The organism is Streptomyces sp. NPDC001450, from assembly GCF_053597295.1.
Map to the genome: position 1 here is coordinate 54,700 of NZ_JBSFHY010000002.1, position 207,482 is coordinate 262,181.

Here is a 207,482-nt window from a genome sequence, read left to right on the forward strand (position 1 = left end):
GGGAGGGCTGCAGTCGGAGGTGCGGCGAACGAGCCGGTGTCGGTCGGGAGAGGAACGGCGAAGGACCCGGTGTCGACGGTGAGCGGTGCGGCGAACGAGCCGGTATCGGTCGGGAGGGCTGCAGTCGGAGGTGCGGCGAACGAGCCGGTGTCGGTCGGGAGAGGAACGGCGAAGGACCCGGTGTCGACGGTGAGCGGTGCGGCGAAGGAGCCGGTGTCGGTCGGGAGGGCCGAGGGCAAGGGCGCGGCGAAGGAGCCGGTGTCGGTCAGGGGCGCTGTCGCGGTCGGGCGGTTGAAGGGCTCGGTGGCGGCAGGAAGCGCGGTGACGCCGAGCGCGGTGGCCGCTTCCTGCGCCGGGAACACGCCAGGTGCCGCCCACTGCGGTGCGCGCCACTGGTCCTCGGCCGGCTGCGGTGCCTGACCCGCTGCGGTGCCCAGGGCGTCCGGCGCGGGAGTGGGCTGGGCAGCCGCGGCGCGCAGGGCGATGCCGCGGGACAACAGGTCCCGTGCCGCGGCGAGTTTCCGCCGGTTCTCCGCCTTGGACACCGCCGGGGCGGGTCGCCGGGACTCGGTGCCGGGGGCAGGTAGTGCCCGGGACTCCTGCTGCGGGGGCGTCGGGGGGGCGGGCAGAGCGGGGAGAGGGAGGGCGGTCGTCTGCGCCGAGGTGCGGCCCGCCGGTTCCAGCATGGCCCGGCTCGGCGGCTCGGCCGCGGCTCGGCCGGGGAGCTCCGGAGCGGTGCGGTCGGCCGCTACTTCCATGACCCGGCTGGTCAGTTCAGGAAGGGCACGGCTCGTCAGTTCGGGGACGGGCCGAGCGGTCAGCTCGGTGGCGGCCCCGCTCGGCAGCTCCGGCAACGCACGGGCACCCGTCCTCCCCGAGGGGCCGGCGGGCAACTCCGGCAGGCCTCGTCCCGGTGTCTCCCGGTCGCGAGCGGGGCGATCGCCGTCGCCTCGGTCCCCGGGGAGGGCCGGGGCGGCCCGCCGGCCGGGCATCCGGTCCGCCGGCAGTACCGCGGGTACGGACGGGCCGAGCTTGGCCCGCGCCCCTTCGAACCACTGCTTGGCCACCTCGTCGAGGGCCGGGTCCGAGCGCCGGTTCGGCCGCTTGGCCAGCGGAACACCACGAGTCCGCGTCGCCCCCGCCATGGCCCGTGTCGCGTTGAAGTTCCCCGTCTCGTCCTCGGCCCGGTCGTAGAGGGAGTTGATCCGCTGCCGGACCTCGTCGCGGCTGTCCGTCGCCATGAAGGGACGCACTCCTTCCGTGCTCCGCCTACCGAGCCGGCTGTCGGGTTCGGGCGGTGGGTTCCGGAAGGCGTGCCCTACGGCCGTCGCCTGCAAGGGCGTTGGCCGATTCACCCCGAAGTCGGTCGGGTCCCCGGCTCCGGCCGCACTCCACGGTGCACCGGATTCGGCGGGGGCCACGCGGCCCGGCGCGGTTCGCCGGGGGAGCCGTGCGGCCTGGTCGTCAACCTAGCCAATTTGTGTGGCCCGTGTGAAGGTTGAAGTGCGCAATGTCCGATACGGATATGTGATGTTCGTCTTGCCGTTCGAGACGAGGCACCCCCTGGGTGGCGCGGTGCCTATGAGATTCTGATGAATTCTCGGGACGCCTGAACACTCGGGCGCCCGGATCCGTATGGGGCGGGGGATTTCCATGCCGAGCCGCTCGACAGACTCAGAGGTACTTCCGTGGGACGCAACACGCGCAGACGCCCGACCCGTGCACGACGCGCGACCTTCGCAGCGGTCGCCCTGATGCTGGGCGGAGGCGGGCTCGTCGCGGCGAATGTCTACGCCTCGGCCTCCGAGGGCACATGGGGCGGGGACAGCGGCCCCGACGCGACGGGGCAGGTCCGCTCCGCGGGCATGGCCACGATCGACTGTCCGGACGTCGGCAGCCGGCTGACGACGGTGCCGGACGGCGCCCGCGAGGCCGTCGACCGCGAACTCGCCCAGCTGGACCAGCAGATCGCGGCCGCGTACCAGCAGCTCCAGGCGTCGGCCGAGTCCGTCCGCCAGGACCCTTCGGCCGCGGACGACCCCATCATGAACCCGCTGAAGGAGAAGCGGTCGGCCACGATCGAGCGGATCGCCGTCGCCATCGACCAGGTGGGGGACCGGCCGGAAGGACTGGAATCCCTGGCCGCCTGCACCCTGCGCCCCGGCCAGGACGGCGCGGGCGGCGACACGGGCGACGCCGGCCAGAGCAGCGCCACCCCGAGCGACGGAGCCCAACAGGGTTCCGGCCAGGGCCAGAACGGCGCCGGCCAGGGCGGCAACGGCCCCGTCGCCTCCGACTACGCGGACATCACCTCCGTACAGCCGAACGTGCCGAACCCGCCCCAGCAGGCCGACGCCTCGCGCGGCACCTTCACCTCCGAGTGCGGTGTCAACGCAGGCGGCCTGTTCAACTCCGACAACGTGATCGTCGCGCCCGGCGTCTCCAACGGCGCCCACCACTTCCACGACTACATCGGCAACCAGTCCAACAACGCCTTCGCCAGCGACGAGGACCTGGCCAGCGCCGAGACCAGCTGCGTGGACCAGGGCGACAAGTCCACGTACTACTGGCCGGTGCTGCGGCTGCAGAACGGCAAGCAGGAACGGGACGCCGGTGCCCCGGGCGGTGGTACCGAGGGCAACGCGGGCCAGATCGTCACGGCCAAGCAGGTGACACTGACCTTCGTGGGCAACCCGCGCGGCAAGGTCACCGAGATGCCGCGCCTGCTGCGCATCATCACCGGCGACGCGAAGGCCTTCGTCAACGGCCCCGCCAACGCGAACGCCTCGTGGAGCTGCACCGGTTTCGAGGACCGGCAGCTGAAGGACAAGTACCCGCTGTGTCCGTCCGGCAGCGACGTGGTGCGCACCTTCCACTTCCAGAGCTGCTGGGACGGCCGCAACATCGACAGCGCCAACCACCGCACCCACGTGGCCTTCGCCGGCCCCGACGGCGCCTGCCCCGAGGGCTTCCGGGCGATCCCGCAGCTGGTCCAGCGCATCGTCTACGACGTCGCCGCGCCGAGCCTGAACGACGGCGGGCGGACGGTGCCGCTCTTCGCGGTGGACTCCTTCCCCGAGCAACTGCACAAGCCGGTCACCGACCACGGCGACTTCATCAACGTCTTCGACGAGGACCTGATGCGCGAGATGGTCGACTGCATCAACTCCGGCCGGACCTGCGGACCTCGCGGCGGTGACGACTCCGGTGCCACCACGGCCCCGAGCCCGGGCGACGACAACGGTGCGACGGAGGCCCCCGGCAACGGCGGCGCCACGGCCGACCCCGGCACGAGCGCCCCGGCCGAGCCCGCCCCGGCCTCCTCCGACTCGACGCAGGAGCCCCGGACCTACAAGACGACCTCGCCGGCGAACACCACCAAGCACGACAAGCCCGCCAAGCACGACAGCCAGTCCGGCAAGCAGGACGGCCAGACCGGGCAGAGCGCTCCCGCCAGGGCCGGCAAGGCTGACAAGGCCGCGTCGACCGCACCGTCCGACTCGGGCGCAGGCGAGGTCGGTAAGGCCACCCAGACCCCGGCCGGCAGTCAGGCCGCCCAGTCCCCGGCCGCACAGGCGCAGCCCCCTGCCGCCCAGTCCGAACCCCAGGCGGTCCAGGGCGGTCTCGCCGAGACCGGCGCGCACCTGTGGCCCGCCGCCATCGGCACGCTGCTCGCCCTGTCCGGCCTCGTCATGCTGATCCGGGCCAAGCGCCTGCGGTACTGACCGCACGTCACGGAACAGCGAAGCGGCGGCCCCACCCTCCAGCGGTGCGGCCGCCGCTTCGTTGTCCGGAGCCGGCCAGCCGCTTGTGGGAGCGCTCCCAAGCGCATGAAGATGTCCGCATGCCACCCACGGACACCCGCCCCGCGATCCGCCCCTACCGCCCCGCCGACCGTGACGCGGTCGCCGACATCTGCGTTCGCACCGCGCACAACGGCGGCGACTCCCGCGCCCTCTATCCGGACCTGCGCCTGATGCCGTCGATCTTCGCCGAGCCCTACTGCCACCTCGACCCGGACCTGGCCTTCGTCCTGGACGACGGCGAAGGCGAGGCGGTGGGGTACGTCCTCGGTACGGCGGACACCGAGCGGTTCGTCAGGGACTTCCGGCGGACCTGGATCCCCCTGCTGGCCGACCGCTACCCGGAACCCACCGCGCCGCCCCGCACGCCCACCGAGGAGATGCTCGGCCTTCTGCACCGCCCGGAACGCATGCTCGTACCCGAACTCGCCGCCTACCCCGCCCATCTGCACATCGACCTGCTGCCGCTCTGGCAAGGGCGCGGACACGGACGCCGGTTGATGCACACGCTGCTGAACGCCCTGCGCGCACAGGGCGTTCCGGCCGTCCACCTCGGCATGGTCACCGCCAACACGGCCGCCCGCGCGTTCTACGACCGGCTCGGCTTCCACGAGATCCCGGTTGCGGACCCCGGCCCGCTCACGTATCTGGGCCGGGCCACGGCCCCGGACTGAGCACCCGTCCGACGGCGTCCGTCAGAGGACGCGCAGGGTCTGCTTGGCGAGTTCGTACGCGGGCAGCATCGCGTTGTGCTCCTCGGTGTCCATCCCGCCGAGGTGCAGCACGACAGGGCCGTGGGGCGTCGAGACCGCCAGGGCGCTCTCCTTCTTCGTCTCCTCCAGGAGCTTGCTCGTGTAGAGGTACTCCACCTCGACACCGGACAGGCCGGTGGCCGTCCTGAAGGAGCCGTACTTCGCCTTGCTGGTGTTGTCCTCGGCGGCCACGAACTGCCGCAGGACCGTACGCGCGTCGGCGTCGCCCGGCTCGCCGGTCCACACCCGCAGGAAGCCGATCTTGCCGGCGGGCTTGGCGTCGATCTCACAGGCGGTGGTGACCGGGCCCTGCCGGAGGAAGGCGTCGGCCAGGGCTCCGCTCAGGTCGCCGTCCGACCCCTTCGATGCCTTCGACAGCTCCTTCCCGGCGTCGATCCCCTTGGGCTTCCAGCTCTTGGCGATGTCGAAGCTGACGGGCAGTTCGCAGGCCGACCCCGCGGCACCGATGGTGCCGCCGCGCGCCGCGACCGCGCTCTTCGCCCCCGCACTCCCGGCGGCCGACGGGCTCCCCGACGCCTTCGCCGCCCCGTCCGGCGACTGCGAGCAACCTCCCAGTACCGCCGCCAGCACCACCGCCTGGACCACCCGGCCTCGCACGGACCCCACCCTGACCTGCACCGTCGTCTCCCCTCCTGTTCGGCGCGGCCACTGTAACCGAGGGCACCGACATCGCCGTACGCAATAGCGGGGGCCAGGAGGAGGGGAGGGCTCAGTCCCCGTCCCGCCGGCAGTGCAGGAACAGATGCGGCTCGGGTACGGCGTCGGGATGGGCCGGGGAGAACGTGGCGTGCTCCTCGGACAGGACCGTCAGGCCCGCCCCGGTCGCCAGCTGCGCGAAGTCCCCGGCGTCGAAGCTCGTCACTCGCACCGGCTGTCCCATGAACACCGCCTCGACGGCCTCCACGTCGAGGGGCACGGTGGCCAGCACCGCGAGCCCGCCGGGCCGCAGCGCACGTGCCATCCGGCGCACGACGGCCGACTGCTCGGCACGGGACATCTGCAGCAGCGAGAAGTACCCGCACACCGCGTCGAACGAGCCCTCGGCGAGCGGCAGTTCACGAATGTCGGCCAGCCGGAACTCGGCCCCGGGCACCTGCCGGGCGGCGATGTCGACCATCACCGGGGAGACATCGACGCCCAGCACGCTGTGCCCCGCCTCGGCGAGGGTCTGCGCGGTCGGCCGTCCCGTCCCGCTGCCCACGTCCAGCACCCGGCTGCCGGGATCCAGCCGGTCCAGCAGCCATCGCAGCGAGGCCCGGTGCGCGTCGGACGACGCGAACGCCTTCTCGTAGTCGAGACCCAGCGCGTCGAACACCACCGCGGCCGGTGCCCGCTGTTCGTCCTCGCCCAAGACAGCTCCTCCCGTGTCCCGTCCAGGTGCCCGGCATCGTCGCACTCCCGTGCCGGGGCCCACAATGTCGCGCGCCGGGTGCCGTTTGCGGACTGCGGCGCCCGCGGTGCAGGGTTCGGAACGTGCCTACCTTGCTGATCGTGCATCACACCCCCTCGCCCAACTGCCAGGCCATGTTCGAGGCCGTCGTCTCCGGCGCGACCACACCGGAGATCGAGGGTGTCCGCGTCGTACGGCGGGCCGCCCTGTCCGCCACCGCCTCCGACGTCCTGGAGGCCGACGGCTACCTCCTCGGCACCCCGGCGAACCTCGGCTACATGTCCGGCGCCCTCAAGCACTTCTTCGACCAGGTCTACTACCCCTGCCTGGACGAGACCCGGGGCCGGCCCTTCGGCTACTACGTCCACGGCGGCAGCGACGTCACGGGCGCCGTGCGCGCCATCGAGGCCCTCACCACCGGCCTCGGCTGGCGCCGTGCCACCGACGCGGTGACCGTCACCGGCGAACCCGGCAAGGCCGACGTGCAGGCCTGCTGGGAGCTGGGCGCCACGGTCGCGGCCGGGCTCATGGCCGAGGCCTGACGGTGAGGTGCCGACGACGGGCGTGAGCAGGTGACGGCTGTGCACCGGAAGGCCGACCGGGACCGTGCCGGGGGGCGGGGCCCGTAGACCGTTCGGGTGTCGGGCGGACGTGGTCACGCCCGCACCTCCCGCGCGCAGGAGCGGGCCAGTGGAGGGGGTCATGTGCGGCGCTTGTGCGGGAGCCGCGTCCGGCCCCGGCCCAGGCGCGCACGGCGATCTCGGACCCGGCGCACATCCTCTGCCTGGATGGACGAAGGTGCGGGCGCGGTGCCGCTGGCCGACGATGAGGAGGCGGACCGCGTCCCCGGGGCGCGGTCGCACACCGTCGAACGTCGTCGAGCCGAGGGAGCGTCGTATGGGAGCGGACGGCCACATACGCGGACGGACCGCCCAGGACGAGCAGGACACCAAGGAATTGCTGCGCCGGTGCGCACGGGACGTCGTGGACGTCGCCGAGGGCATCCGCGAGGTGTCCACACGCACCAGCACCGCGCTGTTCGCGCCGGCCCTGACCGCCTCCGCGCGCCGCCGTCCCCGTACCGCTCTCGCCGCCCAGTGGGCGCTGCTGCGGGCCCTGACGAACAAGGAGGGCCTCGGCGGCTTTGCGATCACGGCACCGAAGGGCATGGGGCATGTGCTCGGCGTGGCCGGTGAGGTGCTGGGCCGGGAGAGCCTGGCCGCGCTGGTGGCCGTCACCTCCCTGCGCCTGCGGATCGCCGCCGTGCTGTTCGACCACCCCGAGTTCGAGCGCGACCCGGGCATGCGCATGCTGATGGCCGCGGTCACCGCCGACCACGACCTGGAGGCCGTACGGGCCCTGCGTGCCCTGCTCAGGGACCAGGGAGCCCAGCGCTCCCTGTCCGGACTCGCGCCCCTGATGGCCGAACTCCCCGCCATCCGCGCCCTGCTCGACGAGGACCCGGAGCACGACGGGACCGGCCGGGCACTCGCCGCCGGCCGCGGCCTGCCCGCCGGTCCGGTGCACGGCGTCAGCGCCGCCCGTCTCGCGGGCACGGACCAGAGCGAGGGCGCCGCCGAGGCCGTCGACCTCACCGACCAGGAGCGGCAGACCATAGCCACCGAAGGCTCCCTCCTCGGTTTCCTGCGCAACATAGAGGTGCTGTCCACCAACGGGCGGATCCTGGTGCAGAACGTGCGCGGCCCCGACGGCGTCGTCCGATACGTCGTCCAGGCCCCCGGCATGGCACCCGGCCGCCCCCGCAACGACTCCCCGCAGGACTTCGTCGGCGCCTGGCGCAACCTCTTCACGACCCACTCGCCCTACACCCGCTCGATCCTGCTCGCCCTCGCGGACTACGGCATCCCGCGCGGCGCCGACCTCGCCCTGATCGGGCACAGCGGGGGCGGTATCGCGGTGATGAACCTCGCGCAGGACGAGGAGTTCTGCCGCGCGTACCGGGTCACGCATGTGATCGCGGTCGGTTCTCCGGTCGACGACAAGAAGCCCGCCGACCCGCGCACCTGGGTCGCCAGCATCACCAACCAGCACGACATCGTGCCCGTCCTCGAAGGCCGGGGCGCCGGCTCCGCCTTCGATCCGCACCCGAACCGGTACGAGGTCGACTACACCGGGCCCACCCACGAGTTCCCGCTGTGCCACATGCTCCGCGAGTACATCGAGCACCTGCGGACCGTCATCCCCGAGGCCCGCAAGGACGTCGACGAGGCGCTCGCCCCCTACCGCGGCCCCGTGGTGCGCACCCAGACCTACCGGCTCAAGGACCGCGCCCACCCGCCCGAGGGCTACCCCTTCCTGACCGTCCCCACCACCTCCGTCCCCACCACGAGCGGGCCCGTCGACGTCCCGGTGCGCTACTACGACTCCTCCGCCGCCCACCTCTGCTTCGCCGTCGACGCCGTTGCCGCGCGCGGCCTGCTGCCCGACGTCACCTGGATGGTGCCGAGCCGGCTGGGCCGACGGGCGCTCGCGGTGCTGTCCCTGTACGAGCACCGCTGCTCCACGATCGGCCCCTACGCCGAGATCGCCCTGTCGGTGCTGGTGGACGACCTGTGGCGGCCACGCCCGTACGACATCGCCGCCGACCTGCTGCGCCGCGTCGACCTGCGCCGCACCGGCCGCTACGTCCTCTCCCTCGCCGTCAGCAGCGAGGAGGCCCGCGTCGTCTCCCGGCAGATCTGGGGCCAGCCCGCGGTCCGCACGGCCGCCGAGGCCGACCTGATGAGCCGTGACCTCGGTGTCACCGCGCCGGGACTAGGGCTCGCCGTCGAGGGCCGCCGCCTCGGCCCGGGCCTGCGCTGCCCCGAGGCGGACTGGATCCTCTACGGCCGGCGCGGCGAGAGCACCGTGCGCACCCTGGTCCGGGCCCACGGCCGGCTGCGGCTGCACACCGGAAGGGGCGTGCGGGTGCGCCTGGACACCGCCGCGGCCGAACCCATGGCCGGGCAGTTGCGCCGGCTCGGCATCGACGCGGCCCGGCCGTTCTTCGTGCTGTCCTGCCCGCAGTTCATGTTCCACCGCAGCGCCGGCGCCGTCCTGCCGCGCTGACCCCGCACGCACACCCCGTCAGTGGGAGCCACCATGGTCACCGAGTCCCCCCGCACGCTGCCGTCGGCCGACGAACTCCTCGACCAGGCAGGCAGGTTGCGTGCCGACGCCGACCTGATGGACGGCTACGCCCGGCGGCTGCTCGCCACCGCGTCCGCGCTGTCCGCCTGCTCGGCGGCACCCGAGCGGAGCCGCCCCACCCTGGAACAGCAGGCGGCCGCCTGCAGCAAGGCGGCGGAGCAACTGCGCGGCGCCGCACAGGCGTTGCTCGTCCACGCGCGAGCCTGACCGGCCCGCTCGGAGCGCGGCGGCCCGGCAGTCCGCCGCGCTCCGCTCGAGCGAGACGAAGTTACGCCCCTTGTCCTCGGGCAGATTGCGGTGCACCAGTGCGGAGAAGTTGCGAACAGGCCGACGTACAGGTCGCCATCGAGACCCGCAGCATCACGGTCGGCCGCGAGCCGCGGCCGGCCAAGCCGTAGTACGCGCGGTAGTCGCTGTCCGAGTCCCGAGTATCACCGGTCCGCGGCAGATCTCCGGCGACCTGCGGGTCCAGGAAGTCCTGCTGGACGTGTACGGCGGCGTCGACGCGATCCAGCACCTCGTCGGTGAGCGGTGCCGCCTGTCTGGACGGCGGGCCGGCCGGATCCTTGGCCGACCACACCTCGCTCTTCGACCCGGTGCTGCTCATCGGCACCCTGCACCGGCTCGGCCACCGGCCCGCCGTCCTGGTCACCGCCGGGCCGTGGCGGGTGCCCCTGCCGGCCCGGGCCCTCACCGGCGAGGGCTACGTAACCGTGCAACCGGGGCAGCCGGCGCGCCCGGACGCTCTGCGGCACGCCGCCGACGCGCTCACCGAGGGCCGCGGCGTGCTCATCCACCCGGAGGGCGGCCTGCCCCGCAACGACGCCCCGCACGACCGCCCGCCCGGACGCCTGAGGTCCGGCGTCGTCCGCCTCGCGCCGTCCAGCGGCGCCTCGGTGATCCCGATCGGGCCCGCGGGCGCCCATCGAGTCTCCTCCGGAAGCCGCGCCAAGCAGCCGGCCGGTTGGGACGGCGCCCCCGTTCGCCGCCCCCGCGTCCGTGCGCACATCGGCGCGGACGCTGGGAGTGACCGTTCGTCAGTGACGTTCGCACATCCGGGTGGTAGCGGATCCCGTCCTGGGCCGAACGAGTTGTCGTAGCCCGGAACGGCCGCTTCCGGACCGGATAATCACGGCTCATGCAGCTCGTGAAAGCACGTGTCCCGGCGCGGCGCGCACCCGTGGCCGTCACCGGACTGGGACTGGTCACACCGGCCGGGATCGGCCGCGACGCGGCGTGGGAGGGACTGTGCGCCGGACGGTCCACCGCGGCCATCGACCCGGGCCTCGACGGGCTGCCGGTGGCCTTCTCCTGCCAGGTGCCCGACCTCGACACGGCCGGACTGCTCGGGCACCGGCTCAGCCGCCGCCTGGACCGCTTCACCACCTTCGCGCTGCTCGCCGCCCGGGAGGCCGTCGCCGACGCCCGGCTCACGCCCGGCGGCTGGGACGGCGCCCGTGTCGGTGTCGTGATGGGGGTCGGCACCGGCTCCATGCAGGGCTGGCAGGCCGAGTTCGAACGGCTCGCCCACCGCACCCCGGAGCGCGTCTCGCCGCTCGCGCTGCCGCGCAGCGTGCCCAACATGGCGGCCGCCGAGATCGCCCTCGACCTCGGTGCGCAGGGCCCCAACATGGTCGTGAGCACCGCCTGCGCCTCCGGCACCAGCGCGCTCGGACTGGCCCGGGACTGGCTGCTGTCCGGCGCCTGCGACCTCGTCCTCGCCGGGGGCAGCGAGTCGGCCCGGCTGCGGATGACCGCGGCCTGCTTCGCCCAGATGCGCGCCCTGTCCCGCCGCGCCGACAGCCCGCACGAGGCATCCCGGCCGTTCGACCGCGACCGCGACGGCTTCGTCCTCGGCGAGGGCGCCGCCGTCCTCGTCCTGGAACGGGTGGAGGACGCCCGCGCCCGCAGCGCCCGGCCCACGGCTCTGCTCTCCGGGTTCGGCGCCTCCTGCGACGCCCACCACTTCACCGCCCCGCACCCGGACGGCGACGGCGCCGCCCGCGCCATCCGCGGCGCCCTCGCCGACGCCGGCCTGGCCCCCGAGGACGTCGACCACGTCAACGCGCACGGCACCTCCACCCCACAGGGCGACACGGCCGAGCACAACGCGCTGTACCAGGTCTTCCGCCGGCCCCCGCCCGTCACCGCGGTCAAGGGCACCATCGGGCACGCCATCGGCGGCGCCGGCGCCATCGAGGCGGCCTGCACGGTGCTCACCCTGCGCCACCAGCTGATCCCGCCCACCGCCAACCTGGGCACCCTCGACCCGGCGATGGACCTGGACGTCGTCACCAAGGTGCCCCGCCCGCAGCGGATACGAGCCGCCGTCAGCAGCTCCTTCGGCTTCGGCGGCCAGAACGCCGTGCTCGCCTTCACCGCCGTCGACTAGCCGCTTCTCCGCACCTGCCCCGAGCCGAAAGGTCCTCCTGTTGTCGGAGTTCTCGGAATCCACCCCGCTGGCCGAACCGCGGTCCTGGCCCAGCGGCGAGCAGCTCGTGATCGGCGTGTTCGTCGCCGTACCGTTCCTGGCGCTCCTGGCGGCCGTGCCCCTGGCCTGGCGGCACGGTCTGAGCCCCACGGACCTCGTGCTCGCAGTCGCCTTCTACCTCGTCAGCGGACTCGGTATCACCGTCGGCTTCCACCGGCACTTCACCCACGGTTCGTTCAAGGCCAGACGGCCGCTCAGGATCGCCCTCGCCCTGGCCGGCAGCCTCGCCGTACAGGGCCCGCTGCTGACCTGGGTGGCCGACCACCGCAAGCACCATCGCTTCTCCGACCGCGACGGGGACCCGCACTCGCCCTGGCGGTACGGCCGCTCACCCCGCGCCCTGGCCAAGGGCATGCTCTACGCCCACCTGGGCTGGCTCTTCGAGACCGCGCACGCCTCGCCCCGCACCTACGCACCCGACCTCGTCCGCGACCGCACGCTGATGCTGATCTCCAAGCGCTTCGGACTCGTGGTCCTGGCCTCCGTCGTCCTGCCCGCGGTGCTCGGCGCGGCGCTGACCCGGTCCTGGCAGGGGGCGCTCAGCGCGTTCTTCTGGGCCGGGCTGGTGCGGATCTGCCTCGTCCACCATGTCACCTGGTCCATCAACTCCATCTGCCACGCGGCCGGTTCCCAGCCTTTCCGCAGCCGGGACCGCTCGGGCAACGTGTGGTGGCTGGCCCCGCTGTCCTTCGGCGAGTCCTGGCACAACCTCCACCACGCCGACCCCACCAGCGCCCGGCACGGCGTGCTCACCGGCCAGTTCGACGCCAGCGCCCGCCTGATCCGCTGGTTCGAGCGCCTCGGCTGGGCCTACGACGTCCGCTGGCCGGAGCGGCGCCGCATCACCGCCCGCCGACGAGAGAACGGGAGCCCGCAGAAATGACCGTACGGCAGCACGTGCAGGTCAGCGGCCGCGTCCAGGGCGTGTTCTACCGCGACACCTGCCGTCGGTTCGCCGAGGAGCGGAGAGTGGCGGGCTGGGTGCGCAATCTCTACAACGGCGACGTGGAAGCCGTCTTCGAAGGGCGGCCCGACGACGTCGCCGACATGGCCCGCTGGGCGGCTCAGGGCCCACCGGCGGCCCAGGTGACCCACTGCACGGGCGTGGCCGAGGAGCCGGAGGGGCTGTCCGGATTCCATGTACTGCCCGACGCGCCGCCGGGGGACGACCCTCACGCCGGGTAGACGGGGGCGACGGCCGGCGACGTACAGAAGCTCACGGACGGTCAGGTGCACTCGGCCGTCGTCGTTTCGTCGTGCCGGACCCAGACGGACTCGACCACACGCCCGTCGGGCAGGGTGTGCCGGGGCGCTCCCTCGTCCGGGACGAAGCCCGCCCTGGCCAGGGCCCGGCGGCTCGCGGTGTTCCCGCGCTCCGCGCCCGCCCGGACCCGGGTCATGCCGAAGTGCGCGTGCGCGAGCAGCGTCCCGGCCCGGAACAACTCCGCGCCCAGGCCCTGCCCGCGGCAGCGCGGTGCCAGCCAGCCGCCCACCTCGCCCGCGCCGTGCTCCAGTTGCAGTCCTCCGGCATAGCTGAGGTCGGCCCTGCGCACACAGACCAGGAACACCGGGATGCCGGGGTCGGGGATGAAGGGCTTCGCCAGCGCGCGGGGGATGCGGCGGCCGTCGTCACCGGCGGGCCGCCATTCCAGCAGGGCGCGCCGGGTGCCGGGGTCGGGCGCGATCCGGTCGGCATGGTTGCCGAGCCACCGCTGGGCCTCTGCGTCCGCGCCGGCGGCGAGCGCCGCGGCCACGTCGAGGTGCGTCCGGGGCGTGAACAGCAGCAGCCGCTCCGTGGCCAGGACGTGCCGGCCGGGCTCGCACCGTCCGGGTACGGGGAGCCCGGACGCGGCCCGGCTCCGGCGGACGAGCGACCAGACCATGGAATCCCCCCGATGGAACGGCTGAGCGGCCGACGGTCCGGCACCTTACGGGATCCGGGACCGCCGACGGATGCGAACGGCTCGCATCGGGGCGAATCTACCGAGGAATCGGGTGGGGGTGGCTGCCTCCGGCTGACGGCTCAAGGCTGAGGCGTACGGCTTCTCACGGCTGATGGCCTTCGGCCGGGCCGTCCGGACCCGGTTTCGGGCGGGTCCGGGTCCAGGACGGGTCGGCGAGCAGGTCAGGGACAGGGGTTGGCCGGGGCATGGGGTGAGGCTCCTTCGGACGAGTGGGGGATGGTCCGGGGGAGGGGCGCGGGTGGCGGGGGACCGGCTGGGGCGGGGGGCTCGGGTGTGGTCGTCAGGTCGGCCCAGACGATGCGTGCGGGGCGGTCGGGGGCGAGCGTCACGCCCCAGTCGGCGCTCAGCGCGTCGACCAGGAGGAGCCCGCGTCCGTTCTGGTCGCCGGGCCCGCACTGCCGCTGGACAGGGCGGGCGGCACCTCGATTCTGGTCCTCGACCTCGAGCCGGACCCGGTCCGCGGTGCCGCGCACCCGGCACACGATCCGTTCGCCGGCCACGTGCACCAGCGCGTTGGTGACCAGTTCCGAGGTGACGAGGACCGCGTCGTCCCGGGTGGGTTCGGCGACGCCCCAGGCGGTCAGCAGGTCGCGCAGCACGCGGCGGGCCGTGCCGACCGCCGTCGGCAGGGCCGGCAGTTCGAAGGCGGCCGTGGGGCCGGTGGCTGCGGCCCCGGAGGCGAGCGGGTCGGGGCCCTCGGGCCCAGGGAGTCGACCGGGGTGCTCGCCTCCGGGTGGTCTTGGGGTGCCGGCGGCCTTCGCAGGCCGGTGCGCGGGCTCCATGGCGTCGGGTACCCGCAGCGGAAGGCCGATCGGGGGCAGCCGCAGCGGGGACGGACTCGCGGCCGACTTGTCGGGGACCGGTATGCGGTCCTCGGGCAGCCGGTGGAGCGGTCGGGGGAGGGAGGAGGGCGGAGCCATCGCCGTACGCCTTTCGTCCGGCCTCGCGTCGGGGGGCGGTGTCGGAGGGTCGGCCGCCCGGGGGTCGGACGACACACACACCGCCTCCCATGAGGCGGTGGTGCAGCCCGGTCTCCCCCAACTGGCCTGCGCCGCCCGCTCCTTCGGTCAGCCGGAGCAGTGAGTCCACTGTGTCACCTGTCAACAACCGCTCGCAACAGGCAAGTTGAAAATTGCAAGAAGCCAAGTGCATGCTGCTCCAGGCAAGAAGCGATCGAATGGGTTTGTGAAGGCGATCGCGTGAGACGGTGACCCTGAAGCCCGTGTGAGGGGGTGGGCGTGACCGCGGAGACCGACTGGGGCGGCGCCCCTTCCGTTCTGCGCATGATCCTCGGCAGACAGCTGGAGGAGCTGCGGACCCGGGCCGGCCTGACCTACGAGCAGGCGGGCGCGGCCATCGGCGTCAGCCACTCCACCATCCGCCGTATGGAGGCCGCCAAGGTCGCCCGGCTGCGCCTCGCGGACGCCGAGAAGCTTCTCCAGGTGTACGGCGTGACGGACCGGACGGAGATCGACACCTTTCTGCAGTCGGTGCGCGAGGCCAACAAGCGCGGCTGGTGGCACACCTACCGCGATGTCATGCCCGACTGGTTCGCCGCCTACCTCAGCCTGGAGCAGGCGGCACTGCAGATCCGGGCCTACGAGAACCAGTTCGTGCACGGCCTGCTGCAGACCGAGGACTACGCGCGCGCCCTGCTCGGCGCCGGCAACCCGCACGCCCCGGCCGAGGCCACCGAGCGCCGGGTCGCGCTGCGCATGCGCCGGCAGGAACTGCTGGCCCGGGAGGGGCCGCCACGGCTGTGGGTCGTCATGGACGAGACCGTGCTGCGCTGGCCGGTCGGCGGGCCCGAGGTGATGCGCGCCCAGATCGACCATCTCATCGAGGTCAACCGGCTGCCCCATGTCACCCTGCAGCTCATGCCGTTCGCGGGCGGCCCGCACCCGGCGATGCGGGCGGGCGCGTACCACCTCTTCCGGTTCCGGGCCCGCGAACTGCCCGACATCGTCTACCTCAACGGCCTGGTCGGGGCCGTCTACCTCGACAAGGGCGGCGACGTCGTGGTGTACCGCGAGGCCCTGGACCGGCTGGGCGCCCAGGCGGCGCCCGCCCGGAAGACCGAGACCGTGCTCGGCGCGATTCGCAAGGAGCTGTAACCGTGCGCCCTCCCATACACAACGGCATCCCGGCCCGGCAGCTGGGCTCCCGAGGCTGGACCAAGCCGTGGAGCGACGACGCCGGCGGCGCCTGCGTGGAAGTGAAGAGGCTCGCCGACGGACGTGTCGCCGTACGCCAGTCCACCGACCCCGACGGTCCGGCGCTGGTGTTCACGTCCCACGAGATGTCGAGCTTCCTGACCGGAGTGAAGGAGGGAGACGCCGACTTCCTGCTGTGACCGTGCCTGTTGTGACGCACCCCTTTTGACGCGAGTTCCACACCCCCCGACCCGAATGGGAGACACGGCGTTGCCCGACAACGGATGGCCGGCCGACCGCATCGACACCGAGAACGCCCACTCCGCCCGCATCTACGACTACATCCTCGGCGGAAAGGACTACTACCCCGCCGACCAGGAGGCGGGCGACGCCATGTCCCGGGAGTGGCCCGCCCTCCCGGTCCACATGCGCGCCAACCGCGACTTCATGAACCGTGCCGTGCGCTGGCTCGCCGAGGAGGCGGGCATGCGCCAGTTCCTCGACATCGGCACCGGCATCCCGACCTCACCGAACCTGCACGAGATCGCCCAGGCGGTGGCTCCCGAGTCCAGGGTCGTCTACGTCGACAACGACCCGATCGTCCTCACCCTCTCGCAGGGTCTGCTGGCCAGCGCGCCCGAGGGCCGGACCTCGTACATCGAGGCCGACTTCCGCGACCCGGCGGCCATCCTCCAGGCCCCGGAACTGCGCGAGACCCTCGACCTGAACAGGCCCGTCGCCCTCACCGTCATCGCGATCGTCCACTTCATGCTGGACGAGCACGACGCGGTCGGCGTCGTCCGCCGCCTGCTGGAGCCGCTGCCGTCGGGCAGCTACCTGGCGATGTCCATCGGCACCGCGGAGTTCGCGCCCGACGAGGTGGGCCGGGTCGCCCGCGAGTACGCGGCCCGCAACATGCCGATGCGGCTGCGCACCATCGACGAGGCCCACGAGTTCTTCGAGGGCCTGGACCTGGTCGAGCCCGGCATCGTCCAGGTGCACAAGTGGCACCCCGACGGCACCGGCGAGAAGGACATCCGCGACGAGGACATCGCGATGTACGGCGCGGTGGCCCGCAAGCCCTGAAAGACCCGGGGCCGGGGTCCGACCCACCTCCCGGACCCCGGCCCCGTTCGTGTCGAACGACGGGCCGGGCCGCGCCCCGGGCGGTAGCGTGAGGCCATGTACGCCACGCGAGTCACCCGGCGTGTGCAGGCGCCGGCGGCGGCCGTCTACCGGGCGCTGGTCGACCCGGACGCCCTCGCCGCCTGGCGGGTCCCCGAGAACATGACCGCCCGCGTCCACACCTTCGAGGCCCGTGAGGGCGGGGCCTTCCGTGTCTCCCTCACCTACGACGACCCGCGCGGTCCCGGCAAGTCCGGTGGGCGCACGGACACCTACCGCGGGTACTTCGCGAAACTCGTTCCCGGCGTCCAGGTCGTCGAGGTCTTCGCGTTCGAGACGGACGACGAGGGCCTGCGCGGCACCATGACCATGACGACGACGCTCACCGAGGCGGACGACGTGACGGACGTCGAGATCCTGCACGAGGGCATCCCGGACGACATCCCCCGCGAGGACAACGAACTCGGCACCCGGATGGCCCTCGACCACCTCGCCCGGCTGGTCGAGGAGCGGAATGCGCCGACGGTCTGAAGGGATCTGGCCGAAAAGACGGGGAAAGCGGTCCGGAATCCGGCACAACCTTTGCCGATGTGTCAGGCGCACGGAAATACGGGGAAGGAAAGTCAGGAGAAACGGAACCGGGCGGAGGGAAATGCGGTCTTAAAGTCCGTCGACTGCCAGGATGGGTCCGGTCGCGAAGAAACCGGGGGAACGAGAAATATGTCCGTGAGTCGCCGCAAGACTCTCCTGACTGCAGTCGCCCTCACCGACGGGCTCTCCCTGGCCGCCGTGACGCCCGCCCGGGCCGGCTCCGGCGCGGGCCGCGCCACCAACAGGGTCACGCTCACCTGGGGCGACGGCCCCCGTGCCGAGGTGAGCAAGATCGACGTCCAGTCCGACCTGACGACCCTGAAGATCACCGACCTCAGGCCGGCCCGCTGACCGGCTGACGGGCGCAGTCCCGCCCCGCCCCCACTCGGGGCGGGGCTCGCGGCTTTCCTGGCAGGTCAGGACCGGCCGTGCGGGTAGTACGGCCGGGGCAGTCGCATCCCGCGGTCGGCCATGATCTGCCGTACGTGGTTGGGGTAGTCGGTGATGATCCCGTCGACGCCGAGGTCCATCAGCGCCTCCACCGTCGCCGGGTCGTCGCAGGTCCAGGGGACAACTTTCAGGCTGCGGGCGTGCGCCTCGGCGGCCATCGCCGCGTCCGCGTAGAAGCGGAATCCCAGGTCACCGAGCTTCCCGTTCTGCGGGAAGCCGTAGTTGGGGGAGAGGGTCGTGACCCCGGGGACGGTGGCGGCCGCCTTCACGAAGTCACCGCCGTAGTCGTCGGCGTCGATCCCGCCGAGCCACGGGGACGCGCCCGGCCGGCCGACCTGCAGGAAGTCGTAGTTCGTGAGCGCCACCAGCGGCCAACGGGGCGCCAGCCGGTGCATCAGCTTCAGCGCGCCCCAGTCGAACGACTGGATGGTGACCTGCCGCTCGATGCCGGAGCGGTGGATCTCCTCGTACACCCGGCGGACGAACACCTCGCGAGGCGCGGTCTGTTCGGGCGCGCCCGCCTCGACCTTGGTCTCGATGTTCAGCTTGACCTGCCTGGCGTGGTAGCTCTTGACCAGGTCCAGGACGTCCTTCAGCTCGACCATCCGGAAGCCCTTGACGACCTCCTGCTCGGGGAAGCCGGGCAGCTGTTGGTAGCCGCAGTCCAGGGTCCTGATCTGAGTGAGCGTCAGGTCCTTGATGAACTTGCCGACATACGGGTACATCGGGTCGCCGGGCGTGACCGGGCCGGTGTCGCGGCACTTGACGCCGCTGATCTGCCGGTCGTGGTTGACGACCACCTTCAGGTCCTTGGTGACGTGGGTGTCCAGCTCCAGCGTGGACACCCCGAGCCGCATCGCCTTGCCGAAGCCCTCCAGCGCCTCCTCGGTGGTCATGCCGATGCCGCCGCGGTGGGCCTGGAGGTCGAAGCGGGCCTGCGGTGGGTTGGCCCGGGCCGCCTGCGCGGCGGTGGCGGGGAACGCGAGCGCCGGCAGCAGGGCGAGGCCGGCGAGCAGGTGCCGTAAGGACATCGGAACTCCCTGTTCTCGGGGCGCCCGAGATTCTCGCAACGGCCGGCCGGGGCGGGCCACCTCCGGAACTGAACATTGGCGCAAAGGCTGTTGAACGTGTGCGGCACCGATCCCTTGGCCGGGGGAACGTCCGGGACCGCGGCGTCAAGGGCTTCTAGGCGTCGTGGGTCAGCAGCCGTGCGCCGTCGCGTCCGTGGTGGCGGCGGCGTTCGACGGGCGTGCGGTGCAGAGCGATGAGGGCGGCGTCGTCGTTCAGCCGGCCACCCACGTGGGCGAGCAGGTCGCGCCGCACATGGTGCATCAGTGCCTCGGGACTGTCGTCCGTCCAGCGCGCGACCCGCTCCGCCAGCGGATAGAACCGGCCGCGCGCGTCCCGGGCCTCGACCACGCCGTCGGTGTACAGCAGCAGCGTGTCGCCGGGCTCGAAGGAGAACACGTCCAGCGTGTGATCGGTGGCCCCGTGCACGCCGAGGGGCGGCGACGGGTGCAGGCTCGGGACCGTGACCGCGTGCCCCGGGCTCAGCAGCAGCGGCGGGGGATGGCCGCAGCTGGTCATCAGGGTGACCGGATCCCGGTCCGGGATCTCCACCAGCAGGGCGGTGGCGAAGCGCTCACCCTCCTCCTCCTCCGTCTCCAGCTCGGTGGCGTAGCGGCTGATGCTCTGGTCGAGTCCGGAGGCCAGGTCCGCCAGCGCGACGTGCCGGTGCGCGCTCTCCCGGAACGCGCCGAGCAGCAGGGCCGCCTCCCCGATGGCCGGCAGCCCCTTGCCGCGTACGTCGCCGATCAGCACCCGCACCGCGCCGTCGCAGCGGGTCACCGCGTACAGGTCGCCGCCGATCTGTGCCTCGTCCTCGGCGGCCAGGTACAGGGAGGCGATCCGCAGCGGGCCGATGTGCTCGGGCAGCGGCCACATCAGCACGTGCTGCGCGGCCTCGGCGACCGTGCGCACCTGCGCCAGCTGGGCCTGGCGGCGCTCACGTACCGCGCTGTAGACCACGCACATCACCGAGAGCACCGCGAGGGTGACGAGCTGCACGACGTGGTTCGAGGTGGCGATCCCACCGTGGAGGAAGGCGATCAGCGTCTGCGCGGCCAGCGCCAGCGCCCCCACGAACGCCGTGGTCCGGGGCCCGGCGAACGACGGTGTGAGCGCAGGGGCGATGACCAGGGCCGGGCCCAGATGGATGTTCTCGGGGGAGCGGATGTCCACCACGGTGATCACCACGATGAGCATGACCGGGAGCAGCAGCAGCGCATGCGTCGACTGCCACGGTTGCTGCACACCCGCGCCCCTCTGCCGGAGCCTCATGCCTACCAGCGTGCTCCCGGACGAGCGGTACGGCACGTGGAAGAGCGGGAACAGCTCCCCCGTCGGGCGCGGCGTGCTCATCCGCCGCGCGGCGGAGGGGGGTTCGTCCCGCGGCGCGATTCGTGAAGGGTGCCCCGCTGGGATCTTGGGCAGCGGACGCGCCTGCCGGGCCCCTGACGCCGAGGACCAGGCATCCGCGCCGCGTGGCGGGCCGCCCACGAGCCCGTGGAGGGGGTCTCCCGGAGGTTCCGGGACGGTCCTGACCCTCACCACCCAGATCATGGGCCGGACGATCCGGGGCGGGAAGCTGCCCGACGACTTCCCCGGCCAGGCGGGTGGGTGGGAGGCCGTCTGCTTCCACGTCTGCTGCGCGCCCCTGATCCTGTGGGGTCCCCTGCTCGCCGTGCTGACCGTCGCCTACGCCAGGCGGCGCGGCGGCAGGGGTGCCCCTGGCCGGGTCGGCTAGCGGTTCACCGAGCGCATCCCGCCCTCGTCGTAGCGCGCGCCCGCCGCCTCGGGCAGCTCGGCGTCGATGCGCGCGAGGTCCTCCTTGGTCAGCTCGATGTCGGCCGCGGCCGCGTTCTGCTCCAGGTAGGCACGGCGCTTGGTGCCCGGGATCGGGACCAGGTCCTCGCCCTGGGCCAGCACCCAGGCGATGGCCAGCTGCGCGGGCGTCACCTCCTTCTCCGCGGCGATCTCCTTCACCTTGGCGGCCAGCCGCAGGTTCGCCTCGAAGTTGGCGTCCGTGAAGCGGGGGTTGGTGCGCCGGTAGTCGTTCTCGTCCAGCTCGGCGGGGGAGGAGAAACGGCCGGCGAGGAAGCCGCGGCCGAGCGGGGAGTACGGCACGAAGCCGATGCCGAGTTCCCGGCAGGCCGGCAGCACCTCGGCCTCCGGGTCCCGTGTCCACAGCGAGTACTCGGTCTGCACGGCGGTGATCGGGTGGACGGCGTGGGCGCGCCGGATGGTCTCCGCGCTCGCCTCGCTCAGCCCGATGTGCCGCACCTTGCCCTCGGCGACGAGCTCGGCCAGGGCGCCGACCGTCTCCTCGATGGGCACCTCGGGGTCGACCCGGTGCTGGTAGTACAGGTCGACGTAGTCCGTGCCCAGCCGCTCCAGCGAGCCGTGGACGGAGCTGCGGACGTGCTCGGCCGAGCCGTCCTGCCGGCCCACCGTGCTCATGTCCCCCGGTACGGCGTTGTCCATCCGGTTGTTGAACTTGGTGGCGATGACGTATTCGTCGCGGTGTCCCCGGATCGCCTCGCCGACCAGCGACTCGTTGGTGAGCGGGCCGTAGAGCTGCGCGGTGTCGAGGAAGTCGATGCCGAGCTCCAGGGCGCGCCGGATGGTCGCGATGCCCTCGTCCTGGTCCGTGGCGCCGTAGAAGGCCGACATGCCCATGCACCCGAGGCCGATGGCCGATACCTGGAGATCCCGCAGACTGCGCTGTCGCATGAGGTGTCCCAACCTTTCCTGCACATTGGACAGTCGTTCCGTACGGCGCGGAGGCCCCATCCGTCTAGCGACGGATTCCGTCGCCCGGCATCCCGTGGGGGCGGCCGGGCGCAGTGACCTTTGTGCGCCGGGATGTCCGCAACGCTATGACTTGGAGCGCACTCGAAGTCAACTCAGCCGTTCAGCCGGACCGGCAGCTCGAACAGGTCGTTCTGGGTGACGACCGGCTTGTTGCGCAGCTCGGACGGCGGCACCGCCAGCTCCAGGGCGGGGAAGCGGGCGTAGAGCGCGGGCAGTGCCACCCCCGCCTCCAGTCGGGACAGCGCCGCGCCGGGGCACACGTGCGGGCCGTGTCCGAAGGAGATGTGACGGTTCCTCGTCTCCCGCGTGACGTCGAACTCCCCGGCGTCCGGGCCGTGCGCGTTCTCGTCGCGGCCGATCGCCCCGTACGACACGATCAGCGCGTCCCCGGCCGGGAGCACCCTGTCACCCACCGGCACGTCCTCGGTCGCGAAGCGGATCAGGACGTGCGAGGTCGGGGTCGAGTGGCGCAGTGTCTCCTCGATCGCCGCCGACCAGTCGGCCTGCCCGGACAGCACCAGGGCCCGCTGGCAGGGGTGGGCGGAGAGGTTGACGACGGCGTTCACGATCAGGGAGATGGTCGTCTCGTGCCCCGCCGCGACCATCAGCTGGAGGGTGGAGACGATCTCCTGGTCCGTGAGGTGGTCGCCGTCCTCGGAGGCGAGGATCAGGGCGCTGGTCAGGTCGTCGCCCGGCTCGGCCCGCTTCGCCGCCACCGTCTCCGCCATGATCCCCGCCAGCTCGGTGAGGGTCGCGACGACCTGCTCGGGCGGCGTCTGCGTGGAGAAGAACCTCTCGAACAGCAACTTCAGGCGGGGCAGCCGTGCCTCGTCGAGGCCCATCAGGTCGGCGACGACGTACATGGGCAGTGGATAGGCGAAGGCCGCCTTGAGGTCCACGACCTCCTCGCCGGCGGGCAGCGCGTCGAGCAGGTCCTGGGTGAGCTTCTCGATCCGCTCCCGCAGCCGCTCCACCCGGCGCGGGGTGAGCGCCTGCGCGACCAGCGTGCGCAGGCGGCGGTGGTCGGCGCCGTCCACGGTGAGCATGGAACGGCCCGGGTTGGCGAGGCCGATCAGCGGCCAGTCCGCCGGGATCTCGCCGCGCCGCCAGGCGCCCCACACGTTGATGTCCTTCACCAGCCGCGGGTCGGTGAGCAGCGCCTTGGCCTCGGCGTGGTGGGTGACCGCCCACACCGGGACGCCGCCCGGCAGTTCCACGGCGGCGAGCGGGCCGGCCGCGCGCAGCGCCGCACTCTCGCCGTCCAGGTCGGTGACGAAGGGGTCGAGGGCGATCCGGGTGTGGTCGGTTCCGGTCGTCATCGTGGCGTGCCTCCCAGGGCAGGGGTCGGGGGTACCGCGCCGGTCCGGGGGACGACCCCCGGACCCCGGCGGACGAGCGGGTCGGCCGAGGCGACGCGGGATCAGAGGGCGGGTACGGGCGTGAACCGGACGGGCAGCTGGGTCAGTCCCCTGAGCCAGGGCGAGGGACGGCGGGCGAGGGACTCGGCGGGCACCGCCAGGTCGATGTCCGGCAGCCGGTCCAGCACGACCTCGATGCCGGTGCGCGCGATCACCTCGGCGATCTCCTGCGCGGGGAACGGGCAGCGGTGCTCGCCGTGGCCGAACGAGAAGTGCGCGCTGTTCCCGCCGGTCAGCGCTGAGGCGTCGGTGCGGACCTGGGGATCGGAGTTGGCGCCCTGCAGTCCGAGCAGCAGCAGGTCGCCGGCCCCGACCGGGCGGCCGCCGAGGCGGGTGTCGCGGGCGGCCCAGCGGCCGGCCACGGTCTGCGTGGGCGTGTCCTCCCACAGCACCTCGTTCATCGCCTCGGCGACGCTGCCCTGCCCGCCGAACAGGGAGGCGGCGAACCGGTCGTCGGTGAGCATCAGCCGGAGCGAGTTGCCGATCCAGTCGGCGGTCGGCTGGTGCCCGGCCGCCATCATCACCATCAGGTCCTGTGCGAGCTCCTCGTCGGTGAAGCCGCTGTCGTCGGCGAGCATCCGGGAGACCACGTCGCCCGCCGGCTCCTTCCTGCGGTCGGCGAGCAACTGCCGCATGGAGGCGGCCAGATGACCCTGGCCCGCGAGGGCCCGCTCGCGTCCGTCGATCATGTCGTTGAGGGCGGTGACCAGACCCGGACCGTCCTCGTCCGGGAAGCCGTACAGGCGGGCGAGGACCCGCACCGGGAGCAGCATCGCGTAGTGCGCGACCAGGTCGGTCTCGCCCGCGGCGCAGACTGCGTCGATCAGCTCGTCCGCGAACCGCTCGGCGTGTCCCCGCAGTTCGGAGGGGTCCACCGCCTCCAGGGCGTCACTGATCATCGCGGCGCGCTGCCGGTGCCGTTCACCGACGGTGTAGAGGATCGACGGCTGCCGGTGGCCGATCATCGGCAGCAGCGGCCAGTCCGCCGGTATGTTCGCCCACTGGTTCCACAGCTCGGAGTCCCGGCTGAACAGCACCGGATCGCCGGTCACCTGGTGCAGTTCGCGGTACCCGAGCACCAGCCAGGCCGGAACGCCGCCGTCGAGCAGCACGGGGACGACGGCGCCGTGCTCGCGCCGCATCTCCCGGTACAGGCGGGCGGGTTCGGTCTGGAAGCGGGGGCCGGTCAGGGGGACGGCGTCGGGGATCACACGAACTCCTGTTGATCAGAGGTTGCGGAGTGCAACGATCACCTGTTCCAGGATGTCGGGATCGGTGACGGTCGGCGGGCGCGGATGACGGGCACTGACGCGGCCCGCCGCCAGCAGGTCGCACAGCAGCACCTTGGTGATGCCGACGGGCAGGCACAGCTCGGCGGCGATCTCCACCACCGAGGCGGGGAACTCGGTCATCCGCAGGATCGCAGCGTGCTCCGACTGCATGCCGGCCCTCGGCTCCGACTCGGCGACGACCAGCGTGACCAGGTCGAAGGGGTTGTCGGGGCCGGGCCGGCTGCGCCCCTGGGTGAGGGTGTAGAGACGGTCGGGGGCGTCGTCCCTGCCGGGGCGGCTCATGACGTACGGGGCCGAGCGGTCAGGTGCTCGCCCAGTTGCTCCACCAGTTCGGTCATGTGGTGCCCGACGACCCCGGCGTCCGCTTCCTCCGTCGTCACGACGGCCAAGTGGGCGCCCGCGCCCGCCTCGACGATGTACAGCACGCCCCCGTGGAACTCGGTCATCGCCGAACGCACACCTCCGCTGCCGTCGCCGAACTCGGCCGACGCCCCGCGCGACAGCGACTGGATCCCGGCGGCGATCGCGGCGAGCTGGTCGGCCTGGTCCATGCTCAACTCCGGGGACCGGCAGAGCTTCAACCCGTCCCGGGACAGCACGAGCGCGTGCCGCGCCCCGGGTGTCCTCTCCAGCAGTCCCTCCAGGAGCCAGGTGAGCGTCTCGTCGGCTGTGCTCGGACCGTTCATGAGGGGGCGTCGCCTTCCGGGTGCGCGTGCGGGTGGGAGGTGGGGGAGCCGTGCTCGGGCTCGTCGGCGGGCCCGGGAGCGGGGCGGACGGCCTGCCGGAAGGCGCTGAAGCGGGTGACCCGGGTCGTGGCCTCGTCGGTGTCCGGCGCGGGGCGTGGCTCGGTGCTCCGGGGCGCCGGGCGGGACCGCTCGGCCTCGGCGACGGTGCGGTCCCGGCGCCGTCTCGGCAGCCCGGTCGGACCTCCGCCCGCGAAAGGCGCGGGGGACTCGTGGACCGGGGAGGGGCCCGCGGTGACCGTCGGCTCGGCCGGCCGCCCGGCGTCCGGACGCGTGGCGGGGCCGCTGAGGATCTCCTGCGGGATGAGTATCAGCACGCCGGTGCCGCCGCGCGCCGACGGCCGGAACGACACCTTGAGACCGTGCTTGCGGGCCAGCCGGCCGACCACGGCGAGCCCGAGCCGGGTCCCCGTCAGGCCACCCAGCTCGGAGGCGTCACCGGCGACCGCCCGCTCGGCCCGGCGCAGCTGCACGTCCCCCATCACCAGGCCGCTGTCCTCCACGGACACGAGGACCCCGGCCGCCACCTCCTCGACGTAGACGTGCACTTCGGCCGTCGGCGGCGAGAACTTCGCCGCGTTGTCGAGGAGTTCGGCGAGCGCGTGCATCACGCCCTCGGCCGCGTGTCCGACGACGGCGGTCTCGCTGACCGAGTGCACCCGCACCCGCTGGTAGCCGGCGATCCGGCCCAGCGCGCCACGCAGCAGTGACTCCATCCCGATGGGCCGCGCCCACCTGCGGCCCGAACGCGCCCCGGTCAGGACGGCGACGGAGTCGGCGAGCCGGCCGGCCTGGGCCGTGCGATGGTCCAGGTGGAGGAGGTCGGCGAGGACGTCCTCGCCGGTGTGCCGGTCCTCCATCGCCCGCAGATCGGCGAGGGTCGCCGTGGCGAGGGCCTGCATCCGGGCTGCCGCGTTGGCGGTCGCGGAGATCGCCGCGGCCCGCTCGCGCCGAGTCTGCCGCAACTCCTTTGCCAGCCGGGTGTTCTCGTCGCGGACCCGATCCAGCTCCTGTGCGCCCTCCCGGATGAGCCGCGTCCGTTCGGCCGTGAACTCCGCCTGCTGTGCGGCCATTTCGTCGATGAGCCGCTGCTGTTCCCGACGCGTCTCCTCAGTCGCTCGGGCCTGCTGCTGCAGAAGCCGGCCGATGTCCTGGGTCGCGCTGTCCAGCCTGCGCCGGGTGCCGCGCGCGGTGTGCCCGGCGTGGACGGCCGTGACCACGGCGGCACAGAGCACGACCGCCGCCGCACCCCCGCCCCAGGCGAGCGGCGCGCGCACCGAGTCCGGCGCGGCCGACACGGCCGCGAGCACCACGAGTGCCGAGAGCGCACCGGACACGGCGAGGGCGGCGGTGAGCGTACGGAGGGAAGGTCGTTCGCCGGGATGCGTGGGCACGGTCATCGGTCCGGTGTGGTCCTCGCGGCAGAGGGGGCGAGCAGGGGCGAGCAGGGGCGAGCGGCTGGCGGAATGGCTATCGAGCGTGAACTGGCGGTCACTATACGAGAGTTGATGATCGAATCTGGAAGGTTCAGGTGTGTTTCCACGAAGTGGGCGGTCGAGCGTGTGCGTTGACCGGGCGCCGGCTGTCTCGGGGCCGCACGGGCACGCGCCCCCGCCGGTCGGCGACGTGCCGGAAGCCGGGCAGGTTGCCTCTCGTGCGCCTGTTTCTTGTCACTGCGGCGCAGGCCGGAGGGATCTTGACGCCCGGCCCCGGGCTCGCTGAACTGTGAGCGGCCGGACCGGGGCGGCCCGGGCGGAAGGGGTGGAACAGTACATCAGTACGATGACGGCTGAAACGGGTGGAAAGTGAGCAAACTCCCTGTACAGCCGAAGCGCGGGGAGCGGGGCGAAGGGGGCGATGCGGGTGACGGGGGACCGAGGGGCGATGGGCTGCCGTGCCTCATGAGCGCTGACGGGAACACCGCCGGGCGCACGGACCAGGTCCGTGCCGTGCTCGCCTGCCTCGCCCGGTTCACCGGGCGCACGTTGCGGGCGGAGTGGTACGCCATCGTCGTCGACCCGGTGCGCCTGCTCGCCCGGCGCGGACTGCCCGGGCTGTTACTGGCGTTCGTCGCAGCGTTCGGCGTCATCTTCTTCCACGACGTCGCGCAGCACCCCTTTGGAGCGTTGTGGGTCGAGCGGCTCGGCGGCGTCAAGGCCGACGTGCCGCTGTGGCTGTCCCTGCTGCGCACCCCGGTGTCGCTGTACGTCCCGGCGCTCGATCTGCCGGTGTGGGCGGGCATCACCCAGCTGTTCCTCGCCTTCGCCCTCGCCGAACTGACCCTCGGCCGGGCCCGGACCCTGGAGATCGCCTACGCCACCACCCTGGCGGGCACGCTCACCGCCCGCCTGATGATCGCGATCGGCCCGGGCTGGTGGGGGTTCGGACTGCCGCCCGAGTGCGGCAAGGTGCTCGACACCGGACCATCGGCGGCCGTGGTGGGCCTGTTCACCTATCTGGCGGTCGTCCGGCGCGCACCCGTGGTGTTCACGCTGACCGGCGGCTCGATGGTGTGGGAGTCCGTCGCGGTGCCGAACCTCGCCGGACGCGAGCACCTGGTCGCGGTGGGCGTCTCGATCGTGCTGGGCCTCCTGCACGGCCGCCGGGAGCGGTCGCGGTCCTTCGGACGCTCATGGCAGGCGGCGCGGATCACCGAGCCCGCTCCGGTGGAAGCCGTGCCGGTACCGGTTCCCCCGGGTCCGGGCCGCCCCCGGTCGGCGGATCCCACCCCCGATGCCGTCCTGGCCTCCCTCGAGCGCCGGTCCAGCAGCGTGCCCGGAGCCGATGTCAGCCGATGATGACCTTGAGGACGCGGCGGTCCTTGTGCGCCCGTCGACACCGCTGTAGCAGGACTCCGCGGGGTGGGAGTTCTTGTCCTGTGCCAGGCTGTTGTGATGAGCATGGCCGGTGGTGACGTACCTGCTGAGAGGGGTCGGCTCTCACTGGCATGTCCGGGCCACGTCAATGTGACGCTTTTCGCACTTCGACACGTGCGGGCAACCCCTAATGTTGCCGCGACGTACGGCAAGGCGTGGCTGACACCATGGTGTTCGTCGCCGGCAGGCAGCTGAAGGGAATCCAGGATGTTCCGCAAGGTGCTGGTCGCCAACCGTGGAGAGATCGCGATCCGCGCGTTCCGGGCGGGCTACGAACTCGGCGCGCGCACGGTCGCCGTGTTCCCGCACGAGGACCGCAACTCGCTGCACCGGCTGAAGGCCGATGAGGCCTACGAGATCGGGGAACCGGGACACCCGGTGCGGGCCTATCTCTCCGTCGAGGAGATCGTGGGCGCCGCTCGCCGGGCGGGCGCCGACGCCGTCTACCCGGGTTACGGATTCCTGTCCGAGAACCCCGAACTCGCCCGCGCCTGCGAGGAGGCGGGCATCACCTTCGTCGGGCCGAGCGCGCACACGCTGGAGCTGACCGGCAACAAGGCCCGCGCGGTCGCCGCGGCCCGGGCGGCGGGCGTACCCGTGCTGGGCTCGTCCGAGCCCTCCACCGACGTCGACGAACTCGTCCGCGCGGCCGAGGAGATCGGCTTCCCCGTCTTCGTCAAGGCGGTCGCGGGCGGCGGCGGGCGCGGCATGCGCCGGGTGGAGGACCCCGCTCAGCTGCGCGAGTCAATCGAGGCCGCGTCCCGCGAGGCCGCCTCCGCCTTCGGCGACCCGACCGTCTTCCTGGAGAAGGCCGTCGTCGACCCGCGCCACATCGAGGTGCAGATCCTCGCCGACGGCGAGGGCAACGTCATTCACCTCTTCGAGCGAGACTGCTCGCTGCAGCGCCGCCACCAGAAGGTCATCGAACTGGCGCCCGCACCCAACCTCGACCCCGCGCTCCGGGACCGGATCTGTGACGACGCCGTGCGCTTCGCCCGCGAGATCGGCTACCGCAACGCGGGCACCGTCGAGTTCCTCCTCGACCGTGACGGCAACCACGTCTTCATCGAGATGAACCCGCGCATCCAGGTCGAGCACACGGTGACCGAGGAGGTCACCGACGTCGACCTGGTCCAGGCCCAGCTGCGCATCGCCTCCGGCGAGACCCTCGCCGACCTCGGCCTGTCCCAGGACACCGTCACCCTGCGCGGCGCCGCCCTGCAGTGCCGGATCACCACCGAGGACCCGGCCAACGGCTTCCGCCCGGACACCGGCCGGATCAGCGCCTACCGCTCGCCCGGCGGCTCCGGCATCCGCCTCGACGGCGGCACCACCCACGCGGGTACGGAGATCAGCGCGCACTTCGACTCGATGCTGGTCAAACTCACCTGCCGGGGCCGTGACTTCCGGGCCGCCATCGGCCGCGCCCGGCGTGCCGTCGCCGAGTTCCGCATCCGCGGTGTGGCCACCAACATCCCCTTCCTCCAGGCCGTCCTGGACGACCCCGACTTCCAGGCCGGGCGGGTCACCACCTCGTTCATCGAGGAGCGCCCGCACCTGCTGACCGCCCGCAGCTCCGCCGACCGCGGCACCAAGCTGCTCACCTACCTCGCCGACGTCACCGTCAACAAGCCGCACGGCAAGCGCCCCGACCTGCTCGACCCGGTCACCAAGCTGCCGCCGCTCCCGGCCGGCGAGCCCCCGGCAGGCTCCCGGCAGCGACTGGTCGACCTCGGCCCCGAGGGCTTCGCCCGGCACCTGCGCGAGTCGCCGACCATCGGCGTCACCGACACCACCTTCCGCGACGCCCACCAGTCGCTGCTCGCCACCCGGGTACGCACCAAGGACCTGCTCGCCGTCGCCCCGGTCGTCGCCCGCACCCTGCCCGAGCTGCTCTCCCTGGAGTGCTGGGGCGGCGCCACGTACGACGTGGCGCTGCGCTTCCTCGCCGAGGACCCGTGGGAGCGGCTGGCCGCCCTGCGCGAGGCCGTCCCCAACATCTGCCTCCAGATGCTGCTGCGCGGCCGCAACACCGTCGGCTACACCCCGTACCCGACCGAGGTCACCGACGCCTTCGTCCAGGAGGCGGCCGCCACCGGCATCGACATCTTCCGGATCTTCGACGCCCTCAATGACGTCGGCCAGATGCGGCCCGCCATCGACGCCGTACGCGAGACCGGCACCGCGATCGCCGAGGTCGCCCTCTGCTACACCGCCGACCTCAACGACCCCGCCGAGCGGCTGTACACCCTCGACTACTACCTGCGCCTCGCCGAGCAGATCGTCGAGGCCGGCGCCCATGTCATCGCCGTGAAGGACATGGCCGGACTGCTGCGCGCCCCGGCCGCCGCCAAGCTGGTGTCCGCGCTGCGCCGCGAGTTCGACCTGCCGGTGCATCTGCACACGCACGACACGGCGGGCGGCCAGCTCGCCACCTACCTCGCGGCGATCCAGGCGGGCGCCGACGCGGTGGACGGCGCGGTGGCCTCCATGGCGGGTACGACCTCGCAGCCGTCGCTGTCGGCGCTGGTCGCCGCCACCGACCACTCCGAGCGGCCCACCGGACTGAACCTCCAGGCCGTCGGTGACCTGGAGCCGTACTGGGAGGGTGTCCGCAAGATCTACGCCCCGTTCGAGGCGGGCCTCGCCTCCCCGACCGGACGCGTCTACCACCACGAGATCCCCGGCGGCCAGCTGTCCAACCTGCGCACCCAGGCCGTCGCCCTCGGCCTCGGCGACCGCTTCGAGGACATCGAGGCCATGTACGCCGCCGCCGACCGCATCCTGGGCCGCCTGGTGAAGGTCACCCCGTCGTCCAAGGTGGTCGGCGACCTCGCCCTGCACCTGGTGGGCGCCGGAGTCTCCCCGGCGGACTTCGAGGCGACCCCCGACCGGTTCGACATCCCCGACTCGGTCATCGGCTTCCTGCGCGGCGAGCTGGGCACCCCGCCCGGCGGCTGGCCCGAGCCGTTCCGCACCAAGGCCCTCCAGGGCCGCGGCGAGCCCAAGCCGGCCCCGGAACTGTCCGCCGAGGACCGCGACGGGCTGGCGAAGGAGCCCCGGGCGACCCTCAACCGCCTGCTGTTCCCCGGTCCGACCCGCGAGTTCGACACCCACCGCCAGAGCTTCGGCGACACCAGCGTCCTGGACAGCAAGGACTTCTTCTACGGCCTGCGGCCCGCCAAGGAGTACGCCGTCGACCTGGAGCCGGGCGTGCGGCTGCTGATCGAGCTGCAGGCGGTCGGCGAGGCCGATGAGCGCGGCATGCGCACCGTGATGTCCTCGCTCAACGGCCAGCTGCGGCCGATCCAGGTCCGTGACCGGGCGGCCGCCTCGGACGTGCCGGTGACCGAGAAGGCCGACCGCGCCAACCCGGGCCATGTGGCGGCGCCGTTCGCCGGTGTGGTCACGCTCGCGGTCGCCGAGGGCGACGAGGTCGCGGCCGGCGCGACGGTCGCCACCATCGAGGCGATGAAGATGGAGGCCACGATCACCGCGCCCAGGGCGGGCCGGGTGTCCCGGCTGGCCATCAACCGGATCCAGCAGGTGGAGGGCGGCGACCTGCTGGTCGAGATCGCCTGAGACACCGTTTGCCGCGGCCGGGGGGGACACCCACCCGGCCGCGGCAAGCGCACAGCGGGCCAGGCCCTGTCGTCAGGCTTCCGCCTGCCGCGCGACGCCATGCGCGCTCCTCCCACTGCCTCAAGGGCGTGGGAGGTGCCCCCGTTCGCACGCACCTGCAGCGGCATCAGCCTCCCATCGCGGCGGGCGTGCGGCCGGCCCTTCGGGCGGGCGACGGGAGTCCGACGACAGACCTAGAGGCGGCCGAAGAGCTGCCGCAGACGGGCCAGGAGCAGGTTCGGGTCCCGCCTGGTCGAGTACGCGGCGCCGGGCACGTAGACGGTCCGGCCGCGCACGGCCACCGAGGTCGGGTTGGACAGCCCGTCCTGACGGGTGAGGACCACCGAGTGGGTGCCGTCGCGGCGCGCCAGGACCAGCTCGCTGGAGCCGTTCAGTGCGGCCAGCACGGTGCTCCCGTGTCCGGGGAAGGCGAAGTCGTCGATGCCGGCGAGTCCGGTGGCCCGCGTCTCGACCGGGCCCGCGGAGCCGTCCGGGGCGAAGGGGAAGCGCAGCAGCGTCCCGCGGTCGCTGTTGGACACCCACACCGCGCCGCGGTGCACCTTGATGCCGTTGGCGCCGTACCCGGTGCCGGGCGGTACCTGGCGCGGGTCGAGCTGTGTGCCCCGCGCCCACACCGTGGGGGTGCCGCCCGACACGGGGACGCGCCAGACGGTGCCCAGCGCGGAGTCGGCGGCGTAGAGCACGCCGTCGCGCCCGTCGAGGGCCAGGCCGTCGGGGAGTCCGTCCGGCGGCAGCTGGGCGATCTGCTCGGGCGCACCACCCCCGGCCGGGATCCGCCAGATGCCGGTCTCCCGCGTGCCGGTCGCGTAGGTGACGTACAGCGTGCCGTCGTACCCGCGGGCGATGCCGGTGACGACGGCGCTGCGCACGACGGGCGTGTCCGGACGAGCCACGGCCGGCAGGGTCGCGAGGATCCGGGTGTCGCCGTCGAGCGTCACGTGGGCGACCTGCCGGGCGAGGGCGAAGGTGAGGTCGGCGGAGCCGTCGGGTTCGAGCGCGATGTTCTCGGGCGTCTGCCCGGCGGCCAGCCCGAAGTGGGCGACGACGCGTACCTCGGTGAAGGTCGGCTCGTGGCCGCTGGCGGGCGCCGCCGCGATCAGTCCGAGCGCGAGCGCGGCCGCGGCCGCACCGGCCGGGCGGGGGAGTCGGGGCATGTGACCTCTCTTCGTACGGCGCGCGGGGCGCCGGAGTGCGGGGTCACACAAAGATGGCGGTGTGCCGGTCACCGGGAAGGGGAGCCGGGCCGCGGGGTCGCCCGCGCGGCCCACGCCATGGCGCCGCGGGCGGCCCGCGCGGGTGACGGGCCGCGGGCGGTCAGTCCCAGAGCGGATAGGTCATGACCTGCTTGAAGCCTTCCGGCCGGGCACCCTCGTAGATGAGGCTCATCCGGGTGTAGTGCTCGACGTCCGGATGCTTCGTCCACGGCCGCGGGCGGTCCAGCCGGACCGTCACCCGGTACGAGTGGAAGGTGCCCGCCGCGCAGTACGGCTTGCAGTCGTTGACCGCGTTCAAGCCCTCGGCGGTCGCCCCTTGCGAGCCCCACTGCGACCAGTGGAGCCCGAGCAGGCGGCTGTTGCCGTCGCCGCAGGCCAGGATGAAGTCGGCCGGGCGGACGTGGCGGTTCCAGAAGCAGTCGACCAGCACGGGCCTCGGGGGATCGGCCTTCGGTGCCGTGGCGGGCGGGCTCGCCGAAGCCGTGGTCATGGCCGCTGTGAGCAGGGCCCCTGCCGCCAGGGTGACTGCCGTTCCCAGCACTGATCCGCGCATGGCCGCTCCCACCCGTCGTGCCGTGTCCGACCGCGTGCATCTCGACGCTACGACCGTCCGCCGCGTTGCACCAGTCGCGCAGGTCGCGCCGCGTGTCACCCGTGCTGGACGGTCAGCCCGTAGAAGGCGACGCGGGCCCCGTTCGTGCTGCTGTCCGAGGAGGACTGGTTGTAGGAGCCCGCCTTGAAGTACTGCTTGTACGGCGCGAACGACGACGGGATGCCGTAGCGGGTGGTGGTGCCGTTGACGGTCAGCTCGATGGTGTTCCCGCCGGAGATCGCGATGGTGTAGCTCCACGTCTTGCCGATCGAGACGTGTCCCACGGTGTGCTGGGTCTGACCGCCGGACGGCGAGTTCTCGGTGCCGAGCACGATGTCGCCGTTCGCGTGGTAGTACAGCTCCAGCAGCGGTTTGGTGGAGGAGCCGCCGGAGCCGAGGTGGATCTGGCCCACGCACACGTTCTTGGTCACCGAGACCACCCGCAGGGTCGCGCTCATCCGGTGGGAGCCGCTGAGCGGCCAGTCGGCGGCGCTGCCGTTCCGGTTCATCTCGCGCAGCTCGGAGCGGGCGTAGTTCGAGTTCGGCGTGGTCACGCCTTTCTCGGGCGCCCAGAAGGTCATCGCTCCGTCGCGGGTGTCGGTGTAGAAGTACGCGTCCTGGTAACCGTTCGCGCCCTGCAGCCGGGACGAGGGGATGGTGGTCGGGGAGCCGGGTGAGCCGACGGGTTCCTGGAGCTGCCATATGGACAGGTCGAAGTTGCCGCCGGGCGCGACGTGCGGGTCGGCCGCGCCGGCGCTGCCGCCGAGGGCGGTGAGGGCGAGGGCGAAGCCCGTGGCGGTGGTGGCCGCGAGGAGCCGGGAGCGGGTCATGTGGGGGGTCCTTCCGCCGGAAGGATGTGTTCAGGCGTTCAGCCACCATTCGTTCAGTATGCTGAATGCTGAACGCATCCTTGGTCATCGGTGACCCGTGAAGCTAGAGGTCTGAACCAGACACGTCAAGAGGTTCAGCAGGCGCCCTCGTCCTGCCATGGACCCCACTCGGAGGCGCCGGGCACCTCGTTCTGGGTCCACCACTTGGCCTTCCAGTTGTGCTTGTTGTACGAGACCTCGTTCCCGGAGGTGTACACCGCCGTCGGACTCCAGGCGGTCTTGCAGGAAGTCGGGGTCGGCGTCGGAGTGGGGGTGGGCGTGCCGGTCGGCGGGGTGACCCCGGCGAACTTCACCGAGTACTTCGCGAAGTCCCAGGAGTTCTGGGTCACGCTGGAGCAAGTGCCCGAGGTGCGGCCGCCGTTGTCGGCCGGCGTGCACTGGCGGTCGCGGTTGAGGGACCAGAAAGTGAACCGGTCCATGTTGTGGCTGGTGGCGTAGTCCAGCACGGTCTGGAAGTCGGCCTGCGTGAAGTACTCGCCGGTGTCGCTGCGGCCGTTCATGCCGGAGAAGCCCTCGTGGGCGTAGGCGGTCGCCTGGTCCCAGCCGAAGGTGGACTGCAGGATCGAGTTGAAGTCGGTCAGCGCGCTGGTCTGGCTCGCCGCGCCGTTGAAACCGCCGTCGAAGGGCATAATGGAGAAGTTGTTCGGGGTGAAACCCTGCGACTTGGCCTCCAGCAGCATCTGCTTGCCGAACCAGCCTGTGCCGTCCGCCGTACCGGCGGTGGTCACGGACACGTACAGACCCGGGTTGTTCTGCTGCAGGATCTTCGCGGCGCCGATCTCGTTCCTGATCGCCGCGCTGTTCTCGTACTCCGGCTCCTCCAGGTCGAAGTCGATGGCGTGCAGCCCGTACTTGGTGATGACCTGCTGGTACGCGGCCGCCGTGGACGCGGCGTCAGGGCATGCCTGCCCGAGCTTGGTGCCGCCGTACCCGCCGATGGAGACGGAGACGTCGCCGCCCTTGGCCCGGATGGTGTCGATGACCGACTGGGCCGCCGTGTCGGAGGAGACCGCGGCCGTGCCGCCCCAGGTCGGGGAGCATCCGCCGCCGTTGGGGGCGAGGATGAAGGCCAGCTGGAAGGCCTTGAGGCCGGTGGCGTCCATGATGGTGGCCGCGTCCGGCGGGTCGTTGTCCAGCGGCATCAGGTAAGGGGCTGCGGCGTACCACCGGTTGCTCAGTGCGGTGGTCGCGCCCGAGGCGTTGCCCGCGACGAGCGCGGTCGTGCCCGCGGCGGCCAGTCCGACGGCGGCCGCCGCTCCCAGGCATGCCCGAAGACGTCTCACTGCGTGCCTCCAGAGGGGTGTGGGGTGGGGAGGTGCCCCAGCCTCCGGGGCTGATGCGGTCACGTCAATGGGTTGGTCTAGTCCAAAGGGTCTCTTTGGACTAGACCATACGAGCTCTTTACTCGATGCCCCTCAGGTGAGGCGAAGGGTGAAGCCGTGGCCGAGCGGCAGCCTCGGAGTGCTGATGGTCGTCACCTGACTGTCGCCGTCGAACGACCAGGCGGAGCCGGGCAGTTGCCGCCCGTCGAGGAACACGTGGTCGGGCGCCGTGTCGCCGTGCACCGTGAGCCGGTACGTCCGCGCGTCCACCTTGCCCGCGTACTCGCCCTTGCTCGCGCCGACCGAGACGGTCGTCCCCGCGGTGCCGGCGTGCACCGACACGCGCTGGGTGGCGGCCGAGCCCTTGGCGAAGTCCCGGGTCACGCCGTCGTCCTCGTACAGCGTGTAGCGGCTGGTGCCGTGGGCGGACGGATACAGGTCCCAGTCCAGCTCGTTCCGGTCGCGGGTCTGCCAACTCGTCGTGCCCTTGGGCCACATGGGGACGATCGCACCCTCCCGCACGAACAGCGGGAGCGTGTCCAGCGGGGCACGGTAGCCGTTCAGGGTGATGGGACCCTGGTAGGTGCGGCCGGTCCAGTAGTCGGTCCAGGTGCCCTTGGGCAGATAGATGCCGTCGCGGGTGTCGGAGTCCTGGTAGACCGGGGCGACGAGGAAGTCGCGGCCGGACAGGAACTCGTACTTGGCCTGCGCGCCCAGCGTGTCGGGGTCGTCCGGGTACTCCAGCCACAGCGGGCGCACCGCGCCCACGCCCGTCTTCGCCGCCTCGGCGGACAGGGTGTACATGTACGGCAGCAGTCGCTCCTTCAGCTGCAGGTACTTGCGGTTGATCGAGGTGTACGGCTCCCCGTCCCGCCACGGCTGCTGGTCGGCGGGCTTGCCGGTGGTGATGTCGCTGGCCCAGCCGTCCATGGTCATGACGGCCGGCAGGAACGCCTTCCACTGCAGGTCCCGGGCGTACATCCTGGCGTCGTGGCGGTAGATGCTGCCCACGTCACCGGTGTTGTAGGCGATGCCGGACATGGTCGCCCCGGCGTAGGTCGGGATCTGCCAGCGGATGTAGTCCCAGGACAGCTTCTGGTCGCCGCTCCACAGCACCCCGCACCGCTGGGCGCCCGCCCAGGACACCGGCAGCCACACGAAGCCGCGCGCGTCGCTGTTGTCCTCGATGCCCTTCTTCGCCGCGTCGCAGGCGTCCAGCGCGAACTTGTAGCCGTTGCCGCCCCAGGCCACGTCCAGCTTGGCCACCCGCTGGCCGGCCTTGACCTGATCGGCGAGCTTGTCGATGCCGTCCTGGGTCCACAGGCCGAGCTGGGCGTGGTGGTCCTGCAGACCCTTGGCGGTCTGCTCCAGGTTCTCGTACCCGCAGCCGTAGCCGTCGTTGACCAGCATCCAGCCGAGTGGCATCTGGTTCTCGGTGTAGCCGTCGGCGATCTTCAGGGCGTCCAGGGTGTGCCGCTCACCCCGGTTGGCGTTGTGCAGATAGCAGTCCGAGTCACCGGGTTCGAGACCGTAGACCGGAGGCATGAAGGGCCTGCCCACCAACTCCGTGTACTTCCCGATGACCTGCTTCGCGTCACCGAGGAAGTAGTAGGCGTCCAGGCGCCGTTCCTGCTGCCCGGTGGTGACCGGTGAGCCGAAGGTGTACACGCCCGGCGCGAAGGTGTTGCGGAGGACGCCGTAGCCCGCGCTGGAGAGGTAGAACGGCTGGGAGTTGTTGTAGCCGCCCTCGTTCCAGTCGAAGCTGTTGGCCACGTACATCGTCCTCCCGCGGTGCGAGAAGCTGCCGTTCTGCTCACCGCCGCCGAAGAACTGCTCGTCCGCACCTCGCGTGAGGCTCTGCCGCATCCCGCCGGTGGACCAGCGCAGCGGCTTGTCCTCCTGCCAGATCCGGGTGCGGTTGTCGGGCTCGTACAGCCCGAACCGCAGCGGCTTCTTGTACACGCGCAGCACGGCTTCGGGGGAGCGGACGCCGTAGTAGTCGCCCGCGTCGAAGGACGAGGTGTGCCGCTGGAGCGCGGGCTCCTTGCGCACGATGGCCGTGCCTGCCGGATCGCTCAGCGAACCCGACGGGTCCGCCTGGAGCCGGAGTCGGCCCCCCGTCAGGAAGTCGGCGCGGGCCGTGAGCGCGCCCGCGCCGATCGTGTAGCTCCCATCGCCCCCCGAGAAGGACGTGAGATCGCCGGCGTCCGTGGTCGCGGGCAGATAGGCGGTGCCCGTGAAGGAGTTGTCGTGCACGTCGTACGGCACGACCAGGACCTGGTACGTCCCCGACGCGCGCGGGATCACCGTGGCCTCGGGGTCGGCGGTGCCGGCGCTGGACGCCACCTGCCTGCCGTGGTCGTCGTAGACGTACAGGTCGAAGTCGTCGGAGGGCTTCTCCCACTTGATCGACAGCGGTACCCCGCCCTCGGGGTTGTCGTCCCAGTAGCCGGCCGGCACCGAGACGGTCAGGTCGAAGCGGTCGCAGACCTTGCTGTCGGGGTCGTCGGCCGTACCGGGGCAGCCATCAGGGCCGCCGCCCGTCCCCTTGGCGTAGACCGGGCTCTGCCAGTCGACGCTGCTGTGGGCGGAGTCGAGTACGGCGCCGGCCGCTGTCGCGGCGGCCGCGGCGGGTGCCGGGGCGGTGAGCACGGCAGCGGCCAGGGCGGTCGCCAGCCCCAGCGGAACCCAGGCCGGCCACGGCACACGGTGTCGGAGTCTTCGCACGGCGGAACAGCTCCCATCGCACCATCGCGGATTGACTGTCCTTGCGCTTTCTGCGCAGAAGCGATCGAAACAAGGTTCAATCGAGCAACTTCACGCACGAAGCCTCGGGGTTGACGCAGGTTCATGTCAATACGGCGGTGCGGATCAAGGCCGGGCACGACGAAGGCCGGCCCCTCGATCCGCAGGGGCCGGCCTTCGTGTCGGTGACGCTCAGCCGGTGTTCTTCCGGAGCACGATCTGGGTCTGCGTGGTCTGCCCGACCAGCCGGTCCCGGTCGTCGTGCAGGTCGGTCTGCACCACCAGCAGGGTGCCGCCGAGGTGCAGAGGACGAGCCGTGGCACGGACGTGGCCGGAGGTGACCGCGCGCAGGAAGTTGGTCTTGGACTCCACCGTCGAGGTACCGGACGCCCCCTCGGGCAGGTTGAGGTAGGCGCACACGGCACCGACGCTGTCCGCCAGCGCCATCAGCGCTCCGCCGTGCAGCGCACCGCCCGCCGTGCAGACGTCCGGCGACCAGGCCAGGCTCCCGACGGTGCGCTCGGCCGTGGCCTCCCGCAACTCGATGCCCAGTCCGGCCGCGAACGGCATGGCGGCCAGCAGATCACCGGGCTTCGGGGCGACGGGCTCGGAGGGGGACATGACGTACCGCCTTTCGTGGGTACCGTGGTGCTGCGGACGGTGATCCACTGTGGTGCCGTCGGGCAGGGTGCGCCAGTCGGTCCTCGGACGACTCCTGGGCCATGGCCAGGTCGCACGCCGCCCCGTTGACGGGATGTCGGAGTGACGGGAACGTCGGAGTGACCGGACGTCAGAGCGAGCTGCCCGCGGTGAGCAGGTCCTCGAGTCCGGGGCGGCGGAAGAAGTGGACGCGGATCCGGTCGGCGACCGCGGACACGACCTCGCTGCCGTCGCGGCTCGGGTCGACGTGGGTGCGCAGCGGCCGCCGGCCGGCCGGCAGATCCACCAGACGGACGACGGCCTCGGCGACATCGGCCACGTCCGCGTCCGGCGGGACGAGCCCCCGATCCACACCAGCAGGCCCGCGCCGCGCTCCCGCAGGTGGGGCAGCGCGGCCCGGTTGACGCGCTGCGCGCCGAGCACGTTGACGTCGTACGACTGGGCCAGTTGCTCCGGGGTGAAGGCCGCGGCGGGTCCGGTGGCCATCTGGCCCGCGTTGTGCACCAGCACGTCCAGGCGGCCCTCGGCGGCCAGGACCCGGGCGACGGCGGTGTCGGCGGAGTCCTGGGAGGTGACGTCGAGTTCGACCGCGTGCAGGGCCACGCCGTGCTCGGCCGCGTACCGGTACGGCCACGGCCGGCGCGTTGCGGGTGGCCGTCTGCCGGATGCCCGCGTAGACGGTGTGACCGGCGTCGGCGAGCGCGCGCACGGTCAGCGCGCCGAATCCGCTGGAAGCGCCGGTGACCAGGACGGTCAGGGGAGTGTCGGTGGTCATGATTCCTCGCAGAGAAAGAGAGGCGAAGAGAGACGAAGAGAGGGGTGAGAGGGCTGAGAGGTGTCAGGCGATGCCGCCGTTGGCGCGCACGACCTGCCCGTTGACCCAGTGGCCGGCCGGGGAAGCGAGGAAGGCCACCACCTCGGCGATGTCGGCGGGCGTGCCGAGCCGCTCCAGCGGGGGCTGGGCGGCCAGCTTGGCGACCGTCTGCTCGTCCTTTGGCGGCCGCACTGCGCCGCCGCAGCGAGGAGTTCGCCGCGCTCTGGGAGCAGCGGGACGTGGCCCTGCGCCGGACCGACCACAAGCGGATCGTCCATCCCGCGCTCGGCATCATCGAAGATCGGCACCCAGGACATGACGGCGGGCGCGGACCGTTCGGAGCACCGGCCGGGCTGAGGGCAAGGGGGGCGCACAGTGCACGCCATGCGTCCTGACTCGTCACCGATGTCCGCGGACCCGTGGCGGACCATCCGTCGCCTGAGGCACCCTTGACAGTGTGCGTGCGGTTTCGCGACGTTTGAGCACTGGCGCACGGCGGGGAGTCGAAGTCAGCAGAAGAGATGGCAGGACGCGCTCGGCGCGTCATGGGGGGGAGCGGTCGCCCATGCGATCCAAGAGCCATGTTCCACACGCCGTACCGGCCTGTGCCGTACGCGACAGATCACTCGCGGACCAGGCGGAAGGGCGGTCGAGCTGACGTGGAGATCACGATCCACAGACCCGGTGACCTGACCTCCGCGCTGCGCGACGCCTGGCACCGGGCGATGGACGAGTCGCCCGAGTACGCCAACCCGTTCCTGGCACCGGAGTTCACCATGGGGGTGGGCCGCCAGCGGGGCGGGGCGCGGGTGGCGGTCCTGAAGGAGGGCGGGGAACCCGTCGGATTCTTCCCGTACGAGCGGGGGCCCTTGGGCACCGGCCGGGCCATCGGACTCGGTCTGTCCGACTGCCAGGCCCTGGTGCACCGGCCCGGCGTCACCTGGGACCCCGGAGATCTGCTGCGCGCCTGCGGGCTCAGCATCTTCGAGTTCGACCATCTCGTCCAGGAACAGCGGCCGTTCGCCCCGCACGTCACCGGAACCTTCGCCTCACCGGTGATCGACGTCAAGCCCGGCGACGGCGGCTACGCCGAGTGGCTGCGCGGTACCTACCCGGGGCTGGCCAAGACGACGCTGAAGAAGGAACGCCGGCTCGGGCGGGACATCGGCGAGGTGCGGTTCGAGTTCGACGAGCGGGACCCGCGGGCCCTGCGCACACTCATGGAGTGGAAGTCCGCCCAGTACCGCCGCACGGGACGCATGGACCGGTTCTCGCGGCCCTGGATCGTGGACCTGGTGGACCACCTCTTCCATGTCCGCGAGGAGCACTTCACCGGGGTGCTGTCCGTGCTGTACGCCGGGGACCGCCCGGTCGCCGCCCACTTCGGCCCGCGCTCCAGCACGGTCCTGGCGGCCTGGTTCACCGCGTACGACCCCGAACTGCACTACTACTCACCCGGGTTGATGATGCACCTCAGGACCGCCGAGGCGGCCGCCCGCAACGGGGTGACCCTGGTCGACCTGGGGCGCGGCGACAAGGAGTACAAGGACTGGCTCAAGACCCGTGAACTACGGGTCGGCGAGGGCTTCGCCGCCCGCGCCCACCCCGTGGCCATGGCGCAACGGCTGTGGCGCAGACCGGTACGCGGCCTGCGCAACACGGTCCTCGCCCATCCCCGGCTGCGCGAGCCCGCCGACCGCCTGCTGAAGACGGCGGGCCGACTGCGCACCCAGGGCCTGCCCGGCCCGTCAGGTCGCGGGGAGTGACGCGGAGTTACGTCCCCCGGCGTCGGCCGCGCTGGAAAATCGCGGGCCGGACAGTTATCTACTGGCAGGTTTTTGTCAAAAACACGTCAAGCGGCGGGACGTTTCCCCGTCCGCGTGGTCGGGTCTCCTGCGACGGCAGTCGATGCCCCTCTGGGAGGTCCCCGTTGTCCGTGCCGACCCGCAGAAGACGGTGGTTCACCGTCTTGGCGCTCACCGCGTCCGCCGCGCTCGTCGCGATACCCCCGTCCGCCGCCTCCGGCCGCGGCGGCGTCAGCCCCTTCGGAGTCCGTACGCTCGGTCAACTCGCCAAGGAGCGGCAGCAGTCGGTGGGCGCTGCGTCCCCGTCGCACCCGCACCTCAAGGCCGATGACGACGACGGCAACGAGGCCGACGAGATCGCCGAGGGCGCCGACCAGTACGCGGAAGCCCGCACCTCGCCCGGTGTCGTCGCACCGGGCGCGTACGGCGCCGCCTGGCGCGGCCTGCGGAACCTGCCGAGCACGGACGGCAGGTGGCGCAACATCACCGACCTGCCGTACAACTCCGACGACGTGCGCTACCGCGACATCGACTCCAACTCCAGTGGCGGGTCGGGCGACGTGACCGGCCGGATGGCCGCGCTCGCGGCCGACGACGACGGCTACGTCTACGCGGGCAGCGCCGGCGGCGGGGTCTGGCGCTCGCACAGCGGAGGCGGCCACTGGCGGCCCATCAGCGACCGGCTGCCCGCGCAGTCCACCGGCGCCCTCGCCCTCGACGGCGCCGGCCGGCTGTGGCTGGGCACCGGCGAGGCCACCACGAACGCGGACGCCTACCTCGGCAGCGGCGTCTACGTCCTGGCCCACCCGCACCACGGGACGTTCTCCCCGCGCCACCGGGTCGGCGGCGACGAACTGGACAGCACCACCATCCACGAACTGCGCTTCGGCGGCGGCAAAGTGTGGGCGGCCACCAGCGAAGGCGTCTGGAGCCACTCCACGAAGAAGCTGAGCGGCCCCTGGAAGCTGGAGTTCGCGCCCAACCCCGACTATCTGCCGGGCGGTTCCAAGGCCGACGACCCGAGCGCACCGTACAAGAACATCGCCAACGACATCGCCATCGACCCGAAGGACCCCTCCAAGGTGGTCCTGGCCGTCGGCTGGCGCAGCGGCGACGACTACAACGGCTTCTACACCGAGACCGACGGCACCTGGAAGCGGATCACCAACGGCCTCGGCGACCTGCCCGGCGACGCGGACAACGTCGGCAACGTCACCTTCGCCCGCTCCGCCGACGGTTCCCGCTACTACGCCATCGAGCAGTCGCCGGAGCAGCTGAACACCAACCCGGACAGCGGCCTGGAGGGCATCTTCGTCTCCAAGTCCGGCTCCCCGGCCGGCCCCTGGACGAAGATCGCCGACTACAAGGGACTTGCCGCCGACAACTCGGCGCTGACCTCCCCGGGTTACATGCCGGGCGTCCAGGCCTGGTACAACCAGTTCCTCACCGTCGACCCGAGCGACCCGCAGCACGTGTACGCCGGTCTCGAGGAGGTCTACGAGACCAAGGACGGCGGCACCACCTGGTCCACCGTCGGCCCGTACTGGAACTTCACCTTCTCCTGCTGGAGCATCGACCCCGCCAGGCAGACCGGCGACTGCCACCAGACCACCCACTCCGACCAGCACGGCGTGGCGATCGGCCGCCACCACGGCAAGAGCTTCGTGTACGTCGGCAACGACGGCGGTGTCTACAAACGCCCGGTCGACGGCTCCCAGGACGCCTCCGGCCATGCCACCGACTGGACGTCCCTCAACGACGGCACCATCGACACCCTCCAGTACTACTCCGTCGGCATCGGCAAGGACCTCGACCACGGCGGCCTGTCCGTCACCGGCGGTCTGCAGGACAACGGCCAGTCCGTCCTGCGCGGCGACGACAAGGTGATGGGCTCCAACTTCGGCGGTGACGGCGGCGACACCCTCACCGATCCCGCCAACGGCTGCAACATCGCCCAGGAGTACGTCTACCTCGCCGTCCAGGTCACCCAGAACTGCGCCGTCAACGACGGTGGTTGGACCACCGACGCCGGCAAGGCCACCTCGTACGGCGTCGCCCCGCCCGACAACGCCACCAGCGAGGCCCGCTTCATCGCCCCGCTCGCGACGGACCTGAAGAACGGCTCCACCTGGATCGCCGGCGGCCGCCACATCTGGGTGCAGACCCACGGCTACGCCATCCGCAGCGGCTCCGAGTGGACGAGCGTGCACGACTTCGGCGCCGGACGCGTCGCGACCGCCGTCGCCGCCTCCGGCGGGAAGATCTACGCCGCCTGGTGCGGACCGTGCAACAACCAGGGCTTCGCCCGCGGCATCGCCGTCGGCAACGCGGACGGCACCGGCTGGCACGACATCAACCTGCCGGTGGACGGGACCGTACCCAACCGCTACCTGAGCGGCTTCGCCGTCGACCCGAAGAACGCCGACCACGTCTTCCTCGCGGTCAACGGCTTCTCCCGGCACTGGACCGAGGGCCCGGGCGCGGGCGTCGGCCATGTCTTCGAGTCCACGGACGGCGGCACCACCTGGAAGGACATCTCGGCGAACCTCCCCGACGTGCCGACCGACTCCGCCCTGGTGACGGCGGACGGCGGCCTCGCCGTGGCCACCGACCTCGGCGTCGTCTACCGCGCACCGGGCTGCAGGACGTGGCAGCGCGTCGGTGATCTCCCTGCCGTGGCGGTCCTCCAGCTCAGGACGAGCCCCGACGGCGGCACCCTGTACGCGGCCACCCACGGCCGGGGCATCTACACCATCAGGCTCCGCGACCTCGACTGAGCAGCGCGGACGAGTGAGGAACGGGTGACCCCGCTGTCCCTGGGGTCACCCGTTCTGCGGGTACGGCACCACGTTCACGTCCAGCGTGAAGACGCCCCGCGGGGCACCCGCCACGTCCGGCGCCTTCGCCGAGACGGTGACCCGGGCGGCACCGCCCCGGGTGCCCGCGCAGCGCAGGGTGGCGTGCGCGGTGCCGTCCGGGTCCACGCGCCAGCCTGCGGGCACGACAAGGGCGGGCAGGGAACTCAGCACAGCCGTCCAGCGCTTGTCGTCCAGCCGTGGCCGCAGAAGCAGCGTCACCACGGCGCCGGGCCGTACACACAGCCCCCGGACCCGGTCACCTGGGGAGACGGTGACCTCCACGTGCCCGGCGGCACAGCTTCCGGCCGACGTGGAGGAAGCAGCCGTGGGCGATGCCGCACCGCCGGACGACTCGGAGGGGCGAGCCGGGGACGACGGCCGCGGCGAGCCACTCCCGGACGCCCCCGTACCCGTTGCCCCGTTCCCGCCGGCCGGCGCCCCGCACCCCGCCAGCACCACGACCGCGGCCACCACGCACCCACCGGCCCACCACCGCATGCCCACACCTCCCGGCCTCCCGGTACGCCTCCCAGGATGCCCCCGCCTCAGTCCCCCTGTCGCACCGCCCGGCCCACCTCCGTGCGCAGCGCCACGAAGCCGGGCAGGCTCCGCGTGGTGATCTGGTCGCGCTTGCCGGGCAGGTCGACCGGCAGGTCTCGTACGACGCGGGAGCCGGGGCCGGGGGACAGGACGACGACACGGTCGCCGACGTACACGCTCTCGTCGATGTCGTGGGTGACGAACAGGATGGTGGTGCCGTCGGCGCGGTGCACTTCGAGGAGCAGGTCCTCCAGGTCCTCGCGGGTACGGGCGTCCAGGGAGCCGAACGGCTCGTCCATGAGCAGCAGGGAGGGGCGGCAGACCAACGCGCGGGCGATGGCGACGCGCTGCTGCATGCCGCCGGAGAGCTGCCGCGGATGCCGGCCGGCCACCCCGTGCAGGCCGACGCGTTCCAGGATGGCCTCGGCCTCGGCGTGCCGCGCGGCCCGGCCGAGGCCCCGGCGCCGCAGCGGCAGGGCCACGTTGTCGCGGACGGTGAGCCAGGGCAGCAGCGAGCGGCCGTACTCCTGGAACACGACCGCGAGCCGGTCGGGCACGCCGGTCACCGGTGCGCCGTCGATCTGGATCGTGCCCTCGTCCGCGGGCAGCAGCCCGGCGATGGTGCGCAACAGCGTGGACTTTCCGCAGCCCGACGGCCCGACCACGCTCAGCAGCTGGCCCTCGGGCACGGTGAGGTCGATGCGGTCCAGTACGAGGTGGTCGCCGAAGCGGCGGGTCATCGAGTCGAGGCGCAGCATCCGTCACCCGGCCCAGGGCTCGTACAGGGTGCCCACGCTGCCGGCCACCCGCAGCTGGAGCAGGAACGGGCCCACGTCGTCGCCCCGGCCCAGGGCGTGGTCCAGGGCGGCCGACAGCTCGTCGGGGTGCTCGGCACGGGCCGCCGGGCAGCCGAACGACTCGGCGAGGGCCGCGAAGTCGATGCCGCCGACGTCCGTGCCGGGGACGGGTTCGACACCGATCCGGCGGCCCAGCGCGCGGACGGCCGCGTAACCGCCGTTCTCCAGGAGGACGTAGGTGACCGGCGCCGCGTACCGGGCCGCGCTCCACAGTGCCTGCACGGAGTACAGCGCCGAGCCGTCGCCGACCACGCACACCAGCCGGCGTCCGTCGGCGAGCGCGCGGCCCACCGCCAGCGGCAGGCCCCAGCCGAGCGCTCCGCTGCCCGTGGTGAGGAAGCCGCCGCTCAGGTCGACGGGCACGCGCGCGTGCAGGGCGTCCCGGTGACTGGGGGCCTCCTCGACGAGCACCCGGTCACGCGGCAGCCGGGCGGCGAGCAGGTCGAAGAACAGCTCCGGGGTGATGTGTTCGGCGGCGCGGGCGGCCGGGGGAGCGGCTCGGGGCGGCGGCGGGTCGCGGTCCGATTCCTTCAGCAGCTCCGTGAGCCGGGTCAGGGCGGGCCGCAGGGTCGTCAGGATGCTGGTGCCGGTGGGCAGCCAGGCGGCCTGGCCCGGATCGCAGTCCAGATGGAAGAGGTCGGTGCCCGGTGCCAGGGGCGGCCCGCCGTCGGTCACGTGGTACGTGAACACCGGGGCGCCCAGGGCGACCACCACGTCGTACGGCGCCAGGCGCACGGCCAGCGGCCCGGCGACCGGAGGCAGGAACCCCTGGAACAGCGGGTGCGACTCCGGGAACCCGGAGCGGCCGGACAGGGGGCTGATCCACACCCCGGCGCGGATCCGCTCGGCCAGCCCCCGGACCTCCTCCAGCGCGTCCTCGTCGTCCACACCGGGGCCGACCACCAGGGCCGGACGGGCGCACGAGCCGAGCCGGGCGGCGAGCGCGGCGAGGGCGTCCGGGTCGGCCGTGAACGCGGAGTGCACCGTGCGGGGCGTGACGGTCTCGGCGGGCCGGTCCCAGTCGTCCTCGGGCACGGAGACGAAGACCGGGCCGCGCGGCGGCGTCATCGCGATCCGGTACGCCTCGGCGAGCACGGCCGGCACGTCCTCGGCCCGCTCCGGCTGGCGGGCGGACTTCACGTACGGGCGCGGGAACAGGGCCGGTTCGTCGGCGCCGAGGAACGGCCGCAGCTGGATCAGCGAACGCGCCTGCTGGCCCGCCACGACGACCAGGGGCACCCGGTCGCGGAAGGCGTTGAAGACGGCGCCGAGCGCGTGTCCCACCCCGCCGGCCGAGTGCAGGCTGACGAAGGCCGCGCGCCGGGTGCCGAGGGCGTGTCCGGCCGCCATGCCCACGGCGGTCGACTCCTGCAGGCCGAGCACATAGGTGAAGTCGTCCGGCCAGTCGCGGAACATGCGCAGTTCCGTGGAGCCGGGATTGCCGAAGACGGTGGTCATGCCGGTGTCGCGCAGGAACCGGACCACCGCGTCGCGCACCGTTGCCGTCACGAAGCCCTCCTTGGGCCGGCGATCCGCCTCTCGACCGCGAGCAGTCCGGTGTTGAGGAGATACCCGAGCACGCCGAGCAGCATCAGCGCGGCCCACACGGTGAGCAGGTCGGAACGCGACTGGGCGTCGGTGAGCGTGAAGCCGATCCCGTCGGCCGTGCCCGGCAGCAGCTCCGAGAAGACCATCAGGATCAGGCACAGCGACAGGCTCAGCCGGAGCCCGGCGAAGATCCGGGGCAGCGCGGACGGCAGGACGAGGAACCACAGCCGCTCGGGCCCCGTCAGCCGCAGCACCGCCCCCACCTCCAGCCGCAGTGGATCCGTGGCCCGGGCGCCCTCCGCCGCGTTGACCAGCACCGGCCACACGGCACTGAACGCGATCGACGCCACCTGCATCGGCGTACCGAAGTCGAAGACGACGACGAACACCGGCACCAGGGCGGGCGGCGGTACGGCCCGTGCGAACTGGAGCACCGGGTTGCACAGCGCGTACGCCCGCCGCGAGCGGCCCACCGCGATGCCCAGCAGTATTCCGGCGACGGCGGCGGTCACGAAGCCGGCGGCCATCCGGCCGAGGCTGGGCAGGATGTTGTCGACGGCCGCCGTGGTGAGGAAGAGATGCCCGACGGGCCCGGAGAACCACAGGTCGTGGGCGTGGCGGGCGATGCGCAGCGGAGTCGGGAAGTACACACTGCCGTGCGCGCGGGCGGCCGCCTCCCAGCAGGCGACGGCGAGCAGGAACACCGACCAGCGCAGCAGGAAGGGTACGGCGGTACGGGCCCGGTGGGTCGCCGTGCCGCGCAGCGTCCGGCGGCCGAGCTGTGCGTCCGCCGCCGTCATGCGCCGGTCCCTTGCCGTCCCGGCCCGAACCGCCGCTGTTCGCCACGGGGTTCATGGGCCCACGCGAACAATCGCCGCTCCGCGCCGACCAGAAGGCCGTTGACCACCAGCCCGAGGATCCCTGCCCACAGGACGCCCGCCAGGACGTCCCGGGTGCCGTCCGTGGCCGTCTGTGCCTGGGCGATGAAGATGCCCAGCCCCTCGCCGAACCCGGAGAGGATCTCGGAGGCGACGGCCAGGATGAGGGCGACCGCGGCGGAGATCCGCACCCCGGCGGCGATGAACGGGGCGGTGCCCGGCAGTTCCACCCGCAGCAGCACCCCGAGCCGCCCGAAGCCGAAGGCCCGCAGGGTGTCCTTGGCCAGGGCATCGGTCTCGGCGAGGCCGTAGACGGTGTTGAACAGCACCGGCCACACGGACGCGTACGCGATCAGCGTCACCTCCGCACCGGTGCCCGACCCGAGCAGCAGCGACACCAGCGGGATCAACGCGACGGACGGCAGCGGCCGCAGGAACTCCACGACCGCGCGCACGGCGGCCTCCAGGACCGGCACCGCGCCCAGCAGCAGCCCCAGCGGTACGGCGATCGCACAGGCGAGACCGAGGCCCAGCGCCCAGGCCCGCAGCGTGGCCCCGATCCCGTCGAGGAACGTCCCGTCGCCCGCCAACCACGCGGCCCGGGCCACGACTTCGGACGCGGGCGGCAGATAGCTGCGCCGGACGATCCCGGCCCGGCTGACCGCCTCGCAGACGCCGAAGGCCAGCACCGCGCCGAGGACGCCGAGCAGGAACTCCTGGCGCCGTGTCATCGGGCCAGCAGGGGCGCCGGGTCGACGTCCTTCTTCAGCAGGCCCTGGTCGCGCATGAGCCGGACGAGACGGCGCAGTTGCGCGGGGTCGGCGGTCACCGGGTACGTCGGCAGGTGGATCGACCTGGCCTGGTCCGCCGTCACCTTGGTGTACTTCGGCAGCTCGGCGCGTACGGCCCCCGGGTCCCGGGCGGCGATCTTCGAGGCGGCCTCGATGGCGCGCCGGAAACCCGCTGCCGCCTTCGGGTGCTTCTGCACGAAGTCCCGCGTGGTGACGTACCCGCTGGCGGGCAGACCCCGCACCGGCGGTGAGCCCCCGTCCAGCAGCACCCGGGCACCCAACTCGCCCTGGATCGCGCTGTCGAAGGGCTCGACGGCGTGGACGGCGTCCACCTGGCCCTGCTCCAGGGCGGGGCCCATCTGCGGGAAGAGGATCTGCCGGTAGACGGGCCGGCCGGCGCCCTTGGCGGCGAGGATCGCGTTCAGGGTCAGCGACTGGATGTTGTTGAGGACGGCGACGGCGACCTTCCTGCCCGCGAGGTCCGCCGGAGTCCTGATCGCCGAGCCCTTGGGTACCAGGACGTCCATCATGTGCGGGGCGATCCGGACGCCCTCGGCGAGGATGCGCAGGTCCAGGGTGCCCTTCTCGTACGCCTGGAGGTAGGTGACGTAGTTCGCGCTCGCGATCACGCTCACCTGGCCCTTGATCAGCGCGGGCAGCGCCTGGACACTCTGCTGCACGGGCCGGATGCGCACGTCCAGGCCCTCCTTGGCGAACAGTCCCCGGTCCCGGGCGAGATAGAGGGCCGCCGAGTCGGTGAGTGGCAGAGCCGCCACGGTCAGCTCCTGACGCCCGTGGCCGGAGGAGGAGCCCGCGCTCTCACAGCCCGCGAGGATGAGTGCCACGGCGGCGACGGCCGCCGCGAACCTGGGTCGTCCCGATCGTGATCGACGTAACGCCATACGGGCATGCGTACCCGTGAATGCCGTGATCGCTACATGCGGGGTGGTGGTTTTCGTCGGCCTTTGGAGAAAAGCGAAGCGTTGTAGGGGCGTCAGGGTCCGGCATGACTGGGCGAGACGTGGGAATCGTGCACCCCGGTGCCATGGGCGCGGGCGTGGCGGCGCAGGCCGTGATTGCGGGAGCAAGGGTGTGGTGGGGGATCTACGTCTACGCCAACGCGATCAGCCCCCGGGCGACGGCAGAGATCGGCGCCACGGCACGCTGCTCACCCCGGTCGCGCTGGACGGCCCCGTCGGGCGGGCGTCCGCGCTGAAGCCGGCTTTCGCCGCCTGCAACAAGATCTCGTACGCCCTGGCCGCCCAGGCCCGCGCCCTCGCCGACGGCCACGACGTGCTGGACGACCTGCTGGACCTGGCGGCCCACCTGCTGTCCGGCACCCCGCTGGCGCGGCCGGGAACGCCTGGCGGGCGCCGGGCCCGCGCCTGGCGCTGGGAGCCGGAGATGCGGGAGATCGCCCAGGCCTGGCGGGACACCGGACTGCCCGGCACCTTCGCCGAAGCCGCGGCCGAGACCCTCGACCGCCGGCACGCCCACAAGGACTACCCCACGGTGACCGTCGCCCGGCTCCTGCCGGACCTGGCCGGGGAGCCGCCCGCTCCGCACCCCTGGGTCACCCCCGTCCCGAGCTCGGAAACCGATCGGTTTACCATGTTGGAAACCGATCGGTTTCACCTGTCTGGAGACTGCCGTGACCGCACTCAAGAACTCCGTCGTCCTCGTCACCGGCGGCAGCCGGGGCATCGGAAGGGCTCTCGTCGAGGAGCTGTACGCGCGGGGAGCCGGGAAGGTGTACGCCACCGCCCGCTACCCGCGCACCATCACCCACCCCGAGGCCGTCCCGCTGCCCCTGGAGGTCACCGACCCCGCCTCGGTGGCGGCCCTGGCCGAGCAGGCGCCGGACGTGACCGTGCTGATCAACAACGCCGGCGTCTCGACCGGCGCCCGGGTGCTCACCTCGCCGCTGGAGGACGTCCGCCGCGAGTTCGAGGTCAACTACTACGGCCCGCTGCTCCTCACCCGCGCCTTCGTGCCGGTCATCGAGCGCAACGGCGGCGGCCACATCCTGAACGTCCACTCCGCCCTGTCCTGGCTCGCCGACGGCAGCAGCTACAGCTCCACCAAGGCCGCCCTGTGGTCACAGACCAACAGCCTGCGCCTGGACCTCCAGTCCCGCGGCATCCAGGTGACGGGCCTGCACATGGCGTACGTCGACACCGACATGACGGCCGGACTCGACGCCCCGAAGGCGAACGCCCACGACATCGCGGTGGCCGCCCTCGACGGCATCGAGTCCGGGGCGCACGAGGTGCTCGGCGACGACACCACCCGCTGGGTCAAGTCGGTCCTCTCGCGGGACCTCGTCTCGATGTACCAGCAGCTCGCCAAGTGAGCCCGCAGTCCGCGCCGTTGGGGCGTGACACAGCTCAGGCCCCCGGACGCGTCCGGATGTGACACCGCGTTCTTGCCCGCGCGGCCGTTCATGGCGTACCTGTGCCACCGGTCGAGGTACCGGAACGGGACGGTGGGGTGGATCCGATGGCACGCATACTGGTGATCGGCGGCGGCATCGCGGGCACGGCGGCCGCGCTGGGCCTGCACAAGGCCGGTCACGACGTGGCCCTCTTCGAGGCGCACCCCGACACCGCCGAGGACATCGGCGCCTTCCTGACCCTGGCGACGAACGGCATGCGCGCCCTGGCCCAGCTCGACGCCACGGACGCCGTCACGGCCGTCGGTTTTCCGCTGACTTCCCTGCGCCTGCTCGACGGCGCGGGCACCGAGGTGACGCACGCCCCGCTCGCAGGGGCGGACGACCCCGCCCTGTGCTACCGCTGCCTGCGCCGCGGCGAGCTGAACGCGGCCCTGCAGGCCGAAGCCGCCCGGCGCGGCATTGCCGTGCGCCACGGCGCCCGCCTGGTGTCCGTGGACGACGGCTGCGACGGCGTCGCCGCGCACTTCGCCGACGGCAGCACCGCCACCGGAGACCTGCTGATCGGCGCGGACGGCCTCAACTCGGCCGTGCGCGGCCATGTCGCCGCCCTCGCGGCGGAGCCACGGTACGCGGGCCAGCGCGTCTTCTACGGCTACACGGACGGCACTCCCGCGGCCGAGGACACCGGCGCCATCACCATGGTGCGGGGCAGCAGATCCGCCTTCGGATACGCGGTCTCGCCGACGGGGGAGACGTACTGGTTCGCGCGCGTCGCCGGCGACCCGCTGCCCGCCGGCCGTCCCGCGTACCGCGCGGTCGGTGACCGGCGCGAGGAACTGCTCGCCCTGCTGCGCGAGGGCGCCGGCCCGGCCGGCGACATCGTCGCGGCCTGCGCCGACCGCATGATGGTCGTCAACGCCGCCGAGATGCCGCTCGGCACGCCCTGGCACGTGGGCCGGGTCCTCCTCATCGGCGACGCGGCCCACGCGGCCTCGCCGGCCACCGGACAGGGTGCCTCGATGGCGCTCGAGGACGCCGTCGTCCTCGCCAAGGCCCTGCGCGACACCCCCGGTCCACGCACCGCGTTCGCCGTCTACGAGCAGCACCGCCGCCCGCGTGTCGAGCACAACATCACCGTCAGCGGCGGCATCTCCCGCGGCACCCACACCCCCGCACGCGCCGGTTCCGCAGCTCCCGGCGCCTCTCGTGCCGATGACGAGCTGATCCGCCAACTGGCCTGGGAGACACCGCTCCCGGCCGGCGTCCACGGGGAGCGCTGAGCGGCGCGCCGCCGCGAAAGTGCAAGAGGCGGAGCATGGGAGTCCATTGCCGGAGCAACCGCCGGGCCCGGATCGTTCCGGTGCAACCGGCCCTTCGGCAACAAGGAGCACCCGTGCGACTGTTGAGCAGAGCAGGCGGCGCCCTGGCCGCGGCCGCCGCCCTGGCCCTGGGCGGCGGCACACCGGCCCCGGCGTCCGCCGCGCCCCCGGCCGCCGACGCGACCTACAGCGTGAGCGTCGGGACACCGGTGCCGTTCACCCACCCCACGGACACCCCCGCCACCCCGTACACCGACAAGGACGGCACCTTCCACTACCAGCAGTCCGCCGCCCTCTACGGCGCCAAGGATCCGCGCACCTGGGACTTCTACACCGGCAAGGACTTCGACACCGCCAAGTTCGACAAGACGCTGAGCAAGGCCGTCGACCCGGCCAACTCCGCCGACCGCAACGACGACACCACCTGGCGGTGCAACAACAGCCCGACCGGCCGTGAGGCCACGTACGCCCCGAGCGGCTCCGGCTACGCCCAGAAGAACTACTGCGACCTGTCCGGGGTGTGGGTCGACCCCGACACCGGTGACTGGTACGGCCTGGTGCACAACGAGTTCACCCCGCAGCCCTTCGGCGACGGACTGCACTACGACGCCATCGACTACGCCGTCTCCACCGACCGGGGCCGCACCTGGACCATCGAGGACCACGTCCTGACCTCCCCGTACGGCACGCAGCGCGGGGACTCGACGGCCTTCCCGAACCAGACGTACTCCTACGGCGACGGCGACCAGCGCCTCTACGTGGACACCGCCTCCGGGTACTTCTACGTCTATTACGGCTCCCGGATCGTGGACAAGAAGGGAGGCTGGAAGGCCTTCTACGAACACGTGGCCCGCGCCCCGATCTCCGCGAAGATGGCCCCCGGCTCCTGGCGCAAATGGTACGACGGCTCCTGGTCCCAGCCCGGCACCGGCGGCCGGGAGAGCAACATCGTGCCCGTCGACGCCGATCACCCCACCGGCTACACCCCTGTCTCCGGCGAGTACGACCCGGCCAGCACCGGCACCGCCGCCGAGCAGATCGCGGCCGGCAAGATGCCCCCGACCTCGCCGCTGTTCGTCATGAACATCGCCTACGACGCCCACCTCGGCCTGTACATCGGGGAACCGCAGGCCGTCGACCAGAGCGGCGACTCACCGCAGTACTTCTACGCCACCGACGACCTGGCCTCCCAGAAGTGGCGCCTCATCGGCGACACCGGCGGCTACACCAACGCGTCCTGGTACCGCTGGTTCCTCGACCCCGCCAACCGGACCAGCTCCGCCGTCGTCGGCAGGACCTTCCGCTCGTACTGCTCCTTCGGCTGCTCCCACGACTCCTCCGGCGAGTACGTCGACGTCACCATCGACTCCGACCGGCCCACCGCGCCACCGGTGGACACCACCCGCCGCTACCGCATCACCGGTGGCACGGGCCGGGTCCTCGCGCAGAGTTCCGGCGGCGCCGGCACGACGTCCGTCGCGTCCCCCACCGGCTCCGCCCGGGAGTCGTGGACCTTCACCGCCACCGGCGACGGCGCCTTCACCCTCGCCAACGCCGCCAGTGGCCGTCTGCTGGGCGTCGACTCCGCCACCACCGCAGGCCGTGCCTGGGGCGCCCGGCCGACCGTCACCGCGGCACCGGCCGGCGGGCCGACCGTCGGCCAGCAGTGGTTCCTGATCCGCTGCGCCTGCGACGACGGCGGCTACCGTCTCGTCAACCGCTACAGCGGCCTCGTCCTCGCCCTGTCCGGCACCTCCGGCCGACGCGCCGAGACCACTCCGGCACGCAACTGGACTGACACGAGCGGGAGTTCCGTCGGCGGCGGCCGCACCGCCGCCGAACAGAACCTGGCCCTCACCCCGACCGGCCCGGCCCGCACGCGGTGATCGACTCCGGGCCCGCCGACCCGGCGGGCCCGGGACCTGTCCTGCCCGCATGCTGATCGACAACGGGGAGTCCGACGCCCACCTGGCCCTGGCGGCCGCCCAGGCGGGCGCGGACGTGGTACGCGACATGTACGGGCAATCCCTCGCCCGCTTCGAGAAGTCCGCCGGCGACTTCGCGACGGCGGCGGACCTCGCGGCGGAGAAGGCCATTCTGGAGGTGCTGCGCGCCGCGCGGCCCGACGACGCCGTGACGGGGGAGGAGAGCGGCAGCACCGGCGCCGACGCGGCGCGGCGCCGCTGGCTCGTCGACCCCCTGTGCGGCACCCTCAACCACGCGGTGCGGAACATGCTGGTGGGGGTGAACGTGGCCCTGCGGGCGGGCGACGAGATCACGGCGGCCGCGACGGCCGACCCGTTCAACGGCGAGGTGTTCTGGACCGACGGGCAGCGGGCCTGGGTCCGAAGCCACGGCAGGGACGAGGAGTTGGCGCCCAGGCCCGACTCGCAACTGGTGGACGTCAATCTCGACCCGCCGTTCCCCAACGCCCCCGGGTTCCGGGCGGTCCGCCTCCTGGCCGACCCCGGGTTCGTGCGGCGGTTCCGGCCCCGGGTGGTCTCCACGACCCTCGCGGTCGCCTGGGTGGCCGCCGGCCGCCGGGCCGCGTACGTCACCGACGGCGACCTGCGCGACAGCGTGCACTTCTCTGCCGGCATCGCCCTGTGCCGGGCCGCCGGCTGCACGGTCACCGGCATCCACGGCCAGCCCCTGCACACCGGCGCGGGCGGGCTGATCGTGGCCGCCGACCCGGAGACGCACGCCGCACTGCTGGAGATGGCCGGGAACCAGACACGGCAGCAGGTGTAGCGCGATCCGGCACGCCTTCGGAGGTTTTGACTTCCGAAGGCTTGTCGCCCAGTTGGCTCACCACTTAAATCAAAACATGAACTAAGCCATGGGGTCAGCTTCTTGACCTCCGCAGCCGCATGGAGCCGCCACATGAGAGTGAGATCCCTGGGCATCGCGCTCGCCGCCACGGCAGCGCTGATCGCCCTGCCCACCACCCATCCACCGGCCGCCGCGGCCGACACCCCGCTGTCACAGGGGAAGACGGCCACAGCGTCCTCCGAGGAGAACTACGGCACCGCCGCGGCCCAGGCCCTCGACGGCGACTCCGGTACCCGCTGGTCCTCGGCCGCAGCCGACGACCAGTGGTTCCAGGTCGACCTGGGCGCCACCGCCTCGGTCACCCAGGTGGTCCTGAACTGGGAGACCGCCTACGGCAAGGACTACAAGGTCCAGATATCCACGGACGGGACCAGTTGGACCGACCTGAAGTCCGTCACCGGCTCCGACGGAGGAGTCGACACCCTCGACGTGTCCGGGCAGGGCCGCTACGTCCGCATGCTGGGTGTGCACCGCGCGACCCAATGGGGCTACTCCCTCTGGGAGTTCCAGGTGTTCGGCTCGACGAGCGGCACCCAGCCCGCCTGCGGCACCGCGAACGCCGCACAGGGCAGGCCGGCCACCGCCTCCTCCACCGAGAACGCCGGCACCCCCGCCTCCGCCGCCTTCGACGGCGACACCGGAACCCGCTGGTCCAGCCAGGCCTCGGACCCGCAGTGGCTCCAGGTGGACCTCGGCTCGGTCAAGGACCTGTGCAAGGTCGAGCTGAACTGGGAGACGGCGTACGGCAAGGACTTCCAGATCCAGGCCTCCGCCGACGGCCAGAGCTGGAGCACCCTCAAGAGCGTCACCGGCGCGAGCGGTGGCACCGCCTCCTACGACGTCAGCGGCTCCGGCCGCTACCTCCGGATCAACGGCACCGCACGCGGCACCGGCTACGGCTACTCGCTGTGGGAGGTCGCCGTACACACCGGCTCCACCGGCACCCCGCCGGTCCAGGGCGGCGGCGACCTCGGTCCGAACGTGATCGTCGTCGACCCCTCGACCCCCGATCTCCAGAAGAAGTTCGACGACGTCTTCGCCCAGCAGGAGTCCAGCCAGTTCGGCACCGGGCGCTACCAGTTCCTGCTCAAGCCCGGCACCTACGACGGCATCAACGCCCAGATCGGCTTCTACACCTCCATCTCCGGTCTCGGCCTGAACCCCGACGACACCCGGATCAACGGCGACGTCACGGTGGACGCGGGCTGGTTCAACGGCAACGCCACCCAGAACTTCTGGCGTTCGGCGGAGAACCTCGCCATCAAGCCGTCCAACGGCACGGACCGCTGGGCGGTCGCCCAGGCGGCGCCCTTCCGCCGTATCCACGTCCAGGGCGGCCTCAACCTTGCCCCGAACGGTTACGGCTGGGCCTCCGGCGGCTACATCGCCGACTCGAAGATCGACGGCACGGTCGGGCCGTACTCCCAGCAGCAGTGGTACACCCGCGACAGCTCGGTCGGCGGCTGGACCAACGGGGTCTGGAACATGACCTTCTCCGGCGTCCAGGGCGCACCGGCGACCAACTTCGACAGCGGTCCGTACACCACCCTGGACACGACACCCGTCTCGCGGGAGAAGCCGTTCCTCTATCTCGACGGCTCCACCTACAAAGTCTTCGTCCCGGCCAAGCGCACCAACGTCCGCGGAGTCTCCTGGCCGGCCGATGCGGGCACGTCCCTCCCGCTCGACCAGTTCTACGTCGTCAAGCCGGGCGCCACCGCCGCCACCATCAACCAGGCCCTCGCCCAGGGCCTCAACCTCCTCTTCACACCCGGCGTCTACCACCTCGACCAGACCATCGACATCACCCGCGCCAACACCGTCGTCCTCGGCCTCGGCCTCGCCACCCTCGTCCCGGACGGCGGCATCGACGCGATGCACGTGGCCGACGTCGACGGAGTCAAGCTGGCCGGATTCCTGATCGACGCGGGCCCCGTCAACTCCGACACGCTCCTGCGGATCGGCACCCCCGGCTCCACCGCCGACCACTCCGCCAACCCCACCACCATGCAGGACGTGTTCGTCCGCATCGGCGGCGCCGGACCCGGCCTCGCCACCGACTCCGTGGTGGTCAACAGCAACGACGTCGTCATCGACCACACCTGGATCTGGCGCGCCGACCACGGCAGCGGCGTCGGCTGGGACTCCAACCGCGCCGACTACGGCCTGCGCGTCAACGGCGACGACGTCCTCGCCACGGGCCTGTTCGTCGAACACTTCAACAAGTACGACGTGTACTGGAACGGAGAACGCGGCCGGACGATCTTCTTCCAGAACGAGAAGGCGTACGACGCCCCGAACGCCGCCGCCATCACCCACGACGGCATCGTCGGCTACGCGGCCTACAAGGTCGCGGACTCCGTCACCACGCACGAGGCATGGGGGCTGGGCAGCTACTGCAACTACACGGCCGATCCCTCGATCGTCCAGGCCCACGGCTTCCAGGTCCCGACCACGGCAGGCATCAGGATGCACGACCTGCTGGTGATCTCCCTCGGTGGCAAGGGCCAGTACGCCCACGTCGTCAACACCACGGGAGCCCCCACCTCGGGAACGGACACCGTCCCCTCCAAGGTCACCCGGTTCCCGTAGTCCCGAACGGCGTACCAGAGCGGGCGGCCGCCGTCCCTTGCCGCTGAGATGGAAGGGTCCCTACGTCAACCAGTGAGGCAACTCATGCGTATGCGCAGCTTTGCTACCACAGCAGTTCTCGCAGGTGCCCTTGCCCTGGCCGGCACGACGGCCGCCTATGCGGCCGATCCGAACCCGGTCGGCGTCGCCACCGACAGCCCTGGCGTCCTCTCCGGCAACGTCATCCAGATCCCGGTCGACCTCGACGCCAACCTGTGTGGCGACACCATCGACATCATCGGGCTGCTGAACCCGGCCCTCGCCAACACCTGCACCAACGGCTGAAACGGTCCCGTGCGCCGGTCCCTGCCGAGGGGGGGGCCGGCGCACGGCTGTCCGGACCGGCTCAGTCACGCGCCGCCGGAGCCTCACGCCTGGAGGGCGGGGCGTCCTCCTGTTGAGCGGGCGTGCCGGTGCGTCGGCGGCGCAGCAGCAGGCGTCTCGCCGGGCGTTCCACCGCCTCGTACAGGAGCCAGGACAGCCCGAGGGAGAGGGCGAAGGCGGCGGTGGTGACCGCCAGGCCGGCCAGGACCCCGAAGTGCGGCTTCGTGCCGAGCAGGTTGGTGCCCGCGCGCAGGACCAGCAGGTGGATCATGTAGAAGGCGAACGACAGTTCCCCCAGCCGCACCATCCGACGGTGCCGCCACAGCGAGGGCAGCCCGTGCGCATCCGCGACCGCCGCGGCCGGGATGAGCAGGGTGAACCCGGCGATGGTGCAGACGGTGGCGGAGTAGCCGGGTGTGACCTGCGGGACCAGGAAGTAACCGATGATCGCCAGGGCCAGCGAGGCCTCGAGGCCGGGCCCGCGCCAGCGGCCGAGCAGCACCAGCCTGGCCGTGACGGCGCCCAGGACGAACTCCGGCAGGCGGGCGGCCGGCAGGGAGTAGATCGACTCGTCCATCCAGTGGTGTGCGTCCGCCCGGGCCAGGACCAGTACCGCCACCACCGAGAGTCCGCCGAGCACCGTCGCGCCTCGTGCGCCCAGCCGGCGCAGCAGCAGGATCAGCAGCGGGAAGGCCGCGTAGAAGAACGCCTCGCAGGCCAGCGACCAGCTGACCGGGTTCAGCGTCTGCCACCAGGGGCGCCACCAGGAGTGCAGCAGGAAGACGTTGGCCAGCGCCTGCTTGGGCGTCGGCTTCGGCTGATGGGCCAGCGTGTACGTCATCACGAACGCGACGGCCAGGGTGACCAGGTGCACCGGGTAGATCCGCGCGATGCGCCGCCGCCAGAAGGCGAGCGCACGGTCACGCGGCCGCGCGGACCACGTCAGCACGAAACCGGACAGCACGAAGAAGAACGACACGCCCGTGGCGCCGGCCCCGAACGCCCAGGTCACGATGCGACCGGGGTGGCCTCCGAAGTAGCCGAAGTTGTTCACGTGCAGTCCGAACACCAGCAGCGCCGCGACCCAGCGCAGCCCGGTGAGGGACGGCAGGGAGGACATGGCGGCGGGCGGGGAGGATCTCGGCGAGGCCGTGGATGCGTCGGTTCGTACGGACGGCGTCCGGGGCGCCCGGGTCGTCGCCGTGCTCATCCAATCACCTGCCGCAGGAGGTTCGCGTGGGGCATGAAGGGGAGCGTTGCCCGTTCGCCCCCTCTCCATCACATCGCGTTGCAAACATCACACTGCTGCCGAACGACGGTACCCGCGGTATGCCACGGACGGCCGGACCTGGTGCACCCTTAAGAGTGAACGGTCAAGGCATCTCCCGTCGATCGCTGCGGGATGGTGCGGGCTCACGGTGAACTCCTCGCCTTGCGAGGTGAGTTCCGGCCGGTGCCGTGCGACTGCTGGTCCTCGGCGTCCTCGGCCAGTCGTTCGATCCGCGCGGCCGCTGCCCGGGCGCGGCGCCCGGCCTCGCGTACATCCCGGTCGGCCCTGCGCGCCCACTCACGGGCGCTCTGCTCGTCGGCGCGGGCCCGCTCCTGCTCCTCCTGGACGCGCCGCGCCTTCTCCCGGAGCTCCCGCAGCCGCTCCTCCGCCTCGGCCGACCGCCGGGCAGCCTCCACCGCCTCCGTTTCGGCGGCCGCCGCCTCCGCCTGCAGGGCACGCAGCTCTCGCTCGGCGTCCCGGGCCTGCGCGCGGGCCTCGGCGAGCTGCCGGCGGCGCTCCTCGCCGCCGCCGCGTCGCATGGCCTTCGGCTTCGGCTTCGGCGCGGGCGCGGGGCGGCGCCCGACGGCAGCCGCGTCGGCGTCCGGGAACCCGGTCGCCGCGCCGAGCGGCTTCACCAGCCGGCCCGCCGCCCACTCCCGGGCGGCCTCCGGGTCGGCGAGGACGGCGTGCAGGGTCTCCTCGACCTCGCGCTGAACGCCCTCACCGACCGGATGACCCGCCTCGGCGGCCAGCCGCCGCGCCTGGCGCCCGAGCGCACCGATCACCTCACGCTGTCTGCGGGCGAGCAGGCGCAGCTGCGGACCGTCCAGTTCGCGATGTGCCCGGCGCAGCTCCGCACCGAGCCCGAGCAGCGGCTGGACCTCGTCGGGCAGTCTGCGGACCAGGAGATTGCAGGCCCACGCGGCCAGGCTCGGGCGCCGCAACGCGGCGATCTCCTCGGCGAGGTCCCGCTCGCCGGACGTACGGGCCTGCGCGGCATACCGGTCGCGGGCGGCGACGAACTCCTCCGGCCGCAGCCCGTACAGCTCATCGGCGACCGCGTCGAGATCCATCGGAGTCCCTCTCGAGCACCCCCGCTACGGAGTCCGAGTCTCCCACCCGATGGGCTTTATGCGCGGTATGTGTCGTCCGTAAGGTCGGCGAGGCGGGCCTCGAAGCCGTCGAGGATGCATCGGAGGCCGAACGCGAAGGTGTCCTCGGGTGCCGCCGAGTAGTCGGTGGCAGCCTGTGTGCCGAGGCGCTCACGCAGTCGTGGGAAGCCCATCGCGATCTCGCCGGCCTGGGCCATGGCGGCCGCCAGCTGCTCCTCGGCGTCCCCGCCGCCCCTGTTCAGGCGGCGGGTGAGGGAGACCTGTGCGGCGGAGCCCAAGGCGCTGCCGAGGACGAAGACGAACACCGTGGCGGCCGCCCGATCGGCGTCGGCGGCGGTGAAACCGGCCTTCTCGTAGAGGGCGAGGGCGTGGTCGTCGTAGCGCGACTTGTGAGGGCCGTACAGGAGATGGCTGCCGAACGCCTGACCGAGCCACGGGTGCCGCAGGAGCATCGCGTGCATGCCGGCCGCCGTGGCGACGGCGGCCGACCGCCAGTCGGTGGTGTCGAGCTCGGGCAGCTCGACCTCGTCCCAGATCGCGTCCCCGGCGAGCCTGACCAGGTCGTCCTTGGTCTTGATGTGCCAGTAGATCGCGGTAGCGGCCGAGTCGAGTCGCTGCCCCAGGCTGCGCATGTTGAGCCCGTCCAGTCCGCCCTCGTCCAGCAACTCGATGGCGGCACGGACGATCTGGTCTGCGGTCAGGGTGTCTCGCGGCATGGTCGCAAGTGTAGGTGAACTTAGTTCAAGTCACCTACTTGCACTTAGTTCGGGAAGCCGTCTAGGCTCCATTGCACTAAGTTCAAGTCAAGGTCACGGGGAGAAGATGACGATGTCGCAGGATGCGCTGTCGGAGTTCGTAGCGGCGACGGCCGAGGAGTTCGGCATTCCCGGTGTGTCCGTCGGGGTGCTGATGGACGGTCAGGAGGTGTACGTCTCCCACGGCGTGACCAGCCTCGGTCAGCCGCTGCCCGTCGACGAGAGGACACTGTTCCCGGTCGCGTCCGTCACCAAGACCGTCACCGCCACCGCGCTCATGCGCCTGGCGGAGCAGGGCAAGGTGGAGCTGACCGCGCCGGTGCGCCGGTACGTTCCCGAGCTGAAGCTCGTCGACGAGTCGGCCGCGGAAAAGATCACCGTGCTGAACCTGCTCAACCACACCGCGGGGCTCGACTGGAACCTGATCGACGCCGACGGGGACGACACCTCGCTGGCGGCGTTCGTGGCCAAGATGGCCGAGCTGGAGATGATCGCGCCGCCCGGCACCCGGGCCTCGTACAGCCAGGCCGGGTACAACCTGGCCGGGCGGGTGATCGAGAAGGTCACGGGCCAGGACTTCGAGCAGGCCGTGGCCGCGCTGGTCCTGGAGCCGCTGGGGCTGTCGAACACGTTCTTCGACCTGGACGACGTCATGATCCGGCCGTTCGCCGTGGGGTACAACCGCGACGAGGACGGGGCCCTGCGGACCGCGCGGCCGTGGAAGGCGTTCAAGGCGGGTGCGCGCGGCAACAACCCGGGCGGCGGCATGGTGTCCTGCGCCGCCGACCTGCTGCGCTGGGCCCGTTTCCACCTCGGTGCCGGAGACGGTGTGGTGTCCGCCGAGGCGCTGCGAGCCATGCGGACGCAGACGGTCGAACTGCGCGGCAGCACGCTCGGGGACGGCTTCGGCATCTGCTGGTTCCTGCGCGGGGTGGACGGCGTCCGCACGATCGGCCACGGCGGCTCGGGCAACGGCCAGTTCGCCGAGCTGCTCCTCGTGCCCGAACGGAACTTCGCCGTCGTCTCCCTGGCCAACTCGGGTCCGGACGGCTACCAGTTCAACCAGGCCGTCGCACGCTGGGCCCTCGAGCACCACCTCGGCGTGGTGGAGCGGGATCCGGAGCCGGTGCCGTACGACGCGGCACAGGCCCGGGCGGTCGCCGGCCGGTACGAGATCGACGCCATGAACCTGGACATCGCCACCGACGGGTCCGGGATCACGCTCGCGGTCGGGATCAAGCCGGAGATCCGTGCGGCCTCGCAGACCGAGATGCCACCGGACTACCCGCCGGCCGCCATGGGCTTCCTGCCGGGCGACGGGCACGAATACATCATCACCGAAGGCGGCCTGAAGGGGCAGCGCGGTTTCTTCACCCTGGACGGCGACGGCGCGGTCATCGGTGTCGACCTGGCCGGCCGGCTCTTCAGCCGGGCCAAGGGTGCGTGATCATGAAACAGAGCGCGCATGTCCGGCAGGCCGAACCCGAGGACTACGACCGCATCATCGCGGTGGTGGACGAGTGGTGGGAGCGACCCATCCGCTCGGTTCTGCCCCGGCTGTTCCTGGACCACTTCCATCGCACGAGCCTGGTCGCCGAGGACGGCGACGGCCTGGCCGGGTTCCTGGTCGGGCTGATGTCCCCGTCGGTGCCCGATGCCGCGTACATCCACTTCGTCGGAGTGGCGCCACGGGCCCGCGGTGACGGGTTGGCCCGTGGCCTGTACGAGCGGTTCTTCGACATGGCCGCGGCCGGGCACCGTACCGAGGTGAGGGCGATCACCTCTCCGCAGAACGAGCGCTCCATCGCTTTCCACACCGCGATGGGCTTCACGGTGACCGGCCCCGTCCGCGACCACGACGGCCCGGGCGTCGACCGCATGGTCTTCCGGTTGCGGCTCCCGCACCTCAGCCCCGGTGGCCGCCGCACTTGACCACGTCCTCCGCCGACAGCCGGGCCCTCGCCGGCGCATGGTCGACCGACTCACGGCCGACGATCGCCGCGGAGATCTCCGCGGACCCCGGTGGCCGAGGCCCGAGTGCTCCGGGATGCCGACGTACCACACGCCGACCTACGGCTGCTCGCGCATCCCGGAGTGCCTGAGGTTCAGGGCCTTGAGTGCGTCCGGCCATCCCGCAACGCCCGGCGCGACTTTCGCCGACCGGTCCGCTCCCTTCGGCCCCTCGTCGTAGACCATCGGGGGACGGCGCCGGCGGGTGCGCGCCCGACAGGGTGGGCGTATGGAGAAGAACCAAGGGATCAACCGCGCACAGTTCCTCGCCGGGATGGCGTCCGCCGGGCTCGCCGCGACGGCGCTCACCGCGAGCACGGCCCACGCGGGGGAGAGGCGGCAGGGACTGCGCCACCGGGGTGTCGTCTACACCGTCGGCGAGGGCGAGTCACCGGCCACCGGCTTTCGGACGGCCCGGATGCGCAAGGACATCCGCGCCATCCGCGACGAGCTGCACGCGGACACCGTGGACGTCACCGGCGACGGCGTGGAGCGGCTCACGGCCACCGCCGCGGAGGCCGCCGAGCGGGGCATGCACATCTGGCTGCAGCCGACCCTCGGCGACGTCCCCGAACGGGACATCCTGGACCACCTCGCCGAGACAGGCCGGTTCGCGGAGCGGCTGCGCCGGCAGGGCGCGAGCGTCGACCTCAGCGTGGGCTGCGAGTTCTGGCTGTTCGTACCCGGCATCGTTCCCGGCGACACCGTCTTCGAACGCATCCAGAACCTGCTGGACGGCAAGGTCGACCCCGTCAGGATGCAACGCCTGCTGGACCGCTTCACGGCCAAGGCGGCCGCGGTCGGCCGCTCCGTCTTCCACGGCCGGCTCAGCTACGCGGCCGCCCAGGAGGACACGGTCGACTGGCGGCTCTTCGACATCATCGGCATCGACTACTACTCGTACTTCCCGCGCCGCGCCGACTACGTACGGGAGCTGCGCAGCTACCTGCGCTGGGGCAAACCGCTGGCGATCACCGAGTTCGGCACCTGCGCCTACGTCGGCGCGCCCGAGACCCGGGGCATGGGCTGGAACATCGTCGACCGGGACAAGCACCCCGAGGAGATCAAGGGCGATCTGGTCCGCTGCGAGCGCACCCAGGCCGACTACCTCATGCGGCTCCTCGACGTCTTCTCCTCGATGGACCTGTACGCGGCGATGGCCTTCGAGTTCGTGGCCCTCGACGCCCCGCACCGCCCCGGCGATCCCCGGCACGACCTCGACCTGGCGAGCTACGCCATCACCAAGACGCTCGAGGACCGCCCGTTCGACCCTGCCTCCCCTCGGCACCGGGAACCCAAGCAGGCCTTCCACGCCCTGGCCCGCCGGTACGCGAGCGAGGCGTCCTGGGGCTGACGCACAGGACCCGGAACCGCGCGCTCACACGTTCGGGGGACCCCTCGGCTCGGCGCGCGGTGGTCCCGGACTCGCGGCCGGATGATGCGTCCGTGCCCACCGGTCGGAATCCGGCCGACGACATGTGGCCAGAATTGCATCGTTCGTTTTCTTGAATCTCTCGTGTTTATGAGGGTAGGTTCGGGGTCATGACCGCATCCCAGACTCCGACCACCGCCGAGGAGCTGCGCGGTGCCGGCCTGCGGGTGACGGCCGCCCGGGTCGCACTGCTCGAGACCGTCCGCCACGGCGATCACCTCGATGTAGAGGCGATCACGTCCGGCGTACGCGACCGTGTGGGCCACATCTCCGTCCAGGCCGTGTACGAGGCGCTCCACGCGCTCACCGCGGCCGGACTCGTACGCCGCATCGAACCGCCCGGCAGCCCGGCCCGGTTCGAGGGACGCGTCGGGGACAACCACCACCACCTCGTGTGCCGGTCGTGCGGCGTCGTCGCCGACGTCGACTGCGCGGTCGGCCACGCCCCCTGTCTGACCGCGGCCGACGACCGCGGCTTTTCGATCGACGAGGCCGAGGTCATCTACTGGGGCCTGTGCCCCGACTGTTCCAGCGCCGCTACCGCAGCACCGTGAACCCCTCAGTTCGGAAGGATTCCTCCATGTCCGAGAACACCCCTGCCGAGGCGAAGTGCCCGGTCGCGCACGACCGTGCCGCGCACCCGACCCAGGGCGGCGGGAACCGCCAGTGGTGGCCGGAGCGGCTCAACCTGAAGATCCTTGCCAAGAACCCGGCCGTGGCCAACCCGCTCGGTGAGGAGTTCGACTACGCCGAGGCCTTCAAGAACCTCGACCTCCCCGCCGTGAAGCGGGACATCGCCGAGGTGCTCACCGACTCCCAGGACTGGTGGCCCGCCGACTTCGGCAACTACGGCCCGCTGATGATCCGCATGGCCTGGCACAGCGCGGGCACCTACCGCATCAGCGACGGCCGTGGTGGCGCCGGCGCCGGCCAGCAGCGCTTCGCCCCCCTCAACAGCTGGCCGGACAACGGCAACCTCGACAAGGCCCGCCGCCTGCTGTGGCCGGTGAAGAAGAAGTACGGCAAGAGCCTGTCCTGGGCCGACCTCATGATCCTCGCCGGCAACGTGGCGCTGGAGTCGATGGGCTTCAAGACCTTCGGCTTCGGCGGTGGCCGTGCGGACGTGTGGGAGTCGGAGGAGGACGTCTACTGGGGTCCTGAGCAGATCTGGCTCGACGACCAGCGCTACACCGGCGACCGCGAGCTGGAGAACCCGCTCGGCGCGGTCCAGATGGGCCTGATCTACGTCAACCCGGAGGGCCCGAACGGCAACCCGGACCCGATCGCCGCGGCCCGCGACATCCGTGAGACCTTCCGCCGCATGGCGATGAACGACGAGGAGACCGTCGCCCTCATCGCCGGTGGCCACACCTTCGGCAAGACCCACGGCGCCGGCCCGGCCGAGAACGTCGGCCCCGAGCCCGAGGCCGCCCCGATCGAGCAGCAGGGCCTGGGCTGGGCGAGCACCTACGGCACCGGCAAGGGCGGCGACGCGATCACGTCCGGCCTGGAGGTCACCTGGACCGCCACGCCGACCCAGTGGGGCAACGGCTTCTTCAAGAACCTCTTCGAGTACGAGTACGAGCTCACGCAGAGCCCGGCCGGTGCCCACCAGTGGGTGGCGAAGAACGCCGAGGCGATCATCCCCGACGCGCACGACGCGTCGAAGAAGCACCTCCCGACGATGCTCACCACCGACCTGTCGCTGCGCTTCGACCCGGTCTACGAGCAGATCTCGCGCCGCTTCTACGAGAACCCCGAGGAGTTCGCGGACGCCTTCGCCCGCGCCTGGTACAAGCTGACCCACCGTGACATGGGCCCGAAGTCGCTGTACCTCGGCCCGGAGGTCCCGGAGGAGACCCTGCTGTGGCAGGACCCGCTGCCGCAGGCCGAGGGCGAGGTCATCGACGCCGCCGACGTCGCTGCCCTGAAGGCCAAGCTGCTCGACTCGGGCCTGTCCGTGTCCCAGCTGGTGTCCACCGCGTGGGCGTCGGCCTCGACGTTCCGCAACAGCGACAAGCGCGGCGGTGCCAACGGCGCCCGCATCCGCCTGCAGCCGCAGGCCGGCTGGGAGGTCAACGAGCCCGACCAGCTCGCGCAGGTGCTGCGCGTCCTGGAGGGCATCCAGGCGGAGTTCAACTCCGGCGCCAAGAAGGTCTCCGTGGCCGACCTGATCGTCCTCGGCGGCGTCGCCGCCGTGGAGAAGGCTGCCAAGGACGCCGGTCACGACGTCGAGGTGCCCTTCACGCCGGGCCGGGTGGACGCCACGGCGGAGCACACCGACGCGGAGTCCTTCGCCGCGCTGGAGCCCGCCGCCGACGGCTTCCGCAACTACGTCGGCAAGGGCAACCGCCTGCCGGCCGAGTACCTGCTGCTCGACAAGGCGAACCTGCTGGGCCTGAGCGCGCCCGAGATGACCGTCCTCGTCGGCGGCCTGCGCGTCCTCGGCGCCAACCACCAGCAGACCTCGCACGGCGTCCTCACCGACGCCCCGGGCAAGCTGACCAACGACTTCTTCGTCAACCTGCTCGACCTGGGCACGACGTGGAAGTCCACCTCGCAGGACCAGACCACCTTCGAGGGCCGCGACGACGCGACCGGCGAGGTCAAGTGGACCGGCACCCGTGCCGACCTGGTCTTCGGCTCGAACTCCGAGCTGCGCGCGCTCGCCGAGGTCTACGCCGCGGACGACGCGAAGGAGAAGTTCGTCAAGGACTTCGCCGCCGCGTTCGGCAAGGTCATGAACCTCGACCGGTTCGACCTCGTCTGACCGACACCCCTGAAGGCGTCCGGACCGGCCCCGCTGCGGGCCGGCCCGGGCGCCTTCGCCGTCCCTACGCCCAGGACACCTGGATCTGCCGGCCGGCCGTGCGCATGTCGACGATCTCGAACCCGGCGCGGGAACGCACGATGTGCTGGACGCCCCCCGGCCCGGAGTCGCGCAGGAACCCCGCCCAGCCCTCCGTGACCGCTTCCCGGAGCACCCACTCCAGAACCTCCATCAGCACCCCGAACTCGTCCTCGTGGATGCAGACCCGGACGGTCAGGGCCCACGGGACCCGGCCGTCCGCGTCCTGTCTGCTCGCGGCCCTGACCAGCAGGGAGGTGTCCGCCCCGTCGAAGGAGTGGCTCGCCTCCCCACCGGCCAGCACCTGCCAGGGTTCACCCCAGACCGCCCAGTCCGCCGACTCGAAGGCCGGCGGCGGGTCGGCCCGTCCGACCAGCCAGGCAAGTTCCCGCAGGAACGCTTCGGGCAGGTCCGGCCGGAGATCCACGGCCAGGAACAAGTCGTAGTAGTCACTCACCGGACGGACCCTAGCCGCACCGTACGGCGGGTGTCCCGGGCCTGTGTCAGCGGCCCAGCGCCGCCACGCCCGCCCGGGCGTAGCGCTCGTCCAGGTCGCCCGACGGGGCGCCCGCGACGCCGATGCCCGCGACCGGTGCACCCTTGGCGGTCACCGGAGCGCCGCCCCCGAGGAACAGCGTGCCCGGGATGTCCTTCAGGTTCGGCGCCTGCTCCAGCCGCTTGGCCAGCTCGGACGTGGGCGCGTTCCAGGACACCGCGGTGAACGCCTTGCGCTCGGCGGACTCGTACGACTGCGGTCCGGCGCCGTCGCCGCGCAGGGTGACCAGGGTGTTCCCGTTGCGGTCGACGACGGCCACCGACACCTGCCGGCTGTCCTTCTCGGCGGCGTCCACCGCGGCCTGCGCCGCCTTCGTGGCCGCGTCGAGTGTCAGGTGCGTGCTCTCGGTGAGGTTGCCGTCGCGGGCCGACACGGCGGCGGGCACGGTGCCCGTGGAGTCGGCGGCGCTGGCGGCGACCGTACCGACGACCCCGGCACCGGCGACGGCGAGAACGGCGCCGCCGACGAGGACATGAGCACGGCGGGACGGCTTCTTGCGGCTGGGCATCACGAAAGACCTCTCTGCGGTCGGATTCGGGGGCGGAGTCGCTCCCGTACCGATCCTCGGCTCGGATCCGGCCCGAGGAGATCGACGGACCGGTTGCCTTGGGGGTCATCCGATCGGATGACCCCCAAGGCGCGGGGCCAGGGAACAATGGAGGGTGTTTGCCCAGCTCAGCGCGATGAAGAGGGAGGAGTCACCGGTGGCCGTGCCCGAACGCGACGACACCCGCGCCCTCACCGTCGTCATGCACACGGCGTTCTTCGTGCTGCTCGCGGCGTCCCTCGCCCGCTACCTGGCCCGGCACGCCGAGGGCCCGCGCACCCCCTGGATCGTCGCCCTCTCCGCTCTGCTGGCGGTCCTGTACGTGCTCGGCCCGGCCCTCGGTACCCGACCCACCCCGCGACGGCTGGCCTGGCTGGGCCTGGTGGTGGCTACCTGGGCGCTCCTCGTGGTCCTGGCGCCCAGCTTCGCCTGGTGCGCGGTCCCGCTCTTCTACACCGGCCTGCGCACCCTCCCCGCGCGCGCAGCGATCTCACTGGTGGCGCTGCTGACAGCGCTGGCCGTCGCGGCCCAGCTGAGCCTCGCGGGCTGGCCGGACCCCAACGTGCTGCTCGCACCCCCGGCCGTGGCCGCCGTGGCCACCACCGTCTACGTCGTCATGCAGCGCCAGTCCGCCCGCCGCGACGCCCTGATCGACGACCTGGTCCGCACCCGCCGCGAACTCGCCGCCACCGAGCGCCGCGAGGGCACCCTCGCCGAACGCGAGCGGCTGGCCCGGGAGATCCACGACACCCTCGCCCAGGGCCTGTCCAGCCAGCGCATGCTCCTGCAGGCCGCGGACCGCCTCTGGGACACCGTCCCGGACACCGCCCGCGACCACGTGCGTACGGCGGCGTCGATCGCCGAGCGCAGCCTCGCCGAGGCCCGCCGCTTCGTCCACGACCTGACCCCGGCCGACCTGGCCGAGGGCGGTGGCCTGCTCCAGGCCCTGCGCGCGGTCGCCGAGCGCGAGACGACGCCCACGCTCACGGTCCGCGTCCATGGGGAGGGCGCGCCGCCCGCCGCGCTGCCCGCCCCCGTGGAGTCCGCCCTGCTCCGCATCGCCCAGGGAGCCCTGGCCAACGTCCGCGAACACGCGGCCGCCACGACGGCGACCCTCACCCTGACCTGCCTGGACGACCAGATCGTCCTGGACGTGACGGACGACGGCCGGGGCTTCGACACCGGTACGGTCCCGGAAGCCGAAGGACGCGGCCGCGGCCTCCCCGCCATCCGCGCCCGCCTGGGCCGGCTGGGCGGCACCCTGACCATCGAGTCGGCACCGGGCGAGGGCACGGCCCTGTCCGCCGCGATCCCGCTGGAGCCCAGATGACCGGGACACCCGAGCCCGCCCCCAAGGCCCCCGTCCGCATCCTCGTCTGCGACGACCACGCCGTCGTGCGCGCAGGCCTGCTGGCCCTCCTGCACAGCGCCCCGGACATCGAGGTCGTCGGCGAGGCCGGCAGCGGCGAGGAGGCGCTGGCGCTGGCCCGCAGGACGACGCCGGACGTCGTGCTCATGGACCTGCAGCTGGGCGAGGGCATGGACGGCGTGGAGGCCACGCGCCGGCTGCGCGCCCTCGCCCCCGCCCCGCACGTCCTGGTCCTGACGACGTACGACACCGACGCGGACGTCACCCGCGCCATCGAGGCCGGAGCCACCGGCTACCTGCTCAAGGCGGAGCGCGCCGAGGACCTCTTCACCGCGATCCACGCCTCCGCCCAGGGCCGCCCCGCCCTCTCACCGCCCGTCGCCGACCGCGTCATGTCCCGCCTGCGCAACCCCCGCCCCGCCCTCACTCCCCGGGAACGCGACATCCTCGCCCACCTCGCCCAGGGCCTGCCCAACCACGGCATCGCCCGCGCCCTGTACATCAGCGAGGCCACGGTCAAGACCCACCTGCGCCGCATCTACGACAAGCTCGGCGTCGACACCCGCGCGGGCGCCGTGGCGGTGGCCAAGGAACAGCGGCTGCTGCCCTGAGGCCGTCATGCCCCCGGCTGCTCTGCTGTGGCGGCGCGGCCCGACCTCGCGCAGCGTGGGGCATGGGGGATCCAACGGTGAGGCCGGTGTGCTGGCCGCGAGAAAGGTGGACGCATGGACACGGAGGAATCCCGGCCCCGTATCGTGACCGGTCTCGACGGGTCGCCGTCCTCGTACGCGGCCCTGCGCTGGGCCGTGCGCTACGCCGGGCTCATCGACGGCACCGTGGACGCCGTTGCCGCCTGGGAGCTGCCTGGCCTGTACGGCTGGTCGGGGCCCGCGGTGGACATGGACGTCGACGAGGAGGACGCCCGGGAACGGATGACGCGGGAACTGACCGAGGCGCTCGGAGCGGAGGCGGCCGCCCCGGTACGGCCGCTGGTGGTGCACGGCAATCCCGCGGACGTCCTGCTCAGGGCCGCGGAGGGCGCCGAGTGCCTGGTCGTCGGCAGCCGGGGGCGGGGCGGTTTCGCCCGTGCCCTGCTGGGTTCCGTCAGCCAGCACGTGACGCACCACGCCACCTGCCCGGTGGTGATCGTGCGCCCCGGGACGGCCTGAGGACCGCGGTCAGGGCGAACCCGCGCGGCTGCGGCTCTCGGGGTCGGGAGTCAAGTCGAAGCCCACGTCCACCACCCCTTCCACGGCCCGCACCAGGCGCGCGGCCACGGGCACCAGGTCCGGGTCCCGGACGCGGCCGACGAGCGTCACGACGCCGTCCTCCACCTCCACGTGCAGGGCCGAGCCCGGCGGTGGGAAGAGCTCGGACACGATCTCGTCCCGCACCTGCTCGGCGATCTGCTCGTCCCCCCGCAGGAAGATCTTGAGCAGGTCGGCGCGGCTGACGACACCCTCGAGGAGTCCGACCTCGTCCACCACGGGCAGCCGCTTGACCCCGGCCCGCGCCATCAGACGCGCGGCCTCGGCGAGCGTGGCACCCGGCCGGACGGTGACCGCGGGGGAGGACATCAGGTCGTCCGCGGTGAGCGCGTCGGCCTTGGCCACGTCGGAGGGGCGGCGCAGCCGGACGTACCCCTCCTCCGGGGTGTCCCGGAACTCCTCCTTGGGCAGCAGGTCGGCCTCGGAGACCACCCCGACGACCCGGCCCTCGCCCTCCAGCACCGGCAGCGCGCTGACCCGCCAGTCCCGCATCAGCTGCACGATCTCCTTGAACGGGGCCCGTCGGCCGACCGCTGCGACCGTGTGGGTCATGACATCGCTGACGATGTACGGGGTGCCGTACATGGTGACTCCCCAGGCTCTCGTGGATACGGTCCTGCCGTTTCCAGGGTGTGCCGGGACCGGGCCGCCCGCCAGGGGCCGCCCGGTCCCGCGGCCCGGCCGCCGGACCCGCCCGCGAGGGTCGTCCGCGTACCGGCCGGGGCCGGGTGGCCCTTGCACCCGCGTGACCCGCACGACCACGCCGGAATCCGATTCCCCCTCCCCGGGAGGTGGCGGCCATGCACCTCCTCGTCGGCGTGGACGGCTCCGAATCGAGCCTCAGGGCCGTGGACCGGCCGGTGACAACACGGCCCTGCGCCGCACGCCGCTGCGGCTGGTGTACGCGTCCCCGCGGGAGCGCCACGAGGGCGTCTCCCTCGGCCGGGGCGCCGGCGGCCGTCCGAACAGGTGATGGCCGAGGACATCGTGGAGACCGCCGAGCGGCGCGCCCACCGCAGACGACCGGGCGTGCACGTCACCACCGACATGCCGCCCGAGGAACCGGAGCAGGCGCTGACGCGGGAGAGCCACTCCGCGCTCGCGGTGGTCCTGGGGCACCGCGGCCGCGGCGGCATGACCGAGGCGATCCTCGGCTCCGTCGGCGTGACGGTGGCCGAGCAGGCGCAACCAGGCAGGAGGGGGCCCGGTACCGGCCAGGTACCGGGCCTTTCTGCTGCCCGGACCTGCCCGGGCGTCGTGCTGTGCGGCAGCCACGACGGCCAGGCCCGCCCCGGGAGCGCGGCAGGGCCGTCCTCGGCGTCGACGAGAAGCCCGCGGGCTCGGCGGCCCTGCGGTTCGCCGCGGAGGAGGCCGGCCTGCGCGGGCTTCCCCTGGGCCGTGCCCGTGTCGCGTCACCGGCACCCTGCTGGGGAGCGGCGAGCGGGAGTCGGACGCCGCCCTGGCGCTGGACGAGGTGCTGCGGGACGTCCCGGTCGGCCTGGAGGTGCTGCGGCGCACCGTGGAGGGCCGTCCCCGCGACGCCCTGCCGGCTGCCTCCGGCGATGCCGACCTGCTGGTCGTGGGCACTTCGGTCCGCGGCTCGGCCGGGTTGTCTGCGGGGTGCTGCACCACGCGGCATGTCCGGTGGCCGTGGTGCCCGAACTTTCCTGATATTCCCGGCAGACTTACCGGGAATCGACGACGATCTCCGGAGTCCTCATGTCCCAGGCCGCCCATCCGGACGCCCCCGCACCGACCGACGAGGAACTGCGCACCCTGGACGCGCACTGGCGCGCCGCCAACTATCTCGCGGCGGGCCAGATCTACCTCATGGCCAACCCGCTGCTGACCGAGCCGCTGAAGCCGGAGCACATCAAGCCCCGGCTGCTGGGCCACTGGGGCACCTGCCCGGGCCTGAACCTCGTGTACACCCACCTCAACCGGGTGATCAGGGCGCGCGGCCTGGCCGCGCTGTGCGTGTGGGGTCCCGGGCACGGGGGACCGTCGGTCCTCGCCAACTCCTGGCTGGAGGGCAGCTACAGCGAGACGTACCCGGACGTGTCACGGGACGCGCCGGGCATGGAGCGGTTCTTCCGGCAGTTCTCCTTCCCGGGCGGGGTGCCCAGCCACGTGGCCCCCGAGACCCCCGGCTCGATCCACGAGGGCGGCGAACTCGGCTACTCGCTCTCCCACGCCTACGGCGCGGCCTTCGACAACCCGGACCTGCTGGTGGCCTGTGTGATCGGTGACGGCGAGGCGGAGACCGGCCCGCTGGCCGCCTCCTGGCACTCCAACAAGTTCCTCGACCCGGTGCACGACGGCGCCGTCCTGCCGATCCTGCATCTCAACGGCTACAAGATCGCCAACCCGACGGTGCTGTCCCGCCTCCCGGAGCCCGAACTCGACGCGCTCCTGCGGGGATACGGCCACGAACCCCTGCACGTGACGGGCGACGATCCACAGCAGGTGCACCGGGCCATGGCCGCGGCGATGGACGACGCGCTGGACCGCATCGCCCGGATCCAGCGCACCGCCCGGGAGGAGGGCGACGGGGAGCGGGCCCACTGGCCGGTGATCGTACTGCGCACCCCCAAGGGCTGGACCGGGCCCGTCGAGGTGGACGGCGAACCCGTCGAGGGCACCTGGCGCGCCCACCAGGTCCCGCTGGCGGGGGTACGGGAAAACCCCGAGCATCTGCGCCAGTTGGAGGAGTGGCTGCGCTCGTACCGGCCCGAGGAACTGTTCGGCCCCGACGGCCGGCCCGTCGCGGACGTCCTCGCCTGTGTCCCCGAGGGGACGAAGCGGATCGGCGCGAGCCCGCACGCCAACGGCGGCCTCCTCGTCCGCGAGCTGCCCCTGCCGGCCCTCGACGACTTCGCCGTACCCGTCGACAAGCCCGGCACGACCCTGCACGAACCCACCCGGGTCCTGGGCAACCTGCTCGAACAGATCATGCGGGACACCGGCTCGCGACGGGACTTCCGGCTCGTCGGACCGGACGAGACCGCCTCCAACCGGCTCCAGGCCGTCTTCGAGGCCAGCGGAAAGGCGTGGCAGGCCGAGACACTCCCGGTCGACGAACACCTGGACCGGCACGGCCGGGTGATGGAGATCCTCTCCGAACACCTCTGCCAGGGCTGGCTGGAGGGCTATCTGCTCACCGGGCGGCACGGACTGTTCTCCTGCTACGAGGCGTTCGTGCACATCGTCGACTCCATGGTCAACCAGCACATCAAGTGGCTGAAGACCTCGCGCTCGCTGCCCTGGCGGGCCCCCGTCGCCTCCCTCAACTACCTGCTGACCTCGCACGTGTGGCGCCAGGACCACAACGGCTTCTCGCACCAGGACCCGGGCTTCGTCGACCACGTCCTCAACAAGAGCCCCGAGGTGGTCCGCGTCTATCTGCCGCCTGACGCCAACACCCTGCTGTCCGTGGCCGATCACGTCCTGCGCAGCCGGGACTACGTCAACGTGATCGTGGCCGGCAAGCAGCCGTGCTTCGACTGGCTGTCCCTGGACCAGGCCCGCGTCCACTGCGCCCGCGGCGCCGGGATCTGGGAGTGGGCCGGCACCGAGAACGGCGGCGAACCGGACGTCGTCCTGGCCTGCGCGGGTGACGTGCCCACGCAAGAGGTGCTGGCCGCCGCGCAGTTGCTACGCCGGCACCTGCCACAGCTGGCGGTGCGGGTGGTCAACGTGGTCGACATGACCCGGCTGATGCCGCGCGAGGAGCACCCGCACGGGATGAGCGACTTCGAGTACGACGGACTGTTCACCGCCGGCAAACCAGTGATCTTCGCCTACCACGGCTACCCGTGGCTGATCCACCGCCTCGCATACCGCCGCGCGGGCCATGCGAACCTGCACGTGCGCGGCTACAAGGAGTCCGGGACCACGACCACCCCGTTCGACATGGTCGTGCGCAACGACCTCGACCGCTACCGGCTCGTCATGGACGTCATCGACCGCGTGCCCGGCCTCGCGATGCGCGCCGCGGGCGTCCGCCAGACCATGACCGACGCCCGCACCCGCCACCACGCCTGGATCCGCGAACACGGGACCGACCTGCCGGAGGTCGCCGACTGGAGCTGGCACAGCTGAACCGGCGGGGCTAGCGTGGGCCGTCAGGCGTCGGCACCGAGGTCAGCGGGGGCCTCGGAAGCACCTCGAAGACGCCCGACAGGCCCGTGGTCCGCAGCAACCGCAGGAAACCCGGGCTGTCGGCGACCAGCCGCAGCCGGCCCTGCCGGGCCAGCGCCCGGTTCCGGGTCCGGCACAGGACCCCGAGCCCGGCGCAGTCGATGAACGCGACCGGCCGCAGATCGAGCACGAGGTCGGGGCGCGGGTGAGCGGTCAGCGCATCGAGCCGCTGGGACAGCGTGGTCACGGTCACCAGGTCGATCTCGCCCTGCAGCGGTACCAGGACCGCCGTGTGGGGCGTGTGGTCCGCGGCTGCCTGTCCCGGTCCCGGCTGGTTCTCGGACATGCCACCAGCCAATCGATCTCGCAGGACGTGAGGAAGGGCCGATCGGCCCCTACCCGGGACCGTCCGGGACACCCCGGTGACGCCGCCGGAACCGGCGTGGCGAGGGCCGGATCTCCGACGTCGCACGTCTCTTTCGGTACGTCGCACGTCTCTTTCGGTCTGCGGGCGGCACCGATCCGTTTCGAGGTGCACGATGGTGGGGTGACGCACGACGGCCGGGTGCACCACACCGTGCCGTGTCGCTCACCGCACACGGTGGGCACTGACCGGTCAGCCCCGTCACCCGGACCTCGGCCCGGACCCGGACGCCGAGCGGGCCCACACGCCCTGCCCGGTGGCCGCCGGTATGCGAGAGGAGGCGGCGACCGATGACGCGGACACCTCCCACGAATGTGACCCGGGTGCGCTGGTGGCGATGGCGTCGCAACCCGCTCCGGCGGCACAGCGACGTCGTCGAGGCCTGGATCGTGCTCGTCATCTGGATCCTCGTGCTCGTCGGCGGCGTCGTCGCGGGCACGGCGGCCGCCGTGTCGGTGGACTCGGCCTTCTCCGCGCGGCGGGCCCAGGTCCACACGGTGTCCGCGGTGCTGACCGACGACGCGGCCAGGACCCCGCCGTCCGGCAGTGGTTACGACGACGGCCGGGTGTGGGCGAGCGTGCGCTGGACGGCCCCGGACGGCTCGGTGCACACCGACCGGGCCAAGGTCTACCCGGGCGCCCCGGTCGGCAGCCGGCTCACGGTGTGGACGGACAGCGCGAACCGGATGGTGTCGCCGCCCCTGTCCACCGCGGAGGCGACACTGCAGTCGGCCCTGACCGGCGTGCTCGCCGCCTCCTCGGCCGGTGTGGTCGTCTGGACCGGGGGCTGGCTGGTCCGCACCTGGCGCATGCGCCGGCGCCTGTCGGAGTGGGACGAGGAATGGAAGCGGATCGGCCCCGAGTGGCGGAACTACAGCAGTGGCGGAACCTGAGCCACGGCAGGGTTGAGCCTGCCGCGACGCGTCGGCGACGTCGGTCCGTGCCGGCGGTGACGTCAGTCCGTGCTTGTCACGGTCAGCCGGCAGTCCACGCCCACCACGCCCTCCACACCCCGCACCAGGCGTTCTGCGAGCGGAATCTGCTCGGCGTCGCGCACTCGTCCCGTCAGGGTCACGACGCCCTCGGCGACCGTGATGTGCACGGGCTCGACCGGAGCGGGGAAGAGGACGTCGACCACGTCCCGCCGGACCTCGTCGGCGAGGTCGTTGTCCGGGCGCAGGAACACCGTCAGCAGGTCCCCGCGGCTGACAACGCCTTCGAGGACGCCCTCGGCGTTCACCACGGGCAGCCGCTTGACGTGCCGCAGGGCCATGATCCGCGCGGCCTCGGCGAGCGTGGCGTCGGCTCGGACGGTCACGGCCGGGGTGCTCATCAGCTCCTCGGCCCGGACCCCGCCGGCCTTGGCCAGGTCGGACAGCCGGCGCAGCTGCGTCAACCGGTCCGGATCGCTCTCCCGGAACTCCTCCTTGGGCAGCAGATCGGCCTCGGACACCACCCCGATCACCCGGCCGTCACTCTCCAGCACGGGAAGGGCACCGACGTGCCACTGCACCATCCGCTGGACGATGTCCTTGAACAGGGCCGCCCGGCCCACCGCGACGACGGCTCGCGTCATCACGTCGCGGACACGGCGCGGGCCGACGGCCACGGTCTCCTCCAGCCGGCCCCGCGATGCCGGCGGAGTCGCGGTCATTCCGGGCCACCGCTTCCGTAGGGGGCGTAGAGGTCGAGCAGCCGGACCCGGGAGGCGTGCAGCCGCTGGGCCACCACGCGCCCGATCCACACCGCGATCGCCCGCCCGAACTCGGGATCGGCGGCGCACATCTCCCGGACCGACTCCGCGTCGAACTCCCAGGCCCGCACCGGAGTCATCGCCTCGGCGCCCAGCTGCCAGACGTAGGGCGGGAAATGCCAGGACCAGCCGACCACTTCGCCGTGCCCGAGCGACTCGATGACGGCGGGACGGCGGCCGGGTACATGCAGGTCGAGGGCGACGGTGCCGGTCCGCACGATCCAGAAGCGGTCGGCACGCCGACCCTCCTCGAACAGCCGCGTCCCGGCCGGGAAGGAGACCTCACGGGCGAGTTGCATCAGCTGTACGCGCTGCTCGGCGGGCAGGGCCGCGCTCATGGTGGTGACGGAGGTCATCGCTCCGGCTCCCTTCGCTCGAGACCCGTAGCCCTCGCGACCGTGGGGCTCCTGCTCCCAGCCTGTGCTCGTCCGGGCCCGCCCACAACAGACCGCTCGGCCCCACCGGGGGTCCTTCGGCCCAGCTGACCACCCGCCGGTCACTGGAAGTACTCGCGCGCCTACCTGGGGTGTTGCGTCGGTCGTCAGGAACCGCCTCCTCAGCCGCGGCCGCGCAACGCCTCGAAAGCCCGCCGGGCACCGATCCCGATCGCGAGGTCGATGTCCGGGGCCTGGCCGGCCCGTCGGTCCGCGCGGGTGAGCGCGGCCATGGCGACCCGGTCGCCGGACTCGGCCTCGACCACCCCTATCTCGTGCCGCAGATGGAGGAAGGTGCCGGTCTTGCCGCTCCACCGCAGCGTGTCCGCCCGCAGTTCGCTCACCAGCCGCTGGGTGAAGACCTGGAAGCCCATCAACCGGCGCAGCTCGGCCGTCGCCGGGGGCTGGGAGATCTCGTCCGCCCACACCCGCTGCAACAGGCCCACCAGCGCCGAGGCCGAGCCGAGGTTGGCGTGGGCCGGATCCAGGGTCTCGATGGTGTGCCGTCCGGCACGCTCGTCGCGGACGGCCAGTTCCAGCGCGAGCGAGAAGTCGTTGCCGGCGGCTCCGGCCGCGCATTCGTACATGTGGTTCATCCGGTGCCGTACCCGTATCCCTCCGCACCCCCACGCACGCAGGCGGGCGTCGACGTCCGTCACCGGCACCAGGCCGAAGAGCGCGTCGGCGGCGGCGTTGTCGCTCACCGAGAGCATCAGGAGCAGAAGGTCGCCGACGGCCACGGTGGCCGGGTGCCGGAACGCCGCGAGTCCGGTGGGGCCGATGCTGCTGGCGGCCGGGTCGACCGTGACCGGGTATGCCGGGTCGAGTTCCCCGGCGGCGATCCGGTCCAGCACGACCAGGGCGAGCGGGACCTTCACGACCGACGCGAGGGGCATCGTCTCCTCGACGTCGAAGCCGAGTTCCACGCCCGAGTCCAGGTTGCGGGCGAGGAACGAGCCGCGGACTCCGAGCGCCGCCCAGTCCGCCGCGATCGCCTCGGCGACGTCGAGCAGAGCGCCGTCCCCGGCCGCGTAGGCCGGGCGGTACACCGGTTCCGCGTTCATCCGCGTGCTGCCAGCCGCGACGAGGCGTCCTCGGCCGCCGACCCGGGCCGTGTCGTCTCCGGTGCCCCGGTCGCCGCGCCGGCGGCCGCCGCGAGCAGCGCGGCCAGCCAGTCGGGTACGTCCACCGCCCCGCGCCCGGCCCGGGTCCCCTGCACGTCGTACCCCCGGTGCAGCGCGGTGTCGGCCAGCGGCGCCCAACTCGCCCCGTGCCGCCGGGCGAACGGCTCGGCACACAGCAGCACCGCCCCGCCGGCCAGGGTCTCGGCGAGGGCAGTGGCAGCCGGTCCGGCCGGCCGGAGCAGGCCCTCCGGCAGCCCGGCGCGGGCGGCGGCGCGGATCAATCTGTCCTGTGCGTACGGCACTTCGTCCTCGTCCAGGGTCAGGATGGGCAGCGCGACGGTTGGTCCACCTGCCGTGGCACGGCTTCGGCGGGGGCGCAGGTCCTCCAGATGGATCGCGCGCCGCCGTCTGCCGCTCGTTCCCGTGGACACCGGCTCCGGCGCGTCGGGCGGCGCGGCCGACGCCAGCCCGAGCGGTACCCGGATCCCGGCCTGCTCCGGGGGAACGCGCACCAGGGCGTAGGTGAGCGAGCCGTCGGCGAGCCCGGAGACCCGTTCCGCCGGCGGCAGTTCGCGCATGCCGAGGGTGATCCCGCGCTCGGTGCCCGCGCGGATGACGCGTGCCAGCGCCGGCGGGGCGCAGCCCGTGGGCACCCCTACGGCACGTGCCTGCGCCTGGCGGGCCGACCGGGCGACCTGCCCGAGCCGCTGGGCCCGGTCCAGCACGTCCTGCGCGTACGGAAGGAGGAGGAGGCCCAGCTCCGTCGCCGTGATCTGCCGCCGTGAACGGTCGAACAACAGGCCTCCGAAGTGGGCCTCCAGCGTCTTGATACGGCGGCTGAGGAGGGGCTGGGCGATCCCGAGCCGGTCGGCCGCGCGCGAGAAGCTCGACTCGGCGACGGTCGCCACGTACGCCTCGAGGTGCGCGAGGAGATCCATCCAGCAGTCATATCAATAAGTTATGAGGTGTTCAAAGTTCCCTCTTGGACATGAGCGGACTCCTGCTGTTTCGCTGGTCCCCGTCGAAGATCCATCAAGCCGACGACAGATGACCTGGGAGAACTCCGCACATGACCAGTGCCAACGCCCTGTCGCGCCGCCGCCTGTTCGAAGCCGGCCTAGCCCTCACCACCGCCGCCGTGGTCGCCCCCGCCCTAGGGACACCGAGCGCTTCGGCCACCCCGAGCGCCGGAACGGCCGACCCGTACACCGAGTTGAGCGATCTGGAGCAGCGATACGGCGCGCGGCTCGGCGTGTACGCCCACAACGTGCGCACCGGTCGGATCGTGGCGTACCGCGCGGGGGAGCGGTTCGCGATGTGCTCGACGTTCAAGGCGTTCGCGGCGGCGGCCGTACTGCGTGACCACGGTGGCTGCGCGCCGCTCGACAAGGTAATCCACTACCCGCCGAGCGACATCCTGCCGAACTCGCCGAAGACCGAGGAGCACCTCGCCACCGGAATGCCGGTGGGCGACCTGTGCGCGGCCGCGATCCAGTACAGCGACAACGCGGCCGGCAACCTCCTGCTGCGCCAGATCGGCGGACCGGACGGCCTCACCCGCTTCTTCCGGTCGCTCGGCGACCGGGTGAGCCGGCTCGACCGCTGGGAGACCGATCTCAACACCGCCGTCCCCGGCGACCTGCGCGACACCACGACGCCGGAGGCCATCGGGCGGAGTTTCGAGCGACTGACCCTTGGCCGGGCCCTGGACGGCGCCGGCCGTGAGCAGCTCGTCACCTGGCTGAAGGGCAACACCACCAGCGCCAAACGGTTCGGCGCCGGGCTGCCCCAGGGCTGGGTCCTCGGCGACAAGACCGGGACCGGGGACTACGCCACCGCCAACGACATCGGTGTCGCCTGGACGACCCGGGGGACACCGATCGTGCTGGCCGTGCTGTCCACGAAGGCCGCCGAGGACGCACCCGTGGACGACGCCTTGGTCGCCGACACGGCCCGCCTGCTGGCGCGCACCCTCGCCCCCGGCGAGTAGATCGGGCAGCCTCCTCGGTTCATGTCACTGAATTCTTATCAAGTACAAGGCTATTGACGCGCTCATAGCGTCTCTCTACGGTCGGTGAAAGCGCTTTCCATTGCCGGGTCACCGCAAACACCCGGCAGTGGAGTTCACGCACCCGAACATCAGCATCGTCGCACCACGGCACCACGGCACCACGGCACCACGGCACCACGGCACCACGGCACCACGCCCGCCCAGCCGAACCGACCCCTGGAGACAAGCCGATGCACCTGAGACCAGCCATCGCGTGCGCCAGCCTGATCGCCGGCACGATCGTCGCGCTGTCCGGCACCACCGCACAGGCCGTGACCAATCTCCCCCACTCTCGGCTTCGCTCGAGCGGGGGGACCCCCATCGAGGCCGAGAGTTCCTCCGCGGTCTGCATCGGCACCATCGACTCCGACTGGACCGGATACTCCGGCAGCGGATTCTGCAACGGCACCAACGCGAGCGGCGCCTACGCCCAGTTCACCGTGAACGCCGCCAGTGCGGGCACGGCGACCCTCCAGGTCCGCTTCGCCAACGGAACCACCACCGCGCGGCCGGCCGACGTCACGGTGAACGGCTCGGCGGCCGGTTCGGCGTCGTTCGAGGCCACCGGCGCCTGGGGGACATGGGTGACCAAGACGCTCACCGTGCCGGTCACCGCGGGCAGCAACACCGTCCGGTTCAACCCGACCTCCTCCGCGGGCCTGCCCAACATCGACTACGTGGTCGCCGACGTCTCCACGGCGGCGACCGGCACCGTGCTGTACGTGTCGCCGAGCGGCACCGACGGCGCGGCCGGCACGGAGTCGGCCCCGACGACGCTCACCTCGGCCATCAGCCGCATCACGTCCGGCGGCACGATCTACCTGCGCGGCGGGACGTACGACTACTCGTCGACGGTGACCATCCCGGCCGGCAGCGACGGCACGGCCGCCGCCCGCACCACGCTCTCCGCCTACCCCGGCGAGACCCCCGTGCTGAACTTCTCGGCCCAGGGCGAGAGTTCGTCGAACCGTGGGATCCAGCTCAACGCCTCGTACTGGCACCTGTACGGCCTCACCGTTGAGCACGCCGGTGACAACGGGATCTACGTCGGCGGCAGCAACAACGTCGTCGAGCGCGCGGTGACGGCGTACAACCGCGACACGGGACTGCAGCTCGGCCGGACCTCCTCCAGCACCCCGAGCAGCCAGTGGCCGTCGAACAACCTGATCGTGAGCTCCGAGTCGCACGACAACGCCGACTCCGACGGCGAGGACGCCGACGGCTTCGCCGCGAAGCTGACCACCGGCACCGGGAACGTCTTCCGGTACGACGTCTCCCACAACAACATCGACGACGGCTGGGACCTCTACACCAAGACCGACACCGGCGCCATCGGCCCGGTGACCATCGAGAACTCCCTGTCCTACGGCAACGGCACCCTCTCCGACGGCACCGTGAACGCCAACGGAGACCGCAACGGCTACAAGCTCGGCGGCGACGACATCGCGGTCAACCACGTCGTCCGGCACAGCATCGCCTACAAGAACGGCCACCACGGGTTCACCTACAACAGCAACCCCGGCACGATGGCGATCTCGAACAACGTCAGCGTCGACAACGCGGAGCGCAACTTCTCCTTCGACGCGGGGACTTCGGTGTTCCGCACCAACACCTCGTGCCGGTTCTCCGTCAGCGGCTCCAACGACAAGACCGTCGGTGACGCCGACAGCTCCAACCAGTTCTGGTCCGGCACGAACGGCTCCCGGTGCGCCTCCTACTCCGGCGCCCTGGGCTGGTCCTACGCCTCGGACGGCCACCTCGTGGTGACGTTCGGCGGCAGTGTCGTCACGCCCTAGCCGACCCGTGAGCCGGCCCCGCGCACCCACGCGCGCGGGGCCGGCTCCCGTGTTCAGCAGGGGGAGTTGGTCTGGGTGAGCAGGCCCAGCCGCCACGGCAGGGTGTTGTAGTCGCCGGTCGCGTTCGGGTTCAACCCCTGGTAGAGGTACTGGAGTCCGCAGGCCGGGATGGTGAGCGTCTGGTCGTACCCGGCGCGGATCATCTCGCCGTGGCTGATGTCCTTGGTCCAGGAGCCCGACGGGAAGGTGACGTTGCTCGCCCGGGCGAACGGGTTGGTCTCGGACGCGGCCAGCGGCGTCCAGGAACCGGCGAGGCCGGTGGAGGTCCAGGAACGGAAGTAGCGGCGCCCGTCGGAGCCGATGGCCTCGACGATCAGCAGGTACTGGTTGCTCCCCTGCACCTTGTACACGTTGCTCGCCTCGAACAGCGCGTACCTGTTGGAGTCCTGGGCGGCGATCGTGGTGTTGGTGAAGCCGTTCGGGAACTGGCCGACGGTGGTCTGCGAGCGGTAGAGGTGCCCGTTGTCGTCCGACGAGAAGAGATAGCAGTCGGCGCTGTCGCAGATCACCCACATGTCGACCCAGTAGCCGTTGCCGATGTTCTGCTTGATCACGTCCGGCATGGACGCGTAGAAGTTGCGCGGCGCGCTCCATCCGTCGGGGTTGCTGATGTCCGGGTTGGTGGAGTACGACGCGTTCCCGGTCTGGTAGACGAGGTACCACAGCTTCTGCGGCGCGTAGTAGAAGACCTGGGGCGCGGCCCGGTATCCGCTGCCGATCGCCGTGCGGTCCAGGTAGTGATGGCTGGCGGAGCCGGCCTGGGACCAGTCGCTGAAGCTCAGGTGCACCAGGTTGTACCCGGAGGAACCGGCGACGCTGGCGAACACGTGCCACTTCCCGTTGTAGCGGACCACGGACGGGTCCTTGATCCCGGCGATGGTGTGGGTGGAGTCCGGCTTCGGGGAGATCAGCGGGCGGCTGGAGCTCCAGCCGAAGCCGGCGGGAAGAGCGGCGGCCTTCGCCGGCCGTGCCGTGGCCGCGGCCGCTCCGCCGAGGGCGGACAGCACGGAAGTGTAGGCGGCCTTCTTGTTGCCCGAGCCGTCGAAGAGCAGCGGGTTCTCGCCGCTGCGCCAGGAGTCGCTGTCCCGGATGCCCCAGACCGTGATGCCGGTGCAGCGGGACACGTTCATGCAGGCCTTGACGGTGTTCGCGTACGCCGTCGGGGACGCCTGCGCGATGTCCAGCTCGGTGATCTGCACGTCCACACCCAGCGCGGCGAAGTTCGCCAGTGTGGTCCGGAAGCTCGCAGGCGGCCCGGAGCCGGCGAAGTGGCTCTGGAAGCCGACGCAGTCGATGGGCACGCCCCGGGACTTGAAGTCGCGGACCATGCGATAGACGCCCTGGGTCTTGGCGTCCGTCCAGTTCTCGATGTTGTAGTCGTTGTAGCAGAGCTTGGCCGACGGATCGGCCGACCGGGCGGTGCGGAACGCCTGCTCGATGAAGCCGTCCCCCAGCACGTTCTGGAAGACCGAGCTGCGGTGCTGCCCGCTGCCGCCGTCGGCGAAGGCCTCGTTGACCACGTCCCAGGCGTAGACCTTGCCCTTGTAGTGGTTCATCAGCGTGGTGATGTGGTTGTTCAGCACGCTGCGCAGGGTGTTCGCGTCCGTGATACCGCTGACCCAGCTGGGCAGTTGGGAGTGCCAGACCAGCGTGTGGCCGCGCACGCGCTGTCCGTGCGCGGTGGCGTGGCTCACGATCTGGTCGGCGGGGCCGAAGTTGAACGAGCCGCGGGACCGTTCGGTGGTGTCCCACTTCATCTCGTTCTCGGGCGTGACCATGCTGAACTCGCGGTCCAGGATCGTCGAGTACGTCCCGTCGCCGAGCTTGCCCGCGGCCACGGCGGTCCCGAAGTACCGTCCCGACTGGGCGGCTTGAGCACCGAGGGTGCTCGCCTTCACGGCCGTGGGCGTGGCCCCGGCCGTTCCGGTCGCCAGGAGCGTGCCGGCGACCAGCAGGCCTAAGAGGGAGGCCCGGCGCCGGCAGGGCCTCGTCGGAAACTTCATGGTTCTCCTCGTACGGTCGGATGCTGTGGTGAATGACAAGGGCATGACAGAACGCAGCTCGATTCCGGGATGTTCGGATAATCGAACGCCGATCGTAGCCCCGGACGCTCAGGATGATAGGAGGGGTACTGGCGACGTCAATACCTCTCGCATCATTCGGAGTTGACATCGAAATGTTTCGTCCGGCAGTAGCCGAAAGGGCAGGAGACGTGGTGCTCAGGCGACCGCGTCGCCCGCGGCCACGGCGTGGGCCTCCAGCTCCGGGTCGGACAGCAACTCGGCGATGAGCTGCGGGGATCCACCGACGTACGTGCTGGCCAGGTCCACGTCACCGCCCACGCACCAGGCGCGGTCCTCGGGCCACCACAGGTCGGGCAGCTCGGCGAACTCGTCCAAGGCCGGTGGAGAGACGGCGTCGGCCAGGCGCCCGGCGAGCAGCACCTCGTCCCGGCCGGGTGTCGCGAACGTGGGGATCCCGTCGAACTCCCACCGCCCGTACCCGCACCACAGGCCGAACCAGCAGCGCTCCGGCGTGCGGGTGTGCCGGCCCAGCACGGGGATCAGGGCTCGGGCGACATCGGGCGGGGTCGGTCCCTCGCCCGGATGCTCGTCCCACACGCCGGGCAGGCCGTAGTCGGAGCGGTTGAGGTAGTCCTGGTCCATCCCGACGACCTCGTGCCAGCGCGTGGTCGGGGTCACCCGGGTGCCGTGCGCGGCGGCCACCGTCGACCAGCGCACCGGCCGCTCGTCCAGGGAGGCCGGATGCAGGATCCTCGCGTAGGCCGGGAAGCCGGGCGCGGCGACGCCCGCGACCGTGCCCATGGCGGCGTACCCCGGGGTGCGTTCGGTGAGCCACGCGGCCGCGGAGAGGCCGGTGGTCCGGACGTGGAGGCGTCCGTACCACTCCGGAGCAGGGTCCCGCTGGACCGGGCGGTAGTCGTTCACCTGCACATTCTGGCGGAGAGGGCAGGATTTGAACCTGCGTGGGCCCCGGGGGGCCCGACCTTGAGCCGTGCTCGCTGGTCCCCGATCAGCCACTCCGGGCACCTCTCCCTGTTCCCGGCGTCCGGTTTCCCGTGCCGTTCACATGAAGGAGAGTGGCAGGAGTCGCTGACGGGGGACTGATGTGCGCCTGACGGGGTGCTCGGCCACCCGCCCCGGTGCACCAGGTGGCCGCTCGTCATCGTCAACACGACCGGCCCGTCGGTCAGTTCGTCGCCGGGAGCGAGTACGGGGTTCACGGACGGGGCGGTCAGGTCGGCGCGTCGGCCGGGTGCGATGGGGCCGGCCACGCCGGAGTCGCCGGCTGCGGCGGCCGCGTGGCCGGTGCAGCCCTCCCGCGCCTGCGGCGGCGTGAGCCCGGGCCGATGTGCGCCGGCGCCCTTGGGGTGAGGGGCGGTCGCCGGTACGGCCCGTACGTCGTAGTGCGCGATGGGCCAGTCCGAGCCCAGCGGTGACCGGTGGGCCGGCTTTCGGCATCGCACACCACCTCCGCGCGCTGGGCGAAGGAGCGCGGCCCGGTCACCCCGGCGGCGGTCAGGGCCAGTGGGAGCTGACGGACCCGGCCCCGACACCCCGCCTCGCCGAGGCGCTCGCCGCGGTGGGCGAGGGCCGGGCCGGCCGGGCCTTCGAAGTGGGCCTGACCGCCTTCGTGGACCACGCCCGAGCCCCGCGGGAGAAGCGGGCCGAGATCGGCTGAAGCGGCTCGCCTTCTGAGTACGAGAACTCATGACGCCGGGCCGGGCATCGGCCAGGATCGGCGCATGACGAAGATCAGGACGACGGGGGCCCGGGCCGGGATGGTTCCGGTGGCGTTACTGGCCGTGCTGGCCGCCGGGTGCGGCACCCAGCGGGCCGGGGACGACGCCGGCGCGGGCGGGCCCTCGCGCAGCGCGGTGGCGACGCCGAGCACCCCCAAGGACTTTCCGTGCCCCGGCGAGAGCCCCACCGCCTCGCCGTAGCCGTCCACGGCCATCCCGAGCCCCACCGGCCCGCCGACCGACCACTACGCCGAGAACCACGGCTTCATGGTGCCCTTCGAACTGCACGGCAAGCGCCGCTGCCGGGGCCTCGCGGTCGTCGCGCGCGTCCGGGAGGCGCTCGAACCACAGCGCAGGCGCGGGCAGTTCAGTCCCGAGAGCGTCCGCAAGACCCTCATCGGCCTCGGGTACTCCGGCGGACAGGTGCAGGTGTACCCCGGCGAGGGCGGCGTCGGCTTCCTCATCCAGGTCGACGACTACCCGGTGTGCGTGGAAGGAAGCCTGGCGGGGACCCTGGACGGCGCCACGACCAAGGCGGACGCCTTCGGCGGCTACCCCGACCACGATGGGTGCGACCAGCCCTCGGGAGGCCACTGACCGCACAACCCCGGCCAGGTCAGGCGCGGTTACCGGCCAGTTTCCCAGTACCGCAAGTAACATGATGACCTTTGCTTCGGGTGTACCAGTCAGTCAACTCGGCGCGGTCCCAGGACGCGCCCTGCCCGGAGATCTCCATGTCCTCTCTCAACGACGCGCACAACGATCCGCTGGAAAGCGCTCGCTTCACCTACGAACAGCACGTGCACACGTGCCGCCAGTGCCATGCCGACGCCGCGCCCTGTGCCGTGGCCAAGCACCTGCTGCGGCTCTACAACCTCGCCCGCAGGGACCGGCTCCGCGCCACGGGGTACCAGGCACAGTGAGGCGGGGCCCGGTGGCCGCCGTCAGACCGTGCCGCCGTACACCTCGTCCACGTTCGGACGCGGTGGCGGGCCGGTGCGGATCGCCGGGCCCCGCGCGAAGGTGCGCAGCAGGTTCTCCGTGGTGCGCGTGACGAACGCGCGCGTGCGGCCGTCCATGCCGTGGTCGCGGTCGAGCTCTCCGGTGCCGGCGAGCAGGCCCTCCACCCAGCGCATGGTGCCGGTCGCGAACACCCCGGCACCGCTCGGAGCCGTGTAGTACGCCGAGTCGCTGTGACTGGGGCGGCCGGCGCAGACGACGGGGGAGTGCGCGGTGATCTCCAGGGGGCCGGGAGCGGGGGAGACGGGCATGACACGGTCGTACTCGACGCCCACCAGATGGGCGAAGGCGTCGCCTGGGCGTACGCCGGTGCCGTCGTACAGCCAGTGATCGGCGGCGTGCACGACATGGGGGGCGTCGACCGGATAGCCCTCGTACAGGACGCCGGTGAGCGAGGACTCCGGGTCGGCGGCGGGCGGGCTGCGGTAGTCGGTGGTGACCAGCGCCGGGTCGGACGCATAACAGGGGTCGGCGCGGTAGGACGTCTTGTAGCAGATCACCGTACGGTCGCTCGCCCGCTCCCCGTCCTCCAGACGGACCCGGCGGAAGCAGGTGTTCGCGCCGAGGAAGGCCACGTTCGTCCCGGCGTCCCGGGCGCGGGTGACGTACGCCCGCTGTTCGGGCGTCCAGTACTCGTCGTGCCCCAGACAGACGACGGTGTGCGCGCCGCGGAGCACCGACGGGTCCCGGTGGAGGTCGACGCCGGTGGTGTAGGCGAGCGGGATGCGCAGGCGTTCGGCCAGCACCACCAGCGCCCACTCGTGGACCAGGAACTTCTCGGCGCCGTTGCCGTCGTAGGGACGGTCGAAGCTGACCGCGAGCGACCGGGTGGCGTACGCGCCCGAGGATCCCGCGTAGAGGCTGTAACCTCCCCAGCGGTTGTAGGCCTGCCAGGTGGCCGGGGCGTGCAGCAGGACCGTGCGGCCCGTGCCTTCGGCGGAGCGGACGATCAGCGGGATGTGCCGCTGGTGACCGGTGTCGGCCTCCAGCCGCAGCAGATACGCGCCCTCCGGCCACCCGGTGGTGTCCAGGTTCAGTGCGGCGGGCCAGTCGGCGCGCACGGTGCGGGTGGCGGGCAGCAGGTGCGGGGGCGGCTGGGCGCGGCCGGGTATGCGCGGTGAGGTCCATATGAGGCGGGCCTGCCTGCCGCCGTACCAGCCGACGCGGAACGCCGAGACCCGGAACGAGGAGGCGGTGGTCGACACGTGCAGGCGGCATTCCTGGCCGGGCGTGACGCTCACCTGGTCCGTGTAGCCGGTCACCGCGTCCGGCGGGCCCGCCGAGCGGATCCGCCAGTCGGCGGTGCCCGGGGCGTCCTGTTCGGCCTCCGGCCGCAGCCCCGTGTCCCGGCGGGGGTGCGCGGGCGGGGGCGCGGGCGCACAGGCGGCCGCCATGCCCAGGCCCGTGCCCGCGCACAGGGCCAGGAAGCGCCGGCGGTCCACGGTCGGTATGCCGTGTGCTGGAATCACCACGCCTCCCGGATCCGGCCCGGTTCGTCCCCCACCCAGCCTCCCGATCCGGCTCCGCCTCCCGCAACCGCGCGACGACGCCGGGCCGGCGCCACCGGCAGCGGACGGAACCGGCGGCACACCGTGATCACGGCACCCGGGGCGGGGAGCCGGGCGTTGTGCCGTACGAGTGGTGTCCGGTCGCCTGGAAGGCAGGAGCCTCGGTGAGCTCCAGCAGCGTGCGGGCGCTCTGCGCGGCCAGGGGAGCGTTTCCGGGTGCGGTCGGGAACACACGGCCCCAGGCGCGGGCACGCCCCAGGGCGCTCAGCCGCCACGCGAGGTTCACCGCGCGCCGGAGTTCCGCCGCCGTGTGTCCGGCTCCCGTCCAGGGCTCCAGGTAAGCGTCGCGCAGGCGCGGCAGCACGTCGGGCCCGTACCGGCCGCAGGCCCGCTGGGCGGTGACCTGCAGGCTGCAGAACGGGTGGGAGACGGCGGCGTCGCCCCAGTCGAAGAAGGTGTACCGGCCCGGTTCCGGGTTGAACAGCTGGCCGTCGTGCAGATCCGAGTGGTCGAGGGAGTCGGCGATGCCCGAGGCCGCGAGTTCGGCGCACCAGTCCAGGAGGCGGGGCCGGAGCGCGTCGAGCAGCGCGCGTTCGTCCGGCCGCAATGCCGTGTTCTCGGCGAGCAACTTGTCGAAGATCTCGGGCAGTTCCGTGGTCCGGGCGCTCGGGACACCCAGCCGCTCGATCTCGCGCGCGTGCGGAACCAGGGCGTGCTGCATGCTCGCGTACCGGCGGAGAAGGTCCTCCCAGGCGCGGGGCTCCACGGCCTTCCGATCGAGCACGTCCCGGAAGAGGTCACCCCCGTCCGGCAGCAAGGACCAGCCACGGTCGGCGTCGACCGCGAGCGGCTCCAGGACGTGCTCCGGCACCCAGCGGGCCAGCGCGGCGGTCAGCGCGCCCTCGAAACCGCTGGCCGGGGGATTCGCCTTGAACCACACGGCCGTACGCCCGGCCACGGGCACCCGCACCAGGACGGACCACGGCCGCAGCCGCACCCGCGGCCGGCCGGTCACCCGCAGCCCGTGTGCCGCAAGCCCGGCCTCCACCCAGCCGAGGGCCGCGGTACGCCAGGACTCCTGCTCCCAGGGAGTCACCGCGTCCGCGTACCGGCCCCGGTCCACGGTCGGCGACGCATGATCGTACATCGGGCCATCTCAACACCCCGACCTGCGATTGACCAGCGTTTTTTACGAGGCTCACCGTGCGGCCGGGGCCTCGACTTCGCATAGCCCGCCCGCACAACACACCTGTTTCATGGGTCACTTGTATGCTCACGAACACATGTATGGGGAGACATGACAGACAAGCTCTGACAGCCTGGCCCGGCGGCTCGGGCAGCCGGTGGTGATCGGCCAGATCCTCGCCGGGATCGCCCTCGGACCGACCCTGCTGGGCCGGCTCCCCGGGGACAGAGCCTGAGCCGAGTGCGCCCCCGGACGTCGGTCGGGGGCGCACTCGTGGGGAGCGGTGCCGGTCAGGCCTGCTGCCTGCGGCGCAGCGTGAGGTAGGTGCCCGTGACGCCGGCGGCCAGCAGGGCGCCCACGCCGAGGCCGACCGGGAGGGCCGGGATCCCCGAAGTGCCGGTGGTGGCAGCCGTGTTCTGCATCGCCGGGCCGGGTGTGATGCTCGTGGCCACCGGGGCGACGTGCTTGACGGGTCCGACGGACTTCACCGAGCCGTCCGAGTTCAGCAGCACCTGCTTGTTGTTCGGGTGCCGGAAGTCGAACATGCCCGCCAGGGAGCCGGCCGTCGCGTCGAAGGAGTGGTCGCCGACCCGGCCGGTGTGCCAGTTGTCCTCGATGAACCGGGTGATGGATGCCTGGTCGGTCAGCGTGTGGTCGACCTTGTCGACCTTGCTGTACGGCGAGATCACGAGCAGCGGCTCGCGGGTGCCCGGGCCGCAGCGGTCGGCGTAACCGCCGGACGCCTTCGGACCGTTCTGGCAGGTGGGGCTGTCGGTGGCCTTGCCGTTGGAGCCGAGTGAGGTGTCCTTCGAGCCGTTGCGCGGGGCGGCGTACGCGTGGTCGTACCAGCCGTCGGAGTCGTCGTATGCGACGACGACCGCGGTCGACTTCCACTGCGGCGAGCTCTGGATCGCGTTGATCTGCTTGACGAGGAAGTGCTGTTCGTCGAGCGGGTCGGAGTAGCCGGCGTGGCCGTCCTGGTACGCGCCGGCCTTCACGAAGCTGACGGCCGGGAGCTTGCCCGCCTTGACGGCGGCGGTGAAGTCGGTCAGGTCGTAGTTGTGGTTGGCCCGTCCGTCGTGGCCGATCTCGGAGACGCTCTTCGGCGGCAAGTGGTGCGGGTTGGCCGTCGACCTGTAGTACGAGAACGGGTTGTGGTGCGGGCTGTAGTCGGCGACGGCCGCTCCGCCCACGTTGGTGTGCGTGGTGTCGCACTTGGCGTACGACCCGGACGTCCCGTTCCACGCGGTCGAGGGCCGGAAGCCGCCCTGGAACCAGCCCCAGGAGACCTTCTTCGCGTTGAGCATGTCACCGATGTTGGCGCCCTGCATGGCCGCCAGCGCGTTGGTGCTGGTGTGGTCCTTGCCGGAGCAGTCGTCGAAGGCCGGGTCGGGGTCGTTGACCACCGTGCCCACGCCCTTCGCGTCGGGCGACTTGACGGCGTACGGGTCGGGCGTCGCCGTCCGCTTGCCGGTGGCCGGGTCGACGGAGACCACGCCGTGCGTCTGACCGGAGACCAGGTTGAGCGCACCTGGCGTGGAGGGGCCGTAGACCGAGCTGAAGGCACGGTCGGACAGGGAGTAGTGCTGGGCGTAGTTCCACAGCGCGGTGACGGTGTTGCCGTCGTAGTAGTCCATGACGAGGCCGGGCTCGCCGAACAGGCCCCCGCTGCACTTGTCGACCTCGGTGTTCTGCACGTACTGGTCGGCCTTGCCGCCGTTCGCCGCGTACTGCTCGGCCCCGTAGGAGTGGTTCTGGTCGCACGTCATCGCCTGGGCGGGGGAGAGCCGCTTCGGCGTGTACTGGTTGGGGTTCGTCCTGAGCAGCCCGGCGTGGGCCAGGGTGTCGATGTTCTTCGGGGTGTTCCTCGACGCCTTGAACTTCGTGCCGTCCGTGTTGGCGGCCTTCGGGTAGGTGGCGAAGTAGTGGTCGAAGGAGACGTTCTCGTCGAAGATCACGACGATGTGCTTGACGGGCGTCGCGGTCGAGGAGTGCCCGGAGGGCACCGCCGCCCAGCCGGGCGCGATGCTGCCGAGCACCGTGAGCGCCGCCGCTCCGGCGAGCGCCGTGATGCTCCGTGTCGCCGCTCGTCTTCCTCTGCTGGCCATGCTGGTTCACCCTCCGGGCAGGAACGTCTGTGCGTCGTACGAGCACGGATGCTGCGCCCGCGGTGGGGCGCGTCGGCGGAGGAGCGGTGGCGTGGGAGTGAACACCGGGTCAGGGATGCTGGGGCAAACCTTGACGGTGAATTGACCCGCCTGCCTGCCGAGTTGTCCGGACCGGCTCAGCCCAGCAGGGCACGCCCGTACCAGTCCGTCGCGTCCCGCACGCCGGGCAGGGCGAAGAAGTAGCCGCCGCCGAACGGGCTGATGTAGTCGGTGAGCGGCTCGCCCGCCAGCCGGTGCTGCACGGTCTCGAACTGCCGTACCGGATCCTGCTGGTAGCAGGTGAACAGCAGACCCATGTCGAGGTTGCCGTTGCCGTCCATGCCCCGGTCGTAGTTGTAGGCGCGGCGCAGGATGCGCTGGTCGGCGGTGGCGGCCGTGCGGGGGTTGGCGAGGCGGATGTGGGCGTCCAGCGGGATGACGTCGCCCTTGGGATCGTCCGCGTACTTCGGCGTGTCGTGCTCGTGGTCGCCGTCCAGCGGTGCGCCGGTGAAGCGGGCCCGGCCGAACATCCGCTCCTGCTCGCTCAGCGGGACCCGGTCCCAGAACTCCACCAGCATCCGGATCAGCCGGACGACCTGGTAGCTGCCGCCGACCGCCCAGTCCGGTTCGCCCATGCCCTTGCCCACCCAGACCAGACGGTCCATCTCCTGGACGCCGTTCGCGTCCGGGTTGGCGGTGCCGTCCTTGAACCCCATCAGATTGCGCGGGGTGCCGGAGGGCCGGGGCGGACTGGTGAAGCCGTCCAGGCGCCAGCGGACCTGCATACCGCCCCGGGTGTGCCGGGCGATGTCGCGCAGGGCGTGCAGGGCGGTGTCCGGGTCGTCGGCGTGCAGGTGGAGGCTGAGGTCGCCGTGACACCACTCGGACCGCAGGTCGTCGTCCGGGAAGGCGGGCATGGCGGTCAGCCGCCGGGGCCGCAGCGCGGCCAGCCCGAACCGGTCGTCGAAGAGCGAGGCGCCCACCCCGACGGTCACGTCCAGCGCGCCCGAGGGCAGCCGGTCGCCCAGGATGCCGGAGTCCGCGGGCGGCCCGGTGATGCCCACCGGGGACGGCGTCCCGCCCGAGGCCAGGAAACGGGCCCGGCCGGTGAGGGTGCGCAGCAGGGCGGTCAGGTCCGCGCGGTGCTCGGCGGTCACGTCGAGCGACACGAACACGCTGGTCCGCCGCGAGGGCGCGAGCACGGATGCCTGGTGGGCGCCGTGGAAGGGGACGACGGCCGTCGCAGGTGCGGCGGCACCGGTGGCGAGCCCCGCTCCCGCAAGGGCCGCGCCGCGCAGGAAGCCGCGCCTGCCCACTCCGTCGGGTCGTTGGGTTCCGCTCACGCCGTCCTCCGGGGATCGCACAGGCTCGCCACCGACGCGAGCCGCTCGACCAGGTCGCCGAAGGCCGAGTCGACGCGCTCCCGCCCGGCGCGGGGCAGGGCGGCCGGCGCGGTCCAGCGCCCGCCGTGCCGGAACCGGTCGAGCAGGTGCTGCGTGTGGTCCAGGTCCCGGTCGAGGCCGGGCAGGTCGGCGTACCGGGTGGTGAGCAGGGGGCGCAGCCGGGACAGCACCTCGCGGGTGCCGTCGAGGTTGGCGCGTGCGGTCGCGAGGTTGCTGCCGCTGCCGTAGTCGGTCCGGCCGGTCAGCTCGAACTGCACGGTGTTCTCCAGGATCTCGTGCGCGCGCAGACCGAGCTGGGCGGGATCCATGCGGGTCTGCGACCAGCTGTCCCGCAGCCCGGTCACCGCCTTGACCAGCGCCGCCGCCGGGGCGCGCAGGCGGCCCGCCGACTGCCCGTGCCACAGCCCGTACTCGATGCGGTGGAACCCGGTGAAGCCCCGGTCGCCCACCCTGCCGGGCAGCCCCGCGTCCGTGCCGTCGATCTGCCCGTCCGCGTCCCCGAAGGCGTCGTACGCCGCCCCCAGCCGCTCGTACTCCAGATGGGCCGGCAGCCAGGCGGTCCGGGCACCGGCGAGGTCGCCGTGGTCGATGTCCCGGCCCAGCTTCGCCGTCAGCCGGACCAGTTCGTCCAGACCGCCGCCGACCCACTTCTGGTAGGCGAGGGCGGGCGGGATCAGGTCGTGCTCGGTGACGGGGGCCGCCCCCGGGCCGCGCCGCCCCGACGTGACGCGGACGCTGGGCCCGGTGACGGCGTCGGCGTCGTCTGGCACGCACTTGAAGGCGTACGTGCCCCTGCCCAGCCGGACGGTCAACTGCCGTGTCGTACCGGGGCCGATGCCCTCCACCTCGCCGTACACCACCTGGCTGCCCGGGTCCTCGAGGTAGACCTCGGCGGCACCGTCGGAGGCGTTGTGCAGGTCGAAGGTCTGCACCCCGGGCGCCGGCCGGCTCCAGCCGCGGCCGCAGCGGCTCGGCGAGACCTCGACCGTGACGGACCGTACGGCCCGTGCGGGGCGCCCGCCCACGAGGGAGAGCGCCAGCAGGGTCCCTCCCACGGCGAGGGCGAAGGCGAGGAGCAGCACTCCAGCCGTTCGGAGAGCGACCGGCCGCGAGCCGAGGCGGGGCAACGGCATGGCGAGCCTTTCCGGAACGACGTACGCAGACGTCCACGCGGCTGAGCGCAACAGCTGTGCGAACGCCCGCGGGACGGCCTCATGCTAGGCAGCCCGCCGCATCCGAACAGCCGTCCCAACGATTCATTGACCAGGAATTCCCCCCGGGTTCACCGGAGGTCTTCCGGCGCCGCTCGGTCAGGGCCGCTCGGTGAGCCAAAAGCTCTGGGCGGGGAGTCGTCGCAGCAGTTCTGGCCGCCGCTCCGCGCCGAGGGCCGGGAGCACGTCGACGGTCGTCCCGAGTCCCGCGGGCGAGCCTGCGCGGAGGTCCGCTTCTAGTGCTGTGACCGAGGTCGTCGGCCACGGGCGGCGTGGAAGCGACCGGATTGCCGTGTTGCGCTCAGGGGTACGCGAGTGACGTGCCCCGACCGTGCGCCCCGGTCGAAGGGCTCATCGTCGGGCCGACCCGGCGCGCGTGGTCTACGCCGGGCACTCGGCCGGCGGCCATCTCGCCCTGTGGGCCGCGCTCCGGCACCGGGTGCCCGACGGCGCACCCGGCCGGACCGAAACCCCGCCCGCCGTTCTCGGCGTGCTCGCCCTCGCCCCCACCGCGGACCTGGCGTGGGCCGACCAACTGGGCAGCGGCCGGGGCGCCGTCGCCGCCTTTCTCGGTGGTGCAAGGGAGCAGGTCCCGGACCGGTACGCCGCTGCCGACCCGGCAGCCCTGGGCGTCCCCGTCGGCCGTACGGTCGTGGTCCATGGCACCCTGGACGAGTCGCTGCCCGTCGCCATGGCCCGCCGGTACGCCGCACGGGCGGGCGCCACACTCCACGAGCTGCCCGGGGCCGGTCACTTCGACGTGATCGACCCCGACTCGGCGGCCTGGCCCGTGGTGAGCGAGGCGCTGCGGACCGTCGTCGCCGGGGCCGAGGTCTGAAGCAGCGGGCAGCCGCGGCCTGTTCAGCGAACGGGGAATCCGAAGGAGTACCCCTGCTGCTTCAGCCACGGCAGCAGGGTGCGCAGCGCGGCCACGGTCTGGGAGCGGTCGCCGCCGGCGTCGTGGAAGAGCAGGGTCGGGCCGTTGTGCAACTCGCCCTTGACGGTGGTGATGATGGCGTCGGTGCCGGGCCGCTCGAAGTCCTTGGAGTCGACGTTCCAGCCCAGCGGCCGCATCCCGTGCGAGGCCGCGAGGTGCCGGCTGTACGGGGTGAACGCGCCGCCCGGGGCCCGGTAGTACATCGGCCGTACGCCCCCGGAGGCCTTCGTGATCTGGCGCTCGGCGTCGAGGATCTGCTGCGACTGGTAGGCCTCGGACTTCTTGTCCATGGTGGTGTCGTGCGACACCGTGTGGTCGCACAGCCGGTGCCCGGCCGCCACCACCCGCTTGACCATGTCGGGGTGCGCCTCCGCCTGGGTGCCGACCACGCAGAACGTCGCCTTCACGCCGTTGTCCTTGAGTACCTGCAGCACCTGCGGAGTCCACTGCGGGTCGGGGCCGTCGTCGATGGTGATGTTGACCGCGTGGTCGCCGCCGTCGGAGGCGTGGACGATCGTGGCGGACACGGGAACCGCCTTCTTGGCGACGGGGTGCGCCGCCTGGTGTCCGCCGGTCTGGCCGGCCTGCGCGGTCCACACCGACGTGGCGGCGGCCACCGCCGTCACTCCGAGCGCCGCCGCGACCACCCGGCCGTACCATCCCCGCCCGCCATGCCGTGCCATGTCCGCCCCGCTCCTCGCCGTGTTGGTAGGTACCCCGTGCACCTGTCAGGACGGGATAAGTGGGCCGCGGGATCCCTCTGTTACCGATCACGGACAATTCCGGGGTACATCTGGGACAGGCGTCCGAACGGTCCCACCGGAACCCCTCGTTCCCCTGGGCCGGATTTCACCTCTCGTCCCCTGCGCCCTGTTGATGAACTATGAAGCGGCCTATCCGGTGCGGCGGCGCTCCTGGGTGTCGCCGCACTCGTCGTATCGGCGGTTCCCGCCGACGCGGCGACCGCGGGGACGGCACCGTCGGGCCCGAACGAGCTGATCGCGGGTCAGCGGACGGCCACACCGGCCCTGGTGGACGGCATCCACGAACAGGCACCGGCGGCCACGACACCGGCGGGCGGCGCGCGTGCGTACCTCGCCACGAAGAGGGACCGCTACCGCATCGCACACCGCGACCTGAAGCCCGCGGGGACCGACAGTCGCAGCACAGGGGCTCGGCACTTGCGAGGAGGACGAGTCCGCGCTCACCGGAACCACGCACGGCCTGGTCGTCCTGCCCACCGGAACCGGCGTGTCACCCGGCACGTACCCGTGTGGGACCACCGGGCGCCCCAGCAGCCGTACGACGTCAAGGACGCCTCCGCCGGCGCGGTCACGGCCTGCGTTCTGCTGGCCCTGTCCGCGGCGACGGGCAGGCCCGAGTACCGGGAAGCCGCCCTGCGACTGCTGACCGCGCCGGCGAAGACCTGCCTGACCGGGAACTCGACGCGCGCCGAGGCCGTCGTCCCCCGCTGCACGCGCAACCGCCCGGCCGAGGACGGGATGCAGATCTCCCTCCCGCACGCCGACCCCTACCTCCTCGAAGGCATCCTGCGCGTCGTGCAGCCACAGGACGTCGACCGGGCGATCGACCTGTCCGGGGCGAAACGAGGGCGACCGGGGGGCCGGGACGACGCTACGGTGCCCGGATGCCCCTCTATCCGGAGATCGAGCCGTACGCACACGGCATCCCACGGCCCGTCAGCTGAGCGGCCGCCGCGCGTACACCTCGATCTCGATCCTCATGCGAGGGTCGGCGAGGCCGCAGACGAGCATCGTCGCGGCCGGGCGGACCTCGCCGAAGCAGCGGCGCAGCACCGGCCAGCAGGGCTCGAAGTCCTCGCGGTCGGGCAGCAGGTAACGCACCCGTACGACGTCCGCGAAACCGCAGCCCGCCTCGGTCAGCGCGGCACCGACGTTGCGGAGGCACTGCTCGGCCTGTTCCACCACGTCGTCGGAGATGGTCATGGTGGCGTAGTCGAACCCGGTCGTCCCGGACACATGGACCCAGTCGCCGTCCACCACGGCACGGGCATACCCGATCTGCTCCTCGAAGGCCGAGCCGCTGAGGATCGCACGTCGCTCTGTCATGCGCCGAACGCTAGGTGACCTGTATCGATACGTCTAATACTGCCTGGGGCATGACCTGATATCTCTAGGCGTATGAAGCGCCCCGAACTTCCCCTCGCGCAGCTGCACGCCTTCGTCGTGCTCGCCGAGGAACTCCACTTCGGCCACGCGGCCGCCCGGCTCGGCATCGCCCAGCCACCGCTGAGCCAGCAGATCCGCCGCCTGGAGGACAAGGTCGGACATGCGCTGTTCAGCCGCGAGCCGGGACACGTCGCGCTCACTCCGGCCGGCCGCGAACTGCTCCCGGCCGCCCGGCGGGCCCTCAACGACCTCGCGGACGGCCTGGCCGCGGCCCGCGCCGTCGGCAGCGGCCGGGCCGGCCGGTTGCGCATCGGTTTCGCCGCCTCCCTCGCCCTGACCGTCCTGCCCGGACTGCTGCGCACCTTCCGGCAGCGCTTCCCCGATGTGCACCTGGACATCCACGAGATGACCACCGCGCCGCAGCTGGCAGCCCTGCACGACAAGACCATCGACATCGGCCTGCTGCGCGAACCACCCGCCGACGAGCAGGAGATCGGCTTCAGGACGGTCCTCAGCGAGCCTTTCGTGGCCGTGCTCCCGGCCGCCCACCCCTTGGCCGCCCAACGGACCGTACGGGTGGCGCAGTTGGCCGACTCGCCGTTCGTGCTTCTGCCCCGGGCGGTCGGCCCCGGGCTGTACGACCGGATCACCGGCTTGTGCACGGAGGCGGGCTTCACACCCCGGACGGCCCAGCACGCGGTGGAATGGCAGACCGTCTGCGCCCTCGTGGAAACCGGTCTGGGCGTCTCCCTGGCCCCGGCCAGTACCCGGCGCATCCGCCTCAAGGGCGTCGCGTTCCGCGGGATCGCCCCCGACACCGCCCGCACCCGGGTCGCCGTGGCCTGGCGCACGACCGACCCGAACCCCCTGGTCGCCAGCCTTCTCGCGACGGTCGGCGGGGAATGACCTGAGACCGCCCTGCTCCGCGACCTCCACCGCGCCGGTCAGCGACCGTAACGGCGCTCCCGGGCGGCGTACGACCGCAGGGCCCGCAGCAGGTCGATCTCGCGGAACGCCGGCCACAGGACGTCGACGAAGTGCACCTCGGCGTAGGCGGACTGCCACAACAGGAAGCCGGAGAGCCGCTGTTCGCCGGAGGTGCGGATGATGAAGTCGGTGTCGTGCCCGGCCGGCGAGTACAGGTTGTCGGTGATGTGCTCCAGGTCGAAGTCGGCGGCCAGCTCCGTGGGGTCGCCCCCTGCGCTGATGTGCTTGTCGAAGGCCGCCTTGACGGCGTCGACGATCTCCCGGCGGCCGCCGTAGCCGACGGCGACGTCGACCTTCAGCCCGCCGCGGCCGTGGGTGAGGGCCGCGGCCTCCTTGAGGACGCGGGCGGTGTTCCCGGGCAGCAGGTCGAGCGCGCCGATGATCTCGATCTCCCAGGGCTCTCCTGCGACACAGATGCGCTGGACGGTCTCCTCGATTATGTCGAGCAGGGGACCGAGTTCGTCGGCCGGCCGGTGGAGGTTGTCGTCGGACAGCATCCACAGCGTGACGTGCTTGATGCCGGCGTTGGTGCACCAGTGCAGGAAGTCCGTGACCTTCGCGCCGCCGACGCGGTAGCCCTCGCGTACGTCCTGATGTCCCGCACCCCTGGCCCAGCGCCGGTTCCCGTCCAGCATGATCGCCACGTGCCGCGGCCGGGGCAGGCCCTCCAGCTTGCGGTTCAGGCGCCGTACATAGATCGCTTCCAACGCCGAACGCAAGGCCTTCATCGCCACGCCGATGTCCCTTCTCCTACCCGTGTTTGAGGGCGCAAGGATAGTGCCACGCTCTCGTCGCGGGCCACGCGGGAGTGGAGCGTCCGGTCCGCGCGGAGCGGCTACGCTGCGGGCGTGACCGGTCGACCGATGAGCCGCCGCGGCCTGCTGGAGGCCGCGGTCCTCGGCGCCCCGACCCTCGCCCTGGCCGGCTGCTCCGGGGACGGCGGACCCGACTGGCGGCTCAGGCTCGCGACGGGGGCGCCCGGCGGGCCGTACAACGCCTTCGGCAAGGCACTGGCCGCGCAGGCCGCACAGGCCGTCCCCCGGCTGCACATCACCCCGCTCAGCACCTCGGCCAGCGTGGACAACCTCCGCAGACTCGGCGCCGGATCGGCGGACCTGGGCCTGGCGATGGCGGACGCCGCCGAGGACGCCGTGCGGGGGCGGGAGCCGTTCTCGAGCCGGGCCGCCGTGACGGCTCTCGCCCGCGTCTACGTCAACTACACGCACCTGGTCGTACCGGCCGACGGACCCGTGCGGTCCGTGGGGGATCTCGCGGGCCGTTCGGTCGCCACCGGCGCGGCGGGCTCCGGCGGGCAGGTGCTGGCGAACCGGCTGCTCCGGGTGACCGGACTGACCGGGAAGCGGTCGGTACGGCAACGGCAGTTCGGCCTCGCCGCCTCGGTGGCGGCGCTGCGCACGGGCACGGTCGACGCGCTGATCTGGGCCGGGGGAGTGCCGACCCCCGCCCTGTCGGCGCTGGCCCGTGAAATGCCGCTGCGCTTCCTGCCGCTGGAGGAACAGGCCGGCATCCTGCGCGACACGTACGGCCCCGCCTACACGGCGGTCACCCTCCCGGCCGGCGTGTACGGGCTCACCGAGCCGGTCGGCACCGTCGGCGTGGGCAACTATCTGCTGGCCCGCTCCCAGGTGCCGCAGCAGGCGGTGCGCGAGGTGCTCCGGGTGGTGTTCGACCGGTGGCGTGTGCTGCTGCGGGAGGTCACGGCGGGCGCCCGGCTCGAACCCAGGTTCGCCGTCGCGACGGGGGACGTACCCCTGCACCCCGGCGCGGTGGCCTACTACCGCTCGGTCTACGGCTGATCCGGCACCGGCCCCGGCAGCCGCAGCTCCACCACCAGGCCGTGGGGACGGTTGCCGGCCGTGCTGAGCCGGCCCCCGCTGAGGCGGGCGATCTCGTCGGCGATGGCCAGGCCCAGGCCACTGCCGGGCACGTTCTGATGCTCGGGGGCCCGGGCGAAACGCCGGGTGAGCAGCGTCAGCTGATCGTCCTGCACCCCCGGGCCGTCGTCGGCGACGCGCACCACGACCTCCCCGTCCGCGAGCGCGGCCGTCACCGCGACCCGCCCACCGGACGGGACGAACTTGACCGCGTTGTCGAGGACCGCGTCGAGGATCCGGCCGACGGCGTCCGGCACGGCAGGCGCCCGCAGTCCCTCCCGTACGGCAGCGGCGCTCAGCGTCACCCCGGTCGCCTCGAACACCGGCTGCCACGCGGCCACCCGCTCACGCACCCCGCGGGACACGTCCTGCTCGGTCCGCTCCGCCGTGCCCGACTCCACCCGTGCCAACGCGAGCAGGCCGTCGAGCAGCTCCTCCAGGCGCTCCGCCTCGTCCAGGGCGCGTGCGTGCTCCTTCCTGCCGGGGCCGGGCGCGAGATGCGGCTCCACGTTCTCCAGCTGGAGCACCAGGGTGGCCAGCGGGTTGCGCAGTTGGTGCGAGGCGTCGGCGACGAAGGCGCGCTGGCGGCCGAGGGAGTCGGCGACCGCCTCGGCCATGCCGTTGAAGTGCCGGCGAAGGCTGCGCAGTTCGGGCGGCCCCGTGTCGGAGACGGCCCGTGTCTCCAGGCTGCCGGACGCCAGTCCGGCGACGGCCCGGTCGAGGTCACGGACCGGGCGCATCAGCCAGCGGGTGATGCCGGCCGCGACCAGGGCCGCGGCCGCGAAGGCGGTGAGCGCCCCGCAGGCGACGAGCGCCCAGCGCACGGTCACGTCCCGCCGGGCGGCGGTGGTCGGGACGGCCAGCAGGACCGCGCCGCTGACCCGCTCGTCCCGGCCGACCGGCTCGGCGAGCACCACCCGGTCCGGCCCCCACGGCCGTACGGTCGGCAGCTGTTCGGTGGACCGCCCGGTCAGTGCCCGGCCCAGGACGTCGTCCGCGGCGGACGGGGAGACGCCGGCCCCCGCCTGCGCGAGGGTCCGCCCCGCGGAGTCCACCACGGTCACCGAGGCGCCGTACAGCTCGGCGTACCGGCGGATCTCGGTGGACAGTTCGGCACGGTCGGCGGCCGTCCGCACCCGGTCGGCGAGGTCGGCGAACCGCACGGCGTCGGCGCGCCGCTGGAGCAGCAGATGCTCCGTCCGTCCGCTCGCGTACGAGCCGGCCAGCGGAACCGACAGCAGCAGGGTCGCGGCCCCGATGAGCACCATCAGCACGGCCAGCAGCCTGCGCCTCATCGGCGGCGGCCGTCTCGGCCGTCGGTGCCGAGCTGGTACCCGAAGCCCCGCACCGTACGTACCAGTTCGGCGCGGCCCGTCTTGGCGCGGATGCCCGCCACGTGCACGTCCAGGGACCGGGACGCGGCGAGGAAGGCGTCGCCCCAGATCCGGTCCAGGATCTCCTCGCGGGAGTGCACCTCGTCGGGCCGGGCCGCGAGGAAGGCGAGGACGTCGAACTCGCGCCGGGTGAGCCGTACGTCCGCGCCGGCGACCGTGACCGTACGGCCCGCGATGTCGATCTCCACATCGCCGGTGCGCACGGGGCCTGCGTCGCCGTTCGTGCCGCGGGCCGCCGCCGGCCCGGTGCGGCGGCGCACGGTGTCGATCCGGGCCATCAGCTCGTTCATCCGGAACGGCTTGACCACGTAGTCGTCGGCACCGGCCCGCAGCCCCTGCACGATGTCGCGCTCCTCGCAGCGGGCCGTCACCACGATCAGCGGCGCCTCGCACACCGTGCGCAGCCGCCGCAGCAGCTCCAGCCCGTCCAGGTCGGGCAGGCCGAGGTCGAGCAGCACGAACTCGGCCGCGTGGACATGGCGCAGGGCGTCCAGGGCCCGGCCGGCCCTGCGCACCGTGTGCCCGCGCTGGGCGAGGGCCGTGGTCAGGGCCTGGGCCATACGGTCGTCGTCCTCGACGAGCAGCGCGTGCATGTGAAGTCCTCGTGCCGTGGTGACCTGGGCGGCAGCTTACGTAAGCGGCACCGTCCGGGTCACCACCCGCGTCAGCGGACGGCCTCCGCGGGACTGTGGTCGCGACCGGTGTCCGCCTCGACCTCGGCGCGGCTGAGTGCCGCGTTGCGGGTGTCCGGCATCAGCACGTAGGTGACCAGCGACACGAGCGCGCACCCCGACACGTACCAGAAGAACACCTTCTCGTGACCGCTGTCCTTGAACCACAGCGCCACGTACTCCGCCGTCCCGCCGAACAGCGCGTTGGCGACGGCGTACGGCAGCGCCACCCCGAGGGCGCGGACCCGGGTGGGGAACAGCTCCGCCTTCACGGCCGCGTTGATCGAGGTGTAGCCGGTGACGATGACCAGGGCCAGCAGGGACAGCCCCAGCGCCGACCAGTACGAGGACGCCGAGCCGAGCGCGGTCATGATGGGGTACGTCCCCACCGTGCAGCCGACCGCGAAGGTGATCAGCAGGGGCCGCCGGCCGATCCGGTCGGAGAGCAGCCCGGCGAACGGCTGGAGCAGCGCGAAGACGGTGAGCGCGGTGAAACTCACCAGCGTGGCCGTGGACTTGGCCATGCCGGCGCTGCCGATCAGGTACTTGGTGAGATACGTGGTGTACGTGTAGTACGCCACCGTGCCGCCCAGGGTGAGCGCCATGACCAGTCCGGCCTCGCGGCGATGCTGCCACAGCGCCCTGAGCGTGCCGCGCGCGGTGTCCGTACGGTCGTCCGCCCCGGACTCCTCGGTGAACGCCTCGGTCTCGGTCAGCCGGCGCCGCAGCCAGAACACCACCCCGGCGAACAGCGCACCGAGCACGAACGGGATCCGCCAGCCCCAGCTCTCCAACTGGTCCGTGGTCAGGGTGTGCTGCATCGTGATCAGGATGGCGAGACCGAGGAGCTGGCCGCAGGTCATCGACACGTACTGGAACGAGGAGCCGAGCCCGCGCCGGTCGCGGGCGGACGCCTCGGTCAGATAGGTGGCGCTGGCGGCGTACTCGCCACCGATGCTCAGGCCCTGCAGCAGCCGGGCCAGGAGCAGCACCACGGCGCCGAAGTAGCCGGCCTGGCCGTAGGTGGGCGCGACGGCGATGAGCAGGGCGGCCACCGACATCATGGTGACGGTGAGGGTGAGCGCGCTCTTGCGCCCGTGCCGGTCCGCCGCCCGCCCGAGGATCCACCCGCCGACCGGACGCATCAGGAAGCCGACGGCGAAGATGCCGGCCGTGTTCAGCAGTTTGGTGGTCGGGTTGTCGCCGGGGAAGAACGAGTCGGCGAAGTAGATCGCGAAGCTGGCGTAGACGAACCAGTCGTACCACTCGACGAGGTTGCCCAGCGACCCGCCGACGAGGGCGAGACGGCGGTTGCCGGGGGAGGCCGACGGCGGCCTTCCGGGCAGGGCGGCAGAGGATGACATGGCGGCTCCAGGTGGGGAAATCCGGTGGGATCGGGGAGCGGGAGAGGTGCCCCCGGAACCTGAGTGCGCCCGAGCATGCGGGCCGCCGCCGCACCCGGACAAGGCCGGCCGCGCAGATCTAACATGCCGCTAAGAAAGCGGCTGTGAGCCCGCCCGAGAAGGCGCCTGCGGGCCCGTCACTCGCCCGCCAGTGCCGCCCGTACGATTGCCGCCGCCGCTTCGGCCGCCGCGAGGACCGGCGCCGTGCTGCGCGCGGCCCGGCCGAGCATGAAGGCGCCCTCCAGCAGCGCGACGACCGAGCTCGCCGTCTCCCGGGCGGCGGGCTCGGGGACGCCCCCTTCGGCGTAGTACGCGGCGAGACGGTCGACCCAGCTGTCGAAGACCTCAGAAGTGGCCTGGCGCAGCGTCTCGTTGGTGCTGGCGACCTCCATCGCGACCGTGGCGATGGGGCAGGGGTCGGCGAAGTCGAGTTCGGCGAGGGTGCCGGCCGCGGCCGTGAAGGCGTCGGCGGTGGCCGCGACCCGGTCCTCGTAGGGCGTCATCAGGGCGGTGATGAGCCCCAGGTAGACGGCTCCCGAGGTGCGGATCACCTCCTCGCCCAACTGGGCCTTCCCGCCGGGGAAGAAGTGGTAGATCGACCCGAAGGGCGCACCTGCGGCCTCCGCGATCTGCTTCATGCCGGTGCCCGTGTAGCCCGTGCGCCGGAACAGCTCCGTGCCGGCGCTCACGATGCGCTGCCTGGTCTCGTGGGTGCTGGGAGCCTTGCTGTCGCTCACGGCGGGAGCCTCCGGTAAAGCCGCTGGTGCTGTGTGCCCTTCCGTGCCTATTCTGTCACTAGAACGCTCTATCTAGTGCCAACGGGGTCGGAGGCGGGACCATGCCGCAGATCGAGCTGAGCGCGGGGACGATCGACTACGAGGACTCGGGAGGCGAGGGCCCCGTGGCGGTCCTGGTCCACGGTCTCGGCTTCGACGAGTCGGTGTGGTCAGACGTCGTGACGGACCTGCGGCCCGACTTCCGCGTCCTGGTCCCCGTCCTGCCCGTCGGCAGCCACCGGCGCCCGATGCGCCCGGACGCGGACCTCTCCGCACACGGCATCGCCCGGCTGCTCGCCGAGTTCATGGACCGCCTGGACCTGCGGGACGTCACCCTCGTCCAGAACGACACCGGAACGGCCCAACTCCTCGTCGGCGTACGGGACGAACGCATCGCCCGCCTGGTCCTCACCTCCTGTGAGGCCCTGGACAACTACCCGCCCGGCGCACAGGGCAGACTGCTGCACCGGGCGAGCAGGATCCCCGGTGGACTCTTCCTCCTCGTCCAGTCCTTCCGCTTCCCCTTCCTCGCCCGCATGGAGACGTCCCTCGGCGGGATGGCGAAGAAGCGGCTGCCGAAGGAACTGATCGCCCGCTGGTACGGCCCCCTGCTGACGAGCCGTGACATCCGCCGCGACTTCGCCAAGTTCTGCCGCGACGCGGACCCGGAGTGCTACGTCAGGGCGGCGGGAAACCTGCCCTCCTTCACGCGTCCGGCCCTGGTCGCCTGGGGCGCCGAGGACCGCATGATGCCTCCCGCCACCGGCCGCCGCCTCGCCGAGCTGCTGCCCGACGCGCGCTATGTGGAGATCCCCGACGCCCGCACCCTGGTCCAGCTGGACAACCCGGCCGCCCTCACCGCGGAGATCCGCCGCTTCGTCAAGGAGCATCCGCTGCCCGGCGAGGGCTGAGCACCGGCTTCGGCCCCCGCCGGGTGGGTCACCCTTCGAGCGTCAGGTAGAGGCGGGTGCCCCGGGGCTGGAAGCCGACCCGCTCATAGACGCGGCGCGACCCGTCGCCCGAGTACTCGAGCCAGACGGACGACGCCCCGTCGGCGAACGCGGTCGCGGCCAGGGACGCCGTGACCGCGGCCGCGATGCCCCGACCGCGGTACGCGGACCGGGTGCCCACACCCGCCAGCTCGGCCGTGCCATGGGCGGGTGCCGAGCAGACGGCCGCACCGGCGCAGCCGCCGTCGACGGCACGGACGAACCGTACGGCTCCGCCGCTCTCCTGGGTGCGCCTGAGCCGGGCCGCGCCCTCCGCAGAAGGGGGGAACTCACCGCCGAACGCCTCGGAGAGGGCGGCGTCGATCGCCGTGTAGTCCTCGTCGGTGTCCGGTGCCGCCACCTCGATGCTCCCGGCCGGCACCGCCAGGGTGGCGGGGGTGCAGACCATGTACTCATGGACCGCCTCCGTCGCGAAGCCGGCCCGGCGCAGGACGGGTTCGACGGCGGGTGCGGTGTCCGGGGCGAACTCCAGACGGGGCTTGAGGCCGCGCTCGCGGAATGCCCCGATCAGGGCGCTGACGTCCCGGTCGGTCGGCTCGGCGCCGGGGACCGGGGTCGCGTAGTTGACGTACGGGCTGGTCGTCGTGGGATCGAATCCCACGACGAAGCCTCCGACTGCGACCGCCGCCGGACGGCGCAGCAGGTTGGCGACGGCGAAACTCTGGACATCGGTGTGCACGATGAAGATGACCTCACGTTGGATGGCAGCCGCGAGGGCTGCGGGACCGGCGTGTCCGCCGGGAACACGGGATGTACGTGGGGCCGCCGTGAGGAGACGCGAGGGCACAGACGGCCGCTGCCGTAAGGGCGGGGCGGGGTCAGTGCCGACGGCGGCCGCTGTGGGACGCCGCGATCAATGGCTTCAGTCCTTCGTCGTACATGAGTGAACGCAGATCAACTCCCCGAAGCCTGCCACACTCCGAACGAGTGCGGCAAGCGGACATACGGCTGGACGCCCGACCCGACCTGCCGTGCTCAGCCCGTCTTCGTCAGCCGGGCGGCGTGCCGGGCGATGCGCGTGGCGGCGAACTCCGTGCCGGCCACGAAGCGCATCATCGGCCCGAACATCGGGGCCGCGAGCGATCCGGTGAAGTACAGGCCGGGCACCGACGATTCGAACGTCGCGGTCAGGGCGGGGGCCTTCGAACCCGGGACGCATGCCACGGCGCCGCGTACGGCGGGCGACAGGAAGGGTATGACGTCCAGGTCGAGGCGGTAGCCGGTGGCTGCCAGCACGTGGTCGACGGTGAGGGTCGTGCGCCGGCCGTCGGATTCCGCGAGCTCCAGGCGCGCGGCGGATCCGGCCGCCTCGGCGCGAGTGACGCGGCACGACGTGCGCACCGATATGACACCCTCGACCCTGTCCCGCAGCCACCAGCCGCCCGACGGGCCCAGCGCACGCCGGAACAGCAGCAGCCGGGCCGACGCGGGGAGCCGTCGTACTCCGCCCGGAGCCTTGCAGACCGCGGCCAGGGCCCAGCCGGTGCCCAGCGGGGAGGCGGGTTTGGCCAGCCGCCGGGTCCAGGTCCGGGCCAGATCCGGTGTCATGCCCCACAGCACGCGCTGCTCCCGGACCAGCACCTGAGCTTCGGCACCGGCCTCGTGCAGCAGCGCGGCGCTCTCCAGCGCGGACTGCCCGCCGCCGACGACGGCGACGCGCTGCCCGGCGTACCGCGACAGGTCCGTGTGGTGGCTGGTGTGCGACACCAGCGCTCCGATGCCGGGGCCTTCGGGTGCGAGGCGCCGCAACTCGTCCGGGACGTGGGCGAGCCCGTTCAGGCCGGTGGCCACGACGACGGCCGCGGCCGTGAGTTCCTGGCCGTCGTCCAGCCGTACGGTGAAACCGGAGCCGGTCGCCGCCCTGCCGACGGCCATGACTCGCGCGGGGTCGACCTCACCGACGTACCGCTTCTGGAACCACTGCCCGTAGCGCACGAAGACCTCGCACGGGATGGGTGTCAGCTCGGTCAGCTCCGGCTCACCGTGCAGCCGCCGGAAGTCCGAGAGCCGCCCTCCGGGCTCGGGCGCGGACAGGTCCGTGGCCGCTGGTGTGGACTTGAGGAACATGCCGGTCGCCATCGCATGGCGCCAACTGCCCATCACGTCACCGAAGACGCGAACTGGCGTGCCCGCGGCCCGCAGATGCGCGGCGACAGAGAGTCCGTACGGCCCGGCGCCGACCACGACGACCGGTGGCCCCGCCCTCCCCGCCGGTGCCTCGTCATGGGCGTGGTGCTGTTCCGGAAGCGACTGCGTCACACATCCCCCTGCTGGTCGACTCGCCCCCACTCCGCGGCTCAGTGTTACCCATGCACCGGCATAGCGATGCGATATGGGACATACATTGCTGAAACGTGGTCGAACCGTTGGCGGACAACGGTCCGCGACCGCGCCGCACCGGTGAAGCCCGGCCCGCCGACACCCCCCGAGGGAAGGTGCCGACGGGCGACGGGCCGTGGGTCAGCCCACACGCAGCGTCAGGGCGGCCGTGTGGAGCTTGCCGCCGGTCTGGAACTGCAGGAACAGCCGCCAGTTGCCCGCGGTGGGCAGTTCGGCGTGGAAGGACAGGTCGGGGCCGCCGTGGTCGCCGTCGACCTTGGTCGTGGGGTGGAGGTGGGCGAACGCGGCGTCGCCCTCGTGGAAGGCGGTCAGGTGGGCGTAGGTGTCCAGGTAGGGCTGGAGGTCGGTGACCGGCTTGCCGTCCCTGGCGATCCGCACGGTCAGCGGATGCGCCATGCCGGCCATGGGCTCGCCTTCCACGGTGACCGTGTATCCGTCGACCGTCGTGCTGCCGGTCGCGGCGGGCAGCCGGGTCCGGGCGGCCGTACCGGGGACCTTCACCGTCCGGCTGAGCACGAAGTCCTTGCCCTTGCCGCTCCCGCTGTCCGGTGTGAAGGAGGCGAACACGCGCCATGAGCCGGATGCGAGGGAGGAGAGGCCGGCCGTCCAGGTGCCGTCGGAGGCCATCGTCGGATGGAGGTGCTGGAAGCCGGTCAGGTCGGAGCGGATGGCGTAGAAGTGCATCCGCTTGGTCTGGTCGAGGGCGAAGCCGGTCACCGGCTTGCCGTCCGGGCCGGCGACCGTGAAGCGGTACGTCGTCCGCTTCCCGGCGGTCAGGGTGGTGTCGGAGCTGGTGAGGCGGTAGCCGTCCTTGGCGTCGGCCAGGCCGTTGCCGTCGGCCCCGTGGTCCATGCCGGGCATGCCGTTCATCGAGGAGCCGGCTCCGGCCGCGGAGGTCGCGGTCGGCTTGGCGCTGTGATGCATGCCCGGCATGGCGGAGTCGTCGGAGGACCCGCAGGCGGCCAGCGTCAGGGCGAGGGCGGCTGCGGTTCCGGCGGCCGCGAGGGCGCGGCGACGGACGGTGGAACGGGTGGAAGCGAACATCGCTCGGGTGTCTTTCCGGGTGGCGCACCACGCCGGGTGGCGCGCGGAGTGAGCAGGACGCTGCGGCCGGAGAGCCCCGAAGGGGGCCTGCTCCGGCGCGGTCCTGTCACGTCCGCGCGATGCACACCTGGAGGAGGAGACCACGTCCGTCCGGTGGCCCGCGCCGCCCGGTCCCGCCGGGACGCCAGGCTCGGTGCACGGCCCAGGTCGCGAGTGCGGCGAGTGCGAAGAGGGCGGTGAGCGGCGCGACGGGCAGCAGGACGCGCTGCTCGGCGGGAGTGGCGACGCACAGTGTCCCGTGCGCGGCCATGTCGTCCACGGCCCGGAGCGTGCCGGGCCGGGTCCGTGCGGGCTTCGCCGCCGTCGCGGAATCGTGGCCGTCGTGGCCGTCGTGCATGACGAGGGCCGCACCCGTCCGACCGTGACAGCCGTCGACGGCCGCGGCCGGCGAGCCGTGCATGAGGAACAGACCGAGCAGTATCGCGCACAACGGCAGCAGCCGGGCGCTGCCCGTCCTGCGCGTGCGTTCGCCGCCCATGATGACCTGTCCTCCCGCCGGCCGTCGCGGACCACCGAGGTGTGGTCAGCGCTACGACGATACCTGGTGGGGGTACCCGGGAAGAAAAGGCCGGACGGAAAAGGCCGGACGGCAACAAGAAGGGCAAGGAGATGAACCACTCCTCGCCACTCTCAACGTATAGCGCACCGGGGGGCTTGCGGCAAGGCCCCCGTCGTACCGCAGAATCACCGGCCGAAGCCACAACCTGCGGAAACTCATGGGGGCAGTGATGATCGACGTGATCGTCGTCGGCGGAGGACCGACCGGCTTGATGCTGGCCGGCGAGTTGCGGCTGCACGGGGTGCGCGTGGTCGTGCTGGAGAAGCTGACCGAGCCGACCGAGCAGTCCCGCGGGCAGGGCCTGCACGCGCGCAGCGTCGAGCTGATGGACCAGCGCGGCCTGCTGGACCGGTTCCTGGCGATCAGTGAGAAGTTCCAGGTCGGTGGCCTCTTCGGCGGTATCGCCAAGCCGTGGCCGGACCGGTTGGACACGGCTCACCCGTACGGCGTCGCCACCCCGCAGCCGGTCACCGAGCGGCTGCTCGAGGAGCATGCCCTCGAACTCGGTACCGAGATCCGGCGCGGCTGCGAAGTCGCCGGGCTGAGCCAGGACGAGGACGGGGTGACCGTCGAGCTGGCGGACGGGACGCACCTGCGCTCGCGCTACCTCGTCGGATGCGACGGCGGCCGCAGCACGGTGCGCAAGCGGCTCGGCGTCGGATTCCCCGGCGAGCCGGCCAAGGTCGAGACGCTGCTGGGTGAGATGGAGGTGACCGAGGATCCGGCGACGATCGCCGCCGTGGTCGAGCAGGTCCGCAGGACTCAGCTGCGGTTCGGCGTCAGCCCCAGCGGGGACCGGGTGTACCGCGTCGTCGTGCCGGCCGACGGCGTGGCCGAGGACCGGGCGACCGCGCCGACCCTCGAGGAGTTCAGGCAGCAGCTGCGTGCCTTCGCGGGCACCGACTTCGGCGTGCACTCGCCACGCTGGCTGTCCCGGTTCGGCGATGGCACCCGGCAGGCCGAGCGCTACCGGGTCGGCCGGGTGCTGCTGGCCGGCGACGCGGCGCACATCCACCCGCCGACCGGCGGGCAGGGCCTCAACCTCGGCATCCAGGACGCGTTCAACCTCGGCTGGAAACTCGCTGCCGCGGTCAACGGCTGGGCGCCGGAGGGGCTGCTGGACAGCTACCACGCCGAACGACACCCGGTGGGCGCCGCTGTGCTGGACAACACCCGTGCGCAGATCACCCTGTTGGGGACCGACCCGGGTGCGACCGCGCTACGGGGGCTGTTCTCGAAGCTGATGGACTTCGAGGAGGTGAACCGGTACGTGACCGGGCTCATCACCGCGGTCGAGGTCCGCTACGACTTCGGTGAGGGGCATGAACTGCTCGGCCGGCGGATGCGGGACGTGGGGTTGAAGCGGGGGCGCCTCTACGAGCTGATGCGCGGCGGCCGCGGCCTGCTGCTCGACCAGACCGGCCGGCTCTCGGTGGCGGGCTGGGCGGACCGGGTCGACCACGTCGTCGACGTCAGCGAGGAACTGGACGTGCCCGCGGTGCTGCTGCGGCCGGACGGCCACGTGGCGTGGGCCGGTGAGGACCAGCAGGAGCTGCTCGGCCGGCTGCCCCGGTGGTTCGGTGCCGCCGTCGGCTGAACGCGCAGCCCCCGAACCGGTCAGGCGACTTCCGCGTGCCCGGGTGAGCCGCCCGTCGTCCGGAGCATCGCGGGACCGCCGGTGCGCAGGAAACGGACGACGAGTACCGCGGCGAGCAGCAGGAACGCGATGTTCAGCCAGGTCGTGCAGTCCCAGCTGACGCCGCGGCGATCGTCCCGGCGATGAGCAGGCCCGACACCAGGTCCCGCAGGATCGCCGCCCGCTCCATGACGACAGCGCGTGGCCGATCGCATGCATGTGCGCACCCGTCGTGGCGCCGGCCTGGCTCGGGTCGAAATCTGCGTCGGGGTGTGGTGTCACGCGTGCTGTGCCGGGAGGGGCTGCGGCAGTCGTCGCGCCAGGTGTCCGGCGCGGGCGAGGCCGCTGACGGCGGCGGCGCAGGCGAGTCCGGTGCCGGTCAGGGCCGTCCAGGTGAGCCAGAACGCGTCGTGCCGCGAGGCGAAGTCCAGCAGGGCGCCGGTGACGAGGTTGCCGAGAGTGATGCCCAGACCGGAAACGGTGCTGTAGAGCCCGTAGTGCGTGGCGACCAGACGGCCTCCGGACAGGGCGACGACCGTGTCCATCTCGAACGGATAGGTCACCGCCGCTCCCGCCGAGAGCAGCACCACGGCCATGAACAGCGAGGCCGGCACCCCGACCGACGAGCCGTGCGGGGTGAGCGCGAGCGGGAGGAAGGCCAGCCCCATGGCGATCAGACCCCGCACCAGCGCCTCGGCGGGCTGCCACCGCTCCCTCGCCCAGCTGGTCAGTCGCAGCTGTCCCGCGACGGCCACCGCGGCCGAGACCATGAAGAGCCCGCTGGTCAGTGTCGTGCCGTGCGAGCCGAGAGCGTGGGCCGCGGTGAGCGGAAGGGCCAGGTAGATCTGGAAGGTCAGCACGTTCGAGCCGATCATGGCCGTGGCGAAGAGCAGGAAGGGCCGGTTGGCGACGACCGTGCGCCACTGCGTCAGCACGTGGTCCCGCCCGGTGCCGGCCGGCTCGACGTGCCGGCCGGGCAGGGCCCTCCACTGCAACAGCGTGAGTGCGCAGAACACGGCCGCGGCCACCGCGCACACCAGGCTGAAGTCGGCCGCCAGCAGCGCGAGTCCGACCACCGGGCCGAGCAGCATGCCCGCCTGGTAGTACACGTTGAACGTCGCGAAGGCGTCGACGCGGCGGTCGCCCGCCTCGACGGCGAGACAGGCACGCACGGCCGGATTGAACAGCGCGCCGGCGAAGCCCGTGGCCGCGGAGGCGGCGACCAGGGCGGGCAGGCTGTCGACCCAGCCGAGCAGGCCGAAGCCCAGGGTGCGCAGAAGACACCCCGTCATGATCGGCGCCTTGTAGCCGAAGCGGTCGGCGATGGTGCCCCCGATCAGGAACATGCCCTGCTGGGAGAAGTTGCGCACGCCGAGCACCAGCCCGACCGCCCAGGCGGCCAGGCCCAGTTCGCCGGAGAGATGGGCGGCCAGGTAGGGCATGAGCATGTAGAAGGCGAGGTTGATGCCGAACTGGTTGGCCATCAGCAGCCGTACGGCGGGCGGAAAGGAGCGGGTCTGCCGCCACAGCTGCCTCATCGGGCGACTCCGGTCGGCCGCGCGGTGCCGCCGGTGGTGAGCGGGTCGACGACCTGGGTGCAGCGGGTCCAGCGCGTGACGGCCCGTACGCCGGGGTGGGCGATCTCGTCGGGATCGTCGGCGGGTGGGCGGCCGAGCAGGGCGTGCGTACGGCAGTAGGTGTCGTCGTAGACCGTGCCGACGTACCGCTGCGGACCGTCCGGGAAGACGGCGACGATCCGCTCGCGGGCCGGCCGGGTGCGGGCCAGCCAGCGGGCGACGAGGGCGACGGCGCCGACGCTCCAGCCGCCGGTCGCGTAGTGGTCGCGGGCCAGGCGGCGGGCGGCCCACACCGCTTCCGGTGCGGCGACCCAGTGGACCTCGTCGAAGAGGCCGTAGGCGACGTTGCGGGGGTGGATGCTGCTGCCCAGGCCGCGCATCAGGCGTGGCGCCGCGGGCTGCCCGAAGATCGTCGAGCCGGTGGCGTCGACCCCGACGACCCGCAGCCCGGGGGAGTGACGGCGCAGCACGGAGGCGGTCCCGGCCGAGTGCCCGCCGGTGCCGACCGAGACCACGAGGACGTCGACACCGCCCGGCTGGGCGGCCAGTTCACGGGCGAGCGGGGCGTAGGCGGCGACGTTGTCGGGGTTGTTGTACTGGTCCGGGCACCACGCGCCGGGATGTGCGGCCAGGAGTTCGGTCACGCGGTGCCGCCGGGCCAGCTGCCAGCCGCCGGTGGGGTGCGGGGCCTCGACCACCTCGACCTCGGCGCCGTGGGCGGTGAGGAGACCGGTCATCAGGGGCTCCGTGCCGGTGTCGGTGACGACCGTGACGGGATGTCCGAAGGTGGCGCCGGCCAGGGCCAGGCCGAGGCCGAGGGTGCCGGAGGTGGACTCCACGATCCGGGCGCCGGGCCGCAGCTCTCCGCGTGCGCGGGCCGCGTGCACCATGTACAGGGCGGCCCGGTCCTTGATGCCGCCGGGGTTGTGTCCTTCGAGCTTGGCCCAGAAACCGCGTCCGGCGGCGGTGAAGGGTTCGCCGATCCACAGGACCGGGGTGTCCCCGACGAGTCCGGGCAGACTGCTGGTGAGGTCTTTCATGGCGTGCTTCTCCTGCGGCCGGGCCGCGGGCGGCCACCGGCCGTGGGTAGGGGGAGGACGGTGATCGGCTGCCACGCCCGGCACAAGCGGGGGAGTCGGGCGCGGCCGAGGGGCGATCAGGTCCGCCACACACCCAGACGAGCCGGTGAGGGACCCGGGGAGAAGTCGGCCGTCCCGGCGGCCGGAGGCTGGGCCGACGGCACCACGCATGCGGAACGGGAGGCGGGCACGGTGACCGGCAGCGCCTCGTGAACCGTCTGCAGGGACCGGGCCGCCCCCCGCGGTGCCTGGATCGTCGGATCGTCTCCGCCGCAGCAGTCCGAGTCGTCGTCGTGGTCGTGGTCCGGGTCCGACGGCCGGCAGGCGGGGTCCAGCGTGAGGGCGCCGACCTGGGCGAGGGTGACGCGGACGGTCGGGACGGTGTCCGACCGCTCGGAGGCCGGCGACGCCGGTCCGTGCGCGCAGGCCAGCAGGTGCATCAGGGAGGCCAGGAGCACCGCGACGGCCGCCACGGCGCGCGACGCCGAGCGGCTGCTGGGGTGACCCGGGCAATCCCTCACGGCGCACAGGGTAATCGCACCATCACCCTAAGTTGTCTCCATCAGAGGTGTTTCGGCTCTTGGGTGAGGCACGTCCACGGCGTCCCCGTCGGGCGGCCACGGCGGTCGGCTCGGTGGCCGTCGGCCCCTGCGCTTGCCGCGCGGTGTGCGCTGGGGCCACCACAGGACGTACGCGGCTGAGCCGAGCGCGAACGCGAGGCGGATGAAGCCCCGCGCGGCGTCGGAGGGCACCAGCAGGGCGCTGCCGTAGAGGGAGATGAGGGCGACCCAGCTGACCCAGGGGACCAGACGGCGCTGGCCGATCGAGTCCCAGATCAGGGTGCCGAGGAGGACCGAGGCGTTGTAGTACGTGTACACGCTCGGGTCCAGGACGATCCGGGCGTCGGCGGCGAGCAGCACGACCGCCGGCCAGCGGTGCCGGCGGACGGCCAGCGCGCCCAGGGCGATCCCCAGGGCCATCTGGGCGGGACGGTCCCACCAGGGGGTGGCGGCGTCGTGCACGCCGAACCAGCGCAGGGAGGACGCCGGCTGGTTGGGAATGGTGAAGTGGGCCGCGGCCAGGGTCTCCATGTGGGTGAGGTAGAAGGGCAGCCAGGCCGCGGCCACCAGAGCGACCGCCCAGGCGGTGGAGCCGAGGCGCGCGGGGCGCGGCAGCGCCAGGAGGAGGGGCAGGAAGCCGACCGCCCAGGGTTTGGAGTCGACGGCCAGCGCCAGCAGGATGCCGACCCAGGTCGCGTTGGAGCGGACCAGTGCCCGCACGGCCAGCGTGGTGAAGAACAGCGCCAGGACGTCGTCGAGATGCGCGAAACGCACCGAGACCTCCACCCACATCGGGATGAAGGCCGCCCCGGCGACCAGTACCCGCTGCTGGAGGCGCTTGTGGTTGAGCCCGGTGCCCCGGTAGTGGTCGGCGGCGGCGCGGCCGACCAGCACCAGGATGTACAGGCCCAGGCCCGACATGAAGGCGTCGGCGAGCTTCTCGCCCATCTCGACGGGGAACGGTTCGAACAGCGCGGCGACCAGGAAGCTGACCGGGCCGATCTGCAGCTCCGGGTGGTTGGCGTAGAGCGCGAGGCCACCGCCGGGGATCTGACTGAACAGCAGTTGCTGACCGGTTCTCAGATAGTGCCAGGACACGGCTCCATGGCGCTCGGCCACGACGAACCAGACGGCCGTCCACAGGGTCAGCAGCGCGTTGTGCCACCGCACCGGAGAACGCCCGATCCGGCCGATGCGCGCTCCGCCCCTGGGCACGGCTCGCGCCGTCTCCCGGTTCCGCACGTTCCGTCCTTCCCCTCCGCCCGCCTCCGGCGGGACGGCCGAGGACCCGGGCACTGCACGGCGTCACTCCTCTAGAGGCATCCCGAACGCCGCGGGTTCCGCACGTCATGCCTTTCTGCCGACGCCATACCAGGCGCTTACCTGACTCCCCCCGGCCTTTCCCGGCCTTCCCGGGCCTTTCCCGGCCTTCCCGGGCCTTTCCCGGCCGTCCCGGGCCTTCCCGTCGGCAGCGCTCGTCGAAAATCCCCGGAACATCGGGCTCCGATGTCGGATTTCCGGGTTCCGGCAGGCGCTGGCTGGCCCCGGCCGGTGGCGGCGCGGAGGGTGTCCGGAGTCAGCCAACCCCAGTGCCCAGCGCCTTTGGCGCTGCAAGGGAGTACTTCCGTGAATGCCACGACCAGGGCGAACGACCCGCAGGAACGGCGGGCCGCCACGCTCGTGATGGCCTGCATCGGCGTGTTCGTCGCCTATCTGCCGGTGACCACCGTCTCGGCGAGCCTGCCGGCCGTCCAGCGGGCGCTCGACGCCTCGACCTCCCAGCTGTCCTGGGTCACCGACGCGTTCGTCCTGCCCATGGCCGCCCTCATCCTGACCGCCGGCGTCTTCGGTGACGTCCATGGCCGCAAGAAGGTCTACCAGGCGGGCCTCGCCCTCAGCGGCCTGGGCGCCCTCGTCGCCCTGTGCGCCCAGTCCGTCCAGGTCGTCTGGGCCGGCCAGCTGCTGGCCGGACTGGGGTCGGCCGCGCTGCTGCCCACCACTCTCGCCCTGATCAGCCACGCCGTCCCGGACCCGCGCGAGCGCGGCAAGTTCATCGGTCTGTGGGCCACGGCCCTCACCGCCGCCCTGGCCCTGGGCCCGGTCATCGCCGGCACCGTCCTCGACCATTTCGCCTGGCGCTGGATCTACTTCCTCGCCATCCCCGCCTCGCTGCTGGCCATGGCCTTCGCCGCGAAGCTGCTGACCGACTCGCGGGCTCTGGGCACCCGTCGGCTGGACTGGCCCGGCCAGATCACCGCCACGCTTGCGATCACCGCACTCGTCTACGGGATCATCGAGGGCGGAGCCGAGTCCTTCACCGACGTCGAGGTCATGGTGGCGCTGTCCACCGCCGCCGTGGCCGCCGTTGCGTTCGTCCTGGCCGAACGCCGCAGCTCCAGCCCGATGCTGGACCTGACGTTGTTCCGCAGCCCGGCCTTCACCGCCACGACCCTGATCGCGATGATCAGCTTCCTGGGCCTGATCGGGTTCTTCTTCGCCCTCAGCCTTTACTTCGGCATGGTCCAGCGGCTGTCCACCCTGGACGCCGCCTGGCGCCTGCTGATGGTGACCGGCGTCCCGCTCCTGCTCGGCGCCCCCGTCGGCCGGCTCGTCCACCGCGTCTCACCGCGCGTCCTGATACCGGGCGGCCTGCTGGTCACCACGGCCGCCCTGGTGTCCCTCACCGACCTCGGCGCGCACACCTCGTTCGGGTCCATCGCCTGGCGGCTGGCCCTGCTCGGACTCGGTCTGGCCTTCGTCATCACGCCGATGACCGCCACGGCGGTGAGTTCGGTGCCGTTCCAGCAGGCGGGCATGGCCGCCGCCGCCAACAACGCCTTCCGCCAGACCGGCGCCGCGCTCGGCCCGGCCGTCCTCGGCGCCCTGCTGTCCACCAAGGCCGTCGACGCCCTGCGCGGCCACCTCACCGACGCCGGCCTGACCGGTCGGACCGTCCAGCAGGTCCAGTCGGTCGCCGACCACGGCGGAATCGGCGCCGTCGCCGGGCTCGACCTCGGTGCGGACACGCCCCGTGTGCTGGGCGCACTCTCCGATGCCTTCCTGGACGGCCTGCACCTCTGCCTGATCGTCTCCGCCGTACTGACCCTGCTCGCCGCCGTCCTCGGCGCCCTCATGCTGCGCCGCCCGCAGCACACGGCTCCGCCCGCGGGCGCCGGCCCCCGACAGGAGGTGCCCGGTCAGAGGCGGGGAGAAGCGACCTCCCTGGCAGGCAACGGCGCGGAGAGGTGACACCGGACGTGCCGGGTCAGGCGTGAGGGAGCGGTACGCCGACCAGGTACAGGCGCCGTCCGTGGGGACGGGTACGGCGCCCACGGCAGGGCCCGGGACCGGTGCAATGGTCCCGGGCCCCGCCGCACGAGAGGAGCCGACCCGCGCCGGGCCCCGCCGCACGGCATGAGCCGACCCGCCCGGGACCCGCAGCACCGCCCCAGGGCCGTTTCCGCCCCGCATTCCGCCCCGTTTTCCGCCCCGAACAAGGAGCGCCACCTTGGATGTTCAGCCCCTCGACGCACTGGACCTGAGACTGCTCCAGGCCCTTCAACTCGACGGACGGGCTCCGTTCAGCCGTATCGGGGAGGTCCTGGGCGTGTCCGACCAGACCGTCGCACGGCGCTTCCGCCGACTGCGCACCACCGCCGGACTGCGGGTGCTGGGGATGGTCGACGAGGCCAGGCTCGGCCGTACGATCTGGATCGTCCGGCTGGGCTGCACCCCGGACGTGGCCGAACAGCTCGCGACCGCTCTGGCCCGCCGCTCCGACACCTCGTACATCGACCTCATCGCCGGAGGGACCGAGGTTCTGTGCTCGATGCGGCCCCGCAGCGCGAAGGACCGTGACGAACTCCTCTTCGACCGGCTGCGGCGCACCCCCCGGGTCACCTCCGTCAGCGCTCACTGCCTGCTGCACACCTTCTACGGGGGACCGCTCGGCTGGCTCGACAAGATCCAGGCGCTCGACCCCGAGCAGGTGGAAGCGCTGCGACCGCCCCAGGCCGAACCCCGCTCCGGGACCGTCGCCCTCGACGCGGACGACGAGGCCCTGCTGGCCCTGCTCGCGCGCGACGGGCGGGCCACCTCCAGCGAACTCCAGTCCGGCACCGGTCAGTCGGAGTCGGTGGTCAAGAGACGTATCGAACGCCTGCGCTCTTCGGGGGTGCTCTACTTCGACGTTCAGCACGACACCGCGCCGCTGGGCCAGGGCGTCGGCGCGATGCTGTGGCTCACCGTGGCTCCCTCGGCCCTCGCCGACGTCGGACGGGCGCTCGCGGAACACCGCGAGGTCCGCTTCGCCGCGGCCATCACGGGACAGGCCAATGTCGTGGCCTCGGTCCTCAGTTCCGACACCGGTGAGCTGTACCGGTACCTGAGCGAGAAGATCGGCGCGCTCGCCGGGGTGCAGACCGTCGAGACGGTCCTGAGCCTGCGTGAGATCAAGCAGCTCACCTACGAACCGACTCGCTGAGGCGACAGACCGAGGCCCAACCCTCAGATCTTCGACTACGCCCGCGCGGTCGGCACGTCCACCGCGTACCCCACGCACGCCGGCCTGCTGAGCGACGCCGGCCGTAGCATCGTCGGCGGCTTCTTCGACGTACTCGTGCCGGGACTCACCTTCACCAAGCCGGGTGTCGGTGAGTCCGTCGACATCTGAGTCAGTCCGTGGACCGGCGGGCGCGGTTCGCCTCGCGGGCGATCGCCCAGGCGTCCGCCACCGGACCCATGTGCCCGAGTTTGTCGGGGTTGACCACGGACCGGATCGTCTGGATCCGTCCGTCGAGCACGTCCAGCGTCCAGGCGTTGAGGATCTTGCCGTCCCGGTCGCGGAAGATCGCACCCGGCTGGCCGTTCACCTCGTGCGGCTCGAACGTCACGCCGATCTTGACGAGCGCGGTGACGAACGAGGTGAGCAGCCGGGCCACGTTCTTGGCGCCGAAGACGCCCCGGCCCCATCGCGGTGCCTTGCCGCCGCTGTCGCCGACCATCGCCACGTCGGCGGAGAGCAGCTCCTGCAGCGCGTCGACGTCCCCTTCCCGGAAGGCGTCGAAGAACCGCTCGGCGAGTTCCTCGCGCTCCTGCCGGTCGGCCTCGAAGCGGGGCCGGCCCGCGTCCATGTGGCGCCGCGCCCGCACCGCGAGCTGGCGGCACGCCGCCTCCGACCTGCCCACCGCCGAGGCGATCTCCGGGAAGCCGAAGGCGAACACCTCCCGCAGTACGAAGACCGCGCGCTCCAGCGGGCTGAGCCGTTCGAGCAGCAACAGGGCCGCCATCGACAGCGAGTCGGACAGTTCCGCCGAGCGCTCCGGGTCCTGGTAGGGGTCGGTGAGCAGCGGTTCGGGGAACCACGGACCGACGTACTCCTCGCGCCGGACGCGGGCCGAGCGCAACACGTCGATCGAGATCCGGCTCACCACGGCGGAGAGATAGGCCTTGGCCGACGTGGGTTGCACGGGGGAGGACTCGTAGCGCAGCCAGGCCTCCTGGACCGCGTCCTCGGCCTCGCTCACACTGCCCAGGATCCGGTAGGCGATCGAGAACAGCAGCGGCCGTAGTTGTTCGAACTCCTCGACCCGGGTCATGCGAGCCCCTCCTTGAATCCCTGCCGCCACGACGGATAGCGCAGCTGCCAGCCGAGTTCGCGCTTCGCCTTGGCGTTGGAGAAGCCGCGCCCCTCGGTCATCATCGTCACCACCACCTCACCGGCCAGCAGCCGGGCCAGCCACTTGGGGACCCGCATCGGCCGCTTGGCGCCGGCGCACTCCGCCAGATGGGGCAGCCACTCGTTCTCCGGGGCCGGTTCGTCGTCGACGATGTTGAACACCCCCCTCGCCTTCTGCTCCACGGCGAGGACCGTCGCGCTCGCCGCGTCGTCGAGATGCACCCACGAGGCGTAGCCGGTGCCGTCCCCGACCAGCGGGAACTGCCTCTTGCGCACGAGCACGAGCTGGTCGTCGGTGGCGCCCGGCCCGTAGAACCCGCCGTACCGCAGCACCGCGCCGCCGGCCTTGCGGACCGCTTCCTCCACGTGGTGGACCGCCGCCATCGCCGGGTACGCGGGCGTTCCCTCGTGCAGGTCCAGCGGGTCCTCCTCGGTCTTCACCCAGCCGCCCTCGCGGATGCCGTTCCAGTTGGCATAGCCCTGTGCGACGAAGTGCGACACCCCGGTCGCCTCCGCCGCGGCCAGCAGATGATCCGTCCCCTCGGTGCGCAGCCGGATGGTGGGGACGGCCCACCGGTCGAAGTGCTTGAGGTCGGGCTTGCCGGCGTGAGCGAGGCTGATCCCGGTCATCTGGTGCACGATCACGTCCGGCTGCGCCTTGGCCACCGCCTCGCCGACCGACGCAGCATCCAGCCCGTCCATCACGACGCCGTCCGCACCGAGTTGCTCGATCAGGGCCAGCTTGGCCCTGTTCGTCGTCGTGGCCGTCACCTGATGCCCCCGCGCCGCCAGCTGCGGCACCAGCCGCTGTCCCAGAACCCCGGACCCGCCCGCAACGAACACCCGCATGACCATCACCCTCCATGAGCCGGAGCCTGTCTCCGAGAGCTGAGACGAGACAGCCCGGCAGGCTGTGACATGGGGGCGCAGACGGTGTGATCTGCAGTGACGACAGCCGGCCGCGACCACTACCCCTCGACCCGGCAGCGCGCGCGGGATGGCGCGCCGTGGGTACCGAAGTGCGCTGGGTCGGCTCCTTCCTGGGGCCGTGGATCCTGCGCCGGGTGTGCGGCCGGTCTTCCGGTGACGGACGGCAGGCCAAGCGACCCGACCTGCTCGCGGTGGCCGTGCCCACCGAGGAACTTCACTGATCTCTTGTTGCGGACCGGGGCCGAGTCATGACCTCTGCCGCACGTCCCTTGCGGGTGCTGTGCTCCAAACACTTCGCATGGGACACCAGGCCGGTGAGCCGGAGAGGGCTGGGGTTCCCGCCTGGTCACGGCCTGGCAGGGGATGGGAATATGCAACCAGTTGAATATTCCCATCCGATGCTAAATTGACCTGCATGGCTCTGCGTAACGCGGTGATGGCCGCGCTCTTGGAGGGTGAGGCGTCCGGGTACGACCTCGCGAAGGGGTTCCAGTCCTCGGTCGCCAACTTCTGGATGGCCACGCCGCAGCAGATCTACCGCGAGTTGGAGCGCATGGAGGGCGAGGGCCTCGTCGCCGCTCGCTTCGTCCAGCAGGAGCGCAGGCCCAACAAGCGGCTCTTCTCGCTCACCGAGGCCGGGTACGCGGCCGTGCACGCCTACACGGCCGAACCTCCCGCCAAGCCGACCGCGATCAGGGACGAACTGCTGGTCAAGGTCCAGTGCGTCGACGTCGGTGATCTTCAGGCCGTCCGTGCGGCGATCGCCCAGCGCATGGAACTGGCTGCCGCCAAGGTCGTCCGCTTCGAGCGTCTGCGGGAGCGCCTGCTCGCCGGCCGCACCGAGGACGAGTACTTCAACACCGCCGAACGCATCGGCCCCTACCTCACCCTGCTGCGCGGCCTGTCACTGGAGCAGGACAACCTCCGGTGGGGCGAGGTCGCTCTGAAGCGGCTCGACCAGCGCACCGCGGCACTTGAGGCACGGGCCGAGGGCTCCTGAGCCGTCGGCGGTTCTCCGCGTCAGCGGGTGCCGCGGGGGTCTTGGCGGCGACGTGGCAGGCGAGCATGCCGCCCGCGCTCAGCGGGCTGGGTGCGGCCCGCTCTCGGATCAGGCCGGCGGTGGTACGGAGCGACTCGGCGCCCCTCGGATGATCATCTGACTGTCGCCGCCCGTACTGCTGCGAGGGCCTGCTCCAGCAGGTATGAGTCGAAAGGGTGAAACGACGTTCTCTTCGGGGTTCTTCGGGGTTCGTCGGGAAGGCATATTCTGTCCGAATATTCCGAGGGGAAACGCCGCCCAGAACAGAATGGAGTGACCATGTCCGATCCGAGTAACTGGCTTCCCGTGGTTGTGCGGAACCAGTGGGGCGGGACCATCTCGAACCTGACGGCGAACCACCGTTACGACAGGGACCATTACGACAACGACACCTGGGAGTCCCTGGAGAGCGGCGGAGAGGCGACCGGAATGCAGGCCGGTTTCTGGACTGGTTTCCTGCGCACCGGAAAGGACTACTGGAACGTGGTCTTCCGGGCCGATGGCCAGAACTGGACCTGCAAGGACGACTTCTACTGCTTCCTCACCAGCGAGGACGCGGAGAGCGGTGGTCCGGTGATCCTGACCATCTCGAAGAACAACCTGCACGTCGCACCGCCGAAGTCGAGCTCGTGCGATGTCGCGTTGCACCAAGTGGGCTGACCGCGCACAGGACGACCCCGCGCGATGACCGGGCTGGGAGACGTGTTCGCCATGGCCGCAAGGGCTCTGGGAATCGAACCCGGCCCGGGCTGCGGCTGCCACCACCGCAGAGATCTGCTCAACAAGATGTTCCCGTTCCCGCGATGGCTGCGCGGCGCAGCACGCCGGCACGACCCCCGCGGGAACTGACACCGCGTCCGTGGTGGTACCGGTGCGTGCTTTGTGAGGGCAGATGGCCGTGATGGACGGCAGCATGCGTGCGGCACGTCGTCTCTGTCAGTGGCTGGATCAGCATGTGCCGGACTTCTGCGCCGACACGCACAAACTCGACGGGCTCATCAGAGTTGCAGAATTCGCGGTCGTCCTCCTCGGTCTGACTCGCCCTCTTTCCTCGGGATCATCAGGCGACGCGTACACGCGCTGGGCCCGCGGCGTCGCCGACGTCCTGTGGACTGATCTGCACCGCAAGGAGAAACGCATTCTCCGCTCGCTCGCCGCCACGCGATCGGCCCACGCGCGTGCTCTGCTTCTGCCGTTCCCGGCACTCGAAACGATCACACGGCGCAGGTTCGACAACCACGCGCTGGTGAAGGCCCTGCTCTCCGAAAAAGCGGGCCGTATGGGACGTGTGGAGGTGGACCTGGCCTTCACCTGCGACGTGGCAGGCATGCGGGACTGCAGGGAGGCGACGCGCACGCGGCTGGCCGAGCTGGCGGGCGCGGCCGCGCCCGCGGGTGAGTCCGTTCAGGACATGTACGACCTGACTCATCTCGCCTTCTACGCGACCATGCTGGGACGGCGGGCCGCGCGTTGGACTCCTGGCACGGCCGGATGGGCTCGCGCCTTTCTGGAAGAGGGCGGGGCCGTCTTCCTGCGCCGACATGATCTCGACCTTGTAGCAGAGTGCGTGCTGAGCCTGCTCATCACCGGGTCCCCGATCAGCCGTTACGTTCACGACTCAGCGGACGCCCTCGCCGCCGTCGGGGAACACGGCAGCGGTATGCCGCCGCATCCCCGGCATGCGGACGACGCGAGCAGTGCTTTCGCCAATCGCTACCATCCGACCCTGGTCGCCTTGGCGGCGCTGGCCGAATACGACCGGCGAACGCCTTGCTCCCGGTGACTGCAGGCCACGTGCCGGTCGCCGACGCGCCGAGGAGCCCGTCGTGAGCCTCGGCGCGTCGGCTTGTTGCGCGCCCTGCCGCTAGGCGGAGTGTGGTGCCCGGCGGGTTGAGGATGTACCGCAGCCCGCTGGACCCCTTGTGCTTGAAGGAGTCGGCGATGTGAACGTGCTGGAGTTTGTCACCGGCGTAGCGCGTCATCGCCGCGATGCCGGCGGTCAGGCCGGCACCCTAGAGGTGGAAGGAGTGCGGGGCGCGGTAGAGGTGGTTCGCCCAGAACGCCCGCGGTGCCGAAACCGTGGACGTGATAGGCGGCATGCGGGACCGGGCCGCGGCGGGACTGCCCTGGTGGACTCGCGGAGCGGGAACGGGACCTTCGCGTGAACGCGTCGTACTCGCCCTCGTCGCCGGGGCCGTCATCGGCGTGGCGCTCGGCGCGCTCGGGGGCGGTGGCAGCGTCCTGGCCGTCCCGGCCCTGATCTACCTGCTCGGATTCACCCCGGTCGCGGCCACCACCGCCGGCCTTGTCATCGTCACGGTCACCTCGGCCACGGCGCTGTCCGCGCACGCCCGGGACGGTCATGTGCGCTGGCGGACCGTGCTGTTGTTCGCGGCGGCCGGGACAGTCCCCGCGATGCCGGGCGGTGCGCTCGCCGGACGGCTGCCCGCCGGCGCTCTGACGGCCGCCTTCGCCGTGGTGGCGGGGACGGCGGCGCTGCGGATGCTACGACCCCGTGCCGCGTCGGACACGGCGGTGCCGGTGCGACCGGAGCGGGCGGCGGCCGCCGGTGCCGGGCTCGGTGCGGTCACCGGCGTCCTCGGCGTCGGCGGCGGATTCCTCGCCGTGCCCGCGCTGGTGAGTGTGCTCGGCATGCCGATGCGCGACGCGGTGGGCACCAGCCTGCTGGTGATCACTGGTGATCACCGCCAACTCCCTGGCCGCGCTCGCGATGCGCGCCGGTACGGCCGACGGTCTGGACCGGGCCGTCATCGGGCCTTTCGCCGACGCCGCGGTCCTGGGCGCGTGGGACGGAAAGCGGATCGGGGCGAAGGTGTCCGGGGCCCGCGCTGCAGCGGACCTTCGCCCTGGTGCTGCCAGCCGTGGCCGCGTTCATGATGATCGACGCGGTGGTGTGATGCACAGGCGCCCACAGCTCCGCGCCGGTCCCCTCACGCCAGCGACAGGAAGAGCTTCTCCAGACGGGCCCGCATCTGCTCCGGGTCCTCGCCGTTCTTTCGGCCGGACTCCATGTCGGTGATGCACTGCTGCAGGCCGGTGGCGATGATCGCGAAACCCGCGCGGTCGAGCGCCCGCGACGCGGCGGCGAGCTGCGTGATCACGTCCTCGCAGTCGCGCCCCTCCTCGATCATCCGGATCACGCCGGAGATCTGGCCCTGCGCGCGGCGCAGCCGGTTCAGGACGGACTTCAGCTCCGCACCCGCGAGTTCCAGTTCCACGATCACTCCTCCAAAAATACCCCTAGGGGTACTGTACGTCCCGGTACGGGACGTCGTCGAACACTAAGGATCACATCTGCCATGACCGCCCCCGCCCCGCCTCCGTCGCCCTCCGCACCGACCAGGCCCGCACCCGGCTGCACGAGCTGACCGTCATCGACGTGCGCACCCCCGGTGAGTACGCCTCCGGCCACCTGCCCGGCGCTCTCAACATCCCCCTGGACCAGCGCGCCCGCCGTGAACCGGACCTGCCGCTCCATGCTCCAGCCGGCCCGGGTGTCGCAGGCGGCGGGCTGCTGCAGGTCGTGGCCCGCCGCTGCCCAGCCGCTCGTGCCGCCGGCCGGGGGCCGGACACGGCGACCGGCGGCGGGGCGGCTTCTTCGACCGCGGCGAAGGGCAGGGGGACGGGACCGGGCACGGCGACTCCAGGGTCCAGGTTCAGGGGACGGTGTCTGGGAGCGCGCATGCCTCACGGGCGCCGACGGCGCACGGCATGTGAGCGCTGGGGGAGTCCGTACGCCGGAAGCGGATCCGGACAGCGGCGTGCGGTAGGCACGACTATGGGGCGTCCCCACGTCGGCTGCCATCCTGCGCGGGATCCGAATCCCGGATCCGCGTCGTCCATGCCGTGGATGCGCGAGATGCGTGCGCGAGCGACAGGTTGCTCCAACACCCGCCATCCAGGCGGGGGTTCACGCCTCGGCCGCGATTGAACAGCCATGACCGAAAAGAGATGGGTTTTTCGCGGCCGGGCGTCACACGATGGAATGATCTCGGCGTGCGGTCACTACGATCGCATCTCAAGACAACCATTCGACCGGCCCGAGAGTGCCGCCGGTCAGGGTCGCCGATGCCAGGGTCCGCTCCCCGGGCTGCGGTGATCTTCCTGCCCAGGAGGACCTTCCGCATGTTCCGACGCATTGGGAATGCCGTCGTCCGTCATCCCGTCTGGACGATCGTGGCATGGCTCATCGCGGCGGTGGCGATCGTCGCCACCGCGCCGAGCCTGCCCTCGAACAGCGACGAGAGCAGTTTCCTGCCAAAGAGTTACGAGTCGATCAAAGCGGCGGGTTTACAGGGGAAGGCGTTCCCCAGCGCCTTCACCCCGTCCGCGATCGCGCTTTATCAACGCACCGACGGCGGCAGGCTCACCGCCGCCGACAAACAGGACATCGCCCGGATCACCTCACAACTGGGCAAGAAGCACATCGACCAGGTGCAGAAGGTCGTCCCCGGCCAGCCGTCCAAGGACGGCAGGTATGACCTGACCCTGGTGCAGATGGACAGCAAGAACGCCGGCCAGCCCAAACAGATCGACGCGGCCAAGGTGTTGCGCGACGACGTCAAGGAACTGGCAACGGGCACGAACCTCGACGTCAAGCTCGGCGGCTCCGCCGCGCAGGCCCTCGACCAGCAGGACTCGTCCAAGCGCGGCCAGGCACTGATCGGCATCGGCACCTTCGCGATCATCCTGGTCACCCTGCTGATCATCTTCCGGGCGCCGATTCTGGCGATCCTCCCCCTGGTCCTGATCGGCCTGGTGTCGGCCGTCGCCAACGGACTGATCGCCTACGCCACCAAGCTGTTCGACCTACAGGCCAACAGCTCGATCTCGTCGATCCTGATCGTCGTGCTCTTCGGAGTGGGCACGGACTACTTCCTCTTCCTGATGTTCCGCTACCGAGAGCGTCTACGCGCCGGTGACGAGCCGAAGCAGGCCATGATCAACGCGGTCGACCGGGTCGGCGAGGCCATCGCCTCGGCCGCCGGAGCGGTCATCATCGCCTTCCTCGCGCTGGTGCTGTCCACGCTCGGCTTCCTCAAGCAGATGGGCCCGGCACTCGCCATCGCGGTCGCCGCCACGCTGGTGGCGGGCCTGACCCTGATCCCGGCCGTGGTCTCGCTCATCGGACCGAAGGTCTTCTGGCCCTCCAAGTCCTGGCAGCGGGAGCCGGAGAACGCCCGGTTCGCCGCCCTCGGCCGGGGCGTGCAGCGCCGCCCGGGGCTGACCGCCGCGGTGTCCGGCCTCGTCCTGGTCGCACTGTCGCTCGGCACCCTCGGCTTCAACGCCACGTTCGACCTGGCGGCGGGCTCCATGCCCAAGACCAAGGAGTCCATGGTCGTCCAGGACGAGATGCAGAAGGCGTACTCGGCGGGCGCCGCCGCCCCCACCGACGTCTTCCTGTCCAGCACCGACGGCAAGCAGCTGGACAAGTCCGGCCTGGACGCGTACGCCCAGAAACTCGGTGCCGTGGACGGCGTCGCGAGCGCTCGCCTGACCCAGTTGAACAAGGAAGGCACCACCGCCGACTTCACCGTCACGCTCAAGTACGAGGCGTCGACGGACAAGGCGATCGACGCCGTGGGCGAGGTGCGCGACGTCGCGCACTCCGACGCCCCCGAGGGCACCGAAGCCCTCGTCGGCGGCATGTCCTCGATCTACAAGGACATCGCCACGGCGGTCAACCACGACTACCGGACGGTCTTCCCCGTCGCCGCCCTCCTCATCATGGTCATCCTGGGGCTGCTGCTGCGCAGTGTGGTCGCCCCCTGGTATCTGATGGCCTCGGTGGGTCTCGGCTTCGGTGCCACCCTCGGCGCCACGGTCTGGATCTTCCAGGAGGGACAGGGCCATTCGGGTCTGATGTTCATGCTCCCGGTGATCATGTATCTGTTCGTGGTCGCCATCGGCACCGACTACAACATCCTCATGATCGCCCGGCTCCGCGAGGAGGCCCGCGAGGGCCGCGAGCCGCGTGAGGCGGCCGGCATGGCGCTCCGGCACGCCGGGCCGACCGTGGCGGCGGCCGGTTTCATCCTGGCGGCGACCTTCGCCACGATGATGCTGGCGGGCAACGCGCTGCTCACGGAGATGGGTTTCGCGGTCTCCTTCGGTATCGCGGTCGCCGCCTTCGTGATGGCGATGTTCTTCACGCCGAGCCTGACCGCGCTGATCGGCCACGCGGCGTGGTGGCCGGGACACGGGGACCAGGCACGGGAAGTGGCAGCCGGTGCCGGATCTCCTGACGCCGGTTCGGTTCCCGGCCAGAACCGGGACACGGTCGCACCCGATCCGTCGGGCCGCCGCGGCTAGCGGTACGAGGACGGAGCAGGTCTGCCGGGCCGCACGGCCCGGCAGACCCAACCCGCCGTCGGCGCAGCGGCCGACGCGAGAGGAAGATCACGACTGGCCACGCGGTCTTGGCCATGCACGCGCCACGCGGTACGGTCTGTCCGATATCGACGACGGCGAAACGGAAGCCGGTGGGAATCCGGCACGGTCGCGCCACTGTATGCGGAACACCCCTGGGTGTCCCGTGAGTCAGACCCGTGGCCGTCGTCATGTGCACCACCGAGATGGGACGCGAACTCCCAGAGGAGGTCCTGCCATGGCGCAGACCGTCGCCCAGCCGACAGCCACCACCCCCGCCGTTCCCGCCACGCTGCCGCTGAAGGCGATCGCTCCGTGGGCGGTCTTCTTCGGCATCCTCATGCTCGTCCTGCTGTACTTCGTCGGCGCCGAGCAGGGCGCCACCTCCGTGTTCAACGGCACGGACGTCCACGAGTGGGTGCACGACGCACGCCACCTGCTCGGCTTCCCCTGCCACTGACGGGAGGGACGCCGCTCGACCATGAACTCCGCAACCGTGAGAAACCTTCTCGTGCGGGGCATGCTCGCCGGCCTGGCCGCCGGCGTGCTCGCCCTCGTCGCCGCCTACTTCCTCGGTGAGCCCGACGTCGACAGCGCGATCAGCTTCGAGGACGCCCACTCCCACGAGCACGGGATGGAGGTCGTCTCCCGCTCCCTGCAGTCCACTGCGGGCCTGGCCACCGGTGTGCTCGTCTACGGGGTCGCCTTCGGCGGCATCGCCGCGCTCGCCTTCTGCGTCGCGCTCGGCCGTGTCGGCCGCTTCGGCCCCCGGGCGACCGCGCTGCTGCTGTCCGGCTGCGCACTGCTCGCCGTGTACGTCGTCCCGTTCCTGAAGTACCCGGCCAACCCGCCGTCGGTCGGCGATCCCGACACCATCGGTAAGCGGACGACCCTGTACTTCCTGATGATGCTGCTCAGCGTGCTCCTGGCGGTCGCCGCCACCATCCTGGGCAAGCGCCTCGCGCCTTCTCTGGGCACCTGGTACGCGACCGTCGTCGCGGTCGCCGCCTTCGCCGTCGCGATCGGCCTGGCCTACGCCTTCCTGCCGGCCGTCAACGAGGTGCCGAAGGACTTCCCGGCCACCCTGCTGTGGCGGTTCCGTCTCTCCGCACTGGCCATCCAGGCCGTACTGTGGGGCGGATTCGGCCTGCTCTTCGGCGAGTTGGCCGAGCGGCAGCTGAACCCGAAGCCCGCGACCGCCGCGTCCGGGCGAGGAGTTCCCGCCACGCACTGATCCCTTCAGGACATGAGAGGGCCCTTCGGAACCGGCGGATTCCAGGGGCCCTCTCGCGTTTCCGGGACACCGGCGGAGGCGACGAGCGCAGGAGCCGAGTGGCCAGGCAACGTCCCGAACCGCGTGCCACATCACTCTCGGCGGACGCGAGGCGGTCGCCCTGACGGTGGAGGAGTACGCCCAACTCATGGCCAGCCGACGCCAGATCGGCGGCCAGAGTGCGCGGGTACGGGTGCTCGCCCAGCAGGTCAAGCGGACCGAGCGACTTCTCGACGCGCTGGAAGCCCTGGTCGGTGGCCCAACGGCCGCCTGCCGCACGCCCGATGAGGGCACGGGCCGACGGGCGGCGGCCGACGGCCACGGTGACCACGGTGACCACGGCACGACCGGTGACACGGACACCGACTGCCTGCGGTGCGCGATGGCGGCACTGCTGCGCCGCCATCGGGACGCGACTCCCTGACCGCCGTCACTCGCCCGGCTGAGCGAGGCCGTGGCTGAGCCGCACGTTCCAGCGACCGGACCGGCCGGTGACCTCCGTCGCCGTGAGCGGCGGGACGTCGAGGCGCCAGAACGCCGCCTCGGGCGCGCCCAACGCGTGTACCACCACAGCCCGTACGACCTCGGGCTCCGCCACGGCGACCGTCCTGCCGTCCGCAAGCCCCCTCGTGTCCAGCCAGCGCGCGACCCGCGCACACAGCTCCCGTACCGACTCCCCGCCATGCGGTGCAGCCCCGGGATCGGCCAGCCAGCGGGCCACCGCTTCCGGCTCGGCGGCACCGACGTCGTCCAGCGTCCGCCCCCGCCACCGGCCCACGTCCAGGCCCGACAGTTCCGGGTCCGCCGAGGCGTCGAGGCCGAGCGCGGAAGCCGTCTCCCGGCAGCGCACGCTGGGAGAGGCGAGGACACGGCCTGCCACTGGCAGGGATCCGGCCGCCGACCTGGCCCGCGCTGCCGCGCTGTCCTCGATCGAGTCGCCGTCGTCGAAGCGGGCCCGCCGCAGCGAGGGCGTGGTCGCGGGTGAGATGAGAGTGACACGGCTGGTCAAGCGGTTGCTCCTCCTGCTTCCGCCGCGGGGCGGGGTGTCCTGGACTGCGTACGTACGACGGTACGGGTACGCCTGGCAGCCGCGGGCCGCGGCGTTCAGTTCGGCCGTTGACGACGAAACCCGCCCGGTCCCGGGAGCGGACGACCTTCTTGCCGAGCGTCTGCGTGGCGAACTCCCTGACGGCGGCGGCCGCTTCGGCTGCCGTGTGCAGGGAGGCCACGACCTCGACCAGCGGCAGTACGGGTACAGGGTTGCAGAAGTGCGGACCCACGACCCGGTCCGCGCGACCGGTGGCCCTGCCGAGGCGCATGACGGGGAGCGACGACGCCTCGACTGCCCCCAGCGCGCCGCACCGCCCCTCGGCCGCCCGCTGAGCATCGACCAGAACAACCAGTACGTTCGTCCCGTATCCGGTGATGGGGACGTCCCCTTGACGGGGTGTCCGAGCCGAGGGCGTGCCGCGATGCGCAATGAGAGCGGCCACCTGCTCGCCAGGCCCTGAACGAGCCGACCGACGTACTCAACGCCGCTGGAGAGGCGGACCAGCGCATAGACGCGGTCTGGCGTGCGGGAGGAGTCGAGTGACCCTCCCGTCGGTTCAGCCCTCACTCCCCAGCGGGTGGGTGAAGCCCTGGTCGGAGATGAGCCGGGCGCCCTGGGCGAGTTCTGCGGCGAAGCGCTCGACGGCCTCGTAGGGGAAGCGATGGCTGGGACCGCTCAGTGAGAGGGACCCGACCACCCGGCCGGTGCGGCCGGTGACGGGCACCGCAACGGCGGTCAGTCCCTCGTCCCACTCGCTGCTGCTGACCGCGTAGCCCCGCTCGGCCGCCTCGGCCGCCCAGGTCCGCAGTTGGTCGGCGTACGCCTCACCTTGGGGCGAGGCGGCGGCCACACGGTGCAGGAGAGCCTCGGGGGCGTCGCGCAGGAGGATCTTGGAGGAGGCGCCGGCCCACAGGGGCTGCTCGTCGCCGACGTCGACGACATGACGCAGCGGGTGCGGGCTCTCCTCGTGGGCGACGCAGATACGGTGGACGTCCCGGGCGACGAAGAGGTTGACGGTCTCGCCGAGCCGGTCGGCGAGGTCGCGCATGACCTTGCGGGTCTCCTGGGGCACTTCCCACTGGCTGCGGGCGAGATAGGCCCAGCGCCACAGTGCCGGCCCCGCGGTGTACCCGGACGGGTGCGACCACAGCAGACCGCTCTCCTCCAGGGTCTGCACCAGCCGCAGCGCGGTGGTCTTCGCCAGCCCGGTGGCCTCGGTGATCTCCCGTAGCGTGATCACGGGCCGTTGCTCGCCGAGCAGGTTGAGGATGTCGAAGGCCCGCCGGACACTGCGCACCCCGGTGGGCTGCTGCTCCCGGTCGCCTCCCGTCGGCGTCTCTTCCTCGCGCACCTCATGCCTCCCCGCTGTGGCCGACCCGTCTCCGCGTCGCGTCCATCCGTCGATGACATCCCCGACCGTAGTCCGCTGCACGGACCGGGGAAACCGCAACACCGGGACATCTTGTCGCAACCCTTGAGAGTTCGAGGGATCGCCCCTCTTGTGCCGTTGAACGGTCCGCGTGATCCGGACTATGGACCGAGCTGTCCAAGGCCGCTGCCGCGCCGCTGCTGCTCGTACTCGATGTGCCCTTGTCCGGTAGCCTCCGCATGAATAGTCTGACCGCACAGTGGAATGAAAAGACCGTCTAGTGGTCGCTTTGAAGACCTGGATCAGCGTAGGGAGCGACCATGCGTAAGTCGATCGCCACCGTCTGCCTCAGCGGCGCCCTGACCGAGAAGCTCACCGCTGCCGCACGCGCCGGTTTCGACGGCGTCGAGATCTTCGAGAACGACCTGCTCGCGAGCCCGCTGTCGCCCGAGGAGATCGCCGCCCGCACGGCGGATCTGGGCCTGACCATCGACCTCTACCAGCCGATGCGGGACATCGAGGCCGTGCCCGACGACGCGTTCGCCCGCAGCCTCCGCCGCGCCCGGCACAAGTTCGAGCTGATGACCCGGCTCGGCGTGAACACCGTCCTCGTCTGCTCCAACGTCTCCCCGCAGACGGTGGACGACGACGCGCTCGCCGCCCGGCAGCTGAGCCAACTGGCCGCACTGGCACATGAGTTCGGAATCCGGGTTGCCTACGAGGCGCTCGCCTGGGGGCGGCACGTGAACACGTACGACCACGCCTGGCGCATCGTCGAGGCCGCCGGCCACCCGGCGCTGGGCACCTGCCTGGACAGCTTCCACATCCTCTCCCGGGACTCGGACCCCAAGGGCATCGAGGACATCCCCGGCGAGAAGATCTTCTTCCTCCAGCTGGCCGACGCCCCGCTGCTCGCCATGGACGTCCTGCAGTGGAGCCGCCACTTCCGCTGCTTCCCCGGCCAGGGCGGCTTCGACGTCCCCGGCCTGGTGCGGCACGTGCTCGCCACCGGCTACCAGGGTCCGCTGTCGCTGGAGGTCTTCAACGACGTGTTCCGCCAGGCGGACGCGGGCCGCACCGCCGTGGACGGTCTGCGGTCCCTGCTCGCCCTGGAGGAGAGCGCCGGCGTGTCCGCCCTGCCGGCCCCGGCCGCACCCTCCGGCGTGGCCTTCGCCGAACTCGCCGCCGCCGACCCCCAGCCCGTCGGCGACCTGCTCGCCGCGCTCGGCTTCACCCGCACCGCCCGGCACCGCGGCGAGCCTGTCGACCTGTGGGAGCAGGGCGAGGCCCGAGTCCTGGTCAATGCCGGAGCCGCCACCCGCCGCGCCGGCACGAGGCTGGCCGCCATCGGTCTGGAGTCACCGGATCCACAGGCCTCCGCCCGCCGCGCCGAGGCCCTGCTGGCACCCGCCCTCCCTAGGCGACGGGCCGGGCAGGGCGTCCCCCTGGAGTCGGTCGCGGCACCCGACGGCACCGAAGTGCTCTTCTGCGCCACCCGTCGACCCGAACTCCCCAGCTGGGCCGACGACTTCGAGTACCGGGCGGCGAGCCGGTCCGCCGGCGTCACCGGCATCGACCATCTCGCGCTCACCCAGCCCTGGCACCACTTCGACGAGGCGGTGCTCTTCCACCGCGCCGTGCTGGGCCTGCGCCCGCACGACACCGTCGAACTCGCCGACCCCTACGGCCTCTTCCGCAGCCGCGCCCTGTCCGCCCCGCACGCCGGACCACGGCTGGTCCTCAACCTCGCCCCGAGCCCGACGGACGAGGCCGGCACCCGGGCGCGGCACGTGGCCTTCGCCGTCGACGACATCGTCGCGGCGGTGCGCCGCTTCCGCGCCGCGGGCGCCGGCCTGCTGCAGGTGCCCGCCAACTACTACGACGACCTCCGGGCGCGGTACGAGTTTCCCGAGGGCGAGTGGGAGACGTACCGCGAACTCGGCATCCTCTACGACCGCGACGAGCACGGCGGCGAGTTCCGGCACTGCTACACCGAGACGGTCGGCCACGTCTTCTTCGAGTTCGTGCAACGGTCCGGCGGCTACCGCGGATACGGCGCCGCGAACGCCCCCATTCGCCTGGCCGCCCAGCGGAGGTAGTGCGACGGGGCAGCCCGCTCGTCCGGTCCGATCCGGTTGTTCCGCATGTACTGCTTCGACCCCTGGCCGCTGGACGGCGACGGCAGCACCGTTTAGCCTTGCTGTCCAGAGTTGGAAAATGAGTCGAAGTTCGTTGCACGGGAGGGTCACGTCATGGGTACCGCTGCGGCCGAGGCGGACGAGCACCTCATCCGTGAAACGGAGAAGATCGCCGTCGCCCTGGGCCGGATGTTCCCGGGGCTGTGCGAGGTGGTGCTGCACGACCTGCGCGATCCCGAGCATGCGATCCGGGCGATCGAGAACAACCTCTCGGGCCGTGAAGTCGGTGATTCCGCAACCGAGTTGGGGCTGGTGCGCATCGCCGATCCGCAGTACCCCAGCGTCATCCAGAACTACCCCAATCGGTTCCCCGACGGCCGCCCGGCCAAGAGCACGTCGATCGGCATCAAGAACAGCGCCGGCGAGTACATCGCGGCCCTGTGCCTGAACCTCGACGTCTCCGTGCTGTCCCCGGTCACGCTCGCCCTGTCCAACCTCGTCGCCACCGACACCGAGCACCGCGATCAGCCGCTGGAGACCCTGCGCGACCGCAACGCCCGCGAGCTGCGCCAGGCGGTGGAGGTACTCGCCGCGGAACGCGGGGGCACCCCGAGGTCGCTGGGCCGGGAGGGGAAGAAGGCGCTCGTACGGCAGCTGCACGGGGACGGCTACTTCGACTCGCGTGATGCCGCCCAGACCATTGCGGACCTGCTCGGAGTGTCCCGCGCGACCGTCTACAACTACACCAAGTGAAGGGCCGCTCATGAGTCGCCGTCTGCTGCACATCACCGAGGAGGAGACCGCCGCGGTCGTCGACGAGGACCTCGCTCTGCAGGCGGCCCGCGAGGCGTTCGCCGCGACCGTGGACGGCGTGGTCTTCCCCGGTCTGACCGTGCACGGATCCGACCCGAAAAACCGGTTCACGCTCAAGCCGTCGGCCTCCGCCACGCACGCCGGGGTGAAGATCGGCAGCTACTGGCCGGGCAACTCGGAGCAGGGGCTGCCGCGCCACCACTCCACCCTGCTGCTCCTCGACCAGACGATCGGCAGGATCGCCGCCGTCCTGGAGGTCGGCAAGGCCAACGCCTACCGGACCGCGGCCGCCGACGCCCTCGCCGTCGATCTGCTGTCCCGCCCCGAGGCCACCACACTGGCCGTGTTCGGCACCGGGCACCAGGCCGCCTACGAAGTACGGGCCGTCAGCCGGGTCCGGCCCCTGGACGAGGTCCTGGTCGTGGGCCGCGACAAGGACCGTGCCGCACGCATGGCAGCCGACCTCGCGGCGGAGGGCCGTACCGCGACGGTCACCGGCGCCGAGGAGGCCTGTGCCCGGGCCGACGTGATCGTCACCGCCACCAACGCCCACGCCGACGCCCCGCCCCTGTTCCAGGCCGAGTGGGTCCGGCCCGGCACCCACATCTCCTGCATGGGCGCCGACGCTCCCGGCAAGCGGGAACTGGACCCCGGACTGTTCTGCGTGGCGCGCGTCTTCTGCGATCTGCCCGAGCAGGCCCGCCGCATGGGCGAGAGCCAGCACGCCCCCGAGGAGACGTTGCTCATCCCGCTCGGCGAGGTACTCACCGGCCGGGTCACGGGGCGCGCCGACGCCGCCGACGTCACGGTCTTCGACAGCTCCGGCATCGGCCTGCAGGACCTCTACCTGGGCCTGGCCCTTCTGAAGAAATTGGACCTGACTCTGTGACCTCCACCGCGCCATCAGCGCACGTCCGGAACCTGGCCGATCCCGACACCCCGTTCGCCGTCGTCGACGTGCACAGGACACGACGCAACATCACACGGCTCGCCCGGCACGCGGACCGCCTCGGGGTCACCCTGCGCCCGCACGTCAAGACGGCCAAGAGCCTCGACGTCGCCGCCCTCCTGCACGACGGCACCCTCTGCCCGGTCACCGTCTCCACGCTCGCCGAAGCCGAGGCGTTCGCCGACGCTGGCTACACCGACATCACCTACGCCGTGGGTATCGACCCGCACAAACTGCCCCGCGTGATCGCCCTGCTGCGCCGCGGCGTCACCCTGCGCGTCCTGCTCGACAGCACCGAACAGGCGACGGCCGTCGCCGACGCCGCGCGCGATGCGGGCACCGCGCTGCCCGCCCAGATCGAGATCGACTGCGACGGCCACCGCGGCGGCCTCAGGCCCGACGCGCCCGAGCTCGTCGGCATCGGCCGCATCCTGCACGAGGCGGGCTGCCTCGACGGCGTCCTGACGCACGCGGGGGAGTCCTACTTCGCCTACACCGCCGAGGACCAGCGCCTGGCGGCGAAGAGCGAACGCGACGCCGCCGTCGCCGCGGCCGACGCGCTGCGGGCCGCCGGGCTGCCCGTGAACGTCGTCAGTGTCGGCTCCACCCCCACCGCCCACGCGGCGGACGACCTCACCGGCGTCACCGAACTGCGCGCCGGCAACTACGTCTTCTTCGACCTGGTCATGGCTGGCCTGGGCGTCTGCGGCCTCGACGACCTCGCCCTGTCGGTGGTCGTCACCGTCATCGGCCACCGCCCCGAGTACGGTTGGATCATCACCGACGGCGGCTGGATGGCCATGTCCCGTGACCGGGGCACCTCCGCCCAGCCCCAGGACCAGGGCTACGGCCTGGTCACCGACCTGACCGGGCGGCTGATCCGGGGGCTCGTCATGACCGGCGCGAGCCAGGAGCACGGCACCCTCACCGCACGCGACGGAGCTCTCCTGCCCGACCTGCCGGTCGGCACCCGCCTGCGCATCCTGCCCAACCACGCCTGCGCCACGGCGGCCCAGCACCACGGCTACCACGTCGTCGACGGCAGCAGGCCCGACGGTCCCACGCCCGCGATCCAGGGGGTCTGGAACCGCGTCAGAGGCTGGTAGCCCGCCCACCGAGGTTCCCGACCACCTCCCGCCTTCTCCCACAAGGACACGCCATGACCGCCGCTTCGCCCGTAACGTTCGACGACGTCCGTGATGCCGCCGCGCGCCTCAAGGGCATCGCGCACCGCACCCCCGTCCTCACCTCGCGCACGCTCGACGCCCTCGTCGGTGCCGAGGTGTTCGTCAAGTGCGAGAACTTCCAGCGGATCGGCGCCTTCAAGATCCGCGGCGCCTACAACGCGGCCGCCCAGCTCTCTCCCGAACAACTGGCCAAGGGCATCGCCGCGTACTCCTCCGGCAACCACGCCCAGGCCACCGCCCTGGCCGCCCGCGAGCTGGGCACCAGTGCCGTCATCCTGATGCCCGAGGACGCCCCCCGCTCCAAGAGGGAGGCCACCGCCGGATACGGGGCGGAGATCGTGACGTACGACCGCTACACCCAGGACCGCACCGCCCTCGGCGAGGCCCTGGCCGAGGACCGCGGCCTGGCCCTGATCCCGCCCTACGACCACCCCCACGTCATCGCCGGCCAGGGCACCGCCGCCCTGGAACTCCTCGAGGACACCGGAGAACTCGACGCGCTGGTCGTGCCCGTCGGTGGGGGCGGCCTCATCGCCGGCAGCGCCACCACCGCCAAGGCGCTGTATCCGGGCATCCGGATGATCGGCGTCGAGCCCGAGGCAGGTGATGACACCAAGCGCTCCCTGGAGAGCGGCGAGCGCGTCACCATCCCCGTGCCCCGCACCATCGCCGACGGCCAGGCGCTCTCCACCCCCGGTGAGATCACCTTCGCCGTCAACCAGCGCCTGGTCGACGCCGTCACCCTGGTCAGCGACGAGGAGATCGTCCGGGCCATGAGGTTCGCCTTCGAGCGCCTGAAGATCGTCCTGGAACCCAGCGGCGCCACGGGCCTGGCAGCCTTGCTGGCCGGACGTGTCGAGAACCTCCCGCGGCGGATCGGCGTCATCGCCTCGGGCGGCAACATCGACACCGAGCGGTTCACCGCCCTCATCAGCGGCTGAACCGCAGGCCGGCGCCGGTACGCCCGCTGTACGGCACCCCCTCCGCCGCGCGGCCCGCCGCCCGGGACAATCTTCGCCATGACCGATGACATGGGCGACGCCGAGAACCGCTTGGCCAGGATCGAGCGACTGCTGGAGAGCGGCGAGCGTGATCTGGTTCCCGCGTGGCGGCGGGCGACGCACGGGGAACCGCGCTGGGCGGTGACCGCCGTGATCCTGGTGGCGGTCGCCCTGCAGCTGATGCTGCCGCACCGGCTCGCGCTCCAGCCGTACTGGGCGCTGCCGGTGCTGGAGCTGGTGCTGCTGGCGGGCTTGATCGCCGCGAACCCCCGGCGGGTAGAGCCGCGGACGCGCCGGCTGCGGTGGCTGGGCCTGGGCCTGATCTCCGTCATCAGCCTGGCCAACGGCTTGGCGGCCGTCCGGCTCGTGGCGGAGCTGGTGGGCGGCCGCGCGGGGAAGGACGCGGTACCGCTGCTGCTGGCCGGCGGCGGCATCTGGCTGACGAATGTCATCGTGTTCGCCCTGTGGTACTGGGAGTGGGACCGCGGCGGCCCGATGGCGCGGGCCCTCGGCAGGCGGCAGCACGCCGACTTCCTCTTCGTCCAGATGCAGAGCCCGGAGGTCGCCCCGCCGGACTGGGAGCCGACGTTCCTGGACTACCTGTACCTGTCCTTCACCAACTCCACCGCCTTCAGCCCGACCGACGTGATGCCCCTGTCGCGGTGGGCGAAGATGCTGATGATGCTGCAGTCCTCGGTCTCCCTGGTGACCGTCGTCCTGGTGGTCGCGCGGGCGGTCAACATCCTGAAGTGACCTGCTGTGACTTCCCCCACCTGCTCTTGCCGTGGCGGGAAAGGCTTACCTACGTTCGATCGTATGTCCTCCTTTGACCCCATCCTTCCTGGCGAGCCGGACGAGCCTGCCGCGGTGAGCGAGTCCGAGCCGGTCGACTTCGTCGTCGACCTGACCGCGCACGAGATGCTCCGGCGCACGCACGCCCTGGCAGCGCTGGGGCCCGACTGGGACCCCGTCGCGGCGCTGCGCGGTGAGGAGGAGGCGTACGACCTGCTGTACTCCGGCCTCGACGCGGAGCAGCAGCGGATCTACGACGAACTGGTCGCGGCCGGGGTGCTCCCCAGGCGCGGGGGCGGCGATGCTGCCGCTTGATCCGCAGGCCGACATCGGGCGCCGCGCCTGGGTGGACTGCCCCAACTGCGACGACCGCCGGCAGTGCGCCACCTGCGCGCAGGGCGGTGAGTGCCGCTCCCACTGGCGCTACCTGCTCTCCAACACCGGCAGTCTGCTCCACCTGCAGTGCCCGTCCTGCACCCACGTCTGGACCCACGAGACCCACTTCGGAGCCACCCGGTCCCAGGGGTGAGACGGCTCAGGGCGCGGTGAACAGGGTCGGGAAGCGGGGGGCCAGCCAGGGCTTGGATCCCCAGGCGAGGATCTGCCCCCGGGCGATGGCACGCCAGGGGTTCAGCCGGCCCAGCGCGACGAGCAGGAAGGCGGTGGGCTCGATGAGGATGGTGCAGTCCGAGCGGTCCGGCGGCGGCCCCGGTGTCACCTGCACGGTGCCGTCGGCCAGGGACACGCCGAACGCCTCGCCCCCGCGGAGCCGGACCGTGTAGCGGGCCGTGAGCCCGGCGGCGGCAGCGGTGTTCGTGACGCGCGGCATGACCGAGAGCATGAACGGCATGCAGAGGCTCACGCGCGCGCCGTCGACCATGTGCGGGCGGTCCAGGGCACGCGCGAGATCGTAACCGTGGCCCAGCATGTGTGTGAGCAGGTAGGACGCGAGAACGCCGCGGCTCATGGGGCCCATCGGCGTCGTCGGTGCAGCCGTTTCGGCGGCCGTCCACGTCATGGCGTCAAGAAACACCTCGGCCTGCTCCGCGATCATCGCCGCCAGCGGCTGCGCCCGGCGCTCCCCGAAGGCGGCGAGCGACTCTTCGTTCGCCGCGGCCAGGCTCTGCGGGGTGCCGTCGCCGTAGGGGCGTTCGCGCCCGGACGCGAGGTCGGCCATCAGCTCGTTGGCCAGGGCCAGATGCGCGGCCGCCTCGCCGACGGTCCACGCCGATCCCGGTACGGGAACCGCCGGGTCGGGCACGCCTCGCAACAGCGTGGCGATGTCCTCGGCGGTCCCGCGTATCGCCTGCCCGAGCTCCTCGGGCAACGGCCCCCCGACGTCCTGCCGTTCCGTCGACCGCACGCAGCCCGCCTCTCCCGTCTGCCGTGCTCCGTGCGCACGGGGCGCCGGGTACCCAACCAGACTCGGGAACACAGGGCAAGCCTGCGGGCGGCACGTGATCAGCGGCTGCCCGTCCAGTTGTGGGCCACGTCGATCACCAGACGGTCGGACAGCTGGATCACCCGGAACGGCAGGCGGGCCCGGACCCCGAGACCGATCTGCGTCTCTCCCTCGAAGCTGCCGGCGAACCGGGTGTCCCTGAAGGTCCGGTACCCACTGACGTTCACGCCCGGAAGGGTGTGGCCCACCCGCCCCGGGTACGTCACCGCGCCGGTCTCCGGGTCGTAACTCGGCGCGCCGATGTGGACGTCGAGCACGGCCCCGCCGCCGACCGGGATGTACCGGCCGCTGGCGGTCTGGTGGAGTCGGTGGACGTACCTGACGTAGTAGCCGATGGACCGGCCACCGCCGGGCACGTCGAAGACCATGCGGTCGAAGCAGGCGTGCCGACCGGTCCTGATGTCGTCGAGCGGCGCGGCACCGGTGGTGGGACCGCCCTTGGCGCCACTGCCCCAGCCGGTCGGACAGGCCGTTGCCTGTGTGGTGGCCGCCGCGCTCGACGCCGTCCCCAACCCGGCGCCCGCCAGAAGGAGCGCCGCTATAACTGCCCCAATTCTTCGCATGATGTCCCCCTTGGTCGAGTCATGCTGCTATGGGGTGAGACACGCGCCTATAGCAAATGGTTGCACGCAGAGGTGTCGGAATTTCCAGGGATCTCCGCGGTGCAGTAACTCTTGGTAACTGATCCGCTGACGTACAGTCGAGGCCGGGGAGGCAGACCGGAGGGGGCGTCATGCCGGACGAGTCGGCCGTGCGGTTCGCGGTGCTGGGGCCGGTGCGGGTCTGGCGCGGGGAGCGCGAGCTGGAACTCGGCGGGCCTCAGGAACAGGCGCTGCTGGCCCTCCTGTTGCTTCGTGCAGGCCGGCCCGTGCCCGTACCCGAGATCGTCGACGCGCTGTGGGGACCGCACCCGCCGCGCACCGCCGTCAACGTCGTCCGCCGCCATGTCGGCTCCCTGCGCCGCCTGTTGGAGCCGGGACTGCCCGCGCGGGCGTCGGGCCGCCGACTGGTGCGCGGCGCGGGCGGCTACCGTCTGGTCACCGACGGCGACATCCTGGACCTCGTACGGTTCCGCGACGTGCGGGACGAAGCCCGGCGGGCCGCCGCCGAGGGCTCGCCCGCGCGGGCGGTGGACCTGCTCGCCGAAGCGCTGTCGCTGTGGAACGGACCGGTTGCCGCCGGGATCTCCCCGGAGGTGCGCGACCGTATCGCGGTCGGCGGGCCGGAGCGCGAGCGCCTCGCCGCCGTGCGCGAGGCGGCCGACGCGGCACTGCGCGCCGGCGTACCGGAAAGGGTGCTGCCAGAACTCCGGCAGGCCGTCGCCGCGCACCCCCTGGACGAGCCCCTGCTGGCCCGGCTGGTCCTGGCCCTCGCGGCCACCGGCCGGCGCGCCGAGGCTCTGGACACCTACCGAACCGCGTGCGGCCGCCTCGCCGACGACCTGGGCATCGATCCCGGCCCCGAACTGCGGGACGCGCTGCACGAGGCGACCGGTCCGGGTGCCGACACACCGCCCCGGGAACTGCCGGGCTCGCACCTTGCCGTGCCCGCTCAACTGCCCCACGACCTGGCCACGTTCACCGGGCGGCACAGCGAGCTCGACGAGGTGCTCGGCTCGCTCGCCGGCGACGCGGAGCACTCGGAGACGGTGCTGATCTCCGTGCTCGGCGGCATGGCGGGGGTCGGCAAGACCACGCTCGCCGTCCACTGGGCCCACCAAGTCGCCGGCCGGTATCCGGACGGGCAGCTCTACGTCGACCTGCGCGGCTTCGCTCCGTCCGGGGCGATCACCGATCCGGGGGAGGCCCTCCGCGGCTTCCTCGACGCGCTGGGGGTGCCGCCGGAGCGCATCCCGCAGGGCCTGGACGCCCAGGCCGCGCTCTACCGCAGCGTGCTGTCCGGACGGCGGGTGCTCGTCCTGCTCGACAACGCGCGTGACGCGGAGCAGGTGCGGCCTCTGCTGCCCGGCGCGCCCGGCTGCCTCACCATCGTCACCAGCCGGGACGAACTCACCGGCCTGGTGGCCGCCCACGGAGCCCGCTCCCTTACGCTGCGGCCGTTCGACACCTGCCAGGCGCGGGCGTTCCTCGCCGGCCGGCTGGGCGCACAGCGGATCGCCGCCGAACCCGGGGCGGTCGACGCGATCATCACCCGGTGCGCCGGACTGCCCCTCGCCCTCGCCTGCGTGGCCGCCCGTGCCGCCCTGCGCCCGCACTTCCCGCTGGCTGCCGTGGCCGCCGAACTCCGCGCGGCCCACGGCAGCCTCGACGCCTTCACCCGCCCCGACACCTCGGCGGACGTCGCCACGGTTTTCTCCTGGTCCGTACGCGCCGTGTCGGCAGAGGCCGCCCGGCTCTTCCGGCTCCTCGCCCTGCACCCCGGCCCGGACGTGTCCCCGTCCGCCGCGGCCGCGCTCGCCGGGCTGCCGCTCCGTCAGGTGCGTCCCCTGCTCGCCGAACTCTCCGGCGTCCACCTCGTCAACGAACCCGCACCCGGCCGCTACGCCTTCCACGACCTGCTCCGCGCGCACGCCGCCGAACTCCTCCAGGCCCACCACGGCGAGGCCGAGCGGCAGGAGGCGGTCGACCGACTGTTCGCGCACTACCTGCACTTCGCCCATGCCGCCGGTGCGCTCCTCGACCCCAGCGGGGATCTCCCGCCCCTGTCGGAGGGCCCGCACGCCGAACCGTTCGCCGACGACAGCCAGGCCCTCGCCTGGCTCAGTGCCGAGTACGGGGCGCTGCCCGCCGTCATCCGGGAGGCGGCGGCCTCCCGACGCGACCGGCTCACGTGTCTGCTGGCCTGGTCCCTGGAGCCGTACTTCGAACGGCGCGGCCACTGGCACGACGGACTGGCCGCCCAGCGCACCGCGCTCGACGCCGCGCTACGGCTCGCCGATCCCGCCCTGGAGGCCCGCGCCCTGCGGGGCACAGGCCGGGCGGCGGGCAGACTGGGGCTGCACGAGCAGTCCCGTGCCCACCTCGACCGAGCCCTGAAGCTGTTCACCGGTGTCGGTGACCTCGTCGGCCGGGCGGGAACCCACCGCAGCCTGGGCTGGACGAGCGAGCAGCAGGGCGACCTGGCCGGAGCCCTGCGGCACAACCGGCTCGCCCTCGACCTGTTCCGCACCGCGGGCCACCGGCCGGCGCAGGCCAGTGTCCTCAACTCCGTCGGCTGGTACCACGTCCTGCTCGGCGAGCACCGGCAGGCCCTCGCGCACTGCTTCGAAGCCCTGACCCTGCTCCAGGACCTGGGCGACCGCTACGGCCAGGCCGCGACCTGGGACAGCATCGCCTACGCCTACCACCATCTCGGCCGTCACCCGCACGCCCTGCTCGGCTACCGCAACGCGCTGACCCTGTACCGCGCGCTCGGGGTGCCGTACCCGGAGGCCGACACGCTCACCCGCGTCGGCGAGACCCACCTGGCCACCGGCGACCGCGACAGCGCCCGGGCCGCCTGGGAACAGGCCCTCACCCTCCTCACCGCCCTCGGCCATCCCGACGCCGACCGGGTCCGGGCCAGACTCGACGGACGGGACGCATGGCCCGGCGCGGTGTGAGCGGTGCGCGCACGGGCGATGCGGTGGCGGTCTGTGGCCGTGCAGGACGGGGTTCGGTGAAGTGACGCGGTTCGAAGTGCTCGGATCCCTGCGGGTGGTACGGGGGGAGACCGAGCTGGATCTCGGCTTTCCCCAGCAACGGGCGCTGCTCGGGCTGCTGCTGGTGCACACGGGCCGGCCCGTGCGGATGAGCGAGATCGTCGACGTGCTCTGGTCCGGGCAACCCCCTGCGAGTGCCCGGAACGTGGTGCGCCGCTACGTCGGTGCGTTGCGCAGGCTGCTGGAGCCGGGGCTGCCGCCGCGCGCGCCCGGACGGCGCCTGCCGGGCCGCACCGGTGGCTATCTACTGGAGGCGGACACCGACGAGGTCGACCTGCTGTGCTTCCGTGACCTCGCCCGACAGGGCATGCGGGCCGCCGCCACCGGACGGCCGGAAGAGGCGGTACGGCACTTCGCCGACGCCCTCGCCCTGTGGCGTGGTCCGGTGGCGACAGGGATACCCGCGGCCACACGCGCGCACCCGCACTTCGCGGCCGTGGAGCGGGACATCGTGCGCACCGCGCGGATGGCCGCGGACGCCGCCCTGCTGTGCGGCAGGTCGGAACAGGTGCTCCCCGCCCTGCGCAGAGCCGCCGAACTCGAGCCGCTCGACGAGCCGTTGCACGCCCGGCTGGTCATGTCGCTGGCGTCCTGCGGACTGCAGGCCGAGGCGTTGACCGCGTACGAGGACGTCCGGCGCGACCTGGCCGCGCAGCTGGGCGTCGCACCCGGTCCCGAGCTGGGCGCGGCCCACGCCCGCGTCCTGCGCCAGGAGGTGCGGCCCGCCGGGCACAGCACCGCGCGGGACACGCGGCCGACGCGACCGAGGTCTCCGGAACCCTTCGTCCGGCCCGCCCAGTTGCCGCCCGACCTCGCCGTCTTCACGGGCCGCGGCGCCGAGCTCGGGACACTGAGCGCCCTCGCCGACGCCACGGCGGCCACCGGCCATGCGCCCGCTACCGTCCTGATCAGCGGGATGGCGGGCATCGGCAAGACCGCCCTCGCGGTCCACTGGGCGCACCGCGCCGCCGACCGCTTCCCGGACGGCCAACTCCACGTGGAGCTGGGCGGCTTCGACCCGCGCCGGGCCGCCCTGGCACCCGCCGAGGCGCTACGGCAGCTCCTCACCGCCCTCGGCGTGCCCGTGCAACGGATGCCGGAGGGCCTGGACGCCCTCGCCCGCCTCTGCCAAGGCCTGCTGGCAGGCCGCCGCGTTCTCCTCCTCCTCGACGGCGCCGCCGACACCGAGCAGGTCAGCCCCCTGCTGCCCGCCTCGCCCGGCTGCCTGACGGTGGTCACGAGCCGTAACGGACTGCCCGGCCTGATCGCCGCCGGCGCACGCCCGCTGCGGCTGAACCTGCCGTCCGCGGCGGACGCCCGCGCCGCCCTGGCCCGGCGGATCGGCTCCGACCGCGTGGCCGCCGAACCCGAGGCGGCCGAGGAGATCGTCGTGCGGTGCGGGCGGCTGCCGCTGGCCCTCGCCGTCGTCGCCGCGCGCGCCAGCAGCCGCAGAGAATTTCCGCTGGCCGCCCTCGCCGCCGAACTCCGCGCCTCCCACGGCAGCCTCGACGCCTTCTCCTCCGCCAAGGGGGCGGCCGACGTCCGCGCCGCGTTCCGCGGCTCCTGCCGCACCCTGTCGGCGCAGGGCGCCCGGCTGTTCCGGCTGCTTCCGCGGCACACCGGCCCCTTCGTCACGGCCGGTACCGCCGCGGCACTCGCCGACCTGCCGGCGCGCGAGGCCCGGACGCTCCTCGGCGAGCTGGCCGAGGCGCACCTCGTCACCGAGGCCGAGGCCGCGCCCGGCCACTACGCCCTGCACGAGCTGCTGCGCGCCTTCGCCACCGAACTGACCGAGTAGCTCCGTCACTTCCTTGTCACTCTTTTTGCACATCCCCCGGCCTACGCTCCCGGCGAAGTGGCCTTCTCCAGCGCCGCTTCACATGACGACAGAGCGGAGGCGACGGCGGATGACGGTGACGACCGGCATCGAGACGAGCGGCGGACACCCGGGGTCAACGCAACCGGGCCCGGTGTGGCGGCGGGCCATGGGACTCGACATCCTCATCACGGACCCGGCCCCCGCCGCGCTGCCCCGCGAACGCTCGCCGCACGGGCAACCGGACCTCTCCGGAGGGCCCCGCAGGTGGATCGCCCGGGACAGCGGCGAGTACCTCTTCGTGGGTGTGCGGGGCGTCGGGCCGCTGCTACTGCAGGAACCCTCCGTGGACGGCGGACTCGGCCCGGGTGACATCTGCTTCTACGACCTGCATCGCCCGCCCTCGCTGGACCTCCCCGAGGGATGCCGCACGAAGACGTTCCTGCTCTCCCGCGAACTGCTGGGGCTCACCGACCGCGCCCTGCACCGGATCACCAGGCTGCCCGTGCGCCACGACTCCCGGATGGGCTCGCTCCTCTCGCCGTTCCTGTCCGACCTCGCCGACACCGCCGTGGCGTCGCGGCCCGCGGTCGGCGAGATGCTCGCCTGGAACGCCGTGAACCTGCTCACCACCCTCGCCACCGAGCACCTGCGGGAACACGGGAGGGCGGCCGCCGACGAGCAGTCGTCCCTGGTGTGCCGGATCCTCGGGTTCATCGACCTGAACCTGACCGATGTGGAGCTGTCCCCCCAGCGGATCGCCCGCGCCCACCACATCTCCGTGCGGTACCTGCACAAGCTCTTCGCGGACGAAGGGACCACGGTCGGCCGGCGGATCCTGCTGCGTCGGCTGGAGGAGTGCCGGCGCGAACTCGCGGACCGTTCCCGCGGGACCCGGACCATCGCCGCGGTGGCGGGCCGCTGGGGCTTCGCCAGCGCCACGCACTTCAGCCGCGTCTTCCGGGCCACGTACGGGATGACCCCGCGCGAGTGGCGGGACTGCGCGGGCCGGTGACCGGCTGCTTCCCGTCGTCGCACCGGACCGTCCCTCCCGCGCGCCTCCAGCCGCGCTGAACGAATCCGTGCACGGTCGGCACACCGACCGTGCGCTCACGGGCAATTGACCTCCGCCCAGCGGATCTACGGTGGCGCACAGCGGTGCCGGAGAACGCAGCAGATGCGCCGGACGATCCGGCGCCCCCGAAATCCGAGGAGAATCACATGTCCGATGCCGTCGAGCCGGTTCAGCCGGTGCTGGAGCCCGCCGCCGCCGAGTTCGCGGAGGCGACCGCCAATCCGCCGTACCTGTTCGACCTTGCCCCGGGGGAGGGCCGCAAGGCGGTCGACGAGGTGCAGTCCGGCGACATCGAGAAGCCGGCCGTCGACGAGGAGTGGATCACCGTCTCGGGCGGTCCGACGGGCAGCGTCCGGGCGCGGATCGTCAAGCCGGCCGGCGCCACCGGCTCCCTGCCGGTGATCGTCTACATCCACGGCGCCGGCTGGGTCTTCGGCAACGCCCACACCCACGACCGGCTGGTGCGTGAACTCGCCGTCGGCGCGAACGCCGCGGTCGTCTTCCCCGAGTACGACCTGTCGCCCGAGGCCCGCTACCCGGTGGCCATCGAGCAGAACTACGCCGTTGCCCGGTGGGTCGTGGAGCAGGGCGCGGCCAAGGGGCTGGACGGCTCCCGGCTGGCCGTGGCGGGTGACTCCGTCGGCGGCAACATGACCGCCGCCCTCACCCTGATGGCCAAGGAGCGCGGCGGACTCCCGCTGGTCCAGCAGGTGCTGTTCTACCCGGTCACCGACGCGAGCTTCGACACCGGCTCCTACCGCCAGTTCGCCACCGGCTACTTCCTGCGCCGCGACGGCATGCAGTGGTTCTGGGACCAGTACACGACCGACGAGGCCGAGCGGGCGCAGATCACCGCGTCCCCGCTGCGCGCCACCACCGAGCAGCTCGCGGGGCTGCCGCCGGCCCTGGTGATCACCGGCGAGGCCGACGTGCTGCGCGACGAGGGCGAGGCGTACGCGAACAAGCTCCGCGAGGCCGGCGTCCCGGTCACCGCGGTGCGCTTCCAGGGCATCATCCACGACTTCGTGATGCTCAACGCCCTGCGCGGCACCCACGCCGCCGAGGCCGCCATCACGATGGCCGTCACCACCCTGCGCACCGCTCTGCACGCCGCCTGAGACTCGAGTCCTCGTACACGGTGCGTTCGCCGACGCGGCCGGCTGGTCCGGGGTCGTCGGAGAACTGCAGCGCGAGGGCATCCCCGTCGTCGCCCGCCCAACCCTTCCCCAGTTCTCGGCTGCGCTCGAACCGGGGGGACCCCCATCGCGGTCTCGCCGTCGACGCCGCCTACGTCGCCTCCGTGGCCGCCTACGTCCTCGTGGAGGGCGAGAGCCTCGGTGAGCTGCAGGGCCGCTTCCCGCGCTGGCCGCTGGTGAGCAAGATCAACCCGGAGGTCGAGCGCTATGGCGCCAAGCGGGCCGGAGCGACCGTCCTGGAGCTGGCGGACGCGTCGCACGCGGTCGCCGTGTCCCGGCCCAAGGAGGTCGCCGGACTGATCCGCGACGCGGTCCGCGCGACGAGCTGACCGCACGCCACGGAGCCCGCCCTTCCGCCCGTGCGGCAGGGCGGGCCTGTACGCGCATCCTCTTCCGACACTTCGTGGAGCCTGGTGTCCGACGTTCTCTCCACGGCGCCCCTCGCCGCCTCCGCCCGGGCAGAGCGCTGGCACGAAGCGGTGTCCCGCACCTTCATCCCGCTCGACGTCACCTTCCTGGAGAGGGAACCGTCGCCGGGAAGCATCGTCAGCAGGCGCATCGGCGTGCTGCAGGTCGCCCATGTCGAGGCGGGCCCGCAACTGGTGACGCGCAGCAGACGTCTCATCGCCCGCGACGGCCAGGAGTTCCTCACCCTCAGCCTCCAGTTCCGGGGCTCCTCGCTCAAGGAGCAGGACGGACGGGAAGCCGTGATACGGCCCGGCGAGTTCTCGCTCTCGGATTCCTCCCGACGGTTCAGAAAGAGACTCGACGAGAATTTCCGCTTCACGTCCTTCCATTTCCCCCGCCAGGCCCTCCGAGTGCCGGACGAGGATCTGCGGACGGTGACGGCCACGGCGTTCCGCCCCGACGAGGCCGGCGCCGCACTGGTGTCGGCGTACTTCACCCGCATGGCGCGTGCCTCGGAGAGCTTCGACGACACCGCGGGCCGGCAGGTCGCCGCCACGGCGCTCGACCTGCTGGCGCTGCTGATCGACGAGCGGCGCGGACGCCTCGCGCCACCGTCCTCGGAGACCGCCGCGGCCACCCTGGTGCGTGTGAAGGACCACATCGTGCGCCACCTGTCGGACCCGGAACTCTCCCCGTCCGGGATCGCCGCGGCGCACTTCATGTCGGTCCGCTCCCTGCACCAGCTGTTCCGGACCGGGGGAGTGACGGTGGGCGGCTGGATCAGGCTTCAGCGCCTGGAACGATGCCGACGGGACCTGCTGAGGCCCGAGGCGCAGTCGGGCGGCGTGGCGGCCGTCGCCCGCCGCTGGGGTTTCGTGAGCCCCAGCCACTTCAGCCGCTCCTTCCGCGCCGCGTACGGGATGACGCCCAGGGAATGGCAGCTTGACGGTGCGTCGGACGGGGTGCGCATCGCCGTGAGCATGTGACCCGCTCGCTCCCCGAGAACGCGTGCCGACGTCGACCATCTGCGTGATATACACATCCTCCACACCTTCTGCACGGCCTATCGGCATGCTCCTGGGGGGAGTTCCGTGAGCACTACTGGCGCGGGCGGGCGGGTGCAGCCTGCCCACCCCGGGGACCCCGCCCGCATCGGCCCGTACCGGATCATCGGCCGTCTCGGCTCCGGCGGCATGGGCACGGTCCACGCCGGCCTCACCGCCGACGGGCTCCGGGTCGCGGTCAAGGTGATCCACCCCGCGCAGGCCCAGGACCCGGAGTTCCGGGCCCGGTTCCGCCGAGAGGTCCAGCTTTCCGCCCGGGTGCAGGGACCCTGCCTCGTGCCCCTGCTCGCCGCCGACCCCGAGGCCGCCGCCCCCTGGCTGGCGACCGCCTACGCCCCCGGCCCCACCCTGAACCAGCACCTGGCCCAGCACGGCCCCCTCACCGGCGGCACCCTGTACGCCTTCGCGACCGGTACGGCCCAGGCGCTGGCGGCCATTCACGAGGCCGGTGTGGTCCACCGGGACGTGAAGCCGCAGAACGTCGTCCTCACGCCCGGCGGGCCCCGCGTGCTGGACTTCGGCATCGCCCACGCCGCCGACGGCACCAGCGTGACCCGGACCGGCGTCCTGACCGGCACCCCCGGCTGGATCAGCCCCGAGTACTACCGCGACGGCACGGCCGGACCCGAGGGCGACCTGTTCGCCTGGGGCGCGCTGGTGGCGTACGCCGCGACCGGCCGTCTCCCGTTCGGCGCCGGCGCGCCGGACGCGGTCGCGTTCCGCGTCATGTCGGGGGAACCCGATCTGGACGGAGTTCCGCGGGAGTTGCGGGAGATCGTGGAGACGGCCCTCGCGAAGGAGCCCGCCGACCGGATACGCGCCGTCACGGCGGCGGAGAAGTGCGCACGGCTGCTCGCCGGGCAGACCACCCAGGTCGTCGGCGGCGAGGTGGACCTGGGACCCACCCGCGCCGGTGCACCGGTCATGGCCCGGTGGGACCTGCCCACCCTGGACGATCCCCGCTGGCACGCCCCGGCGACACCGTCCTCCCGCAAGCGGACCATCACGACCGTCCTCGTCGCCGCGGCCGTGGCCGGTGGTCTCGCAGGCGCCGTCATCGCCCTCCCCGGCGGAGGCGGCGGCCATGCCGCAAAGACCAAGGGGTCCACGGCCACCGCGTCCCCGGCCGCGCACGAGGACAGCACCGCACAGCACACCGGACCCGCCGCACCCGACGGCACGACGGAACCGGCGCAGCCGGCGGTCGATCCACGCAGGGCAGTCGTCCCGACCGACCCGCTCGCCGGTGTGGCCGACCCCGCCTTCACCCGTGCCGGGGACGAGACCCAGCCCGGCGACGACGAGTGGAGAGCCAGCACCGGCGCGAGCACCGCGGCCGAGAAGGGCGTGGCGACGACGGTCCGGGACGACATGAGGACCATGCTCGCCACCAAGGACATGGCCTTCATGGAGCCCACGGTCACGTTCAACAAGAGCGCACAGACGCTGATGGTGACCGGCGGCCCGATCTCCCAGCTTCCCGAGGAACAGCAGGAAGTGTTCCGCAGGAGCGGGGAGATGGCGGCCTGCACAGCCCTCGCCCGCCGGCTCGCGGACGACCCCACCGCCTGGCCCTACGGCCGCTACTCGGTCTTCTGGAAGGACTCCGACACCGATCCCGAGCCGAACATCCTCGGCTTCGGCGAGGCCACCGACGGGTGCTACAACCAGATCGCCGGGCAGTGGCAGGGCGACGAGTCCGGCCTGGCGGCCGCGCGGATACCGAGCAGCGACCGGGCGGAGATCCGCGTCGCCGACGCCACCGACAAGGCCGTCACAGCGGCCTGGAAGGTTCGGGTCGCCGAGGGGAACGGGGTGGATCCCGCGGCCGCGGAGAACGACATCAGCCTCGGCTTCGATCCCGTCGAGAAGGCCGCGTACGTGTGGATGCACGACCCCGACGGCACACTGATGGGCCGCGCCCAGCGGGACAACTTCCAGGACGTCGTCACCACCACCGGCTGCCAGAAGCTGGTCTCCGAGTACAGCAGCAACAAGGCGTGGCAGTACACCCGTTGGTCCGTCGTCGTGTGGGAGGGCAACAGCCGCTTCCCCGAGTTCACGGGCTCGGGGGACTGTATGAAGTGAGGGCCCGGCCTGTCGCCCGGCACCCCTCGGCGATCACCACACACACGGCAGCCGCACCTCGACCGCGGTCGGACCCCCGACCGGACTGGACACCTGCACGCTGCCGTCCAGCGCGGCGACCCGGCGGCGGATGCCCAGCAGCCCCGAGCCCCGGCTCTCGTCCGCCCCGCCGGTGCCGTCGTCCCGGACGACGGCACGCAGCCCGGAGCGCAGGCGTTCCAGCCGTACGGTTGCCCGCCGGCCACCGCCGTGCTTGGCGGCGTTGATCACCCGTCACCTCCACCGTCACTTCGAGCCCGCTGCTTGCCGCCAGGGCCCGCACGGCACCGGTCAGGCCGCGGTCGGTGAGGATCGGCGGGTGGATGCCGCGCACCACCTGGCGCAGTTCGGCGAGCGCCTCCTCGGCCTGGCGGCAGCACGACCGGCGTGCGGCGCAGCAGCCCGCTCCCCACCGCGTCGACGACCAGACCCAGCGGCCACAGCGGCAGCGCCAGGAAGACCAGAGCGCCGTAGACGTACGGGGCGATCCTCCAGCGCAGGTCGAGACGGGTGCCGGGATCGCGGACCGCGGTGCGCAGGCGCAGGCGCAGCGGACCGGTGAGGGCCTGGTACGCCTCCGGGATCTCCCGGCCCGTCCAGGCGGCGGTCATGTGCCGCTTGGCTCCGGCGATCCGACGTATCAGCAGCACGGTCTCGGGCAGCATCCAGGCTCCGACCACGACGAGCGTGGCGACGGTCGTGAGAAGCAGCATGGTGATGAAGAGACACAGACCGAAGACCATGACCGCGGCAAGGGTCAGGTGAACCGTGGCACGCCCGGCCTGCCGCAACGCTCTACCTGTACGGCAACGCTAGGCGATCGGGCGCGGACGGTCGGGGGAGCGGACTCCACCTTCACGGTGCAGCCGGTTGCACCATCGCTTCCGTCGCCCCGCGGACCAGGTCCCGCAACCAGACCTGCGCGGGATCGTCGGTCGTGGTGCCGTGCCAGATCGCGTTGACCGTGTACTCCGGCATGGGCAGCGGCGGCAGCGTGAGGGTCAGGCCCAGGGCCTCGGCGTACACCGCGGCCGCGTGGGTGGGCAGGGTGGCCAGCACCGGTACGGCCGTCAGGTGCAGGGCCGCGCCCGCGAAGTGCGTCGTGGAGGCCGGCACCCGACGGCTGAGGCCGCGTGCCTCCAGCAGGTCGTCGACGATGCCGCGCCGGCCGTCGTACGAGATCAGCAGGTGCGGGTGGGCGAGATAGGTATCCAGGTCGAGGGGGAGTGTCAGCGGCAGCAGACGCGGGTTGAACAGGCAGCTGTAGCCGGAGGTGAACAGCGCGCGGCTGCGGTGGTCGGTGCTGTGGGCGGGTGCGGCGGCGACGCCGAGGTCGATCTCGCCACGGTCGAGCAGGCCGGCCACGGTGTTGCGGTTGGCCTGCCGTACGGCGATCCGGATGCCCGGCAGGCCCGTGGTCGCGGCCAGAAGCCGCGGCAGCAGCGTCGCCTCCACGTCGTCGGACATGCCCACGGTGAAGGCGCGCCGGGCGGTGGCCGGGTCGAAGCGGTCCTGCGCGGTGACGGCGCCGTGGATGAGACCGAGGGCCGGTTCGATGCGGCGGGCCAGTTCCACCGCTCGTGCCGTGGGTTCGATGCCGGTGCGCGTGCGTGTGAACAGCTCGTCGCCGAAGAGCCGGCGGAGCCGGCCCAGAGCGGCACTGACCGCGCCCTGGCTCAGATGCAGGGCGGCGGCGGCCCGGGTCACGCTCCGTTCCCGCAGCAGGGCGGTGAAGACGACCAGGAGGTTCAGGTCCGCCTTGCGGAATTCTGTCTCGTAAATGTCGATCATTGTGAAGATTAGTTTGATCGATGTACGGCGGCATTCCTAGCCTCGACTGCATGACCACCGTGACCGCCGCCGTAGTCCAGGCCGCCGCCCCGCTGTTCGACACACCCGCCGCGCTGCACCGAGCCGAGGAGCTGCTCCGTGAGGCCGCCGGGAGCCACCGAGCCGACGTCGTCGTCCTGCCCGAGGCGTTCCTCGGCGGCTATCCCAAGGGCCTGGACTTCGGCATCACCGTCGGCAGCCGCACCCCGGAAGGCCGCGAACTCTTCCGTCGTTACCACGCCGCCGCCATCGAGATCCCCGGCCCCGAGGTCGAGGCGCTGGCCGCCCTCACCCGCGAACTGGGCGTGCACGCGGTGGTCGGCGCGGTCGAACGGCAGGGCGGCACCCTGTACTGCGTCGCCCTGTTCTTCGGCCCGGACGGCTACCTGGGTCTGCACCGCAAGCTGATGCCGACCGCCGCCGAACGCTACCTGTGGGGCCAGGGCGACGGCTCCACCCTGCCCGTCGTGGACACCGGCACGGCCCGGCTGGGCGCGGCGATCTGCTGGGAGAACTACATGCCGTTGTTCCGTACGGCGATGTACGCCAAGGGCGTCGACCTGTGGTGCGCCCCGACCGTGGACGACCGCGAATCGTGGCAGGCCACCCTGCGGCACATCGCCCTGGAGGGCCGCTGTTTCGTGCTCGGCGCCGGCCAGTACCTGCGCCGCGGCGCCCTGCCCGCCGACGTCCACCCCGTCCAGGGCGACGCACCCGACACCGTCCTCATCGGCGGCGGCTCCGTCATCGTCTCCCCCCTCGGCGAGATCCTGGCCGGCCCGCTGCGCGACGGCGAGGGCATCCTGTCCGCCGAACTCGACCTCGACGACCTCGCCCGGGCCCGCTTCGACTTCGACCCCACCGGCCACTACGCCCGCCCGGACGTCTTCACCCTCCATGTCGACGAATCCGCCCGCGCGACCGTCGCACCGCATCAGGGGTGATCCACCTCACAAGCAATTAACTGCGCGACGCAGTGACAGTGTGGGCTACTCTCTTCGTGACGCAGTTAATGTGCAGTGCAGGAAAAAGCTGCCTACGTTCAGGAGCCCATATGCTCACCATCGCCGTCACCGGTGCCACCGGCGCCCAGGGCGGTGCCACCGCCCGCGCCCTGCTCGCCGCCGGACACCGGGTCCGCGCCCTCACCCGCACCCCCGCCGCACCGGCGGCCGAGGCCCTGCGCCGGCTCGGTGCGGACGTCCGGTACGCCGACTTCGACGACCGCCCCTCCCTGGACGCCGCCCTCGTCGGCGCCGACTCCCTCTTCGCGGTGACGACCCCGTTCGGCACGGACACCGCCACCGAGGTCCGCCAGGGCAGGACCCTGCTGGACGCGGCGGCGGCCGCCCGGGCCGGCCACATCGTGTTCACGTCGGCGGCGCACGCCGACCGCGGCACGGGCATCCCCCACTACGACAGCAAGGACGAGATCGAGCGCCACCTCAGGACGACGGGCGTCCCCTGGACGGTCATCGCCCCCGCGGCCTTCATGGACAACTTCGCCTCCGGCTGGACCCTGGAAGGCCTGCGCGAGAACTCCTTCGCCTGGCCCATGCCGGCCGAGCGCCCCCTGACGCTCATCCCGGCCGACGACATCGGCGCCTTCGCGGCCCTGGTCCTGCAGCGCCGGTCCGCCTTCACCGGCCGCCGCATCGACATCGCCTCCGACGAACTCACCGCCGCCCAGATCGCCGCGGCCCTGTCCGCCGCCACAAGCCGCCCCGTCACGCACCGCGAGGTGCCCCTGTCCTACGTCCGCACCCACTCGCACGACCTCGCGGCGATGTTCTCCTACTTCACCACCACCGGCCTCGACGTCGACGTCACCGGCCTGCGCAGTGCCCACCCCGAGGTCGGCTGGCACACCTTCGCCGACTGGGCGGCCGCCCAGGACTGGCCCGCCCTGCTCGCCCCGAACCCGAAGGAACCCGCCCTGTCATGAAGCCCATCGGCTACTGGCTCAACCGCACCGACCAGGCCCTCACCCGGCACATGGACGCCCTGCTCGCGGAGTACGGCCTCACCCGCCTGACCTGGCAGGTCCTCAACGTCGTCCGCGTCGCACCCGAAACCGCCGACACGGAGGTCCACGCCACCCTGGCCGCCAACGCCGACACCACCGCCGTGGCCGCCGCCGTCCGGACCGTCCTCACCGACGGCTGGGCGACACGCCCCGCCACGGGCCTCCTCACCCTCACCGCGCAGGGCGACGCCCGCCTGGCCGCCGTCACCGAACGGGTCGCCTTCTTCCGGGAGGCGGTCATCGCAGGCATCTCGCTGGAGGAGTACGGCACCGCCGTGAGCGTTCTGGAACGCATGACGCGCAACCTCGAAGGCGCACCGGTGGCGGCCCCGACCGGCTGACGGGCCGCTCACTCCTCGTGGGTGGGCATCCAGTGGTGCTCGACGAACCAGCGGCCGAACAGCGCGCCCCCGTACACCACGAACCCGACGCCGATCAGCCACGACTCCACCACCAGCACGGTCCCGACCGCGCCGTAGTTCAGTGCGTTGGTGACGATGAGCGGGGTGAAGACGAGGAACGAGAAGGCCCTGAGGCCGACCATGCCGAGGACCGTGGCGATCGCGCCCGGCAGCAGGGTGCGCCAGTGGACCTGGCCCCCCAGCAGGAAGCGCTGGCCCCACCAGAAGAACAGCACTCCGCTGATCACGGACACCGGGATCCGCTGCGTCCCGTGCATCGCCGTCCGCGTCTGCACCTCCTGATAGAGGTAGGCGGTCAGCACCACCAGCCAGGTCGCCTGCCGCCAGACCCGGTGCCAGGGCCCGGACGCGAGGTCCCAGATCCGCTCGTACCCGTTCTGCACGCTGCCGGCGAAGGAGATACCGAACACCGCGAGCAGGAACAGGCTCAGCACACTGGTGGTGCCGATGACCTTGCGCGGGGGACTGATGATGTTGGTGAGCGCCTCCGCTGACTGTCCCGACAGTCCCATGCCGTCGGTGAGCCAGGAGGCGAAGCCGCCCCGCACCAGCGGATCGGCCGCGGCGACCACGATCAGCAGCGGAGCCAGCGTCACCAGGGCCAGCGTGGCGAACCCCATGGCCCGGTGCATCAGCTCCAGTTCGCGGCCGTGTTGGAGCAGGGCGCGCAGACGCAGCCACTCCCAAGCGCGGTGGAGGCCGCGCCGCCACTGCCTCACGGGTTCCTCCCGTGCTCGCCGCACCAGCATCGTCGCCGACGGTCGCCCGACGCCGGGTTCGCCCGGGCGGCCCTCGATAAGTCTCTGGTGACATGATCGGACGAAAGTCACGGAATCGCCCGGCCGGACATGCCGTGGACGGTCACCCGGAGAAAATTCCGAGCGGGAACGGTCGTCAGATACCCAGCCGCGCGATGGAGAAGGCGGTAGGCGGGGATCCTGGAGACTGTGGCGGGGCTGGATGCGGCGTGCGCGCGGCGGCGAGGGCGTAGTCGTAGGTGACGCGGGTGCCCGGCCGGCGGGCCTGTTCACCGTGCTGGCGCTCGACGCCGTCCGTGACCGGCGGGGCGATCTGTCCACCCCGCTGCTCGCCCTCCTCAGCGCCCTGGCCGCCCGGCTGCTGTTCCCCGGTCAGCCGCTGCCGGTCGCCTTCGCCCTGTTCACCGCCGGGCTCCTGGCCCGACACCTCACCACCCGCAGGAAGCCGAGCCATGCCTGACACGACCTACCTCGTCGCCGCGGTCCTGCTGTCCGCCGCGGTCACCTGGGCCCTGCGCGCTCTTCCCTCCGCCGCTCTCGCCCCGTTGCGGGCGAGCGGCACGGTCCAGTACCTGAGCACGCGCATGCCCGCCGGGATCATGGTGATGCTGGTCGTCTACTGCCTGCGCGACCTGCCGCTGACCCACGCCCGCGTGGCGGCCCCCTGGCGGCCCTGGCCGTCACCGTCGGCGTGCATCTGTGGCGCCGCAACGCCCTGTTGAGAATCCTCGGCGACACCGCCGTCCATGTGGCGCTGGTCAGCACGGTCTTCGCGCACTGACGACCCGCGGACAGGGCGACGCCCGGTGAGACGGCCGGTCAGGAGAGAACCGACCGGCGTCATCACCGGGGCGTTCGCGTCACCCGCCGGTGCGGGGAGCGTCGGTCAGACCGTGCCGCTCGCGGTGATCGTGACCTTCGCGCTGGGTGCGCCGCTCCGGCTGCCCACGCCCTCGATCTGGTCGACGAGCTTCTGCCCCTCGACGACCTCACCGAAGACGACGTGCTTGCCGTCGAGCCAGTCGGTGACGATCGTGGTGATGAAGAACTGCGAGCCGTTGGTGTTCCGGCCGGCGTTCGCCATGCTCAGCAGGTACGGGCGGTCGTGCTTCAGGGTGAAGTTCTCGTCGGCGAACTTCTCGCCGTAAATGCTCTTGCCGCCGGTGCCGTTGCCCTTGGTGAAGTCGCCGCCCTGCAGCATGAACTGCGGGATGATCCGGTGGAACGAGGAACCGGCGTAGCCGAAGCCGTGCTCGCCGGTGGCCAGCTCGCGGAAGTTCTTGGCGGTCTTGGGAACCACGTCGTCAAAGAGCTTGAAAACGATCCGGCCGGCCGGCTCGTCGTTGATACTGATGTCGAAGTACACGTTGTCACTCATGGCGATCAACCTACCGTCGCCGAGTCCCGCGACGTGCAGAAGGGTCTCCCTTGCACATCTGGTGTCGCTCCGCACCCCACCGACGAACACCGCGCCTCAAGCCCCACACACGTGGAAAATCCTCCCGTGACCGAAGACTGGGTGTGGGACGAAACACTTTTCGCGGGGGCGGCCCCCTACTACGACCGGGGCAGACTGCCGTACGCCCCCACCCTCGTGCCGGTGTTGGCCGACGAGCTCGGGCTCGACGGGACCGGGCGGCTCCTTGACGTGGGATGCGGCCCCGGCACCCTGTCCGTGCCCCTCGCGCCCCTGTTCGGCGAAGTCGTGGGCGTGGATCCCGACCCCGGCATGCTCGGCGAAGCCGCCCGCCGGGCCGCCGCCGCGGGGGGAGCCGCCAAGTCCCGGTGGGTACGGATCCGGGCCGAGGACCTCCCGGCGGACCTCGGCACCTTCACCGTGGCGGTCTTCGCCCAGTCCTTCCACTGGATGGACCGCGAGCTGGTGGCGGGCACCGTGCGCGGCATGCTCCGGCCCGGCGGGGCGCTCGTGCACGTCTCGGACCTGAAGGGCGAGCGGCTCGGCATCGAGGGTCTGCCGTACCCCGGTGTGCCGTACGGCGCCATCGGCGAACTGGTCAAGCAGTACCTGGGACCGGTCCGCCGTGCCGGGCGCGGAGTGCTGCCCGACGGAACACCCGGCGGCGAATCGGAGATCATCGCCCGCGCCGGATTCCTGGGGCCCGAGCGGCTTGTCGTTTCCGGCGGGCAGGTACTGGACCGCAGCGAGGACGACGTCGTCGCCGGGACCTTCTCGATGTCGTACTCGGCACCCGGCCTGTTCGGCCCGCACCGTGACGCCTTCGAAGCCGACCTGCGCCGCTTGCTGCGCTCGTCCTCCCCGGCGGGCCGCTTCTGTGAACGGGGGCCCAGCACCGAGGTGTTCGTGTGGCGCAACCCGTCCGTCGCTGCCGCGGCCGGACCCCTGGCCGACCTGTGATCCGTCGCGGCGAAGGGTGAGAGCCAATCGGGCGGGGCGTCCGGGCCGGTTCGGCATGGCTCCATGTCGAACCGCGCCATGCCCCGATGCTGATGGCGTTCGAACCCTGCGGGAGAGACCATGGACGATCACTCCAGACTTCAAGAAGCGCGGCAAACGGCATCCATTGGTGCGGGCCCTGGCAGTTCGGGGCAGGCGGGGGTCATCGGCATTGCACTGGCCGCCGTGCTGACGGCCGCTCTCGCGCAGGGTTCCTGGCAGTGGTTCGCCAGCTACATCGGGGTGACGCTTCTCGCGGTGGTCTTCTCCTTCTACCGACTGCCGGCATGGACGCCCGGCCTCGGATCCACGTACATAAGGAATCTGACGGCGTTTTCACTGGTGGTCGGCCTGTGTGTAGCGATCACCATCGCCCCTGTTCTTCAGCGCACGGCGTGGTTGTTTCCGATGCCGGGCACTCGACACGGGTGTCCTGAAGTGGGCAGGTACGCGGGCATCCAGGCGGAGGCCGCGCTGGCCGACCTGGCCGGTCGCGACAGAGCCGCCTTGGCTCACGCGCAGGAGGCGAAGATCCATGAAGCGGTCGCTGACTGCCTGTCAGCTACTACGACCCTGTGGCTGCCGGTGTACGGCTTCGCGGCGGCCGTACTGGTGGGGCTCGGCACGTGGTGCTTCGACCGGGCTCGGGTGAGGAGGGAGATGGCCATGGACGGCCGGAATCCTCCTCGTCAGGGCTGAGCAGGCGCGCGAACGCGACAGACGCATCTCAACTCGGTCAGGGCACGGCGCAGGGTCGCGGCGGGTTCGGCGATCCGCCGCTGCGGGATCTCGGCGGACAGGATCGCCCGTGCCCCGTGGAAGGTGCCGCGGTAAGGACAGAACTCCGCGGGGGCGATGAGGGCGAGGGAGACCGGACGGGTCGGTGGCCTGGGCCGGGGCGGCGTAGGGCGTGGCGGGCGTTGGGCTCAGCCAGTGCCGCCGACTGTCTCCACTTGCACCACAGCAGCGTCGCCCGGCCGACTCGGACAGGTCGGAAACACCCTGGGCATCGAACCCACCGAGCCCACCGGCCCGTTGCGGGCCAGGCTCGCCCTCACCGCAAGGCGGCTGCTCGTCGACTGATCAATCGGTGTGCTCCAGCCGGCGCAGGTGATCGACGGCCAACCGGGCGGCCGTGCCGATCACGGAATCCGCCTGTGCTGTCCCCGTACCGGGCCCGGTGGGCCTGGTGAACACCGCCACCGCGAAACGGGAGCCGTCCGGGTACCGCACGACTCCGGCGTCGTTGCTCACACATCCGGGAACCGTGCCCGACTTGGCGGCCACCCGCACCTCGGCACCAAACCCGGCTGCGATCTTCCGGGTCAGCCGCTGCTGAGCGATGACCGCCCGCACCGCGGCGCAGGCGTCAGCGGGCCCGGCCTCGTCCCGCCAGATCATCCTCAGCAAGGCGGCCATCTGCCCGGCCGTCGCGCTCGTGATGTGCCCGGGCTGCAGGGACGGAGCGGACAGCGCGCGCTCCCATATGCGGTCGGTGTCCCGCGGTGAGCCCGCCTCGCGCATCGCGCGGTTCATCTCCGCCCACCCGCCGAAACCCGCATCGCGGCCGATCGCGTCGAACTCCTCCTGGATCGTGCCCGCCAACCGGATCCCGTCCAGGCCCAACGCGGCCAGCCGTGCGTGAATCCGCGGCACCGACACCCGACGGATCACCACGTCGGTCGCGGTGTTGTCGCTGATCGTCACCATCATCCGGGCGACATCGCGCAGCGAGACCTCGGCCTCGTCCTCGAAGATGCAGAAGCCCTGACCGCCCGGCGTGGCCCGCGAGGGCGAGAGCCGGACGCGCTCGGTCAGGTCCAGCTCGCCCTCGGAGCCCTGACAGAACAACTCCAACGCCACCGCGATCTTGAAGGTGGACGCGGCGACCACCAGCTCCTCGTCGCCCAGGACCACCCGCCCGGGACCGTCGATGTCCAGGACAGCCACACTGCCCTGACACCCGGCCTCGGCGAACACCTGCTCAAGTCGGTTCTCGATCATCCGCCCACGATCACTCGCCCACCCTCACCCGGGGGCACGATTCGCCACGGGTGAACGGCGACCGGCCGGGGCGGACTGCCCCTGCTTGCCGAACCTCCGCGCGGTCACGCGGTCTTGCGGGCCACCCCGCCGTAGAAGCCGATCTCGGCAGACCTCGGCGGAGGCGGGGTGTCCGGGCGCCAGAACGGGACCTGGGCCAGGCCCGGTTCGACCAGTTCGAAGCCGTCGAAGAACCCCTCGACCTCGGCGCGGGACCGCAGGTTCAGCGTGGCGGTGGCCTTGTTGTAGACGGCCTGGGCGGCGCTGCGGTCGGCGAAGTCGCCGGTGGCGTGCGAGAGCACCAGGAAGCTGCCGGCCGGAAGCGCGTCGCGCAGGGCGGCGACGGCCCGCGCGGGCTTCTCCGCGTCGGTGAGGAAGTGGAGGACGGCCACGAGGAGGAGCGCGACCGGCCGGTCGAAGTCGATGGCCCGGCGGACCTCGGGGTGGTTCACGATGGCCTGCGGGTCGCGCACGTCGGCGAGTACGACACTGGTCGCGCCGGAGCTGCTGAGCAGCGCGTTGGCGTGCGCGGCCACGATCGGATCGTTGTCGACGTAGGCCACGCGGACGTCCGGCGCCAGCTCGTGGGCGATCTCGTGCACGTTCGGTGAGGTGGGCAGCCCGGTGCCGATGTCGAGAATCTGGCGTACCCCGCTGCTGACGACGTACCGGACGGCGCGCCGCAGGAAGGCGCGGTTGGACCGCAGTCCGATGCGCACCTCGGGTGCGGCAGCGGCCAGTTCGTCGCCGGCCCGTCGGTCCACCTCGTAGTTGTCCTTGCCGCCCAGCAGGTAGTCGTAGATCCGCGCAGGGTGCGGTCTGCCGGTGTCGATCTCCCCGACGCCGAAGCCGCCGTCCTGTCCCACGCCGTGCTCCTCTCGACGACCGCCACGGCCCCGCCCGCGAACGGTTCACGACAGCTTCGCACATCAACTCCCATGGCCGGACAGGTGGTTGTACGTTGCGCGCAGCAGCAGGACGGTGACGTCGTCCGTGTACTGCCCGGTCGGCCAGGCGTGGTGGATGAGGCTGTCCGCGAGGTGTTCGAGGTCGGGGTCGTCCGTTCCCGCCAGGTACTTGAGCAGGTCGGACGTGGTGGCTGCGGCGTCGCGTCCGGGTTTTTCCACCAGCCCGTCGGTGTAGAGGGCCAGGATGGCTCCGTCGCGCAGCGGGGTGGCGGTGACGGGGTAGCGCACGTCCGTGCCGATGCCCAGAAGGGGGCCGGGCTCGATGTCCAGAACCCGTCCGCCGTGGTGAGCATCGAGCAGGAGTGGGGGCACGTGACCCGCGCTGGCGAGGGTCAGCCGTCCATGGGCCAGGTCCACGTGCGCGTAGAGGCAGGTGACGAGCAGGTCGGATTCCAGGTCGGCCAGCAGCCGGTTGGTGCGGGACAGCACCTCGTCCGGTGCCGCCCCGGCGGTCGCGTGGGCGTGAATGGCGGTGCGGACCTGTCCCATGAGGGTGGCCGCGGCGATGCTGTGGCCTTCCACGTCGCCGATGAATGCCGCGACCGTGGTGTCGTCCAGGCGGAGCAGGTCGTAGAAGTCTCCGCTGACATCGAGCCCGTGCCCGGCCGGCAGATAGCGGGCGGCGACTTCGAGGCCGGGCAGCGTGGGCAGGGTGCGGGGCAGCAGAGTCTGCTGGAGTTCGTGGACGAGACGGTGCTGGGCGTCATAGAGGCGGGCGCGGTCGAGCGCCTGGGCGATGAGACGGGCCAGCGGCGTGAGGACGGCGCGCTCGTCGGCCGTGAAGGTGTGCGGACGGTCGTAGGACAGGATGCAGCAGCCCACCGGCCGGCCGGTGATGACGAGAGGCAGGAAGGCCCAGGCCTGTTTGCCGCTGATCTGGGGCGCTCGGGGGTGACTGCGTGCCATGTCGGCGGGGCTGGCGAAGAAGGCGGGCACGCCGCTGGCGAGGACGCGGCCGGCGGGGGTGAGGTCGGTGTCCAGGGGGAGGGCGTCGAGGCGCTCGATGGTGTCGTCGGGGTAGCCGTGGTGGGCGGTGATCTTCAGCCGGCCCGCGTCCGCCGCGGACAGCACCATTCCCTGGGCGCCGAAGGCGGGGAGGATCTGTTCGGCGATCAGGGTGGCGACGTCGCGTACGGTCACCGTCTCCGTGAGGGCCGCCGCCAGGTGGACCAACTGGTAGAGACGTCCGGTCGGTGCCGCCGCGGGCCGCTGTGCGGCGGGCGCCGCCGTGCCCGTCCGCTGCTGTGTGCACGGGGTGATACGGACGCTGATGCCACTGGTGTCCGGGTGGAGCCGGAAGGTCAGCCACTGGTCGGGCGGCCGGAGAGCGTCGAAGGAGAGCGGCGTACGGCTGACGACGGCTGTGCGGTACTGGTCCTCGTACCCGGGGTCGTCCAGCCAGGGCAGCGCCTGCCAGGGCCGCTCGCCCAGCAACTGGTCCGCGGGGCGCCCGAGGAGCCGGGCGGCAGTGCCGCTGACGAACGTGACGCGCCCCTCCAGGTCCAGGGCGACGGCACCTTCGGGCAGGCGTTCGAGGTAGTCGGCCGCGGCCATTACGGTCTGCGTGGGGTGGCGTGCGGTCTCGAGCGTCCAGATGCGCGGCTGCTCGGGAAAGCTGGGTGGCCGAGGCGCGTCGTCCAGCAGACGGGCCAGCCGGTGTGCGCTCGCGATGATGTGGTCGCGCTCGCGCGGGGAGGCCTCCTGCGGGTGGTCGCCGGACCACATGAGCACGATGCCTCCCCGGCACCGGCCCACGCCGGTGAGCGGGGCGGCCGCGAGCGCGAAACGGTAGGGCAGGACGGTCGCGGTGACCGGATAGCGTCGTGTCATCTCCTCCTGGCTGCCGATCCACACCAGCCGGTCGTCACGGATCGCGTCGGCGACCGGGACGGGGGCGGTGAGCGGCAGGCGCTGCCAGGTCTGGGTGAACTCGACGGGCAGCCCGCACAGCGCCACCAGGCGCAGCATCGGCTCCCGCTCCTCGATCAGGTAGAGGCCGCCGATCACGGCGCCGGTGCGGCGCACGACGTCCGTCAGACCCGTCCCGAGCGCATCGTCCAGTGACTCGCCACCCTCCGGCAGATCACCGGGTCGCATCGTGATCTCCGCTCGCTTCCGGGCGGCGCCGCCGATCCACGCGTCGACGTGTCTGTACATCGGCCGCGCCACGCAAATATTGCCTTATCGGGACAATATGCCCGATCTGGATCACTGCCAAGGCGGGACAGCCCGACCAAGATCAGTTCGCCTGGTATCGTCCGGGCGTTCGAAGGCGAGGCTCGACCATCTTCGCCGTCCACATACCAGGGGGGTCATGTGTCCACGTCCTTTTCGGGTCCGTCCCGTCGTCACCTGCTGACCGGCGGCGCCGGTTTGGCGCTTGCCGCGTCTGCCGGGTCCCTGATCTCGCCCACCCGCGCCGCCGCGGCCGAACCGGCGACCGCCGCGCTCTACCAGCTCAAGCCGCCGCACCTGTTGGAGGCCGAGACGCTGGTGGAGTACCTGCGGCTGCGCGCCACCCAGTGGGACCACAACCGGTACAACGTCGAGCAGACCAACGGCGAGAACCTCGGCAGAACCCAGGTGACCTGGGGCCGCCCGGGGCACCCGGAGGAGTTCGAGAACCTCTCCCAGTGCGCCTCGTTCATGACGAGCCTGCTGCAGCGCTCCTACGGCGCCGACACCGCCTACGGCTGGGCCACCACGGCGTACTTCAACCAGTACTTCCCGCCGAAGGACGGCACGACCCGCACCACCTCGTTCCCCAACGCCGAGGATCTGCAGGCCGGGTTCCTGAACGCCGCCAACGTGCCGCACATCGACCCGGTGACCAAGCCGGTGAACCTGCGTCCCGGCGACATCGTGGCCTGGGACTACGACCCCAACGCCAAGAGCACCCCCTACACCGGCCACACCGTGATGATCCGTGCCTACCTCGGCACCCACGCCTCCTCCGTCGACAGCAAGCTGGGCATCACCGGGGTCGTCCCGCACCTCTTCCAGGTCGTCGACTGCACCAACAGCCCCCACGGCGGACCCGACCTCACCAGCCAGTCCAGCATCGACCGCTACCGTTCGTACCCGGACAGCCGCGCCGAGATCGCCGACGACAACACCACCTACACCGAGCACAGTGGCGTGGGCTACGGGCACATGGTCTTCTACGCGGACCCCGACACGTCCCTCTTCGCCGGATACCGCTGGAGCGTCAACTCCTCCACGCCCCAGGCCGCCGTCGCACAGCCGGTCACGGGCAAGAAGCAGATCGCAGCGGGCCGCGTCAACGCCTTCCTGGTGTAGTCGGCGCGGAGCCGGGCTGCCGGCCGGCCAGGCGCCGGGTGTGGGCGGAGCCGAGCGCCGGCCAGCCGGCGGACGGGGTCTTTTCCTGCGCCAGGCCGGTCGGAACGGCTCGTACCAGGCGCTCGGCCTGGAGGTCGGTGGCGCGCTCGTCGTCGGTGTGCACGAGCCCGTCGACGAGCAGCACGGCAAGCCCGTGAAGGGTCGCCCAGACCGTGAACTCGGCGCCCGGGCGTACCGCGGCCGACAGTCCGCCGGCCGCGGTGAACCGGTCGAGTTCTGCCCCGAGCACCTCATGCGGGTGGGGGAGACGACCGAGTCCGGGCCGTTGGAGCCTGCCCTGAAGACGAGCCGCGCGACGGCGGGGTCCTCGACGGCCCACCGGATGTAGCTGCGGCCGAGGGCGATCAGGCGCTGCAGAGGGTCGGTGCCCTGCCGGGGAGCTGCCGCGCAGGCGTGTGTCAGGCGTTCACCGAGCCGGGCGAGCACCCGTTCCGACAAGGCGTGGACGAGCGCGTCACGTGAGGCGCAGTGGTGATAGGCGGCGCTCGGGCTGACACCGGTCCTGGCCGAGGCCTCCCGCAGTGACCAGCCGTCGGCTCCGCGTTCCCGCACGAGTGCCTCGGCGGCGTTCAGATTGGTTGGTACGCTCGGCGAACAAGCTCAACACTGTTCAGATGGGAGCGCGGCCATGTGGCCCAGCGGCCCTTCCTCGCCCTCCGGAACGACGCCTACGTGCTGGAGCAGGCCCGCCGCCTCGCGGGCATCCGGCGCCTCCACCTGACTCTGACGCACTTCCACCCCGAGCACGGCTTCGGCGCCCAGGTGTTCAAGGCGGAGGCGACGATCCGTGACGAGACCGACCGTCTGCGGGCAGCCGGCGTCGACGTGACAGTGGCGCTGCTGCCACGGACCGCGCAGGACCGGCCCATGCACCGGACCCGGCGACCAGTGGCGACGATGCGTCAGGTACTGCGACACCGTTGGGAGATGGCGAGCGGGATCCAGGAGTTCCCGGCGTTCGCGGAGACGATGGAACCGCTGCTGCGCAAGGTCGCCGGAGGGTGCCAGGCCACGCCCCTGCCGGGATATCCCGCATTCGGGGGCTGAGCCCCTGGCCGGGTGTGGTGGCACCGGACGGCGCAGCACGGCGTTGCGAGGCGCACCGCGCCCGACAGCCGATGCCTATGGTGGGCTGTGATCAGCAGCGGTGCAGAGCCTCGCCGGCGGGGTGGAGGACGCCCGGGGTACAAGTCCGCGGCGGGCGTCTTCGCCATCGGCATGATGGGCACGACCCTGCCCACACCGCTGTACGGGTTGTACCGGGAGCAGATCGGGTTCTCCGAACTGATCGTGACGGTGGTGTTCGCCGTCTACGCGGTGGGTGTCGTCACCGCCCTGCTGATCGCCGGCGGCTTCTCCGACGTGCTGGGACGGCGGCCGGTGCTGCTGGCCGCGCTCGGCCTGGCCGCCCTCAGCGCGGTGTGCTTCCTGTTCGAGGCCGGACTGCCGCTGCTTTACACGGGCCGGGTGCTGTCGGGCTTCTCGGCCGGTCTGCTGAGCGGCACGGGCACCGCGGCCGTACTCGAACTGGCCCCGCCCGCCGAACGCGGCCGCGCCGGACTGGCGGCGACCGCGGCCAACATGGGCGGTCTGGGACTCGGCGCGCTCGTCTCCGGTTTCCTCGCCGAGTACGCCCCTTGGCCGCTCAAGCTTCCGTTCGCCACCCATCTGGCGCTCCTGGCCGTCGCCATGGTGGTCGTGTGCCTGCTGCCCGAGACCGTGCGCCGCACCGTTCCGCGGCCGTCGCTGCGACCTCAGGGCATGAGGGTTCCGCCGGAGGTGCGCGGGGTGTTCGCGCCCTGCGCCCTCGCCGCCTTCGCGGGCTTCGCCATGCTCGGCCTGTTCACGGCCGTCGCCCCGGCCTTCCTCACGCAGACACTGGGTGAGCACAACCTGGCGGTCGCCGGAGGCGTCGTCTTCTGCGTGTTCTGCGCCTCGACCGGCGGCCAGCTGCTCATGGGACGGGTCGGTGCGCGCCGCGCCCTGCCCGGGGGCTGTACGGTGCTCGTCGCCGGACTCCTCATCATCGCGACCTCGCTGTTCCTGGAGTCCTTCCCACTGCTGCTGACCGGGGCGGTGACCGGTGGTGTGGGGCAGGGGATGGCGTTCCGCGGCGGGCTGACCGAGGTGAGCACCGCGGCGCCCCCGGCGCACCAAGGCGCCACCATCTCGGCGTTCTTCGTCGTCGCGTACGTGGGGATCTCGTTGCCCGTCGTCGGAGTGGGCGCCATGACGCTGGCGCTGGGGCTGCGCGGAGCCGGTCTGGTGTTCACGGGGTGCGCGATCCTGCTCGTGACGGCAGTGGGCATCCGCGTGCGACGGAACCTGCCCCCGGCCACCGCCCGGTCATGAACCGAGGTTCGGGCCGGTCGGGTGAACGTCCCGCGGTCCTCCGGCGTCGAAGGAGAAACAGCCCGCGTAGGTGAGAGGCCCGAACATGACATCCGTCCGTCCGGTTCCCCGGTCCGCGCTGCCCCGCCTCGCACTGATGGCGGGGCTTGTCTGGGCAACCGCCGCGTGCCAGGGGGAGGCCGAGGTCAACAGAGCGGCGCAGGCGGAGAGTACCGCCTGGAAGGAGCCGCCGGCGTACACGTACACCCTGAAGTCGAGCGGGGGAGAGCGGCTCCTGATCGGCACCTTCCGGGTGACCGTGCAGGAGGGGAAGGCGGTGCGTGCGGTGGGGCTGGACGAGCCGGGCCGCAGGGTGGTGGAGCAGTCGCCCGGGGCCGTGCCCACCATCGGAGGACTGGTGAAGGAACTCGAACAGGCCCGTCGCGACGGCGCGGACACCGCGGAGGCGGAGTACTCGACCACAGGGTATCCCCTGCGCATCACCCTGGACTGGTCGGCGAACGCCGTTGACGACGAGGCCGAGTACGCGATCAGCGACTACGTGGCCGGGCGCTAGCGCACCGGTGCGGAGAGGGCAGGATTCGAACCTGCGTGGGCCCCGGGGGGCCCGACCTTGAGGCGTGCTCGTAGGTCCCCGATCAGCCACTCCGGGCACCTCTCCCTGTTCCCGGCCTCCGGTTTCCCGTGCCGTTCACATGAAGGAGAGTGGCAGGAGCCGCTGACCCGGGCCTGACGCACCGCTGACACGACCGCCCGGTGACGCTGTGCACGGCCTGGTCCGACGGGGGCGTTTCCTGGTCTCCGGGTTCAAGTGGGGGATGACCCCGATGTGCGGGCAGGAGCCGACCCTGCACGATGGGCGGTATGACGAAGGCAGAGCCGACCAGGCGTCGAGTCCATCAGCATCACGGTCTGCGGGCGGTGGCCGTTTGCGCGGTCACGGTCATCAGCTCGCTGATGGCGCTCCTTCCCGCTCAGGCCGCGACGCAGCACGGGTCGGGCACGCCTCCTGTCCGGATGCGGTTACCGGTCCCCACAGGCCGTTTCCGGGTCGGCGAAGTGACGCTGCACCTGGCCGACACCGCCCGCCACGACCCCTGGCGGGCAGGCAAGGACAGCCGCGAGCTGATGGTCAGCGTGTACTACCCCGCGGCGCGCGCAGCCGGCCGTCCGGCCGCGCCCTACATGCTGCCCAGGGCGGCAGCCCACTTCGACTCGGTGACCGCCGACGACTACCTGGGGATGGGCCTGCCGGTCGGGCAGGCCGACTGGGCGGCCACGGACACGCACGTTTCACAGGGTGCTCCGGTGGCCGATGCCGGCGGGACGCGACCGGTGCTGATCTACTCCCCGGGCCTCGGTGAACCTCGGACCTGGGGCACCACTTTGGTGACGGACCTCGCCAGCCGGGGGTACGCGGTGGTGACCATCGACAACACCTACGAATCGCCCGAAGTGGAGTTCCCCGACGGTTCCTTGGCCACGATGGTCACCCCGGGCGACCCCGACGCCTACATCAGGAAGGCTCTCCGTGTCCGGGACACCGACACCAGCTTCGTGCTGGACCAACTCGGCCTGCTGAACGCCGGCCGGAACCCCGACGTGGACGACCGCGCCTTGCCCTGCGGCCTCACCGGCGCTCTCGACCTCGCCAAGGTCGGCATGTTCGGCCACTCGCTGGGCGGAACCGCTGCGGCCACGGCCATGGACGCCGACCCGCGCATCTCCGCCGGCATCAACATGGACGGCAACCTGACCAATGGCGACGGCACGCTGATGCCGGTGGCCGAGCACGGCCTCACCCGGCCGTTCCTGCTGCTGGGCAAGGACGGCCCCACGGACACGGGCCCCGGCTGGACCGCGTTCCGGGCTCACACACCCGGCTGGAACCGTCAGCTCAGACTGCGCGGGGCCGAGCATGCTTCTTTCACGGACGCGGAGGCCCTGCTCCCGCAGCTGGACCTGCCACCTTCCACGCAGACGCAGGACATCGGCACCATCGCCCCGCCCACGGCCGTCCGCACCAACGAGGCCTACGTCTCCGCGTTCTTCGACCGCTGGCTGCGCGGCCGCCACGATCACTTGCTGAACGGTCCCTCGCCCCGCTACCCGGCGATGGAGTTCGTCGACTGATCCACGGCCGTGGCCGACGGCTCACTTGAAGTAGACGAGGATGCGCCCGGTGTTGCCGGAGTCGACCTCCCGGCGGACGTACAGCCTCCTGATGTGCTTCTGGTCGAGGAACGCGAGGACGCGCGCCCTGAGCTGTCCTGATCCCTTGCCCGGAATGATCTCCGCAACCTGCTCGCCCGAGTGGTTGGCCCTGAAGACGAACTGGCGCAGCGCCAGTTCGATGTCACGGTTGTTGCGGAAGAGGGGATGGAGATCGAGCGACATCATGGGGAGCCTCGTCACTGGAGTCCTGAGCTTGTCACCGCAGGATTCCACGCGGGGCCGTCGTACCGTAGACCCGTGTCCACCGGATCCCTTCGCTCGCAAGTCCCTGGTGCTCGCCTTCCTCGGTGACCATGTTCTGGACCAGGACGTCTGTGCGTCTGTGTCTACTCCGGCAGTCTGATCGACGTCTTCGGACAGCGGCGGATCCGGCTTCGCCTTCGCCCCTGACGGCACCTGCGTCGGCACGCCCGACGGCCCGTCGAGAACACCCTCGACCACGGGCATCTGCCGGTCCTGCACCAGGTGGCCGTGCAGGAACTCGACCCGCCACGGTTCAGGGCTCCCACCTGCGCATGCGAGTGTGTCTCGGACCGGACCGGCCGCCCGCGTTTCAGGCACAGGGTCCGGGCCGACCCCACGTTCCTGATGGCGGGGCTGAGGTACCTCCGCGTCGAGCTGCCCCTGCCCTCGCCCGTTCTCGTCGGCTACCTGTGGGCCATGCACACACCCACCGGGCCCCGGCGCACCCACATGCTGGTCGCGACGGCCTGCGCGGACCTCCGCAGGCCGGACGCCACCGGAGCGTCGCTCCCACGGCACGGCCTGCACCGGGCCTTCGCCCGGGCGATGCTGCGGACCGCGGTCGGCAAGGTCCGCCAGGACCTGAGGATCTGGAACACCAAGCGGTACGAGCCGCGCCCCCGCCTCGCAGCGTACGACGAGGGCATCGGCCTGTTCCGCCGCCGGGCCCGCCAGTTCTACCCGTCATCCTGACGAGCCTCTTCGCCTGACACTCCTCAGGGCAGTGTCCGGCACAGCAGCGCATCGGGCCCCGGACGGCTGCCCAAGCGGGTGGTGAAGGCGATCCCGGCGGCGTACTCGTTCGCCGCGCACTGGCCCTTGTAGCCGCCGTAGGCGAAGTCGCCACCCGCCGCACCGGCGGGGCGGTTGTCGGACCGGTCGAACCACACGGTGCGTCCGGTTCCCGACAGCGGGGTGCGGCCCGGCACGCACAGGGCCGCCGACACACGCTCCCCGCGCCGGCTGTAGCCGATCAGGAAACCGCCCGGTGGGCACTGGAGTTTGGTGTACCCGGACGCCCAGTCGCCGCCCGCGGGGACGTACCGCTCGTCGACGACGGCCGTCTGACCCGCGGCGGAGGTCCGCAGGTCCGGCGCACCGGTGTCGGTGCACAGGCCGCGACCGGTGGTGTGACCCAGACCGATCAGCCGCAACCCGTCCGGGCAGGCGGCCTTGTACGCCCCCGGATCCCAGTCTCCCGTGGTCCGTACGCGCAGGGACTCCACCGCGTCGCCGTGGTCGGTGCTCAGCATCCGCCACACCGGAACGGCCGCCACGGGCCCGGCCGTGCTCGGCGCGGACATGAGGTGCTGCCATGCCGTGATGCGCCAGTCGCCGGAGTCGAGGATCCCGGTGCGGTGCCCGGCGGTGTCGTAGCGCAGCAGTGCCCAGTCGTCGTGGCCGGCGAAGCCCACCAGCGGCCAGTACGCGAAGTCGGCGTCATGGTCGGCGAAGTAGTCGGTGACGTTGCCGAACCAGGCACGGGCCGCCGCGTTCGACTCGTTGCTCCCGATGCCGAACTCGCTGACCCACACGGGTGCGGTGTAGTGCCGGCCGGACTCCTCGACGAAGAACGCCTCGTCGTCGAGAGCCGCGGCGAGTTGCTCGCGGGTCAGGTCCTGGTAGCGGGGATCGTGCGTCTCGCCGATGCCGGTGGCGCCGCTGTGGTGGGGGCCGGTGTATCCGTAGAAGTGGGCGGAGTAGACCAGCTTGTGGGAGTCGACGAGGGTGTGCGAGAGGGTGCGGGCGGGGGTGAGCACCGGCCGGCCGTGCGGGAGCCCGTCGACGGGCACGCCGGTCCAGTTGATGCCCTCGATGACGATGAGCAGACGGGGGTTGGCCTCGGCGAGGATCCGGTCGGCGGCGAGCTGGGCGGCCGCGTACCAGTCGTGGGTGTCGCCCAGGCCCCAGTTGGGGTCGTCCAGGACGTCGCGTCGTACCTCGTTGTACAGGTCGGCGCCGACCACACGGGGCACGGCGGCGTAGCGGCGGGCCATGAAGACCCAGTCGTCGGCCCACTGCTGCGTGGACTGCCCGCTGTTCCACCGCTCGTTGCCGTCGACCCCGCAGCACCAACGGGACGTGTTGGTGTGGTTGTTGAGGACGACGGCGAACCCGCTCTCGCTGAGCGCGCCGACGACGGCGTCGTAGACCTGCAGGGGCGTCCTGCCCCGCAGTTGGGGGTTGGCGCCGACGGCGTTGTCGGGCACCGGGGTCGTGCTGTGGATCATCTCGTTGGAGAACGGCAGCCGGACGGTGTTGATGCCCAGCTGGTGGAAGTCGGCGAGCAGCCCGTCCAGCGGGACGCGGTCGAGGCCGAGCGGTATGCCGTAGGAGTTCTGGCCGGCGTGATGGTTGGCGGGATCGGCGACGCTGCCGCTGCCCGTCCACGATCCCTGCGCGCCGTCCCAGTTGGCCGCCTTCAGCCGGAAGCGGTTGCCCTGGGCGTCGACTATGTAGCGGCCCTGGGTCGACAAGGGCGCGGTCCAGTCGGCTGAGGCCGTCACGGCGGCGGGCGGGCGCGGTGGCGCGGCGGTGGACGCCGTCGCCGTCTGCGCGGCAACGAGCACGAGGCCCGCGGTTGTTGCGGCCAGACGCAGGACAGCTGGTGCTATCGGCATGTGGACAGCCCTCGGTAGTTGGGGGGGTGCCCGCCTGGGGCGGGTGGTGCGACTCCGAGGATGCAGGGTGCCCGATGGGGCTGAGAAGGTCCACACCTGATGCGCCGTCACGGGGCCCCTGCCGCACCTGTATCCGTGCCGGGCGGAGTGATGTCCATCTGTGCTTTTCGGGCACCCCAACCGAGACACCTGCACCGCAACCCAGGGGGAGCGCGCCTGGCCTGGCGCGGGCGGAACGGTGCGCGCAGAGGTCTACGCGACCGTGGAGCGGCTGGACGTCATCCGGGCCCGGGGCCTCACGGCCGACGTGGTCGACGACAACACCCAGTACTGGCTCGACCGTCAGATAGAGGTCGCCCAGGCCGGTGCCACCCGGTACGCCGAGGCTCGAACCTTGTGACCGTGCGGTGCGCGGAGGGCACCGAGAGATACCCCGTTCGGGCGCGACGCGGCGCGGAGCGGGAAGCGGGGCGGGAGTCGCTCTCGCCCCGGCGCGCCGCCCGGAGGAGTATGGAAGGTGAATGAACAAAGGCGAGCAAAGGGGGCCCGTCATGAAGACCGGAGCCTCGGACTACGACGCCTGGCTGTACTCGCACACCCCCTCCCAGGCCGAGGGCGAGCGCGACGAGCCGGCCGAGCGCGCAGCCGCGGAACAGCACCCGGACGTCCCCAGGACCGAGCCGTCCCAGGCGGAGGGAGAGCGGGCGCAGGACACCGAATCTGGATGATCACCGGTCGGCGTCAGCCGCTCAGGCACCGCCCACAGGCCCGACATCCAGCTCCTGGGTTCCCTCCTGAAGGATGCGGCCGGCAGTGCGGCATCGGCTGTGCGCTGGGACGTGCTGATCGGGAGAGGAGCGACCGATCAGCACGCGGCGGACAGCGGGAGGCGTCAGTTCAGGTGACGGGTGAAGAACCGCATCGAGCTGTCCAGCTCGAACGAGGGGACCTCCCCGTGGTTGCCGGGGTTGGCGTGCAGTGTCTTCTCGGTCGAGGCGAAGGCGTCGAACAGCGCCAGACACGCTGCCCTCGGCACCCTCTCGTCGTCCCACTGGACCAGGAACTCCACCGGGACGGTGATCCGCGCGGCGGCCTCGGCCGAGGTCTCCGCCCCGTTCAGACCCAGCACGGCGGCGCGGACGCGGGGCTCGGCGGCGACGAACGGAACGCCGAGCCCGCAGCCCAGCGACAGCCCCCAGTAGCCCACCGGGCCGGCGCCGACGTGGTCGAGTTCCTGGAGCGCGTCCACGACCGCCTGCCACTCCGGGACGCTCTGGCCGGCGATGAGGGTGTGGACTTCGGCGAGCACCGGAGCCACGTCCCCGCCGGTCTGCATGCGGGTGCGCATCTCGCCGATGAGCCGGTTGTGTTCCTCGGACCGCGGCCGGTCGTTGTGGGCGGGCGCGTCTACGGCCGCGACCGCGAAGCCGCACTCGGCCGCGAAGCGGCGGGCACGCGCCACGAGGCCGGGGGCCTTCTTGTGCTGGCCGCCCCCGTGGCCCATCAGGATCAGCGGGCGGGTACCGGCGGCGTCGTCCGGCGTCCAGAGCACGCCGGGGATCTCACCAAAGGTGAAAGGGAGGGTGAAGAGCTGTTCGGTGACGCCGTCGGACGACGTCTGGGAGGTGAAGCGCATGCGCGTTTCAAGCCTTTCGGGATGCCTTCTGCGGGCACTCCCTAGCCCATGCGAAGGAGGGAGTCCCGACCTGTCACAGCGTTGATCGGTCTCACCTCCTCGGTTCGCAGCAGCACCTGGCGACGCAGAACGTACCACAACCCGCTTGCCACCAGGGAGAATTATGTCTCCACGCGACCAGCCGTCCTCCGGGCGCCCGGCCTGTCGATCAACGGCAGGCACGGGCACGCGCAACGCGGTATCGGACGGCTGGCCACGATCGGTGATCGCCTGTACGGGAGCTGTCTCGGCCCTGAGGGGCGATCAGGCCGCGTTCGAGGGCCGGATGTTCTGGTTGAGGCGGAACAGGTTCGTGGGGTCGTAGGTGTCCTTCACCCTCACCAGCCGTTCGTGGACGACGTCGGGGTACGAGGCGCGCACCTTGTCCTCGGCCGCGTCACCGGTGAAGTTGACGTACATGGTCCCGCGGCCGTGGCGGGCGATCTCCTCACGGGCGCCGCGGGCCCAGGCGATCTGCGCGTCGAAGTCCGTCGGGTCCGGGGAGCGCGCGATCACGTTGCACAGCACGCTCGCATCACGCTGGCTGAAGGCCGTGGCCTCGGCGGGCACGCGGGCGAAGGCACCGCCCAGCTGGTGCAGATGGAGTTCGCTTGAGGGCGAGGGTGTCGTCAGGTGGTGACGCAGTACGGCGTCGAGGGCGGCGTCGGACGGCTCGATGAACGCCGACGTGAAGTAGTTGTGCGCGCCGGCCGTCCACAGCGGGTCGAGCAGCGACTGCATGCCGATGTACGGCATGGGGCCCATGAGGTCGGCGATGGGCGTCCCCAGCGTCCGCAGCGGGGCGACGGCCGCCTCGCCGGCCGCGGGGTCGCCCGCGTACATGCCGGCCAGCACCACGATGCGGGTGCCGTGGACCTCCGGGGGCAGGAAGGGCAGCGGAGGTGCTGTGGTGAAGTTGATCAGGGTCGTCAGCTCGTCGGGCATGCCTCCGGTCAGCTCGCGCCAGCCCGTGACCACCTGCCGGGCCTGCTCCAGCGGATAGATGATCAGGCCGGCCAGGACCTGCGGCCCGACCGGGTGCAGCTGGTACTCGAGGGAGGTCACGACACCGAAGTTGCCGCCGCCACCCCGCAGGGCCCAGAACAGCTCGGGGTTCTCGTCCTGGTCCGCGCGCACCACACGGCCGTCCGCGGTGACGACCTCGGCCGCCGTCACGTTGTCGGAGGCCAGACCGTGACGGCGCAGCAGCCAGCCCACGCCGCCGCCGAGCGTGAAGCCCGCGATGCCGGTCGAGGAGACCAGGCCACCGGTCACGGCCAGGCCGAAGGCCTGGGTCTCGTGGTCCAGGTCGCCCCAGGTCATACCGGTCTGGGCGACCACCCGGCGGCGTACCGGATCCACGAAGGCGCCCTTCATGGGCGAGAGGTCGATGACGATGCCGTCGTCGCAGGTCGAGAACCCAGCGATGCTGTGGGAGCCACCGCGCACGGCGACGAGCAGATCCTGACTGCGGGCGAACTCGACGGCGCGCATCACGTCCGCGGTCCCGGCGCACCGCACGATCAGCGCCGGATGCTTGTCATGGGCCGCGTTCCAGACCGAGCGGGCCTGGTCGTAGTCGGCGTCGTCGGGCCGGACGACAGTGCCGCGCAGGCCTGCCTCCAGTTCGGCGACGGTGGCGTCCCCCAGGATGCCCTTTGCCGTGTCGATCGACATGGTCGGCTCCTCGGTGTGAGTTGGTCGGGCTGACACTCAGGACCTTAGGCAGCACCTCTTAGCATCCACTCAGCAGCCGCTTTGACCGGAGGGCGACCAGGGCAGCGTGCGCCGCAGGACGGCCGGGCCGCGCGTGTCGCCGGGGCCGGCGAAGAGATCACTCGCCCGGGCGGCCGCCGCCTCGGCCGCCGCGCGGTGGCCCGCCTCCCACAGCAGCCGGGCCAGCATGAGGGCCACCCACCCGACGGCGCAGGTCGACCCGGCGACGTGTTCCAGGCGCTGGGCGCGGGTCAGCAGGGTGAGGGCTCGCGCCGAGTCACCCGCGGCCCTGGCCACGAGCCCGAGGTGGAGCAGGGTATTGGTGGTGCCCGGGATGTCGTCGGTCTCCTCGAAGCCCGCGTGGACGTCGCAGAGGGTCGCCTGCGCTCTGTCGGTGTCCCCGGCGGCCAGGTGGAGCAGGCCGAGGCAACCGAGGGTGATGCCCTCCGCCCGGCGGTCGCCGAGCCGGCGCCGGATCGCGAGCGCCGCCTCGAGGTGTTCGCGTGCCGCGTCGTGGCCGTCCTGGCTTCGGTGGATGTTGCCGAGGGTGTTGAGGGCCAGGGACTCACCGTGCGGGTCGTCGAGCGCGCGGAAGCAGTCGACACTGTGTTCGGCCGCCGCGACGGCGGCGCCGGTGTCGTCGTCGCAGCGGCAAGCCCATGCGAGAGTCGCCAAAGCGTAGCCGCGTGCCCGCGACGGGCCGACCGTACGGCCGGTGAGCACCGTCTCCTCGTAGAACAGCGACACCTGCCCCGCCTCGTCGTCCTCGACCACGTAACCCGGTGTCATGACCGGGAAGAACGGCCTGTTCCCGCCCTGGACGTCATCCAGCAGTCGGAGACACTCCCCGCAGGCCTCGCGCGCCACCGAGCCCTCGCCCCGGCAGACGGCCCAGACGCCCTCCAGGTGAGCGGCGGCGGCGAGAACCGAGGGATCGCCCGCGTCGCGGGCGAGGGTGCGGGCCAGATCGAGGGCGGTCCGGGCGCGGTCCCAGGTACCCCGCATCCACAGCAGGATCGCCTGCTGGCAGTGGGCGTACGCCAACGCAGCCGGGTCCGCCCGCCGCTGGTGGATCCCCACGATCTGCTCGCCGATGTCCTCCAGCGGGGAGCCGTCACCGAGGCGGATCGCCAGCACGGCGCGCCCCATCAGTGCTCTCGCCCGCGGGAGGGTGGGCTCCGGCGCGGCGGCCAGGGCGTCCTCCAGCCAGCGCCGGCCCTCGGCGAGGCGTCCCCGTTCGGGCCAGAACGAGCGCAGGGCCACGGCCAGCCGGAGCGCACTGTCCGGTTCATGGCGCAGGAAAGAGCGCAGGGCGGCCCGGAGATTGCCGTAGTCGTCCTCCAGCTCCAGCGAGGTAGCTCCGCAGATGCCGGTGGGCGGCTCGCGGTCCCGCGCCTCGGCCAGCTCCAGGTAGAACCGGCGATGCCTGGCCTCGGTGGCGGTCAGTTCCCCGGCGGCCCGCAGCCGCTCGGCGGCGTACTGCCGGATCGTCTCCAGCAGCCGGTAGCGGACCTCGTCCTGCCGGGGCTCGACCCAGACCAGGGACTTGTCGGCCAGCCGGCCGAGGAGATCCAGCACCGAGGTGCCCTGCGCACGGTCCGCGCACACCTCCTCGGCCGCGGCGAGGGAGAAACCGCCCGCGAAGACCGCCAGCCGACGGAACAGGCGCCGCTCCTCCTCGTCGAGCAGCCGGTGGCTCCACTCCAGGGTGGCCAGCAGCGTCTCCTGACGGGTCGCGCCGCGCCGGCTGCCCCGGCCGAGGAGGGCCAGGGCGTCGTCGAGCCGTTCGGCGATCTGACGCGGGGCCAGTACGGGCACCCGGGCCGCCGCGAGCTCCAGGGCCAGGGGCATGCCGTCGAGCCGGAAGCAGATCTGCGCGACGGCCTCCGCGTTCCCGGCTGTCAGCCGGAACCCCGGGTCCGCGTCGCCGGCCCGCTCCACGAACAGCCGTACCGAGGCGAAGCGGCCCAGCTCCTCCAGGGACGGCAGCCGGCGCGGATCCGGCAGCCCCAGGGAGGGCACCCGGAAGGTACGTTCCCCGTAGCTGCGCAGCGGCTCCCGGCTGGTCGCCAGTACGAGGACGCCGGGGCAGCGGGCCAGGACCTCCGAGGCCAGGGCGGCGCACGCGTCGATCAGGTGCTCGCAGTTGTCCAGCACCAGCAGCATCTCCCGGCCGCCGAGCTGTGCGATCAGTGCCTCCCGGCCCCCGCCGGACGGCGGCAGCTGCAGTCCCAGGGCAGCGGCGACCGCCTCGGGCAGGAGGTGCGGTTCCGCAAGACCGGCGAGGTCCACGAACCACGCCCCGTCCCGGAAGTCGTCGCCCCGACGAGCCGCCACGGCGAGCGCGAGCCGGGTCTTGCCGCAGCCGCCGGCCCCGGTGAGGGTCAGCAGCCTGCCCCGCCCGAGCAGCTTCTCCACCTCGGCCATCTCGCGCTCCCGCCCGATGAGGGCCGTCGCAGGCGCCGGCAGACGGTGCCGTGGTGTCGTCGGCCTCTGCTCCCGAGCCTCGACCGAGCCTGCCAGCAACTCACGGTAGAGACGGCGCGTCTGCGGGTCGGGGTCGGCGCCGGTCTCGTGGCGGAGCACGTCCCGCAGCTGCTCGAAGTCGGCCAGCGCCTCCCGCCGTTGCCCGGCGTCGGCCAGGACTCGCATCAGCGCGCGGTGGCCGGGCTCGTGCAGCGGGTCCTGTGCGGTCAGGGACCGCAGTACGTCGAGGGCCTCGGCCGTGCGGTGATCGCGCTCCAGCGCCTCGCCCAGCCCCAGCCGGAGCGCCGCACGCCGCGCCTCCAGCGCCTCGGCCGCCGCGCTCGCCCAGGGCTCGTACCGGTCCTCGGGCAGCAGCCCGGCATCGGCCAGGGCGAGCGCGGCACGGTAGTCCGCGGCACCGCCACCGTCCGAGGCCCGCCGGGCCGCCTCCTCGAACGCGTCGAGGTCGATCCGCACACCGCCGTCGGGTGCGAGCACCACCATGTCGTCGCGGAGGACGAGCACGTCACCCGGCGCCCCCGTGGAGGCCAGTGCGCGCCGCACGGCGTGCAGTACCTGGTGCAGGTTGTTCGCCGCGGCCGTCCGGTCGAGGTCCGGCCACAGAAGGTCGTAGAGGTGTTCCCGGTGCATCTGATGGGCCGGTGACAGGCTCAGCAGTTTCAGCAGACTCCGGGCCTTGCGCAGCCGCCACGCCCCGGCGGCGACCGGGCGGTCCCCGACCGCGACGGCGAAACCACCGAGGAGCCGGATGTGTACCTCTTCGGCCATGGTTACCCTCACGAGCAGGCTACCGCCCGACCGCGTCCAGGACCTGTGGGCCGTTCCCGGGCCTCCGCCCAGATGCATGACCATGCTCACGGCGGAAGGATCGGCACAAGTGGTCCACGCTCCGCGACGCAGCGCGGGGTTCACCACCGACCGGTGCCTCGGCGTCCGTCCGAGCTGGGGGTAACGCCCGATCCGGCGTTGTTACCGGAGCATCGACATGGATACGAAACGCATCTTGCGACGTCTTTCGAGTCCTGCAGAATCAGGAGCGCACGCCGCCGGCGCACCCATGGCCTCCGCCGCCGACTGGGGTCTCCTGCTCGTCCGACTGACCTTCGGACTGCTGATGGCCGCGCACGGCGCTCAGAAACTGTTCGGGATCTTCGGCGGGGACGGCCTGACGGCGACCGGTCAGGCGTTCGCGAGCATCGGCTACCGCCCGGGAAAGCTGTTCGCCGTGATCGGCGGCATGTCCGAGTTCCTCGGTGGCCTCGGCCTGGCTCTCGGACTGCTCACTCCACTCGCGGCCGCCGCCCTCATCGGCGTGATGATCAATGCCATGGCGACCGTCACCGGCGCCCATGGCCTGTGGGACGCGGACGGCGGCGTGGAGTACAGCGTCTGCATCACCGTGGTCGCCCTGGCCGTCGCGGCCATCGGCCCGGGCCGCCTGGCCGTCGACCGCTTCTTCCGCTGGGGCACGGGCGGCTGGGGCGAGGCTGCGTTCGCCCTCGGTCTGGGCGGGGGTGCCGCTGCGATAACGCTGGGTCTCTAGGTGAGCGCCAAGGGGAAGCGAAGGCTCTGGCGGAGGCAGGTCATACGTATGACCTGCCTCCGGATCCAACCGCTGAGGAGCGGGCCATGCAGCCGTCACCGAACAAGCCGACCGATCGGGACCTCGTTCAGCTGGAGCCGAGTCAGCTCATCGAGGCCACGACGTACACCAGCACCGAGCCGTGTGCGATGTGCTCCGGCGCTGTCCACTGGAGCGGCATCCGCCGAGTGGTGTGCGCACTCGCGCGGTCCGGCGCAGCCGCCCGGACGTCATCCTGATGGACCTGCGCATGCCGGGCATGGACGGGCTGACCGCGATCGAACGCATCAACGGGCCGGCCGACCCCCCGAACATCGTGGTGCTGACCACCTTCGACGCCGACCAGTACGTGCTGCGTGCGCTGCGGCCGGGGCGACCGGCTTCCTGGTGAAGTCCACCCCGCCGGAGGAGCTGATCGGCCTCGTGCGGACGGCCGCCCGGGGGCACATCGTCCTGTCGCCCTCCGCCGCCCGCCGGCTCATCGCGGCTCATCGCGGCCTCTACGGACAAACTCTCCGCCCGCGACCGCGCCCGCGAACTCGTCGGCTCGCTGACCGAGCGGGAGGTCCAGGTGCCGGCCGTGGTTGATCGAACCGAGCCGTCGGCCGATATCGTCTCCACCCTCACACCGACCCTTGCGGAGACAACGATGAGGGACAGCGTCGGCCCCCTGGGGTTGTGGTGCTCGCAGCCATCCCCGGTGCGTCCGGAGCCGTGGCCCGACGTGCAGCGGCACGCCAGCCACGTCTGCCGCGAAGGGCCGCAGCTTGTCCTGGTCCAGCCGCGCGGGTGGAGGTGACAGCGCCATGAGATCGCTGTTCGGTCGTCCGAGTCTGCGTCCCTACCAGACGTTCATGCAGCGTTCGGTGCTCACTCCTGATGGTCTGACCGCGCGCTTCCTGGGAACCAGTTCGCTGGTGCTCTCCGATGGGGACACCACACTGCTCTGCGACGGATTCGTCACCAGGCCCGGGTTGTTGCGCGTTCTGCTGGGCCGGATCGCACCTGATCGCGCGCTGGTCAGGGACGCGATCGAGCGGTCGGACGCCCACTCGCTCGCGGCGGTGTTCTGTGCGCACACCCACTACGACCACGCTCTCGACGCTCCGGTGTGGTGTCTGGAGACGGGTGCTGATCTGGTCGGTTCGGAGTCGACGGCCAACGTCGGACGCGGTGTGGGCGTGCCCGAGTCAGCGCTGAAGGTGGTCCGGGGCGGCGACGCGCTCACCTACGGCCGGTTCGAGTTGACCTTCCTGGACTCCGTGCACAGCCCCGGCGACCACTACCCGGGCACGGTCGACCAACCACTGGTCCCGCCCGCCCGGGCGCGTGCCTGGAAGACCGGCACGGCTTTCTCCGTGCACGTCTCCCACCCGCGGGGCAGCGTGCTGCTGCACGCCAGCGCGAATCACCGGCCTGGAATGCTCGCCGACCACCAGGCTGACGTGGTCTACCTAGGCGTAGGTAATCTCGGCAGGCAGTCGCCCGAGTTCGTTCGTACGTACTGGGGTGAGGTCGTGGGCGCGACCGGCGCACGCCGGGTCGTCCTGGTGCACTGGGACGACTTCTTCACCAGCCTGGACCGACCGCCGCGGCCGATGCGCCACTTCGCCGACCGGTTCGACACGGCCATGGATCAACTGTTGCCTCTGGCCCGCCGAGACGGTGTCGATGTAGTGCTCCCGACCGTCTGGAAGCCCACCGACCCGCTTGCCGGGCTGACCTGACCGGCGTGCCCGGAGTCGAGCGACCACGCAGGCCGGTTCAGCCCCGCCCGGACCAAGGTGTCGATTCCTGCCACGTGCTGACTGAGAGCCATGAGTGGACAGGCGAGGATCGGCTGTCAGGTGGGTGTCGGCCGGGTGATGGTGGTGAGCGTGTGGTGGAGGGTGCCGTCGGTCGACGGGCGGTCCTGCCAGCGGGCTGCGATGTGGCCGTCGGGTCGGATGAGGAGCGCTCCGTGCGGGTGGATGCCGCAGAGGCCGGCGTGCTCCTTCGGCAGGGCCTCGATGCGTAGAGGCCATCGTGCGTCGGTGTGTTCGGCCCAGTGGGTGGGGTTTGGGGTGAGCAGGGTGAACCATTCGCCGAAGGCGTCGAGCGTGGAGCGGTCGGGTGTGAGCCAGAAGTGGGGCATGCGATGGCCTGGCTCCGCGGTGGGGATGTAGTCCGTGTCTGCGTCGGACAGTTCGGGTGGGCCGCTGCTGGCCGTGAGGACCGCTGGGGAGTGGTAGGTGACGCCGAGTACGAGGCCCAGTTGGGCGAAGAACCGTTCCGTCCAGGGAAGTTCGATCTCGGACGACGTCGATTCGCCGGTCGTGAGCGGGTCGCGGTGGCTGGTCAGTGCGTGGACCATGAGCTTGGTGTTGGCCACCGCCTGGCGGAGGGTTCGCAGGGCGACGGGGTGGCGTTCCGTCTCGTAGGTTTCCAGCAGGCCTGGTTCGGCCCAGCCGCGGAGGACGCCCGCCAGTTTCCAGCACAGGTTGTGCACGTCGGCGAGGCCGGTGTTCATACCCAGGCCGCCGATGATGGGGAGCGCGTGCGCGGCGTCACCGGCCAGGATGACCCGGCCGTGCCGGAAGCGCTCGGCGACGAACGCGTTCATCACCCAGTGCTGGACCCGCGAAACCTCGGCCTGTACGTCCGCGCCGGGGCCGAGGGCGCGTGCGACGATGTCGGGCCAGTCGGCTTCCGTGGTGCCTTCGGGTGTGGCACCGAACCAGGCCCAGCCTCCTTCGGGGTAGAGCGGGGCGAAGGAGCCGTGCGGGGTGAAGTAGACCCCGGCGGGTTGGTGGGCGCACCAGCGGTTGAGGTCGGCGTCGAACAGGACGGTGGTGAAACCGCCCAACGCTCCGGGGCCCTCGGTGCCGATCCCGAGCAGTGGTCGGACGGTCGAGCTCGCGCCGTCGGCGGCGAGCACGTAACGGGCACGGACGCGCGTCTCTTCACCGCGTTGGTGGTCGGCGAGCAGGGCCACGACGCTCTCGGCTTCCTCGGCCAGGCCGACGAGTTCGGCCCCGAACCGCACTTCGGCGTCCGCCGCGGCGAGCAGGGCGGGTTCCAGCCGATCCTGCGAGGTGACCACGCCGATCACGGGGCTTTCGGGAACCGGCGCGTTGACCCCGACCATCGCTGCCGTGGCGAAGTCCCGGTCGTGCAGGGTCTCACGGAAGCGGACGCGGCCGTACTCCGGTGCGAACGCGTTGGCCGCGATCGTGTCGGCGAGCCCCAGCTGGCGGTAGATCTCCATCGAGCGCACGTTGACCAGCCGGGACCGCGGAAACGGTGACAGCCCGGCGTGTTTCTCGACCAGCAGCACCCGTACGCCCCAGCGTTCCAGCAGCGCTCGGGCGGTGAGCCCGACCGGCCCGCCGCCGACGATCAGTACCTCCACCTCGGCGTTTGCCACGGCCATGTCGAGCTTCTCCTGCTCACTTCGGAACTGTCGGGGCACTCGGTGTCCGTCGGCCGTGCCGTCTCGGGGCTTCGGCCTGAGCCGCCATGAGATCAATGATCTGCACCTGGTGACGGGCCGCAATGCGGGAAGCATGGGGGAGGGCCCCGTGGGCCGGGGCCCTGGTCGAGAGGGTCAGGGCCTGAGGAAGACGACCGAGCGGAGCTTCAGGCGGTCCGAGGCCGGGTTGCCGTGGGGGCGGAGGATCCAGGAGTTGCCCGTGCAGTCGGGCTCGGTGAAGACGATGGCGAACTCGTCGGTGTCGTTGTGCGGGGCGAAGGCGGGCTCGGAGGCGTTCGGGTCCGCGACTTCGGGGAGGGTGACGCACTCACCGCTCGGCGGGTCGTGCAGGGTGGCCGCCTGGGGCTTGCCGTTCAGACCGATGAACTCGTAGCCGAAGTCGCCGGTGGCGGCCTGGGCGGGCGTGGCCAGGACGGCGGTGAGGGCGACGGCACCGCAAGCGGCGGCGACGGTGTTCCGGAGACGCACGGAATTCTCGTTTCGTGAGGACGACCAAGGTCATCTGCAGCCCTGCTCCCCGCGAGCGCCTCGTATGCGGACCGTCGGAGCAGAAGCGTTCCGCTGTCACCCGTTCGGACGTGCCCTCGGCCGGCGCCCCGATCTGCGCCGCCCCGGTTGTCAGTGGCTCGTGCTACCCAGGTGATGAACGGGGAGGTGACCCGATGCCGCTCGACATGACGGCACCGCCGGCTCTTGCCGCCGTCGAGGCGATCCACACAGGCGACGTGCCCGCACTGCAGAACCTGCTCGCGGCGCATCCGGACCTGGTCACAGCCCGGCTGGCGACACGAAGACCACCCGTACCCTCTTGCACGTCGCCACGGACTGGCCCGGCCACTACCCGCGCGGCCCGCACACCGTCAGCGCCCTGGCCGAGGCGGGAGCGGACGTGAACGCGCGCTTCACCGGCCCGCACCGCGAGACACCCCTGCATTGGGCGGCCGGCAACGACGACGTCCCCGTCCTGGACACCCTGCTCGATCTCGGTGCGGACATCGAAGCCGACGGCGGGGTCGTCGGGGACGGCACCCCGATCGCCGACGCGGTCGCCTTCGGCCAGTGGAACGCCGCCCGGTGCCTGCTGGAACGCGGTGCCCGCACCAGCCTGTGGCAGGCCGCCGCCCTCGGTGAAGCCGACCGCGTCGCTGCCGCTTCCCGCCCCATGCCGCGCCGCCGAGCCCCGACGAGATCACCAACGCGCTGTGGTGCGCCTGCCACGGTGGACAGCGGCAGATCGCCGCCAGTCTGTTGGGGCACGGCGGTGACGTCAACTGGATCGGCTACGACGGGCTTACCGCACTCGATGCCGCCGACAGATCCGGCCACCCCACCCTGGTCCCCTGGTTGCGGGAGCAGGGAGCGATGTCGGCCGAGGATCTCGCCTGAGACCGCCTCGGCCGGACCGCCGCGGGCAGTGCGTCTCTCACCGGCCGGGCGCCCCCGTCCGCAGGCCGTCCATGACGAGGTCGAGCAGCCAGCCGGCGCGTGACTGCCAGTCCTCGTGCGGGCCGAGTTGCCACAGACCCGCGATGGCGAGGAAGAAGTCGTCCGCGGTGACTCCGGGGCGGATGGTGCCGGCCTCCTCGTTGGCCCGGAGCAGGAGTTCCGCCGCGGAGGCGACCGGCGTGTGGGCCGGCTTCGCCGGGCTTCCCGGTGCGCTGGTGGCCTGGCGTATCGCGTCGGCCAGGCCGGCCTTGGTCATGGCGAACTCGGCGAGCCGGTCCATCCAGGCCCGCAGGGCCTGTTCGGGCGGCCGGCTCGCGAGCAGCTGTGTCGCGCTGCCGGCGACCTGCCGCATCTCGTGGCGGTAGATCTCGAGGACGAGTGCCTCGCGGTTGGGGAAGTTGCGGTAGAACGTGCCCTGCCCGACGCCGGCTTTCTTGGCGATCGCACTGAGCGGGGCGTCCGCGCTGCGCGTCAGCTCGACGAGTGCCACTTCCAGGATGCGCTCACGGTTGCGCTGCGCGTCGGACCGCAGCGGGGCGTCCTTCTTCTGTGACACTCGTCCTCCTCAAGGGTTCTGGCCGAACCCCGCCCTTGCTAACCGGACAGCTGTCCGTATAGGTTCCTCGGGTAGCGGATAGCTGTCCGGTGGCGTCCACGGTAGCCGTGGACGCGGCCCCACGGCAGTCAGCAGTTGCCACCTTCTTCGGCCCAAGCATCCCGCATCTGCGGTTCCTCCTGCACGGCAGCCTGCCCTACGCACTCTCCACAACTGTCCTGGAAAGCGAGAGAAGTTGTTCATGGCTTTATCGACGTCCAGTGTCATCACCCTGAAGATCAACGGCGAGAAGTACACACTGCCCGTCGACCACCGCAGCACCCTGCTCGACGCACTGCGCGAGCGCCTCGACCTGACCGGCACCAAGAAGGGCTGTGACCAGGGCCAGTGCGGTGCCTGCACCGTCCTGCTGGACGGGCGCCGGACCGTCGCCTGCCTGCAACTGGCCGTGGCGGCCGAGGGCCGCGAGATCACCACCATCGAAGGCGTCGCCGACGGTGAACAGTTGCACCCCGTGCAGCAGGCCTTCCTCGACCTGGACGGCTTCCAGTGCGGCTACTGCACTCCGGGACAGATCTGCTCGGCGATCGGGGTGATCCAGGAACACGCGGCGGGCTGGCCGAGCGCCGTCACCGACGACGTACGGCCCGAAGCGGGACCACCACCCCTGACCGCCGACGAGATTCGCGAGCGGATGAGCGGCAACCTGTGCCGCTGCGGCGCGTACGTCTCGATCGTCGAGGCAGTGGCCCGGGCGGCCGAGGCCGGAACGGACTCGAGAACAGCCGCGGCCGCGCGCATCGGTGCCGAACCGGAGGCCAAGGAGGCCGTGGAATGAGGGAGTTCGGCTATCAGCGAGCCTCCGACGTCGCCGGCGCAGTCGCGCTGGTCGGCGCCGATCCGGACACGCGCTACCTCGGCGGCGGCACCAACCTGGTCGACCTCATGAAGGCCGGCGTCGAACGACCCGCCCGCCTCGTCGACATCCGCGAACTCCCGCTGGACGAGATCGAGTCGACGCCGGAGGGCGGTCTGCGCATCGGCGCCACCGTCACCAACGGCGACCTGGCCGCCCACCCCGAAGTCCGGCGCCGCTACCCGGCGCTGGCGCAGGCGGTGCTGGCCGGTGCGTCCGGGCAGCTGCGCAACATGGCCACGGTCGGCGGCAACCTGCTCCAGCGCACCCGCTGCGGCTACTTCACCGATGTCACCAAGCCCTGCAACAAGCGTGTCCCCGGCAGCGGTTGCCCCGCCGTCGACGGCGAACACCACAACCACGCGATCCTCGGCGCATCCGACCACTGCGTGGCAGTACACCCCTCGGACATGGCCGTGGCACTGGCCGCCTTCGACGCCACCGTGTCGTACGAAACCGCGGACGGGTCGGGCGAGTTGCCGCTCCGGGAGCTCTACCTGCCCCTCGGCGACACCCCGCACCACGAGACCGCCCTGCCGCCCGGTGCGCTGATCACCGGCGTCATCCTGCCGCCCACGCACACGGCCGCCAACTCCCGTTACCGCAAGGTGCGCGAGCGCGCCTCGTACGCGTTCGCCATCGGCTCGGTCGCCGCCGCCCTCGACGTCCGTGACGGCGTCGTCCGGGACGTCCGCCTGGCTCTCGGGGCGGTCGCGTCCCGTCCGTGGCGGGCCGTCGAGGCCGAGCGTGTCCTGACCGGGGCGCCGGCCGACGCCGAGACCTACGCCGCGGCGGCGGCCGCCGAGCTGACGGCCGCGCGGCCGCTGCCGCACAACGGCTACAAGGTGACCCTGATGCGCAACCTCGTGGTGGCCGTGCTGACCGAACTCGCCGAGGAGGCCGCCCGATGACCACCGTCACCACCGGGACACCCACGCCGACGCCCTCCGTCGGCACCGCGCACACCCGCGTGGAGGGCAGGGACAAGGTCACCGGAGCGGCCCGCTACGCGGGCGAGGTCCCCTTCGCCGGCCTCGCGCACGGCTGGCTGGTGCTGTCCACGGTCGCCCGCGGGCGCATCCGCGAGATCGACACCGCTCCCGTCCTCGAACTCCCGGGCGTCCTCGCCGTCCTGGACCACCGCAACGCCCCGCGCGTCGAGACCGACTACGCCGGTCTGATGGGATCGAAGCCCGACCCGACCTGCGCCGTCTTCCAGCACGACCGGGTGCCGCACCTGGGCTGGCCGGTGGCGCTGGTCGTAGCCGAGACGTCCGAGCAGGCCAGGGAGGCCGCCGAGGCGCTCGTGGTGCACTACGAACAGGAGCCCCACGACGTCGACTTCACGGGCGAGCACCCGGACGCCTACCCGCTGGACGGCCATATGCCCGCGGTCGCGGAGAAGGGTGACCTCGACGCCGAACTCGCCGCGTCGGCCATTGTCCACGACGCCGAGTACACCACCCCCGAAGAGCACCACAACCCGATGGAACCGCACGCGGCGACCGCCCGCTGGGACGGCGGCCGGCTCGAGGTGGTCGACTCCAACCAGGGCACCACCTGGGTCGCCGGCGAACTCGCGAGCCTCTTCTCGCTCGACCCTGCCTCGGTGCACGTACGCTCCGAACACGTCGGCGGCGGCTTCGGCAGCAAGGGCGTCCGCGCCCACCAGGTGGCCGCCGTGATGGCCGCTACCGAGCTGCGACGACCCGTACGCGTCGTCCTGACCCGCCGCCAGATGTTCTCGCTCGCCGGCTACCGCAGCCCCACCGTCCAGCGCGTCAGGCTCGGCGCCGGAGCAGACGGACGGCTGCGCGCGCTGGAGCACCGCTCGGTCAGCCTCACCTCCACCGTGCACGAGTTCGTCGAACCCAGCGCCGGGGTGGCGCGGGTGATGTACGACGCCGACGCCCACCACACCGCCAACCGCGTCGTACGGCGCGACGTACCGACCCCGACGTGGATGCGCGCCCCGGGTGAGGCACCGGGGTCGTTCGCCCTGGAGGCGGCGCTCGACGAACTCGCCGAGAAGTGCGGGATCGACCCGATCGAGCTGCGCCTGCGCAACGAACCCGACAAGGGGCCCGTCTCCGGCCTGCCGTTCGCGGGCCGCCGGCTGCCCGCCTGCTTCCGCGAGGGCGCCCGCAGGTTCGGCTGGGCGGACCGGGACCCACGTCCGGGCCTGCGCCGGGACGGTCGCTGGCGGCTCGGCACCGGCACGGCGGCGGCCTCCTTCCACGCGGGTGCCATGCCGTCCACGGCGACCGTGACCGCGCACCCTGACGGCACCTTCACCGTCCGGATCGCCGCGGCCGACATCGGCACCGGGGCCCGTACCGCCCTCACCCTGGTCGCCGCGGACGCGTTGCGGGTGCCCTCGGAACGGGTCCACGTCCGCATCGGCGACAGCGACTTCGGCCCGGCGATGATCGCCGGCGGATCCATGGGAACCCGTTCCTGGGCGTGGGCGGTCACGGCCGCGGCCGACGAACTGCGCGACAGGCTGGCCCTGGGCACCGGCATCCCCCCGGAGGGCATCACGGTACGGTCGGACACCACCGCGGCCATCGGCGCCCTCACCCCCGCCGAACGCCACTCCTTCGGGGCGCAGTTCGCCGAGGTGGCCGTGGACGTCACCACCGGCGAGGTGCGCGTGCGACGCATGCTCGGCATCTTCTCCGCGGGCCGGATCGTCAACCCGCTCACCGCACGCGGCCAGTTCACCGGCGGCATGATCTGGGGCATCTCCATGGCCCTGCACGAGGAGGCGGTCCGGGACCGCGCCTCGGGCGGCCACGTCGGAGCCGACCTCGCGGGCTACCACGTGGCCACGCACGCCGACGTGCCGTACATCGAGGCCGACTGGATCGACGACTCGGACCCGAAGGATCCGGTCGGGATCAAGGGCATCGGCGAGATCGGCGTCGTGGGAGCCGCGGCCGCCGTCGCCAACGCGGTCTGGCACGCGACCGGTGTGCGCCACCGCAGCCTGCCCATCCGCCCGGACCGCGTCGTCCTGGCCGGAGAGTCAAGTGCTTGACATCGCCGAGGAGTTGCTGCGCTGGGTCGAGGAGGGCCGGGACTTCGCCGTCGCCACCGTGCTGACGGTGGGTGGCAGCGCGCCGCGCGGTCCCGGCGCCGCCCTCGCCGTGGACAGCGAGGGCACCGTCATCGGCTCGGTCTCCGGCGGGTGCGTGGAGGGCGCGGTCTACGACCTGTGTCTGCATGCGCTCGAGGCGGGCGAGAGCGTCACGGAACGGTTCGGCTACGGCGACGAGGACGCCTTCGCCGTAGGACTGACCTGCGGCGGGACGATCGACGTCCTGATCACGCCGGTGGGCGGGCAAGCACCCGCCCGGACGGTCCTGGCGTCGGCTCTGTCGGCTGCTGTCCGGGGCGAACCGACAGCCCTCGCCCGGGTCGCCCGCGGCCCGGCCGGACTCCTCGGCCGGGCCCTGCTGGTACGACCCGACGGTACGTACGAGGGCGGTCTCGGCGGCCCCGCGCAACTGGACCGGACGGCGGCGGCCGAGGCCGGCGCCCTGCTGGAGGCCGGGCGCACCGGCACGGTGGACATCGCCGCGGACGGCTCGCACTGTCCCGGCGGCCTCACCCTGCTGGTCGAGTCGAACGTGCCGCCCCCGCGGATGATCGTCTTCGGGGCGGTGGACTTCGCCTCGGCGCTGGCCCGGGCCGGCAAGTTCCTCGGCTACCACGTGACCGTCTGCGACGCCCGCCCCGTCTTCGCCACGCGGGCCCGCTTCCCCGACGCCGACGAGGTCGTCGTCGACTGGCCGCACCGCTATCTGCGGCGTACCGCGACCGACGCCCGAACCGTCCTGTGCGTGCTCACCCACGACGCGAAGTTCGACGTACCCCTGTTGAAGGAGGCCCTCGCGATGCCGGTGTCGTTCGTCGGTGCGATGGGCTCGCGCCGCACCCACGAGGAACGCGATCGGCGTCTGCGGGAAGAGGGCGTGAGCGAGCGGGAGCTGGCCCGGCTGCGCTCCCCGATCGGCCTCGACCTCGGCGCCCGTACGCCGGAGGAGACCGCCCTGTCGATCGTGGCGGAGATCGTCGCCGCCGGGCGCGGCGGGACGGGCGTTCCCCTGACCGGCACGAGGACGCCGATTCACCACGACCGGGCGGAACACGACGGGGCTACGGCAGCCTGAGGGCCAATGCCGGCCGCACCGGGCTCAGCTGTGGGGACAGAGGACGAAGTCGGAGTAGGCGCGCCAGGTGAGGTCGGCGTCGAGTTCGGTGAGCGCGTCACGGATCCTGCGGAGGTGAGCCGGGGTCAGCTGGAGCGGGGGCTCGTCGGGCTGGTAGGTGGTGCGGACCGGATAGTCCACGCCCGGCTCGGTGGTCATCTCGATGTGGCAGCCGAGCACATGGGCGACGGGCCGGCGGTCGGCGAACTCGATCAGACGGTCGATGCTGCGGGCGAAGGCGGGGACGTCCTCGATGTAGAGCCGCCCGGGATACACGCTGTCGCCGGTGAGCAGGAGGCCGGTGGCCGGGTCGTAGTACGTGACGGCCGCCGCATGATGGCCTGGGGTGGCCAGGCACTCCAGTACCCGGCCGCCCAGGTCGACGTGGGCGACGGCGTCCGGGTCCGCGTCGAACCCGAAGTACCGCCAGGCGGCGGCACGGTCGGCGCCCACCACCGTGGTGTCGGGGCGGCCGGCGAACTGGTCGTCGCCCGCGACGTGGTCACCGTGCCCGTGGGTGTGCAGCACCAGCAGCTCGTAGCTGTCGCGGGGATGCCGGGCGAGCCAGTCCGTGAGGAGCCCGTCGACGACCTGGCGCAGGGGGAAGAACTCGGCGGACCCGGTGGCGCCGGTGTCGATCAGCACCGCACGTTCGTTGCCGCACAGCAGGAACAGGAACGGCGCCTCGTAGTGCACCGCCATGTTCTGCCGCAGGATGAACGTGTGCTCGTCATAGGCGTGGACCTGGATGTCCGGGTCGGTGTTGTGCTTGGCCGACGGCGAACCGTGGATCCACCTCACGTCCAGCGGACGGGCCTGGGGAGGGGAGTTGGTGAAGTCGATCAGGTGCGTGCCGGTGTTCACGATGTCTCCGCGCGTGCGTCGTCTTGGCGGGCCGGGTACGGCGCACATCTCGTCCGGGGCAGGCCCGTCAGAGCCTCCGGCGGGACGCTACCACGGTGTCCGACGGGGCCCGCGGCCGTGGCCCGCACGTCCTCCCGTGCGTGCCGCAGGGGCCGCCGGCGGCATCACCGGGGCCCGCCGCTTCCGCCCACCCCGCCCGATGGGGGAGGCGGCGCGGCCGGCTGGTCGGCGAGCAGGCAGGCGGTGAGCGCCGCGGTGTCGTCCTGGAGGCGGTTGTGGCTGTAGGCCATCAGGTCGCGGTGGAGCTGTTCCAGCAGCTCCCGCGGCGGAAGAGGGCCCCAGGAGCGCAGACGCTCGAGCAGGGGATAGAAGGTGCCGTGGGGGTCGCGGGCCTCCGTGATGCCGTCCGTGTACAGCAGGAGCTGGTCGCCGGGCCGGAAGTCGTAGACGTCGACGTTGTACGGCTCTCCGCCCAGCACACCGAGGTTCAACGGCGGAGCCGACCGCCCCCGGTCCAGTTCGCGGACCTCGTCAGCGCGGATGAGGAGCGGGGGCGGATGACCGCAGTTGACGATCCGGACGAGATGACCGTCGGTGGGGATCTCGGCGAAGATGGCGGTGACGAACCGTTCGCCCAGCTCGCTTCCGCCGAGCAGCATCGCCCTGCGGTCCATGCTGGTCTCCACGTGGTCGGCCAGGGCGGGCAGATCGGGTTCGTCGTGCGCCGCCTCGCGGAACGCGCCCAGCAGGGTGGCGGCGGTCTCGACCGCGAGCAGACCCTTGCCGCGGACGTCACCGATGAGCAGCCGGACCCCGTACGGGGTGGGGACGGCCTCGTAGAGGTCGCCGCCGATGCGCGCTTCCGCGGCGGCGGAGAGGTAGAGGCTTTCCAGCAGAAGGTTTCCGATCCGGCGCGGGACCGGTCTCAGCAGGACGCGCTGCGCGATCTCGGCCACGAAGCGCACGTCGGCGAGCGTGCGTTCACGGCGGGTCCGATGGGCGGCCAGGACCGTGCCGATTGCGCCCACCAGGGCGGTGCAGATGTAGGAAGCCACGTAGTGGCGCTCCCACAGGTAGCCGACGGACCGGCCCGCACAGCAAGGGGTACCGGCCAGGACCCCTTCGAAGAGGACCGCGAAGACCGTGACGCCGGCGACCACGAGGGGCCCCTGGGCGAAGGCGGCCAGCAGCGGCACGGTGATCAGCGCGAAGCTCACCGGCCAGTCCACCGGCGTGAGGGGTTCGATCAACAGAAGGGCAGCGACGAACAGCACCGGAAGCCAGCGCATCCACATGGGGGCCGCGGGCAGTTGGGTCCGTACGCCCATGCCGGCCTCCGGCTCCCGACGGGTACGCCCGTTCCTCACTCGGCGCTCCCCAACGCGCCCGCCGTCGGAGCTTCAAGTCCGGCCCGAAAAGCGCGCCGTGCCGGTGGACGACATGCCTGACGGTTCGGCTTTCGCGGCCTTCGCACACCGGACTCCTGATCGCACGACCCCTGCAAGAGGTCCAGCCTCCTTTGCCGCGTCCCGGCACACCGGTGATTGCTCCACTTGGCGGCATGTTCGGCAGACCGAGGTCATGGGTGGGTGCGGTGGCGGGGCTGCTGCCCATCGGCGACGGGTTCGACCTGACCGGGTGGGTGGTGCTCGACACGGAGACCGTCGGCATGGCGGTCATCGGGATCGCCGTGGCCCTCGCCCTGGTACGGCCTTGGGGAAGGCGAATACGGGGACCGCTGGTGGCGTTCGTCGCCTGGGTGGGCACGGGATTGCTCGTTCCGCTGCTGCCGTATGTCGTACGGGACTCGCTGCTGGCTTGTCGGACGGCGCGCCGCAGCGTCACGAAGACTCCGGTCCTGCCACGCCGGGTTGGGAAGCCGCGCTGATCCAGATCTGCTTCGTGGGCATGGGACTGGGCCTCGCACTCGCCTTGCCCGCCCACCTTCGACGGCGTTGGCCGGAGGTGTTCGCGGGGAGGGTCGGAGACCCTGCTGGGCGCTCGGTGGCACGGCCGGTGTCGCGCCTCCCGCGGACCGGGAAGCCGGCGGGCGGCTGCTGACGGGGGTGTGGGGCCTCTGGGCGCTCGTCGCCTCCGCCGCCACGTGGATGCTCGGCCGCCGCCGTCCTGTCCGTCCGCACGCCCGCCGCCGTGGCGGCGGGCGTGGTCATGTTGCCGGTACTCGTCCGCTCCCGCAGGCTTCCCGCGCGCGAGGCCGCCCGGACCTCCGCGTGGCCACCGGGCTTCCGCCCGCGCAGGGGCCAAGTGCCCTCCGGCGCGGGCGGATTGCGGCGACGGCAGCGGGAACTCCCCACCACCGTTTGAGCCGTTGTTGCCGGACCGGACCTCTCGGCGGGGTGGGCGGTGGCGGAATGGGCAAAGGCGGGATCACCGGTCCATCCACCGCGCCGGACTCCGACTCGCCGCCATCTACATCCGGTCAGGAACGGCCCCGCACCCCCGCTCGACCCTAGGCCTCCCGCCCCACGGAAGTGAACGACATGTCCGGGTAGCGGTCGCCCGCCACCTGGCCGGCGATCGGCTCCAGCAGCGCCAGTTCGTCGGCGGTCAACGTGATCCGGGTGGCCTCGGCGTTCTCCAGGAGGCGGCTGCGCTTACGGGTCCCGGGGATCGGCACCACGGTCAGGCCGTGCACCTGGGCCCGCTGGTGCACCCAGGCGAGGGCGATCTGCGCCGTGGTGGCGCCGTGGTCGGCCGCGATCTTGCGCAGGGGCTCCAGGAGGGCGGCGTTCGCCCTGGCGTTGTCGCCGGTGAAGCGCGGCTGATACTGCCGGAAGTCGCTGCTGGAGAGATCCGTGCTCGCGTCGGCGAAAGCACCGGTCAGGAAGCCCCGGCCCAGCGGCGAGTACGGCACGAACGCGACACCCAGTTCGGCGGCAGCGCCCACCGCGCTGCGCTCGACGTCCCGGCTGAAGACCGACCACTCCGACTGCAGGGCGGTGATCGGGTGCACGGCGTGCGCCTCGCGCAGCTCGGCGCCGGTGACCTCGCTCAGGCCGAGGTGCCTGACCTTGCCCTCCCGCACCAGTTCGGCCATGGCGCCGACGGACTCGGCGAGCGGGACGGCGGGGTCGCGCCGGTGCATGTAGTACAGGTCGATGACCTCGACGTTCAGGCGGCGCAGGCTCGCCTCGACCGCGTTCCTCACATAGGCGGGCTCGTTTCGGATACCGCGGTAGCGCGGGTCGTCGGCACGGCGCTCGATGCCGAACTTGGTGGCCAGGGTCATCTCGTCGCGGTGCGCGGCCACGAACGGCGCGAGGAACTCCTCGTTGGTGCCGGAGCCGTACACGTCGGCGGTGTCGATGAGGGTGACACCCGCCTCGAGAGTAGCCTCCAGGGTGTCCCGGGCCGCCGCGACGTCCGTCTCGCCGTACGCATCGCTGATGCCCATGGCGCCGAAGCCCTGCACGCCCACGAGGGGGCCGCCGGTGCCCAGCTCTACCTTGCGGATCTGTTCGATGGCGTTACTCATGCCCGTCACGCTAGATCGTTCGAGTGCGCTCGAAGCAAGTGCTTTCCGTGCGCCGGTTCGCGCTTTCCGTACGCCGCTTCCAGGGTCGGCCGGCGCGGAGAGGAGTATGGTATTCATCGAATGATGAATTACTGCTCTCGTGATCGTGAAGGGCAGGACTGCAATGGAACGGACCACGTGCTGTGTGGTGGGAGGCGGTCCCGCGGGCATGGTGCTCGCTCTGCTGCTGGCCCGGGCCGGCGTCGCGGTGACGGTCCTGGAGAAGCATGGCGACTTCCTGCGCGACTTCCGCGGCGACACCGTCCACCCCTCCACCCTGGCCCTCCTGGACGACCTGGGGCTGGCCGAACGCTTCGCCGAGCTGCCGCAGCGGCGGGTGAACACCGTCCAGTTGCCTGTCGGAGCCGGCCGCTCGACGGTAACCGTCGCCGACCTCACGGTGCTGCGCGGACCCTACAACTACGTGGCGATGGTGCCCCAGTGGGACCTGTTGGACCTGCTCGCGGACGAGGCCCGGCGCGAGCCGTCCTTCCGGCTCAGGATGAACACCGAAGCGACCTCCTTCCTGATCGAGTCCGGACGGGTCACCGGGGTGCGCTACCGCACCCCTGACGGCCGTACCGGCGAGTTGCGGGCTGTCTTGACCGTCGCCTGTGACGGCCGGGGATCATTGGCGCGCTCCCGGCCGGAACTGGGACTGCGCAGCTTCACCTGCCCGATGGACGCCTGGTGGTTCCGTCTGCCACGGCACGAGGGAGACCCGCGCGGACTCGTCGGCGGTGCCGGGGACCGCTTCCTGACCGCGATGATCGACCGTGGCGACTACTGGCAGTGCGCCGGACTCATTCCGAAGGGCACCGACGCACAGCGCCGGGCCGCGGGCCTGGACCGCTTCCTGGCCCAGTTCACCGCGGCCGTGCCGTGGATCGCCGACCGCTCGCACGCCCTGCGTTCCTGGGACGAGGTCAAGCTCCTGGACGTGCGCCTGGACCGGCTGCGCCACTGGCACCGGCCAGGGCTGCTGTGTATCGGCGACGCCGCGCACGCGATGTCCCCGGTCTTCGGCATCGGGATCAACCTCGCGGTCCAGGACGCCGTGGCCGCCGCCCGCTACCTGATCGAGCCGCTGCGCAGCGGGACCGTGGGCCTGCGCGACGTACGTGGTGTGCAGCGCCGGCGCCTTCCGACCACGGTCGCCACCCAGGCGCTCCAGCGTACGGCCCACGCCCTCTTCATCGCTCCCGTCCTGCAGGGCCGTCCGCCTCTCGGCAGCCCGGAGCGGGCCCAGCGCCTCGCTCGCATGGTCGCCGGGTCACGATGGATGCGGCGCCTGCCCGCGTACTTCATCGGATACGGCGCACTACGGGAACGTCCGCCCGCGGTCGCCGTCCGCTAGCCGCCCCGCGCGAGGCGGGCCTTCTGGGGCAACGGCCGCGCGGGGTCGTTGTGCAGGGCGAGAACGGTGGTGCAGTCGGCGTGGGCGATTCTCTCAAGTGACCTGAGCAGAAGGTCGTTGCGCTCGGTGTGAGCGGGAAGGTGCCGGCCAGAACCCGCCGCGACCGTGAGCGCGACGCGCTCGTCGCTCGCCACGTCCCTGGGCGGGACCATGAGCTCGGTCGTACAGGAGATACGGCGCTGGGCCGAGCTGACGGCCCCGGCGATCGGCGAGGCGCGGCCGGCGTACGACCAGAGCCGGCGGCGTCGACCGAGGCCGCCACGGCTATACGGGCAGCTGCTGTTCGGTCCAGATGACCTTGCCGTCAGGCGTGTAGCGCGTGCCCCAGCGGTCGGCGAACTGGGCCACGAGGAAGAGGCCGCGGCCGCCCTCGTCCATCGTGGTGGCCCGGCGCAGGTGCGGGGAGACGCTGCTCCCGTCGGACACTTCGCAGACGAGGGTGCGGTCGCGGATCAGGCGCACGCTGATCGGGCCGGTCGCGTGCCGGATGGCGTTGGTGACCAGCTCACTGAGGATCAGCTCCAGGGTGAACGCCTCCTCGTCCAGGCCCCATGTGTGCATCAGCCTGGCGGCGCAGGCCCGCACGCCGGCGACGGCCGAAGGATCGGAGGGCACGTCCCAGACCGCGGTACGGCCGCTGTCGAGCAGCCGGGTGCGCGCGACCAGCAGCGCCACGTCGTCGCGCGGTGCCGTCGGCAGCAGCGCGTCCAGCACGGCCTGGCACATCTGTTCCGGCGTCCGCCCGGCGTGGGCGATGGCGCGGCGCAGCTGCTCGATCCCCTCGTCGATGTCACGTTGCCGCTCCTCGATCAGGCCGTTGGTGTACAGCACGATGACGCTGCTCTCGGGCAGGCGTATCTCCGCCTTCTCGTACGGCAGCCCGCCCAGCCCCAGCGGGGGACCGGCCGGCACCCCGGCCAGGTCCGCGCGGCCGTCCGGGTACACGACCAGGGGGTCCAGGTGGCCGGCTCTGGCCAAGGTGCACAGGCCGGACACCGGGTCGTAGATCGCGTACAGGCACGTGGCACCCGTGAGCGTCGGCGCTTCGCTGTTCTCGCCGTCCCGGTCCTGGTCGATGCGGGTGACGAGCTCGTCCAGGTACCAGAGCAGCTCGTCGGGCGGCAGGTCGAGCGTGGAGAAGTTGTGGACGGCGGTGCGCAGTTGCCCCATGGTCGCGGCGGCGTGCATACCGTGCCCCACGACGTCGCCCACCACGAACGCGACGCGGGCTCCCGGCAGGGGGATGACGTCGAACCAGTCGCCGCCGACACCGCCGAGCCCCGCCTCGGCGGGCAGATAGCGGTGGGCCACCTCGACAGCGCTGTGCTCGGGAAGCGCGTGCGGCAGAAGGCTGCGCTGCAACGCGACGGCCATGGCGTGCTCCCGGGTGAAGCGGCGGGCGTTGTCGATGCTCACCGCGGCACGGGCGACCAGTTCCTCGGCCACCGAGAGGTCTTCCGGACCGAAGGGCGCGGGCTCCTTCGAGCGCCAGAAGGTCGCCACGCCGAGAATCACCCCACGTGCCCGCAGCGGAGCCGCGATCATGGAGTGAATGCCATAGGCGACCAGCCTGCGAGCCCGGTCGGGGGCCTGTGCCTGCCAGCCGGAGAACGCCGCCATGTCCGCCTCCAGCACCATCCGCCCGGAACCGAACCCGGAGGCCTGCGGCGTGGAGGCGTCGAAGTGGATGAGCCGGCCAGGTGGATACAGCGGTGTGTCCTCCCGGATGCCGTGCAGGGCGACACGCCGCAGCTCCGCCATGTTCGCCAGGTTCGGTTCCTCGCCGCGCAGGACGGCATCGGCCAGGTCGACGGTGACGTAGTCGGCGAACCTGGGGACGGCCAGTTCGGCCAGTTCCTCGGCCGTGCGCGTCACGTTGAGCGTGGTGCCGATGCGGATCCCGGCGTCGTACAGCAGCTTGAGCCGTTCCTGTACGTCATCCACGCGGCCCATCAGCGCGCTGAGTTCCGTCGTGTCACGCAGGGTCGCGACCGCGCCTCCTGGCCCGGGCAGCTGCGCCATGGGGCGTTGGCTGATCGCCAGCAGCCGGTCGCCGACCCTGATCACCTGGTCCGTGGTCGCGGTACCGGACAGCAGCAGCCGCTCCGCGCCCGGCTCGAGTCCCAGACTTTCGACGGGCCGGCCCTCCACGTCCGCCGCGAGCCCGAGCAGGCGTCGTGCCTCGTCGTTGGCCAGGAGCAGACTGCCCTGCGGATCGACGATCAGAACACCTTCGCGCACCGTGTGCAGAACGGCGTCGTGGTGCTCGTACATGCGTGTCATCTGCACCGGGCCGAGGCCGTGTGTCTGACGGCGCAGCCGCCTGCTGATCAGCGCGGTTCCGCCGGTGGCCGCCAGGAGCACCACCCCGGTAGCGGCCAGGACGAGCGGTACCTGCCGCTCGGCCGCCCCGCTCACCTGCTTGACCGTGATGCCCGCGGAGACCAGACCGATGACCTTCCCGTCGGACGAGGTGACCGGGACGACGGTCCGCACCGAGCGGCCCAGCGTCCCCGTGGTGGTCTCGGTGACGATTCCACCGTGCTGTGCCGGCGCGATGCTGCCGATGTAGTGCTGGCCGATCCGCGCCGGATTCGGATGGGTGTAGCGAATGCCCTCCGGACTCATCACCACGATGAAGTCCACCTTGGAGCGTTTGCGGACCTCCTCGGCCTGCGACTGGAGGGCGGCGGTGGGGTTCGGGCCTTGCAGGGCCTGTCGTACCGACGGGGACGAGGCGACGGCCGAGGCCACCGCCAGTGTGCGGTTGCGGGCCTCGCGCTCGGCGTCCGTCCGGGACTGCAGGAGCAGGGCGACCACGGCCGCCGCCACAAGCACGACGATGATGAAGACCTGCAGGATGAAGACCTGGCCGGAGACGGTGCGCAGCCCCTGCCAGGACCGCAGACGCTCGGGCCGCGGGTCCATAGCCCCATCTAACCTCGGCTGCAACGCGCCCTCATCCCTGAGTGACCGCCGTGCCCCGCCCTCCACCTCACGTGCCCGCGTGTGCGCACGGAGCGAGCGGTGCCGGCCGGCTGCTCTCCCTCAGGCGTGCGTCGTCAAGATCATGTACGGCGCGGTCCTGGTCTCCGCCGGGGCGTCCTGCGCGGCTGCGTCGACGGGGAGCGTGGGCAGGTCCACGGTGGGGGAGGAGGAGCCGGCCTCGGCCAGGAAGGACCGGTAGCGGGTCCACAGCAGGTCCTGGCCGCGCAGGAACCATGCCCAGGCATCGTCGGTCGTCATGGTGTCGCGCAGTCGCCATGGGCGTATGACGGCCCCGCCCGCCGGACCGGGTCTGCCGGATCCCGTCGCCTGTGCGGGCAGATCGGCGTGGGCCGGGCCGGGCAGGGCCACCGTTGCCGCTCCGCCCGACGCGGTGCCGAGCACGGCTCTGCGGGGCACCGGCGAGCGCTTCTTTGCGCGGTCATGAGTGCCCTGACACATCCGATGTATGGCGAGATCAGGCCGCGCCGGCGAGGAGGGGGAGATAGCCCAGCGACTGCCCGGGTGCCGTGGGGTGGTACGACTCGGTCAGATCCAGCCAGTCGGCGCTGTGCAGCCAGGGTGTGGGCGAGCAGATCTCGTGCCCGGCGAAGGCGGCCCGGGGGTCGGTGAACGTGAACCCGTGGTCGACGGCGCGCTTGGCGATCACCCTGTTGAGCTGGTCCACGGCCTCGTTGAGCGCCGACCTCTCCGTGTCCGTGAGGCCGCCCGAACAGGTGCCGTGGAGCTGGTAGAGGTGCGGGTAGCCGAGCACCACGACGTGGGCGGCGGGTGCCTTGCTTCGGATGGCCGAGTAGAGACGGTCCAGGTCGCCCGGGAGGGTCCCGTCCATGAAGGCGCGCGCCTTGGTGACGGCGGAGAAGCATGCCCTGGTGCCGGGCAGTACGCAGGTCGCCATCACGCCGGAGAAGCCCGAGTCGCTGCCGCCGACGGTGATGCTGACCAGGTCGGTACGGGGACTCAGCGGGCCGAGCTGCTTCGCCATGACGTCGCTCGCACGAGCCCCGTTGCATGCCGTGAAGCTGAACGACGACGGCGCATGGGCCGCGGCCCACAGGACCGGGTACGCCCGGCCGCTGCGCAGGCAGTCCGAGCCGGAGGTGAAGTAGCTGCCGGCTCCGACACCGGCCGAATAGGAGTCACCGAGAGCCACGTAGTCCAGGGTTGCGGTGTGCAGGGCTTCGGTGCTCGGCGCCGCCGGCGCCATCGCGGGACCGGCGAGGGTGCAGGCGGCCGCGAGGAGGAGGGCGGACACATAGGAGGCTATGCGGGACCGGCTCATGACTCTCCTGTATCGCGGTCCGACCGCCCCCGCCCACGGGCGCCGTCCTCCCTGCTCGGCCGTGTTGACATACCCCTGCGGCAGTGCCGCCGCCGCAGTACGCCGCACTGGAGGGGACACCGGCCGGAGCCGGGCGCGCGCCGGGGCGCCGTCTCCTCGGCAGGTTCACCCGATGAGCCGTCACCCGTTCGGCGGCGCGCGCGTTCTGCCTGTCCAACGGCGAGGAAGCGGTGGGGGGTTGCCTGGCAGCCCTGCCCGCCCGCGCGGCCCTGGCCATGGGGGAGGGGTTCGACACCGCGGTGGAGGACATGGCGCTGGCCGCGCTCGGCGCCTACACGCGGATGTTCGCTGCTGGCTCCCCGAACCGGTGGACGTACCCGCACTCCTGGTACGCGCCGACCGGCTGCCGGAGATGCGCACCCACGGCAGCCGCGAGACAGGAACCCACGACTGGCGGGCCTCCTGGCCACACCTGTCCGAGACGGCGAACGTCCCCGGCGACCGCTGGAGCATCGCCGAGGAACACGCACCCACCACGGCACAGGCCGTCCGTGACTGGGTCAACCGACTTGGAGAACCCATGAGTTGAGGTGCCTTGCCGCACGGAGCACGTTCAGTGCCCCAGGAGCAGTCCCGACCCCGTGACGTCGGCGTGGATGCCGTCCTTGTGCACCGTCACGCGCTGCAGGCGCAGGGCACCCGAAGGCGGCTTCGGCAGCTGGAAGGAGAAGGAGAAGCGGTCGGCGATCTGCGGGCGGGTGAGCTTGGTCAGTGCGGTGAGGAGGGAGAGGTCGAGGCCCAGCCGCTCGAGGAGCCTCGGGTGGGCGAGGGCCACGTCCACGAGGTTCATGCGGGTCAGGCCGTGCAGGAAGCGCGGCGCGCCGGTGAGTTGATGGAGCCTGTCCTCGTCGTGCAGCGCGGCGCGCACCGCGCTGACGGGGACGCCCAGGCGCCGCACGATCTCCGGGACGGCCAGAAAGGCCCTGATCTTCTCCGCCTCCCGGGTGAGCCGCCGCGCCGAGGCGCGGGTCAGGTGGAGGCCCTCGCCGGGCCCGGTGCCGGGCCGGTACGTCGCGAGGTCACCGATGTCGAGCCGCATGCCGTCCACGGAGGTGGCGATGCCGCGCTCCCCTTCGCGCCGGATGCGGACGTCGGCGCGTACCCGCAGATCGTTCCCCACGACGCGCAGATCGCCGTGGGCCCGCACGCGGCCCGGTCCGCACGCCGTGAAGTCCACCTGGGAGGCGCCGAGTTCGCGGTTCATGTCGGCGAAGGACAGCAGGACCCGACCGTGCACCTGCCGCACGAGTGCGCCGCGCACGGCGGTGGGTCCGTCGCCGTCGATACGTATGTCGCGTGCGGTGGCGGTGACCTGGGTGAGGGTGACCCGGCGAGCCGGGACACCGGGGACGGTGACCCGGACCGAGTCGAGGCGCTGCGCGGCAAGCTGGGTGAGGAAGGGAAACCCGCCGATCCGCACCTCGGGGGCGGCGGCGAGATGCAGTTGGTCCTTGAGCCGTTCCGAGGCCTTGTGCTCGGCATACAGCAGCGCCCAGCGGTCGGCGAGGGTGACGAGGCAGGCGAGGGTGAGCGCCCAGGCGAGAACTCTGACCACGGTGGGCAGGCCGGTGGCACGGTTGCGGCGCCGGCTGCCGCGCCGGTGGTTGGGCGGGGCCCAGGGCTGTTCGGCGTCGTCGTCCTGGGAGGTCGGCGCGCTGTTCTCGGTGAGGAAGTCCTCCAGTGGATGGTGTGTCGGCGAGGCGAGTTCGTCGTACGGATTGCGGCCGGGTGGAACCCGCCCGGCGGAATGCCCGTCCGACTGGGCAGGCTGATGCGTCGGTATGTGGGGGGTACGCATCGGGAGATCTGATCATATAATCCCACTCGATTCGCAAGTTCTGCCTGAAGCAAGGCTCAAAATCAGCCACTTCACGGCCGACGGTCGGCGGGTGTACGCGTGGCAGATGCCTGAGGGCTGTTGCTCACTTTCGGGTGACGGGCCGGTGTGTGCTCATGTGGGACGGCTTGAGAAGGCCGCAAAAGGGGCATTCGGCGCATAGATGGACTATGCATGCGAGTGTCACCAATATGTGTACGATCTGTAACACGCCTCGTGTGTGCCGCGCTTCTCTTGCCCGGGGCAGGAAGGTGTGGGGGCGCGGCCGCACGGCCGCTCCTCACATGCCGCACCCCCGGCCCACGGCCAGAGGCCGTGAAGCCAGGACGTGCCCACACCCTGCAAGGGGGACCCTGTGTCCGCTTCCGTTTCTGTGACCCCACGTAGTCTGACTGCAGTTGCCGCCGTGGCGGCCGCTCTGGTCGGAGCGGTGGCGCTGCCCGCCTCCGCTGCGGACCGACCGAGCGCGCACCCGGACCCTCAGGTGGTCATCGGTGACGTGCAGTCCAGCATTCATGGCCGCTACGAGCGATCCAACCTGGCCCTCAACCGGGAGTGGGTCGACATCACCAACAACGGCCGCCGCGACGTGAACCTGAGCGGCTGGACCCTGTCCGACCGGGACGGCAACACCTACACCTTCCGCAACTACTGGCTGGGGAGCCGGGAAACCGTCCGCGTCCACACCGGTGTCGGCCGCGACAGTTCGACCGACGTCTACCAGGACCGCCACTACTCCGTGTGGAGCAACGCCGACACCGCCACCCTGCGCAACGACCACGGCCGCTTCATCGACGCCTCGTCCTGGGGCGACGGCGACGGCCGGCGTGACGACCACCGCGACTACCCTGGCCACGACCGTCACTACCGCGGCGATGACCGCAACCATCGTGGCGACGACCGCAACCACCGCGGCGACCACCGCTTCTGACCGTCCCCGGGGTGCCGACGCCCCTGCCTCGGCACCCGACAACCCGCACCACGGCCTTGGGTTTACGGTCCTGTCGGCCGAGGGGCGACCGGCTGCCCCATCCGGAGGCTGAACCACGTCGTCTTGCCCTCGTCGGTCGGCCGGACTCCCCAGTCGTCGGCGAGGGCCCGTACGAGTTGCAGTCCCCGGCCGGACTCCTCCTCCTCGGCCGCGATCCGGGGCTGGGGCAACTGCGGGCTGGGGTCGCTGACCTCGACCGTCAGCTCGGTGTCCGTGCGGCGCACGTGCAGGCCGATCGGGCCCTGCGCGTGCTGCACCGCGTTGGTGAGAATCTCCGACAGCAGCAGACACGCGTCGTCCGCCCGCTCGACGAAGCCCCATGCGCAGAGGGTCGCGGCGAGGAATCCGCGACCGTCACGCACCGCGCGCGGCTCCGCGCACAGTTCGGCCCCGGCCGTGGCCAGCGGGGCGGCCGGCACCTGTGTGAGCAGCAGGGTGACGTCGTCGTGCCCGTTCGCGTCGGGCAGCAGCGTCGTCAGGACGTGGTCGGCGGCGGCCTCCAGGTCGAGGCCGGAGCTGGCCAGCTTGTCCAGGGTGCCGATGAGCTCGGTGAGCTGGTCCTCGATGTCGGAGCCCGGCGTCTCGATGAGACCGTCGGTGTAGAGCACGAGGGTGGCGCCGCGTGCGATGGTCGTGGTGCGCTGTTCGTAGATCACACCGCCGACGCCGAGGGGCGCGTTCACCGGCGTCGACAGGGTGCTGGCACCCTCGCCGGGGACGGCGACCAGGACCGGCAGATGCCCCGCGGAACAGATGACCACTTCGCCGGAGTCGGCGGCGACGACGAGATAGCAGCAGGTGACCAGTTGGTCGGGGACGTTCAGGTCGGCCACGACCGTGTCCAGCGCCTGCATCAGCTGACGGGGCCGCATACCCGTCTTGGCCAGCGCGTGCGCGGCGGACCGCAGCTGACCCATCACGGCGGCCGCCTCCAGGCCGCGGCCCATCACGTCACCGATCAGCACCCCGACGCGGCCGGCACCCAGCGGGATCAGGTCGAACCAGTCGCCGCCCACACCGGCTCCCTGGGTGGCCGGGAGGTAGCGGCTCGCGGTGACGAGGTCGGGAATCGCGGGCGGCGTGCCCATCAGACTGCGCTGCAGCGTCAGCGCGATGTGCCGCTGCTGCTCGTACAGTTCGGTCAGTTTCGCCTCGGCCCGTTTGCGGTCACTGATGTCGCGGACGATCGCGCAGGCGCCGATGACCGTCCCGTCCGGGGACCGGGTCGGCCACAGGGTGACGTCGACGTCGAGCATCGCGCCGGACCGGGTCACCCGCAGCGTCTCGAAGTGCTCGACCTTCTCGCCCCGGCGCAACCGGTCCAGGAGCAGCCCGATCTCGTCCTTCAAGTCGGACGGGGCGAGGATCGACACATGCTGTCCGACCGCCTCGGCGGCCGAGAACCCGTACAGCCGCTGGGCGGCGGCGTTCCAGTAGGTAATCCGGCCGTCGAGGGTCTTGGCGAGGATCGCGTCCTGGGAGGACTCGACGAGTGCGGCGAGCTCGTTGATGCGCTCTTCGGCGGCTTTGCGTTCGCTGACGTCGCGTACGGCGGCGGAGACGAGGAGTCCGTCGGCGGTTTCGAGGGGGCTGAGGCTGATCTCGACGGGGAATTCGGTGCCGTTCTTGCGCAGGCCGTAGAGGTCGAGGCCGGCGCCCATGGGGCGTACTTGCTGGTTGTGGGCGTAGCTGTTGCGGTGTTTGGTGTGGTGGGTGCGGAA

188 protein-coding genes, 17 pseudogenes and 3 riboswitches are annotated in these 207,482 nt (G+C 71.9%); of the genes and pseudogenes, 104 read left to right on the forward strand and 101 right to left on the reverse strand.

Annotated features, from left to right (window positions below):
* Nucleotides 1-1,241, reverse strand: a 1,241-nt coding sequence (locus ACWC5O_RS02095; RefSeq protein WP_450780892.1) for a hypothetical protein, incomplete at its 3' end; no start/stop codon positions are given.
* A 10-nt stretch (nucleotides 1,242-1,251) separates the two neighbouring features.
* Nucleotides 1,252-1,423: riboswitch (cyclic di-AMP (ydaO/yuaA leader) on the reverse strand.
* 331 nt (nucleotides 1,424-1,754) lie between these two features.
* Here ACWC5O_RS02095 and ACWC5O_RS02100 point away from each other — a divergent pair.
* A complete protein-coding gene (locus ACWC5O_RS02100; RefSeq protein ID WP_450582234.1) occupies nucleotides 1,755-3,725 on the forward strand; it encodes a DUF1996 domain-containing protein in 1,971 nt (656 codons plus the stop codon).
* Nucleotides 3,726-3,844: 119 nt separating this feature from the next.
* Nucleotides 3,845-4,477, forward strand: a complete 633-nt coding sequence (locus ACWC5O_RS02105) for a GNAT family N-acetyltransferase (RefSeq protein WP_450582069.1) — start codon at nucleotides 3,845-3,847, stop codon at nucleotides 4,475-4,477.
* Between the two features lie 21 nt (nucleotides 4,478-4,498).
* On the opposite strand, the gene ACWC5O_RS02110 is transcribed toward ACWC5O_RS02105, so the two are convergent.
* Nucleotides 4,499-5,194, reverse strand: coding sequence for a lipoprotein (locus ACWC5O_RS02110; protein ID WP_450582067.1), 696 nt, complete (start codon nucleotides 5,192-5,194; stop codon nucleotides 4,499-4,501).
* 91 nt (nucleotides 5,195-5,285) lie between these two features.
* Nucleotides 5,286-5,927, reverse strand: a complete 642-nt coding sequence (locus ACWC5O_RS02115; RefSeq protein WP_450582066.1) for a class I SAM-dependent methyltransferase — start codon at nucleotides 5,925-5,927, stop codon at nucleotides 5,286-5,288.
* Between the two features lie 122 nt (nucleotides 5,928-6,049).
* Here ACWC5O_RS02115 and ACWC5O_RS02120 point away from each other — a divergent pair, with 122 nt between their 5' ends.
* The 7 genes from ACWC5O_RS02120 (at nucleotide 6,050) to ACWC5O_RS02150 (ending at nucleotide 12,792) form a co-directional block, all read left to right on the forward strand.
* Entirely contained in the window at nucleotides 6,050-6,508 is a 459-nt protein-coding gene (locus ACWC5O_RS02120; RefSeq protein WP_450582064.1) for a flavodoxin family protein, read from the forward strand.
* Nucleotides 6,509-6,863: 355 nt separating this feature from the next.
* Nucleotides 6,864-9,035: a hypothetical protein gene (locus ACWC5O_RS02125; protein ID WP_450582062.1), complete on the forward strand. Its 2,172-nt coding sequence runs from the start codon at nucleotides 6,864-6,866 to the stop codon at nucleotides 9,033-9,035.
* Nucleotides 9,036-9,068: 33 nt separating this feature from the next.
* Nucleotides 9,069-9,323, forward strand: a complete 255-nt coding sequence (locus ACWC5O_RS02130) for a hypothetical protein (RefSeq protein ID WP_450582060.1) — start codon at nucleotides 9,069-9,071, stop codon at nucleotides 9,321-9,323.
* 317 nt (nucleotides 9,324-9,640) lie between these two features.
* Complete coding sequence (locus ACWC5O_RS02135; protein ID WP_450582058.1) at nucleotides 9,641-10,216, forward strand: lysophospholipid acyltransferase family protein; 576 nt, start codon at nucleotides 9,641-9,643, stop codon at nucleotides 10,214-10,216.
* A 38-nt stretch (nucleotides 10,217-10,254) separates the two neighbouring features.
* Entirely contained in the window at nucleotides 10,255-11,508 is a 1,254-nt protein-coding gene (locus ACWC5O_RS02140) for a beta-ketoacyl-[acyl-carrier-protein] synthase family protein (protein ID WP_450582056.1), read from the forward strand.
* A gap of 37 nt (nucleotides 11,509-11,545) precedes the next feature.
* Nucleotides 11,546-12,490, forward strand: a complete 945-nt coding sequence (locus ACWC5O_RS02145; RefSeq protein WP_450582232.1) for an acyl-CoA desaturase — start codon at nucleotides 11,546-11,548, stop codon at nucleotides 12,488-12,490.
* Nucleotides 12,487-12,792, forward strand: coding sequence for an acylphosphatase (locus tag ACWC5O_RS02150; RefSeq protein WP_450582054.1), 306 nt, complete (start codon nucleotides 12,487-12,489; stop codon nucleotides 12,790-12,792). Before ACWC5O_RS02145 ends, ACWC5O_RS02150 begins: the two co-directional genes overlap by 4 nt.
* Nucleotides 12,793-12,833: 41 nt before the next feature.
* On the opposite strand, the gene ACWC5O_RS02155 is transcribed toward ACWC5O_RS02150, so the two are convergent.
* Together ACWC5O_RS02155 and ACWC5O_RS02160 are read right to left on the reverse strand one after the other, a co-directional pair.
* Complete coding sequence (locus ACWC5O_RS02155; protein ID WP_450582052.1) at nucleotides 12,834-13,490, reverse strand: GNAT family N-acetyltransferase; 657 nt, start codon at nucleotides 13,488-13,490, stop codon at nucleotides 12,834-12,836.
* 242 nt (nucleotides 13,491-13,732) lie between these two features.
* The gene (locus ACWC5O_RS02160; protein WP_450582050.1) at nucleotides 13,733-14,491 is read right to left on the reverse strand and encodes an ATP-binding protein; all 759 of its coding nucleotides are present in this window, start codon (nucleotides 14,489-14,491) and stop codon (nucleotides 13,733-13,735) included.
* 318 nt (nucleotides 14,492-14,809) lie between these two features.
* Here ACWC5O_RS02160 and ACWC5O_RS02165 point away from each other — a divergent pair, with 318 nt between their 5' ends.
* From ACWC5O_RS02165 to ACWC5O_RS02185, 5 genes are all read left to right on the forward strand, one after another.
* Entirely contained in the window at nucleotides 14,810-15,685 is an 876-nt protein-coding gene (locus tag ACWC5O_RS02165) for a helix-turn-helix domain-containing protein (protein ID WP_450582049.1), read from the forward strand.
* A 2-nt stretch (nucleotides 15,686-15,687) separates the two neighbouring features.
* On the forward strand, nucleotides 15,688-15,924 hold the full coding sequence (locus tag ACWC5O_RS02170) for a DUF397 domain-containing protein (protein WP_450582047.1): 237 nt from the start codon (nucleotides 15,688-15,690) through the stop codon (nucleotides 15,922-15,924).
* A 70-nt stretch (nucleotides 15,925-15,994) separates the two neighbouring features.
* The gene (locus ACWC5O_RS02175) at nucleotides 15,995-16,810 is read left to right on the forward strand and encodes an SAM-dependent methyltransferase (protein WP_450582045.1); all 816 of its coding nucleotides are present in this window, start codon (nucleotides 15,995-15,997) and stop codon (nucleotides 16,808-16,810) included.
* Between the two features lie 96 nt (nucleotides 16,811-16,906).
* Nucleotides 16,907-17,380: an SRPBCC domain-containing protein gene (locus ACWC5O_RS02180; protein WP_450582044.1), complete on the forward strand. Its 474-nt coding sequence runs from the start codon at nucleotides 16,907-16,909 to the stop codon at nucleotides 17,378-17,380.
* 189 nt (nucleotides 17,381-17,569) lie between these two features.
* Nucleotides 17,570-17,791, forward strand: coding sequence for a hypothetical protein (locus ACWC5O_RS02185; RefSeq protein WP_450582042.1), 222 nt, complete (start codon nucleotides 17,570-17,572; stop codon nucleotides 17,789-17,791).
* Nucleotides 17,792-17,856: 65 nt separating this feature from the next.
* Here the strand turns inward: ACWC5O_RS02185 and ACWC5O_RS02190 are convergent, their stop codons facing one another.
* Together ACWC5O_RS02190 and ACWC5O_RS02195 are read right to left on the reverse strand one after the other, a co-directional pair.
* Entirely contained in the window at nucleotides 17,857-18,921 is a 1,065-nt protein-coding gene (locus ACWC5O_RS02190) for a glycerophosphodiester phosphodiesterase family protein (protein WP_450582040.1), read from the reverse strand.
* 154 nt (nucleotides 18,922-19,075) lie between these two features.
* Nucleotides 19,076-20,230: a PP2C family protein-serine/threonine phosphatase gene (locus ACWC5O_RS02195; RefSeq protein WP_450582038.1), complete on the reverse strand. Its 1,155-nt coding sequence runs from the start codon at nucleotides 20,228-20,230 to the stop codon at nucleotides 19,076-19,078.
* Between the two features lie 280 nt (nucleotides 20,231-20,510).
* On the opposite strand from ACWC5O_RS02195, the gene ACWC5O_RS02200 reads away from it, so the two are divergent.
* Complete coding sequence (locus ACWC5O_RS02200; RefSeq protein WP_450582036.1) at nucleotides 20,511-20,696, forward strand: hypothetical protein; 186 nt, start codon at nucleotides 20,511-20,513, stop codon at nucleotides 20,694-20,696.
* Here the strand turns inward: ACWC5O_RS02200 and ACWC5O_RS02205 are convergent.
* The 6 genes from ACWC5O_RS02205 to ACWC5O_RS02230 all read right to left on the reverse strand — a co-directional run bounded on the left by ACWC5O_RS02205 (nucleotide 20,693) and on the right by ACWC5O_RS02230 (nucleotide 26,616).
* Nucleotides 20,693-21,682, reverse strand: a complete 990-nt coding sequence (locus ACWC5O_RS02205; protein ID WP_450582034.1) for an aldo/keto reductase — start codon at nucleotides 21,680-21,682, stop codon at nucleotides 20,693-20,695. The genes ACWC5O_RS02200 and ACWC5O_RS02205 overlap by 4 nt on opposite strands.
* A 173-nt stretch (nucleotides 21,683-21,855) precedes the next feature.
* Nucleotides 21,856-23,082, reverse strand: coding sequence for a cytochrome P450 family protein (locus ACWC5O_RS02210; protein WP_450582032.1), 1,227 nt, complete (start codon nucleotides 23,080-23,082; stop codon nucleotides 21,856-21,858).
* Nucleotides 23,083-23,183: 101 nt separating this feature from the next.
* Nucleotides 23,184-24,392: a cytochrome P450 gene (locus ACWC5O_RS02215; protein WP_450582031.1), complete on the reverse strand. Its 1,209-nt coding sequence runs from the start codon at nucleotides 24,390-24,392 to the stop codon at nucleotides 23,184-23,186.
* A 15-nt stretch (nucleotides 24,393-24,407) separates the two neighbouring features.
* Nucleotides 24,408-24,755: a DUF742 domain-containing protein gene (locus ACWC5O_RS02220; protein WP_450582030.1), complete on the reverse strand. Its 348-nt coding sequence runs from the start codon at nucleotides 24,753-24,755 to the stop codon at nucleotides 24,408-24,410.
* Complete coding sequence (locus tag ACWC5O_RS02225; RefSeq protein WP_450582028.1) at nucleotides 24,752-25,159, reverse strand: roadblock/LC7 domain-containing protein; 408 nt, start codon at nucleotides 25,157-25,159, stop codon at nucleotides 24,752-24,754. The genes ACWC5O_RS02220 and ACWC5O_RS02225 overlap by 4 nt, the downstream gene beginning before the upstream one ends.
* Nucleotides 25,156-26,616: an ATP-binding protein gene (locus tag ACWC5O_RS02230; RefSeq protein ID WP_450582026.1), complete on the reverse strand. Its 1,461-nt coding sequence runs from the start codon at nucleotides 26,614-26,616 to the stop codon at nucleotides 25,156-25,158. The genes ACWC5O_RS02225 and ACWC5O_RS02230 overlap by 4 nt, the downstream gene beginning before the upstream one ends.
* A gap of 501 nt (nucleotides 26,617-27,117) precedes the next feature.
* Here ACWC5O_RS02230 and ACWC5O_RS02235 point away from each other — a divergent pair.
* Both ACWC5O_RS02235 and ACWC5O_RS02240 read left to right on the forward strand, forming a co-directional pair.
* Nucleotides 27,118-28,014, forward strand: a complete 897-nt coding sequence (locus ACWC5O_RS02235) for a hypothetical protein (RefSeq protein WP_450582024.1) — start codon at nucleotides 27,118-27,120, stop codon at nucleotides 28,012-28,014.
* A gap of 285 nt (nucleotides 28,015-28,299) precedes the next feature.
* On the forward strand, nucleotides 28,300-31,674 hold the full coding sequence (locus tag ACWC5O_RS02240) for a pyruvate carboxylase (protein ID WP_450582022.1): 3,375 nt from the start codon (nucleotides 28,300-28,302) through the stop codon (nucleotides 31,672-31,674).
* A 233-nt stretch (nucleotides 31,675-31,907) separates the two neighbouring features.
* Here ACWC5O_RS02240 and ACWC5O_RS02245 read toward each other — a convergent pair whose 3' ends face one another.
* The 8 genes and pseudogenes from ACWC5O_RS02245 to ACWC5O_RS02280 all read right to left on the reverse strand — a co-directional run.
* Complete coding sequence (locus ACWC5O_RS02245) at nucleotides 31,908-32,888, reverse strand: hypothetical protein (RefSeq protein ID WP_450582020.1); 981 nt, start codon at nucleotides 32,886-32,888, stop codon at nucleotides 31,908-31,910.
* A gap of 160 nt (nucleotides 32,889-33,048) precedes the next feature.
* A complete protein-coding gene (locus ACWC5O_RS02250; protein WP_450582019.1) occupies nucleotides 33,049-33,501 on the reverse strand; it encodes a hypothetical protein in 453 nt (150 codons plus the stop codon).
* A gap of 95 nt (nucleotides 33,502-33,596) precedes the next feature.
* On the reverse strand, nucleotides 33,597-34,370 hold the full coding sequence (locus ACWC5O_RS02255) for a polysaccharide lyase family 7 protein (protein WP_450582017.1): 774 nt from the start codon (nucleotides 34,368-34,370) through the stop codon (nucleotides 33,597-33,599).
* Between the two features lie 134 nt (nucleotides 34,371-34,504).
* Complete coding sequence (locus ACWC5O_RS02260) at nucleotides 34,505-35,713, reverse strand: chitinase (RefSeq protein WP_450582015.1); 1,209 nt, start codon at nucleotides 35,711-35,713, stop codon at nucleotides 34,505-34,507.
* A 132-nt stretch (nucleotides 35,714-35,845) separates the two neighbouring features.
* Nucleotides 35,846-38,008, reverse strand: a complete 2,163-nt coding sequence (locus tag ACWC5O_RS02265) for a TIM-barrel domain-containing protein (protein ID WP_450582231.1) — start codon at nucleotides 38,006-38,008, stop codon at nucleotides 35,846-35,848.
* Nucleotides 38,009-38,689: 681 nt separating this feature from the next.
* Nucleotides 38,690-39,118, reverse strand: a complete 429-nt coding sequence (locus ACWC5O_RS02270) for a PaaI family thioesterase (RefSeq protein ID WP_450582014.1) — start codon at nucleotides 39,116-39,118, stop codon at nucleotides 38,690-38,692.
* Between the two features lie 169 nt (nucleotides 39,119-39,287).
* A pseudogene (locus ACWC5O_RS02275) lies at nucleotides 39,288-39,932 on the reverse strand (SDR family NAD(P)-dependent oxidoreductase).
* 63 nt (nucleotides 39,933-39,995) lie between these two features.
* A pseudogene (locus ACWC5O_RS02280) lies at nucleotides 39,996-40,151 on the reverse strand (SDR family oxidoreductase); the annotation flags it as partial.
* Nucleotides 40,152-40,153: 2 nt separating this feature from the next.
* On the opposite strand from ACWC5O_RS02280, the pseudogene ACWC5O_RS02285 reads away from it, so the two are divergent.
* The 3 genes and pseudogenes from ACWC5O_RS02285 to ACWC5O_RS02295 all read left to right on the forward strand — a co-directional run.
* Nucleotides 40,154-40,270 (forward strand): annotated as a pseudogene (locus ACWC5O_RS02285) (MmyB family transcriptional regulator); the annotation flags it as partial.
* Nucleotides 40,271-40,630: 360 nt separating this feature from the next.
* Nucleotides 40,631-41,737, forward strand: coding sequence for a GNAT family N-acetyltransferase (locus tag ACWC5O_RS02290; RefSeq protein ID WP_450582012.1), 1,107 nt, complete (start codon nucleotides 40,631-40,633; stop codon nucleotides 41,735-41,737).
* Nucleotides 41,738-41,901: 164 nt separating this feature from the next.
* Nucleotides 41,902-44,553, forward strand: coding sequence for a glycosyl hydrolase (locus ACWC5O_RS02295; protein WP_450582011.1), 2,652 nt, complete (start codon nucleotides 41,902-41,904; stop codon nucleotides 44,551-44,553).
* Between the two features lie 45 nt (nucleotides 44,554-44,598).
* Here ACWC5O_RS02295 and ACWC5O_RS02300 read toward each other — a convergent pair whose 3' ends face one another.
* The 7 genes from ACWC5O_RS02300 to ACWC5O_RS02330 form a co-directional block, all read right to left on the reverse strand.
* Entirely contained in the window at nucleotides 44,599-44,856 is a 258-nt protein-coding gene (locus ACWC5O_RS02300) for an acetyl-CoA synthetase (RefSeq protein WP_450582009.1), read from the reverse strand.
* Between the two features lie 323 nt (nucleotides 44,857-45,179).
* Nucleotides 45,180-45,932: an ABC transporter ATP-binding protein gene (locus ACWC5O_RS02305; RefSeq protein ID WP_450582008.1), complete on the reverse strand. Its 753-nt coding sequence runs from the start codon at nucleotides 45,930-45,932 to the stop codon at nucleotides 45,180-45,182.
* 3 nt (nucleotides 45,933-45,935) lie between these two features.
* The gene (gene mdlC, locus ACWC5O_RS02310; protein ID WP_450582006.1) at nucleotides 45,936-47,540 is read right to left on the reverse strand and encodes a benzoylformate decarboxylase; all 1,605 of its coding nucleotides are present in this window, start codon (nucleotides 47,538-47,540) and stop codon (nucleotides 45,936-45,938) included.
* Nucleotides 47,537-48,379, reverse strand: coding sequence for an ABC transporter permease (locus ACWC5O_RS02315; protein WP_450582005.1), 843 nt, complete (start codon nucleotides 48,377-48,379; stop codon nucleotides 47,537-47,539). Before ACWC5O_RS02315 ends, mdlC begins: the two co-directional genes overlap by 4 nt.
* Nucleotides 48,376-49,188, reverse strand: a complete 813-nt coding sequence (locus tag ACWC5O_RS02320) for an ABC transporter permease (RefSeq protein WP_450582003.1) — start codon at nucleotides 49,186-49,188, stop codon at nucleotides 48,376-48,378. The genes ACWC5O_RS02315 and ACWC5O_RS02320 overlap by 4 nt, the downstream gene beginning before the upstream one ends.
* A complete protein-coding gene (locus ACWC5O_RS02325) occupies nucleotides 49,185-50,093 on the reverse strand; it encodes an ABC transporter substrate-binding protein (RefSeq protein WP_450582001.1) in 909 nt (302 codons plus the stop codon). The genes ACWC5O_RS02320 and ACWC5O_RS02325 overlap by 4 nt, the downstream gene beginning before the upstream one ends.
* A 265-nt stretch (nucleotides 50,094-50,358) precedes the next feature.
* Nucleotides 50,359-50,574, reverse strand: a complete 216-nt coding sequence (locus tag ACWC5O_RS02330; protein WP_450582000.1) for a hypothetical protein — start codon at nucleotides 50,572-50,574, stop codon at nucleotides 50,359-50,361.
* Here ACWC5O_RS02330 and ACWC5O_RS02335 point away from each other — a divergent pair.
* The 7 genes and pseudogenes from ACWC5O_RS02335 to ACWC5O_RS02365 form a co-directional block, all read left to right on the forward strand.
* Nucleotides 50,542-50,670: pseudogene (locus ACWC5O_RS02335) on the forward strand (hypothetical protein); the annotation flags it as partial. The gene ACWC5O_RS02330 and the pseudogene ACWC5O_RS02335 sit on opposite strands and share 33 nt — an antisense overlap.
* A 229-nt stretch (nucleotides 50,671-50,899) precedes the next feature.
* A complete protein-coding gene (locus ACWC5O_RS02340; RefSeq protein ID WP_450581999.1) occupies nucleotides 50,900-51,601 on the forward strand; it encodes an SDR family oxidoreductase in 702 nt (233 codons plus the stop codon).
* 146 nt (nucleotides 51,602-51,747) lie between these two features.
* A complete protein-coding gene (locus ACWC5O_RS02345; protein WP_450581997.1) occupies nucleotides 51,748-52,923 on the forward strand; it encodes an FAD-dependent oxidoreductase in 1,176 nt (391 codons plus the stop codon).
* A 113-nt stretch (nucleotides 52,924-53,036) separates the two neighbouring features.
* The gene (locus tag ACWC5O_RS02350; protein WP_450581995.1) at nucleotides 53,037-54,848 is read left to right on the forward strand and encodes an RICIN domain-containing protein; all 1,812 of its coding nucleotides are present in this window, start codon (nucleotides 53,037-53,039) and stop codon (nucleotides 54,846-54,848) included.
* Nucleotides 54,849-54,897: 49 nt separating this feature from the next.
* On the forward strand, nucleotides 54,898-55,713 hold the full coding sequence (locus ACWC5O_RS02355; protein WP_450581994.1) for an inositol monophosphatase family protein: 816 nt from the start codon (nucleotides 54,898-54,900) through the stop codon (nucleotides 55,711-55,713).
* 132 nt (nucleotides 55,714-55,845) lie between these two features.
* Nucleotides 55,846-58,386, forward strand: coding sequence for a discoidin domain-containing protein (locus tag ACWC5O_RS02360; protein WP_450581993.1), 2,541 nt, complete (start codon nucleotides 55,846-55,848; stop codon nucleotides 58,384-58,386).
* Nucleotides 58,387-58,476: 90 nt separating this feature from the next.
* A complete protein-coding gene (locus tag ACWC5O_RS02365; RefSeq protein WP_393478241.1) occupies nucleotides 58,477-58,710 on the forward strand; it encodes a chaplin in 234 nt (77 codons plus the stop codon).
* Between the two features lie 61 nt (nucleotides 58,711-58,771).
* Here ACWC5O_RS02365 and ACWC5O_RS02370 read toward each other — a convergent pair whose 3' ends face one another.
* The 3 genes from ACWC5O_RS02370 to ACWC5O_RS02380 all read right to left on the reverse strand — a co-directional run bounded on the left by ACWC5O_RS02370 (nucleotide 58,772) and on the right by ACWC5O_RS02380 (nucleotide 61,847).
* Nucleotides 58,772-59,959, reverse strand: a complete 1,188-nt coding sequence (locus ACWC5O_RS02370; RefSeq protein ID WP_450581991.1) for an acyltransferase family protein — start codon at nucleotides 59,957-59,959, stop codon at nucleotides 58,772-58,774.
* 203 nt (nucleotides 59,960-60,162) lie between these two features.
* Nucleotides 60,163-61,092: a hypothetical protein gene (locus tag ACWC5O_RS02375; protein ID WP_450581989.1), complete on the reverse strand. Its 930-nt coding sequence runs from the start codon at nucleotides 61,090-61,092 to the stop codon at nucleotides 60,163-60,165.
* 56 nt (nucleotides 61,093-61,148) lie between these two features.
* Nucleotides 61,149-61,847, reverse strand: coding sequence for a TetR/AcrR family transcriptional regulator C-terminal domain-containing protein (locus ACWC5O_RS02380; protein ID WP_450581987.1), 699 nt, complete (start codon nucleotides 61,845-61,847; stop codon nucleotides 61,149-61,151).
* Nucleotides 61,848-61,959: 112 nt separating this feature from the next.
* Between ACWC5O_RS02380 and ACWC5O_RS02385 the strand changes: the two genes are divergently transcribed.
* The 5 genes from ACWC5O_RS02385 to katG all read left to right on the forward strand — a co-directional run bounded on the left by ACWC5O_RS02385 (nucleotide 61,960) and on the right by katG (nucleotide 68,098).
* Complete coding sequence (locus tag ACWC5O_RS02385; RefSeq protein WP_450780895.1) at nucleotides 61,960-63,333, forward strand: serine hydrolase domain-containing protein; 1,374 nt, start codon at nucleotides 61,960-61,962, stop codon at nucleotides 63,331-63,333.
* A 2-nt stretch (nucleotides 63,334-63,335) separates the two neighbouring features.
* A complete protein-coding gene (locus ACWC5O_RS02390) occupies nucleotides 63,336-63,818 on the forward strand; it encodes a GNAT family N-acetyltransferase (protein WP_393478252.1) in 483 nt (160 codons plus the stop codon).
* A 307-nt stretch (nucleotides 63,819-64,125) separates the two neighbouring features.
* A complete protein-coding gene (locus ACWC5O_RS02395; protein ID WP_450581985.1) occupies nucleotides 64,126-65,250 on the forward strand; it encodes an abortive phage infection protein in 1,125 nt (374 codons plus the stop codon).
* Nucleotides 65,251-65,438: 188 nt separating this feature from the next.
* The gene (locus ACWC5O_RS02400; RefSeq protein ID WP_145882408.1) at nucleotides 65,439-65,882 is read left to right on the forward strand and encodes a Fur family transcriptional regulator; all 444 of its coding nucleotides are present in this window, start codon (nucleotides 65,439-65,441) and stop codon (nucleotides 65,880-65,882) included.
* 26 nt (nucleotides 65,883-65,908) lie between these two features.
* Entirely contained in the window at nucleotides 65,909-68,098 is a 2,190-nt protein-coding gene (katG, locus tag ACWC5O_RS02405) for a catalase/peroxidase HPI (protein WP_450581983.1), read from the forward strand.
* A gap of 64 nt (nucleotides 68,099-68,162) precedes the next feature.
* Here the strand turns inward: katG and ACWC5O_RS02410 are convergent, their stop codons facing one another.
* Nucleotides 68,163-68,633, reverse strand: a complete 471-nt coding sequence (locus ACWC5O_RS02410) for a hypothetical protein (RefSeq protein ID WP_450581982.1) — start codon at nucleotides 68,631-68,633, stop codon at nucleotides 68,163-68,165.
* Nucleotides 68,634-68,679: 46 nt separating this feature from the next.
* Nucleotides 68,680-69,240 carry a GlcG/HbpS family heme-binding protein gene (locus tag ACWC5O_RS02415; protein ID WP_450581981.1) on the reverse strand — a complete coding sequence of 187 codons (561 nt, stop codon included), beginning with the start codon at nucleotides 69,238-69,240 and terminating at the stop codon, nucleotides 68,680-68,682.
* 175 nt (nucleotides 69,241-69,415) lie between these two features.
* On the opposite strand from ACWC5O_RS02415, the gene ACWC5O_RS02420 reads away from it, so the two are divergent.
* The 3 genes from ACWC5O_RS02420 (at nucleotide 69,416) to ACWC5O_RS02430 (ending at nucleotide 71,817) form a co-directional block, all read left to right on the forward strand.
* Nucleotides 69,416-70,609 carry a sensor histidine kinase gene (locus tag ACWC5O_RS02420; RefSeq protein ID WP_450581979.1) on the forward strand — a complete coding sequence of 398 codons (1,194 nt, stop codon included), beginning with the start codon at nucleotides 69,416-69,418 and terminating at the stop codon, nucleotides 70,607-70,609.
* On the forward strand, nucleotides 70,606-71,259 hold the full coding sequence (locus ACWC5O_RS02425; protein WP_450581978.1) for a response regulator: 654 nt from the start codon (nucleotides 70,606-70,608) through the stop codon (nucleotides 71,257-71,259). The genes ACWC5O_RS02420 and ACWC5O_RS02425 overlap by 4 nt, the downstream gene beginning before the upstream one ends.
* A 114-nt stretch (nucleotides 71,260-71,373) precedes the next feature.
* A complete protein-coding gene (locus ACWC5O_RS02430; protein ID WP_450581976.1) occupies nucleotides 71,374-71,817 on the forward strand; it encodes a universal stress protein in 444 nt (147 codons plus the stop codon).
* A 9-nt stretch (nucleotides 71,818-71,826) separates the two neighbouring features.
* Here the strand turns inward: ACWC5O_RS02430 and ACWC5O_RS02435 are convergent, their stop codons facing one another.
* The gene (locus tag ACWC5O_RS02435) at nucleotides 71,827-72,501 is read right to left on the reverse strand and encodes a CBS domain-containing protein (protein ID WP_450581974.1); all 675 of its coding nucleotides are present in this window, start codon (nucleotides 72,499-72,501) and stop codon (nucleotides 71,827-71,829) included.
* 387 nt (nucleotides 72,502-72,888) lie between these two features.
* On the opposite strand from ACWC5O_RS02435, the gene ACWC5O_RS02440 reads away from it, so the two are divergent.
* Together ACWC5O_RS02440 and ACWC5O_RS02445 are read left to right on the forward strand one after the other, a co-directional pair.
* Nucleotides 72,889-73,587, forward strand: a complete 699-nt coding sequence (locus ACWC5O_RS02440) for a universal stress protein (RefSeq protein ID WP_450581972.1) — start codon at nucleotides 72,889-72,891, stop codon at nucleotides 73,585-73,587.
* Between the two features lie 48 nt (nucleotides 73,588-73,635).
* Entirely contained in the window at nucleotides 73,636-76,017 is a 2,382-nt protein-coding gene (locus tag ACWC5O_RS02445; RefSeq protein WP_450581971.1) for a phosphoketolase family protein, read from the forward strand.
* A gap of 10 nt (nucleotides 76,018-76,027) precedes the next feature.
* Here ACWC5O_RS02445 and ACWC5O_RS02450 read toward each other — a convergent pair whose 3' ends face one another.
* Nucleotides 76,028-76,402: an STAS domain-containing protein gene (locus tag ACWC5O_RS02450; protein WP_450581970.1), complete on the reverse strand. Its 375-nt coding sequence runs from the start codon at nucleotides 76,400-76,402 to the stop codon at nucleotides 76,028-76,030.
* Nucleotides 76,403-76,770: 368 nt separating this feature from the next.
* Between ACWC5O_RS02450 and ACWC5O_RS02455 the strand changes: the two genes are divergently transcribed.
* Nucleotides 76,771-77,373 carry an Rv1733c family protein gene (locus ACWC5O_RS02455; protein WP_450581968.1) on the forward strand — a complete coding sequence of 201 codons (603 nt, stop codon included), beginning with the start codon at nucleotides 76,771-76,773 and terminating at the stop codon, nucleotides 77,371-77,373.
* A 62-nt stretch (nucleotides 77,374-77,435) separates the two neighbouring features.
* Here ACWC5O_RS02455 and ACWC5O_RS02460 read toward each other — a convergent pair whose 3' ends face one another.
* The 4 genes from ACWC5O_RS02460 to ACWC5O_RS02475 all read right to left on the reverse strand — a co-directional run bounded on the left by ACWC5O_RS02460 (nucleotide 77,436) and on the right by ACWC5O_RS02475 (nucleotide 80,729).
* Nucleotides 77,436-78,134, reverse strand: a complete 699-nt coding sequence (locus ACWC5O_RS02460) for a CBS domain-containing protein (protein ID WP_450581966.1) — start codon at nucleotides 78,132-78,134, stop codon at nucleotides 77,436-77,438.
* Nucleotides 78,131-78,589: a Crp/Fnr family transcriptional regulator gene (locus ACWC5O_RS02465; RefSeq protein WP_450581964.1), complete on the reverse strand. Its 459-nt coding sequence runs from the start codon at nucleotides 78,587-78,589 to the stop codon at nucleotides 78,131-78,133. Before ACWC5O_RS02465 ends, ACWC5O_RS02460 begins: the two co-directional genes overlap by 4 nt.
* 200 nt (nucleotides 78,590-78,789) lie before the next feature.
* Nucleotides 78,790-79,731: a serine hydrolase gene (locus tag ACWC5O_RS02470; protein ID WP_450581962.1), complete on the reverse strand. Its 942-nt coding sequence runs from the start codon at nucleotides 79,729-79,731 to the stop codon at nucleotides 78,790-78,792.
* A complete protein-coding gene (locus ACWC5O_RS02475) occupies nucleotides 79,728-80,729 on the reverse strand; it encodes a LysR family transcriptional regulator (RefSeq protein WP_450581960.1) in 1,002 nt (333 codons plus the stop codon). Before ACWC5O_RS02475 ends, ACWC5O_RS02470 begins: the two co-directional genes overlap by 4 nt.
* 131 nt (nucleotides 80,730-80,860) lie before the next feature.
* Here ACWC5O_RS02475 and bla point away from each other — a divergent pair, with 131 nt between their 5' ends.
* Together bla and ACWC5O_RS02485 are read left to right on the forward strand one after the other, a co-directional pair.
* Complete coding sequence (bla, locus tag ACWC5O_RS02480; RefSeq protein WP_450581958.1) at nucleotides 80,861-81,781, forward strand: class A beta-lactamase; 921 nt, start codon at nucleotides 80,861-80,863, stop codon at nucleotides 81,779-81,781.
* A gap of 251 nt (nucleotides 81,782-82,032) precedes the next feature.
* On the forward strand, nucleotides 82,033-83,637 hold the full coding sequence (locus ACWC5O_RS02485) for a carbohydrate-binding protein (protein WP_450581956.1): 1,605 nt from the start codon (nucleotides 82,033-82,035) through the stop codon (nucleotides 83,635-83,637).
* A 53-nt stretch (nucleotides 83,638-83,690) separates the two neighbouring features.
* Here the strand turns inward: ACWC5O_RS02485 and ACWC5O_RS02490 are convergent, their stop codons facing one another.
* The 3 genes and pseudogenes from ACWC5O_RS02490 to ACWC5O_RS02500 all read right to left on the reverse strand — a co-directional run bounded on the left by ACWC5O_RS02490 (nucleotide 83,691) and on the right by ACWC5O_RS02500 (nucleotide 86,753).
* Nucleotides 83,691-85,700, reverse strand: a complete 2,010-nt coding sequence (locus ACWC5O_RS02490; RefSeq protein ID WP_450581955.1) for a non-reducing end alpha-L-arabinofuranosidase family hydrolase — start codon at nucleotides 85,698-85,700, stop codon at nucleotides 83,691-83,693.
* 216 nt (nucleotides 85,701-85,916) lie between these two features.
* Nucleotides 85,917-86,645: a hypothetical protein gene (locus tag ACWC5O_RS02495; RefSeq protein ID WP_450581954.1), complete on the reverse strand. Its 729-nt coding sequence runs from the start codon at nucleotides 86,643-86,645 to the stop codon at nucleotides 85,917-85,919.
* A gap of 10 nt (nucleotides 86,646-86,655) precedes the next feature.
* Nucleotides 86,656-86,753: pseudogene (locus ACWC5O_RS02500) on the reverse strand.
* A gap of 400 nt (nucleotides 86,754-87,153) precedes the next feature.
* Here ACWC5O_RS02500 and ACWC5O_RS02505 point away from each other — a divergent pair.
* Nucleotides 87,154-87,399 carry a hypothetical protein gene (locus ACWC5O_RS02505; RefSeq protein ID WP_450581952.1) on the forward strand — a complete coding sequence of 82 codons (246 nt, stop codon included), beginning with the start codon at nucleotides 87,154-87,156 and terminating at the stop codon, nucleotides 87,397-87,399.
* A gap of 27 nt (nucleotides 87,400-87,426) precedes the next feature.
* On the opposite strand, the gene ACWC5O_RS02510 is transcribed toward ACWC5O_RS02505, so the two are convergent.
* Nucleotides 87,427-87,675 (reverse strand): hypothetical protein, encoded by a 249-nt coding sequence (locus tag ACWC5O_RS02510; RefSeq protein WP_450780897.1) that lies wholly within the window; start codon nucleotides 87,673-87,675, stop codon nucleotides 87,427-87,429.
* A 52-nt stretch (nucleotides 87,676-87,727) separates the two neighbouring features.
* Here ACWC5O_RS02510 and ACWC5O_RS02515 point away from each other — a divergent pair, with 52 nt between their 5' ends.
* Complete coding sequence (locus ACWC5O_RS02515; protein WP_450581948.1) at nucleotides 87,728-88,057, forward strand: hypothetical protein; 330 nt, start codon at nucleotides 87,728-87,730, stop codon at nucleotides 88,055-88,057.
* A gap of 137 nt (nucleotides 88,058-88,194) precedes the next feature.
* Nucleotides 88,195-88,383: a hypothetical protein gene (locus tag ACWC5O_RS02520; RefSeq protein ID WP_450581946.1), complete on the forward strand. Its 189-nt coding sequence runs from the start codon at nucleotides 88,195-88,197 to the stop codon at nucleotides 88,381-88,383.
* A 21-nt stretch (nucleotides 88,384-88,404) separates the two neighbouring features.
* Here ACWC5O_RS02520 and ACWC5O_RS02525 read toward each other — a convergent pair whose 3' ends face one another.
* From ACWC5O_RS02525 to ACWC5O_RS02545, 5 genes are all read right to left on the reverse strand, one after another.
* A complete protein-coding gene (locus tag ACWC5O_RS02525) occupies nucleotides 88,405-89,874 on the reverse strand; it encodes a N,N-dimethylformamidase beta subunit family domain-containing protein (RefSeq protein ID WP_450582229.1) in 1,470 nt (489 codons plus the stop codon).
* A gap of 202 nt (nucleotides 89,875-90,076) precedes the next feature.
* Nucleotides 90,077-91,135: an aminoglycoside phosphotransferase family protein gene (locus ACWC5O_RS02530; protein WP_450581944.1), complete on the reverse strand. Its 1,059-nt coding sequence runs from the start codon at nucleotides 91,133-91,135 to the stop codon at nucleotides 90,077-90,079.
* A gap of 329 nt (nucleotides 91,136-91,464) precedes the next feature.
* Nucleotides 91,465-93,282: a phospholipase C gene (locus ACWC5O_RS02535; RefSeq protein WP_450581942.1), complete on the reverse strand. Its 1,818-nt coding sequence runs from the start codon at nucleotides 93,280-93,282 to the stop codon at nucleotides 91,465-91,467.
* Between the two features lie 176 nt (nucleotides 93,283-93,458).
* Nucleotides 93,459-94,664, reverse strand: coding sequence for an iron uptake transporter deferrochelatase/peroxidase subunit (gene efeB, locus ACWC5O_RS02540; protein ID WP_450581940.1), 1,206 nt, complete (start codon nucleotides 94,662-94,664; stop codon nucleotides 93,459-93,461).
* On the reverse strand, nucleotides 94,661-95,857 hold the full coding sequence (locus ACWC5O_RS02545; protein WP_450581938.1) for an EfeM/EfeO family lipoprotein: 1,197 nt from the start codon (nucleotides 95,855-95,857) through the stop codon (nucleotides 94,661-94,663). The genes efeB and ACWC5O_RS02545 overlap by 4 nt, the downstream gene beginning before the upstream one ends.
* A gap of 409 nt (nucleotides 95,858-96,266) precedes the next feature.
* On the opposite strand from ACWC5O_RS02545, the gene ACWC5O_RS02550 reads away from it, so the two are divergent.
* The gene (locus ACWC5O_RS02550; protein WP_450581936.1) at nucleotides 96,267-96,773 is read left to right on the forward strand and encodes an alpha/beta hydrolase family protein; all 507 of its coding nucleotides are present in this window, start codon (nucleotides 96,267-96,269) and stop codon (nucleotides 96,771-96,773) included.
* Nucleotides 96,774-96,796: 23 nt separating this feature from the next.
* On the opposite strand, the gene ACWC5O_RS02555 is transcribed toward ACWC5O_RS02550, so the two are convergent.
* Entirely contained in the window at nucleotides 96,797-97,555 is a 759-nt protein-coding gene (locus ACWC5O_RS02555; RefSeq protein ID WP_450581934.1) for a polysaccharide deacetylase family protein, read from the reverse strand.
* A gap of 1,017 nt (nucleotides 97,556-98,572) precedes the next feature.
* Nucleotides 98,573-98,962, reverse strand: coding sequence for a RidA family protein (locus ACWC5O_RS02560; RefSeq protein WP_450581932.1), 390 nt, complete (start codon nucleotides 98,960-98,962; stop codon nucleotides 98,573-98,575).
* Between the two features lie 72 nt (nucleotides 98,963-99,034).
* On the opposite strand from ACWC5O_RS02560, the gene ACWC5O_RS02565 reads away from it, so the two are divergent.
* On the forward strand, nucleotides 99,035-99,928 hold the full coding sequence (locus tag ACWC5O_RS02565; protein ID WP_450581930.1) for a LysR family transcriptional regulator: 894 nt from the start codon (nucleotides 99,035-99,037) through the stop codon (nucleotides 99,926-99,928).
* Nucleotides 99,929-99,966: 38 nt separating this feature from the next.
* On the opposite strand, the gene ACWC5O_RS02570 is transcribed toward ACWC5O_RS02565, so the two are convergent.
* Nucleotides 99,967-100,737: an isoprenyl transferase gene (locus ACWC5O_RS02570; RefSeq protein ID WP_450582228.1), complete on the reverse strand. Its 771-nt coding sequence runs from the start codon at nucleotides 100,735-100,737 to the stop codon at nucleotides 99,967-99,969.
* Nucleotides 100,738-100,857: 120 nt separating this feature from the next.
* Between ACWC5O_RS02570 and ACWC5O_RS02575 the strand changes: the two genes are divergently transcribed.
* Nucleotides 100,858-101,826: a TAXI family TRAP transporter solute-binding subunit gene (locus ACWC5O_RS02575; protein ID WP_450581928.1), complete on the forward strand. Its 969-nt coding sequence runs from the start codon at nucleotides 100,858-100,860 to the stop codon at nucleotides 101,824-101,826.
* Here the strand turns inward: ACWC5O_RS02575 and ACWC5O_RS02580 are convergent.
* The 4 genes from ACWC5O_RS02580 to ACWC5O_RS02595 all read right to left on the reverse strand — a co-directional run bounded on the left by ACWC5O_RS02580 (nucleotide 101,817) and on the right by ACWC5O_RS02595 (nucleotide 106,109).
* Complete coding sequence (locus tag ACWC5O_RS02580; protein WP_450581926.1) at nucleotides 101,817-103,199, reverse strand: ATP-binding protein; 1,383 nt, start codon at nucleotides 103,197-103,199, stop codon at nucleotides 101,817-101,819. The genes ACWC5O_RS02575 and ACWC5O_RS02580 overlap by 10 nt on opposite strands.
* Nucleotides 103,196-103,891 (reverse strand): response regulator transcription factor, encoded by a 696-nt coding sequence (locus ACWC5O_RS02585; protein ID WP_450581924.1) that lies wholly within the window; start codon nucleotides 103,889-103,891, stop codon nucleotides 103,196-103,198. Before ACWC5O_RS02585 ends, ACWC5O_RS02580 begins: the two co-directional genes overlap by 4 nt.
* Nucleotides 103,892-103,962: 71 nt before the next feature.
* Entirely contained in the window at nucleotides 103,963-105,333 is a 1,371-nt protein-coding gene (locus tag ACWC5O_RS02590; protein WP_450581922.1) for an MFS transporter, read from the reverse strand.
* A 176-nt stretch (nucleotides 105,334-105,509) separates the two neighbouring features.
* Nucleotides 105,510-106,109: a TetR/AcrR family transcriptional regulator gene (locus tag ACWC5O_RS02595; RefSeq protein ID WP_450581920.1), complete on the reverse strand. Its 600-nt coding sequence runs from the start codon at nucleotides 106,107-106,109 to the stop codon at nucleotides 105,510-105,512.
* Nucleotides 106,110-106,210: 101 nt separating this feature from the next.
* Between ACWC5O_RS02595 and ACWC5O_RS02600 the strand changes: the two genes are divergently transcribed.
* Complete coding sequence (locus ACWC5O_RS02600; protein ID WP_450581918.1) at nucleotides 106,211-107,059, forward strand: alpha/beta fold hydrolase; 849 nt, start codon at nucleotides 106,211-106,213, stop codon at nucleotides 107,057-107,059.
* A 28-nt stretch (nucleotides 107,060-107,087) separates the two neighbouring features.
* Here ACWC5O_RS02600 and ACWC5O_RS02605 read toward each other — a convergent pair whose 3' ends face one another.
* The 4 genes from ACWC5O_RS02605 to ACWC5O_RS02620 all read right to left on the reverse strand — a co-directional run bounded on the left by ACWC5O_RS02605 (nucleotide 107,088) and on the right by ACWC5O_RS02620 (nucleotide 111,080).
* Nucleotides 107,088-107,837, reverse strand: a complete 750-nt coding sequence (locus tag ACWC5O_RS02605) for a GNAT family N-acetyltransferase (protein WP_450581916.1) — start codon at nucleotides 107,835-107,837, stop codon at nucleotides 107,088-107,090.
* 296 nt (nucleotides 107,838-108,133) lie between these two features.
* On the reverse strand, nucleotides 108,134-109,417 hold the full coding sequence (locus ACWC5O_RS02610; protein WP_450581914.1) for an FAD-dependent oxidoreductase: 1,284 nt from the start codon (nucleotides 109,415-109,417) through the stop codon (nucleotides 108,134-108,136).
* Nucleotides 109,418-109,618: 201 nt separating this feature from the next.
* Nucleotides 109,619-110,542 carry a hypothetical protein gene (locus ACWC5O_RS02615; RefSeq protein ID WP_450581912.1) on the reverse strand — a complete coding sequence of 308 codons (924 nt, stop codon included), beginning with the start codon at nucleotides 110,540-110,542 and terminating at the stop codon, nucleotides 109,619-109,621.
* A 106-nt stretch (nucleotides 110,543-110,648) separates the two neighbouring features.
* Nucleotides 110,649-111,080: a hypothetical protein gene (locus ACWC5O_RS02620; protein ID WP_450581910.1), complete on the reverse strand. Its 432-nt coding sequence runs from the start codon at nucleotides 111,078-111,080 to the stop codon at nucleotides 110,649-110,651.
* A 250-nt stretch (nucleotides 111,081-111,330) separates the two neighbouring features.
* Here ACWC5O_RS02620 and rox point away from each other — a divergent pair, with 250 nt between their 5' ends.
* Nucleotides 111,331-112,758 carry a rifampin monooxygenase gene (gene rox, locus ACWC5O_RS02625; protein ID WP_450582226.1) on the forward strand — a complete coding sequence of 476 codons (1,428 nt, stop codon included), beginning with the start codon at nucleotides 111,331-111,333 and terminating at the stop codon, nucleotides 112,756-112,758.
* A gap of 20 nt (nucleotides 112,759-112,778) precedes the next feature.
* On the opposite strand, the pseudogene ACWC5O_RS02630 reads toward rox, so the two are convergent.
* The 5 genes and pseudogenes from ACWC5O_RS02630 to ACWC5O_RS02650 form a co-directional block, all read right to left on the reverse strand.
* Nucleotides 112,779-112,922: pseudogene (locus ACWC5O_RS02630) on the reverse strand (permease); the annotation flags it as partial.
* A gap of 153 nt (nucleotides 112,923-113,075) precedes the next feature.
* A complete protein-coding gene (locus tag ACWC5O_RS02635; RefSeq protein ID WP_450581908.1) occupies nucleotides 113,076-114,335 on the reverse strand; it encodes an MFS transporter in 1,260 nt (419 codons plus the stop codon).
* Nucleotides 114,332-115,414 carry a PLP-dependent cysteine synthase family protein gene (locus tag ACWC5O_RS02640; protein WP_450581906.1) on the reverse strand — a complete coding sequence of 361 codons (1,083 nt, stop codon included), beginning with the start codon at nucleotides 115,412-115,414 and terminating at the stop codon, nucleotides 114,332-114,334. Before ACWC5O_RS02640 ends, ACWC5O_RS02635 begins: the two co-directional genes overlap by 4 nt.
* A 116-nt stretch (nucleotides 115,415-115,530) precedes the next feature.
* Complete coding sequence (locus tag ACWC5O_RS02645) at nucleotides 115,531-115,974, reverse strand: hypothetical protein (protein WP_450581904.1); 444 nt, start codon at nucleotides 115,972-115,974, stop codon at nucleotides 115,531-115,533.
* Nucleotides 115,975-116,001: 27 nt separating this feature from the next.
* Nucleotides 116,002-117,255, reverse strand: a complete 1,254-nt coding sequence (locus ACWC5O_RS02650) for a hypothetical protein (RefSeq protein WP_450581902.1) — start codon at nucleotides 117,253-117,255, stop codon at nucleotides 116,002-116,004.
* A gap of 384 nt (nucleotides 117,256-117,639) precedes the next feature.
* On the opposite strand from ACWC5O_RS02650, the gene ACWC5O_RS02655 reads away from it, so the two are divergent.
* Both ACWC5O_RS02655 and ACWC5O_RS02660 read left to right on the forward strand, forming a co-directional pair.
* On the forward strand, nucleotides 117,640-119,262 hold the full coding sequence (locus ACWC5O_RS02655) for an MFS transporter (RefSeq protein ID WP_450581900.1): 1,623 nt from the start codon (nucleotides 117,640-117,642) through the stop codon (nucleotides 119,260-119,262).
* A 259-nt stretch (nucleotides 119,263-119,521) separates the two neighbouring features.
* A complete protein-coding gene (locus ACWC5O_RS02660; protein WP_450581898.1) occupies nucleotides 119,522-120,496 on the forward strand; it encodes an Lrp/AsnC family transcriptional regulator in 975 nt (324 codons plus the stop codon).
* Nucleotides 120,497-120,686: 190 nt separating this feature from the next.
* Here the strand turns inward: ACWC5O_RS02660 and ACWC5O_RS02665 are convergent, their stop codons facing one another.
* The gene (locus tag ACWC5O_RS02665; protein WP_450581896.1) at nucleotides 120,687-121,610 is read right to left on the reverse strand and encodes an RNA polymerase sigma-70 factor; all 924 of its coding nucleotides are present in this window, start codon (nucleotides 121,608-121,610) and stop codon (nucleotides 120,687-120,689) included.
* Nucleotides 121,607-122,545 carry an NAD-dependent epimerase/dehydratase family protein gene (locus tag ACWC5O_RS02670; RefSeq protein WP_450581894.1) on the reverse strand — a complete coding sequence of 313 codons (939 nt, stop codon included), beginning with the start codon at nucleotides 122,543-122,545 and terminating at the stop codon, nucleotides 121,607-121,609. The genes ACWC5O_RS02665 and ACWC5O_RS02670 overlap by 4 nt, the downstream gene beginning before the upstream one ends.
* A gap of 152 nt (nucleotides 122,546-122,697) precedes the next feature.
* Here ACWC5O_RS02670 and ACWC5O_RS02675 point away from each other — a divergent pair, with 152 nt between their 5' ends.
* From ACWC5O_RS02675 to ACWC5O_RS02690, 4 genes are all read left to right on the forward strand, one after another.
* Complete coding sequence (locus tag ACWC5O_RS02675) at nucleotides 122,698-122,841, forward strand: hypothetical protein (protein WP_450581892.1); 144 nt, start codon at nucleotides 122,698-122,700, stop codon at nucleotides 122,839-122,841.
* Nucleotides 122,842-123,035: 194 nt separating this feature from the next.
* On the forward strand, nucleotides 123,036-123,620 hold the full coding sequence (locus tag ACWC5O_RS02680) for a PadR family transcriptional regulator (RefSeq protein WP_450581890.1): 585 nt from the start codon (nucleotides 123,036-123,038) through the stop codon (nucleotides 123,618-123,620).
* A 318-nt stretch (nucleotides 123,621-123,938) separates the two neighbouring features.
* Nucleotides 123,939-124,319, forward strand: a complete 381-nt coding sequence (locus tag ACWC5O_RS02685; RefSeq protein WP_450581888.1) for a hypothetical protein — start codon at nucleotides 123,939-123,941, stop codon at nucleotides 124,317-124,319.
* 232 nt (nucleotides 124,320-124,551) lie between these two features.
* Entirely contained in the window at nucleotides 124,552-125,442 is an 891-nt protein-coding gene (locus ACWC5O_RS02690) for a DUF6895 family protein (RefSeq protein WP_450581886.1), read from the forward strand.
* Nucleotides 125,443-125,524: 82 nt separating this feature from the next.
* Here ACWC5O_RS02690 and ACWC5O_RS02695 read toward each other — a convergent pair.
* A pseudogene (locus ACWC5O_RS02695) lies at nucleotides 125,525-125,716 on the reverse strand (sugar phosphate isomerase/epimerase); the annotation flags it as partial.
* A gap of 64 nt (nucleotides 125,717-125,780) precedes the next feature.
* Between ACWC5O_RS02695 and ACWC5O_RS02700 the strand changes: the two are divergent.
* A pseudogene (locus tag ACWC5O_RS02700) lies at nucleotides 125,781-126,577 on the forward strand (sulfite exporter TauE/SafE family protein).
* Between the two features lie 33 nt (nucleotides 126,578-126,610).
* Here ACWC5O_RS02700 and ACWC5O_RS02705 read toward each other — a convergent pair.
* Both ACWC5O_RS02705 and ACWC5O_RS02710 read right to left on the reverse strand, forming a co-directional pair.
* Complete coding sequence (locus ACWC5O_RS02705) at nucleotides 126,611-126,898, reverse strand: metal-sensitive transcriptional regulator (protein WP_450581884.1); 288 nt, start codon at nucleotides 126,896-126,898, stop codon at nucleotides 126,611-126,613.
* A gap of 221 nt (nucleotides 126,899-127,119) precedes the next feature.
* Nucleotides 127,120-127,239, reverse strand: a pseudogene (locus ACWC5O_RS02710) (rhodanese-like domain-containing protein); the annotation flags it as partial.
* Between the two features lie 566 nt (nucleotides 127,240-127,805).
* Here ACWC5O_RS02710 and ACWC5O_RS02715 point away from each other — a divergent pair.
* The 4 genes from ACWC5O_RS02715 (at nucleotide 127,806) to ACWC5O_RS02730 (ending at nucleotide 131,746) form a co-directional block, all read left to right on the forward strand.
* Complete coding sequence (locus ACWC5O_RS02715) at nucleotides 127,806-129,992, forward strand: MMPL family transporter (protein WP_450581882.1); 2,187 nt, start codon at nucleotides 127,806-127,808, stop codon at nucleotides 129,990-129,992.
* Nucleotides 129,993-130,107: 115 nt separating this feature from the next.
* A riboswitch (cobalamin riboswitch) is annotated at nucleotides 130,108-130,252 on the forward strand.
* 35 nt (nucleotides 130,253-130,287) lie between these two features.
* Entirely contained in the window at nucleotides 130,288-130,509 is a 222-nt protein-coding gene (locus ACWC5O_RS02720) for a CbtB domain-containing protein (protein ID WP_086692985.1), read from the forward strand.
* A gap of 21 nt (nucleotides 130,510-130,530) precedes the next feature.
* Nucleotides 130,531-131,283 carry a CbtA family protein gene (locus tag ACWC5O_RS02725; protein ID WP_450581879.1) on the forward strand — a complete coding sequence of 251 codons (753 nt, stop codon included), beginning with the start codon at nucleotides 130,531-130,533 and terminating at the stop codon, nucleotides 131,281-131,283.
* Between the two features lie 187 nt (nucleotides 131,284-131,470).
* Nucleotides 131,471-131,746 (forward strand): hypothetical protein, encoded by a 276-nt coding sequence (locus ACWC5O_RS02730; RefSeq protein ID WP_450581877.1) that lies wholly within the window; start codon nucleotides 131,471-131,473, stop codon nucleotides 131,744-131,746.
* 6 nt (nucleotides 131,747-131,752) lie between these two features.
* On the opposite strand, the gene ACWC5O_RS02735 is transcribed toward ACWC5O_RS02730, so the two are convergent.
* Both ACWC5O_RS02735 and ACWC5O_RS02740 read right to left on the reverse strand, forming a co-directional pair.
* The gene (locus tag ACWC5O_RS02735) at nucleotides 131,753-132,331 is read right to left on the reverse strand and encodes a histidine phosphatase family protein (RefSeq protein ID WP_450581875.1); all 579 of its coding nucleotides are present in this window, start codon (nucleotides 132,329-132,331) and stop codon (nucleotides 131,753-131,755) included.
* A gap of 106 nt (nucleotides 132,332-132,437) precedes the next feature.
* Nucleotides 132,438-132,662, reverse strand: a pseudogene (locus tag ACWC5O_RS02740) (3-hydroxyacyl-CoA dehydrogenase NAD-binding domain-containing protein); the annotation flags it as partial.
* Between ACWC5O_RS02740 and ACWC5O_RS02745 the strand changes: the two are divergent.
* Nucleotides 132,657-132,765 (forward strand): annotated as a pseudogene (locus ACWC5O_RS02745) (short-chain fatty acyl-CoA regulator family protein); the annotation flags it as partial. The pseudogenes ACWC5O_RS02740 and ACWC5O_RS02745 sit on opposite strands and share 6 nt — an antisense overlap.
* Nucleotides 132,766-132,929: 164 nt before the next feature.
* Here ACWC5O_RS02745 and ACWC5O_RS02750 read toward each other — a convergent pair.
* Nucleotides 132,930-133,724: an IclR family transcriptional regulator gene (locus ACWC5O_RS02750; RefSeq protein ID WP_450581873.1), complete on the reverse strand. Its 795-nt coding sequence runs from the start codon at nucleotides 133,722-133,724 to the stop codon at nucleotides 132,930-132,932.
* A gap of 338 nt (nucleotides 133,725-134,062) precedes the next feature.
* On the opposite strand from ACWC5O_RS02750, the gene ACWC5O_RS02755 reads away from it, so the two are divergent.
* The 8 genes from ACWC5O_RS02755 to ACWC5O_RS02790 all read left to right on the forward strand — a co-directional run bounded on the left by ACWC5O_RS02755 (nucleotide 134,063) and on the right by ACWC5O_RS02790 (nucleotide 141,151).
* A complete protein-coding gene (locus ACWC5O_RS02755; protein WP_450581871.1) occupies nucleotides 134,063-135,841 on the forward strand; it encodes a bifunctional sugar phosphate isomerase/epimerase/4-hydroxyphenylpyruvate dioxygenase family protein in 1,779 nt (592 codons plus the stop codon).
* A gap of 153 nt (nucleotides 135,842-135,994) precedes the next feature.
* Nucleotides 135,995-136,633, forward strand: a complete 639-nt coding sequence (locus tag ACWC5O_RS02760; RefSeq protein WP_450581869.1) for a helix-turn-helix transcriptional regulator — start codon at nucleotides 135,995-135,997, stop codon at nucleotides 136,631-136,633.
* A gap of 10 nt (nucleotides 136,634-136,643) precedes the next feature.
* Entirely contained in the window at nucleotides 136,644-137,582 is a 939-nt protein-coding gene (locus tag ACWC5O_RS02765) for an ornithine cyclodeaminase family protein (RefSeq protein ID WP_450581867.1), read from the forward strand.
* Nucleotides 137,579-138,748 (forward strand): alanine racemase, encoded by a 1,170-nt coding sequence (locus tag ACWC5O_RS02770; protein ID WP_450581865.1) that lies wholly within the window; start codon nucleotides 137,579-137,581, stop codon nucleotides 138,746-138,748. Before ACWC5O_RS02765 ends, ACWC5O_RS02770 begins: the two co-directional genes overlap by 4 nt.
* 53 nt (nucleotides 138,749-138,801) lie before the next feature.
* Nucleotides 138,802-139,770, forward strand: coding sequence for a threo-3-hydroxy-L-aspartate ammonia-lyase (locus ACWC5O_RS02775; protein ID WP_450581863.1), 969 nt, complete (start codon nucleotides 138,802-138,804; stop codon nucleotides 139,768-139,770).
* Nucleotides 139,771-139,848: 78 nt separating this feature from the next.
* The gene (locus ACWC5O_RS02780) at nucleotides 139,849-140,583 is read left to right on the forward strand and encodes a hypothetical protein (RefSeq protein WP_450581861.1); all 735 of its coding nucleotides are present in this window, start codon (nucleotides 139,849-139,851) and stop codon (nucleotides 140,581-140,583) included.
* Nucleotides 140,584-140,646: 63 nt separating this feature from the next.
* Nucleotides 140,647-140,937 (forward strand): DUF6400 family protein, encoded by a 291-nt coding sequence (locus ACWC5O_RS02785; RefSeq protein ID WP_450581859.1) that lies wholly within the window; start codon nucleotides 140,647-140,649, stop codon nucleotides 140,935-140,937.
* Nucleotides 140,924-141,151: a hypothetical protein gene (locus tag ACWC5O_RS02790; RefSeq protein WP_450581857.1), complete on the forward strand. Its 228-nt coding sequence runs from the start codon at nucleotides 140,924-140,926 to the stop codon at nucleotides 141,149-141,151. The genes ACWC5O_RS02785 and ACWC5O_RS02790 overlap by 14 nt, the downstream gene beginning before the upstream one ends.
* 6 nt (nucleotides 141,152-141,157) lie before the next feature.
* On the opposite strand, the gene ACWC5O_RS02795 is transcribed toward ACWC5O_RS02790, so the two are convergent.
* Both ACWC5O_RS02795 and ACWC5O_RS02800 read right to left on the reverse strand, forming a co-directional pair.
* Entirely contained in the window at nucleotides 141,158-141,985 is an 828-nt protein-coding gene (locus ACWC5O_RS02795; protein ID WP_450581855.1) for a maleylpyruvate isomerase family mycothiol-dependent enzyme, read from the reverse strand.
* Nucleotides 141,986-142,083: 98 nt separating this feature from the next.
* The gene (locus ACWC5O_RS02800) at nucleotides 142,084-142,647 is read right to left on the reverse strand and encodes an AMIN-like domain-containing (lipo)protein (protein ID WP_450581853.1); all 564 of its coding nucleotides are present in this window, start codon (nucleotides 142,645-142,647) and stop codon (nucleotides 142,084-142,086) included.
* 170 nt (nucleotides 142,648-142,817) lie between these two features.
* Here ACWC5O_RS02800 and ACWC5O_RS02805 point away from each other — a divergent pair, with 170 nt between their 5' ends.
* The 7 genes and pseudogenes from ACWC5O_RS02805 to ACWC5O_RS02835 all read left to right on the forward strand — a co-directional run bounded on the left by ACWC5O_RS02805 (nucleotide 142,818) and on the right by ACWC5O_RS02835 (nucleotide 153,392).
* The gene (locus tag ACWC5O_RS02805) at nucleotides 142,818-145,646 is read left to right on the forward strand and encodes an AfsR/SARP family transcriptional regulator (RefSeq protein ID WP_450581851.1); all 2,829 of its coding nucleotides are present in this window, start codon (nucleotides 142,818-142,820) and stop codon (nucleotides 145,644-145,646) included.
* Between the two features lie 61 nt (nucleotides 145,647-145,707).
* Entirely contained in the window at nucleotides 145,708-147,543 is a 1,836-nt protein-coding gene (locus ACWC5O_RS02810; protein ID WP_450581849.1) for a BTAD domain-containing putative transcriptional regulator, read from the forward strand.
* Between the two features lie 109 nt (nucleotides 147,544-147,652).
* Nucleotides 147,653-148,576: a helix-turn-helix domain-containing protein gene (locus tag ACWC5O_RS02815; RefSeq protein ID WP_450581847.1), complete on the forward strand. Its 924-nt coding sequence runs from the start codon at nucleotides 147,653-147,655 to the stop codon at nucleotides 148,574-148,576.
* 206 nt (nucleotides 148,577-148,782) lie between these two features.
* Nucleotides 148,783-149,754 carry an alpha/beta hydrolase gene (locus ACWC5O_RS02820; RefSeq protein WP_450581845.1) on the forward strand — a complete coding sequence of 324 codons (972 nt, stop codon included), beginning with the start codon at nucleotides 148,783-148,785 and terminating at the stop codon, nucleotides 149,752-149,754.
* Nucleotides 149,738-150,161 (forward strand): annotated as a pseudogene (locus ACWC5O_RS02825) (hypothetical protein); the annotation flags it as partial. The gene ACWC5O_RS02820 and the pseudogene ACWC5O_RS02825, both read left to right, overlap by 17 nt.
* An 84-nt stretch (nucleotides 150,162-150,245) precedes the next feature.
* A complete protein-coding gene (locus tag ACWC5O_RS02830; protein WP_450581843.1) occupies nucleotides 150,246-151,226 on the forward strand; it encodes an AraC-like ligand-binding domain-containing protein in 981 nt (326 codons plus the stop codon).
* Nucleotides 151,227-151,331: 105 nt separating this feature from the next.
* Complete coding sequence (locus ACWC5O_RS02835) at nucleotides 151,332-153,392, forward strand: protein kinase domain-containing protein (RefSeq protein WP_450581841.1); 2,061 nt, start codon at nucleotides 151,332-151,334, stop codon at nucleotides 153,390-153,392.
* 33 nt (nucleotides 153,393-153,425) lie between these two features.
* Here ACWC5O_RS02835 and ACWC5O_RS02840 read toward each other — a convergent pair.
* A pseudogene (locus ACWC5O_RS02840) lies at nucleotides 153,426-154,174 on the reverse strand (sensor domain-containing protein).
* A 112-nt stretch (nucleotides 154,175-154,286) separates the two neighbouring features.
* Nucleotides 154,287-155,222 carry a LysR substrate-binding domain-containing protein gene (locus tag ACWC5O_RS02845; protein WP_450581839.1) on the reverse strand — a complete coding sequence of 312 codons (936 nt, stop codon included), beginning with the start codon at nucleotides 155,220-155,222 and terminating at the stop codon, nucleotides 154,287-154,289.
* A gap of 50 nt (nucleotides 155,223-155,272) precedes the next feature.
* Here ACWC5O_RS02845 and ACWC5O_RS02850 point away from each other — a divergent pair, with 50 nt between their 5' ends.
* The 3 genes from ACWC5O_RS02850 to ACWC5O_RS02860 all read left to right on the forward strand — a co-directional run bounded on the left by ACWC5O_RS02850 (nucleotide 155,273) and on the right by ACWC5O_RS02860 (nucleotide 157,628).
* Nucleotides 155,273-156,205, forward strand: a complete 933-nt coding sequence (locus ACWC5O_RS02850; protein ID WP_450581837.1) for a nitrilase-related carbon-nitrogen hydrolase — start codon at nucleotides 155,273-155,275, stop codon at nucleotides 156,203-156,205.
* A gap of 110 nt (nucleotides 156,206-156,315) precedes the next feature.
* The gene (locus tag ACWC5O_RS02855; RefSeq protein ID WP_450581835.1) at nucleotides 156,316-157,206 is read left to right on the forward strand and encodes an NmrA/HSCARG family protein; all 891 of its coding nucleotides are present in this window, start codon (nucleotides 156,316-156,318) and stop codon (nucleotides 157,204-157,206) included.
* A complete protein-coding gene (locus ACWC5O_RS02860) occupies nucleotides 157,203-157,628 on the forward strand; it encodes a MarR family winged helix-turn-helix transcriptional regulator (protein WP_450581833.1) in 426 nt (141 codons plus the stop codon). Before ACWC5O_RS02855 ends, ACWC5O_RS02860 begins: the two co-directional genes overlap by 4 nt.
* An 8-nt stretch (nucleotides 157,629-157,636) precedes the next feature.
* Here the strand turns inward: ACWC5O_RS02860 and ACWC5O_RS02865 are convergent, their stop codons facing one another.
* On the reverse strand, nucleotides 157,637-158,458 hold the full coding sequence (locus ACWC5O_RS02865; RefSeq protein ID WP_450581831.1) for a ribonuclease BN: 822 nt from the start codon (nucleotides 158,456-158,458) through the stop codon (nucleotides 157,637-157,639).
* Nucleotides 158,459-158,669: 211 nt separating this feature from the next.
* Here ACWC5O_RS02865 and ACWC5O_RS02870 point away from each other — a divergent pair, with 211 nt between their 5' ends.
* Nucleotides 158,670-158,927, forward strand: a complete 258-nt coding sequence (locus tag ACWC5O_RS02870; protein WP_450581829.1) for a hypothetical protein — start codon at nucleotides 158,670-158,672, stop codon at nucleotides 158,925-158,927.
* Nucleotides 158,920-159,248 (forward strand): annotated as a pseudogene (locus tag ACWC5O_RS02875) (branched-chain amino acid transporter permease). The gene ACWC5O_RS02870 and the pseudogene ACWC5O_RS02875 overlap by 8 nt, the downstream one beginning before the upstream one ends.
* Nucleotides 159,249-159,353: 105 nt before the next feature.
* On the opposite strand, the gene ACWC5O_RS02880 reads toward ACWC5O_RS02875, so the two are convergent.
* On the reverse strand, nucleotides 159,354-159,845 hold the full coding sequence (locus ACWC5O_RS02880; RefSeq protein WP_450581825.1) for a peptidylprolyl isomerase: 492 nt from the start codon (nucleotides 159,843-159,845) through the stop codon (nucleotides 159,354-159,356).
* A gap of 126 nt (nucleotides 159,846-159,971) precedes the next feature.
* Here ACWC5O_RS02880 and ACWC5O_RS02885 point away from each other — a divergent pair, with 126 nt between their 5' ends.
* Nucleotides 159,972-160,844: a class I SAM-dependent methyltransferase gene (locus ACWC5O_RS02885; protein ID WP_450581823.1), complete on the forward strand. Its 873-nt coding sequence runs from the start codon at nucleotides 159,972-159,974 to the stop codon at nucleotides 160,842-160,844.
* A gap of 120 nt (nucleotides 160,845-160,964) precedes the next feature.
* Nucleotides 160,965-161,582 (forward strand): hypothetical protein, encoded by a 618-nt coding sequence (locus ACWC5O_RS02890; protein WP_450581821.1) that lies wholly within the window; start codon nucleotides 160,965-160,967, stop codon nucleotides 161,580-161,582.
* Nucleotides 161,583-161,966: 384 nt separating this feature from the next.
* Here ACWC5O_RS02890 and ACWC5O_RS02895 read toward each other — a convergent pair whose 3' ends face one another.
* The 3 genes from ACWC5O_RS02895 to ACWC5O_RS02905 all read right to left on the reverse strand — a co-directional run bounded on the left by ACWC5O_RS02895 (nucleotide 161,967) and on the right by ACWC5O_RS02905 (nucleotide 165,991).
* Nucleotides 161,967-162,887 carry a serine hydrolase gene (locus tag ACWC5O_RS02895; RefSeq protein WP_450581819.1) on the reverse strand — a complete coding sequence of 307 codons (921 nt, stop codon included), beginning with the start codon at nucleotides 162,885-162,887 and terminating at the stop codon, nucleotides 161,967-161,969.
* 104 nt (nucleotides 162,888-162,991) lie between these two features.
* Nucleotides 162,992-163,792, reverse strand: a complete 801-nt coding sequence (locus ACWC5O_RS02900) for an SAM-dependent methyltransferase (RefSeq protein WP_450581817.1) — start codon at nucleotides 163,790-163,792, stop codon at nucleotides 162,992-162,994.
* A gap of 63 nt (nucleotides 163,793-163,855) precedes the next feature.
* Entirely contained in the window at nucleotides 163,856-165,991 is a 2,136-nt protein-coding gene (locus ACWC5O_RS02905; protein ID WP_450582224.1) for a SpoIIE family protein phosphatase, read from the reverse strand.
* Nucleotides 165,992-166,210: 219 nt separating this feature from the next.
* Here ACWC5O_RS02905 and ACWC5O_RS02910 point away from each other — a divergent pair, with 219 nt between their 5' ends.
* The gene (locus tag ACWC5O_RS02910) at nucleotides 166,211-167,194 is read left to right on the forward strand and encodes a hypothetical protein (protein ID WP_450581815.1); all 984 of its coding nucleotides are present in this window, start codon (nucleotides 166,211-166,213) and stop codon (nucleotides 167,192-167,194) included.
* Here the strand turns inward: ACWC5O_RS02910 and ACWC5O_RS02915 are convergent.
* Nucleotides 167,175-167,483: a hypothetical protein gene (locus ACWC5O_RS02915; RefSeq protein WP_450581813.1), complete on the reverse strand. Its 309-nt coding sequence runs from the start codon at nucleotides 167,481-167,483 to the stop codon at nucleotides 167,175-167,177. The genes ACWC5O_RS02910 and ACWC5O_RS02915 overlap by 20 nt on opposite strands.
* A 266-nt stretch (nucleotides 167,484-167,749) precedes the next feature.
* Nucleotides 167,750-167,806, reverse strand: a pseudogene (locus ACWC5O_RS02920) (hypothetical protein); the annotation flags it as partial.
* A gap of 78 nt (nucleotides 167,807-167,884) precedes the next feature.
* On the opposite strand from ACWC5O_RS02920, the gene ACWC5O_RS02925 reads away from it, so the two are divergent.
* The 3 genes from ACWC5O_RS02925 (at nucleotide 167,885) to ACWC5O_RS02935 (ending at nucleotide 170,162) form a co-directional block, all read left to right on the forward strand.
* On the forward strand, nucleotides 167,885-168,301 hold the full coding sequence (locus ACWC5O_RS02925) for a hypothetical protein (RefSeq protein ID WP_450581811.1): 417 nt from the start codon (nucleotides 167,885-167,887) through the stop codon (nucleotides 168,299-168,301).
* 90 nt (nucleotides 168,302-168,391) lie between these two features.
* On the forward strand, nucleotides 168,392-169,606 hold the full coding sequence (locus ACWC5O_RS02930; RefSeq protein ID WP_450582222.1) for an MFS transporter: 1,215 nt from the start codon (nucleotides 168,392-168,394) through the stop codon (nucleotides 169,604-169,606).
* 85 nt (nucleotides 169,607-169,691) lie between these two features.
* The gene (locus ACWC5O_RS02935; RefSeq protein ID WP_450581809.1) at nucleotides 169,692-170,162 is read left to right on the forward strand and encodes a DUF6174 domain-containing protein; all 471 of its coding nucleotides are present in this window, start codon (nucleotides 169,692-169,694) and stop codon (nucleotides 170,160-170,162) included.
* A 10-nt stretch (nucleotides 170,163-170,172) separates the two neighbouring features.
* On the opposite strand, the pseudogene ACWC5O_RS02940 reads toward ACWC5O_RS02935, so the two are convergent.
* Nucleotides 170,173-170,267, reverse strand: a pseudogene (locus ACWC5O_RS02940).
* A gap of 296 nt (nucleotides 170,268-170,563) precedes the next feature.
* On the opposite strand from ACWC5O_RS02940, the gene ACWC5O_RS02945 reads away from it, so the two are divergent.
* Nucleotides 170,564-171,739 (forward strand): alpha/beta hydrolase family protein, encoded by a 1,176-nt coding sequence (locus ACWC5O_RS02945; RefSeq protein ID WP_450780904.1) that lies wholly within the window; start codon nucleotides 170,564-170,566, stop codon nucleotides 171,737-171,739.
* A 21-nt stretch (nucleotides 171,740-171,760) separates the two neighbouring features.
* Here the strand turns inward: ACWC5O_RS02945 and ACWC5O_RS02950 are convergent, their stop codons facing one another.
* Complete coding sequence (locus ACWC5O_RS02950; RefSeq protein WP_450581805.1) at nucleotides 171,761-172,003, reverse strand: Smr/MutS family protein; 243 nt, start codon at nucleotides 172,001-172,003, stop codon at nucleotides 171,761-171,763.
* Nucleotides 172,004-172,237: 234 nt separating this feature from the next.
* On the opposite strand from ACWC5O_RS02950, the gene ACWC5O_RS02955 reads away from it, so the two are divergent.
* A complete protein-coding gene (locus ACWC5O_RS02955) occupies nucleotides 172,238-172,777 on the forward strand; it encodes a hypothetical protein (RefSeq protein ID WP_450582220.1) in 540 nt (179 codons plus the stop codon).
* A 23-nt stretch (nucleotides 172,778-172,800) separates the two neighbouring features.
* Here the strand turns inward: ACWC5O_RS02955 and ACWC5O_RS02960 are convergent, their stop codons facing one another.
* Complete coding sequence (locus ACWC5O_RS02960) at nucleotides 172,801-174,705, reverse strand: glycoside hydrolase family 5 protein (RefSeq protein WP_450581803.1); 1,905 nt, start codon at nucleotides 174,703-174,705, stop codon at nucleotides 172,801-172,803.
* Between the two features lie 238 nt (nucleotides 174,706-174,943).
* Between ACWC5O_RS02960 and ACWC5O_RS02965 the strand changes: the two genes are divergently transcribed.
* Together ACWC5O_RS02965 and ACWC5O_RS02970 are read left to right on the forward strand one after the other, a co-directional pair.
* Nucleotides 174,944-175,105: a hypothetical protein gene (locus tag ACWC5O_RS02965; RefSeq protein WP_450581801.1), complete on the forward strand. Its 162-nt coding sequence runs from the start codon at nucleotides 174,944-174,946 to the stop codon at nucleotides 175,103-175,105.
* Between the two features lie 151 nt (nucleotides 175,106-175,256).
* A complete protein-coding gene (locus ACWC5O_RS02970; protein WP_450581799.1) occupies nucleotides 175,257-175,433 on the forward strand; it encodes a hypothetical protein in 177 nt (58 codons plus the stop codon).
* Between the two features lie 164 nt (nucleotides 175,434-175,597).
* Here ACWC5O_RS02970 and ACWC5O_RS02975 read toward each other — a convergent pair whose 3' ends face one another.
* From ACWC5O_RS02975 to ACWC5O_RS02985, 3 genes are all read right to left on the reverse strand, one after another.
* Nucleotides 175,598-176,341: a dienelactone hydrolase family protein gene (locus ACWC5O_RS02975; RefSeq protein ID WP_450581797.1), complete on the reverse strand. Its 744-nt coding sequence runs from the start codon at nucleotides 176,339-176,341 to the stop codon at nucleotides 175,598-175,600.
* A gap of 303 nt (nucleotides 176,342-176,644) precedes the next feature.
* On the reverse strand, nucleotides 176,645-178,057 hold the full coding sequence (locus ACWC5O_RS02980) for an FAD-binding oxidoreductase (protein WP_450581795.1): 1,413 nt from the start codon (nucleotides 178,055-178,057) through the stop codon (nucleotides 176,645-176,647).
* Between the two features lie 69 nt (nucleotides 178,058-178,126).
* A complete protein-coding gene (locus ACWC5O_RS02985) occupies nucleotides 178,127-181,351 on the reverse strand; it encodes an ATP-binding protein (protein ID WP_450581793.1) in 3,225 nt (1,074 codons plus the stop codon).
* 217 nt (nucleotides 181,352-181,568) lie between these two features.
* Here ACWC5O_RS02985 and ACWC5O_RS02990 point away from each other — a divergent pair, with 217 nt between their 5' ends.
* The 4 genes from ACWC5O_RS02990 to ACWC5O_RS03005 all read left to right on the forward strand — a co-directional run bounded on the left by ACWC5O_RS02990 (nucleotide 181,569) and on the right by ACWC5O_RS03005 (nucleotide 183,892).
* On the forward strand, nucleotides 181,569-182,126 hold the full coding sequence (locus tag ACWC5O_RS02990) for a DoxX family protein (RefSeq protein ID WP_450581791.1): 558 nt from the start codon (nucleotides 181,569-181,571) through the stop codon (nucleotides 182,124-182,126).
* An 86-nt stretch (nucleotides 182,127-182,212) separates the two neighbouring features.
* Nucleotides 182,213-182,404, forward strand: a complete 192-nt coding sequence (locus ACWC5O_RS02995) for a hypothetical protein (RefSeq protein ID WP_450581789.1) — start codon at nucleotides 182,213-182,215, stop codon at nucleotides 182,402-182,404.
* Complete coding sequence (locus ACWC5O_RS03000; RefSeq protein WP_450581787.1) at nucleotides 182,359-182,556, forward strand: response regulator; 198 nt, start codon at nucleotides 182,359-182,361, stop codon at nucleotides 182,554-182,556. The genes ACWC5O_RS02995 and ACWC5O_RS03000 overlap by 46 nt, the downstream gene beginning before the upstream one ends.
* Before the next feature lie 415 nt (nucleotides 182,557-182,971).
* Nucleotides 182,972-183,892 (forward strand): MBL fold metallo-hydrolase, encoded by a 921-nt coding sequence (locus ACWC5O_RS03005; RefSeq protein ID WP_450581785.1) that lies wholly within the window; start codon nucleotides 182,972-182,974, stop codon nucleotides 183,890-183,892.
* Nucleotides 183,893-184,008: 116 nt separating this feature from the next.
* On the opposite strand, the gene ACWC5O_RS03010 is transcribed toward ACWC5O_RS03005, so the two are convergent.
* Both ACWC5O_RS03010 and ACWC5O_RS03015 read right to left on the reverse strand, forming a co-directional pair.
* On the reverse strand, nucleotides 184,009-185,577 hold the full coding sequence (locus tag ACWC5O_RS03010) for an FAD-dependent monooxygenase (protein ID WP_450581783.1): 1,569 nt from the start codon (nucleotides 185,575-185,577) through the stop codon (nucleotides 184,009-184,011).
* A gap of 174 nt (nucleotides 185,578-185,751) precedes the next feature.
* Nucleotides 185,752-186,105 carry a hypothetical protein gene (locus tag ACWC5O_RS03015; RefSeq protein WP_450581781.1) on the reverse strand — a complete coding sequence of 118 codons (354 nt, stop codon included), beginning with the start codon at nucleotides 186,103-186,105 and terminating at the stop codon, nucleotides 185,752-185,754.
* A 340-nt stretch (nucleotides 186,106-186,445) separates the two neighbouring features.
* Here ACWC5O_RS03015 and ACWC5O_RS03020 point away from each other — a divergent pair.
* Together ACWC5O_RS03020 and ACWC5O_RS03025 are read left to right on the forward strand one after the other, a co-directional pair.
* A pseudogene (locus ACWC5O_RS03020) lies at nucleotides 186,446-186,601 on the forward strand (ankyrin repeat domain-containing protein); the annotation flags it as partial.
* A 284-nt stretch (nucleotides 186,602-186,885) separates the two neighbouring features.
* Nucleotides 186,886-187,023, forward strand: a complete 138-nt coding sequence (locus ACWC5O_RS03025; protein ID WP_450581779.1) for a hypothetical protein — start codon at nucleotides 186,886-186,888, stop codon at nucleotides 187,021-187,023.
* Between the two features lie 37 nt (nucleotides 187,024-187,060).
* On the opposite strand, the gene ACWC5O_RS03030 is transcribed toward ACWC5O_RS03025, so the two are convergent.
* Nucleotides 187,061-187,639: a TetR/AcrR family transcriptional regulator gene (locus tag ACWC5O_RS03030; protein WP_450581777.1), complete on the reverse strand. Its 579-nt coding sequence runs from the start codon at nucleotides 187,637-187,639 to the stop codon at nucleotides 187,061-187,063.
* A gap of 241 nt (nucleotides 187,640-187,880) precedes the next feature.
* On the opposite strand from ACWC5O_RS03030, the gene ACWC5O_RS03035 reads away from it, so the two are divergent.
* From ACWC5O_RS03035 to ACWC5O_RS03050, 4 genes are read left to right on the forward strand one after another with little or no spacing between them, the layout of a single operon-like run.
* Entirely contained in the window at nucleotides 187,881-188,477 is a 597-nt protein-coding gene (locus tag ACWC5O_RS03035) for a (2Fe-2S)-binding protein (RefSeq protein ID WP_450581775.1), read from the forward strand.
* On the forward strand, nucleotides 188,474-189,466 hold the full coding sequence (locus tag ACWC5O_RS03040; RefSeq protein ID WP_450581773.1) for an FAD binding domain-containing protein: 993 nt from the start codon (nucleotides 188,474-188,476) through the stop codon (nucleotides 189,464-189,466). The genes ACWC5O_RS03035 and ACWC5O_RS03040 overlap by 4 nt, the downstream gene beginning before the upstream one ends.
* Nucleotides 189,463-191,595: a xanthine dehydrogenase family protein molybdopterin-binding subunit gene (locus ACWC5O_RS03045; RefSeq protein WP_450581771.1), complete on the forward strand. Its 2,133-nt coding sequence runs from the start codon at nucleotides 189,463-189,465 to the stop codon at nucleotides 191,593-191,595. The genes ACWC5O_RS03040 and ACWC5O_RS03045 overlap by 4 nt, the downstream gene beginning before the upstream one ends.
* On the forward strand, nucleotides 191,588-192,730 hold the full coding sequence (locus ACWC5O_RS03050; protein WP_450581769.1) for an XdhC family protein: 1,143 nt from the start codon (nucleotides 191,588-191,590) through the stop codon (nucleotides 192,728-192,730). Before ACWC5O_RS03045 ends, ACWC5O_RS03050 begins: the two co-directional genes overlap by 8 nt.
* 24 nt (nucleotides 192,731-192,754) lie before the next feature.
* Here ACWC5O_RS03050 and ACWC5O_RS03055 read toward each other — a convergent pair whose 3' ends face one another.
* Nucleotides 192,755-193,633: an MBL fold metallo-hydrolase gene (locus ACWC5O_RS03055; protein ID WP_450581767.1), complete on the reverse strand. Its 879-nt coding sequence runs from the start codon at nucleotides 193,631-193,633 to the stop codon at nucleotides 192,755-192,757.
* Between the two features lie 12 nt (nucleotides 193,634-193,645).
* Nucleotides 193,646-193,713, reverse strand: a riboswitch (guanidine-III (ykkC-III) riboswitch).
* Between the two features lie 84 nt (nucleotides 193,714-193,797).
* Complete coding sequence (locus tag ACWC5O_RS03060) at nucleotides 193,798-194,961, reverse strand: PP2C family protein-serine/threonine phosphatase (RefSeq protein WP_450581765.1); 1,164 nt, start codon at nucleotides 194,959-194,961, stop codon at nucleotides 193,798-193,800.
* Nucleotides 194,962-195,194: 233 nt separating this feature from the next.
* On the opposite strand from ACWC5O_RS03060, the gene ACWC5O_RS03065 reads away from it, so the two are divergent.
* Nucleotides 195,195-195,521 carry a hypothetical protein gene (locus tag ACWC5O_RS03065; RefSeq protein WP_450581763.1) on the forward strand — a complete coding sequence of 109 codons (327 nt, stop codon included), beginning with the start codon at nucleotides 195,195-195,197 and terminating at the stop codon, nucleotides 195,519-195,521.
* A gap of 582 nt (nucleotides 195,522-196,103) precedes the next feature.
* Here ACWC5O_RS03065 and ACWC5O_RS03070 read toward each other — a convergent pair.
* Complete coding sequence (locus tag ACWC5O_RS03070; protein ID WP_450581761.1) at nucleotides 196,104-197,129, reverse strand: aldo/keto reductase; 1,026 nt, start codon at nucleotides 197,127-197,129, stop codon at nucleotides 196,104-196,106.
* Between the two features lie 163 nt (nucleotides 197,130-197,292).
* Here ACWC5O_RS03070 and ACWC5O_RS03075 point away from each other — a divergent pair, with 163 nt between their 5' ends.
* A complete protein-coding gene (locus ACWC5O_RS03075; RefSeq protein WP_450581759.1) occupies nucleotides 197,293-198,525 on the forward strand; it encodes an FAD-dependent oxidoreductase in 1,233 nt (410 codons plus the stop codon).
* Here ACWC5O_RS03075 and ACWC5O_RS03080 read toward each other — a convergent pair.
* The 4 genes from ACWC5O_RS03080 to ACWC5O_RS03095 form a co-directional block, all read right to left on the reverse strand.
* On the reverse strand, nucleotides 198,522-198,737 hold the full coding sequence (locus ACWC5O_RS03080; RefSeq protein WP_450581757.1) for a hypothetical protein: 216 nt from the start codon (nucleotides 198,735-198,737) through the stop codon (nucleotides 198,522-198,524). The genes ACWC5O_RS03075 and ACWC5O_RS03080 overlap by 4 nt on opposite strands.
* 112 nt (nucleotides 198,738-198,849) lie before the next feature.
* Nucleotides 198,850-201,513 (reverse strand): SpoIIE family protein phosphatase, encoded by a 2,664-nt coding sequence (locus ACWC5O_RS03085; protein ID WP_450581755.1) that lies wholly within the window; start codon nucleotides 201,511-201,513, stop codon nucleotides 198,850-198,852.
* A gap of 120 nt (nucleotides 201,514-201,633) precedes the next feature.
* Complete coding sequence (locus ACWC5O_RS03090; RefSeq protein ID WP_450581753.1) at nucleotides 201,634-201,990, reverse strand: hypothetical protein; 357 nt, start codon at nucleotides 201,988-201,990, stop codon at nucleotides 201,634-201,636.
* Between the two features lie 58 nt (nucleotides 201,991-202,048).
* The gene (locus ACWC5O_RS03095) at nucleotides 202,049-202,873 is read right to left on the reverse strand and encodes an SGNH/GDSL hydrolase family protein (protein WP_450581751.1); all 825 of its coding nucleotides are present in this window, start codon (nucleotides 202,871-202,873) and stop codon (nucleotides 202,049-202,051) included.
* 367 nt (nucleotides 202,874-203,240) lie between these two features.
* Between ACWC5O_RS03095 and ACWC5O_RS03100 the strand changes: the two genes are divergently transcribed.
* Nucleotides 203,241-203,462 carry a hypothetical protein gene (locus tag ACWC5O_RS03100; protein ID WP_450581749.1) on the forward strand — a complete coding sequence of 74 codons (222 nt, stop codon included), beginning with the start codon at nucleotides 203,241-203,243 and terminating at the stop codon, nucleotides 203,460-203,462.
* 24 nt (nucleotides 203,463-203,486) lie between these two features.
* Here the strand turns inward: ACWC5O_RS03100 and ACWC5O_RS03105 are convergent, their stop codons facing one another.
* Complete coding sequence (locus ACWC5O_RS03105; RefSeq protein ID WP_450581747.1) at nucleotides 203,487-204,731, reverse strand: LmeA family phospholipid-binding protein; 1,245 nt, start codon at nucleotides 204,729-204,731, stop codon at nucleotides 203,487-203,489.
* Nucleotides 204,732-205,176: 445 nt separating this feature from the next.
* Here ACWC5O_RS03105 and ACWC5O_RS03110 point away from each other — a divergent pair, with 445 nt between their 5' ends.
* Nucleotides 205,177-205,701, forward strand: a complete 525-nt coding sequence (locus ACWC5O_RS03110) for a lamin tail domain-containing protein (protein WP_450581745.1) — start codon at nucleotides 205,177-205,179, stop codon at nucleotides 205,699-205,701.
* Nucleotides 205,702-205,763: 62 nt separating this feature from the next.
* Here ACWC5O_RS03110 and ACWC5O_RS03115 read toward each other — a convergent pair.
* Nucleotides 205,764-207,482, reverse strand: a 1,719-nt coding sequence (locus tag ACWC5O_RS03115) for a SpoIIE family protein phosphatase (protein ID WP_450780900.1), incomplete at its 5' end; no start/stop codon positions are given.

Excerpts from the sequence above, each read along its gene's own strand:
- ACWC5O_RS02100 (WP_450582234.1), top strand. The coding sequence starts at position 1,755 with ATGCTGGGCGGAGGCGGGCTCGTCGCGGCGAATGTCTACGCCTCGGCC.
- ACWC5O_RS02105 (WP_450582069.1), top strand. The coding sequence starts at position 3,845 with ATGCCACCCACGGACACCCGCCCCGCGATCCGCCCCTACCGCCCCGCC.
- ACWC5O_RS02125 (WP_450582062.1), top strand. The coding sequence starts at position 6,864 with ATGGGAGCGGACGGCCACATACGCGGACGGACCGCCCAGGACGAGCAG.
- ACWC5O_RS02130 (WP_450582060.1), top strand. The coding sequence starts at position 9,069 with ATGGTCACCGAGTCCCCCCGCACGCTGCCGTCGGCCGACGAACTCCTC.
- ACWC5O_RS02140 (WP_450582056.1), top strand. The coding sequence starts at position 10,255 with ATGCAGCTCGTGAAAGCACGTGTCCCGGCGCGGCGCGCACCCGTGGCC.
- ACWC5O_RS02150 (WP_450582054.1), top strand. The coding sequence starts at position 12,487 with ATGACCGTACGGCAGCACGTGCAGGTCAGCGGCCGCGTCCAGGGCGTG.
- ACWC5O_RS02155 (WP_450582052.1), bottom strand. The coding sequence starts at position 13,490 with ATGGTCTGGTCGCTCGTCCGCCGGAGCCGGGCCGCGTCCGGGCTCCCC.
- ACWC5O_RS02160 (WP_450582050.1), bottom strand. The coding sequence starts at position 14,491 with ATGGCTCCGCCCTCCTCCCTCCCCCGACCGCTCCACCGGCTGCCCGAG.
- ACWC5O_RS02180 (WP_450582044.1), top strand. The coding sequence starts at position 16,907 with ATGTACGCCACGCGAGTCACCCGGCGTGTGCAGGCGCCGGCGGCGGCC.
- ACWC5O_RS02185 (WP_450582042.1), top strand. The coding sequence starts at position 17,570 with ATGTCCGTGAGTCGCCGCAAGACTCTCCTGACTGCAGTCGCCCTCACC.
- ACWC5O_RS02190 (WP_450582040.1), bottom strand. The coding sequence starts at position 18,921 with ATGTCCTTACGGCACCTGCTCGCCGGCCTCGCCCTGCTGCCGGCGCTC.
- ACWC5O_RS02195 (WP_450582038.1), bottom strand. The coding sequence starts at position 20,230 with ATGAGGCTCCGGCAGAGGGGCGCGGGTGTGCAGCAACCGTGGCAGTCG.
- ACWC5O_RS02200 (WP_450582036.1), top strand. The coding sequence starts at position 20,511 with ATGGGCCGGACGATCCGGGGCGGGAAGCTGCCCGACGACTTCCCCGGC.
- ACWC5O_RS02205 (WP_450582034.1), bottom strand. The coding sequence starts at position 21,682 with ATGCGACAGCGCAGTCTGCGGGATCTCCAGGTATCGGCCATCGGCCTC.
- ACWC5O_RS02210 (WP_450582032.1), bottom strand. The coding sequence starts at position 23,082 with ATGACGACCGGAACCGACCACACCCGGATCGCCCTCGACCCCTTCGTC.
- ACWC5O_RS02220 (WP_450582030.1), bottom strand. The coding sequence starts at position 24,755 with ATGAGCCGCCCCGGCAGGGACGACGCCCCCGACCGTCTCTACACCCTC.
- ACWC5O_RS02225 (WP_450582028.1), bottom strand. The coding sequence starts at position 25,159 with ATGAACGGTCCGAGCACAGCCGACGAGACGCTCACCTGGCTCCTGGAG.
- ACWC5O_RS02230 (WP_450582026.1), bottom strand. The coding sequence starts at position 26,616 with ATGACCGTGCCCACGCATCCCGGCGAACGACCTTCCCTCCGTACGCTC.
- ACWC5O_RS02235 (WP_450582024.1), top strand. The coding sequence starts at position 27,118 with ATGAGCGCTGACGGGAACACCGCCGGGCGCACGGACCAGGTCCGTGCC.
- ACWC5O_RS02240 (WP_450582022.1), top strand. The coding sequence starts at position 28,300 with ATGTTCCGCAAGGTGCTGGTCGCCAACCGTGGAGAGATCGCGATCCGC.
- ACWC5O_RS02245 (WP_450582020.1), bottom strand. The coding sequence starts at position 32,888 with ATGCCCCGACTCCCCCGCCCGGCCGGTGCGGCCGCGGCCGCGCTCGCG.
- ACWC5O_RS02250 (WP_450582019.1), bottom strand. The coding sequence starts at position 33,501 with ATGCGCGGATCAGTGCTGGGAACGGCAGTCACCCTGGCGGCAGGGGCC.
- ACWC5O_RS02255 (WP_450582017.1), bottom strand. The coding sequence starts at position 34,370 with ATGACCCGCTCCCGGCTCCTCGCGGCCACCACCGCCACGGGCTTCGCC.
- ACWC5O_RS02270 (WP_450582014.1), bottom strand. The coding sequence starts at position 39,118 with ATGTCCCCCTCCGAGCCCGTCGCCCCGAAGCCCGGTGATCTGCTGGCC.
- ACWC5O_RS02305 (WP_450582008.1), bottom strand. The coding sequence starts at position 45,932 with ATGCTGCGCCTCGACTCGATGACCCGCCGCTTCGGCGACCACCTCGTA.
- ACWC5O_RS02315 (WP_450582005.1), bottom strand. The coding sequence starts at position 48,379 with ATGACGGCGGCGGACGCACAGCTCGGCCGCCGGACGCTGCGCGGCACG.
- ACWC5O_RS02320 (WP_450582003.1), bottom strand. The coding sequence starts at position 49,188 with ATGACACGGCGCCAGGAGTTCCTGCTCGGCGTCCTCGGCGCGGTGCTG.
- ACWC5O_RS02345 (WP_450581997.1), top strand. The coding sequence starts at position 51,748 with ATGGCACGCATACTGGTGATCGGCGGCGGCATCGCGGGCACGGCGGCC.
- ACWC5O_RS02355 (WP_450581994.1), top strand. The coding sequence starts at position 54,898 with ATGCTGATCGACAACGGGGAGTCCGACGCCCACCTGGCCCTGGCGGCC.
- ACWC5O_RS02360 (WP_450581993.1), top strand. The coding sequence starts at position 55,846 with ATGAGAGTGAGATCCCTGGGCATCGCGCTCGCCGCCACGGCAGCGCTG.
- ACWC5O_RS02365 (WP_393478241.1), top strand. The coding sequence starts at position 58,477 with ATGCGCAGCTTTGCTACCACAGCAGTTCTCGCAGGTGCCCTTGCCCTG.
- ACWC5O_RS02370 (WP_450581991.1), bottom strand. The coding sequence starts at position 59,959 with ATGAGCACGGCGACGACCCGGGCGCCCCGGACGCCGTCCGTACGAACC.
- ACWC5O_RS02375 (WP_450581989.1), bottom strand. The coding sequence starts at position 61,092 with ATGGATCTCGACGCGGTCGCCGATGAGCTGTACGGGCTGCGGCCGGAG.
- ACWC5O_RS02380 (WP_450581987.1), bottom strand. The coding sequence starts at position 61,847 with ATGCCGCGAGACACCCTGACCGCAGACCAGATCGTCCGTGCCGCCATC.
- ACWC5O_RS02385 (WP_450780895.1), top strand. The coding sequence starts at position 61,960 with ATGTCGCAGGATGCGCTGTCGGAGTTCGTAGCGGCGACGGCCGAGGAG.
- ACWC5O_RS02390 (WP_393478252.1), top strand. The coding sequence starts at position 63,336 with ATGAAACAGAGCGCGCATGTCCGGCAGGCCGAACCCGAGGACTACGAC.
- ACWC5O_RS02395 (WP_450581985.1), top strand. The coding sequence starts at position 64,126 with ATGGAGAAGAACCAAGGGATCAACCGCGCACAGTTCCTCGCCGGGATG.
- ACWC5O_RS02400 (WP_145882408.1), top strand. The coding sequence starts at position 65,439 with ATGACCGCATCCCAGACTCCGACCACCGCCGAGGAGCTGCGCGGTGCC.
- katG (WP_450581983.1), top strand. The coding sequence starts at position 65,909 with ATGTCCGAGAACACCCCTGCCGAGGCGAAGTGCCCGGTCGCGCACGAC.
- ACWC5O_RS02415 (WP_450581981.1), bottom strand. The coding sequence starts at position 69,240 with ATGCCCAGCCGCAAGAAGCCGTCCCGCCGTGCTCATGTCCTCGTCGGC.
- ACWC5O_RS02420 (WP_450581979.1), top strand. The coding sequence starts at position 69,416 with ATGAAGAGGGAGGAGTCACCGGTGGCCGTGCCCGAACGCGACGACACC.
- ACWC5O_RS02425 (WP_450581978.1), top strand. The coding sequence starts at position 70,606 with ATGACCGGGACACCCGAGCCCGCCCCCAAGGCCCCCGTCCGCATCCTC.
- ACWC5O_RS02430 (WP_450581976.1), top strand. The coding sequence starts at position 71,374 with ATGGACACGGAGGAATCCCGGCCCCGTATCGTGACCGGTCTCGACGGG.
- ACWC5O_RS02435 (WP_450581974.1), bottom strand. The coding sequence starts at position 72,501 with ATGTACGGCACCCCGTACATCGTCAGCGATGTCATGACCCACACGGTC.
- ACWC5O_RS02440 (WP_450581972.1), top strand. The coding sequence starts at position 72,889 with ATGGCCGAGGACATCGTGGAGACCGCCGAGCGGCGCGCCCACCGCAGA.
- ACWC5O_RS02445 (WP_450581971.1), top strand. The coding sequence starts at position 73,636 with ATGTCCCAGGCCGCCCATCCGGACGCCCCCGCACCGACCGACGAGGAA.
- ACWC5O_RS02450 (WP_450581970.1), bottom strand. The coding sequence starts at position 76,402 with ATGTCCGAGAACCAGCCGGGACCGGGACAGGCAGCCGCGGACCACACG.
- ACWC5O_RS02455 (WP_450581968.1), top strand. The coding sequence starts at position 76,771 with ATGACGCGGACACCTCCCACGAATGTGACCCGGGTGCGCTGGTGGCGA.
- ACWC5O_RS02460 (WP_450581966.1), bottom strand. The coding sequence starts at position 78,134 with ATGACCGCGACTCCGCCGGCATCGCGGGGCCGGCTGGAGGAGACCGTG.
- ACWC5O_RS02465 (WP_450581964.1), bottom strand. The coding sequence starts at position 78,589 with ATGACCTCCGTCACCACCATGAGCGCGGCCCTGCCCGCCGAGCAGCGC.
- ACWC5O_RS02470 (WP_450581962.1), bottom strand. The coding sequence starts at position 79,731 with ATGAACGCGGAACCGGTGTACCGCCCGGCCTACGCGGCCGGGGACGGC.
- ACWC5O_RS02475 (WP_450581960.1), bottom strand. The coding sequence starts at position 80,729 with ATGGATCTCCTCGCGCACCTCGAGGCGTACGTGGCGACCGTCGCCGAG.
- bla (WP_450581958.1), top strand. The coding sequence starts at position 80,861 with ATGACCAGTGCCAACGCCCTGTCGCGCCGCCGCCTGTTCGAAGCCGGC.
- ACWC5O_RS02485 (WP_450581956.1), top strand. The coding sequence starts at position 82,033 with ATGCACCTGAGACCAGCCATCGCGTGCGCCAGCCTGATCGCCGGCACG.
- ACWC5O_RS02490 (WP_450581955.1), bottom strand. The coding sequence starts at position 85,700 with ATGAAGTTTCCGACGAGGCCCTGCCGGCGCCGGGCCTCCCTCTTAGGC.
- ACWC5O_RS02510 (WP_450780897.1), bottom strand. The coding sequence starts at position 87,675 with ATGGCCGTGGACGGCTACGGCGAGGCGGTGGGGCTCTCGCCGGGGCAC.
- ACWC5O_RS02515 (WP_450581948.1), top strand. The coding sequence starts at position 87,728 with ATGGTGCCCTTCGAACTGCACGGCAAGCGCCGCTGCCGGGGCCTCGCG.
- ACWC5O_RS02520 (WP_450581946.1), top strand. The coding sequence starts at position 88,195 with ATGTCCTCTCTCAACGACGCGCACAACGATCCGCTGGAAAGCGCTCGC.
- ACWC5O_RS02525 (WP_450582229.1), bottom strand. The coding sequence starts at position 89,874 with ATGGCGGCCGCCTGTGCGCCCGCGCCCCCGCCCGCGCACCCCCGCCGG.
- ACWC5O_RS02530 (WP_450581944.1), bottom strand. The coding sequence starts at position 91,135 with ATGTACGATCATGCGTCGCCGACCGTGGACCGGGGCCGGTACGCGGAC.
- ACWC5O_RS02535 (WP_450581942.1), bottom strand. The coding sequence starts at position 93,282 with ATGGCCAGCAGAGGAAGACGAGCGGCGACACGGAGCATCACGGCGCTC.
- ACWC5O_RS02545 (WP_450581938.1), bottom strand. The coding sequence starts at position 95,857 with ATGCCGTTGCCCCGCCTCGGCTCGCGGCCGGTCGCTCTCCGAACGGCT.
- ACWC5O_RS02555 (WP_450581934.1), bottom strand. The coding sequence starts at position 97,555 with ATGGCACGGCATGGCGGGCGGGGATGGTACGGCCGGGTGGTCGCGGCG.
- ACWC5O_RS02560 (WP_450581932.1), bottom strand. The coding sequence starts at position 98,962 with ATGACAGAGCGACGTGCGATCCTCAGCGGCTCGGCCTTCGAGGAGCAG.
- ACWC5O_RS02565 (WP_450581930.1), top strand. The coding sequence starts at position 99,035 with ATGAAGCGCCCCGAACTTCCCCTCGCGCAGCTGCACGCCTTCGTCGTG.
- ACWC5O_RS02570 (WP_450582228.1), bottom strand. The coding sequence starts at position 100,737 with ATGAAGGCCTTGCGTTCGGCGTTGGAAGCGATCTATGTACGGCGCCTG.
- ACWC5O_RS02580 (WP_450581926.1), bottom strand. The coding sequence starts at position 103,199 with ATGAGGCGCAGGCTGCTGGCCGTGCTGATGGTGCTCATCGGGGCCGCG.
- ACWC5O_RS02585 (WP_450581924.1), bottom strand. The coding sequence starts at position 103,891 with ATGCACGCGCTGCTCGTCGAGGACGACGACCGTATGGCCCAGGCCCTG.
- ACWC5O_RS02590 (WP_450581922.1), bottom strand. The coding sequence starts at position 105,333 with ATGTCATCCTCTGCCGCCCTGCCCGGAAGGCCGCCGTCGGCCTCCCCC.
- ACWC5O_RS02600 (WP_450581918.1), top strand. The coding sequence starts at position 106,211 with ATGCCGCAGATCGAGCTGAGCGCGGGGACGATCGACTACGAGGACTCG.
- ACWC5O_RS02615 (WP_450581912.1), bottom strand. The coding sequence starts at position 110,542 with ATGTTCGCTTCCACCCGTTCCACCGTCCGTCGCCGCGCCCTCGCGGCC.
- ACWC5O_RS02620 (WP_450581910.1), bottom strand. The coding sequence starts at position 111,080 with ATGGGCGGCGAACGCACGCGCAGGACGGGCAGCGCCCGGCTGCTGCCG.
- rox (WP_450582226.1), top strand. The coding sequence starts at position 111,331 with ATGATCGACGTGATCGTCGTCGGCGGAGGACCGACCGGCTTGATGCTG.
- ACWC5O_RS02635 (WP_450581908.1), bottom strand. The coding sequence starts at position 114,335 with ATGAGGCAGCTGTGGCGGCAGACCCGCTCCTTTCCGCCCGCCGTACGG.
- ACWC5O_RS02640 (WP_450581906.1), bottom strand. The coding sequence starts at position 115,414 with ATGAAAGACCTCACCAGCAGTCTGCCCGGACTCGTCGGGGACACCCCG.
- ACWC5O_RS02665 (WP_450581896.1), bottom strand. The coding sequence starts at position 121,610 with ATGACCCGGGTCGAGGAGTTCGAACAACTACGGCCGCTGCTGTTCTCG.
- ACWC5O_RS02670 (WP_450581894.1), bottom strand. The coding sequence starts at position 122,545 with ATGGTCATGCGGGTGTTCGTTGCGGGCGGGTCCGGGGTTCTGGGACAG.
- ACWC5O_RS02680 (WP_450581890.1), top strand. The coding sequence starts at position 123,036 with ATGGCTCTGCGTAACGCGGTGATGGCCGCGCTCTTGGAGGGTGAGGCG.
- ACWC5O_RS02685 (WP_450581888.1), top strand. The coding sequence starts at position 123,939 with ATGTCCGATCCGAGTAACTGGCTTCCCGTGGTTGTGCGGAACCAGTGG.
- ACWC5O_RS02690 (WP_450581886.1), top strand. The coding sequence starts at position 124,552 with ATGGCCGTGATGGACGGCAGCATGCGTGCGGCACGTCGTCTCTGTCAG.
- ACWC5O_RS02715 (WP_450581882.1), top strand. The coding sequence starts at position 127,806 with ATGTTCCGACGCATTGGGAATGCCGTCGTCCGTCATCCCGTCTGGACG.
- ACWC5O_RS02720 (WP_086692985.1), top strand. The coding sequence starts at position 130,288 with ATGGCGCAGACCGTCGCCCAGCCGACAGCCACCACCCCCGCCGTTCCC.
- ACWC5O_RS02725 (WP_450581879.1), top strand. The coding sequence starts at position 130,531 with ATGAACTCCGCAACCGTGAGAAACCTTCTCGTGCGGGGCATGCTCGCC.
- ACWC5O_RS02730 (WP_450581877.1), top strand. The coding sequence starts at position 131,471 with ATGGCCAGCCGACGCCAGATCGGCGGCCAGAGTGCGCGGGTACGGGTG.
- ACWC5O_RS02755 (WP_450581871.1), top strand. The coding sequence starts at position 134,063 with ATGCGTAAGTCGATCGCCACCGTCTGCCTCAGCGGCGCCCTGACCGAG.
- ACWC5O_RS02760 (WP_450581869.1), top strand. The coding sequence starts at position 135,995 with ATGGGTACCGCTGCGGCCGAGGCGGACGAGCACCTCATCCGTGAAACG.
- ACWC5O_RS02765 (WP_450581867.1), top strand. The coding sequence starts at position 136,644 with ATGAGTCGCCGTCTGCTGCACATCACCGAGGAGGAGACCGCCGCGGTC.
- ACWC5O_RS02775 (WP_450581863.1), top strand. The coding sequence starts at position 138,802 with ATGACCGCCGCTTCGCCCGTAACGTTCGACGACGTCCGTGATGCCGCC.
- ACWC5O_RS02780 (WP_450581861.1), top strand. The coding sequence starts at position 139,849 with ATGACCGATGACATGGGCGACGCCGAGAACCGCTTGGCCAGGATCGAG.
- ACWC5O_RS02785 (WP_450581859.1), top strand. The coding sequence starts at position 140,647 with ATGTCCTCCTTTGACCCCATCCTTCCTGGCGAGCCGGACGAGCCTGCC.
- ACWC5O_RS02790 (WP_450581857.1), top strand. The coding sequence starts at position 140,924 with ATGCTGCCGCTTGATCCGCAGGCCGACATCGGGCGCCGCGCCTGGGTG.
- ACWC5O_RS02800 (WP_450581853.1), bottom strand. The coding sequence starts at position 142,647 with ATGCGAAGAATTGGGGCAGTTATAGCGGCGCTCCTTCTGGCGGGCGCC.
- ACWC5O_RS02805 (WP_450581851.1), top strand. The coding sequence starts at position 142,818 with ATGCCGGACGAGTCGGCCGTGCGGTTCGCGGTGCTGGGGCCGGTGCGG.
- ACWC5O_RS02815 (WP_450581847.1), top strand. The coding sequence starts at position 147,653 with ATGACGGTGACGACCGGCATCGAGACGAGCGGCGGACACCCGGGGTCA.
- ACWC5O_RS02820 (WP_450581845.1), top strand. The coding sequence starts at position 148,783 with ATGTCCGATGCCGTCGAGCCGGTTCAGCCGGTGCTGGAGCCCGCCGCC.
- ACWC5O_RS02845 (WP_450581839.1), bottom strand. The coding sequence starts at position 155,222 with ATGATCGACATTTACGAGACAGAATTCCGCAAGGCGGACCTGAACCTC.
- ACWC5O_RS02850 (WP_450581837.1), top strand. The coding sequence starts at position 155,273 with ATGACCACCGTGACCGCCGCCGTAGTCCAGGCCGCCGCCCCGCTGTTC.
- ACWC5O_RS02855 (WP_450581835.1), top strand. The coding sequence starts at position 156,316 with ATGCTCACCATCGCCGTCACCGGTGCCACCGGCGCCCAGGGCGGTGCC.
- ACWC5O_RS02860 (WP_450581833.1), top strand. The coding sequence starts at position 157,203 with ATGAAGCCCATCGGCTACTGGCTCAACCGCACCGACCAGGCCCTCACC.
- ACWC5O_RS02865 (WP_450581831.1), bottom strand. The coding sequence starts at position 158,458 with ATGCTGGTGCGGCGAGCACGGGAGGAACCCGTGAGGCAGTGGCGGCGC.
- ACWC5O_RS02870 (WP_450581829.1), top strand. The coding sequence starts at position 158,670 with ATGCGGCGTGCGCGCGGCGGCGAGGGCGTAGTCGTAGGTGACGCGGGT.
- ACWC5O_RS02880 (WP_450581825.1), bottom strand. The coding sequence starts at position 159,845 with ATGAGTGACAACGTGTACTTCGACATCAGTATCAACGACGAGCCGGCC.
- ACWC5O_RS02890 (WP_450581821.1), top strand. The coding sequence starts at position 160,965 with ATGGACGATCACTCCAGACTTCAAGAAGCGCGGCAAACGGCATCCATT.
- ACWC5O_RS02895 (WP_450581819.1), bottom strand. The coding sequence starts at position 162,887 with ATGATCGAGAACCGACTTGAGCAGGTGTTCGCCGAGGCCGGGTGTCAG.
- ACWC5O_RS02905 (WP_450582224.1), bottom strand. The coding sequence starts at position 165,991 with ATGCGACCCGGTGATCTGCCGGAGGGTGGCGAGTCACTGGACGATGCG.
- ACWC5O_RS02935 (WP_450581809.1), top strand. The coding sequence starts at position 169,692 with ATGACATCCGTCCGTCCGGTTCCCCGGTCCGCGCTGCCCCGCCTCGCA.
- ACWC5O_RS02945 (WP_450780904.1), top strand. The coding sequence starts at position 170,564 with ATGGCGCTCCTTCCCGCTCAGGCCGCGACGCAGCACGGGTCGGGCACG.
- ACWC5O_RS02950 (WP_450581805.1), bottom strand. The coding sequence starts at position 172,003 with ATGTCGCTCGATCTCCATCCCCTCTTCCGCAACAACCGTGACATCGAA.
- ACWC5O_RS02960 (WP_450581803.1), bottom strand. The coding sequence starts at position 174,705 with ATGCCGATAGCACCAGCTGTCCTGCGTCTGGCCGCAACAACCGCGGGC.
- ACWC5O_RS02970 (WP_450581799.1), top strand. The coding sequence starts at position 175,257 with ATGAAGACCGGAGCCTCGGACTACGACGCCTGGCTGTACTCGCACACC.
- ACWC5O_RS02975 (WP_450581797.1), bottom strand. The coding sequence starts at position 176,341 with ATGCGCTTCACCTCCCAGACGTCGTCCGACGGCGTCACCGAACAGCTC.
- ACWC5O_RS02980 (WP_450581795.1), bottom strand. The coding sequence starts at position 178,057 with ATGTCGATCGACACGGCAAAGGGCATCCTGGGGGACGCCACCGTCGCC.
- ACWC5O_RS02985 (WP_450581793.1), bottom strand. The coding sequence starts at position 181,351 with ATGGCCGAAGAGGTACACATCCGGCTCCTCGGTGGTTTCGCCGTCGCG.
- ACWC5O_RS02990 (WP_450581791.1), top strand. The coding sequence starts at position 181,569 with ATGGATACGAAACGCATCTTGCGACGTCTTTCGAGTCCTGCAGAATCA.
- ACWC5O_RS02995 (WP_450581789.1), top strand. The coding sequence starts at position 182,213 with ATGCAGCCGTCACCGAACAAGCCGACCGATCGGGACCTCGTTCAGCTG.
- ACWC5O_RS03005 (WP_450581785.1), top strand. The coding sequence starts at position 182,972 with ATGAGATCGCTGTTCGGTCGTCCGAGTCTGCGTCCCTACCAGACGTTC.
- ACWC5O_RS03010 (WP_450581783.1), bottom strand. The coding sequence starts at position 185,577 with ATGGCCGTGGCAAACGCCGAGGTGGAGGTACTGATCGTCGGCGGCGGG.
- ACWC5O_RS03035 (WP_450581775.1), top strand. The coding sequence starts at position 187,881 with ATGGCTTTATCGACGTCCAGTGTCATCACCCTGAAGATCAACGGCGAG.
- ACWC5O_RS03040 (WP_450581773.1), top strand. The coding sequence starts at position 188,474 with ATGAGGGAGTTCGGCTATCAGCGAGCCTCCGACGTCGCCGGCGCAGTC.
- ACWC5O_RS03045 (WP_450581771.1), top strand. The coding sequence starts at position 189,463 with ATGACCACCGTCACCACCGGGACACCCACGCCGACGCCCTCCGTCGGC.
- ACWC5O_RS03060 (WP_450581765.1), bottom strand. The coding sequence starts at position 194,961 with ATGGGCGTACGGACCCAACTGCCCGCGGCCCCCATGTGGATGCGCTGG.
- ACWC5O_RS03065 (WP_450581763.1), top strand. The coding sequence starts at position 195,195 with ATGTTCGGCAGACCGAGGTCATGGGTGGGTGCGGTGGCGGGGCTGCTG.
- ACWC5O_RS03070 (WP_450581761.1), bottom strand. The coding sequence starts at position 197,129 with ATGAGTAACGCCATCGAACAGATCCGCAAGGTAGAGCTGGGCACCGGC.
- ACWC5O_RS03075 (WP_450581759.1), top strand. The coding sequence starts at position 197,293 with ATGGAACGGACCACGTGCTGTGTGGTGGGAGGCGGTCCCGCGGGCATG.
- ACWC5O_RS03080 (WP_450581757.1), bottom strand. The coding sequence starts at position 198,737 with ATGGTCCCGCCCAGGGACGTGGCGAGCGACGAGCGCGTCGCGCTCACG.
- ACWC5O_RS03085 (WP_450581755.1), bottom strand. The coding sequence starts at position 201,513 with ATGGACCCGCGGCCCGAGCGTCTGCGGTCCTGGCAGGGGCTGCGCACC.
- ACWC5O_RS03095 (WP_450581751.1), bottom strand. The coding sequence starts at position 202,873 with ATGAGCCGGTCCCGCATAGCCTCCTATGTGTCCGCCCTCCTCCTCGCG.
- ACWC5O_RS03105 (WP_450581747.1), bottom strand. The coding sequence starts at position 204,731 with ATGCGTACCCCCCACATACCGACGCATCAGCCTGCCCAGTCGGACGGG.